At 72.0% G+C, this 230686-nt stretch carries 193 protein-coding genes, 5 tRNA genes, 2 pseudogenes and 2 riboswitches (2 of these 202 cut by a window edge); of the genes and pseudogenes, 75 read left to right on the top strand and 125 right to left on the bottom strand.

Annotated features, from left to right (window positions below; all coding sequences use genetic code 11):
* From ffh to nsdA, 5 genes are all read right to left on the bottom strand, one after another.
* Positions 1-1533, bottom strand: partial view of a signal recognition particle protein gene (gene ffh, locus ACLGIH_RS09280; RefSeq protein ID WP_416524757.1) — the 5' portion only. Its footprint begins 18 nt before the window's first position; the window shows 1533 of its 1551 coding nt (coding positions 1-1533); its start codon is at positions 1531-1533; its stop codon lies beyond the left edge, outside the window.
* Positions 1534-1684: 151 nt separating this feature from the next.
* Positions 1685-4171 carry a [protein-PII] uridylyltransferase gene (locus ACLGIH_RS09285; RefSeq protein ID WP_416524758.1) on the bottom strand — a complete coding sequence of 829 codons (2487 nt, stop codon included), beginning with the start codon at positions 4169-4171 and terminating at the stop codon, positions 1685-1687.
* Between the two features lie 19 nt (positions 4172-4190).
* A complete protein-coding gene (locus ACLGIH_RS09290) occupies positions 4191-4529 on the bottom strand; it encodes a P-II family nitrogen regulator (protein WP_217141751.1) in 339 nt (112 codons plus the stop codon).
* Positions 4526-5803, bottom strand: coding sequence for an ammonium transporter (locus tag ACLGIH_RS09295; protein WP_416524759.1), 1278 nt, complete (start codon positions 5801-5803; stop codon positions 4526-4528). Before ACLGIH_RS09295 ends, ACLGIH_RS09290 begins: the two co-directional genes overlap by 4 nt.
* 312 nt (positions 5804-6115) lie before the next feature.
* Positions 6116-7609 (bottom strand): transcriptional repressor NsdA, encoded by a 1494-nt coding sequence (gene nsdA / locus ACLGIH_RS09300; protein WP_416524760.1) that lies wholly within the window; start codon positions 7607-7609, stop codon positions 6116-6118.
* 457 nt (positions 7610-8066) lie between these two features.
* Here nsdA and ACLGIH_RS09305 point away from each other — a divergent pair, with 457 nt between their 5' ends.
* A complete protein-coding gene (locus ACLGIH_RS09305; protein WP_416524761.1) occupies positions 8067-8732 on the top strand; it encodes a bifunctional DNA primase/polymerase in 666 nt (221 codons plus the stop codon).
* Between the two features lie 300 nt (positions 8733-9032).
* On the opposite strand, the gene ftsY is transcribed toward ACLGIH_RS09305, so the two are convergent.
* Entirely contained in the window at positions 9033-10241 is a 1209-nt protein-coding gene (gene ftsY / locus ACLGIH_RS09310) for a signal recognition particle-docking protein FtsY (protein WP_416524762.1), read from the bottom strand.
* A gap of 174 nt (positions 10242-10415) precedes the next feature.
* On the opposite strand from ftsY, the gene ACLGIH_RS09315 reads away from it, so the two are divergent.
* Positions 10416-11867, top strand: coding sequence for a cytosine permease (locus ACLGIH_RS09315; protein ID WP_416524763.1), 1452 nt, complete (start codon positions 10416-10418; stop codon positions 11865-11867).
* A gap of 477 nt (positions 11868-12344) precedes the next feature.
* Here the strand turns inward: ACLGIH_RS09315 and ACLGIH_RS09320 are convergent, their stop codons facing one another.
* The 4 genes from ACLGIH_RS09320 to ACLGIH_RS09335 all read right to left on the bottom strand — a co-directional run bounded on the left by ACLGIH_RS09320 (position 12345) and on the right by ACLGIH_RS09335 (position 18717).
* Positions 12345-13763 carry a sugar porter family MFS transporter gene (locus ACLGIH_RS09320; protein ID WP_416524764.1) on the bottom strand — a complete coding sequence of 473 codons (1419 nt, stop codon included), beginning with the start codon at positions 13761-13763 and terminating at the stop codon, positions 12345-12347.
* 253 nt (positions 13764-14016) lie between these two features.
* Positions 14017-17571, bottom strand: coding sequence for a chromosome segregation protein SMC (gene smc / locus ACLGIH_RS09325; protein WP_416524765.1), 3555 nt, complete (start codon positions 17569-17571; stop codon positions 14017-14019).
* Between the two features lie 281 nt (positions 17572-17852).
* Entirely contained in the window at positions 17853-18056 is a 204-nt protein-coding gene (locus tag ACLGIH_RS09330) for a hypothetical protein (RefSeq protein ID WP_184764132.1), read from the bottom strand.
* Between the two features lie 379 nt (positions 18057-18435).
* The gene (locus tag ACLGIH_RS09335; protein ID WP_416524766.1) at positions 18436-18717 is read right to left on the bottom strand and encodes an acylphosphatase; all 282 of its coding nucleotides are present in this window, start codon (positions 18715-18717) and stop codon (positions 18436-18438) included.
* 161 nt (positions 18718-18878) lie between these two features.
* Here ACLGIH_RS09335 and ACLGIH_RS09340 point away from each other — a divergent pair, with 161 nt between their 5' ends.
* Together ACLGIH_RS09340 and ACLGIH_RS09345 are read left to right on the top strand one after the other, a co-directional pair.
* Positions 18879-20111, top strand: coding sequence for a CAP domain-containing protein (locus ACLGIH_RS09340; RefSeq protein ID WP_416524767.1), 1233 nt, complete (start codon positions 18879-18881; stop codon positions 20109-20111).
* A gap of 65 nt (positions 20112-20176) precedes the next feature.
* Entirely contained in the window at positions 20177-20602 is a 426-nt protein-coding gene (locus tag ACLGIH_RS09345) for a winged helix-turn-helix transcriptional regulator (protein ID WP_416524768.1), read from the top strand.
* 36 nt (positions 20603-20638) lie between these two features.
* Here the strand turns inward: ACLGIH_RS09345 and mutM are convergent, their stop codons facing one another.
* The 9 genes from mutM to ACLGIH_RS09390 all read right to left on the bottom strand — a co-directional run bounded on the left by mutM (position 20639) and on the right by ACLGIH_RS09390 (position 30135).
* Positions 20639-21499 (bottom strand): bifunctional DNA-formamidopyrimidine glycosylase/DNA-(apurinic or apyrimidinic site) lyase, encoded by an 861-nt coding sequence (gene mutM, locus ACLGIH_RS09350; protein WP_416524769.1) that lies wholly within the window; start codon positions 21497-21499, stop codon positions 20639-20641.
* A gap of 84 nt (positions 21500-21583) precedes the next feature.
* The gene (rnc, locus tag ACLGIH_RS09355; RefSeq protein WP_416524770.1) at positions 21584-22426 is read right to left on the bottom strand and encodes a ribonuclease III; all 843 of its coding nucleotides are present in this window, start codon (positions 22424-22426) and stop codon (positions 21584-21586) included.
* Between the two features lie 7 nt (positions 22427-22433).
* Positions 22434-22607 carry a 50S ribosomal protein L32 gene (rpmF, locus tag ACLGIH_RS09360; RefSeq protein WP_003951102.1) on the bottom strand — a complete coding sequence of 58 codons (174 nt, stop codon included), beginning with the start codon at positions 22605-22607 and terminating at the stop codon, positions 22434-22436.
* A gap of 2 nt (positions 22608-22609) precedes the next feature.
* On the bottom strand, positions 22610-23254 hold the full coding sequence (locus ACLGIH_RS09365; RefSeq protein WP_416524771.1) for a YceD family protein: 645 nt from the start codon (positions 23252-23254) through the stop codon (positions 22610-22612).
* A gap of 125 nt (positions 23255-23379) precedes the next feature.
* A complete protein-coding gene (locus tag ACLGIH_RS09370; RefSeq protein ID WP_416529326.1) occupies positions 23380-24507 on the bottom strand; it encodes a cell division initiation protein in 1128 nt (375 codons plus the stop codon).
* Positions 24508-24640: 133 nt separating this feature from the next.
* Complete coding sequence (coaD, locus tag ACLGIH_RS09375) at positions 24641-25120, bottom strand: pantetheine-phosphate adenylyltransferase (RefSeq protein WP_416529327.1); 480 nt, start codon at positions 25118-25120, stop codon at positions 24641-24643.
* 26 nt (positions 25121-25146) lie between these two features.
* Positions 25147-25734: a 16S rRNA (guanine(966)-N(2))-methyltransferase RsmD gene (gene rsmD, locus ACLGIH_RS09380; RefSeq protein ID WP_416524772.1), complete on the bottom strand. Its 588-nt coding sequence runs from the start codon at positions 25732-25734 to the stop codon at positions 25147-25149.
* Positions 25735-25891: 157 nt separating this feature from the next.
* Positions 25892-28111 carry an ATP-dependent DNA helicase RecG gene (recG, locus tag ACLGIH_RS09385; RefSeq protein ID WP_416524773.1) on the bottom strand — a complete coding sequence of 740 codons (2220 nt, stop codon included), beginning with the start codon at positions 28109-28111 and terminating at the stop codon, positions 25892-25894.
* A gap of 302 nt (positions 28112-28413) precedes the next feature.
* A complete protein-coding gene (locus ACLGIH_RS09390) occupies positions 28414-30135 on the bottom strand; it encodes a DAK2 domain-containing protein (protein WP_416524774.1) in 1722 nt (573 codons plus the stop codon).
* Between the two features lie 269 nt (positions 30136-30404).
* Here ACLGIH_RS09390 and rpmB point away from each other — a divergent pair, with 269 nt between their 5' ends.
* Complete coding sequence (rpmB, locus tag ACLGIH_RS09395) at positions 30405-30590, top strand: 50S ribosomal protein L28 (protein ID WP_003993230.1); 186 nt, start codon at positions 30405-30407, stop codon at positions 30588-30590.
* Between the two features lie 136 nt (positions 30591-30726).
* Here rpmB and thiD read toward each other — a convergent pair whose 3' ends face one another.
* Together thiD and ACLGIH_RS09405 are read right to left on the bottom strand one after the other, a co-directional pair.
* Complete coding sequence (gene thiD / locus ACLGIH_RS09400; protein ID WP_416524775.1) at positions 30727-31533, bottom strand: bifunctional hydroxymethylpyrimidine kinase/phosphomethylpyrimidine kinase; 807 nt, start codon at positions 31531-31533, stop codon at positions 30727-30729.
* Entirely contained in the window at positions 31530-32498 is a 969-nt protein-coding gene (locus tag ACLGIH_RS09405) for a thiamine-phosphate kinase (protein ID WP_416524776.1), read from the bottom strand. Before ACLGIH_RS09405 ends, thiD begins: the two co-directional genes overlap by 4 nt.
* A gap of 238 nt (positions 32499-32736) precedes the next feature.
* On the opposite strand from ACLGIH_RS09405, the gene ACLGIH_RS09410 reads away from it, so the two are divergent.
* Positions 32737-32970, top strand: a complete 234-nt coding sequence (locus tag ACLGIH_RS09410) for an Lrp/AsnC family transcriptional regulator (RefSeq protein ID WP_003997603.1) — start codon at positions 32737-32739, stop codon at positions 32968-32970.
* Positions 32971-33195: 225 nt separating this feature from the next.
* Here the strand turns inward: ACLGIH_RS09410 and ACLGIH_RS09415 are convergent, their stop codons facing one another.
* The 3 genes from ACLGIH_RS09415 to ACLGIH_RS09425 form a co-directional block, all read right to left on the bottom strand.
* Positions 33196-34353, bottom strand: a complete 1158-nt coding sequence (locus tag ACLGIH_RS09415; protein ID WP_416524777.1) for a D-alanine--D-alanine ligase family protein — start codon at positions 34351-34353, stop codon at positions 33196-33198.
* Between the two features lie 93 nt (positions 34354-34446).
* Positions 34447-35457 carry an NAD(P)H-dependent glycerol-3-phosphate dehydrogenase gene (locus ACLGIH_RS09420; protein ID WP_416524778.1) on the bottom strand — a complete coding sequence of 337 codons (1011 nt, stop codon included), beginning with the start codon at positions 35455-35457 and terminating at the stop codon, positions 34447-34449.
* Positions 35454-36218, bottom strand: a complete 765-nt coding sequence (locus ACLGIH_RS09425; protein ID WP_416524779.1) for a lysophospholipid acyltransferase family protein — start codon at positions 36216-36218, stop codon at positions 35454-35456. The genes ACLGIH_RS09420 and ACLGIH_RS09425 overlap by 4 nt, the downstream gene beginning before the upstream one ends.
* Before the next feature lie 155 nt (positions 36219-36373).
* Here ACLGIH_RS09425 and cofC point away from each other — a divergent pair, with 155 nt between their 5' ends.
* Positions 36374-37012, top strand: coding sequence for a 2-phospho-L-lactate guanylyltransferase (gene cofC, locus ACLGIH_RS09430; protein WP_416524780.1), 639 nt, complete (start codon positions 36374-36376; stop codon positions 37010-37012).
* Positions 37013-37021: 9 nt separating this feature from the next.
* The gene (locus ACLGIH_RS09435; protein ID WP_416524781.1) at positions 37022-37225 is read left to right on the top strand and encodes a hypothetical protein; all 204 of its coding nucleotides are present in this window, start codon (positions 37022-37024) and stop codon (positions 37223-37225) included.
* A gap of 128 nt (positions 37226-37353) precedes the next feature.
* Here ACLGIH_RS09435 and ACLGIH_RS09440 read toward each other — a convergent pair whose 3' ends face one another.
* The 4 genes from ACLGIH_RS09440 to leuC all read right to left on the bottom strand — a co-directional run bounded on the left by ACLGIH_RS09440 (position 37354) and on the right by leuC (position 40673).
* Positions 37354-38001 (bottom strand): HU family DNA-binding protein, encoded by a 648-nt coding sequence (locus ACLGIH_RS09440; RefSeq protein ID WP_416524782.1) that lies wholly within the window; start codon positions 37999-38001, stop codon positions 37354-37356.
* A 136-nt stretch (positions 38002-38137) separates the two neighbouring features.
* The gene (locus tag ACLGIH_RS09445; protein ID WP_416524783.1) at positions 38138-38368 is read right to left on the bottom strand and encodes an SCO5555 family protein; all 231 of its coding nucleotides are present in this window, start codon (positions 38366-38368) and stop codon (positions 38138-38140) included.
* A 275-nt stretch (positions 38369-38643) separates the two neighbouring features.
* Entirely contained in the window at positions 38644-39237 is a 594-nt protein-coding gene (gene leuD, locus ACLGIH_RS09450; RefSeq protein ID WP_416524784.1) for a 3-isopropylmalate dehydratase small subunit, read from the bottom strand.
* A 5-nt stretch (positions 39238-39242) separates the two neighbouring features.
* Complete coding sequence (gene leuC, locus ACLGIH_RS09455; protein WP_416524785.1) at positions 39243-40673, bottom strand: 3-isopropylmalate dehydratase large subunit; 1431 nt, start codon at positions 40671-40673, stop codon at positions 39243-39245.
* A 196-nt stretch (positions 40674-40869) separates the two neighbouring features.
* Between leuC and ndgR the strand changes: the two genes are divergently transcribed.
* Complete coding sequence (gene ndgR, locus ACLGIH_RS09460; RefSeq protein WP_067130667.1) at positions 40870-41586, top strand: IclR family transcriptional regulator NdgR; 717 nt, start codon at positions 40870-40872, stop codon at positions 41584-41586.
* A 153-nt stretch (positions 41587-41739) separates the two neighbouring features.
* Here the strand turns inward: ndgR and ACLGIH_RS09465 are convergent.
* From ACLGIH_RS09465 to ACLGIH_RS09505, 9 genes are all read right to left on the bottom strand, one after another.
* Positions 41740-41812, bottom strand: a tRNA-Glu gene (locus ACLGIH_RS09465).
* A gap of 28 nt (positions 41813-41840) precedes the next feature.
* A tRNA-Gln gene (locus tag ACLGIH_RS09470) sits at positions 41841-41912 on the bottom strand.
* A 20-nt stretch (positions 41913-41932) separates the two neighbouring features.
* A tRNA-Glu gene (locus tag ACLGIH_RS09475) sits at positions 41933-42005 on the bottom strand.
* A 29-nt stretch (positions 42006-42034) separates the two neighbouring features.
* A tRNA-Glu gene (locus ACLGIH_RS09480) sits at positions 42035-42107 on the bottom strand.
* Positions 42108-42128: 21 nt separating this feature from the next.
* Positions 42129-42200, bottom strand: a tRNA-Gln gene (locus ACLGIH_RS09485).
* A 91-nt stretch (positions 42201-42291) separates the two neighbouring features.
* Positions 42292-43026, bottom strand: coding sequence for an HAD family hydrolase (locus ACLGIH_RS09490; protein ID WP_416524786.1), 735 nt, complete (start codon positions 43024-43026; stop codon positions 42292-42294).
* A gap of 94 nt (positions 43027-43120) precedes the next feature.
* Entirely contained in the window at positions 43121-44605 is a 1485-nt protein-coding gene (gene gltX, locus ACLGIH_RS09495) for a glutamate--tRNA ligase (protein ID WP_416524787.1), read from the bottom strand.
* Positions 44598-45383 carry a fumarylacetoacetate hydrolase family protein gene (locus ACLGIH_RS09500; RefSeq protein ID WP_416524788.1) on the bottom strand — a complete coding sequence of 262 codons (786 nt, stop codon included), beginning with the start codon at positions 45381-45383 and terminating at the stop codon, positions 44598-44600. Before ACLGIH_RS09500 ends, gltX begins: the two co-directional genes overlap by 8 nt.
* A gap of 181 nt (positions 45384-45564) precedes the next feature.
* On the bottom strand, positions 45565-45753 hold the full coding sequence (locus ACLGIH_RS09505) for a hypothetical protein (protein WP_416524789.1): 189 nt from the start codon (positions 45751-45753) through the stop codon (positions 45565-45567).
* 602 nt (positions 45754-46355) lie between these two features.
* Between ACLGIH_RS09505 and ACLGIH_RS09510 the strand changes: the two genes are divergently transcribed.
* The 8 genes from ACLGIH_RS09510 to ACLGIH_RS09545 all read left to right on the top strand — a co-directional run bounded on the left by ACLGIH_RS09510 (position 46356) and on the right by ACLGIH_RS09545 (position 56936).
* Positions 46356-50177, top strand: coding sequence for a nitrate- and nitrite sensing domain-containing protein (locus ACLGIH_RS09510; RefSeq protein ID WP_416524790.1), 3822 nt, complete (start codon positions 46356-46358; stop codon positions 50175-50177).
* A 9-nt stretch (positions 50178-50186) separates the two neighbouring features.
* Positions 50187-50600 carry a roadblock/LC7 domain-containing protein gene (locus ACLGIH_RS09515; RefSeq protein WP_416529328.1) on the top strand — a complete coding sequence of 138 codons (414 nt, stop codon included), beginning with the start codon at positions 50187-50189 and terminating at the stop codon, positions 50598-50600.
* Between the two features lie 111 nt (positions 50601-50711).
* Complete coding sequence (locus tag ACLGIH_RS09520) at positions 50712-51110, top strand: DUF742 domain-containing protein (RefSeq protein WP_346252139.1); 399 nt, start codon at positions 50712-50714, stop codon at positions 51108-51110.
* Positions 51091-51666, top strand: a complete 576-nt coding sequence (locus ACLGIH_RS09525) for a GTP-binding protein (protein WP_416524791.1) — start codon at positions 51091-51093, stop codon at positions 51664-51666. The genes ACLGIH_RS09520 and ACLGIH_RS09525 overlap by 20 nt, the downstream gene beginning before the upstream one ends.
* A 377-nt stretch (positions 51667-52043) precedes the next feature.
* Complete coding sequence (locus ACLGIH_RS09530) at positions 52044-55286, top strand: sensor histidine kinase (protein ID WP_416524792.1); 3243 nt, start codon at positions 52044-52046, stop codon at positions 55284-55286.
* A 10-nt stretch (positions 55287-55296) separates the two neighbouring features.
* Positions 55297-55710, top strand: coding sequence for a roadblock/LC7 domain-containing protein (locus ACLGIH_RS09535; RefSeq protein WP_004983065.1), 414 nt, complete (start codon positions 55297-55299; stop codon positions 55708-55710).
* 94 nt (positions 55711-55804) lie between these two features.
* Complete coding sequence (locus ACLGIH_RS09540) at positions 55805-56374, top strand: DUF742 domain-containing protein (RefSeq protein ID WP_416524793.1); 570 nt, start codon at positions 55805-55807, stop codon at positions 56372-56374.
* Entirely contained in the window at positions 56355-56936 is a 582-nt protein-coding gene (locus tag ACLGIH_RS09545) for a GTP-binding protein (RefSeq protein WP_114255509.1), read from the top strand. The genes ACLGIH_RS09540 and ACLGIH_RS09545 overlap by 20 nt, the downstream gene beginning before the upstream one ends.
* Positions 56937-57108: 172 nt before the next feature.
* Here the strand turns inward: ACLGIH_RS09545 and ACLGIH_RS09550 are convergent, their stop codons facing one another.
* From ACLGIH_RS09550 to ACLGIH_RS09560, 3 genes are all read right to left on the bottom strand, one after another.
* Positions 57109-57303, bottom strand: coding sequence for an acyl-CoA carboxylase subunit epsilon (locus tag ACLGIH_RS09550; RefSeq protein ID WP_416524794.1), 195 nt, complete (start codon positions 57301-57303; stop codon positions 57109-57111).
* Between the two features lie 18 nt (positions 57304-57321).
* Positions 57322-58905, bottom strand: a complete 1584-nt coding sequence (locus tag ACLGIH_RS09555) for an acyl-CoA carboxylase subunit beta (RefSeq protein ID WP_416524795.1) — start codon at positions 58903-58905, stop codon at positions 57322-57324.
* 154 nt (positions 58906-59059) lie between these two features.
* Entirely contained in the window at positions 59060-61435 is a 2376-nt protein-coding gene (locus ACLGIH_RS09560; protein WP_416529329.1) for a polysaccharide lyase 8 family protein, read from the bottom strand.
* A 236-nt stretch (positions 61436-61671) separates the two neighbouring features.
* Between ACLGIH_RS09560 and hpnR the strand changes: the two genes are divergently transcribed.
* Entirely contained in the window at positions 61672-63168 is a 1497-nt protein-coding gene (gene hpnR / locus ACLGIH_RS09565; RefSeq protein WP_416524796.1) for a hopanoid C-3 methylase HpnR, read from the top strand.
* 45 nt (positions 63169-63213) lie between these two features.
* On the opposite strand, the gene ACLGIH_RS09570 is transcribed toward hpnR, so the two are convergent.
* The 7 genes from ACLGIH_RS09570 to ureA form a co-directional block, all read right to left on the bottom strand.
* Positions 63214-64560 (bottom strand): hypothetical protein, encoded by a 1347-nt coding sequence (locus ACLGIH_RS09570; RefSeq protein WP_416524797.1) that lies wholly within the window; start codon positions 64558-64560, stop codon positions 63214-63216.
* Between the two features lie 122 nt (positions 64561-64682).
* Positions 64683-66287, bottom strand: coding sequence for a citramalate synthase (gene cimA, locus ACLGIH_RS09575; protein ID WP_416524798.1), 1605 nt, complete (start codon positions 66285-66287; stop codon positions 64683-64685).
* Between the two features lie 309 nt (positions 66288-66596).
* Positions 66597-67250: a TetR/AcrR family transcriptional regulator gene (locus ACLGIH_RS09580; protein WP_416524799.1), complete on the bottom strand. Its 654-nt coding sequence runs from the start codon at positions 67248-67250 to the stop codon at positions 66597-66599.
* Positions 67247-67738 (bottom strand): hypothetical protein, encoded by a 492-nt coding sequence (locus ACLGIH_RS09585; protein ID WP_416524800.1) that lies wholly within the window; start codon positions 67736-67738, stop codon positions 67247-67249. Before ACLGIH_RS09585 ends, ACLGIH_RS09580 begins: the two co-directional genes overlap by 4 nt.
* A gap of 9 nt (positions 67739-67747) precedes the next feature.
* Complete coding sequence (locus ACLGIH_RS09590) at positions 67748-68794, bottom strand: agmatine deiminase family protein (RefSeq protein ID WP_416524801.1); 1047 nt, start codon at positions 68792-68794, stop codon at positions 67748-67750.
* Positions 68795-68827: 33 nt separating this feature from the next.
* Entirely contained in the window at positions 68828-70540 is a 1713-nt protein-coding gene (locus ACLGIH_RS09595; RefSeq protein WP_416524802.1) for an urease subunit alpha, read from the bottom strand.
* A complete protein-coding gene (ureA, locus tag ACLGIH_RS09600) occupies positions 70537-71256 on the bottom strand; it encodes an urease subunit gamma (RefSeq protein ID WP_416524803.1) in 720 nt (239 codons plus the stop codon). The genes ACLGIH_RS09595 and ureA overlap by 4 nt, the downstream gene beginning before the upstream one ends.
* A gap of 176 nt (positions 71257-71432) precedes the next feature.
* Between ureA and ACLGIH_RS09605 the strand changes: the two genes are divergently transcribed.
* Positions 71433-72872 carry a cytosine permease gene (locus ACLGIH_RS09605; protein WP_416524804.1) on the top strand — a complete coding sequence of 480 codons (1440 nt, stop codon included), beginning with the start codon at positions 71433-71435 and terminating at the stop codon, positions 72870-72872.
* Between the two features lie 59 nt (positions 72873-72931).
* Here the strand turns inward: ACLGIH_RS09605 and ACLGIH_RS09610 are convergent, their stop codons facing one another.
* The 5 genes from ACLGIH_RS09610 to ACLGIH_RS09630 form a co-directional block, all read right to left on the bottom strand.
* Positions 72932-74020 (bottom strand): branched-chain amino acid aminotransferase, encoded by a 1089-nt coding sequence (locus ACLGIH_RS09610; RefSeq protein WP_416524805.1) that lies wholly within the window; start codon positions 74018-74020, stop codon positions 72932-72934.
* 263 nt (positions 74021-74283) lie between these two features.
* Complete coding sequence (locus tag ACLGIH_RS09615) at positions 74284-75327, bottom strand: 3-isopropylmalate dehydrogenase (protein ID WP_416524806.1); 1044 nt, start codon at positions 75325-75327, stop codon at positions 74284-74286.
* A gap of 79 nt (positions 75328-75406) precedes the next feature.
* Positions 75407-75538, bottom strand: coding sequence for a hypothetical protein (locus tag ACLGIH_RS09620; protein ID WP_416524807.1), 132 nt, complete (start codon positions 75536-75538; stop codon positions 75407-75409).
* A 335-nt stretch (positions 75539-75873) separates the two neighbouring features.
* Entirely contained in the window at positions 75874-77505 is a 1632-nt protein-coding gene (pruA, locus tag ACLGIH_RS09625; protein WP_416524808.1) for an L-glutamate gamma-semialdehyde dehydrogenase, read from the bottom strand.
* Positions 77506-77556: 51 nt separating this feature from the next.
* Entirely contained in the window at positions 77557-78483 is a 927-nt protein-coding gene (locus tag ACLGIH_RS09630) for a proline dehydrogenase family protein (protein WP_416524809.1), read from the bottom strand.
* 164 nt (positions 78484-78647) lie between these two features.
* On the opposite strand from ACLGIH_RS09630, the gene ACLGIH_RS09635 reads away from it, so the two are divergent.
* Positions 78648-79856 (top strand): PucR family transcriptional regulator, encoded by a 1209-nt coding sequence (locus tag ACLGIH_RS09635; RefSeq protein ID WP_416524810.1) that lies wholly within the window; start codon positions 78648-78650, stop codon positions 79854-79856.
* 88 nt (positions 79857-79944) lie between these two features.
* On the opposite strand, the gene serA is transcribed toward ACLGIH_RS09635, so the two are convergent.
* From serA to ACLGIH_RS09665, 6 genes are all read right to left on the bottom strand, one after another.
* On the bottom strand, positions 79945-81546 hold the full coding sequence (gene serA / locus ACLGIH_RS09640; RefSeq protein ID WP_416524811.1) for a phosphoglycerate dehydrogenase: 1602 nt from the start codon (positions 81544-81546) through the stop codon (positions 79945-79947).
* Between the two features lie 266 nt (positions 81547-81812).
* A complete protein-coding gene (ilvC, locus tag ACLGIH_RS09645; protein WP_416524812.1) occupies positions 81813-82811 on the bottom strand; it encodes a ketol-acid reductoisomerase in 999 nt (332 codons plus the stop codon).
* 124 nt (positions 82812-82935) lie between these two features.
* Positions 82936-83460 carry an acetolactate synthase small subunit gene (ilvN, locus tag ACLGIH_RS09650; RefSeq protein ID WP_166002432.1) on the bottom strand — a complete coding sequence of 175 codons (525 nt, stop codon included), beginning with the start codon at positions 83458-83460 and terminating at the stop codon, positions 82936-82938.
* A gap of 21 nt (positions 83461-83481) precedes the next feature.
* Positions 83482-85332: an acetolactate synthase large subunit gene (locus ACLGIH_RS09655; protein ID WP_416524813.1), complete on the bottom strand. Its 1851-nt coding sequence runs from the start codon at positions 85330-85332 to the stop codon at positions 83482-83484.
* 242 nt (positions 85333-85574) lie between these two features.
* Complete coding sequence (locus ACLGIH_RS09660) at positions 85575-88616, bottom strand: putative bifunctional diguanylate cyclase/phosphodiesterase (protein ID WP_416524814.1); 3042 nt, start codon at positions 88614-88616, stop codon at positions 85575-85577.
* Positions 88617-89066: 450 nt separating this feature from the next.
* Positions 89067-90017 (bottom strand): 2-hydroxyacid dehydrogenase, encoded by a 951-nt coding sequence (locus ACLGIH_RS09665; RefSeq protein WP_416524815.1) that lies wholly within the window; start codon positions 90015-90017, stop codon positions 89067-89069.
* A 93-nt stretch (positions 90018-90110) separates the two neighbouring features.
* On the opposite strand from ACLGIH_RS09665, the gene ACLGIH_RS09670 reads away from it, so the two are divergent.
* A complete protein-coding gene (locus ACLGIH_RS09670; RefSeq protein ID WP_416524816.1) occupies positions 90111-91109 on the top strand; it encodes an aldo/keto reductase in 999 nt (332 codons plus the stop codon).
* A 114-nt stretch (positions 91110-91223) separates the two neighbouring features.
* Positions 91224-92375 (top strand): PQQ-dependent sugar dehydrogenase, encoded by a 1152-nt coding sequence (locus ACLGIH_RS09675; protein ID WP_416524817.1) that lies wholly within the window; start codon positions 91224-91226, stop codon positions 92373-92375.
* Here the strand turns inward: ACLGIH_RS09675 and ACLGIH_RS09680 are convergent.
* Complete coding sequence (locus tag ACLGIH_RS09680; protein WP_416524818.1) at positions 92372-92578, bottom strand: DUF6191 domain-containing protein; 207 nt, start codon at positions 92576-92578, stop codon at positions 92372-92374. The two genes, ACLGIH_RS09675 and ACLGIH_RS09680, sit on opposite strands and share 4 nt — an antisense overlap.
* Positions 92579-92748: 170 nt before the next feature.
* Between ACLGIH_RS09680 and rox the strand changes: the two genes are divergently transcribed.
* Complete coding sequence (gene rox, locus ACLGIH_RS09685; protein WP_416524819.1) at positions 92749-94179, top strand: rifampin monooxygenase; 1431 nt, start codon at positions 92749-92751, stop codon at positions 94177-94179.
* Positions 94180-94202: 23 nt separating this feature from the next.
* On the opposite strand, the gene ACLGIH_RS09690 is transcribed toward rox, so the two are convergent.
* The 15 genes from ACLGIH_RS09690 to ACLGIH_RS09760 form a co-directional block, all read right to left on the bottom strand.
* Positions 94203-97259 (bottom strand): helix-turn-helix transcriptional regulator, encoded by a 3057-nt coding sequence (locus tag ACLGIH_RS09690; protein WP_416524820.1) that lies wholly within the window; start codon positions 97257-97259, stop codon positions 94203-94205.
* A gap of 101 nt (positions 97260-97360) precedes the next feature.
* Complete coding sequence (locus ACLGIH_RS09695) at positions 97361-97546, bottom strand: hypothetical protein (protein WP_416524821.1); 186 nt, start codon at positions 97544-97546, stop codon at positions 97361-97363.
* Positions 97547-97742: 196 nt separating this feature from the next.
* On the bottom strand, positions 97743-98324 hold the full coding sequence (locus ACLGIH_RS09700) for a hypothetical protein (protein ID WP_416524822.1): 582 nt from the start codon (positions 98322-98324) through the stop codon (positions 97743-97745).
* Positions 98325-98359: 35 nt separating this feature from the next.
* The gene (locus tag ACLGIH_RS09705) at positions 98360-98935 is read right to left on the bottom strand and encodes a GNAT family N-acetyltransferase (RefSeq protein WP_416524823.1); all 576 of its coding nucleotides are present in this window, start codon (positions 98933-98935) and stop codon (positions 98360-98362) included.
* Positions 98913-101159: an MMPL family transporter gene (locus ACLGIH_RS09710; protein WP_416524824.1), complete on the bottom strand. Its 2247-nt coding sequence runs from the start codon at positions 101157-101159 to the stop codon at positions 98913-98915. Before ACLGIH_RS09710 ends, ACLGIH_RS09705 begins: the two co-directional genes overlap by 23 nt.
* 257 nt (positions 101160-101416) lie before the next feature.
* Entirely contained in the window at positions 101417-102931 is a 1515-nt protein-coding gene (gene gatB / locus ACLGIH_RS09715; RefSeq protein ID WP_416524825.1) for an Asp-tRNA(Asn)/Glu-tRNA(Gln) amidotransferase subunit GatB, read from the bottom strand.
* A 15-nt stretch (positions 102932-102946) separates the two neighbouring features.
* Positions 102947-103186 carry a hypothetical protein gene (locus ACLGIH_RS09720; protein WP_064729962.1) on the bottom strand — a complete coding sequence of 80 codons (240 nt, stop codon included), beginning with the start codon at positions 103184-103186 and terminating at the stop codon, positions 102947-102949.
* Complete coding sequence (gene gatA, locus ACLGIH_RS09725; protein ID WP_416524826.1) at positions 103183-104676, bottom strand: Asp-tRNA(Asn)/Glu-tRNA(Gln) amidotransferase subunit GatA; 1494 nt, start codon at positions 104674-104676, stop codon at positions 103183-103185. The genes ACLGIH_RS09720 and gatA overlap by 4 nt, the downstream gene beginning before the upstream one ends.
* A gap of 5 nt (positions 104677-104681) precedes the next feature.
* Positions 104682-104978 carry an Asp-tRNA(Asn)/Glu-tRNA(Gln) amidotransferase subunit GatC gene (gatC, locus tag ACLGIH_RS09730; protein WP_004925108.1) on the bottom strand — a complete coding sequence of 99 codons (297 nt, stop codon included), beginning with the start codon at positions 104976-104978 and terminating at the stop codon, positions 104682-104684.
* 241 nt (positions 104979-105219) lie between these two features.
* A complete protein-coding gene (locus ACLGIH_RS09735; RefSeq protein ID WP_416524827.1) occupies positions 105220-107646 on the bottom strand; it encodes a putative bifunctional diguanylate cyclase/phosphodiesterase in 2427 nt (808 codons plus the stop codon).
* Positions 107647-107908: 262 nt separating this feature from the next.
* Complete coding sequence (gene ligA, locus ACLGIH_RS09740; protein ID WP_416524828.1) at positions 107909-110101, bottom strand: NAD-dependent DNA ligase LigA; 2193 nt, start codon at positions 110099-110101, stop codon at positions 107909-107911.
* 15 nt (positions 110102-110116) lie between these two features.
* Positions 110117-111118, bottom strand: coding sequence for a methionine synthase (locus ACLGIH_RS09745; protein ID WP_416524829.1), 1002 nt, complete (start codon positions 111116-111118; stop codon positions 110117-110119).
* A 247-nt stretch (positions 111119-111365) separates the two neighbouring features.
* Positions 111366-112055, bottom strand: a complete 690-nt coding sequence (locus ACLGIH_RS09750) for an SDR family oxidoreductase (RefSeq protein WP_416524830.1) — start codon at positions 112053-112055, stop codon at positions 111366-111368.
* Between the two features lie 27 nt (positions 112056-112082).
* Positions 112083-112622 (bottom strand): LOG family protein, encoded by a 540-nt coding sequence (locus tag ACLGIH_RS09755; protein ID WP_416524831.1) that lies wholly within the window; start codon positions 112620-112622, stop codon positions 112083-112085.
* Positions 112619-113425, bottom strand: coding sequence for a class I SAM-dependent methyltransferase (locus ACLGIH_RS09760; protein WP_416524832.1), 807 nt, complete (start codon positions 113423-113425; stop codon positions 112619-112621). Before ACLGIH_RS09760 ends, ACLGIH_RS09755 begins: the two co-directional genes overlap by 4 nt.
* Positions 113426-113535: 110 nt before the next feature.
* Between ACLGIH_RS09760 and ACLGIH_RS09765 the strand changes: the two genes are divergently transcribed.
* Positions 113536-113859 (top strand): DUF427 domain-containing protein, encoded by a 324-nt coding sequence (locus ACLGIH_RS09765; RefSeq protein WP_416524833.1) that lies wholly within the window; start codon positions 113536-113538, stop codon positions 113857-113859.
* A gap of 37 nt (positions 113860-113896) precedes the next feature.
* Entirely contained in the window at positions 113897-114676 is a 780-nt protein-coding gene (locus ACLGIH_RS09770; RefSeq protein WP_416524834.1) for an alpha/beta fold hydrolase, read from the top strand.
* A gap of 518 nt (positions 114677-115194) precedes the next feature.
* On the opposite strand, the gene mnmA is transcribed toward ACLGIH_RS09770, so the two are convergent.
* Positions 115195-116325 (bottom strand): tRNA 2-thiouridine(34) synthase MnmA, encoded by a 1131-nt coding sequence (mnmA, locus tag ACLGIH_RS09775; RefSeq protein ID WP_416529330.1) that lies wholly within the window; start codon positions 116323-116325, stop codon positions 115195-115197.
* A gap of 60 nt (positions 116326-116385) precedes the next feature.
* Between mnmA and ACLGIH_RS09780 the strand changes: the two genes are divergently transcribed.
* Positions 116386-117066, top strand: coding sequence for an N-acetylmuramoyl-L-alanine amidase (locus ACLGIH_RS09780; protein ID WP_416529331.1), 681 nt, complete (start codon positions 116386-116388; stop codon positions 117064-117066).
* Positions 117067-117174: 108 nt separating this feature from the next.
* On the opposite strand, the pseudogene ACLGIH_RS09785 reads toward ACLGIH_RS09780, so the two are convergent.
* The 4 genes and pseudogenes from ACLGIH_RS09785 to ACLGIH_RS09800 form a co-directional block, all read right to left on the bottom strand.
* Positions 117175-117471, bottom strand: a pseudogene (locus ACLGIH_RS09785) (DUF1304 family protein); the annotation flags it as partial.
* A 67-nt stretch (positions 117472-117538) separates the two neighbouring features.
* Complete coding sequence (locus ACLGIH_RS09790) at positions 117539-118708, bottom strand: cysteine desulfurase family protein (RefSeq protein WP_416524835.1); 1170 nt, start codon at positions 118706-118708, stop codon at positions 117539-117541.
* Between the two features lie 68 nt (positions 118709-118776).
* Entirely contained in the window at positions 118777-119043 is a 267-nt protein-coding gene (locus tag ACLGIH_RS09795) for a DUF4190 domain-containing protein (RefSeq protein ID WP_416524836.1), read from the bottom strand.
* A 52-nt stretch (positions 119044-119095) separates the two neighbouring features.
* Positions 119096-119263, bottom strand: coding sequence for a hypothetical protein (locus ACLGIH_RS09800; RefSeq protein WP_416524837.1), 168 nt, complete (start codon positions 119261-119263; stop codon positions 119096-119098).
* 115 nt (positions 119264-119378) lie between these two features.
* Between ACLGIH_RS09800 and ACLGIH_RS09805 the strand changes: the two genes are divergently transcribed.
* Positions 119379-120005, top strand: coding sequence for a TetR family transcriptional regulator (locus tag ACLGIH_RS09805; RefSeq protein ID WP_416524838.1), 627 nt, complete (start codon positions 119379-119381; stop codon positions 120003-120005).
* Positions 120006-120213: 208 nt separating this feature from the next.
* On the opposite strand, the gene ACLGIH_RS09810 is transcribed toward ACLGIH_RS09805, so the two are convergent.
* The 10 genes from ACLGIH_RS09810 to ACLGIH_RS09855 form a co-directional block, all read right to left on the bottom strand.
* Positions 120214-121074, bottom strand: a complete 861-nt coding sequence (locus ACLGIH_RS09810) for a thioesterase family protein (protein WP_416524839.1) — start codon at positions 121072-121074, stop codon at positions 120214-120216.
* 66 nt (positions 121075-121140) lie between these two features.
* Positions 121141-121800 carry a trimeric intracellular cation channel family protein gene (locus ACLGIH_RS09815; RefSeq protein WP_416524840.1) on the bottom strand — a complete coding sequence of 220 codons (660 nt, stop codon included), beginning with the start codon at positions 121798-121800 and terminating at the stop codon, positions 121141-121143.
* A gap of 76 nt (positions 121801-121876) precedes the next feature.
* Positions 121877-123163 (bottom strand): ABC transporter ATP-binding protein, encoded by a 1287-nt coding sequence (locus ACLGIH_RS09820; protein WP_416524841.1) that lies wholly within the window; start codon positions 123161-123163, stop codon positions 121877-121879.
* Positions 123160-124164 (bottom strand): ABC transporter ATP-binding protein, encoded by a 1005-nt coding sequence (locus ACLGIH_RS09825; RefSeq protein ID WP_416524842.1) that lies wholly within the window; start codon positions 124162-124164, stop codon positions 123160-123162. Before ACLGIH_RS09825 ends, ACLGIH_RS09820 begins: the two co-directional genes overlap by 4 nt.
* 6 nt (positions 124165-124170) lie before the next feature.
* Complete coding sequence (locus ACLGIH_RS09830; protein WP_416524843.1) at positions 124171-125127, bottom strand: ABC transporter permease; 957 nt, start codon at positions 125125-125127, stop codon at positions 124171-124173.
* A gap of 1 nt (position 125128) precedes the next feature.
* Positions 125129-126133 (bottom strand): ABC transporter permease, encoded by a 1005-nt coding sequence (locus ACLGIH_RS09835; RefSeq protein WP_416524844.1) that lies wholly within the window; start codon positions 126131-126133, stop codon positions 125129-125131.
* 102 nt (positions 126134-126235) lie between these two features.
* Entirely contained in the window at positions 126236-127903 is a 1668-nt protein-coding gene (locus ACLGIH_RS09840; protein WP_416524845.1) for an ABC transporter substrate-binding protein, read from the bottom strand.
* Between the two features lie 265 nt (positions 127904-128168).
* Complete coding sequence (locus ACLGIH_RS09845; RefSeq protein WP_416524846.1) at positions 128169-128981, bottom strand: enhanced serine sensitivity protein SseB C-terminal domain-containing protein; 813 nt, start codon at positions 128979-128981, stop codon at positions 128169-128171.
* Between the two features lie 182 nt (positions 128982-129163).
* Positions 129164-129976 (bottom strand): enhanced serine sensitivity protein SseB, encoded by an 813-nt coding sequence (locus tag ACLGIH_RS09850; RefSeq protein ID WP_416524847.1) that lies wholly within the window; start codon positions 129974-129976, stop codon positions 129164-129166.
* 78 nt (positions 129977-130054) lie between these two features.
* Positions 130055-130723 carry an AAA family ATPase gene (locus tag ACLGIH_RS09855; RefSeq protein ID WP_416524848.1) on the bottom strand — a complete coding sequence of 223 codons (669 nt, stop codon included), beginning with the start codon at positions 130721-130723 and terminating at the stop codon, positions 130055-130057.
* A 183-nt stretch (positions 130724-130906) separates the two neighbouring features.
* A riboswitch (glycine riboswitch) is annotated at positions 130907-131002 on the top strand.
* Positions 131003-131118: riboswitch (glycine riboswitch) on the top strand.
* A 44-nt stretch (positions 131119-131162) separates the two neighbouring features.
* Between ACLGIH_RS09855 and gcvT the strand changes: the two genes are divergently transcribed.
* From gcvT to ACLGIH_RS09880, 5 genes and pseudogenes are all read left to right on the top strand, one after another.
* Positions 131163-132281, top strand: a complete 1119-nt coding sequence (gcvT, locus tag ACLGIH_RS09860; RefSeq protein ID WP_416524849.1) for a glycine cleavage system aminomethyltransferase GcvT — start codon at positions 131163-131165, stop codon at positions 132279-132281.
* Between the two features lie 122 nt (positions 132282-132403).
* Positions 132404-132781, top strand: a complete 378-nt coding sequence (gene gcvH / locus ACLGIH_RS09865; protein ID WP_416524850.1) for a glycine cleavage system protein GcvH — start codon at positions 132404-132406, stop codon at positions 132779-132781.
* 12 nt (positions 132782-132793) lie between these two features.
* Positions 132794-134056: a serine hydroxymethyltransferase gene (glyA, locus tag ACLGIH_RS09870; protein ID WP_416524851.1), complete on the top strand. Its 1263-nt coding sequence runs from the start codon at positions 132794-132796 to the stop codon at positions 134054-134056.
* A 94-nt stretch (positions 134057-134150) separates the two neighbouring features.
* The gene (locus tag ACLGIH_RS09875) at positions 134151-135518 is read left to right on the top strand and encodes an L-serine ammonia-lyase (RefSeq protein WP_416524852.1); all 1368 of its coding nucleotides are present in this window, start codon (positions 134151-134153) and stop codon (positions 135516-135518) included.
* Between the two features lie 101 nt (positions 135519-135619).
* Positions 135620-135823, top strand: a pseudogene (locus tag ACLGIH_RS09880) (muramidase); the annotation flags it as partial.
* Between the two features lie 119 nt (positions 135824-135942).
* Here the strand turns inward: ACLGIH_RS09880 and ACLGIH_RS09885 are convergent.
* Positions 135943-136155 (bottom strand): EF-hand domain-containing protein, encoded by a 213-nt coding sequence (locus tag ACLGIH_RS09885; RefSeq protein ID WP_416524853.1) that lies wholly within the window; start codon positions 136153-136155, stop codon positions 135943-135945.
* Positions 136156-136245: 90 nt separating this feature from the next.
* On the opposite strand from ACLGIH_RS09885, the gene ACLGIH_RS09890 reads away from it, so the two are divergent.
* Positions 136246-136899, top strand: a complete 654-nt coding sequence (locus ACLGIH_RS09890; RefSeq protein ID WP_416524854.1) for a GNAT family N-acetyltransferase — start codon at positions 136246-136248, stop codon at positions 136897-136899.
* Between the two features lie 23 nt (positions 136900-136922).
* Here ACLGIH_RS09890 and ACLGIH_RS09895 read toward each other — a convergent pair whose 3' ends face one another.
* The 4 genes from ACLGIH_RS09895 to ACLGIH_RS09910 all read right to left on the bottom strand — a co-directional run bounded on the left by ACLGIH_RS09895 (position 136923) and on the right by ACLGIH_RS09910 (position 141219).
* Positions 136923-137426, bottom strand: a complete 504-nt coding sequence (locus ACLGIH_RS09895) for an ATP-binding protein (RefSeq protein ID WP_416524855.1) — start codon at positions 137424-137426, stop codon at positions 136923-136925.
* A gap of 253 nt (positions 137427-137679) precedes the next feature.
* The gene (locus tag ACLGIH_RS09900; RefSeq protein WP_416524856.1) at positions 137680-138447 is read right to left on the bottom strand and encodes an enoyl-CoA hydratase/isomerase family protein; all 768 of its coding nucleotides are present in this window, start codon (positions 138445-138447) and stop codon (positions 137680-137682) included.
* Between the two features lie 89 nt (positions 138448-138536).
* On the bottom strand, positions 138537-139787 hold the full coding sequence (locus ACLGIH_RS09905; RefSeq protein ID WP_416524857.1) for a L,D-transpeptidase: 1251 nt from the start codon (positions 139785-139787) through the stop codon (positions 138537-138539).
* 205 nt (positions 139788-139992) lie between these two features.
* Positions 139993-141219 carry a L,D-transpeptidase gene (locus tag ACLGIH_RS09910; RefSeq protein ID WP_416524858.1) on the bottom strand — a complete coding sequence of 409 codons (1227 nt, stop codon included), beginning with the start codon at positions 141217-141219 and terminating at the stop codon, positions 139993-139995.
* Between the two features lie 154 nt (positions 141220-141373).
* On the opposite strand from ACLGIH_RS09910, the gene glgX reads away from it, so the two are divergent.
* The 7 genes from glgX (at position 141374) to ACLGIH_RS09945 (ending at position 154166) form a co-directional block, all read left to right on the top strand.
* Entirely contained in the window at positions 141374-143635 is a 2262-nt protein-coding gene (glgX, locus tag ACLGIH_RS09915) for a glycogen debranching protein GlgX (RefSeq protein ID WP_416524859.1), read from the top strand.
* A gap of 201 nt (positions 143636-143836) precedes the next feature.
* Positions 143837-145642 (top strand): ABC transporter ATP-binding protein, encoded by a 1806-nt coding sequence (locus ACLGIH_RS09920; protein WP_416524860.1) that lies wholly within the window; start codon positions 143837-143839, stop codon positions 145640-145642.
* Positions 145639-147492 (top strand): ABC transporter ATP-binding protein, encoded by a 1854-nt coding sequence (locus tag ACLGIH_RS09925; RefSeq protein ID WP_416524861.1) that lies wholly within the window; start codon positions 145639-145641, stop codon positions 147490-147492. Before ACLGIH_RS09920 ends, ACLGIH_RS09925 begins: the two co-directional genes overlap by 4 nt.
* Before the next feature lie 19 nt (positions 147493-147511).
* A complete protein-coding gene (locus tag ACLGIH_RS09930) occupies positions 147512-149506 on the top strand; it encodes an ABC transporter transmembrane domain-containing protein (protein WP_416524862.1) in 1995 nt (664 codons plus the stop codon).
* Positions 149503-151281 carry an ABC transporter ATP-binding protein gene (locus ACLGIH_RS09935; RefSeq protein ID WP_416524863.1) on the top strand — a complete coding sequence of 593 codons (1779 nt, stop codon included), beginning with the start codon at positions 149503-149505 and terminating at the stop codon, positions 151279-151281. The genes ACLGIH_RS09930 and ACLGIH_RS09935 overlap by 4 nt, the downstream gene beginning before the upstream one ends.
* Positions 151282-151529: 248 nt before the next feature.
* Positions 151530-153575 carry a M4 family metallopeptidase gene (locus ACLGIH_RS09940; protein WP_416524864.1) on the top strand — a complete coding sequence of 682 codons (2046 nt, stop codon included), beginning with the start codon at positions 151530-151532 and terminating at the stop codon, positions 153573-153575.
* A gap of 72 nt (positions 153576-153647) precedes the next feature.
* Positions 153648-154166 (top strand): DUF1990 family protein, encoded by a 519-nt coding sequence (locus ACLGIH_RS09945; RefSeq protein WP_416524865.1) that lies wholly within the window; start codon positions 153648-153650, stop codon positions 154164-154166.
* 7 nt (positions 154167-154173) lie between these two features.
* Here the strand turns inward: ACLGIH_RS09945 and ACLGIH_RS09950 are convergent, their stop codons facing one another.
* On the bottom strand, positions 154174-156798 hold the full coding sequence (locus ACLGIH_RS09950) for a glycosyltransferase family 1 protein (protein ID WP_416524866.1): 2625 nt from the start codon (positions 156796-156798) through the stop codon (positions 154174-154176).
* A gap of 258 nt (positions 156799-157056) precedes the next feature.
* Between ACLGIH_RS09950 and ACLGIH_RS09955 the strand changes: the two genes are divergently transcribed.
* The 5 genes from ACLGIH_RS09955 to glgB all read left to right on the top strand — a co-directional run bounded on the left by ACLGIH_RS09955 (position 157057) and on the right by glgB (position 166324).
* Complete coding sequence (locus ACLGIH_RS09955) at positions 157057-158262, top strand: S8 family peptidase (RefSeq protein ID WP_416524867.1); 1206 nt, start codon at positions 157057-157059, stop codon at positions 158260-158262.
* 274 nt (positions 158263-158536) lie between these two features.
* On the top strand, positions 158537-160573 hold the full coding sequence (locus ACLGIH_RS09960) for an alpha-1,4-glucan--maltose-1-phosphate maltosyltransferase (protein ID WP_416524868.1): 2037 nt from the start codon (positions 158537-158539) through the stop codon (positions 160571-160573).
* On the top strand, positions 160570-162270 hold the full coding sequence (treS, locus tag ACLGIH_RS09965; RefSeq protein ID WP_416524869.1) for a maltose alpha-D-glucosyltransferase: 1701 nt from the start codon (positions 160570-160572) through the stop codon (positions 162268-162270). Before ACLGIH_RS09960 ends, treS begins: the two co-directional genes overlap by 4 nt.
* A 98-nt stretch (positions 162271-162368) precedes the next feature.
* Entirely contained in the window at positions 162369-163763 is a 1395-nt protein-coding gene (locus tag ACLGIH_RS09970) for a maltokinase N-terminal cap-like domain-containing protein (RefSeq protein ID WP_416524870.1), read from the top strand.
* A 47-nt stretch (positions 163764-163810) separates the two neighbouring features.
* Positions 163811-166324 carry a 1,4-alpha-glucan branching enzyme gene (gene glgB, locus ACLGIH_RS09975; protein ID WP_416524871.1) on the top strand — a complete coding sequence of 838 codons (2514 nt, stop codon included), beginning with the start codon at positions 163811-163813 and terminating at the stop codon, positions 166322-166324.
* Between the two features lie 33 nt (positions 166325-166357).
* Here glgB and ACLGIH_RS09980 read toward each other — a convergent pair whose 3' ends face one another.
* The 4 genes from ACLGIH_RS09980 to ACLGIH_RS09995 all read right to left on the bottom strand — a co-directional run bounded on the left by ACLGIH_RS09980 (position 166358) and on the right by ACLGIH_RS09995 (position 170196).
* Positions 166358-168577 carry a HelD family protein gene (locus ACLGIH_RS09980; RefSeq protein WP_416524872.1) on the bottom strand — a complete coding sequence of 740 codons (2220 nt, stop codon included), beginning with the start codon at positions 168575-168577 and terminating at the stop codon, positions 166358-166360.
* A 175-nt stretch (positions 168578-168752) separates the two neighbouring features.
* On the bottom strand, positions 168753-169085 hold the full coding sequence (locus ACLGIH_RS09985) for a thioredoxin family protein (protein ID WP_416524873.1): 333 nt from the start codon (positions 169083-169085) through the stop codon (positions 168753-168755).
* Positions 169082-169495, bottom strand: a complete 414-nt coding sequence (locus ACLGIH_RS09990; RefSeq protein WP_416524874.1) for a MerR family transcriptional regulator — start codon at positions 169493-169495, stop codon at positions 169082-169084. Before ACLGIH_RS09990 ends, ACLGIH_RS09985 begins: the two co-directional genes overlap by 4 nt.
* Before the next feature lie 80 nt (positions 169496-169575).
* Positions 169576-170196 (bottom strand): maleylpyruvate isomerase family mycothiol-dependent enzyme, encoded by a 621-nt coding sequence (locus ACLGIH_RS09995; protein WP_416524875.1) that lies wholly within the window; start codon positions 170194-170196, stop codon positions 169576-169578.
* Positions 170197-170256: 60 nt separating this feature from the next.
* On the opposite strand from ACLGIH_RS09995, the gene ACLGIH_RS10000 reads away from it, so the two are divergent.
* Positions 170257-170700, top strand: a complete 444-nt coding sequence (locus ACLGIH_RS10000; RefSeq protein WP_416524876.1) for a MarR family winged helix-turn-helix transcriptional regulator — start codon at positions 170257-170259, stop codon at positions 170698-170700.
* A gap of 125 nt (positions 170701-170825) precedes the next feature.
* Here ACLGIH_RS10000 and ACLGIH_RS10005 read toward each other — a convergent pair whose 3' ends face one another.
* A complete protein-coding gene (locus tag ACLGIH_RS10005) occupies positions 170826-172235 on the bottom strand; it encodes a cation:dicarboxylate symporter family transporter (RefSeq protein ID WP_416524877.1) in 1410 nt (469 codons plus the stop codon).
* A 152-nt stretch (positions 172236-172387) separates the two neighbouring features.
* On the opposite strand from ACLGIH_RS10005, the gene ACLGIH_RS10010 reads away from it, so the two are divergent.
* From ACLGIH_RS10010 to ACLGIH_RS10035, 6 genes are all read left to right on the top strand, one after another.
* On the top strand, positions 172388-174046 hold the full coding sequence (locus ACLGIH_RS10010; protein WP_416524878.1) for a sensor histidine kinase: 1659 nt from the start codon (positions 172388-172390) through the stop codon (positions 174044-174046).
* Complete coding sequence (locus tag ACLGIH_RS10015; RefSeq protein WP_416524879.1) at positions 174043-174732, top strand: response regulator; 690 nt, start codon at positions 174043-174045, stop codon at positions 174730-174732. Before ACLGIH_RS10010 ends, ACLGIH_RS10015 begins: the two co-directional genes overlap by 4 nt.
* 207 nt (positions 174733-174939) lie before the next feature.
* Complete coding sequence (locus tag ACLGIH_RS10020) at positions 174940-176310, top strand: extracellular solute-binding protein (protein ID WP_416529332.1); 1371 nt, start codon at positions 174940-174942, stop codon at positions 176308-176310.
* A 28-nt stretch (positions 176311-176338) separates the two neighbouring features.
* Positions 176339-177295, top strand: coding sequence for a carbohydrate ABC transporter permease (locus ACLGIH_RS10025; protein WP_416524880.1), 957 nt, complete (start codon positions 176339-176341; stop codon positions 177293-177295).
* Positions 177296-177301: 6 nt separating this feature from the next.
* Positions 177302-178165: a carbohydrate ABC transporter permease gene (locus tag ACLGIH_RS10030; protein WP_416524881.1), complete on the top strand. Its 864-nt coding sequence runs from the start codon at positions 177302-177304 to the stop codon at positions 178163-178165.
* Positions 178166-178270: 105 nt separating this feature from the next.
* On the top strand, positions 178271-178987 hold the full coding sequence (locus ACLGIH_RS10035; protein ID WP_416524882.1) for a helix-turn-helix domain-containing protein: 717 nt from the start codon (positions 178271-178273) through the stop codon (positions 178985-178987).
* A 46-nt stretch (positions 178988-179033) separates the two neighbouring features.
* Here the strand turns inward: ACLGIH_RS10035 and ACLGIH_RS10040 are convergent, their stop codons facing one another.
* Complete coding sequence (locus tag ACLGIH_RS10040; protein WP_416524883.1) at positions 179034-180059, bottom strand: ATP-dependent 6-phosphofructokinase; 1026 nt, start codon at positions 180057-180059, stop codon at positions 179034-179036.
* 204 nt (positions 180060-180263) lie between these two features.
* Here ACLGIH_RS10040 and pta point away from each other — a divergent pair, with 204 nt between their 5' ends.
* From pta to pyk, 3 genes are all read left to right on the top strand, one after another.
* Positions 180264-182372 (top strand): phosphate acetyltransferase, encoded by a 2109-nt coding sequence (pta, locus tag ACLGIH_RS10045; RefSeq protein ID WP_416524884.1) that lies wholly within the window; start codon positions 180264-180266, stop codon positions 182370-182372.
* Entirely contained in the window at positions 182369-183583 is a 1215-nt protein-coding gene (locus ACLGIH_RS10050; protein ID WP_416524885.1) for an acetate kinase, read from the top strand. Before pta ends, ACLGIH_RS10050 begins: the two co-directional genes overlap by 4 nt.
* 73 nt (positions 183584-183656) lie before the next feature.
* Complete coding sequence (gene pyk / locus ACLGIH_RS10055) at positions 183657-185081, top strand: pyruvate kinase (protein ID WP_416524886.1); 1425 nt, start codon at positions 183657-183659, stop codon at positions 185079-185081.
* Positions 185082-185184: 103 nt separating this feature from the next.
* Here the strand turns inward: pyk and ACLGIH_RS10060 are convergent, their stop codons facing one another.
* The 4 genes from ACLGIH_RS10060 to ACLGIH_RS10075 all read right to left on the bottom strand — a co-directional run bounded on the left by ACLGIH_RS10060 (position 185185) and on the right by ACLGIH_RS10075 (position 189505).
* Positions 185185-186612 (bottom strand): hypothetical protein, encoded by a 1428-nt coding sequence (locus ACLGIH_RS10060; RefSeq protein ID WP_416524887.1) that lies wholly within the window; start codon positions 186610-186612, stop codon positions 185185-185187.
* On the bottom strand, positions 186602-187195 hold the full coding sequence (locus ACLGIH_RS10065; RefSeq protein WP_416524888.1) for a DUF6114 domain-containing protein: 594 nt from the start codon (positions 187193-187195) through the stop codon (positions 186602-186604). The genes ACLGIH_RS10060 and ACLGIH_RS10065 overlap by 11 nt, the downstream gene beginning before the upstream one ends.
* Before the next feature lie 117 nt (positions 187196-187312).
* On the bottom strand, positions 187313-187945 hold the full coding sequence (locus ACLGIH_RS10070) for a DUF6230 family protein (protein WP_416524889.1): 633 nt from the start codon (positions 187943-187945) through the stop codon (positions 187313-187315).
* Positions 187946-188530: 585 nt separating this feature from the next.
* The gene (locus ACLGIH_RS10075; protein WP_416524890.1) at positions 188531-189505 is read right to left on the bottom strand and encodes a tetratricopeptide repeat protein; all 975 of its coding nucleotides are present in this window, start codon (positions 189503-189505) and stop codon (positions 188531-188533) included.
* Positions 189506-189754: 249 nt separating this feature from the next.
* Here ACLGIH_RS10075 and ACLGIH_RS10080 point away from each other — a divergent pair, with 249 nt between their 5' ends.
* A complete protein-coding gene (locus ACLGIH_RS10080) occupies positions 189755-190390 on the top strand; it encodes a TetR/AcrR family transcriptional regulator (protein WP_416524891.1) in 636 nt (211 codons plus the stop codon).
* Positions 190391-190532: 142 nt separating this feature from the next.
* Here the strand turns inward: ACLGIH_RS10080 and ACLGIH_RS10085 are convergent, their stop codons facing one another.
* From ACLGIH_RS10085 to ACLGIH_RS10095, 3 genes are all read right to left on the bottom strand, one after another.
* Positions 190533-192233, bottom strand: a complete 1701-nt coding sequence (locus ACLGIH_RS10085; protein ID WP_416524892.1) for a coenzyme B12-dependent isobutyryl-CoA mutase large subunit — start codon at positions 192231-192233, stop codon at positions 190533-190535.
* Positions 192234-192317: 84 nt separating this feature from the next.
* Positions 192318-192656, bottom strand: coding sequence for a DUF3817 domain-containing protein (locus tag ACLGIH_RS10090; protein ID WP_416524893.1), 339 nt, complete (start codon positions 192654-192656; stop codon positions 192318-192320).
* 57 nt (positions 192657-192713) lie between these two features.
* Complete coding sequence (locus tag ACLGIH_RS10095; protein ID WP_416524894.1) at positions 192714-193223, bottom strand: MarR family winged helix-turn-helix transcriptional regulator; 510 nt, start codon at positions 193221-193223, stop codon at positions 192714-192716.
* Between the two features lie 160 nt (positions 193224-193383).
* On the opposite strand from ACLGIH_RS10095, the gene ACLGIH_RS10100 reads away from it, so the two are divergent.
* Positions 193384-194379: a glycoside hydrolase family 6 protein gene (locus ACLGIH_RS10100; protein WP_416524895.1), complete on the top strand. Its 996-nt coding sequence runs from the start codon at positions 193384-193386 to the stop codon at positions 194377-194379.
* 52 nt (positions 194380-194431) lie between these two features.
* On the opposite strand, the gene glxA is transcribed toward ACLGIH_RS10100, so the two are convergent.
* From glxA to ACLGIH_RS10120, 4 genes are all read right to left on the bottom strand, one after another.
* Positions 194432-196387, bottom strand: a complete 1956-nt coding sequence (glxA, locus tag ACLGIH_RS10105) for a radical copper oxidase GlxA (protein ID WP_416524896.1) — start codon at positions 196385-196387, stop codon at positions 194432-194434.
* A gap of 3 nt (positions 196388-196390) precedes the next feature.
* The gene (locus ACLGIH_RS10110) at positions 196391-198235 is read right to left on the bottom strand and encodes a glycosyltransferase family 2 protein (RefSeq protein WP_416524897.1); all 1845 of its coding nucleotides are present in this window, start codon (positions 198233-198235) and stop codon (positions 196391-196393) included.
* Between the two features lie 177 nt (positions 198236-198412).
* A complete protein-coding gene (locus ACLGIH_RS10115) occupies positions 198413-198706 on the bottom strand; it encodes an MTH1187 family thiamine-binding protein (protein WP_031073724.1) in 294 nt (97 codons plus the stop codon).
* Positions 198703-199047: a DUF3817 domain-containing protein gene (locus ACLGIH_RS10120; protein WP_416524898.1), complete on the bottom strand. Its 345-nt coding sequence runs from the start codon at positions 199045-199047 to the stop codon at positions 198703-198705. Before ACLGIH_RS10120 ends, ACLGIH_RS10115 begins: the two co-directional genes overlap by 4 nt.
* A 153-nt stretch (positions 199048-199200) precedes the next feature.
* Here ACLGIH_RS10120 and ACLGIH_RS10125 point away from each other — a divergent pair, with 153 nt between their 5' ends.
* The 4 genes from ACLGIH_RS10125 (at position 199201) to ACLGIH_RS10140 (ending at position 201827) form a co-directional block, all read left to right on the top strand.
* Entirely contained in the window at positions 199201-199833 is a 633-nt protein-coding gene (locus ACLGIH_RS10125; protein WP_416529333.1) for an AIM24 family protein, read from the top strand.
* Between the two features lies 1 nt (position 199834).
* Positions 199835-200485 carry an AIM24 family protein gene (locus ACLGIH_RS10130; RefSeq protein ID WP_416524899.1) on the top strand — a complete coding sequence of 217 codons (651 nt, stop codon included), beginning with the start codon at positions 199835-199837 and terminating at the stop codon, positions 200483-200485.
* Positions 200482-201255 (top strand): AIM24 family protein, encoded by a 774-nt coding sequence (locus ACLGIH_RS10135; protein ID WP_416524900.1) that lies wholly within the window; start codon positions 200482-200484, stop codon positions 201253-201255. Before ACLGIH_RS10130 ends, ACLGIH_RS10135 begins: the two co-directional genes overlap by 4 nt.
* 95 nt (positions 201256-201350) lie before the next feature.
* Entirely contained in the window at positions 201351-201827 is a 477-nt protein-coding gene (locus ACLGIH_RS10140; RefSeq protein WP_416524901.1) for a MarR family winged helix-turn-helix transcriptional regulator, read from the top strand.
* A gap of 9 nt (positions 201828-201836) precedes the next feature.
* On the opposite strand, the gene ACLGIH_RS10145 is transcribed toward ACLGIH_RS10140, so the two are convergent.
* Complete coding sequence (locus ACLGIH_RS10145) at positions 201837-203246, bottom strand: sensor histidine kinase (protein ID WP_416524902.1); 1410 nt, start codon at positions 203244-203246, stop codon at positions 201837-201839.
* Positions 203243-203911, bottom strand: coding sequence for a response regulator transcription factor (locus ACLGIH_RS10150; protein WP_416524903.1), 669 nt, complete (start codon positions 203909-203911; stop codon positions 203243-203245). The genes ACLGIH_RS10145 and ACLGIH_RS10150 overlap by 4 nt, the downstream gene beginning before the upstream one ends.
* Before the next feature lie 115 nt (positions 203912-204026).
* Here ACLGIH_RS10150 and ACLGIH_RS10155 point away from each other — a divergent pair, with 115 nt between their 5' ends.
* Positions 204027-204656: a PepSY domain-containing protein gene (locus ACLGIH_RS10155; RefSeq protein WP_416524904.1), complete on the top strand. Its 630-nt coding sequence runs from the start codon at positions 204027-204029 to the stop codon at positions 204654-204656.
* An 815-nt stretch (positions 204657-205471) separates the two neighbouring features.
* On the opposite strand, the gene meaB is transcribed toward ACLGIH_RS10155, so the two are convergent.
* Both meaB and ACLGIH_RS10165 read right to left on the bottom strand, forming a co-directional pair.
* Positions 205472-206428, bottom strand: coding sequence for a methylmalonyl Co-A mutase-associated GTPase MeaB (gene meaB / locus ACLGIH_RS10160; protein ID WP_416524905.1), 957 nt, complete (start codon positions 206426-206428; stop codon positions 205472-205474).
* Positions 206429-206567: 139 nt separating this feature from the next.
* The gene (locus ACLGIH_RS10165) at positions 206568-207782 is read right to left on the bottom strand and encodes an acetyl-CoA C-acetyltransferase (protein ID WP_416524906.1); all 1215 of its coding nucleotides are present in this window, start codon (positions 207780-207782) and stop codon (positions 206568-206570) included.
* Positions 207783-207931: 149 nt separating this feature from the next.
* Here ACLGIH_RS10165 and mce point away from each other — a divergent pair, with 149 nt between their 5' ends.
* The 5 genes from mce (at position 207932) to ACLGIH_RS10190 (ending at position 215559) form a co-directional block, all read left to right on the top strand.
* Complete coding sequence (gene mce, locus ACLGIH_RS10170; RefSeq protein ID WP_416524907.1) at positions 207932-208372, top strand: methylmalonyl-CoA epimerase; 441 nt, start codon at positions 207932-207934, stop codon at positions 208370-208372.
* A 258-nt stretch (positions 208373-208630) separates the two neighbouring features.
* The gene (gene scy / locus ACLGIH_RS10175) at positions 208631-212611 is read left to right on the top strand and encodes a polarized growth protein Scy (protein ID WP_416524908.1); all 3981 of its coding nucleotides are present in this window, start codon (positions 208631-208633) and stop codon (positions 212609-212611) included.
* A gap of 182 nt (positions 212612-212793) precedes the next feature.
* Complete coding sequence (locus ACLGIH_RS10180) at positions 212794-213729, top strand: coiled-coil domain-containing protein (protein WP_416524909.1); 936 nt, start codon at positions 212794-212796, stop codon at positions 213727-213729.
* A gap of 85 nt (positions 213730-213814) precedes the next feature.
* On the top strand, positions 213815-214786 hold the full coding sequence (locus ACLGIH_RS10185) for an ABC transporter ATP-binding protein (protein WP_416524910.1): 972 nt from the start codon (positions 213815-213817) through the stop codon (positions 214784-214786).
* Between the two features lie 2 nt (positions 214787-214788).
* Entirely contained in the window at positions 214789-215559 is a 771-nt protein-coding gene (locus ACLGIH_RS10190) for an ABC transporter permease (protein WP_416524911.1), read from the top strand.
* A 330-nt stretch (positions 215560-215889) separates the two neighbouring features.
* On the opposite strand, the gene ACLGIH_RS10195 is transcribed toward ACLGIH_RS10190, so the two are convergent.
* On the bottom strand, positions 215890-216363 hold the full coding sequence (locus ACLGIH_RS10195) for a hypothetical protein (RefSeq protein WP_416524912.1): 474 nt from the start codon (positions 216361-216363) through the stop codon (positions 215890-215892).
* 605 nt (positions 216364-216968) lie between these two features.
* Between ACLGIH_RS10195 and ACLGIH_RS10200 the strand changes: the two genes are divergently transcribed.
* The 3 genes from ACLGIH_RS10200 to ACLGIH_RS10210 all read left to right on the top strand — a co-directional run bounded on the left by ACLGIH_RS10200 (position 216969) and on the right by ACLGIH_RS10210 (position 219658).
* The gene (locus ACLGIH_RS10200; RefSeq protein ID WP_416524913.1) at positions 216969-217466 is read left to right on the top strand and encodes a helix-turn-helix transcriptional regulator; all 498 of its coding nucleotides are present in this window, start codon (positions 216969-216971) and stop codon (positions 217464-217466) included.
* A 129-nt stretch (positions 217467-217595) separates the two neighbouring features.
* Positions 217596-218792, top strand: a complete 1197-nt coding sequence (locus ACLGIH_RS10205) for an ABC transporter ATP-binding protein (RefSeq protein ID WP_416524914.1) — start codon at positions 217596-217598, stop codon at positions 218790-218792.
* Positions 218789-219658 carry an ABC transporter permease gene (locus ACLGIH_RS10210; protein ID WP_416524915.1) on the top strand — a complete coding sequence of 290 codons (870 nt, stop codon included), beginning with the start codon at positions 218789-218791 and terminating at the stop codon, positions 219656-219658. Before ACLGIH_RS10205 ends, ACLGIH_RS10210 begins: the two co-directional genes overlap by 4 nt.
* A 7-nt stretch (positions 219659-219665) precedes the next feature.
* On the opposite strand, the gene ACLGIH_RS10215 is transcribed toward ACLGIH_RS10210, so the two are convergent.
* The gene (locus tag ACLGIH_RS10215; RefSeq protein WP_416524916.1) at positions 219666-219998 is read right to left on the bottom strand and encodes an ATP/GTP-binding protein; all 333 of its coding nucleotides are present in this window, start codon (positions 219996-219998) and stop codon (positions 219666-219668) included.
* Between the two features lie 200 nt (positions 219999-220198).
* Between ACLGIH_RS10215 and ACLGIH_RS10220 the strand changes: the two genes are divergently transcribed.
* Positions 220199-221227: an LLM class flavin-dependent oxidoreductase gene (locus tag ACLGIH_RS10220; protein WP_416524917.1), complete on the top strand. Its 1029-nt coding sequence runs from the start codon at positions 220199-220201 to the stop codon at positions 221225-221227.
* A 75-nt stretch (positions 221228-221302) separates the two neighbouring features.
* Here the strand turns inward: ACLGIH_RS10220 and ACLGIH_RS10225 are convergent, their stop codons facing one another.
* Complete coding sequence (locus tag ACLGIH_RS10225) at positions 221303-221695, bottom strand: SCO5389 family protein (protein WP_416524918.1); 393 nt, start codon at positions 221693-221695, stop codon at positions 221303-221305.
* Positions 221696-221975: 280 nt separating this feature from the next.
* Between ACLGIH_RS10225 and nucS the strand changes: the two genes are divergently transcribed.
* Entirely contained in the window at positions 221976-222647 is a 672-nt protein-coding gene (gene nucS / locus ACLGIH_RS10230; protein ID WP_416524919.1) for an endonuclease NucS, read from the top strand.
* A 114-nt stretch (positions 222648-222761) separates the two neighbouring features.
* Here nucS and ACLGIH_RS10235 read toward each other — a convergent pair whose 3' ends face one another.
* From ACLGIH_RS10235 to ACLGIH_RS10250, 4 genes are all read right to left on the bottom strand, one after another.
* Complete coding sequence (locus ACLGIH_RS10235) at positions 222762-225353, bottom strand: ATP-binding protein (protein ID WP_416524920.1); 2592 nt, start codon at positions 225351-225353, stop codon at positions 222762-222764.
* Between the two features lie 260 nt (positions 225354-225613).
* Complete coding sequence (locus ACLGIH_RS10240) at positions 225614-225937, bottom strand: STAS domain-containing protein (protein ID WP_416524921.1); 324 nt, start codon at positions 225935-225937, stop codon at positions 225614-225616.
* A gap of 174 nt (positions 225938-226111) precedes the next feature.
* Positions 226112-226960 carry a 3-hydroxyacyl-CoA dehydrogenase family protein gene (locus ACLGIH_RS10245; RefSeq protein ID WP_416524922.1) on the bottom strand — a complete coding sequence of 283 codons (849 nt, stop codon included), beginning with the start codon at positions 226958-226960 and terminating at the stop codon, positions 226112-226114.
* A 125-nt stretch (positions 226961-227085) separates the two neighbouring features.
* Complete coding sequence (locus ACLGIH_RS10250) at positions 227086-227727, bottom strand: TetR/AcrR family transcriptional regulator (RefSeq protein ID WP_416524923.1); 642 nt, start codon at positions 227725-227727, stop codon at positions 227086-227088.
* 79 nt (positions 227728-227806) lie between these two features.
* On the opposite strand from ACLGIH_RS10250, the gene ACLGIH_RS10255 reads away from it, so the two are divergent.
* The 3 genes from ACLGIH_RS10255 to ACLGIH_RS10265 are packed head-to-tail and all read left to right on the top strand — an operon-like array spanning position 227807 to position 229966.
* The gene (locus ACLGIH_RS10255) at positions 227807-228589 is read left to right on the top strand and encodes an ABC transporter ATP-binding protein (protein ID WP_416524924.1); all 783 of its coding nucleotides are present in this window, start codon (positions 227807-227809) and stop codon (positions 228587-228589) included.
* 41 nt (positions 228590-228630) lie between these two features.
* Positions 228631-229380, top strand: a complete 750-nt coding sequence (locus ACLGIH_RS10260; RefSeq protein ID WP_416524925.1) for an ABC transporter permease — start codon at positions 228631-228633, stop codon at positions 229378-229380.
* Between the two features lie 13 nt (positions 229381-229393).
* Positions 229394-229966, top strand: a complete 573-nt coding sequence (locus ACLGIH_RS10265; protein WP_416524926.1) for a cob(I)yrinic acid a,c-diamide adenosyltransferase — start codon at positions 229394-229396, stop codon at positions 229964-229966.
* 32 nt (positions 229967-229998) lie between these two features.
* On the opposite strand, the gene ACLGIH_RS10270 is transcribed toward ACLGIH_RS10265, so the two are convergent.
* Together ACLGIH_RS10270 and ACLGIH_RS10275 are read right to left on the bottom strand one after the other, a co-directional pair.
* Positions 229999-230187, bottom strand: coding sequence for a DUF5708 family protein (locus ACLGIH_RS10270; protein ID WP_416524927.1), 189 nt, complete (start codon positions 230185-230187; stop codon positions 229999-230001).
* A protein-coding gene (locus tag ACLGIH_RS10275) for a hypothetical protein (RefSeq protein WP_416524928.1) crosses the window boundary here: on the bottom strand, positions 230184-230686 show its 3' portion. The gene runs 103 nt beyond the window's last position; only the last 503 of its 606 coding nucleotides appear in the window; its start codon lies beyond the right edge, outside the window; the stop codon is at positions 230184-230186. Before ACLGIH_RS10275 ends, ACLGIH_RS10270 begins: the two co-directional genes overlap by 4 nt.

A 230686-nucleotide genomic window follows, 5' to 3' on the forward strand; every position in this document is an offset into this window, starting at 1 on the left:
GAACTCGTCCGGCAGCTCGAAGTCCTGGCCGCCCTGCTGCGGCAGGTTGAACGCGCCGCCGTTCTGCGCGGCGGCGGCCCGCCGGGCGGCCTCCTCCTGCTCCTGCTGCTTGCGCTTCATCGGGTTGCCGGAGCGCTGCTTGCCCTTGGCCTTCTTCTGCTGCTTCTTCGGCCGGCCGGGCCCGCCGCCCATGCCCGGCATCCCCGGCATGCCGGGCATACCGCCGCCCTGAGCCATGCGGGACATCATCTTGCGGGCCTCGAAGAACCGCTCGACCAGGCCCTTCACCGCGCTGACCTCGACTCCGGAGCCCTTGGCGATACGGGCCCGGCGCGAGCCGTTGATGATCGTCGGGTCCTGGCGCTCGGCCGGGGTCATCGACTTGATGATGGCGGCCGTGCGGTCGACGTCCCGCTCGTCGAGGTTGTTGATCTGGTCCTTGATCTGGCCCATGCCGGGCAGCATGCCGAGCAGCTTGGAGATGGAGCCCATCTTCCGGACCTGCTCCATCTGGGCCAGGAAGTCGTCCAGGGTGAAGTCCTGGCCCTTCTTCGACGCCAGCTTGGAGGCCATCTTCTCGGCCTCTTCCTGACTGAACGTCTTCTCCGCCTGCTCGATCAGGGTGAGCAGGTCACCCATGTCGAGGATGCGGGAGGCCATCCGGTCCGGGTGGAAGGCGTCGAAGTCCTCGAGCTTCTCACCGGCCGAGGCGAACATGATCGGCTTTCCGGTGACCTGGCGGATCGACAGGGCCGCACCACCGCGGGCGTCGCCGTCGAGCTTGGACAGCACCACGCCGTCGAAGCCGACGCCGTCGCGGAAGGCCTCGGCGGTGTTGACCGCGTCCTGACCGATCATCGCGTCGACGACGAAGAGGATCTCGTCCGGTGAGACTGCGTCCCGGATGTCCGCGGCCTGCCGCATCATCTCCTGGTCGATGCCCAGGCGGCCGGCGGTGTCGACGATCACGATGTCGTGCACCTTGGACTTCGCGAAGTCCAGGGAGTCCTTGGCGACCTTGACCGGGTCGCCCACGCCGTTGCCCGGCTCGGGCGCGTAGACCGCGACCCCGGCCCGCTCGGCGACGACGCTGAGCTGGTTGACGGCGTTGGGGCGCTGGAGGTCACAGGCGACCAGCAGCGGCGAGTGGCCCTGGTCCTTGAGCCACTTGCCGAGCTTGCCCGCGAGGGTGGTCTTGCCGGCGCCCTGCAGACCGGCCAGCAGGATGACGGTCGGCGGCTGCTTGGCGAAGCGCAGGCGCCGGGTCTCGCCGCCGAGGATGGTGACCAGTTCCTCGTTGACGATCTTGAGGACCTGCTGGGCGGGGTTCAGCGCCTTGGAGACCTCGGCGCCGAGGGACCGCTCCTTGACGTTCTTGATGAACGTCCGGACGACCGGCAGGGCCACGTCCGCCTCGAGGAGCGCGATGCGGATCTCGCGGGCCGTGGCGTCGATGTCCGCTTCGGACAGCCTGCCCTTACCCCGAAGGGACTTAAAGGTGGCTGACAAGCGATCGGAGAGAGTATCGAACACGGCGGCTTAGGTCCTCGCGTCGGCGGTGGTGTGGGTCGCCCTCCAGGGTATCCGGCCGCGCAAGCAAATCGTCCCTGCCCGCCATGGAGAGCGGGCGGGGACGGCACGGCAGCCCCGCGTCGCCCCGGGAAACGCACGCATGACCGCAAGGTCACCCCCGCAGCGCCTCCTCCAGGGCCCGCGACACCGCCGCGGCCTGCTCACCCGGCAGGGGCCCGCCCCCCGGCCCGGTGACGTAGAAGGCGTCGACCGCGTTGGCTCCCAGCGTGGAGACATGGGCGCTGCGGACCCGCACCCCCGCCCGCTCCAGCGCCCGCCCGATGCGGAACAGCAGGCCGGGGGCGTCCTGGGCACGGACCTCGAAGACCGTGGCGTGCCGGGAGGCCACCGGGGCGACCGTCACCCGGGCCGGCGGCGCCACCACGCCCCGGCGGCGCGGGTAGGCGGCGTCCCGTTCGGCGAGGCGCCCGGCGATGTCGAGGGAGCCTTCCAGGGCGCGGACGAGGTCGGAGCGCAGCCGGGCCGCCTGGGGCAGCGAGCCGTACTCGGCGGCGACCCGCCAGTCCAGCAGCAGCACGGAGCCCGCCACGCCGTCCGGCAGCGGCAGGGCGCGCAGTCCCGCCGTGCGGACGGTCAGACGGTGCACGGCCAGCACCCCGGCGACGGCGGGCAGCACGCCCGGCTGGTCGGGTACGGCGATCAGCAGTTCGACGCCCAGCGGTTCCTGGTCGTCGGCAGGCGGCTCGGCCTGGGTGCGCAGCGCCAGCACCGGCCCGCCGGTGCGGAAGGCCTCGATGGCGAGCCGTTCCTGCTCGGCGGTGGGCGCGACGGCCTCGGGGTCCTCCGGCGGGTCCCCGGACAGCACTGCCGAGACCCGTTTCACCAGGTCGGTGACGAGCGATGCGCGCCAGGACGACCAGGCGGCCGGCCCGGTGGCGAGCGCGTCCGCCTCGGTGAGGGCGTGCAGCAGCTCCAGGGTGCTCTGGCTGCCGACGGCCTCGGCGACCGCGCGCACGGTGGCCGGGTCGTCCAGGTCGCGCCGGGTGGCGGTCTCGACGAGCAGCAGGTGATGGCGTACGAGGGCGGCCACCACGTCCACGTCCGCGCGGTCGAAGCCGATGCGGGCGGCGACGTCCCGGGCGATGGTCTCGCCGGCCACGGAGTGGTCACCGGGCCAGCCCTTGCCGATGTCGTGCAGCAGCGCGGCGACCAGCAGAAGGTCGGGCCGGTGCACACGGCGGGTGAACTCCGAGGCGCGGACGGCCGTCTCGATCAGGTGCCGGTCGACGGTCCACACGTGCACGGCGTTGCGCTGCGGGCGGCAGCGGACCCGCTCCCAGTCGGGCAGCAGCGCGGTGACCAGCCCCTCGGCCTCCAGCGCCTCCCACACCTCGACGGTGGGCCGGCCGGAGCCCAGCAGGGTCACCAGTTGGTCGCGGGCCTCGGCGGGCCAGGGCGTGGGCAGCGGGCGCGCGGTGGCCGCGAGGCGCCGCACGGCGTGCAGGGAGAGCGGGAGCCCGGACTGCGCGGCGGCCGCGGCGGCGCGCAGCGGGAGGACGGGGTCGCGCTCGGGGCGTGCGGTGCGCGCGAGCACCACCTCGCCGTCCTGCTCCACCACCCCCTCGGCGAGCGGCGACCGCTCCGCCGCCGGCCGGCCGCCGCCCAGCGCCCTCCCGTCGCCCGCCACCGCCCTTCTGAGGAAGTCGCTTCTCTCCCGCGCCAGTTTCCGCAGCCGCGGACGCACCGACCGGGCCCGCAGGACGCGCCCCACCTCGCGCCAGGTGACGTCACTGGCGTACGAGACGACGCGCGCGGCCTCGTACACCTGCCGCAGCAGTGCGTCGGCGTCCAGCAGGCCCAGCTCGGCGGCCACCTGGTCCTGCTCCTGGAGCGCGAGCCGGTCGGTGGCGCGGCCGGTGGCCAGGTGCAGGGCGTCGCGGACGTCGAGCAGGCGGCGCCGGGCGTCGGCGAGGCCCTCGCGCGGGGCGTCGGCGAGCCAGGAGGCGGCGACGGCGCGCAGGGCGGTGGCGTCGCGCAGGCCGCCGCGGGCCTCCTTGAGGTCGGGTTCCAGCAGGTACTGCAGCTCGCCCTGGCGGGCGGCGCGCTCGGCGCACAGCTCCTTCAGGCCGGGGAGGCGTCTGGGGGCCTGGTTGCGCCAGTCGGCGAGGACGGCGGTGCGCAGGCCGGCGGTCAGGCCGAGGTCGCCGGCGAGATGGCGGGCGTCCAGGAGACCGAGGTGGACCTTCAGGTCCTCGGCCGCGGTCTTCCGGGCCTCGGCCGGGGTGCGCACGGAGTGGTCGAGGGCGATGCCGAGGTCCCAGACCGGGTACCAGAGGCGGTCGGCGAGGGCCGCGACCGCCTTCTCGTCGCCGCCGTCGTGCAGCAGGAGCAGGTCCAGGTCGCTGCGCGGGGACAGCTCACCGCGCCCGTAGCCGCCGACGGCGACCAGCGACACGCCCTTGAGCGGCCCGGCCGCGGCGGCGAAGAGGCCGGCCAGCCACTCGTCCGTCAGGTCGGCGAGGGCACCGCGGCGCGGCGGCCCGGACCGCGCCCCCTCGGTGAGGAGGCGCAGCCGGGCCGCCGCGTAGCCGCCGGGTCCCGGGTCCTCTGCTTCGTTCGTCACGTCCGTGCTCGTCACCCGGCGACTCCTGTCCGTTTCAGAGCGCGTCCGGACCGCGCTCGCCGGTGCGGACCCGTACGGCCGTGTCGACCGGGACGGACCAGACCTTTCCGTCACCGATCTTGCCGGTGCGGGCCGCCTTGACGACGACTTCGATGACCTGTTCGGCGTCGTCGTCCTCGACCAGCACCTCGATGCGGATCTTCGGCACCAGGTCGACGGTGTATTCGGCACCGCGGTAGACCTCGGTGTGGCCGCGCTGGCGGCCGTAGCCGCTGGCCTCGGTCACGGTCAGTCCGTGGACCCCGAAGGCCTGGAGGGCCTCCTTGATCTCGTCGAGCCGGTGCGGCTTGACGACGGCGGTGATGAGCTTCATGCGTCCACCTTCTTGCTCTCGGCCTGGGCGGCGGGGGCGGTGACCGCGGTGCGGGCGGCACCGCCGCCGGCCCCGCTGAAGTCGTATGCGGTCTCGGCGTGGGCGGCCTGGTCGATGCCGCTGACCTCATCCTCCTCGGAGGCGCGGAACCCGATCGTCTTCTGCAGGACGAAGGCGAGGACCAGCGTCACCACGAAGGTGTAGCCCATGACCGCGAAGGCGCCGACGACCTGCGAGACGAACTGGTTCCAGCCGCCGACGCCGCCGATCGCGAGGAAGCCGACCATGAGGGTGCCCAGGACACCGCCGACCAGGTGGACGCCGACGACGTCGAGGGAGTCGTCGTAGCCCAGCTTGTACTTGAGGCTGACGGCCCAGGAGCAGACCGCACCGGCCACCACGCCGATGAGCAGGGCGCCGAAGACGTTGACGCTGCCGCCGGCGGGGGTGATGGCCACCAGGCCGGCCACGGCGCCCGAGCAGGCTCCGAGCGTGGTGAACGCGCCGTGGCGGATGCGCTCGTAGATCAGCCAGCCCAGCACGGCGGCCGCGGTGGCCACCTGGGTGTTGAGCGCCATCTGGGCGGTGGTGCCGTCGACGCCGAGTTCGGAGCCGGCGTTGAAGCCGAACCAGCCGAACCACAGCAGGGCGGTGCCGAGGAGGACCAGTGGCATGTTGTGCGGGCGCATCGGGTCCTTCTTGAAGCCGATGCGCTTGCCCACGACGAGGACGGCGGCGAGACCGGCCACGCCGGCGTTGATGTGGACCGCGGTACCGCCGGCGAAGTCGATCACGGCCGGGTCGAGCTCGGCGAGCCAGCCGCCGCCCCAGACCCAGTGGGCGACCGGGAAGTACACCACGGTGACCCACAGGGCGATGAAGACCATCCAGGCGCCGAACTTGACGCGGTCGGCGAGGGCGCCGCTGATCAGGGCCGCGGTGATCACCGCGAACAGCATCTGGAAGAGGGAGAAGGCGAAGACCGAGATGTTCTCGCCGGCGAAGTTCTCCATCACGCTGTCGGCGTTGACGCCCTTCAGCCCGACCATGTCGAGGTTGCCGATGAACCCGCCCACGTCACCGCTGAAGGCGAGGGAGTGTCCGTACAGCACCCACAGGATGCTGACGATGCCCAGCGAGATGAAGGACATCATCAGCATGTTCAGGACGCTCTTGGAGCGCACCATGCCGCCGTAGAACAGGGCCAGCCCAGGCGTCATCAGCATGACGAGCGCTGCACTGATCAATACGAATCCGGTATCTGTGCCGTTCAATGCCGGTATCTCCTCGTCTTGTACGGCCCCGTGCGGGACACCTGAGCGGGGTGAGGGGTGGGCCGGTTATGCGCCACGAGATTGGCGCAGCGCCGTTTCGGTGGGAGCCCCTCGTTGTTTCGCCGCCGTGACGAAGGCACCGGGTGTGTTACGCCTCGGTGAACTGCCGGATGCCGGGCCGCGCGATCGTTATCGTGGCGCAACCTGCACACGCAGGCCGGCCGCGGCCGGACCTCCGATGACCTGGCATGGGGGAGCCGAGTCGGGCAGTTCGGGAGGACCGGCCGCGGCCGGGGCTTGCGGGGGCGGCGGTCAGACCGCCTCGGCGGTCTCGGGCAGTTCGCCCGCGAGCCGCTCGGTGAGGTCCACGACCTCGGCGAGATCGCCGAAGTCGCGTACGGCCGTGTCGACCGTCTTGCGGATACGGGTGTTGACCCGCTCGGAGCGGACCTTCTTGGCGATGCCCATGGCCTCGGTGACCAGGGAGGTGCTCTGCTCGGGCTCCCGGCGCAGCAGGTGCACGGTGGCCATGCCGATCAGGTTCAGCGCGTACGACCGCTGGTGTTCGTGGTCGTCGGCGAACAGCTCCACGGCCCGGCGCATCAGCGGCTCGGCGAGGGAGGCGTACGTGGGGCTGCGGCCGGCGACGTAGGCGAGGTCGCGGAAGGAGTGGCTGTTCTCCCCGTACAGCTCGGCCTCGGAGAAGAAGCGGATCCAGTCGGGGTCCGGCTCGTCCCACTCGTCGGCGTCGGCGAAGGTGTCCTCGGCCATCCGCACGGCCCGCTTGCACCGGCCCGGCTGGCCCATGTTGGCGTAGGCGCGGGCCTCCATCGCATACAGCATCGACTGGGTGCGCGGGCTCGCGCAGTCCCGGCTGCCGTACTGGGCGAGGTGGATCAGCTCCAGGGCGTCCTCGGGCCGGCCGAGGTGGATCATCTGGCGGCTCATGCTGGAGAGGATGTACGAGCCGAGCGGCCGGTCACCGGCCTCCTTGGCGGCGTGCAGGGCGAGGACGAAGTACTTCTGCGCGGTGGGCTGCAGCCCGATGTCGTACGACATCCAGCCGGCCAGCTCGGCCAGCTCGGCGGCGACCTTGAACAGCTTGGCCCGGGTGGGGCCGGACTGGGGCTCCTGGAGCAGGTCGGTCACCTCGTGCAGCTGGCCGACGACGGCCTTGCGGCGCAGGCCGCCGCCGCACTGGGCGTCCCACCGCCGGAACATCACGGTGGTGGACTCCAGCAGGTCCAGCTCGGGCTTGGAGAGGCGGCCACGCGCGCGCGTGGTGGGCGCGGGCTCGGGTTCGTGCGCCGGGGAGGAGGGCATGGGGACGAGCCAGCGCTGCATGGGCTCGATGAGGGACGGGCCCGCGGAGAGGGCCAGCGAGCTCCCGAGGAAGCCGCGCCGCGCCAGCATCAGGTCGCTGCGCGAGAACTCGCTGAGCAGGGCCACGGTCTGCGGACCCGTCCAGGGCAGGTCGACGCCGGTCGTGGACGGTGACGGGCGGGTGGTGCGCAGGCCCAGGTCCTCGACGGAGACGACGACACCGAAGCGCTCGGAGAACAGCTCGGACAGGATCCGGGGGATCGGCTCGCGCGGGTTCTCGCCGTCCAGCCAGCGGCGCACCCGGGAGGTGTCCGTGGAGATGTGGTTGGCGCCGAGCCGGCGCGCGCGGCGGTTGACCTGGCGGGCCAGCTCGCCCTTGGACCAGCCGCTGCGTACGAACCACGAGGTGAGCAGCTCATTGGGGCGCTTGTCAGCCGGCGTGGCGCTGCCGGCGCCCGTCCCGCTACCGCCGTTGCCGCTCACTGGAACGCCCCCATCCCTGCATCAGTGCCTGTCGCCGAGTGCGCCAAGCCCCTAACAGAATGCCGGTGTCGTGCCCGTCCGTCCGGCGATTCTCACCCTTCGAACGGAAAGCCGAGTTGCCTCCGGCATACCCGCTCGTGCATGTACCCCAAGGCCTTGTGCACACAAAGTAATCCTACGATCACCCGTCCAGCCATGGCGATCCCGGAAACGCCACCATTCGCCACCCCTTCGAATGAACTCACTTCGCCCGCCCCGCGATTCACTTGACACAGGCCGACGGGGAGTGGGTGCAGCGGTGCACACCGGGGCGTGCGCCGCCGACCACGCGACCCGGGGCGCTTCCGGGCGCTGTCTGAACCGCGCGGTGCTGGGGAGGGGAACAGAGTCGGAAACGGAGAGTCACGCCGCGCGTCCGCTGCGTAACTGCCGGTGCGTCGGACCCGTTGGAGGGGGTATGGGCTTCACGATCGGCAGCAGTCGAGGCATCCGCGATCTCCGGACCGGTGCGCGCCGCCGCGGACGTTCGTCGGAATGCGTCGCGGTGGCCGAGTTCACGGGGCTGTGGGGCTGGGACGTGGTGCCGGGCGCCCGGGCCGCGGCGGGCGTCTGCTCCTGCGGCCGCGGGGACTGCCGGGCGCCGGGCGCGCATCCGCTGGACTTCGCGCCGGAGGTACCCGCCGGGTCGACGCTGGACGAGGTGACCCGGGCCTGGGCCGAGGTGCCGGGCGCCGCGGTCATGCTGCCGGTCGGGCGGACCTTCGACGTGATCGAGGTGGCCGAGTCCGCCGGGCGCGGGGCCCTGGCCCGGCTGGAGCGCATGGGCCTCCCCCTCGGCCCGGTCGCGGTGACCCCGCAGGGCCGCGCCCATTTCTTCGTCGCCCCGGGCGCCGCCGCCGAACTGCCCCGGCTGCTCTACCGCATGGGCTGGGACACGCCGGCCGCCCTCGACCTGGTCGGCCTCGGCCCCGGCGCGTACGTCACGGCCCCGCCCTCCGACCGCGGCGGCCGGGGACCGGTGCGGTGGCTGCGCCCTCCGGCCCTCGACTCGGCGACCAACCCGCCGGCGGCCCGCCTGCTGCTGGGGACGCTGGCGTACGTGGCACACCGGTCGCGGGTGTAGACCGCGGGTGTGGCCCGCGGGGGCGCGCACACCCCACTCCCCCGTGCGCGACCTGCGGTATCCGCCCCGGCCCCCGCTCCTCATACGCCGGAGGAGCTGACCTACCAGCCCGCCTGGGGGCACCCCCTATGGGGCAGCTTGAGGACGAGGCCGTCCAGGCCGAAAACGGGGGTCCGGGGGCGGAGCCCCCAGGGGACGGGACGAGTAGGGGCGGCGGGGGCGAGGAACCTCCCGGCAGAGGGCGCCCGCCCCGGGGAAACGGGTCCGGGTCCGGGCGCCTCCTCATGCACCGTCGAAAGCTCAGTCACCGATCAGGGCGTCCACGAACGCCTCCGGCTCGAACGGCGCCAGGTCGTCGGCGCCCTCACCGAGGCCGACCAGCTTGACCGGCACGCCCAGCTCACGCTGGACGGCGACCACGATGCCGCCCTTGGCCGTGCCGTCCAGCTTGGTGAGCACGATGCCGGTGATGTCGACGACCTCGGCGAAGACGCGGGCCTGGATCAGACCGTTCTGGCCGGTGGTGGCGTCGAGCACGAGCAGCACCTCGTCCAGCGGCGCCTGCTTCTCGACGACCCGCTTGACCTTGCCCAGCTCGTCCATGAGCCCGGTCTTGGTGTGCAGCCGGCCGGCGGTGTCGATCAGCACGACGTCCGCGCCGATCTCCTTGCCCTCCTTGACCGCGTCGAAGGCGACGGAGGCCGGATCACCGGCTTCCGGGCCGCGCACGGTGTGGGCGCCGACCCGCTCGCCCCAGGTCTGGAGCTGGTCGGCGGCGGCGGCGCGGAAGGTGTCGGCGGCGCCGAGCACGACGCTGCGGCCGTCGGCGACCAGCACCCGGGCGAGCTTGCCGGTGGTCGTGGTCTTGCCGGTGCCGTTGACGCCGACGACCATCACGATGCCGGGCTTGGTCGTCTCGGGCTCGGTCTTGACCGTGCGGTCCAGGTCGGCGCCGACCAGCGTGATCAGCTCCTCGCGCAGCAGTGCGCGCAGCTCGTCCGGGGTACGGGTGCCGAGCACCCGGACGCGCTCGCGCAGTCGCTCGACCAGCTCCTGGGTGGGCTGCACGCCGACGTCGGCGGTCAGCAGCGTGTCCTCGATCTCCTCCCAGGTCTCCTCGTCGAGGTGCTCGCGGGAGAGCAGCGTGAGCAGCCCCTTGCCGAGCGCGTTCTGCGAGCGCGACAGGCGGGCACGGAGCCGGACCAGACGGCCGGCGGTGGGCTCGGGAACCTCCAGCTGAGGAACCTCGAGCTCTTCGACGACGGGGGGTTCCGCGACGGTGGCGGTACCCCCGTCGGGGAGGTCGACCTCCTCTATCGTGCGGCGCGGTTCGTCGCGCGGCGTCTCGGCCTCGTCGCCGACGTGCGGTTCGGCCGGAGGGGCCGTGATGTCGGGCGCTGCGGGCGGCGGCGGGGGCACCTGCTTCTTGCGGCGACTGCCCACCACCAGCCCGCCGAGCGCGCCGATCACGACCACGGCGATGACTACAGCAAGGATGACGATGTCCATAACCCGTCCAGTATCAGCCATGGGTCCCGCACACACCCCGCTTGTGACTTCCTCCAAGGGACAAAGCCCCCTGCAGGGAAGGAGTCGGATCAAAGTACGATGGAGCAGAGGGCATCAACGCGCGTAGAGTCCCGACGGCCCCTTCTCCACACCCCTGAGGCACGGACCCCCCACATGAGCAAAACCGCCGAGACCGAAGGCGCACTCGAAACCCGCGGCATCGAGCAGGTGCCCGACGACGAGCGCACGGCCCGTGTCCGGGAGCTGTTCCCGACCTGGGTCGGCGCCAACATCAGCGTGCTGCTGCTCACGATGGGCGCGAGCCTGGTCGTGGCGTACCGGCTCAACTTCTGGCAGGCGCTCGTGGTCGCCGCCGCCGCGCCCGTCGTGTCGTACGGCCTGGTCGGGCTGATCGGCATCGCGGGCAAGCGGGGCGGCGCGCCCGGCATGGCGCTGTCCCGGGCGGTGTTCGGGCAGCGCGGCAATCTGCTGCCCGGTTCGCTGATCTGGGTCGCCCGCTGGGGCTGGGAGACGATCAACGCGGTGACCGGCGCCTACGCGATGCTCACGGTGCTGGACATCGTGTTCGGCGTCCGGGCCAACAGCGTGCTGGACATGGTGATGCTGCTCGCCTTCGTGGTCGCGACCTTCGTGATCTCCGGACTGGGCATCAACGCCGTGCAGAAGTGCAACAAGTACGCCACCTACCTGTTCGGCGGCTTCTCCGTGCTGGTGCTCGGCTATCTGATCGTCGACACCGACTGGTCGGCCGTCTTCGACCGGTCCGCCGGGTCGGTGGCCGCGATGATCACCGGCGTCGGGCTGATCGCCGCCGGCGGCGTCAGCTGGATCCCGTCCGCCCCGGACTTCACCCGGTACCTGCCGCGCACCGCCTCCTCCAAGGCGCTCGTGGGCGTGACGGTCGGCGGGGCCGGCGTCGTCGTGCTGCCGATGGTGCTCATGGGCATGGTGATGGCCGTCTCCACGCCGGACCTGGCCTCGGCCTCCGACCCGGTCTCCTTCCTCGGCGAGATCCTGCCGACCTGGCTCGCGGTGCCGTACCTGCTGATCGCGCTGATCGGCATGCTGCTGATCAACTCGATGTCCATGTACTCGGCGGGCTTCACCGCACAGACCCTCGGTTTCACGATGCCGCGCCACTGGGCGGTCTCGGTCAACGCCGTGATCTCGCTGCTCTTCGGCGGCGTGCTGATGCTGGTCGCGACCAGCTTCATGGGCTCCTTCATCGCCTTCCTGTCGCTGCTCGCGGTCGCCTTCTCGGCCTGGGTCGGCGTCTTCGGCGCGGACATGCTGCGCCGCCGGGAGTACGACGGCGAGGCCATGGCCGACACCACGCGCACCAGCGCCTACTGGTACCGGGGCGGCTTCTCCCCCGCCGCGTGCGTCGCCTGGGCGGTGGGTCTGGTCGCGGGCCTGATGTTCACCACCTCGGACTGGTTCACCGGCCCGCTGGCCACGAACAACGTCATCGGCGAGTACGGCCTGGGCTGGGTGGCCACGGTGGTGATCTCCGGCGTGCTGTACGCGGTGCTGCCCAAGCCCGCCGTGGTCGTCCCGGCAGCGTCCGCCGAGCGGGCCGAGCGGCCCGAGACCCTCACGGTCTGACACTCCACCGGCCGGCACGTCCCCCTCCGCACCCCCGGCGGAGGGGGACGTTCGCCATGCCCGCCACGGTCGTACGGGCCCGGCCTCGGTCTTCGCGGGCGCGGTACCGGGCGCGGCGAAGCGGCTGACCGTCCCCGAGTCACCGCTGCTGTACCTCACCGAGGACCCGGACCGGGTCAGGGCCCCGGCACGACGGCCACTTCGCGGGCGAGGCGCGCACCTGCGCCTCCCGGCAGTCCGCGGGGAGGCGGTCGGCGCGGTCGGCTCCGCGGCCACGTCCGTCGACGGGCTGCGCGCCGAGGGCGGCACGGTCCTCGGCTGTACCGCGAAGACGTACTGCCCCGGCTCGGTGGACGAGCCGGGGCAGTACGTCTTCCGTGTACGGGGAGAGGGGCAGCGGGGTCTTTGGCTCCTCTCCCCGGACCTGGGGCCTCCCGAGGGAGGCGAGGGAGGCACTCGGTACCTCCCCGGGGAGGCTCAGCCCATCTCCTCCAGGGCCTTGCCCTTCGTCTCCTTCACGAACTTCAGGACGAACGGGATGGAGAGCGCGGCGAAGACCGTGTAGATCAGGTACGTCACGGAGAGGTTCCAGTCGGCCAGGGACGGGAAGCTCGCGGTGATGGCCCAGTTGGCGATCCACTGCGCGGCGGCGGCCACGCCCAGGGCGGCGGCGCGGATCCGGTTCGGGAACATCTCACCGAGGAAGACCCAGACGACCACACCCCAGCTCAGGGCGAAGAAGAGCACGAACATGTGCGCGGCGATCAGGGCGACCCAGCCCTGGGTGGCGGGCAGCTGGCCGTCGACCAGGTCGAAGGAGAACGCCCAGGCCTCCAGCGCGAGGCCGATCACCATACCGACCGAGCCGATGAGGGCCAGCGGCTTGCGGCCGACGCGGTCGACGAAGATCATCGCGATCACGGTGCCGACGATGTTGATGATCGACGTGGTGAAGGAGTAGAAGAACGAGTCCGTCGGGTCGACGCCGACCGACTGCCACAGGGTGGCGGAGTAGTAGAACGCGACGTTGATGCCGACGAACTGCTGGAAGACCGACAGGCCGATGCCGATCCAGACGATCGGCTTGAAGAAGAAGCTGCCGCCCAGCAGGTCGCGGAAGCTGGACTTGTGCTCGCTCTTCATGGCGTGCTCGATCTCGGCGACGCGGGCGTCCAGGTCGGTGCCCTTGCCCTCGACCTCGGCGAGGATCTCCCGGGCGCGCTCGCGCTTGCCGACGGAGAGCAGGTAGCGCGGGGACTCGGGGATGGCGAAGGAGAGCAGACCGTAGAGGACGGCCGGGACGACCTCGACGCCGAGCATGACCTGCCAGGCCTCCAGGCCCATCAGGGTGCCGCGCTGGTCGCCGTCGGCGGCGTGCAGCAGACCCCAGTTGACCAGCTGCGACATGGCGATGCCGATGACGATCGCGGCCTGCTGGAAGGAGCCGAGCCGGCCGCGGTAGGCGGGCGGGGCGACCTCGGCGATGTAGGCGGGGCCGATGACGGAGGCCATACCGATGGCCAGGCCGCCGACGACGCGCCAGAAGGCGAGGTCGTACAGCGTGAAGGGCAGCGCGGAGCCGATGGCGCTGGCCGTGAACAGGACGGCGGCGATCTGCATGACCCGGATGCGGCCGATGCGGTCGGCTATCCGGCCGGCGGTCGCGGCGCCGATGGCGCAGCCGACCAGGGCGATGGCGATGACCTGGGCCAGCGCCGCGGAGCCGATGTCGTAACGGTCCCGGACGCCCTCGACGGCACCGTTGATCACAGAGCTGTCGTAGCCGAAAAGGAAACCGCCCATCGCGGCCGCGGCCGCGATGAAGATGACGTGCCCGAGATGATCGGGCTGAGCCGTCCTGGCTCCTGACTGGGGTGCCTGCGCTGTGCTGGTCACGTGTACTCCTCGGGCCGCCGGCGTCGCTGCCGGCGTGGGGGTCAGCCCTTCGAGGCGCTCGGTCCTGAAGGTAAAAGCAACGCAGCAGACACTATGCGTTCAACTATCGAAGTCAATAGGTCGTTCGCCATGAATTTGGATCGACGGCGTGTCAGCTTGTGTTCAAGGATTGAAGCCATCAAGAGCGGGTACCCCAAAAACCCAGTTGGGAACAGGTGTAGACCAGACGGTTCCGCGAGGCCGTCGGAGCCGGTCAGCGAAGCCGCTGGCTGATGACCTTCGACACACCGTCGCCCTGCATGGAGACGCCGTAGAGCGCGTCGGCGACCTCCATCGTCCGCTTCTGGTGCGTGATGACGATCAACTGCGAGGCCTCCTGCAGCTCCTGCATGATCCGGATCAGCCGCTGGAGATTGGTGTCGTCGAGCGCGGCCTCGACCTCGTCCATCACGTAGAACGGGCTGGGCCGCGCCTTGAAGATCGACACCAGCAGGGCGACCGCCGTCAGCGACCGCTCCCCGCCGGACAGCAGCGACAGCCGCTTGACCTTCTTGCCGGGCGGCCGGGCCTCGACGTCCACGCCCGTGGTGAGCATGTTGCCGGGGTCGGTCAGCACGAGCCGTCCCTCGCCGCCGGGGAAGAGCCGGCCGAACACGCCCTCGAACTCACGGGCCGTGTCCAGGTACGCCTCGGTGAAGACCTGCTCGACGCGCTCGTCGACCTCCCTGACGACCTGGAGCAGGTCGGCGCGGGTCTTCTTCAGGTCCTCCAGCTGCTCGCTGAGGAACTGGTGCCGCTCCTCCAGTGCCGCGAACTCCTCCAGGGCCAGCGGATTGACCTTGCCGAGCTGCTGGTAGGCGCGCTCGGCGGCCTTCAGCCGCTTCTCCTGCTCGGCCCGGACGAACGGCCGGGGCAGGTGGCGCGGGTGCTCGGGGTCCTCCGGCAGCTCCTCGCCCTCGGCGGGCGGCGAGGGCGGCACCGGCCGGTGCGGACCGTACTCCGCCACCAGCCCCTCCGGTTCCACACCGAGTTCCTCCAGCGCCTTCGTCTCCAGCTGCTCGATCCGCAGCCGCTTCTCGGCGCCGAGCACCTCTCCCCGGTGGACCGAATCGGTCAGTTTGTCGAGTTCCGCCTTGAGGTCGCGCCCCTCGGTGCGCGCGGCGGCCAGCTCCTGCTCGCGCCGGGCCTTCGCGGCCTCGGCGGCGGTGCGCTCCTCGTCGGCGCGGGCGAGGGAGACCTCGACGTGCGCCAGCAGCCGGCGGGCACCGGAGGCGACGGCCTCGGCAACGGCCGCCTCATGACGCAGCCGGGCCCGTCGCTGCTCGGCACGCGCGCGTGCCTCGCGTTCGGCACGGGCGGCCCGGTCGAGGGAGTCGGCCCGGCCGGCCAGTCCCTTGACCCGTTCCTCGTGCGTACGGACCTGGAGACGGGCCTCCATCTCGGTCTGCCGGGCGTTGGCGCCGTCGGCGGCGAGCCGGTCGCGCCGAGCGGTGTCGGGTTCCTCCTCGACCGGCATCTCCTCGGCGACGGCCAGCCGTTCGGCCAGCTCCTCGGCGTCCTGCAACGCCTCATCCAGCGCCTCCTGCGCCCGGCCGGCCGCCGCGGCGGACCGCTCGGCCTCTCCGGCGGCGCCCCGTGCCTGGCCCGCGAGCCGGCCGAGCTGCTGGGCCACGGCCGACTTCTCCCGGTCGGCGGCCCGGCGCCGCTCCCCCAGCTCCTCGACCGCCGCGGCGCACTCCCGGCGCCGCTCCTCGGCCGCCCGCTGCGCCTCGGCCAGTTCCTCGCACCGCACGGCCAGCCCCTCCAGCTCGGCGGCGGCCTCGTCCACGGAGGCCTGCACCTCCAGCAGGCTGGGCGCCCCGGCGGACCCACCCTGCGCGAAGTACGCGCCGAGCAGGTCACCCTCGGCGGTGACGGCGGTCAGCCCGGGCCGCGCGTAGACCAGGTCCTCGGCCTCCTCCAGGGTGCCGACGACGACGATCCCGCGCAGCAGCCGGCGTACGGCCGGCATGAGGTCGGCGGGGCCGTGCACCAGGTCGGCCGCGTACGGCGGCCCGCCGGCCGGTGCCTCCTGCGGTACGTCGTCGGGGGCGCCGGCGAGCAGCAGCGCCGCCCGGCCGGCGTCCTGCTTGCGGAGCAGCCGGATGGCGTCGGCGGCCGAGGCGGGGGTGGTCACCGCGAGCGCGTCGGCGGCGGCGCCGAAGGCTGCGGCGAGCGCCACCTCGTGGCCGGGGGTCACGGTGAGCAGCTCGGCGGCCGGTCCGATCAGCCCGGAGAGACGATCCTTCGCCCCCAGCAGCGCGCCCGTGCCGTCCTTACGGCGCAGGCCCATGGCGAGGGCCTCGTGCCGGGCCTGGGTCGCGGCCCGGCGGCGTTCCGCCGCGGTGGCCGCCTCGCGGGCGGCGGCGAGCGCGGTCTCCGCCTCGGCCAGCTGCCGCTTGGCGGCCTCGTGGCGCTCGGCGAGTTCGGCGTCGCCCGCGTCGAGGCCGTCGACCTCGGCCTTGAGCGCCTCGTACTCCTCCTGGGCGGCGGCGGCCCGTTCCCGGGACTCGTCCCGGGCCGCGGCCAGCCGCTCGATCTCCGCCTGGGCCGCCGCGGCCCGCGACCGGGCGGCCCCCACCTGGCCCCTGAGCCGGGCCAGCCCCTCGCGGCGGTCGGCGATGGCACGGGCGACGTCCTTCAAACGGCGCTCCTCGTCGGCGAGCTCGCGCTCCAGCTCAGCCCGGTGGGCGACCGTGTCCTCCAGGGCGCGCTCGGCCGCCTCCAGGGCGGCTTCCAACTCGGCCTCCTGCTCGCGGACGCGGGCGGCCTCGCGCTCCAGGTCCTCCGGGTCGCGGCCCCGGCGCTCCTCGGGCGGCGCCGAGGTGGCGCTCTTCACGCGCGCGTCGGCCAGCGAGACGGTGCCGCGCACCCGCTCGGCGAGCTGGGACAGCTCGTACCAGGTCTGCTGCGCTCGCTTCAGGCGCGGGGTGAGCCGCCGTACCTCGTCCTCCAGGAGCGCCTCGCGCCGCAGTGCCTTGCCCAGTTCCCGTTCGGCGGCCTCCTTGCGGTCCTTCAGGGCGGCCTCGTCGGCGATCTCGGCCCGCAGCGCCTCCCGCAGGCGTACCAGGTCGTCGGCGAGGAGCCGCAGCCGGGCGTCGCGCAGGTCGGCCTGGATGACGGCGGCGCGGCGGGCGACCGCCGCCTGGCGGCCCAGCGGCTTGAGCTGGCGGCGCAGCTCGTCGGTCAGGTCCTGCACGCGCGCGAGGTTGGCCTGCATCGCGTCCAGCTTCCGCAGCGCCTTCTCCTTGCGCTTGCGGTGCTTGAGGACGCCCGCCGCCTCCTCGATGAAGGCCCGGCGGCCCATGGGATCGGCGTGCAGCACGGAGTCGAGCTGGCCCTGGCCGACGATGACGTGCATCTCGCGGCCGATGCCGGAGTCGGACAGCAGTTCCTGGATGTCGAGCAGCCGGCAGGTGTCGCCGTTGATCTGGTACTCGCTGCCGCCGTTGCGGAACATGATCCGCGTGATGGTGACCTCGGCGTACTCGATGGGCAGCGCCCCGTCGGAGTTGTCGATGGTCAGCGACACCTCGGCCCGGCCGAGCGGCGGGCGGCCGGTGGTGCCGGCGAAGATGACGTCCTCCATCTTGCCGCCGCGCAGCGACTTGGCGCCCTGCTCGCCCATGACCCAGCTGAGCGCGTCCACGACATTGGACTTGCCCGAGCCGTTCGGACCGACGACGCATGTGATCCCCGGCTCGAACCGGAGCGTGGTCGCCGAGGCGAACGACTTGAACCCGCGGAGGGTCAGGGCCTTCAGGTGCACGCCGCCGGACTCTACCTTCCGGGGGTGTCTCACTCCATGAACCCTTGGGCCCCCGCGGTTTCACCGATGAACGTGCAGGGCACACCAGACGTTAAAGAAACTGAAAGGATGCGCGGGGAAGGGATCGCCGGGCCGGAGGCGGACCGAGGGTCCGAGCGGCCGAGGTTGCCGGGGCGGGGCAAGAAAGAAGGGACGCCGAAGCGTCCCTTGCAACTCTGACAACTGAGCGGTTGTACGGGCAGCCCAACCACTGCTTGTGCCGTCGTGGAGCAATGCAGTGATCAGGTCAGCGCAGGCTCCGCCTGGTGTGCGTCAACGCTCTCCATGATCCTGTCGTGAGAAGCGGCAGCCGTCAGTGCGTCGTTCTCGGCCTGGATGCGGCCGAGTTCGGATTCCAGGTCCTGGACGCGCTGCTGGAGCCGTCGCATCTCGGCGAGGAGTCGAGGGTCGGAGCCGCCGACGTAACCGAGAAGCGCCTTTGCCATGATGGATGGTCCTCCACAATGAGTGACCGACCGATGCGGTGTGGGTCGTGAGGGATTCGCACCCGCGGTGCTTGGCACTATGCAGTTCTTGGTGCCGTTCAACCATGCCAAACAGCTAAGGTGCGCGGGGCTTTCAGCGTCTCACCAAAAAGTTTGACGGTCAACACGATCACGCCCCGTATTGACGGGTGACCCGGGGCGCGCGGCCTGGACACGGCGGCGCTGTGGCTCCTGCGGGCCCCTCGGGGCGTGGCGATCATCCTGTCGCGCGGAGCCTGCCATGGCAAGCGCTTCTCGGTAATCACCTGCTAGTTTCCGTTCCCGGCGCCCCTCGGCGGGCGGTCCGGACCGGGGCCACCGGCGCGCCGGGAGGACGGGATCAGCGGATGGCGAAGCCGTCGTAACCGCCGCGGGGTGTGTCCCAGATCTCGGTGACGCCGTCCACGCGCCCGGGCGTGTCGTCGCCGCGGAGCCAGTCCAGCAGTGCCTCGCAGCGCTCCCTCGAGCCCTCCGCGACCACCTGGACGCGGCCGTCGCCCAAATTGAGAGCAAAACCACTCAGCCCGCCCAGCTCCAGCGCCCGCGCCCGCGTGAACCAGCGGAAACCCACGCCCTGCACCCGCCCGCGCACCCAGGCGACCAGCCGTACATCCTCGCTCATGGGTGCAACCTAACCGGCCGATGTCCCTCTGGACACTTCCGCCCCCAGCGCCATGCGGTACCGTCCCGACCCAATGAATCTCATATGAAACTCACCCGATCGTGTGAGTCCGGTGATGATCGTGAGGACGAGTCGACCGCAAGGACGAGGAAGGCCAGAACATGGGACGCCACCGACGCTCCGCCGCCGGCCGCGCCGCCACGGGCCGCGCCACGGGGACCACGCACACCGACGGCTCCGGGGCACCGGGCCGCGACCCGCTGGACTCGACCGCGGGTGACCGCTCCTCGATGGGGATCGCCCCCTATCTGAACCCCGAGGCGTACGCCGAGGAGCGTGCGCGGAGCGACGCCTACCTGTTCGCCACGGACGACTCCGCCGGCGGCGACCTGCCGCGCGCCGGGCACACCGTCCCCTTCCCGAGCGACGGCTTCGCGCCGGACGACGGGCCCCGGCGGGGCCGTTCGCACCGGCGCCGGAAGCCGAAGAACGCCGCCGCCCCGGTCCGCACCGGCCTGCTCGGCGTCTCCGCCGCGGTCGCCCTCGGCACGGTCGCCGTGACGACCGGCGTGGTGCCCGGCCTGGGCGACTACCGGCTCGGCGGGGGCGGCACCGGCGACCGGGTGCAGTCCGCCGACGTGCCGACCAACACCCCGACCGGCCTGAGCGGCACGTCCGGCAGCGTCGACGGCGGTGCGCCCACCAGCCGTGACACCGACCGCTCGGCGTCGCCCTCGTCCCCCTCGTCACCCTCCTCTTCGTCCGCCCCCTCGTCGCCCTCGTCCTCGCCGTCCTCGCCGTCCTCGCCGTCCTCGCCGGAGAAGACCCCCTCCAAGGACCCGTCGACGTCGGCCGCGCCGACCGGGACGCCGTCGAAGTCCAAGGAACCGGCCCGGCCCGAGCAGCCGGCCAAGCCGTCGAAGACCCCCGCCAAGAAGCCGGACTCCGAGCCGGCACCGTCCCGTACGGCCACGAAGGCGCCCGAGCGGCCCAGCGCGCCGGTGACGGTGTCCCGGGAGGCGGCGGTCGAGGCCGAGGTGCTCAAGCTCGTCAACGACGAGCGGGTCAGGGCCGGCTGCAGCCCGCTGGCGGCGAACAGCGCGCTCGCGGGCCTGGCCGGTGACTTCAGCGCGGCCATGGCGCAGCAGGGCTTCTTCGACCACACCGACCCCAGCGGCGCGACGCCCTGGGACCGGGCCGAGAAGGCCGGGATAAGCAACCTCGGCGGGGAGAACATAGCCCGCGGCCAGGCCGACGCCCAGGCCGTGATGGACGCCTGGATGAACAGCCCCGGCCACCGTGCCAACATCCTCAACTGCGACTTCCGGACGCTGGGCGTGGGCGTGCATTTCGGGTCCGGCGGCCCGTGGTGGACGCAGAACTTCGGCTACTGAGCCCCACGCTCACCCCGGGTCAGCGCCCCCGGCGGGCAGCGCTGAGCTCACGTACGCTGGGAAACATGGCGACCACGCAGGAGCGTACGGCGGAGCAGAACCTGCCGTACGACGTGTTCTCCAAGGCCTGCCCCTCGCGCGGCACCCTGGAGCACGTCACGGGCCGCTGGGGCGCGCTCACCCTCGGCGCCCTGTACGCGGGCTCGTTCCGCTTCAACGAGCTGCGGCGGCGCGTGGACGGCGTCAGCGAGAAGATGCTCTCCCAGACCCTGCAGGCACTGGAGCGCGACGGCCTGGTGCACCGCGAGGCCCAGCCCACCAACCCGCCCCGCGTGGACTACGAACTGACCGCGCTGGGCCGCGAGGTGGCCGGGCGGCTGATCGCCCTGATCGAGTGCCTCGAGAGCGGCATGGACCAGGTGCTGGCGGCACGGGAGCGTTACGACGCCCGGCGCGGCGGCCAGCCGCTGACCACCACGTCCGCCTCGTGATCCGTCCGGCCACGGGTGACGTCCACGAGGTGACGGCTACGGAGTGACGCGCGGCGTGCGCTGGCACTTCGGGCAGAAGTAGCTGGAGCGGTTCATCCACGGGCGGCGGCGCATCGGCGTGGCGCAGCGTCGGCAGGGCAGGCCCTCACGTCCGTACGCGTCGAGCGACCGCTCGAAGTAACCGGACTCGCCGTTGACGTTGACGTACAGGCTGTCGAAGCTGGTGCCGCCGACCGCGAGGGCCGCGTTCATCACGTCCCGCACATGGCCGAGGAGTTCCAGGGTCCGGGGGCGGGTGAAGGTGGCCGTCGGGCGTTCGTAGTGCAGCCGGGCGCGCCACAGCGCCTCGTCGGCGTAGATGTTGCCGACGCCGCTGATCAGCGACTGATCGAGCAGGGCCCGCTTGATGGTGGTGCGCTTGCGGCGCAGCGCCCGGTGGAATGCCTCGTCGTCGAAGAGCGGGTCGAGCGGGTCCCGGGCGATGTGCGCGATGACGTCGGGCAGTCCCTCGGGGCTGGTGTCGTGCAGCGACAGGCCGCCGAAGGTGCGCTGGTCGACGAAGCGGAGTTCGGTGCCGAGGGCGTCGGCGAAGCGGACCCGGATGCGCAGGTGCTTCTCGGCCGGTGCCTCGTGCGGCTGGACCAGCAGCTGGCCACTCATGCCGAGGTGGGCCAGGACCGCCTGGCCGGTGTCCTCCAGCGGCAGCCACAGGTATTTGCCGCGGCGGCTGGGCGTGCCGATGCGGTGGCCCTTGAGGCGGTGGGCGAAGTCGTCGGCGCCGGCGATGTGCCGGCGCACCGCGCGCGGGTGCAGTACGTCGGCATCGGCGACGGTCCGGTGGGCCACCCACCGCTCCAGGCCTCGCCGCACGACCTCGACCTCGGGCAACTCGGGCATGGCTCCCCCTCGGGTGGGCCGGGCACGGCCCGAGCGCCCGCCCCTGGGGCGGGACGGGCACTCGGGTTCGTACGCTGCGGTGGGTCAGGCGGAGGCCGACGGCGCCTCGGCGGCCTGCTGGGCGGCCTCGGCCGCCGCCTTGGCCGCGGCCTTGGCGCGCTCGTCCGCCGCGGCCCGGATGGACCGCCAGGCGGACTCGGCGGCCTGCTGCTCCGCCTCCTTCTTGCTGCGGCCGGTGCCGGTGCCGTACGAGACGCCTCCGACGCGGGCGGCAGCAGTGAAGGTCTTCTCGTGGTCGGGGCCGGTCTCCGTGACCAGGTACTCGGGGACGCCGAGCCCTTCGGTCGCGGTGAGCTCCTGGAGGCTGGTCTTCCAGTCCAGGCCGGCACCGAGGTTGGAGGACTTCTCGATCAGCGGGTCGAACAGGCGGTGCACCAGTTCGGAGGCCGCGTCGAGGCCCTGGTCGAGATAGACCGCGCCGATCACCGCTTCCAGGGTGTCGGCGAGGATGGATGCCTTGTCCCGGCCGCCCGTGCCCTCTTCACCGCGGCCCAGCCGGATGAAGGAGCCCAGGTCGAGCCCGCGACCGACCTCCGCCAGCGCACGAGAGTTGACCACCGCGGCCCGCAGCTTGGCCAGCTGGCCTTCGGGCAGGTCGGGGTGGGTGCGGTACAGCGTGTCCGTGACGACGAGGCCGAGCACGGAGTCCCCGAGGAACTCCAGCCGCTCGTTCGTCGGCAGACCGCCGTTCTCGTACGCGTAGGAACGGTGAGTCAGCGCTCGCACCAGAAGGGCGGACTCGACTTGGTAGCCGAGCCGCCCTTCCAGAAGCGTGTGGGACGAGGCCTGGTTGTCCGCCTTCTTTTTGACGGGTGGGTCCGCCTTGGCGTCTTCCGCCTTCTTGGCAGTGGACACAGTGCCTCTCACCAGCCGCTCAGACCTCGAGAACCTGGCGCTTGTTGTAGGTGCCGCACGACGGGCACGCGATGTGCTGCTGCTTGGGCTCGTGGCAGCGCTCGCACGCAACCAGGGTGGGGACCGCAGCCTTCCACTGCGACCGGCGGTGGCGCGTGTTGCTGCGCGACATCTTCCGCTTCGGAACAGCCACGGCTACTTCTCCTGCTTCTCGTCGACGCCCGGTTCGGCGCCGCTCTGGTCGTCCTTCTCGCCGTCCTTCATGGTGCCGGCGAGTCCCTGCAATGCCGCCCAACGGATGTCGACGGCGTCGTGGTGGTGCTCCGGGTCGTCCGCGAGCCGTGCTCCGCACTCGGTGCACAGCCCCGGGCAGTCCTCCCGGCACACCGGCTGCATCGGCAGTGCGAGCACCACCGCATCGCGCAGCACGGTTTCGAGGTCGATCAGACCGTCCTCGACGAAGAGCCTGTCCTCGTCGTCCTCGGCGTCGTCGCCCGGTTCCGCGATCACGCGGCCCCGGTCGTCGGCGTCAGGGTACGAGAACATCTCCTGGAAGTCCGCTTCGAGCTCCAGCTCGACCGGCTCCAGACACCTTACGCACTCCCCCTCGGCCCGCGCACGGGCGGTGCCTGTGACGAGCACACCCTCCATGACCGACTCGAGCCGGAGTTCGAGTTCCACCGGGGCGCCTTCCGGCACTCCGATGACTCCCTTGATACCGAAGTCCTTGGGAGCGTCGACCGCGCGGGTCAGACGCTGCAGCGCACCAGGACGCCGGCCCAGCTCGTGCGTGTCGAACACGAGGGGGTTGCGGTGGTCGAGGCGGGCGTTCAGGGCCATTCCTGCTTTCGGTCTTCGAACTCAGTGGGACGCCGCCCTCGGTGTCCCGGGCAGCGTTGATCGCGGACGTAGACGCGACCGAAGAGCCAGGATACTGGACCTTTGGCTCTCGGCCCAATCCGGCCTCAGCGACCCTGCTCGTAGCGCTGCTGCTCGTACTGGCGCAGCTGCTCGGCGCTGATCATGCTGGTGTCGAAGAGGCTGGTCTCGTCGAGTGCCTGTGACTGCTGGGCCTGCTGGGCCTGTGGGTGCTGCGGGTCCTGAGGATGCTGCTGGGCCTGCGGGTGCTGCTGGGACCCGCCGTAGCCCTGCCGACCGTCGTACGCGGGCTGCTGGGCGTGGTAGCCCGGGTAGGCGGCGTACGGGTCGGCCTGCTGGTAGCCGTAGGCATCCTGCTGGGCGTACTGCTGCTGGTAGCCGTAGGAAGCGGCCTGGGGCTGCTGCTGGTACGCGTAGGCGTCCTGGGTGTCGTACGACTGCTGGGCGGGCACCGCCGGGCGCTGCTGCTCGGCGGGGGCTTCGGCCAGGGCCGCGAGGCCGGCCAGGTAGTCCGCGTCGCTGGAGTGCTGGACGGTGGTGGCGTCGTCGGCGAGGGCGCCGAGGTCGTCGGTGGCGATCCGGCCGTGCAGCTTCTCCCGGCCCCGGCCGACCGCCTCCAGGGTCTTGGCCAGTACCGCCTCGAAGGCGCCCAGCTTGGCGTCGACGTAGGCGTCCGCGTCACGGCGCAGGGTCTCCGGGTCGGGGCTGCGCTCGGGGGCGTCGTCCTCTTCCGGGTCCACGTAGCCGTCCCCGTCGAGGCCGGTGCCGGTGCCGGTGCCGAGCAGCTTCTCGCGGCCCCGGCCGACGGAGCCGAGGGTCTTGGTGAGGACGACCTCGAAGTTGGCGAGCTTGGAGTCGACGTAGTCGTCGGCCTCGGCGCGGACCTCCTCGGCCTCCTGGCGGGCCTCGGCCAGGATGCGGTCGGCCTCGGCCTGGGAGCGGCGGGCGATCTCCGTGTCGGAGAGCAGGGAGCCTCGTTCGGCGTGCGCGCTCTCGATGATCCGCTCCGCCTCCTGGCGGGCCTGCGCCACCATCTGCTCGCGGTCCCCGATCAGCTCCCGGGCCTGGGCGAGGGAGTCGGGCAGCGCCGCACGCACCTCTTCGAGCATCGAGAGCAGTTCGGCGCGGTTGACCACGCACGAGGCCGACATGGGCATGGCGCGGGCGCCGGAGACCAGGGTGACGATCTCGTCCAGCTTCTTCTGCACGTCCACCGTGTGCTCGCCACTCTCTACAGCTGTGTTGGAGACGGACGCCACGACTGTACGACCCCGGGACTGCCGCCGGACACCGGGTGACGGGCTGTCAGTTTCCGGGGGCGGGGCGGGGTGGCGTGCGGGGACCGGGTCAGTCCTTCCGCAGGCGCTCGGCGAGGGCGCTCAGCACCGCCGGCGGCACCAGGTGGGAGACGTCGCCGCCCCAGGTCGCGACCTCCTTGACCAGCGAGGACGACAGGAAGCTGTAGGTGGGGTTGGTGGGGATGAAGAGGGTCTCGACACCGGAGAGGCCGTTGTTCATCTGGGCCATCTGCAGTTCGTAGTCGAAGTCGCTGACCGCGCGCAGGCCCTTGACGATGGCGGGGATGTCGCGCTGCTTGCAGAAGTCGACGAGGAGGCCGTGGAAGGACTCGACGCGGACGTTGCCGTACTCGGCGGTGACCTCGCGGATGAGTTCCATCCGCTCCTCGATCTCGAACAGGCCCCGCTTGGCCTGGTTGATCATCACCGCGACGTAGACCTCGTCGTACAGCCTGGAGGCACGGGCGATGATGTCGAGGTGTCCGTTGGTGATCGGGTCGAACGACCCGGGACAGACGGCGCGGCGCACTTGTGATCCCTCGCTCTCCGGTCCGGTCATCGTGCGTCTTCGCACGTAGAGGCGGCGCGACCGTACCAAAACGTTCCCTCGCCGTAGCGCCGGGCCCGGAGCGCGTCGAAGCCGTCCGGCCACCGGAATTCACCGCCTCTGGTGCTGCGCTCCACGGTGACGAGGGCTTCTTCGGCTAGCCAGCCCTCCGAGCGGAGTGTGAGCAGAATCTCCCGAAGATCGTCGTCGGTGACGGCGTAGGGCGGGTCCAGGAAGACGATGTCGTACGGCTCCTGGGGCGGGGCGGTCCGGATGATCTGTTCGGCCCTGCCCGCACGGACCTCGCCGCCGGGCAGGCCGAGGGCCTTCACGTTCTCCCGGACGGTGCGGACGGCGCGGGCGTCGGCCTCCACGAGCAGGGTGTGTCCGGCGCCGCGGGACAGGGCCTCCAGGCCGACGGCGCCGGAGCCGGCGTACAGGTCGAGGACCCGCTCGCCGTCCAGCGGGCCGCCGAGCAGGGACTGCCAGGTGGAGAACAGTCCCTCGCGTGCGCGGTCGGAGGTGGGGCGGGTGCCGGTCCCCGGCGGGACGGCCAGGCGGCGTCCGCCGGCTGCGCCGGCGATCACGCGGGTCATTTCGGGTCCTTGGTCGTGGGGATCGTGTGGGTTCAGTCTGGCAGGCGGGGCGGGAGGCGGCTCGGGGTCGCGGGGCGGGTGCGGGTTTCCTGCGGCTGGTCGCGCCCCGCGGTGGAGCCGCACGTCGACGCGGCCCCGCGCCCCTGGGAAGCCGCCCTCACCCCTTCTCCAGGTACTGCTCTCTCTCCTCGTCCAGAAGGGCGTCCAGGGCCGTCCGCAGGCCGGGCAGGCGGGTGAGGTCCGGGTCCGCGGCCACCACGGCGGCCGCCTCCTGTCTCGCCTCCGCGATGATCTCCTCGTCCTCGATGACGGCGAGGACCTTCAGGGAGGTGCGGGCGCCGGACTGGGCCTGGCCGAGTACGTCGCCCTCGCGGCGCTGTTCGAGGTCGATGCGGGAGAGTTCGAAGCCGTCGAGGGTGGCGGCGACGGCGTTGAGCCGCTGGCGGGCCGCGCTCGCCTCGGGCATCTCGGTGACCAGCAGGCACAGGCCGGGGGCGGAGCCGCGGCCGACCCGGCCGCGCAGCTGATGGAGCTGGGAGACGCCGAAGCGGTCCGCGTCCATGATCACCATGACGGTGGCGTTGGGCACGTTGACACCGACCTCGATGACGGTCGTGGCGACCAGCACGTCGGTCTCGCCGGCGGCGAAGCGGCGCATGACGGCGTCCTTGTCGTCGGGCTGCATCCTGCCGTGCAGGGCCTCGACCCCGAGACCCTGCAGGGGGCCCTTGGCGAGTTGCCCGGCGATGTCGAGCACGGCGAGCGGCGGACGCTTCTCGGCGTCGTCCCCGGAGGCCTTCCGCTTGCCGGGGTCGTCCTCCTCGTCACCGATCCGGGGGCACACGACGTACGCCTGGTGGCCGTTGGCCACCTCCTCGCGCACCCGCTCCCAGGCCCGGGACAGGAAGTGCGGCTTGTCGGCGGCCGGGACGACATGGCTGGCGATCGGCGAGCGTCCCGCCGGGAGCTGGTCCAGGACGGAGGTCTCCAGGTCGCCGAAGACCGTCATCGCCACCGTGCGCGGAATGGGGGTGGCGGTCATGACCAGCAGGTGCGGGGGCTGCTTGCCCTTGCCGCGCAGGGCGTCGCGCTGCTCGACGCCGAAGCGGTGCTGTTCGTCGACCACGACCAGGCCCAGGTCGTGGAACTGCACCTTGTCCTCGATCAGCGCGTGGGTGCCGATGACGATGCCGGCCTCGCCGGTGGTGAGGTCGAGCAGGGCCTGCCGGCGGGCGGCGGTGGCCATCGAGCCGGTGAGCAGGACGACCTTCGTGGCGTGCTCGGCGCCGCCCAGCATGCCTCCCTCGGCCAGCTCGCCCATCATCTCCACGACCGACCGGTGGTGCTGCTGGGCGAGCACCTCGGTGGGCGCCAGCATCGCCGCCTGTCCGCCGGCGTCGACCACGGCGAGCATCGCGCGCAGGGCGACCAGGGTCTTGCCGGAGCCCACCTCGCCCTGGAGGAGGCGGTGCATCGGGTGGTCGGTGGCGAGGTCGGCGAAGATCTCCCGGGAGACCTTCTGCTGGCCGTCGGTGAGGGTGAAGGGCAGCCGGTCGTCGAAGGCGGCCAGCAGACCGTCGGGCCGCGGCTCGCGCGGGACGGCGGGGAGCTGTGTCTCGGCGTGCCGGCGGCGGGCCAGCGCGACCTGGAGGACGAAGGCCTCGTCCCATTTCAGACGGGCCCGGGCGTCGGCGATGTCCGCCTTGGTGTGCGGGCGGTGGATCTTGAGGAGGGCCTCGGGGAGGGGGACCAGGCCGCGTCCCTCGCGCAGCGAGCCGGGGAGCGGGTCGACGGCCTCCTGGGCGGTGGGCAGGACGGTCTGGACGGCTTTGGCGATCTTCCAGGACTCCAGCTTGGCGGTGGCCGGGTAGATGGGGATGAGGGCGCCCGCCCAGCTCTCCACCGTCTCCGCGGCTCCGCCGTCGTCCCCGTGCAGCAGCTCGTAGGCCGGGTGGGCCAGTTGGAGGCGGCGGTTGAAGACCGAGACCTTGCCCGCGAACAGCGCGCGGGTGCCCGGCAGCAGCTCCTTGTGCGGCTTGTGGACGCCCTTGCCGAAGAAGACCAGCTGGAGCCGGCCGCTGCCGTCCGTGATCGTCACCTCCAGCCGCTGCCCCTTGCCGCGCGGGGCCTTGGCGGAGGAGAAGGTGTGCAGGCGGGCGTCGGCGACCTGGGCGACCACCGTGACGTGCTCGTCCATGGGGAGGTCGGCGAGGTGGGTGAGCTGACCGCGCTCCTCGTACCGGCGCGGGTAGTGGTGGAGGAGGTCGCCGACCGAGTGCAGGCCGAGGTGCTCGGCCATCACCTTCGCGGTGGCGGGGCCGAGCACCGACTTCAGTGGTCGTTCCAGTGGTTCTCGCAGTGCGGGCACGAGATCCATTGCACACCACGCCACTGACAATGCCGCAGAGGTCCCGGGAAGGTCCTGGTCGGACGGCTCGTTCGGGCCGGGGCGCGCGCCGGCGCCGGGCCGCACCGGCGCCGGGCGGGCTGGACGGCGCGCCGCCCCGCGGGCGGCGGGACCGGCAGCGGCCCCGGTGGGCGGGACCGGCAGCGGCCCCGGTGGGCGGGACCGGCAGCGGCCCCGGTGGGCGGGACCGGCAGCGGCGCCCGGTGGGCGGACGGGGCGGAGCCGGCGCGGCTCCCCCCGCCTGCGGCCGGTCGCCGGCCGACCGGCCCCGCCTACTCGACGCCGATGAGCAGCAGCGACCCCTGCCGGCCGCCCCGGTAGACCACCGTGTCGACGGCGAGATAGGCCTCCCGGACCCGGGCCTCCAGGCGGCCGGCGACGGACTCGGGGGCCTCGTCGCCGAGGACCAGGGTGACCAGCTCGCCGCCGGCCGCGAGCATGCGGTCGAGGACGGTCTCGGCGGTGGCGGCGACGTCCGAGCCGATCACGGCCACGTCGCCGTCGATCAGGCCCAGGACGTCACCGGCCTGGCAGATGCCGGCCGTGGTCCAGGATTGCCGTTCGGCGACGGTGACCTCGGCGTACCGGGTGGCACCGGCCGCGGAGGTCATCGACACCACGTCCTCGTCGAAGCGCCGCCCGGGCTCGTGCACGGCGAGCGCCGCGATGCCCTGCACCGCCGAGCGGGTCGGGATGAGGGCCACGCGGACGCCCGCCGCCCGGGCCTGCTCGGCCGCCGCGGCGGCGGTGTGGCGCAGCTCGGCGTCGTTCGGCAGGAGGACGACCTCGCGCGCGTGGGCCCGTCGTACGGCCTCCACCAGTTCTCCGCTGGCGGGCGGCTCCCCCGGGCGCGCGAGCACGGTGGTCGCGCCGGCCTCGGTGTAGAGCCCGGCCAGGCCCTCGCCGGGCACGACGGCCACCACCGCCCGCTGGGCCCGCTCGGCCCGCTCGGCCCGCTGCCGAGGGGGCCGCTCGGCGCGGGTGGTGTGCACGTCGCCGTGCCCGAAGTGCGTGATGCGGATGCGGTACGGCCGCCCGGCCTCGACGCCCGCCTCCACGGCGGCACCCGCGTCGTCGACGTGCACATGGACGTTCCACAGCCCGTCGCCGCCGACCACGACGAGGGAGTCCCCGAGGGCGTCCAGCCGCTCGCGCAGGCGGGCGACGGCCGCGTCCTCGGCCTCCAGGAGGTAGATCACCTCGAACGCGGGCCCGCCCGCGCCGTGCTCCCCGCTCTCGTCCAGGCCGCACTCGGCCGGGGTTTCCGGCCGCGCGCCGCCACCCACACGCGCGTGCACGGCATGGGCCGGTGCCTCCCCCGTGAGCGTCTCCAGGAGGGCCGCAAGCACCGTCACCAGGCCGTGGCCGCCGGCGTCGACCACGCCGGCGCGCTTCAGGACGGGCAGCTGGCCGGGGGTCGCGGCGAGCGCCGCGCGGGCGCCCTCGTAGGCGGCGCGGGCCACGCCTCGGCAGTCGCCCTCGGTGCCCTCGGCCGCGTCGGCGGCTGCCGAGGCGACCGTCAGGACGGTGCCCTCGACCGGGTGCGCCACGGCCTGCCGGGCGGAGTCGGCGGCCCGTCGCAGGGCCAGCCGCAGGCCCGGCCCGTCCGTGTGGGCCGTCTCACCGTCGGCCGCGAGCACCTGGGCCATGCCGCGCAGCAGCTGCGCCAGGATCGTGCCGGAATTGCCCCGCGCGCCGATCAGTGCCCCGTGCGCCATCGCCCGCGCGGCGTCCGCGAGCGTGGGACCACCGGCGGGCCGGGCCTCCTCGCCGGCCTCCGGGGTGCCCACCTCGTGCGCGGAGAACACCGCCTCCACGGCGGCGGCGGCCGACTCGACGGTCAGATAGAGGTTGGTGCCGGTGTCCCCGTCCGCGACCGGGTAGACGTTGATCGCGTCGATCTCCTCGCGCGCCTGCCCCAGCGCCCGCAGTGCCAGGCCGCACCAGGTGCGCACCGCCAGAGCGTCGAAGAATCTCTGCGGCACCTGCGCCACCTGCGCCTCCCTGAGCTGCTGGACGTGGCAGGCAGCGTAGACCCCGCGGCGGTGCCCGCAGGAAGAGGGCCGGGGAGCGGCCCTGAGCTGCCGTGGTAGTTTCGTTGTACGGGCGCAGCCGTTGTATGCTGCTCCGGTTGCCCGATCCTGATCGGGCCATTCCCCTGGCACCGCCACTCAGATCTCGAACCGCTCGCGAGGGCTCGTAGATCTTGATCCCGGCATGCCGGGATCCACCGTAAGTGCATCTGAAGTCTTTGGAGTGACCCGTGGCTGCCAACTGCGACGTCTGCGGCAAGGGGCCGGGCTTCGGCAACAACATCTCGCACTCGCACCGCCGTACGTCCCGCCGCTGGAACCCGAACATCCAGCGTGTGCGTACCGTGGTGGGCGGGACGCCGAAGCGCGTGAACGCTTGCACCTCGTGCATCAAGGCCGGCAAGGTCTCGCGCTGACGCTCAGCAACAGCGCGCGGCCACTGTTGGTTCGCTGCACTTAGCCGGCCCACCGGAGCGTGGGCCGGCTTTTTGCATGCCCGGATCGCGCCGGAACCCTCCGCGGCCCTCGGGCACCGGAAGGTTCCCGCGTCCGTCAGGCCCCGGTCGCACCCCGCCCGAGCGCCCAGCCGTGGTCCACCGGTCCGATGCCGCCGCCGAGCGCGAAGCCGGCCGCGATCGCGCCGGTGACGTACTCCTTGGCCGCCGCCACCGCCTCCGGCACGGACTGCCCCTTGGCCAGCTGGGCGGCGATCGCGGAGGCGAGGGTGCAGCCGGTGCCGTGGGTGTGCCGGTTGTCGTGGCGGGGAGCGCGCAGCCAGTGCTCCTCGGAGCCGTCGGTGAGCAGGTCGACGGCCTCGCCGGGCAGATGACCGCCCTTGATCAGCGCCCAGCGCGGGCCGTACGCCAGTACGGCCGCGGCGGCGGCGCGCATGTCCTCCTCGGTCTCGACCCGTACGCCGGTCAGTTGCGCCACCTCGTCGAGGTTCGGCGTGGCGACGGTCGCGACGGGCAGCAGCTTGGTGCGGACGGAGTCCAGGGCGGAGGCCGCCAGCAGCGCGTCCCCGTGCTTGGAGACGCCGACCGGGTCGACGACCGCGGGCGCGTCCGTGTCCGCGAGCAGTCCGGCGACCGTCTCGACGAGTTCCGCGGAGGCGAGCATGCCGGTCTTCACCGCCTGGACGCCGATGTCGTCGACGACGCTGCGGTACTGGGCGCGGACCGCCTCCACCGGCAGCTCCCAGGCGCCCTGCACGCCGAGGGAGTTCTGCGCGGTCACCGCGGTGACCACACTCATCCCGTGCACGCCGAGCGCCAGCATCGCCTTCAGGTCGGCCTGGATGCCGGCGCCGCCGCCGGAGTCGGACCCCGCGACCGTCAGCACCCTGGGTGGCGCGCTCATGACTCGATCTCCCCTCCGAAGTGGTCCCAGCCGCCCTTGCTCGTCCAGGGTGCCCCGTCGACGGTCACCTGAGGCAGCGCGGACGGGTTGAGCACCTCGCCGATCACCTTCCAGCGGGCGGGCAGCTTCACGTCCGGCGGGAAGGTCGCGACGATCGCGTGGTCCTCTCCCCCGGTCAGCACCCACTGCATCGGGTCGACGCCCACGGCCTGGCCGATGTCGTTCATCTGGGAGGGAATGTCGATCTGGCCCGAGCGGATGTCGATCCTGACCTTGCTCGCCTCCGCGATGTGGCCCAGGTCGGCGATGAGCCCGTCGCTGACGTCGCACATCGCGGTGGCCCCGAGCCCGGCGGCGGCCGGACCGGCGTGGTACGGCGGCTCCGGGCGCCGGTGCGCCTCGACGAAGGCGCGCGGGGAGCGGAAGCCGCGGGACAGCACGGCGAACCCGGCGGCGGACCAGCCGAGCCAGCCGGTCACCGCGACGAGGTCGCCGGGCCGGGCTCCGGCCCGGGTGACCGGTTCCTGGTTGCGCAGGTCGCCGAGCGCGGTGATGGACACCGTGATGGTGTCGCCGCGCACCACGTCGCCGCCGACCACCGAGGCACCCGCGACCTGGCACTCGTCGCGCAGCCCGTCCATCAGCTCGGTCGGCCAGGTCACCGGCAGCTCGGCGGGCACCACCAGACCGAGCAGCAGCGCGGTCGGCACGGCCCCCATGGCCGCGATGTCGGCGAGGTTCTGCGCCGCCGCCTTGCGGCCCACGTCGTACGCGGTGGACCAGTCGCGGCGGAAGTGCCGGCCCTCCAGCAGGATGTCGGTGCTGGCCACCACCCGGCGGTCGGGTGCGGCGACCACGGCGGCGTCGTCGCCGGGACCGACCCGGACCGCCGGGGTGGTGGTGAGACGGGAGGTGAGCTCCCTGATGAGCCCGAACTCGCCGAGCTCACCAACCGTGCCCTTCATTGCCCTACTCCCCTTCCGTCCCGGTCCGTGCCCGGTCGCGCGTCATCTGTGTCCTCGCTACGGTCGAAGCGACCGGCGTCGTGCCCCTCGTCGCGGCCGCCGGAACCGTCAACTCCCGACGCCCTCGCACCCCGGCGCGCGACCCTCGCACCCCGCGGGTCTCCCCGCGGCACGCGGCGACGCGATACCGTGGCGTTCCTTCTCCCCCCATGATCCTCGTGGCCGCCCTGGAGGTTCCGTGGTACAGGCGTACATCCTGATCCAGACGGAGGTCGGCAAGGCGTCGACCGTCGCCGAGACGATCAGCAAGATCCCTGGGGTGATCCAGGCCGAGGACGTCACCGGACCCTACGACGTCATCGTGCGCGCCCAGGCCGACACCGTCGACGACCTGGGCCGCATGGTGGTCGCGAAGGTCCAGCAGGTGGACGGCATCACCCGTACCCTGACCTGCCCGGTCGTCCATCTCTAGCCCCCGTCTGCCGGTGCCGGCGCATCCCCTGCGTCACCGCAGACGACGGCGCGCCGGCGGTGGTTCCCGGCCCGGACACCCCGGACACGAAGGTCACCGGGCTGTGGCCGAAACCTGACCCGGCGGGCTGGGAAACCCGCTGATCATACTGCGCCGGCGACGGTCGGGAGCGCGCGTGAAGAAGGCGATCCCCGAGGGGACCGCCTTCTTCGGTGTGCGCCCGTCTCAGCGCAGGCCCGTCGACCTGCGCAGCGCGGCCCGCACCAGCCGGTCCACCAGCTCGGGGTAGCTCACGCCGGTGGCCTGCCACATCTGCGGGTACATCGAGATGGGCGTGAAACCGGGCATGGTGTTGATCTCATTGATCACGAACTCGCCGTCCTCGGTGAGGAAGAAGTCCGCGCGCACCAGCCCCTCGCACGAGGCCGCGTCGAAGGCCTCGACCGCGAGCCGCTGCACCTCGGCGGTCTCCTCGGGCGTGAGCGGCGCGGGGACGACACCGGGCGTGGAGTCGATGTACTTGGCCTCGAAGTCGTAGTACGCGTGTGCCTCGGGCGGCGGGATCTCGGCCGGTACGGAGGCCCGCGGGCCGTCCTCGAACTCCAGCACCCCGCACTCGATCTCACGGCCGCGCAGCGCCGCCTCCACGAGGATCTTCGGGTCGTGGCGCTGGGCCTCGGCGACCGCCTCGTCGAGCCCCGACAGGTCGTCGACCTTGGTGATGCCGATGGAGGAGCCCGCGCGCGCGGGCTTCACGAACAGCGGCCAGCCGTGGTCGCCGGCGAAGTCGACGATCTTCTTGCGGGCGGCGGAACGGTCCTGCTCCCACTCGCGCGGCCGGATCACCACGTACGGGCCGACCTTGAGCCCGAAGGAGGTGAAGACCCGCTTCATGTACTCCTTGTCCTGACCGACGGCCGAGGCGAGCACGCCCGAGCCCACGTACGGCACACCGGACAGCTCCAGCAGGCCCTGGAGGGTGCCGTCCTCGCCGTACGGGCCGTGCAGCACCGGGAAGACCACGTCGACCTCGCCGAGCGCCTTGGGCACCGAGCCGGGCTCGCTGTAGACGACCTCGCGGTTGGCGGGGTCGACGGGGAGCACCACTTGACCCTCGGTCGAGTCGGCGAGCTGCTCGACGCTGGGGGTGCGCCGGTCGGTGATCGCCATGCGTTCCGGTTCGTCGGCGGTCAGGGCCCAGCGGCCGTCCTGGGTGATGCCGATCGGCAGGACGTCGTACCGCGTCCGGTCGATGGCCGCGAGGACGGCGCCGGCGGTGACCACGGAGATCCCGTGTTCGGAGCTGCGCCCGCCGAACACGACGGCCACACGCGGCTTGCGAGGCGGCTGCTCGGGGCTCTGGGAGAGGTTCTCGGTGCTCATATCGCGTTGAGAGTACCCGTTGGTAGTGCCCCGAGACAGCGTCGGCACGGCCGGAGCGCCGCCCGAAGGCCGAACCCGGAGTGACCGCGTCGCTCAGCGGCGTTCGGGCTTCGCGCTGCGCGACATCAGCTCCTTGAGCGCCACCACGGGGGGCTTGCCCTCGTGCACGATGCCGACGACCGTCTCGGTGATCGGCATGTCGACGCCGTGCCGCCGGGCCAGATCCAGCACCGACTCGCAGGACTTGACGCCCTCGGCGGTCTGCCGGGTGACCGCGATGGTCTCCTCCAGGGTCATGCCCTTGCCGAGGTTGGTGCCGAAGGTGTGGTTGCGGGACAGCGGCGAGGAACAGGTCGCCACCAGGTCGCCCAGGCCCGCGAGTCCGGAGAAGGTCAGCGGGTCGGCGCCGAGCGCGACGCCGAGGCGGGTCGTCTCGGCGAGCCCGCGGGTGATGAGGGAGCCCTTGGCGTTGTCGCCGAGGCCCATGCCGTCCGCGATGCCGACGGCGAGTCCGATGACGTTCTTGACCGCGCCACCGAGTTCGCAGCCCACGACGTCGGTGTTGGTGTACGGGCGGAAGTACGGCGTGTGGCACGCGGCCTGGAGACGCCGGGCGACGGCCTCGTCGGGGCAGGCGACCACGGCCGCCGCGGGCATCCGGGCGGCGATCTCGCGGGCCAGGTTGGGGCCGGTGACCACGGCGATGCGGTCGGCGCCGGCCTTGGCGACGTCCTCGATGACCTCGCTCATCCGCATCGCGGAGCCGAGTTCGACGCCCTTCATCAGGGAGACCAGGACGGTGCCGGGGGCGAGCAGCGGCGCCCAGTCGGCGAGGTTGCCGCGCAGCGTCTGGGAGGGCACGGCGAGGACGGTGAAGTCGGCGCCGGCCGCGGCCGCGGCGGGGTCGGTGGTGGCCGTCAGGTTCTCGGGGAGTTCGACACCGGGGAGGTAGTCCGGGTTGGTGCGGGTGGAGTTGACGGCCTCCGCGAGTTCGGCGCGGCGCCCCCACAGGGTGACCTCGCACCCGGCGTCGGCGAGGACCATGCCGAAGGCGGTGCCCCACGATCCGGTTCCGAAGACGGCCGCCTTGACGGGCTTGCTCACGTGCCCTGCCCTTCTGCCTGTTTGCGCTGCCGGTGCGTCCGGCGCCGCTGCTCGATGCGCTCCCGGCGCGGGTCGTAGGGGGTGTCGGGCGCCTTCTCACCGCGGATTTCCTCCAGCTGGCGTGTGATGGCGGCCATGATCACCTCGGTGGCCTCCTTCAGCAGCTCCGCGGTCATCTCCCGGTCGTAGAACCGGGAGAGGTCGACCGGCGGGCCCGCCAGCACGCGATGGGTCTTGCGCGGCAGGAGGTCGGGCTTCTTGGCGTAGGGCGGCAGCAGTTCGTTGCAGCCCCACTGGGCGACCGGGATGACCGGGCACTTGGTCTGCAGGGCGACGCGCGCGGCACCGGTCTTGGCGGTCATGGGCCAGCCGTCCGGGTCGCGGGTCAGGGTGCCCTCGGGGTAGAAGGCGACGCACTCGCCGCGCTCGACGGCGTCGATGGCGGCCCGGAAGGCGCTGAGCGCGTCCGTGCTCTCCCGGTAGACGGGAATCTGGCCGGTGCCGCGCATCGCGGCGCCGACGAACCCCTTCTTGAAAAGCCCGCTCTTCGCCAGGAAACGCGGTACCCGCCCGGTGTTGTACTGGAAGTGCGCGTAGGCGAAGGGGTCGATGTGCGAATTGTGGTTCACGGCGGTGATGAATCCGCCCTCGGCCGGAATGTTTTCCATTCCCCGCCAGTCCCGCTTGATCAGCACCACCAGCGGCGGTTTGCAGATCACCGCGGCGAAGCGGTACCAGAAGCCGATTCTGCGGCGGGGCACGCGGACACCTTCCTCTAGGGCCTGGGCGGGGCCAGGGGGGCCGCACAAGTGTCGCCCCAGGCCGCCGGTCTGTCGAGAACACCGTACGCCCCGGCCTCGGGCGCCCCGCCGCCCCCGGGTGACAATGAGCGCGACAGGAGAAGGACGGAGCGCTTGTGCAGTGGAGCTTGGTCGTGCCCGTGAAGCCCCTGGCCCGGGCCAAGAGCAGGCTGGCGGACACCGCGGACGACGGGGTGCGGCCGGGGCTGGCGCTCGCGTTCGCCCTGGACACCGTGGCGGCGGCGCTGGCCTGCCCGGCGGTGGCCGATGTGGCAGTAGTCACGGACGATTCCCGGGCGGGCCGGGAGCTGGCCGCACTGGGCGCCGGGATCGTCCCCGACGAACCGGGCGGGGGCCTGAACGCCGCACTGGCCCATGCGGTGGGCACCGTACGGACCTCGCGTCCGGAAAGTCCCGTGGCGGCGCTCAATGCCGATCTTCCGGCCCTGCGCCCGGCGGAATTGTCCCGCGTACTGAACGCGGCCGCGCAATTCCCGTGCGCTTTTCTCCCGGATGCCGCAGCAATCGGCACCACTCTCCTGGCCGCTGGTCCGGGCAGTGAATTCCGCCCGGCCTTCGGGCCGGATTCCCGGGCCCGCCACCGTGCGACCGGCGCACGGGAACTGGCCCTCGACGCGGTGGATTCCGTACGGCAGGACGTCGACACCGGCGAGGATCTGCGGGCCGCGCTGGCGCTGGGCGTGGGACCGCACACGGCCGCTGCCGCCGCGCGGTTGCTGATCCCGGAGCAGTAGGCTGCCGTCATGCAGGCGACCGCATACACGTACGACCCGGACAGCCGCAGCGGGCAGGTGCTGCTCGACGACGGCACGCCCGTGCCCTTCGACGCCGCGGCGTTCGACGCGGGCGGCCTCAGACTGCTGCGCCCCGGTCAGCGGGTGCGGATCGAGACCGAGGGCGAGGGTGAGGAGCGCCGGATCACGCTGGTGACCCTGCAGACGCTGTGATCTTTTCCGCGGGTTCGTGATCTTTTCCGTGGGTCCCGGGGCGGCGGCACCCCGGAACAGGCCGCGGGCCGGGCTCCGAGAGGGAGTCCGGCCCGGCGCGTGAGTGCCCTGGTGTGCCCTGTCGCCCGCTACTTCTTGCGGGCGGTGGTCTTCTTGGCGGTGGTCTTGCGCGCGGTCGACTTCTTGGCCGGCGCCTTCTTGGCCGTGGCCTTCTTCGCCGGGGCCTTCTTGGCGGCGGTCTTCTTCGCCGCCGTGGTCTTGGTGGTGGCCTTCTTGGCCGGGGCCTTCTTGGCCGTCGTCTGCTTCGCCGCGCCCGTGGTCTTCTTCGCGGTGGTCTTCTTCGCGGCGCCGGTGGTCTTCTTCGCGGTGGTCTTCTTCGCCGCGCCGGTGGTCTTCTTGGCGGCAGCCTTCTTGCCCGCGGCCTTGGCGATCGTGGGCGTCGGGCCGGAGAGGCTGCCCTTGGGCGCCTTCTTGACCGCGATGTCGTTCTTCGGGAGCTTCTTCGAGCCGCTCACCAGGTCCTTGAAGCCCTGGCCCGCGCGGAAGCGCGGCACGGAGGTCTTCTTGACCCGAACCCGCTCGCCCGTCTGGGGGTTGCGGGCGTAGCGGGCCGGACGGTCGACCTTCTCGAAGGAACCGAAGCCGGTGACCGAGACCCGGTCTCCGCCGACCACCGCGCGGACGATGGCGTCCAGGACCGCGTCGACGGCGTCAGCGGCCTGCTGCCGACCACCCATCTTGTCGGCAATCGCTTCTACGAGCTGCGCCTTGTTCACGTCTTCCCCTTCGGAGACATTGCCAGAACGAGAATGTTCAAGCTTTTTCGCACGTTAGGCAGATATATACCGCAAATCAAACACGAAACGGGCTAATCACCCTTGTGCCGCAACGGACTCGGCTGTCTCCGCCTGTTCAGCGTTCCTCTTCGGGGAAACGGCCCTCGTCGAGGTCAGCGGTGAACCGCTCCAGACGCCTTGCCGCGTCGGTCAGGTCGTGCTTGGCCGCGGCCGTAATGACCAGCAGCTTCCGGGTCAGCGCCATCCGTACGCCCTCCGGGACTTGCAGTGCGCGCACCCGTGAGTGCGCTTCCTTGAGCCGGACCGCGACCGCCGCATAGAGCTCGAGTTGGCCGTCGTGTTCCATGCACAGATTGTGCCATCTGGGGCGAGTTGTCGCCTGCGCAGGGGGCAACTGCCGCCTCAAACGGCCTTACGGGCCTCCGCCGCAGCCGCGCTCACGCCCCTCGCGTACCCCGGCAACCACCGCCGTAACGTGGGAAGTTGCCCGCGGAGCAGGCCGGGCACGAACCCGGTCGCAGCCGAAAACGGCTGTACCCCCGATCGGAGGGATCGGGGGTACAGCCGGAGTGTTGGGTGGCCGAAACTCGACCTTGTCCGGGGCGGGGCCGGACCTGGATGTCAGACCGGGAGCGTCCGCGGCTTGAACGACGGACGCTTCGCCTCGTACGTCGCGATGTCCGCCTCGTTGCGCAGCGTGATCGAGATGTCGTCGAGGCCGTTCAGCAGCCGCCAGCGGGAGTTCTCGTCCAGCTCGAAGGAGGCGGTGATGCCCTCGGCGCGCACCTCGCGGGCCTCGAGGTCGACCGTGACCTCGGCCTGCGGGTCGGCCTCCGTCAGCTCCCAGAGCGCGTCCACGATCTTCTGGTCGAGGACCACCGTGAGCAGGCCGTTCTTCAGCGAGTTGCCGCGGAAGATGTCGGCGAAGCGGGAGGAGATCACGGCCTTGAAGCCGTAGTTCTGCAGCGCCCAGACGGCGTGCTCGCGGGAGGAGCCGGTGCCGAAGTCGGGGCCGGCGACCAGGACGGTCGCGCCCTGCCGCTCGGGCCGGTTGAGCACGAACTCCGGGTCCTTGCGCCAGGCCTCGAACAGTCCGTCCTCGAACCCGTCCCGGGTGACCTTCTTGAGCCAGTGGGCGGGGATGATCTGGTCGGTGTCGACGTTGCTGCGGCGCAGCGGGACGGCCCGGCCGGTGTGCGTGGTGAATGCTTCCATGACTCTCAGACTCCAGCGGGCGTGGGGACGTCGGCGGCGGCGAGGTCGGCCGGGGAGGCCAGGTGGCCCAGGACCGCCGTCGCGGCGGCGACCTGCGGAGACACCAGATGGGTGCGGCCGCCCTTGCCCTGCCGGCCCTCGAAGTTGCGGTTGGAGGTGGAGGCGGAGCGCTCGCCCGGGGCGAGCTGGTCGGGGTTCATGCCCAGGCACATCGAGCAGCCCGCGTGCCGCCACTCGGCGCCGGCCTCCTTGAAGACCACGTCCAGGCCCTCGGAGACGGCCTGCAGACCGACCCGCGCGGAGCCCGGGACGACCAGCATCCGTACGCCGTCGGCGATTTTGCGGCTCCGCAGGATCTCGGCGGCGGCGCGCAGGTCCTCGATGCGGCCGTTGGTGCAGGAACCTACGAAGACGGTGTCCACCTTGATGGAGCGCAGCGGCTGACCGGCCTCCAACCCCATGTACTCCAGGGCCTTTTCGGCGGCGAAGCGCTCCGAAGCGTCTTCGTACGAGGCCGGGTCGGGGACGGACGCCGAAAGCGGGGCGCCCTGGCCGGGGTTGGTGCCCCAGGTGACGAACGGCGCCAGCTCGGCGGCGTCGATGACGACCTCGGCGTCGAACTCGGCGTCGTCGTCCGTGCGCAGCGTCTTCCAGTACTCGACGGCCGCGTCCCACTCGGCGCCCTCGGGGGCGTGCGGGCGGCCCTTGAGGTAGGCGAACGTGGTCTCGTCGGGGGCGATCATGCCCGCGCGGGCGCCCGCCTCGATCGACATGTTGCAGATGGTCATCCGGGCCTCCATCGAGAGCTTCTCGATGGCGGAGCCGCGGTACTCCAGGATGTAGCCCTGGCCGCCGCCCGTGCCGATCTTCGCGATGATCGCCAGGATGAGGTCCTTGGCGGTGACGTCCTCGGGCAGCTCGCCGTCGACCGTGATGGCCATGGTCTTCGGGCGGGCCATGGGCAGCGTCTGGGTGGCCAGCACGTGCTCGACCTGCGAGGTGCCGATGCCGAACGCCAGCGCGCCGAAGGCGCCGTGCGTGGAGGTGTGCGAGTCGCCGCAGACCACGGTGGTGCCGGGCTGGGTCAGGCCGAGCTGCGGGCCGACGACGTGCACGACGCCCTGCTCGACGTCGCCCAGCGGGTGCAGCCGGACGCCGAACTCGGCGCAGTTCTTGCGCAGCGTCTCCAGCTGGGCCCGGGAGACCGGGTCCGCGATGGGCTTGTCGATGTCGAGGGTCGGGGTGTTGTGGTCCTCGGTGGCGATGGTCAGGTCGAGCCGGCGCACGGTCCGGCCGCTCTTGCGGAGGCCGTCGAAGGCCTGGGGGCTGGTCACCTCGTGCAGCAGGTGCAGATCGATGAAGAGGAGGTCGGGCTCGCCCTCGGCGCGCCGGACGACGTGGTCGTCCCAGACCTTCTCCGCGAGTGTCCTACCCATCGCTTTCCCTCCGGCCGGCGAACGTGCGCCGGACCAACTAGAGATTTTGAGGAGGCGGCGCCCGCACCCCGGTCTCCGGGCGTCCGCCACCAGGCCCTCACGTCCACGGGCCGCTGTGACTTCGTGACACCAAGGGTGGCGCGTTCCACGGAAAATTGAACTTGCGTTTCACAGAGTGAGACGCGAGTATCGTTGCATGGACAACAGTAGCGGCGTCGGCGTTCTGGACAAGGCGGCACTCGTCCTGAGCGCTCTGGAGTCCGGTCCGGCCACCCTCGCGGGTCTGGTCGGTGCCACCGGACTGGCACGACCCACGGCCCACCGCCTGGCCGTGGCCCTGGAACACCACCGCATGGTGGCGCGCGACATGCAGGGCCGGTTCATCCTCGGCCCGCGCCTTTCCGAGCTGGCCGCGGCGGCCGGAGAGGACCGGCTGCTGGCGACGGCGGGCCCGGTGCTCACCCACCTCCGCGACGTCACCGGCGAGAGCGCGCAGCTCTACCGCCGCCAGGGCGACATGCGCATCTGCGTCGCCGCGGCGGAGCGGCTGTCCGGCCTTCGGGACACCGTCCCGGTCGGCTCGACGCTGACGATGAAGGCGGGCTCCTCGGCGCAGATCCTGCTGGCCTGGGAGGAGCCCGAGCGCCTGCACCGCGGCCTGCAGGGCGCCCGCTTCACGGCGACGGCCCTGTCGGGCGTACGGCGCCGGGGCTGGGCCCAGTCCATCGGCGAGCGGGAGCCGGGCGTGGCGTCCGTCTCCGCGCCCGTGCGCGGCCCCTCGAACCGCGTGGTGGCCGCCGTCTCGGTCTCCGGCCCCATCGAGCGTCTGACGCGCCACCCGGGCCGGATGCACGCCCAGGCGGTCATCGACGCCGCCGCCCGCCTCTCCGAGGCGCTGCGCCGCTCCGGCTGATCCCGCACGGGGACGGGCCGGCCTCAACGCCGCGGCGGGCCCTCCCCCCGACTTCGGGAGCATGCGCCGAACTGATGGCACCGCCGGTGGTGTTGACCCGCCCCATCGACATGCCGAAGGCCCCCCGCCGAAGCGAGGGGCCTTTCGATCGCGTACCCCCGACCGGATTCGAACCGGCGCTACCGCCTTGAGAGGGCGGCGTGCTAGGCCGCTACACAACGGGGGCCTGGACACTGCGTTTCCGCAGGTCCGAGCTGGTCTACCTGGACTCGAACCAAGACTAACTGAACCAGAATCAGTCGTGCTGCCAATTACACCATAGACCAATGTGGTTTAGACCAGTCAGTACCCCCGACCGGATTCGAACCGGCGCTACCGCCTTGAGAGGGCGGCGTGCTAGGCCGCTACACAACGGGGGCCCTAGCGATCATCTTGCGAGAGATCACCGTACCCCCGACCGGATTCGAACCGGCGCTACTGCCTTGAGAGGGCAGCGTGCTAGGCCGCTACACAACGGGGGCTTTGCAGATAAGCTCTGCGAGCTGGCCTACCTGGACTCGAACCAAGACTAACTGAACCAGAATCAGTCGTGCTGCCAATTACACCATAGGCCACTGGAACGCAAGCCCCAGAGGGGATCTTGTTCTAGTAGTGCGCTTCCGGTTCCGGCCTCTCGGCCCGCTCCCCGGCGGCGCAGAAAGAACATTACCCGAAGGTGGACGGGGCTCCAAAACGAGTATCGCCGCCGAGGAGCGCGGGGAGTTCGGCGAGGGACGCGATGCGGCGCGGCCCGGCGGGCGGGTCGACGGCCGCGTAGGCGCCGCCGCGGTCGATCCACACCGACAGCAGCCCGGCATCGGCGGCGCCGCGGCCGTCGATCTCCGGGTGGTCCCCGACGTACGCCGCCTCGTACGGAGCGACGCCGAGGGCGTCGCAGGCGGCGCGGAAGGCGGCGGGCTCGGGCTTGGAGACGCCCAGCTCGGCGGCGCACAGGATGGCCTCGAAGCGGTCGTGCACGCCGAGGACGCGCAGCTTGCGGTCCTGGACGGTCAGGGAGGAGTTGGACAGCACCGCGTGCCGGTGGCTGGCGGCGAGGGCGTCGAGGACCGGCAGGACGTCCGGGAACAGCGACCAGGCGGCCTCGTAGTGGCGCAGATAACGCTCGAACCAGTCGTCGGCCTCGGCGTCCGTCAGCTCCGGCCGGTCCAGGAACACCCGGGTGCGGTCCCGCCGCTGCGTGACGAAGTCCACTTCGCCGGCCGCGAACCGGGCCCACTGCGCGTCGGTGATCTCCCGCCAGTGCAGCAGGGCCTGCTCGGCCGAGCCGTACCGGCCGAGCAGATCCTCGGCCACCAGATGGGCCCGCATGCCCTCGCGGTCGGCGGTGGTGTAGTCGAAGAGGGTGTCGTCGATGTCCCAGACGACGGCTTTGATCGCCATGACACCGACGGTAACGCCCTCGCGCCGGCCCGGCCCCGGAAACGGCGAAGGGCGGCGCCCCGGCAGGGGCGCCGCCCTCACGAGCGGGTGCGCGTCACGCCGCCAGCTTCGCCAGCGCCGCGTCGATCCTGGCCAGGGACTTCTCCTTGCCCAGGACCTCCAGGGACTCGAAGAGGGGCAGGCCGACCGTGCGGCCGGTGACGGCGACGCGGACCGGGGCCTGGGCCTTGCCGAGCTTGAGGCCGTGGGCCTCGCCGGCCGCCAGGACGGCCTCCTTCAGGGACTCGGGGGAGGTCCAGTCGGCCGCGTCCAGCTTCTCCCGGGCGGTGCGCAGCAGGGCGTCGCTGCCCTCCTTCATCGCCTTGTTCCAGGACGCCTCGTCCTCAGCCGGCTCCGGCAGGAACAGGAAGTCGACGTTGTCCGTGATCTCCGACAGGACCTTCACGCGGGTCTGCGCGTGCGGGGCGATCGCCTGCCACCTGGCCTCGTCGAAGTCCTCCGGCGCCCAGGGGGCGAAGGGGGCCTTCAGCCACGGGCGGCAGCGCTCGGTGAAGTCCTTCACGTCCAGCAGACGGATGTGGTCGCCGTTGATCGCCTCGCACTTCTTGAGGTCGAAGCGGGCCGGGTTGGGGTTCACGTCGGAGATCTCGAAGGCGGCGATCATCTCCTCGGTGGTGAAGATGTCCTGGTCGGCCGAGAGCGACCAGCCGAGCAGGGACAGGTAGTTGAGCAGGCCCTCGGGGAGGAAGCCGCGCTCCCGGTAGAGGTTCAGGCTGGACTGCGGGTCGCGCTTGGAGAGCTTCTTGTTGCCCTCGCCCATCACGTACGGCAGGTGGCCGAAGGCCGGGATCTCCTTGGCGATGCCCAGCTCGATCAGCGCCTTGTACAGGGCGACCTGGCGCGGGGTGGAGGAGAGCAGGTCCTCGCCGCGCAGGACGTGGGTGATCTCCATCAGGGCGTCGTCGACCGGGTTGACCAGCGTGTACAGCGGGGCGCCGTTGGCGCGGACGATGCCGTAGTCCGGGACGTTGTCCGGGGTGAAGGTCAGCTCGCCGCGGACCAGGTCGGTGAAGGTGATCGTCTCGTCGGGCATCCGGAAGCGGACGATCGGCGCACGGCCCTGGGCCCGGTACTCCTCGACCTGGGCGGCGGTCAGCTCGCGGCAGTGGCCGTCGTAGCCGGACGGCCGGACGGCGGCGCGGGCGGCCTCGCGGCGGCTGTCCAGCTCCTCCTGGGAGCAGTAGCAGTGGTAGGCGTGGCCGGCGTCCAGCAGCTTGGCCGCGACGTCCTTGTAGAGGTCCATGCGCTGCGACTGGCGGTACGGCGCGTGCGGGCCGCCGATCTCGGGTCCCTCGTCCCAGTCGAAGCCCAGCCAGCGCATCGAGTCGAGCAGCTGCTCGTAGGACTCCTCGGAGTCGCGGGCCGCGTCGGTGTCCTCGATGCGGAAGACCAGGGTGCCCTGGTGGTGCCGGGCGAACGCCCAGTTGAACAGGGCGGTGCGGACCAGGCCCACGTGGGGGTTGCCGGTGGGCGACGGGCAGAAACGGACGCGGACGGGAGATGCGGGTGCGCTAGCCACGCTTGACAACCTTGTTGGTGAGAGTGCCGATGCCTTCGATGGTGACGGCGACCTCGTCGCCGACGTTGAGGGGGCCGACCCCTGCCGGGGTGCCGGTGAGGATCACGTCGCCGGGGAGCAGCGTCATGGCCTCGGAGATGTTGACGACCAGGTCCTCGATCGAGTGGATCATCTCGCTGGTGCGGCCGAGCTGGCGCTGCTGTCCGTTGACCGTGAGCTGGATGGTCAGGTCGGCCGCGGCGGCCAGGTCGATGCCGGTCTCCACCCAGGGGCCGAGCGGGCAGGAGCTGTCGAAGCCCTTGGCCCGGGCCCACTGCTTCTCGCGCCTCTGGACGTCACGGGCGGTGATGTCGTTGGCGCAGGTGAAGCCGAGGATCACGTCCCCTACGCGCTCGCGCGGCACCTCGCGGCACATGCGGCCGATGACGACGGCCAGCTCGGCCTCGTGGTGGAGTTCCTCGGAGAAGGAGGGGTACCAGATCTCGTCGCCGGGGCCGATGACCGAGGTGGACGGCTTGAAGAAGGCGAACGGGGCGTCGGGCACCTCGTTGCCGAGTTCGCGCGCGTGCTCGGCGTAGTTGCGGCCGAAGGCCACGACCTTGTTGGGGAGCACCGGCGGCAGCAGCCGTACCTTGCTCAGCGGCACCTTGGTGCCGGAGAGCTCGAAGTCCGCGAACGGGATGCCCTTGATGATGTCGAGGACGAGCTGGTCCGGCTGGTCGCCCTCGACCGCGCCGAAGGCGACGTTCCCGTCGATGGAGAACCTGGCGATGCGCACGGGATGCTTGGCCCCTTGACTGAAGCGGCTGGAGTCTGACGCTCCAGGCTAACGCGGCAGGCGACGGGCGCCTCGCGCATCGCCCGTCGTGGCCCCGGTGGGCCGGTCGCCGGGGTCGCGGGGCGCCCGTGGCCGTCCGTGCGCGGCCTGCCGCGTGAACGTGCGGCGGCCGGTGGGCGTACTACTCTGCGGCGGAGGCCCCGGCGGGGATCTCCATGAGGACGGTGCGCCGCGGGTTGGCCGTCTGGGAGGGGAGCTCGACGGGGTGCTCCGGCTGCTCCTGCGGGCGCAGGTCGTCGGCGTCGGTCAGGTGCGCCAGCGTCGTGCGTCGCGGGTTGGCGATCTGGCGGAACATCATCGTCGTCTTCACGGTTGTACGAGGCCCTTGTCGTTCCGGGCGCCGGCGGCGGGCAAGGGCCGCCGCGCGGGCGCGGGTTGTCGGATTTGCGTTCTCTGTAAAGCGTCAGGCTAAACATGCGTTTCCCCACGGAAGACGGCAGGCGACATGATCTGCGTGTGAGTTTGCTCACTCAGCAAGGCCCAAACCGGTCAATTCAGACCGCGGGTTCACCCCAACGAAACGGACATTGCACCCCTGAACCCCGCATTCCGCTCCTGATCATCGCGACTGGGACACCCCCCACCCGTCGACGACTCGCGGACATAGGTCCGTTTTGTAGGTGATCACCTTCTACGACCCGTGACCCGCCCTTCACATGGCGTCACCTAGGTCACGGCCTGACTCACGGGCCTTGTTGGAGATCCTGCACTGTGCTGGAATTCCACGGACCGCCGCAGGATCTGAGCCGGCGCACAGGGGGCGCAGAGAAGCGCCGAGTGGCGGCAAGAAGGGGGAGCCAGCGCCGGTCACTCACGACCACCACGGGGGCGTATTCAGGGCGCCCCTATGACGCCGACACCGTGCCTGGCCGTTCACGCGGCAGGGCGCCTGGTCCAGAGGTTGCGACGCTAGTGCAGGGACGTTTCAAGAGGGATGGCAGCGCTTCGGCGGAGCCGGAGCCGCACGGCGGGACTGGCCCCAGGGCCGTCAGCTCCTCGCCCCAGCACGCCCAGAACCAGGGCCCGGTCCCGTCCGGCGACAACGGCGAGCGTTCCGGCCGCCCCGGCGCCTCGGGTGCCTCCGGCCCGTCCGACCCGGCCGCCCCGGCGGTGAAGCCGTCGAAGGGCCCGACCGGCCCCGGCTCCCGAATAGCCCTGCGCAACTGGCGCATCTCCACCCGACTGGTGTCGCTGCTGGCGCTGCCCGTGGTCGCGGCCACCTCGCTGGGCGCCCTGCGCATCAACGAGTCGATGGAGAACATCCAGCAGCTCGACAACATGAAGCTGCTGACGGAGATGACCAAGCAGGCCACCGAGCTGGCCGCCGCCCTCCAGGAGGAGCGCGACCAGTCCGCCGGTCCGCTGGCCCACGACTCCAGCGCCAGCGCGATCGCCATCAAGGGCGACCGGGAGAAGACGGACCGGGCGCGGAAGAACTTCCTGGACAGCTCCGAGCAGCTCGACGCGGCCAGCAAGGACGGCAACCTCGAGGGCGTCCGCGAGACCGTCGTCGGCCTGGCGCGCGACCTGAACGGCCTCAACAAGATCCGCAGCACCGCCTACGAGGCCGACGGCAACTCCACCCAGACCGTCGAGGCCTACCACCGCCTGATCACCCACCTGCTCGACCTCTCCCAGGACATGGCGGAGGCCACCAGCAACCCGGAGATGATCCAGCGCACGCGCGCCCTGTCGGCCTTCTCCTCCGCCAAGGAGTACGCCTCCGTCCAGCGCGCGGTGATCGCCGCGGCGCTGCCCGCCAGCAACACCACGTTCGGCAAGATCTCCGAGAACGACCGTCTGTACGGCGAGGCCGCGCTGCAGGGCGAGCGTTCCGACCTCCGCGCCTTCACCAGCATCTACGGCAACGGCGCCGAGGAGCTGCTCAAGCCCATCGACCAGGGCAACCCGACCATCGAGGCCACCGACGAGTACGCCGGCCGGGCGCTCGCCAGCAAGGACGCCCTGAAGTCGCTGGACAAGCGGTCGTACCAGGACTGGCTGGACGACAGCTCCACCAAGATCCAGCAGATGACGAACATCGAGCGCACGCTGCTGGAGGACATGGAGCAGAAGGCGCGCGAGCTGCGCAGCGCCTCCGAGCGCGAGGCGATCATCTCCGGTGCGCTGATCCTCATCGTGCTCGGCGTCTCGCTGGTCGGCGCCTTCGTGGTGGCCCGGTCCATGATCCGCTCGCTGCGCCGGCTGGAGGACACCGCGACGAAGGTCGCCTCCGACCGTCTGCCCGAGCTGGTCAAGCAGCTCTCGGAGTCCGACCCCCAGGACGTCGACACCTCCGTGGAGTCGGTCGGCGTGCACTCCCGGGACGAGATCGGCCGGGTGGCCGCGGCCTTCGACGACGTGCACCGCGAGGCGGTCCGCCTCGCCGCCGAGCAGGCCCTGCTGCGGGGCAACGTCAACGCGATGTTCACCAACCTCTCGCGCCGCTCCCAGGGCCTGATCCAGCGCCAGCTGTCGCTCATCTCCGAACTGGAGTCCCGCGAGGCCGACCCGGACCAGCTGTCCTCGCTGTTCAAGCTGGACCACCTCGCGACCCGCATGCGCCGTAACGGTGAGAACCTCCTCGTCCTCGCGGGTGAGGAGCCCGGCCGCCGGTGGACCCGCCCGGTTCCGCTGGTCGACGTGCTGCGTGCCGCCGCCTCCGAGGTGGAGCAGTACGAGCGCATCGAACTGGCCTCCGTGCCGGGCACCGAGGTGGCCGGCCGGGTCGTCAACGACCTCGTCCACCTGCTCGCCGAGCTGCTGGAGAACGCGACCTCGTTCTCCTCGCCGCAGACCAAGGTCAAGGTCACCGGTCACGCGCTGCCCGACGGCCGCGTGCTGATCGAGATCCACGACACCGGTATCGGTCTGTCGCCGGAGGACCTGGCGGCGATCAACGAGCGGCTCGCCTCGCCGCCCACCGTGGACGTCTCCGTCTCCCGCCGCATGGGTCTGTTCGTGGTCGGCCGTCTGTCCCAGCGGCACGGCATCCGCATCCAGCTGCGCCCGTCGGACTCCGGTGGTACGACCGCACTGGTCATGCTGCCCGTGGATGTCGCCCAGGGCGGCAAGAAGCCGCAGGGCAAGCCCGGTCAGCCGGGCGGCTCGGGCGGCGGTCCGGCCGCAGCGCAGGCCGCGGCCGGTGCCGCGGCGGCCCGTCGCCAGGGTGGCGGCGGCCTCGGCGCCGGCGCGCCCGGCGGTGGCCGGCTCGGCGCCGGTCAGGGGCCGCGCGCCGCGCTGCCCGGCCGGGACGGCGGTGGCCGTCCGGGTGCGCCGGGCGGTGCACGAGGACCCCAGTCCCCGGCCACGCCGCCGCAGCAGGGCCGTCCTGCTCCCGCCGGTGCCGGTGCCGGACAGGCGCCGGGTGCTCCGCAGGGTCTGCAGGCCGCGGGCACGAACGGGCCGCAGGGCCAGGACGCCTTCGGCGGCGGCCACGGTCCGGTGCCCCCGGCGCGCGGTAAGCGCAGGGCGCCCGGCGACAACGACGCCGAGCGGGGCCGCCGCCCGCAGTTGCCGCCGCGTGGCGGGGCGCGGGCCGAGCTGCCCGGCGGCAACCCGCAGCCCCGCACGCCGAGCTGGAGCGACCAGGACGCGCAGCCGCCCGTGCCGCGCGCCTCGCTGGACGCTCCGCGCGGCCACGAGGAGCCGGACGTCTCCCGCACCTCCCGCATGCCGCGCGCCGACGACCGGCAGGGCCCGGGCGCCACCGCGGAGCTGCCGGCGATCCCCCGGTTCGACGAGCAGCAGGGCCAGGGCCACGGCTCCACGGCCGAGTTCTCCCGACCCGACTTCGGCGCCCAGGCGCCGCGGCCGAACCCGCCCGCGAACGGCGCGGCGTACGGCGACCAGTTCGGCGCCACCGGCGCGAACGGCCCCGCGGCCGACGACCGGTTGGGGCACCCGGACGCCGACTCCGGCCAGGGCACCGGCCAGTTCGTCCGCTCGGACGTCTTCGGATCGCAGGGCGGTCAGGGCGGTCAGGGCGGTCAGGGCGCACCCAACGGCCTGAGCGGTGCGAACGGCCACAGCGGTGCGCACGGTTCGCAGGGTCCGGCCGGTCCGGGCCAGTTCTCCGCTCCGCAGGCGTACGACAACGGCGCCACGGGCCAGTTCGAGCGTCCGCAGGCGGGCAACGACGACTTCGGCGCACCGCGTCAGCAGGCCCCCCAGCAGCGTCCCGCCCGCCGGGAACCCCACCATGAGGGCGCCGCGCAGCGGCCCGACGGGGGACAGGGTGACGGGTGGGCGCTGCCCCCGGCGTCCGGTCCCGGCGACGGACGTACGCCGCTGTACGACACGCTGGAGACCAACTGGTTCCACGGCGACCGCCAGGAGCGGACGCAGGGCGACGACGGCTCGGCTCCGGCCCCGGAGCAGCAGCCGCAGGCGCCCGCCGCCGCCCCGCAGTCGCCCGCCGCCCCCCAGCGGACCGCCACCTCCTCCTGGCGCACCTCGCCGAACGACGACCTCGTCCGGCAGGCCGAGCGGGTCAGGCAGCCGGCGGCCGGTGGTGTCACCACCTCCGGTCTGCCGCGCCGGGTGCCTCGCGCGAACCTCGTGCCGGGCACGGCCCAGCAGCAGGCGCACCAGAGCGGTCCGCAGGTCTCGCGCGCACCCGACGACGTGCGCGGCCGGCTGACCAACCTCCGTCGGGGTATCGCACAGGGTCGTCAGGCCGGTGCCAACCAGACCGGCAGCTTTCCCCGGCCCACTCACCAGCAGGAGCGTTAGTTGAGCCCGATGAGCCAGGCGGCACAGAACCTCAACTGGTTGATCACGAATTTCGTGGACAACACCCCAGGGGTTTCCCACACCGTCGTCGTGTCCGCCGACGGACTCCTTCTGGCGATGTCCGAAGGCTTCCCGCGCGACCGCGCCGACCAGCTCGCGGCCGTCGCCTCGGGGCTGACCTCGCTGACCGCCGGGGCGTCCCGGATCTTCGACGGCGGCAACGTGGCGCAGACGGTCGTCGAAATGGAAAGAGGCTTCCTCTTTCTCATGTCCATCTCGGACGGCTCGTCCCTGGCCGTCCTCGCCCACCCGGAGTGCGACATCGGCCTCGTCGGCTACGAGATGACGCTCCTCGTCGACCGCGCGGGGGCGGTACTCACTCCCGACCTGCGCGCGGAACTGCAGGGAAGTCTGCTCCACTGATCGGCCCCGGCACCACCCGTCTCACCAAATCACCGTCCGGCCGCCACAATCCCCCCACCGGCCCCGCTAGACGGCACGACTGACCGACTTGCTGTCCCGTCCGGAGGATTCATGACCCCGCCCACCGCCTCTCATGATCCGTACGCGGAGCCGTACGAGGACGAGGGCGACCAGCCGCTGGTACGTCCGTACGCGATGACCGGTGGCCGGACGAGGCCGCGCTACCAGCTCGCCATCGAGGCGCTGATCAGTACGACGGCCGACCCGGCAGCGCTCATGGGGCTGCTCCCCGAGCACCAGCGCATCTGCCATCTGTGCCGTGAGGTGAAGTCGGTCGCCGAGGTCTCGGCGCTGCTGGCGATGCCGCTGGGCGTCGCCCGGATTCTGGTCGCGGACCTCGCCGAGGCCGGCCTCGTCGCCATCCATCAGCCGGGCGGCGACGACAGCAACGGCGGTGCGCCTGACGTGACACTGCTCGAAAGGGTGCTCAGTGGACTTCGCAAGCTCTGACGGAGGCCGGGCGACGACCTCCGCCAAAATCGTGGTGGCCGGCGGCTTCGGCGTCGGCAAGACCACGTTCGTCGGCGCCGTCTCGGAGATCGATCCGCTGCGCACCGAGGCGGTCATGACGTCCGCCAGCGCCGGCATCGACGACCTGACCCACACCGGGGGCAAGACGACCACGACGGTCGCCATGGACTTCGGCCGCATCACGCTGGACCAGGACCTGATCCTGTACCTGTTCGGTACGCCCGGTCAGGACCGCTTCTGGTTCATGTGGGACGACCTGGTGCGCGGCGCGATCGGCGCGGTCGTGCTGTGCGACACCCGCCGGCTCGCCGACTGCTTCCCCGCGGTGGACTACTTCGAGAACAGCGGGCTGCCGTTCGTCGTGGCGCTCAACGGCTTCGACGGGCACCAGCCGTACACACCGGACGAGGTGCGCGAGGCGCTGCAGATCGGTCCGGACACCCCGATCATCACCACCGACGCCCGGCACCGCGCCGACGCCAAGGGCGCGCTGATCACGCTGGTGGAGCACGCGCTGATGGCCAGGCTGCGCTGAACGATCAAATCGGCAGCGGCTCACGGCAGTTGCGGTGGACGGCCCGGAGCCGACTGTGTCCTTTGACACGGTCGGCTCCGGCGTTCATAACGTTTCGGCAGAGGAATCCGGTGGTACGGCCACGCGTCGCGCACATCCGGTCTCGCTGCGCTCACACTCGCCTCGCCTTTTGACGGTCCTCGCTCTTTATGACCGTTTTATCTGGGCTTTACAAGGCCCGTACTGCCGTTTGGAAGAGCGCTGGTCGACGTGCTGGAATGCCAGAACTGCTCAATGGCCGAAGACGTACTCAGCGGTAGCACGTACTCGATGGCGTATTGGGCTCTGAGACACTGCGGCACGACGTAGGTGCCGACCGCCGAGAGGTTGTTGGTCGAGTGAGGCGAAGCAAGAACAGTCCCGAGCCGTCGGCCCGGGGCAACTTCACCCCGCCGCCGCGCACAGCGGCGCCCGCCACCGTGCCAGGTTCGGAACCGACGGCCGCGCCCGCCCCGAGCGGCGGACGCTTCTCCCCGCGCAACTGGCGGGTGCCCACCAGGCTGAACGCGATTCTGCTCATACCCGTGCTGGTCGGCCTGGTCATGGGCGGCTTCCAGGTGAAGAGCTCGATCGACACCTGGCAGGACGCCGAGGACGCCGAGCGGACCGCACGCCTGGTGCAGGCCTCCCTCACCTACGCCAACGCCCTCTACGTCGAGCGTGACGCCTCCGCGGCTCCGCTGCTCCAGGGCAAGAAGAACGACCAGACCGTCACCCAGGTCCGCGCCGCCACGGACCAGGCCGCCGACGCCTTCGACGAGGCCGCGCAGAGCATGCCGGGCAAGGCGGGTCTGGAGCGGCGGCTGAAGCTGTTCCGCGAGCAGGAGCCCAAGCTCCAGTCGCTGCGCGAGGCCGCCTACACGAGCAAGCTCAAGGGCGTGGAGACCCAGGAGGGCTACGTCCAGATCGCCCACCCGCTGATGGAGTTCGCCAACGAACTGGGGCTGGGCACCGGCAACATCACCTCCTACGGCCGTACGGTCTACGCGATCTCCCTGACCAAGGCCGCACTCTCCCTTCAGCGCTCCATCGGCATGCAGCTGCTGGTCAAGCCGGGTCCGGAGCCCGGCCACCTGGCCAGCCAGCGCGTCGCCCTCTCCTCGTACGCCTACCTCGAGCGCATCGCCATCGAGGAGTACATCGGCGGCGGTACCGAGGCGGACGCGCAGAAGCTGGAGGACGTCCAGGAGAAGCTGAAGGAGGACGGCGCGGCCATGGCCAAGGAGGCCAAGGCCAAGGACCCGGACTACGTGCCGCCGCCGGCCAACCCGACGACGATGATCTCGGAGGTGGCCCGCCTCGACTCCACCGACCCGAGCGCGCGGGCGGCCCTGGCCGAGAAGGGCATCACGCCGGAAAACTGGTGGGCGGTCAACACCCTCAAGTTCGACGCCTACCGCACCATCGAGGCGGACCTGGCCGACCGGGCGGTGACCGAGGCCGCCCAGATCGCCGACGACGCCGAGCAGGACGCCTACATCACCGGTGCCATCGTGGTGATCGCGCTGCTCGCCGCGTTCATCCTGGCCGGCATGGTGGCCCGCCAGATGAGCCGCTCCATGCGGCAGCTGCGCAACGCCGCGTTCGGCGTCGCCGAGCAGCGCCTGCCGATGCTGGTCGACCAGCTCTCCCGCACCGACCCCGGCCGGGTCGACACCCGGGTGGAGCCGATCCCGATCACCTCGACCGACGAGATCGGCGAAGTCGCCCGCGCCTTCGACCAGGTCCACCGCGAGGCGGTGCGGCTCGCCTCCGAGCAGGCCCTGCTGCGGGGCAACATCAACGCGATCTTCACCAACCTCTCGCGCCGCAACCAGTCGCTCATCGAGGGTCAGCTGACCCTGATCACCGACCTGGAGAACAACGAGGCCGACCCCGACCAGCTGGAGAACCTCTTCCGGCTGGACCACCTCGCGACCCGTATGCGCCGCAACGGCGAGAACCTCCTGGTCCTCGCCGGCGAGGAGCCCGGCCGCCGCTGGGACCAGCCGGTCCCGCTGGTCGACGTGCTGCGCGCCGCCTCCTCCGAGGTGGAGCAGTACGAGCGCATCGAGCTGTCCGGCGTGCCGGAGGCCGAGATCCACGGCCGCGCCGTCACCGACCTCGTGCACCTGCTCGCCGAGCTGCTGGAGAACGCCACCACGTTCTCCTCGCCGCAGACCAAGGTCCGGGTCACCGCGACCCGGCTGCCCGACGGCCGCGTGATGATCGAGATCCACGACAAGGGCATCGGCCTGACCGCCGAGGACTTCGCGGACATCAACCACAAGCTGGCCAACCCGCCGACCGTGGACGCCGCGATCTCCCAGCGCATGGGCCTGTTCGTGGTCGGCCGGCTGTCCGACCGGCACGGCATCCGCGTGCAGCTGCGCCCCTCCGGCGAGCAGGCGGGCACGACCTCGCTGGTCATGCTCCCGGACGCCATCACGCACGGCGGTGGCGGTGAGACGCACCTGGACCGCGACGAGTTCACCGTCTCGCAGATCATCCCGGAGCAGAACTTCCAGGGCGGCGAGAACTTCGGCCAGCCCATGCGCACCGCCGAGGAGCTGGGCTTCGACGACAGCCGCTACACGGACGTCCCCGACGACATCCGCGAGCTGGACCCCGTCGGCCGCTCCCTGATGCGCGAGGAGCGCCGTGCGGCCCTGGAGGCCCAGGCGGGGCAGCAGGGCCCGGCGCTCGACCAGGGCGGCCCCGAGACCGACGGGACGGCCGGCTTCCCGGACCAGTTCACCGGTCAGCAGCAGGCCTACGGCGACCGCGGCCAGGGCGGCTACCAGGAGCAGCAGACGGGCGGGTACGACCGTCCGGACGCGTACGAGGAGCAGCCGCGGTCGGCGTACGACACCTCGCAGCAGGCGTACCAGGAGCAGTACTACGCGCCGAACGGCAACGTTCCGCAGGGCGACGCCTACGCGTCGAACGGCGGTTACCAGGAGCCCTCGTACGGCACCGAGCCGGTCCAGGAGCAGCACGCCTCGCCGGAGAGCTTCCCGGCCTTCGGGCAGCGGCGTCAGCAGGACGACTGGCCGCAGCAGGACGGCTACCAGAACGGCTACCCCGCCCAGTACCCTGCGGGTGCTCCGGAAACGGAGTCCGCGCAGGCCGCTGACGTGAACGAGGCGGACCGCGTAGGCTTCGACAGTCCGGAACCGGCCCCCTCCGCCGGCCACGCGCTGACCGACGCCGGGCTTCCGCGACGCGGTTCCACCGCGGGCGGCACGGGCGACGCGCGGCACGTGGACCGGGAGACGCCGGCCTCCGCTCCGGAGAGCAACGGCGACAGCAGCTGGCGGTCGGCGAACGACGACCGCTGGCAGCAGGCCTCGCAGCTGCGGAAGCCGAAGGCGGGCGGGGTGACCTCCTCCGGCCTGCCGCGGCGGGTGCCCAGGGCCAACCTGGTCGAGGGCGCCGCCGAAACCACCCCCCAGGGAGGCCCACAGGTCTCCCGCGCCCCGGAGGACGTCCGGGGCAGGCTGAGCAACCTGCGACGCGGCGTCCAACGAGGCCGCAACGCAGGCAGTGAAACGAACGGCCAGGGCTTCGGTCCTGACAGCACCTACAACCAGGAGCGTTAGTGTGAGCCCGATGAGCCAGGCGGCACAGAACCTGAACTGGTTGATCACCAACTTCGTGGACAACACCCCGGGGGTGTCCCACACGGTGGTGGTCTCCGCCGACGGACTCCTTCTGGCGATGTCCGAAGGCTTCCCGCGCGACCGCGCCGACCAGCTCGCGGCCGTCGCCTCCGGTCTGACCTCGCTGACCGCCGGTGCCTCCCGCATCTTCGAGGGCGGCAGCGTGAACCAGACGGTTGTGGAGATGGAGCGGGGATTCCTCTTCATCATGTCCATCTCCGACGGTTCGTCGCTCGCGGTTCTCGCGCACCCGGAGGCGGACATCGGCCTCATCGGGTACGAGATGGCCCTTCTGGTGGACCGTGCGGGTACGGTCCTTACGCCGGACCTGCGCGCGGAGCTCCAAGGGAGCCTTCTCAACTAACGGGCAGACGGTGCGTTTTGGCGTTCCGGGGCCGTAAGGTTTCGGGACGCGGCTCCACAGCGATGGAGGCAAGGCACAGTCGGAGGAGGAGAAAGTGGCAACACCCCCAGGCGGTTCGTCTTCGGGCAATTGGTCGTACGGCCCTGGTCAGGGCCCGAACGACGGCTCGGCGAACCCGTACGGTTTCCCCTCCACGCCCAGCCACCGGCAGCCGTACCCGCAGGGACCCGGGCCCTCGCCGTACGACCAGCCGCAGGCGCCGCGCATCCAGCCCGTGCAGCCGCAGCGCCGCACCCCCGAGCCCTCGCCCGCCGGGGCGTCGAACAACCCCCTGGTGCGTCCGTACGCCATGACGGGCGGCCGTACCAGGCCGCGCTACCAGCTCGCCATCGAGGCGCTGGTGCACACCACCGCGCAGCCGCACCAGATGCAGGGCCAGCTGCCCGAGCATCAGCGGATCTGCAACCTCTGCCGTGAGATCAAGTCGGTAGCCGAGATCTCGGCCCTTCTGACCATCCCTCTCGGCGTGGCCAGGATCCTCGTCGCCGACTTGGCGGAGGCGGGCCTGGTCGCCATTCATCAGCCCGGCGGCGACGAGAACGCCGGCGGCCAGCCAGACGTGACACTGCTCGAAAGGGTGCTCAGTGGACTTCGCAAGCTCTAGCGGCGGTCCTTCCCGCTCCACCACCTCCGCGAAGATCGTGGTGGCGGGCGGCTTCGGCGTGGGCAAGACCACGTTCGTCGGCGCCGTCTCGGAGATCAACCCGCTGCGCACAGAGGCCGTCATGACGTCTGCTTCGGCGGGCATCGACGACCTCACCCACACCGGGGACAAGACGACCACGACGGTCGCCATGGACTTCGGCCGCATCACGCTGGACCAGGACCTGATCCTGTACCTGTTCGGTACGCCCGGTCAGGACCGCTTCTGGTTCATGTGGGACGACCTGGTGCGCGGCGCGATCGGCGCGGTCGTGCTGGTCGACACGAGGAGGCTCGCCGACTGCTTCCCCGCCGTCGACTACTTCGAGAACTCCGGGCTGCCGTTCGTGATCGCCCTGAACGGCTTCGACGGACAGCAGCCGTACACGCCGGACGAGGTGCGCGAGGCGCTGCAGATCGGCCCGGACACGCCGATCATCACGACGGACGCGCGGCACCGGGCCGACGCCAAGTCCACGCTGATCACGCTCGTGGAGCACGCGCTGATGGCGCGTCTGCGCTAGCGCTCCGCCGGGTTGCGCAGCAGCCCCCTGCGGCCACTGGGCTGCCGGGGGCTGTGCTGTGCCGGGTGCGGGTCGAGTGTGGTTGCTCGCGCAGTTCCCCGCGCCCCTGACGGCGTTCCCGCGACGGACGTAAGAAGGCCCCCTCCGGTGGAGGGGGCCTTCTGTGTCGGTGTCAGCGCCAGCTGTGCGGGGCTCGGAAGCCCGGCTCGCGTTCCAGGCGGCGCCAGCCCGCACGGACGCGGCCGCCGTGGGCGGGGGCGATCTCGGCAGGGCGGGCCGCCGCGCGGGCCATCAGGATGGCCGTGATGGCGGCGACTTCCTCGGGCTCGGCGTGGCCCTTCTCGACGCGGATGTCAGGCGTGGGCATGCGACAGGCTCCTCAGGGTCACTGCGGGGGGTTGCCGTGCTTGCGGGAGGGCAGGTCGGCGTGCTTGGTCTGGAGCATCTCCAGGGACTGGACCAGCACCTCGCGGGTCTCGGCCGGGTCGATCACGTCGTCCACGAGGCCGCGTTCGGCCGCGTAGTACGGGTGCATCAGCTCCGTCTTGTACTCCTTGACCATCTTCTGCCGCATCGCCTCGGGGTCTTCGGCCTCGGCGATCCGGCGGCGGAAGATGACGTTGGCCGCGCCCTCCGCGCCCATCACCGCGATCTCGTTCGTCGGCCAGGCGTAGGTCAGGTCGGCGCCGATGGACTGGGAGTCCATGACGATGTAGGCACCGCCGTACGCCTTGCGCAGGATCAGCGAGATCCGCGGCACGGTCGCGTTGCAGTAGGCGTACAGCAGCTTCGCCCCGTGCCGGATGATCCCGCCGTGCTCCTGGTCCACGCCGGGAAGGAACCCGGGCACGTCCAGGAAGGTGACGATCGGGATGTTGAAGGCGTCGCACATCTGCACGAAGCGTGCGGCCTTCTCGCTCGCCTCGATGTCGAGGACACCGGCCAGCGACTGCGGCTGGTTGGCGACGATGCCGACCACCCGGCCGTCGAGGCGGGCCAGCGCGCAGATGATGTTGCGCGCCCAGCGCTCGTGGACCTCCAGGTACTCGCCGTCGTCGACGATCTCCTCGATCACCTTGGCCATGTCGTACGGCCGGTTGCCGTCCGCCGGCACCAGGTCCAGCAGCACCTCGGACCGGCGGTCGACGGGGTCGGCGGACTCCACCCGCGGCGGGTTCTCCCGGTTGTTCTGCGGCAGCAGCGACAGGAGGTAGCGCACCTCGGCGAGACAGGTCTCCTCGTCGTCGTACGCGAAGTGACAGACGCCGGAGGTCTCGGCGTGGACATCGGCGCCGCCGAGGCCGTTCTGCGTGATCTCCTCCCCCGTCACCGCCTTGACCACGTCCGGGCCGGTGATGAACATCTGCGAGGTCTCACGGACCATGAACACGAAGTCCGTCAGCGCCGGGCTGTAGGCGGCACCGCCCGCGCACGGGCCCAGCATCACCGAGATCTGCGGGATCACCCCCGACGCCCTGGTATTGCGCTGGAAGATCCCGCCGTACCCCGCGAGCGCCGACACACCCTCCTGGATACGCGCGCCGGCACCGTCGTTCAGGGACACCAGCGGCGCACCCGCCGCGATGGCCATGTCCATGATCTTGTGGATCTTCGTGGCGTGGGCCTCACCCAGCGCACCACCGAAGATCCGGAAGTCGTGGGCGTAGACGAACACCGTGCGGCCCTCGACCGTGCCCCACCCGGTGATCACACCGTCCGTGTACGGCTTCTTCTCCTCCAGGCCGAACCCCGTCGCCCGGTGCCGCCGCAACTGCTCGACCTCCCGGAAGGACCCCGGATCCAACAACAGCTCGATACGCTCACGCGCCGTCAGCTTGCCCTTGGCATGCTGCGCCTGCGTCGCTCTCTCGCTCGGTCCCGCCAGCGCCTGCGCACGGATCTCGTGCAGTTCGGCCACTCGTCCCCGCGCGTCCGTCGGCTCGCCCGGCGCCTCATCCAAAACGGTCATGTAGTGACCTTACGAAGCCGACCAAGGAATGCGAGCCGTCGACTCCGTACAGTCTCCGGCGTGTTTTCCTGGTACCCCTGAACAGAACCACAGCGGCATGCAGCCGTTTCGACTGCTCAGCGGGCCCTCGCCTTGTAGAGGTCGCACAAAGTCGTCAGGCGAGAGACACCTCACATTCATGGGTGGCGCATACCGTCCCCGGAGTGACGCGCACGCGCAGCCGTCGGCCCGTGGCGAGGATCTCCACCGTTTCGTCGGCCCGTACGACACCGCGTACCGGACGGTCCCAGACGATCTCCAGCGGCTCCCCCGTGCGCGGCGGCTCGCTCACGCAGAGCCTAGCGGTACGTCCTCGGCGGCGGACCAGCACGCTCGCCCCGGCCGACGCGGTGAGCGGACCGGCCGTGCCGGCCCGCCAGAAGGTGGCCGCCGTCAAACCGAGGGCCGGGGCGTCGACCGCCTGGCGGCCGGAGTCGTTGGCGAGGATCCGCAGCCGGCGGCGGTCGGCGGCGTACCGGGCGACGGTGCGGCGGTCGGCGCCGGGCAGCAGGACGTAGGCGTAGCCGGCGTCCGCCGGGTCGGTGCCGTGGTCGATCCAGAGGGTCTGCCAGCGGCGGGTGCGGCGCTCGGACGTGCTGGTGGTGTTGATGTCGGACCAGGCGCCGGTGCGGTCCTCGCGGAGGGTGCGCAGGTCGCCGTCGAGGACGATCCAGCCGCCGTGGCCGTCGAGGTGCGCCCAGCCGGCGCCGCGGACGAAGGCGTTGGTGCCGGCCTCCCCCAGGTTGCGGTTGTCGACGACCGTCTCGACGCCGACGCCGTCCGCGCAGCTGATGCCGGCGCCGAGGCAGACGACGCAGTCCGCGAGGAAGAACCAGGACTTGCGGGCCCGAAGGGTGGAGCCCAGGCCCTTCAGGTGCTGTCCGACCGCCGCGAACTCGCCGTCGGTGGTGCCGCCGACCCAGCGCACGTCGGGCTTGGGCGCCCCCCATTCGCCGCCCGCCCGGTCGGGGAGGCGCCGGGTGGAGACGGTGGTGCCGGGCAGGCGATACCAGTCGACGGTGGGCCAGTACCAGTCGGTGTACTGGTCCGAGGGTCCCGTCGGCCACCAGGAGAGCATTCCGGCGCCGGTGTGCCAGCCGCGCGGGTTCTCGCCGTTGCCGCACTCGTAGTGGGCGATGCGGTCGCTGGCCATGGCGAGGGCGGCGGTGAAGCCGGGGCGGCGGTGGACGGCACGGTCCATGGCCGGGAACAGGCGGTGCCCGACGGGTTCGGGCGCGGCCTCGACGGGTGCGGCGGCGACGGCGCGCAGCCGGGCCAGGTCGGCGACGCCGAACTGGGGCGCCGTCAGGATCGGCGGGACCGCCTCACCGGCGGCTCGTTCGATCCAGCCCTTGATCCGCGCGTGCCAGCGCTCCCGTTCCGCCGCGCTCGCGCCGCCCGCGAGGACCGCCATGGCCGCGATGAGCTGCTGTCCGTGGTAGTGGTCGCTGCGCATGACGTGCCGGTCGTCGCTCTTGAGGAGACCCCGGCTGATGGCGCGTCCGTTGACGCAGTCCATCACCAGTCCGTCGTGGATGAGCGGCGCGTAGGCGTGTTCGACGCTGTCCAGGGCGATCTGCCGGTTCGGGTCCGTGACCTCCCACGGGGAGCCGGCCAGGAGGGTGAGGATGCGGCCGAGGCCGTCCAGCATGACCTGCCCGTACGTCCCCGAATAGGCGACCCATGTGTGCTGGACGAACGAGCCGTCGGCGTAGAGGCCGTCGCCCTCGGTGACGTACGGGAAGACCGGGGAGAGCGCGTCCCGGGCCAGGGCGATCTTGGCGGGGGCCCGGCCGAGGATGCCGCGCAGGGCGACGGAGCGGCACAGGTCGACGCGGTTGGCGCCGGTGGAGGTGCCGGTGTAGTCACCGAGCATGCGGTCGGGGACGAAGTGGTCGACGGCCGCGCAGGCCGCGGCGACGCGGTCGGCGCCGAGGTGGTCGTACAGGGCGGCCGTGATGTCCATCAGCAGACGGGGGCTGCCGATCTGCCATTCCCACCAGTTGCCGTACCGGGTGGTGGCGGGGCTGTAGACGGTGGCGGAGACGTGGTCGAGGCCGCGCAGGAGGTCGGCGAGCAGGGCCTGGTCGCCGGTGGAACCGGTGCCCGGCTGGACGTAGGCCCGGGTCATCGTCCACAGGCGGTGGTAGCTGAAGGTGATGCCGGCCGGGGGGTCGAACGGGTGGCCGGGCCAGAGGGAGTCCGGTGCCGGGGCCATGGCGGCGCGGAATCCGCGGGCCAGCTCGCCGGTCTCGGCGAGCCGGGCGGCGTAAGGCTCCTCGGCCGGGTCGTAGCCGGTGCCGAGGGCGAGGTCCAGCCAGCGCCGGCGGAGGACGTCGTAGGGGTCGGCGGCGGCCGGGGCGGGGGTGCCCGGCACCGGGGCGAGGCCGGCGGCCAGGGCGGTGGCGAGGAGCACGGTACGGCGGGCCGGCAGGGCCCTGCGGTCGGGGGCCGGGACGGTGGGGCGTCGGGCGGGCCACAGTGGGGTCATGTCCATGCCGTCTACCACGCCGTCCGGGCGCTCGGGAACCGATGCGACCGTACGTGGCGGACGGGTGGCGGCCGCCGGGGCGGTGCGGTGCGTCCACCGTTGGGGGCCACGGGGTGCGCCAGGCGGCGGTATGGAGGGTGCGCCGCTCCGCTTTCCCGGATAGGCAGGGCATACGTCCTGTTCGTTCCGGTTCCCCTTCGTTCCGGTGCGTCGCCGATCCCGTGACGAGGTGACCCATGCGTGTGCTGCTCGTCCATCCCAGCGCCCTGATGTACTCCGAGATCTTCCTGCGGCTGGAACCGCTGGGCCTCGAACGAGTGGCCGGGGCCGCCAGGGAGGCGGGGCACGACGTCCGGGTCGTGGACCTCCAGGTGCTGGGGCCCGCACAGCTGCGGGCCGAGGTGCGCTCGTTCCGGCCGCAGGCCCTCGGCGTCTCGCTGAACTACCTGGCCAACATCCCCGAGGCGATCGAGCTGGCCGCCGAGGTGAAGCGGGAGGTCCCGGGCTGCTTCGTCTTCTTCGGCGGGCACAGCGTCTCCTTCGTCGCCGAGGAGGTGCTGGAGCAGGCGGCCGGTGCGGTGGACGCGGTGGTCCGCGGCGAGGGGGAGCCGGTGATGGCTCCGCTGCTGACGGCGGTGCGGGACGGCGGGGTGGAGGGTGTGCCCGGCGTCGTCACGCCCGTCGGCCGGGGGCCGGCGCCGCTGATGCTGCACAGCATCGACACCCCGCTCCCGGCACGGGACCTGATGCGCAACCGCCGCCGCTACTTCATCGGCGAGCTGGACCCGTGCGCCTCGATCGAGTTCACGCGCGGCTGCCCGTGGGACTGCTCGTTCTGCTCGGCGTGGACGTTCTACGGCCGCAGCTACCGCAAGGTGTCCCCCGAGGCGGCGGCCGAGGACCTGGCGAGAATCCGTGAGCCCAACGTGTTCATCGTCGACGACGTGGCCTTCATCCGGCCCGAGCACGGCAACGCCATCGCCGCCGAGGTGGAGCGGCGGCGCATCCGCAAGCGGTACTACCTGGAGACGCGCAGTGACGTCCTGCTGCGCCACCCGGAGGTGTTCGAGCGGTGGGCGCGGCTGGGTCTGAGCTACATGTTCCTCGGGATGGAGGCCATCGACGCCGAGGGACTGGACCTGTTCCGCAAGCGGATCAGCCCGGACGAGAACTTCAAGGCGCTGGAGACCGCCCGCCGCCTCGGCATCCACGTCGCCATCAACCTGATCGTCGACCCGGCCTGGGACGAGGAGCGCTTCCGCGTCGTGCGGGAGTTCGCGCTGTCCGTCCCGGAGATCGTCCACTTCACGGTGATGACGCCGTACCCCGGTACGGAGATCTGGCACACCGAGTCGCGCCGGCTCACCACCCGCGACTACCGGCTCTTCGACATCCAGCACGCGGTGGTCCCCACCACGCTGCCGCTGGAGCGCTTCTACGAGGAGCTGGTCCGCACCCAGGCCGTGATCAACCGCAAGCACCTGGGGCTGCGCACGGCGTTCGGCGCGGGCCGGGTGCTGGCCCGGAACCTGCTGCACGGGCAGACCAACTTCGCCCGCATGCTGTGGAAGTTCAACCAGGTCTACAACCCGCGCCGGCAGCTCGCCGACCACACCAGGCCGGTCCGCTACGAGCTGCCGCTGCCCCAGCCGGTCGACGTCGGCGACCGGCGCCAGCTGTACGTCCACACGCGCGGGGGCACGCAGGCCAGGGCCCGCAAGACCAGCGAGTGACCCGGCCCGCGGGGCCGTCGCCGCAGAAGCGGGCGGCCCCGGCGGTCAGAAGCCGCCGCCGAAGTCACCGCCGCCGAAACCGCCGCCGCCGAAGTCGCCGAAGCCTCCGCCGAAGTCGCCCGAGTCGAAGTCGGCACCGGAGACGTCACCGCCGGTGTAGCCGCCGAAGTCGCCGTAGCCGGCGCCGTAGTCGGCCGCGTAGGACGGGGTGGCCATCATGCTGCCGAGCATCGTGCCGACCAGCAGGGCGGGCAGCAGGCCGCCGCCGAAGTAGCCGCCCGCCCAGGGGCCGTAGGCCGGGCCCGCGTCCCAGTAGGGGCGGCGGCCGGAGGCGGTCTCCACCTCGCGGACCATCGGTTCGAGTCCGTCGGACAGCCGGGCCCGGTCGGCGGCGCAGACCGGCACCTCACGGGTGGCGCCGCTCGGCGGCGTCCAGGTGACGTCGGCGACCGAAGGGCCGTGCCGGGGGTCGAAGAAGCAGGGCGGCCGGCGGTCGGGCAGCGGGCGTCCCTCGCGGCGGGCGGCGAGCTGGGCGAGCGAGAAGCGGCCATCCTCCAGCGTCTGGGTGACCGGCCGCACGTCCTCCGGTTTGCGGGCGTCCGCCATCCCCGTCTTGGCCTGCTCGTAGGCGTCGAGGGCACGTTCGTAGTCGGAGCGCATGGCGTCGTCGGCGCCCGGCTCGGCCGGGTGGAAGTCGAGGCGGTCCAGTTCCTCGCCGAAGGCGGTGATGTCCTCGTCCACGACCACCCGCAGCTTCTCCAGCGCCTCCCGCTGCGCCTCCTCGTGACGGCGGCGGTTGCGGCGCACGACGGCGTAGGCGCCGGCGCCGCCCGCGGCGAGCAGCGCACCCGTGGTGAGCAGGCCGGTGACCGAGACGCCGTCGGCGCCCGAGCCCTCGCTCCAGCCGCTGGGGGCCGTGCCGCCGAGGTTGCTGCGCAGCGCGCTGTCGACGAAGTCGTTCAGCTGCGCCTTGACGTCGCCCGCGCCCTGGACGGACGCGACCAGGTTGTTCACGCCCTGGCGGCCGAGCACGGCGCTGTCGGCGCGCGCGTCGAACTGGTCGCCGAGGCGGATGCCGTACAGGCCGGTGATGCCGGTTTCGGTACGGAGGTTCTGGAACAGGTTCTGCTTCGGGTAGTCGGCCGGGAGGACCGCGACGAAGATCGGCTCGTCGGCGCCCTCGATCTTGTCGGCGAGCGCCTCGGCGTCCGACTGCGACAGCAGGTCGGAGGCGGCCGGGTCCACGTACACGGGACTCTCGCGCAGGGACTCGGCGATCCTGGACAGGTCTGTGGCCGCATGGGCACCGGACGCGCCGACCGTGAGAACCGCCAGAGCGGCGGCGACCGGCACGATCAGGAGGCGGAGCAGCCGTGCCATCGTGCCCTTCATAATTCGAAAGTACCCGAATAGCCCGGAAAGGGACAGGAAAAGAGGCAGCGCCCCGGGGCGACTCGTGTGGCCCTCGGGACGCTGTCCGGACGCGGCGGCGGCCCGGGCCGCCGCCGCCGGGGTCATTCGGCCGGTACGACACCCGCCCGCAGCAGCCCATAGGCGTAGGCGTCCTCCAGTGCCTGCCAGGAGGCGGCGATCACGTTCTCCGCCACCCCCACCGTCGACCACTCGCCGACGCCGTCGGACGTGGAGATCAGCACCCGGGTGGTGGAGCTGGTGCCGTGCTTGCCCTCCAGGATGCGGACCTTGTAGTCGACCAGCTCCAGCTTGGCGAGCTGCGGGTAGATCTTCTCCAGCGCGACGCGCAGCGCCCGGTCCAGGGCGTTGACCGGACCGTTGCCCTCCGCGGTGGCGACGATGCGCTCGCCCTTGGCCCACAGCTTCACCGTGGCCTCGTTGGCGTGGGTGCCGTCGGGGCGGTCCTCGACGATCGCGCGCCAGGACTCGGTCCGGAAGTACTGCAGCGGGCCGCCCTCGGCCTCCGCGCGCAGCAGCAGCTCGAAGCTGGCGTCGGCGGCCTCGTAGGTGTAGCCCTGCAGCTCCCGCTCCTTGACCCGCTCGACGACCCGGCCGACCAGCTCGCGGTCGCCGCCGAGGTCGACGCCCAGTTCCTTGCCCTTCAGCTCGATGGAGGCGCGGCCGGCCATGTCGGAGACCAGCATCCGCATGGTGTTGCCGACCCGCTCGGGGTCGATGTGCTGGTACAGGTCCGGGTCGACCTTGATCGCGGAGGCGTGCAGGCCCGCCTTGTGGGCGAAGGCGGACAGGCCGACGTAGGGCTGGTGGGTGGACGGGGTGAGGTTGACGACCTCGGCGATCGCGTGCGAGATGCGGGTCATCTCGCGCAGCCGCCCCTCGGGCAGCACCTGCTTGCCGTACTTCAGCTCCAGCGCGGCCACGACCGGGAACAGGTTGGCGTTGCCGACCCGCTCGCCGTAGCCGTTGGCGGTGCACTGCACGTGGGTGGCGCCCGCGTCGACGGCGGCGAGGGTGTTGGCGACGGCGCAGCCGGTGTCGTCCTGGGCGTGGATGCCGAGCCGGGCGCCGGTGTCGGCGAGCACCGTGGAGACCACGGCCTGGATCTGCGCCGGGAGCATGCCGCCGTTGGTGTCGCACAGGATGACGACGTCGGCGCCGGCCTCGGAGGCCGTGCGGACGACCGCCTTGGCGTACTCCGGGTTGGCGCGGTAGCCGTCGAAGAAGTGCTCGCAGTCGACGAAGACCCGGCGGCCCTGCTCGGTGAGGTGGGCGACCGTGTCGCGGACCATCTCCAGGTTCTCGTCGAGGGTGGTGCGCAGGGCGAGTTCGACGTGCCGGTCGTGGGACTTGGCGACCAGGGTGATCACCGGCGCCCCCGACTCCAGGAGCGCCCTGACCTGCGGGTCGTCGGCGGCCTTCGCGCCGGCGCGGCGGGTGGCGCCGAAGGCGACCAGCTGGGCGTGCTGGAAGTCGATCTCCTGCCGGGCACGGGCGAAGAACTCGGTGTCCCGCGGGTTCGCGCCGGGCCAGCCGCCCTCGATGAACCCCACGCCGAACTCGTCCAGGTGCCGGGCGATGGCCAGCTTGTCCGCGACGGTGAGGTTGATGCCCTCCCGCTGCGCGCCGTCGCGCAGCGTGGTGTCGAAGACGTGGAAGGAATCGTCGAGCTCGCTGGGTGCGGTCATGATCTGAAGGCTCCTGTGTTGGATCTCGGTCTACCGGAATGACCGGCTCCACCGTCCTTCTATGATCCCTCGCGCTCTCCTCCCGGCTTGGGGTGGGCCGGGAAACAGAAAAACCTCTCGCGGGTGCGAGAGGTCTGCGCGCGGGTCGAGGACGACGGTGTCCGCCCGTACCTGGTCGTACGTGGCGGTCACTGCGGACCGGCGCGCCTGCTGCCAATAATCATGGCGAACGAGAGCACGGAGGCAGTCTGGCACAGTCCGCCCCGGTGCTCACCGTCCGTCTCAGGATGCGAGCAGAACGCGTCTGTTTCAGGCCTCCGGGCCGTCGGCCGTCTCGGCCCCGCGGTCCCTCGGGCCCCCGGCCAGCAGGCTGTCGGCGAGGAACTCCCGTACGTGCGCGAGGGTCAGCTCCCGGTCCGTGCCGCGCAGGCCGATCGCCACGTGGATGGCGAAGCCGTCGAGGAGGGCGCGCAGCCGGGCGGCGAATCGGTCGGCGTCCACGGGGCGGAACTCGCCGCGCGAGATGCCCTCGGCGAGCAGGGCGACCAGGTCGCGGTGCCAGGCGCCCTCGATGGCGGCCTGCCGGTCGCGGGCGTCGTCGTCGGCGTTCTGCGAGCGGTTCCACACCTCCAGCCACAGTGTCCAGTGCGGGTCGCGGTGGCCGTCGGGCACGTACAGGTCGACGTAGGCGTCGAGGCGGTCCCGGGCGGGGCCGGACCGGGTGAGCAGCCGGGCGCGCTCGGCACCGAGCCGGCCCTCGCTCCACTCCAGCGTCTGGAGCAGCAGTTCGTCCTTGGAGTGGAAGTAGTAGAGGAGGTGTCCGCTGCTCATGCCGACGGTGCGCCCGAGCGCCGCCATGGTGAGCTGCTCCAGACCGCGCTCGGCGATCATCTCCATGGCGGCGGCGAGGACCGTCTCGCGGGGCGGGGCCGGGGTGCGGCGGCGGGCGCCGGGAGTGCTCATGCCGGCGTCGCCCGGACCGCGTCGGGCAGGAGGCGCAGCTCGTACGGGCCGTAGCACTCGCTGTGCCACGTCCCCAGCACGGCCGCGCAGCCACCGCACACCCGGTTGGGTCCCGCCATGCCCGGCGCTCCGCAGCAGCCCACCTCCTGGACGTCCGGGTTGCCGGACGTCCGCCCGTGCGCGTCCTCGGGGTTCAGCACCAGGGTGCCGCGCGGGCCCCGGGAGACCAGGGTGCGGCCGTCCTCGTCCGAGACGACGAGGCCGGGGGAGGTGGAGCCGTCCCAGTCCGGGTCCGGGTGCGGCTCGTACGGCGCCCCGCTCGGCTCGGGGTCCACCGCGTAGCCGCCGAGCGGCACGGTGGAGGGGGCGTGCCGCGAGCCGTCCGGGTTCGGCAGCCCGTCGTACTCCGGGCGTTCGGGTACTTCGGGCAGCGGCCGGAGCGGCCCGGTGAGGCGGTGGCCGCAGGACGCGCAGAGCAGGACGTTCACCCGTCTGTTCTACCTGACGGCCGCCTTCGGCTGCTGCTGGGTTATGCAGTGGATGCCGCCGCCGCCCGAGAAGATCGTCCGCGCGTCCACCAGGGTCACCGTCCGCTGCGGGTACAGGCGGCGGAAGATGCCGGCCGCGATCTCGTCGCGCGGGTCGTCGAAGCCGCAGAGCACGACGCCGCCGTTGCAGACGTAGTGGTTGATGTAGGAGTAGTCGGCCCAGTGGCCGTCGGCCTCCAGGACGGTCGGGGCCGGGACCTCGACGACCTCCAGGCGGCGGCCCCGGGCGTCGGTGGCGGCCTTGAGAATGCCGATGGACTCCTTGGTGACCTCGTGGTCGGGGTGGGCCGGGTCCGGCTGGTGGTGGGCGACGACCACGCCGGGGCCCGCGAAGGCGGCGACGATGTCGACGTGGCCGAGGGTGCCGAAGCCGTACGGGGGGTAGTCGGCGGTCAGGCCGCGCGGCAGCCAGATCGCCTTGCGGGTGCCGAGGTGGGCGTGGACCTCCGCCTCGACCTGCTCCTTCGTCCAGCCGGGATTGCGCTCGGGGCCGAGCTGGACCGTCTCCGTGAGCAGCACCGTGCCCTCACCGTCGACATGGATCCCGCCGCCCTCGTTGACCAGCGGCGAGGTGTACGTCCGGGCGCCCGCGAGGTCGGCGACATACGCGCCGATCTTCGCGTCGTGGTCCCAGCGGGCCCATTCCTGCGCGCCCCAGCCGTTGAACGTCCAGTCGACGGCGGCGAGTTCCCCGCGGCCGTCGGTCAGGAAGGTCGGGCCGATGTCGCGCATCCAGGCGTCGTCCAGCTCCCGCTCGACCGTCTCGACGTCGTCGCCGAGGAGGGCCCGGGCCTCGGCCGACTGGCCCGGTCCGCACACCACCGTCACCGGCTCGAAGCGGCGCACCGCACGGGCCACCGACGCCCAGGCGATCCGGGAGGCGGCCAGGTCCTCGGGGTCCTCGAACGTCGGGTTGGGGCCCGGCCAGGCCATCCAGGTGCGCTCGTGCGGGGCCCACTCGGGGGGCATGCGGAAGCCGTCGGCGGCAGCAGACATGTGCGGTCCTTGTCAGTGACGATCAAGTGAGGATCAGAGGAAGTACAGACGGTTGAGGGAGACCGAGTCGGCCGGGTCGGAGCGCAGCGGGTCGCCGTCCAGGGTGACCAGACCGGTGCGCTGGTCGACGTCGACCTGTCCGGTACGGGAGTTCAGGCGCAGGTCGGCCGGTCCGATGCCGCGGGTGCCGCGCACGGCGACCCGGCGGCGCCGGGTGGGCATCGTGTCGTGCCCCTGGTCGACGGCGGCCTGCGCGACGAAGGCGACGGAGATCTCGGCGGGCGTGGCGCCGTGCGAGCCGAACTGCGGTCCCAGCACCAGGGGTTCGCAGGTGTCGGTGGCCGCGTTGGGGTCGCCGACCACGCCGTACGCCGGGAAGCCGGCCTTCAGCACGAGCTGCGGCTTGGCGCCGAAGTACTCCGGCCGCCACAGCACGATGTCGGCGAGCTTGCCCACCTCGATGGAGCCGACCTCGTGCGAGAGGCCGTGGGCGATGGCGGGGTTGACGGTCAGCTTGGCCATGTACCGCAGGACCCGCTCGTTGTCGTCGTCCCCGTCGGCGCCGAACTGGGCCTTCATCTTCCCGGCCATGGCGAAGGTACGGCGCACGGTCTCGCCGGCCCGGCCCATGCCCTGCGCGTCGGAGGAGGTGATGCCGATCGCGCCCAGGTCGTGCAGCACGTCCTCGGCGCCCATCGTCCCGGCGCGGATGCGGTCGCGGGCCATGGCGGCGTCGCCCGGCAGCTCCGGCTTCAGGTCGTGGACGGAGACGATCATGCCGTAGTGCTCGGCGACGGCGTCCCGGCCGAAGGGCAGGGTGGGGTTGGTGGAGGAACCGATGACGTTGGGGACGCCGGCCATCTTCAGCACGTTCGGGACGTGCCCGCCGCCGCAGCCCTCGATGTGGAAGGCGTGGATGGTGCGGCCCTCCAGGACACGCAGGGTGTCCTCCACCGACAGGCACTCGTTGAGGCCGTCGCTGTGCAGGGCGACCTGGACGTCGTGCTCCTCGGCGACGCGCAGGGCGGTGTCCAGGGCGCGCGTGTGGGCGCCCATGTCCTCGTGCACCTTGAAACCGGACGCGCCGCCCTCGGCCAGCGCCTCGATCAGCGGCGCCTCGTGGGACGAGGACCCCCGGCCCAGGAAGCCGATGTTGACGGGCCAGGCGTCGAACGCGCCGAACGCGTGCTTCAGCGCCCAGGGCGAGTTGACGCCGACGCCCCAGACCGGGCCGAACTCCTGCCCGATCACCGTGGTCACGCCGGAGGCGAGCGAGGCCTCCATGATGCGCGGCGACAGCAGGTGGACGTGGGTGTCCACGGCCCCGGCGGTGGCGATGAGCCCCTCGCCGGACACGATGGAGGTACCGGTGCCGACCACGACGTCGACGCCGTCGAGGGTGTCGGGGTTCCCCGCCCGGCCGATGCCGCAGATCCGGCCCTCGCGAATGCCGATCGACACCTTCCGGATGCCCTGCGCCGCGTCGATCACCACGACGTTGCTGATCACGACGTCGCAGGTCTCGCGGACGGCGGCGGCCTTGAGGTGCAGTCCGTCGCGGGCGGTCTTGCCGAACCCGGCGAGGAACTCGTCGCCGTAGTGCTGGGAGTCGGACTCGACGCGGATCACCAGGCCCGAGTCGCCGAGGCGGACCCGGTCGCCGGCGCGGGGGCCGTGGGTGGCGGCGTAGGCGTGCGGGTCGATGTGGATCGACTCGCTGATCTCCCGTCCCTTCGAGCGGCTCATCGCTCGTCTCCTTCCGCCGTGACCGCACCGGGCTCCGCCGTGACCCCCAGGTATCCGCAGGCCGCGGCCCGGCGCAGCGCCTCCTCCTTGGCGCCCGGCGTGTCCAGCGGCCCGTCGACCAGACCGGCGAAGCCGATCGCGACCCGCCGCCCGCCGATCGGCACGAGACCGACCTCGCGGCTCTCCCCCGGGCCGAAGCGGACCGAGGACCCGGCGGGCACGGCCAGGCGCATGCCGTAGGCCCGCTCGCGGTCGAAGTCGAGGCGCGGGTTGGCCTCGAAGAAGTGGAAGTGGGAGGTGACCGAGACGGGCACGGAGGCGGTGTTGGTGACCGGGATCCGCACCGCCGCCTCGGGCTCGTCGTGGTCCGGGCCCGGCAGCAGCGCGCCCGGCGCCTGCTCGGCCAGTGAGCCGCCGCCGATCGGGTCGGAGACCACCGCGAGCCGGGAGCCGTCGTCGAAGACCGCCTCGACGTGCACCTCGGTGACCACGTCGGCGACGCCCGGCAGCACGTCGTCCGGGCCGAGCACGGACCGGGCCGCCTCGATCGCCTCGGCGAGCCGGGCGCCGTCGCGGGCCGCCTCGCAGACGGTGTCGGCGATCAGCGCCGTGGCCTCGGGGACGTTGAGCCGCCGGCCGCGCGCCCTGCGGGCCCGGGCCAGCTCGGCGGCCGTGAACAGCAGCAGCCGGTCGCGTTCGGTGGGGGTCAGTCGCACGGCCGGTCACCTCCTTGCGGTCTCTCGACCAGACATCAGTCGACGGAGTTAGAGCATCACTCTAAACCTGGGATCTGAGCAAGCCAACCATTGACGTGGGTGAAAGAGAAGGGTCACATTGAGCGTCGCTCAATAACTCTGCAAGCCACTCTGCAAGCCGTCGAAGGAGACCAGCCATGCCGATCGAACAGCGCGGAGTCGACACCATTCCCGAAGCGGAACGCACCAGCGGGCCCCGGGACCTCGTCTCGATCCTGCTGGGCTCCAACCTCTGCCTCGGCGTGATCGTCTTCGGCTGGCTGCCGCCGTCCTTCGGCCTCGGCTGGTGGTCGTCGGTGAGTGCCGTGGTGGCGGGCACGGTGGCCGGTGTGGTGTTCACGGCACCGCTGGCACTGATCTCGCTGCGCACCGGCACCAACCTGTCGACCTCGTCGGGCGCCCAGTTCGGCGTGCGCGGCCGGCTGGTCGGCTCGGTGGTCGGTCTGCTGCTGGCCCTCGGCTACACGGCGCTGACCGTGTGGATCGGCGGCGACGTGATGCTGAGCGTGCTCGGCCGGCTGACCGGAATGCCGCAGAACGATCTGTCGTACGGGCTCGTCTACGGTCTGCTGGCCGCGGCGACGGTCGTCGCGGCGGTGTACGGCTACCGGGTGCTGCTCGCCATGTCCCGGGTCCTGGCCTTCGGCATGACCGCCCTGCTGGTGCTCGGCGTGATCGCCTACGCCCCGGACTTCACCACCGCCGCGCTGCCGGAGGCCGGCGGCTATCTGCTGGGCGGGTTCTGGCCGACCTGGCTGCTTGCGGCGGTGGCCGCCGGGCTCTCCGGCCCGATCGCCTTCATCACCCTCCTGGGCGACTACACTCGCTACATCTCCCCCGCCCGCCACTCCTCCCGCCGGGTGCTGCACGCGACCTGGCTGGGGCTGATGCTGGGCCTGCTGGTGCCGCAGCTGTTCGGCACCTTCACCTCCTACGCCGCCCGCGCCGCGCTCGACTACGCCGGTCCGCTGGTCGACGCCTCCCCCGCCTGGTACCTGGTGCCGCTGCTGCTCGCCGCCTCGGCGGGCTCGGTCGGCAACGCGGGGCTGATGCTGTACTCGATGGGCCTGGACCTGGACGCCATCGTGCCGCGCGTCTCCCGCGCCCGGGCGACGTACACGGTCGCCGTGGTCGCCACCGGCTGCGTCTTCTTCGGGCACTACGCCTGGGACGCGCAGTCCGCCATGACGTCCTTCGTGCTGCTGCTGACCGCGATCGGCACGCCGTGGGCGGTGATCACGCTGATCGGCTTCGCCCGCTGCGGCGGGGAGTACGACGCCGACGCGCTCCAGGTCTTCAACCGCCGCGCGCGGGGCGGCGTCTACTGGTACTCCGCGGGCTGGAACATCCCGGCGACGGTCTCCTGGGCGGCCGGCGCGGTCGTCGGCGTCCTGGCGGTGTCCCTGCCGTCGTACGAGGGCCCGCTGCTGGCGCTGACCGGCGGGGTGGACTGCAGCTTCCTGCTGTCAGGGCTGGTCGGCGGCGTGGTGTACCTGCTGTGGACGCCGGGCTCCGTGCGGCGAAGCCCGGGTGCGCCCGACCCGACCCGCCCGGCGCTCGAGGACGAGGTCGTCTAGACCGGGCCGGCGATCCGGGGGCGGGAGCCCCCGGCGACGCCCGCACCGGCACCGGGGACCTACCCCAGCTGGTGCATCCACCCGTGCTTGTCCTCCGCCGTACCGCGCTGGATGTCCAGCAGGGCCTGCCGCAGCCGCATCGTGACCTCGCCGGGCTCGCCCCCGCTCTGCTGCCACTCGGCGCCGGCCCGCTTGACGGTGCCGACCGGGGTGATGACGGCGGCCGTACCGCAGGCGAAGACCTCGGTGAGGCTGCCGTTCTCCGCGTCCCGCTGCCACTGCTCGACCGAGACCCGGCCCTCCTCGGCCCGGTAGCCGAGGTCGCGGGCGACGGTGAGCAGGGAGTCGCGGGTGACGCCCTCCAGGATGGAGCCGGTGAGGGACGGGGTGACGATCCGGTCGCCGTACACGAAGTACAGGTTCATGCCGCCCAGCTCCTCGACCCACCGGTGCTCGACGGCGTCGAGGTAGCAGACCTGGTCGCAGCCCTTGGCGGCGGCCTCGGCCTGGGCGAGCAGGGACGCGGCGTAGTTGCCGCCGGTCTTGGCGTCGCCCATGCCGCCCGGGACGGCGCGGACGCGGTCCTCGGAGACCCAGATGGAGACCGGCCTGACACCGCCGGGGAAGTAGGCGCCGGCCGGGGAGGCGATGACGATGAAGAGGTACTCGTTGGCGGGCTTCACGCCGAGGCCGACCTCGGTGGCGACCATGAACGGGCGCAGGTAGAGGGACTCCTCGCCGCCGTGCGCCGGAACCCAGGCCTGGTCCTGCTTCACCAGCGCGTCGCACGCCTCGATGAAGGTCTCCACCGGCAGCTCCGGCATGCCGAGCCGGCGCGAGGAGGCCTGGAAGCGCTGGGCGTTCTTCTCCGGGCGGAAGGTGGCGACGGTCCCGTCGGGCCGGCGGTAGGCCTTCAGCCCCTCGAAGATCTCCTGCGCGTAGTGCAGGACCATGGTGGCCGGGTCGAGGGAGAGCGGGCCGTACGGGACGAGCTGTCCGTCGTGCCAGCCGCGGCCCTCGGTCCACTTGATCGTCACCATGTGGTCGGTGAAGTGGCGGCCGAACCCGGGATTCGCCAGGATCCTCCCGCGCTCGGCGTCCGAGAGCGGGTGGGCGGAGGGCTTCAGCTCGATCGTGGGCGTCGTCATGGATAGATGTCCTTCACCGGTAGTCGTGACGGGCCGCGCTCACGCCCGTACGGCCGGTGGCCAGTGCTAGGACGTCCGAGCATTCCCTCATACGGCGGCTCCGCGTCCGATTATCGCGCGCGGACCCCGACGGCTGAAACGGGGTGAATGCGTCCCGGGAAATCGATGGTCGCACCCGGCGGAGACAGGTGAAAGCCGCCGGGCGCCTTGTTTCTGGAACCCGACGGCTTCGATTGGTTGTCGATCGAGTGGCGCGGCGGGTGTCAGCCGGCTACTCGTACGGCGAGCGCGTCGCCGATCTCCGCGGTGCTGCGGGCCGGCTTGCCCACCCGCTCACCGAGGTCGGCGGCGACCGCGTCCTCGATGCGGGCGGCCTCGGCGTCGAGGCCGAGGTGGCGCAGCAGCAGGGCGACGGACAGGACCGTGGCGGTCGGGTCGGCCTTGCCCTGGCCGGCGATGTCCGGGGCCGAGCCGTGCACGGGCTCGAACATGGACGGGAACTCGCCGGAGGGGTTGATGTTCCCGCTCGCGGCGACGCCGATGCCGCCGGAGACGGCCGCGGCGAGGTCGGTGATGATGTCGCCGAAGAGGTTGTCGGTGACGATCACGTCGAAGCGGCCCGGGTCGGTGACGAGGTAGATCGTCGCCGCGTCGACGTGGATGTAGTCGGTGGTGACCTCGGGATACTCCTCGGCCACCTGGTTGAAGACGTTCGTCCACAGGTGGCCCGCGAAGGTCAGCACGTTGTTCTTGTGGACCAGCGTGAGCTTCTTGCGCGGGCGGGCCTGCGCGCGGGCGAAGGCGTCGCGGACGACGCGTTCGACACCGTAGGCGGTGTTGACGGACACCTCGGTGGCGACCTCGTGGGGGGTGCCCTTGCGGATGGTGCCGCCGTTGCCGGTGTACGGGCCCTCGGTGCCCTCCCGGACCACGACGAAGTCGATCGCGGGCTGGCCGGCCAGCGGGGTCGCGACGCCCGGGAGCAGCTTGCTCGGGCGGAGGTTGACGTGGTGGTCGAAGGCGAAGCGGAGCTTGAGCAGGAAGCCGCGCTCCAGGACGCCGGACGGCACCGACGGGTCTCCGATCGCGCCGAGCAGGATGGCGTCGTGCCGCTTCAGGACGTCGAGGTCGGCGTCGGTGAGGGTCTCACCGGTGGCGTGGTACCGCTGGGCGCCGAAGTCGTACTCCTTGGTCTCCAGCTTCACATCCTGCGGAAGCACGGCGGAGAGGACCTTCAGGCCTTCGGTAACGACCTCCTGGCCGATGCCGTCGCCGGGGATGACTGCGAGATCGATGCTGCGAGACATGGCCGCACCCTACTCCTCGTCCCAGGGGATGACATGCGGTGTCCGCCATGCGGACACCGCAGGCTCGGTGGCCGAGGGGTCACTGGCCGCCGGCTCCGCCGTTGTCACGGCGGTCGAGGGCGCGCTGGAGGGCGGCGGCGGCGTTCTTGCGGTCGGCGTCGCTGGTGCGGGTCAGGTGACGGACGCGGCGGCGGACGGTCGTCTCGGCCATGGGGGATCGACTCCTTCGAGGAATGTCGAGTGCGGAAGAGACTCCCCCACCGCCTAATGGGCGTGGGCGGAACCCCGGAAGGGGCGGGGAGCGGCGGGCGGCAGGGGTTGCCTGCGCGAGGCCCGGCTCACGACCGCCATTCGCTGGATGGAGCGAGACGTTCGACTTCTACAAAGCTAAGGGAGGGCAGGGCGTCTGTCTCCACAATTACTCGGACTTCCTACTATCTGAGACAGTGCGGTCGGCCACACCGCCCTGACCTGCACATACGGACGGGCCAGGTCGAGGAGACCTGGCCCGTCCGGGACCGGGGTGGGCGTCGGCCCACGCCGGGATCAGCCCATGTGCGGGTAGGTGTAGTCGGTCGGCGGGACCAGCGTCTCCTTGATGGCGCGGGTCAGGGTCCAGCGCATCAGGTTCTGCGGGGCACCGGCCTTGTCGTCGGTGCCGGAGGCCCGGCCGCCGCCGAAGGGCTGCTGGCCGACGACGGCGCCGGTCGACTTGTCGTTGATGTAGAAGTTGCCGGCCGCGTAGCGCAGCTTCTCCATCGTGTACGCCACCGCCGCGCGGTCGTTGGCGATGACCGAGCCGGTCAGGGCGTAGTCGGAGACGGACTCCATCTGGGTCAGCATCTCGTCGTACCGGTCGTCCTCGTAGACGTGCACGGCGAGGATCGGGCCGAAGTACTCGGTGCGGAACACCTCGTTCTCCGGGTCGGTGCACTCGATGACGGTCGGGCGGACGAAGTAGCCGACCGAGTCGTCGTAGCTGCCGCCGGCGACGATCGTGCAGGCCTCGTCCTCCTTGGCGCGGTCGATGGCGGCCTTGTTCTTGGCGAACGACCGCTCGTCGATGACGGCGCCCATGAAGTTGGACAGGTCGGTGACGTCACCCATGGTGAGGTAGTCGACCTCGGCGCAGAACTCCTCCTTGAAGCCGGAGTTCCAGATGGAGGCCGGGATGTACGCGCGCGAGGTGGCGCTGCACTTCTGGCCCTGGTACTCGAAGGCACCGCGGGTCAGGGCGGTCTTGAGCACCGCGCGGTCGGCCGACGGGTGGGCGACCAGGAAGTCCTTGCCGCCGGTCTCGCCGACCAGACGCGGGTAGGTGCGGTACTTCTCGATGTTGTTGCCGACCGTCTTCCACAGGTACTGGAAGGTCTTGGTCGAGCCGGTGAAGTGGATGCCCGCCAGGTCGCGGTGTTCCAGGGCGACCTCGGAGACCTCGATGCCGTCGCCGGTGACGAGGTTGATGACGCCCTTGGGCAGCCCGGCCTCCTCCAGCAGCTGCATCAGCAGCACGGCGGCGTGGGTCTGGGTCGGGGACGGCTTCCAGACCACGACGTTGCCCATCAGCGCGGGGGCGGTGGGCAGGTTGCCCGCGATGGCGCTGAAGTTGAACGGCGTGATGGCGTAGACGAAGCCCTCCAGCGGGCGGTGGTCCAGCCGGTTCCACACGCCCGGAGAGTTGGCCGGGGGCTGCTCGGCCAGGATCTTGCGGGCGTAGGAGACGTTGAACCGCCAGAAGTCGATCAGCTCGCAGGGCGTGTCGATCTCGGCCTGCTGGGCGGTCTTGGACTGGCCGAGCATGGTGGAGGCGGCCAGCGTCTCGCGCCACGGGCCGGAGAGCAGGTCGGCGGCGCGCAGGATGATCGCCGCGCGGTCGTCGAAGGACATCGCGCGCCAGGCGGGGGCCGCGGCCAGGGCGGCGTCGATGGCGTCCTGCGCGTCCTGCTGGGTGGCGTTGCCGTACGTGCCCAGGCGGGCCTTGTGGTTGTGCGGCTGCACGACGTCGAAGCGCTCGCCGCCGCCCATCCGCTTCTCGCCGCCGATGGTGCAGGGCAGGTCGATCGGGTTGTCGGCGAGTTCCCGGAGCTTCATCTCCAGGCGAGCGCGTTCCGGGGTACCGGGGGCGTAGCCGTGCACCGGCTCGTTGACGGGGGTGGGGACCTGGGTCACAGCGTCCATGGGTTCCGTACTCCTTGAGTTGAGCGGTCTTGCGAGCGTGGTGCGGGCGGCTCAGCCCTTGGTGACCATCGAGCGGACGAAGAACTGCAGGTTCGCCGGCTTCTCCGCCAGACGGCGCATGAAGTAGCCGTACCAGTCGGTGCCGTAGGCCGTGTAGACGCGCATCCGGTGGCCCTCGGCGGCGAGCCGCAGGTGCTCGTCGCTGCGGATGCCGTACAGCATCTGGAACTCGTACTCGTCGAGCTTTCGCCCGGCGCGGTGGGCGAGCTCCTGCGCGATGGAGATCAGACGCGGGTCGTGGGACCCGATCATCGGGTAGCCCTCGCCCTCCATCAGCGTCTTCAGGATGCGGACGTACGCCTTGTCGATCTCGTGCTTCTGCTGGTAGGCGACCTCGGCGGGCTCCTTGTAGGCGCCCTTCACCAACCGTACGCGACTGCCGCTCTCGGCGAGGCGGCGCGCGTCGGCCTCGGTGCGGAAGAGGTACGACTGGATGACGCAGCCGGTCTGCGGGACGTCCTTGCGCAGCTCCTCGTGGATGGCGAACATCGAGTCGAGGGTGGTGTGGTCCTCGGCGTCGAGGGTGACCGTGGTGCCGATCCCGGCGGCGGCCTCGACGACCGGGCGGACGTTCTTCAACGCCAGCTGGTGCCCGCCGTCCAGCGCCTGGCCGAACATCGACAGCTTGACGGACATCTCCGCGCGCGTGCCGAGCCCGAGCGGCCCCAGCCGGTCGATCAGCTCCAGGTAGGCGTCGCGGGCGGCCTCGGCCTGCTCGGGGGTGGTGATGTCCTCGCCGACGACGTCCATCGTCAGCTCCAGGCCCTGGTCGGTGAGGTCCCGGATGATCGGCAGGATCTCGTCCACGGTCTCGCCGGGGATGAAGCGGTCGACGACCTGTTTGGTCACGGGAGCCGCCGAGACCAGGCGTCGCATCCGGTCGCTGCGCGACGCGGCGAGAATCACGGGACCCAGCACGGGGCACCTCCACTTACCAAGCAACACAAGGCCGCGTCCCGACGTTTCGGGAACGGCACGGAGAACCACCGTGAAACCTAAGGATGGCTCCGATCGTCGGCCATCGACAGCTGTCACGCATCCGTGCCACAGATCTCAGACAGATGTATGAAGGCCGCGCGCTTATGCGGCAGAATGCCCGGGTGACGTCGGATTTCGCAGGTGACTACCAGGAGCTGGTCGACGAGCTGTCCCAGCTGCTGGGCGCCCCCGCGACGCTGGAGAGCCGCGACTTCGAGCTGATCGCCTTCGGCGCCTACGACAGCGAGGGCGACCTCGATCCGTCGGCCCTGGACCCGGTGCGCACCCGCTCGATCCTGACCCGGCGGTCCACGGCGGCGGTCCGCTCCTGGTTCGAGGGCTTCGGCATCACCCGCGCCACCGGTCCGGTCCGCATCCCGCCGACGCCGGAGGCCGGGGTGTACCGGGGCCGGATCTGTCTGCCGGTACGCCATCGGGGTGTCGTCCTCGGCTACGTGTGGCTCCTGGACACCGACCCTGGTCCGAACGAGCGGCAGCTGACCGCGGCGATGGAGGTCACCGCCCGGATCGGCGCACTGCTCGCGGACGAGGCCCAGCACGGCGCCGACCTCAGCCGGGAGCTGCGCGCGGTGCTCACCGCCGAGCGGGGCTGGCAGCGGGACATGGCCGTCGCCGAGCTGCGCACCGCCCTGGGCCCCCGCGGGGACGTGCTCCACACGGTTGTCTGCGTGGCCCCGTGGCCGTCCGCCGACCCGGACGACGCGCCGTCGGTGCGTACGGTGCCGGGGGCGACGGCGCTGTGCACGCTGCCCTGGGGGTCCGCCTCGCAGTGTCTGGCCCTGCTGGTCCGGCTGCGCTCGGCGGACGTGCCGACCCCGGCGACCACGGCGGCTGGGCGGCTGCTGGAGCGGGCCCGCGGTCTCGGCGGTGCTCCGGGCGGGGAGCCGGCGGCCGGGATCGCCGCGGCCCGCACCGGGCTCGCGGAGCTGGGGGCGGCCTGGCGGGAGGCGTCGGCGGCGGCGCGGGCCGCGCTGGCGGAGCGCAGGTTCGGCCCGGTCGCCGAGTGGGCGTCGATCGGCCCGTTCCGCCTGCTCACGGCGCTGCCTGCGGAGGCGGCCCACGACCCCGCCGTACGGTCCCTGCTCTCCCCCGCCCACCGGGAGCTGGCCCGCACCGCCGAGGTGTACCTCGACTGCGCCGGGCAGGCCGGCCGCACGGCCGCCGCACTGGGCGTGCACCGCCAGACCCTGTACTACCGCCTGGGCCGGGTCGAGCAGCTCACCGGCCTGGACCTGGACGACGGGGAGGACCGGCTGCTGCTGCACATGGCGCTCAAGGCGCACCGTCTTTAGCGGCGGCCTCTTCGACGCGCACGGAAAACGCCCCGCCCCCCGTTCAGGCTGAACGGGGGGCGGGGCGATGCCCCGGGGAGACGGTCGCTCAGACCAGGTTGACCGACCGGGCCGACGTGGCCCCGATCTCCGCGGAGAGCTCGCCCAGCACCCCGGAGGACACCGTGTCGTCGACGGTCAGCACGGCCAGCGCCTCGCCGCCCACCGTCGCACGGGCGACCTGCATGCCGGCGATGTTGATGCCCGCCTCGCCGAGGATGCGGCCGACGGTGCCGACGACACCGGGACGGTCCTCGTAGCGCAGGACGACCATGTGCTCCGCGAGCGCCAGGTCGACGTCGTACTCACCGACCGCGACGATCTTCTGGACGTGCTTGGGGCCGGCCAGCGTGCCGGAGACCGACACCTCCTCGCCGCTCGCCAGGGTGCCGCGCACGGTGACCACGTTGCGGTGGTCGGCGGACTCGGAGCTGGTGGTCAGGCGCACCTCGACACCGCGCTCCTGGGCGAACAGCGGGGCGTTGACGTAGGACACCGTCTCGTCGACGACGTCCTCGAAGACGCCCTTGAGCGCCGAGAGCTCCAGCACCTTCACGTCGTGCTGGGTGATCTCGCCGTAGACCTCGACGTCGAGGCGGACGGCGACCTCGCCGGCCAGCGCGGTGAAGATCCGGCCCAGACGCTCGGCGAGCGGCAGGCCCGGCTTGACGTCCTCGGCGATGACGCCGCCCTGGACGTTGACCGCGTCGGGGACCAGCTCACCGGCGAGCGCCAGGCGCACCGACCGCGCCACCGCGATACCGGCCTTCTCCTGCGCCTCGTCGGTGGAGGCGCCGAGGTGCGGGGTGCAGACGACCTGGTCGAACTCGAACAGCGGCGAGTCGGTGCACGGCTCCTTGGCGTACACGTCCAGGCCGGCGCCGGCGACGCGGCCCTCCTTCAGCGCCGAGTACAGCGCCTCCTCGTCGACGATGCCGCCGCGCGCGGCGTTGACGATGCGGACGCTCGGCTTGACCTTGCGCAGCGCCTCGTCGCCGATCAGACCGAGGGTCTCGGGGGTCTTGGGCAGGTGGACGGTGATGAAGTCGGAGACCTCGAGCAGCTCGTCCAGCGACAGCACCTTGACGCCCATCTGCGCGGCCCGCGCGGGCTGCACGTAGGGGTCGTAGGCGACGACCTTCATGCCGAAGGCGGACATGCGCTGCGCGACGAGGGCGCCGATCCGGCCCAGACCCACGACGCCGAGGGTCTTCTCGGCCAGCTCGACGCCGGTGTACTTGCTGCGCTTCCACTCGCCGTTCTTCAGCGCGGCGTTGGCCTGCGGGATGTTGCGGGCGGTGGCGAGGACCAGACCGCAGGCCAGTTCGGCGGCGGTCACGATGTTCGAGGTGGGGGCGTTGACGACCATCACACCGGCCTTGGTGGCGGCGGAGACGTCCACGTTGTCCAGGCCGACGCCGGCTCGCGCGACGACCTTGAGCTTGTTCGCGGCGGCGATCGCCTCGGCGTCGACCTTGGTGGCCGAGCGGATCAGGATCGCGTCCACGTCGGCGATGGCGGGGAGCAGTTCGGCGCGGTCCGCGCCGTTGCACCGGCGGATCTCGAAGTCCGGGCCAAGCGCGTCCACGGTGGCGGGCGACAGCTCTTCAGCAATGAGTACCGTAGCTTTTTGACTGGGGTACGAGCTCACGTGAGTCCTCACATGTCCAATGCGGACGGCCGTCCCGACGGCCGCTGGCGGTGGAGGGGCTAGCCGCGTGGAAGACGCACGACGCTGTGGGCCTGACGCGTTTGTTGTTCAGCAGTCTAGTGGCGCGGGGCGGGTCGTCTTGCGCCTCTGCGGAAGGATCACCCGTCCGTGGCTGGACGGGGTGGACAACGCCGTTGTCCACGGCGTTGCCCCGGGTTCGCCGAAGGGGCCGGAGCAACATCGCTCCGGCCCCCGGCCCTCGAGACCTACGCCTCTTCGTCGACCCAGCTCATGAGCTTGCGCAGCTCCTTGCCGGTGGTCTCCAGCAGGTGCTCGGAGTCCTGCTTCTTGTACTCGTTGTACTTCTTCAGACCACCGTGGTACTCGTCCATCCAGTTCTTGGCGAACGTGCCGTCCTGGATCTCGGCGAGAACCTTCTTCATCTCGGCCTTGGTGGCGTCGGTGATGATGCGCGGGCCGGTGACGTAGTCGCCCCACTCGGCGGTCTCGGAGATCGACCAGCGCATCTTCTCCAGGCCGCCCTCGTACATGAGGTCGACGATCAGCTTCAGCTCGTGCAGGCACTCGAAGTAGGCGATCTCCGGCTGGTAGCCGGCCTCGGTCAGCGTCTCGAAGCCCGCCTTGACCAGCGCCGCGGTACCGCCGCAGAGCACGGCCTGCTCGCCGAACAGGTCGGTCTCGGTCTCCTCGGTGAAGGTCGTCTTGATGACGCCGGCGCGGGTGCCGCCGATGCCCTTGGCGTAGGAGAGGGCCAGCGCGAAGGCGTTGCCGGAGGCGTCCTGCTCGACGGCGGCGATGCAGGGCACGCCGCGGCCCTCCTCGTACTGGCGGCGGACCAGGTGGCCCGGGCCCTTCGGGGCGACCATGCAGACGTCCACGCAGGCCGGGGGCTTGATGAACCCGTAGCGGATGTTCAGGCCGTGGCCGAAGAACAGGGCGTCGCCGTCCTTGAGGTTGGGGGCGATGTGCTCCTCGTAGACCTGGGCCTGGATCGGGTCCGGGACCAGGATCATGATGACGTCGGCCTCGGCGGCGGCCTCCGACGGGCTCACCACGCGCAGGCCCTGCTCCTCGGCCTTGGCCTTGGACGTGGAGCCCTCGTGCAGACCGACGCGCACGTCGACGCCGGAGTCGCGCAGCGACAGGGCGTGGGCGTGGCCCTGGCTGCCGTAACCGATGACCGCGACCTTGCGGCCCTGGATGATGGACAGGTCGGCGTCGGCGTCGTAGAACAGCTCGGCCACTTTGGGTTCTCTCCTCGGGAGTACAGGTGTTGCTTCCCACCGTATGACGGTGCGGGGAAGGGAGGGTTCGGGGTCTCGGAATACGGGCGGCCGGGCCGGGGGCGCCGGCCGCCCGGACACCGGATCAGGCGCTGCGGTCCAGGGCGCGCAGCGAGCGGTCCGTGATGGAGCGGGCGCCGCGGCCGATGGCGATCGTGCCGGACTGGACGAGTTCCTTGATGCCGTACGGCTCCAGCATCTTGAGCATGGCGGACAGCTTGTCGCTGCTGCCGGTGGCCTCGATGGTGACGGCCTCCGGGGAGACGTCGACGGTCTTGGCGCGGAACAGCTGGACGATCTCGACGATCTGGGAGCGCGTCTCGTTGTCGGCGCGCACCTTCACCAGAACGAGTTCGCGCTGAACCGCCTGCGACGGCTCCAGCTCGACGATCTTGAGCACGTTGACCAGCTTGTTGAGCTGCTTGGTCACCTGCTCCAGCGGCAGGTCCTCGACGTTCACCACGATGGTGATGCGGGAGATGTCGGGGTGCTCGGTGACGCCGACGGCGAGGGAGTCGATGTTGAAGCCGCGGCGGGAGAACAGGGCCGCGATCCGGGCGAGGATGCCCGGTGTGTTCTCCACCAGGACGGAGAGCGTGTGCTTGGACATGATCTCTTCGGTCTCTCTCGCTCAGTCGTCTTCGTTGTCGCCGAAGTCGGGGCGGACGTCCCGGGCGGCCATGATCTCGTCGTTGGAGGTACCGGCGGCGACCATCGGCCAGACCATCGCGTCCTCGTGGACGATGAAGTCGATGACGACCGGACGGTCGTTGATCGAGTTCGCCTCCTCGATCACCTTGTCGAGGTCGGCGGGGTCCTCGCAGCGGATCGCGTGGCAGCCCATGGCCTCCGACAGCTTGACGAAGTCGGGGACGCGGGTGCCCCGGGCCTCCGGGTTGACGTCGTCCGGGCCGGAGTGCAGCACGGTGTTGGAGTAGCGCTGGTTGTAGAACAGGGTCTGCCACTGGCGGACCATCCCGAGGGCGCCGTTGTTGATCACGGCGACCTTGATCGGGATGTTGTTCAGCGCGCAGGTGACCAGCTCCTGGTTGGTCATCTGGAAGCAGCCGTCGCCGTCGATCGCCCAGACGGCCTGGCCGGGCGCGCCGGCCTTGGCGCCCATGGCGGCCGGGACGGCGTAGCCCATGGTTCCGGCGCCGCCGGAGTTCAGCCAGGTGGCGGGCTTGTCGTACTGGATGAAGTGCGCGGCCCACATCTGGTGCTGGCCGACGCCCGCCGCGAAGATCGTGCCCTCCGGCGCGAGCTGCCCGATGCGCTCGATGACCTGCTGCGGGGACAGGGAGCCGTCCTCGGGCTGGTCGTAGCCGAGCGGGTAGGTCTCGCGCCAGCGGGACAGGTCCTTCCACCAGGCGCTGTAGTCGCCCTTGTTGCCCTCGCCGTGCTCCTTCTGCACCGCCTGGATCAGGTCGGCGATGACCTCGCGGGCGTCCCCGACGATCGGCACGTCGGTGGCGCGGTTCTTGCCGATCTCGGCGGGGTCGATGTCGGCGTGGACGATCTTGGCGTACGGGGCGAAGCTGTCCAGCTTGCCGGTGACGCGGTCGTCGAAGCGGGCGCCGAGGGCGACGATCAGGTCGGCCTTCTGCAGCGCGGTGACGGCGGTGACCGCACCGTGCATGCCCGGCATTCCCACGTGCAGCGGGTGGCTGTCGGGGAACGCGCCGAGCGCCATCAGGGTGGTGGTGACGGGCGCTCCGGTCAGTTCGGCGAGGACCTTCAACTCGGCGGTGGCCCGGGCCTTCAGGACGCCGCCGCCGACGTAGAGGACGGGCCGCTTGGCGGCGGTGATCAGCTTGGCGGCCTCGCGGATCTGCTTGGCGTGCGGCTTGGTCACCGGGCGGTAGCCGGGCAGGTCCATGGCGGGCGGCCAGGAGAAGGTGGTCTTCGCCTGGAGGGCGTCCTTGGCGATGTCGACCAGGACCGGGCCGGGGCGGCCGGTGGAGGCGACGTGGAACGCCTGCGCGATCACCCGGGGGATGTCCTCGGCCTTGGTGACCAGCCAGTTGTGCTTGGTGATCGGCATGGTGATGCCGACGATGTCCGCCTCCTGGAAGGCGTCGGTGCCGATCGCCTTGGAGGCGACCTGGCCGGTGATCGCGACCAGCGGGACGGAGTCCATGTGGGCGTCGGCGATCGGGGTGACCAGGTTGGTGGCGCCGGGACCGGAGGTGGCCATGCAGACGCCGACCTTGCCGGTGGCCTGCGCGTAGCCGGTGGCCGCGTGGCCGGCACCCTGCTCGTGGCGGACCAGGACGTGACGCACCTTGCCGGAGTCCATCAGCGGGTCGTACGCCGGAAGAATGGCCCCGCCGGGAATGCCGAATACCGTGTCGGCGCCGACCTCCTCGAGAGAGCGGATGAGGGACTGCGCACCCGTGACGTGCTCGACGGGGGCGGACTGCTGTCCTCCGGATCGGGGCCGCGGCTGCGGATGATGGGCCCCGGTGGCCTGCTCGGTCATCGGCATTCTCTTCTCGATGCTGAGGGTTTTTGCGAGGTTTGTACGGTGTTCGCGGGCTGTGCGAGCGGGACTCGACAGGTGCTGGTGCAACAAAAAACCCCTCGTGCCGAAAGGCAAGCGAGGGGAGCGCGCCGGGTGGTGGGTCGCCGAGCATTCGAGGCTCGGCTTCAGCCGACGCGCTGTCCAAGTACGAGAATTCGGGTGCGCATGGAACTGACCCTCCCCCCGGCACGCACTCACTGTCAAGTGGGTGGGACGGGAGTCTCATTATGTGAGCGCAGTGCCGTGCCACCACCGAGAACGGCCGGGACTGAGCTGGTCACGCTGCCGGTCACCCCTTTGGTGTACACGCCGCCCGGGGCGCCCGTGCCGCCCGCGAAGGCCGGCTCGGCCGGGCCGTGCGGCACCGGATAGCGGCCGGTGGCGAGGGCCCTGCGCAGCCGGTACTCGTCCAGCGGCCCGGAGAAGGCCATGCCCTGCCCGTGTGTGCAGCCCATCGCGCGCAGGGCGACGACCTGCTCCGGCAGGTCGACCCCGCCGGCCACGGACTTCAGCCCGAGGTCGGTGGCGATGCGGAGCAGACCGCTGGTGATCTTGTGGAGCCGCGCGGACTCGACGACGCCCTCGACCAGACTGCGGTCGAGCTTCAGCACGTCGACCGGGAGTCTGCGCAGCGCCGTGATGGCCGCGTAGCCGCTGCCGAAGCCGTCGAGCGCGATCCGTACGCCGACCCGCTTGAGCGCGTTCAGCCGGCGCTCCAGCTCCTCCAGACCGAGCCGGGGGTCGATGTCGGCCAGCTCGATCACCAGGGCGCCGGGCGGCAGCCCGTGCCGGGTCAGCAGGGCCTCCACCGAGCCCAGCGGCATGGAGCGGTCCAGCAGCCGGCGGGCGCCGATACGGACGGCCACCGGTGCGGTCAGGCCCGCGGCGGCCCGCTCGGCGGCCTGCTCGACCGCCTCCTGGAGCACCCAGCGGTCGAGTTCGGCGGTCTTGTCGCCGTCCTCGGCCACCCGCTCGAACTCGGCGGGGGTGAACAGCACTCCCTGCGAGGAACGCCAGCGCGCCTGGGCGCAGACCGACGTGATCCGGCCGTCCGCCAGGGCCACCACCGGCTGGTGCAGCAGCGCGAACTCGCCGTCGTGCAGCGCGGCCCGCAGGCGGGTGGCCAGCTCGGCCTTGCGGACGACGTCCTGCTGCATCTGCGGGCGGTACAGCTCCACGCGGCCCTTGCCGCCCGCCTTGGCGCGGTACATCGCCAGGTCGGCGTTGCGCAGCAGTTCGCCCGCGCCGAGGCCGGGTTCGGCGAAGGCGACGCCGATGGAGGCGTTGACCCGGACATCGTTGCCGTCGATGAGATACGGCTGCGACAGCGTCGTCCTGAGGCGGTCGGCGAGTTCCAGGATGTGCCGTTCCCGGGCGGTCCGGTCCCGGGTGCCGTCCCCGACGATCAAGGCCGCGAACTCGTCGCCGCCCAGCCGGGAGGCGGTGTCGCCCTGGCGGACCGCCTCCTGGAGCCGGCGGGCGGCCTGGACGAGCAGTTCGTCCCCGGCCTGGTGCCCGATCGTGTCGTTGACGGCCTTGAAGCCGTCGAGGTCGATGAAGAGCACCGCGGTGCCGCGCAGGGCGGCGCCCCGGTCGGAGGCCCGGCGGCCGGACAGGGCCTGCTGGACCCGCTTGGTGAACAGGGCCCGGTTGGGCAGGTCGGTGAGCGGGTCGTGCTCGGCGCTGTGCTGGAGCTGCGCCTGGAGGCGCACGCGCTCGGTGACGTCCCGGCTGTTGAAGATCAGGCCGCCGTGGTGGCGGTTGACGGTGGACTCGACGTTGAGCCAGCCGCCGTCGCCGGAGCGGAACCGGCACTCGATGCGCGTGGTCGGCTCCTCGACCGGGTCGGCGGCGAGGAAGCGGCGCACCTCGTGCACCACACAGCCCAGGTCGTCCGGGTGGATGAGGCCGGCCAGTTCGCTGCCGACGAGTTCCTCGGCGGGGCGGCCGTAGACCCCGGCGGCGGCCGGGGAGACGTACCGCAGGATGCCGCTGGGCGCGGCGATCATGATGACGTCGCTGGAGCCCTGCACCAGAGAGCGGAAGTGGTTCTCCTTCTGGGCCAGTTCCTGGGTGAGGGTGATGTTGTCGAGCAGCATGATGCCCTGCCGGACGACGAGCGCCAGCACGACCGTGCCGCCGGTCAGGAGCACCACGCGGTCGACGCTGCGGCCGTTGAGGACGTTGTAGAGAATGCCCAGCGTGCAGACGGCGGCGGCGAGATAGGGCGTGAGCGCGGCCAGCGACCCGGCGATCGGCCGGGCGGCCGGAAAGCGGCTGTGCTCGCCGCCGCCCTGCAGGGGTGTCGGGGGCCGTGGGCCGGTGCGCTGGCCGGGGACGTGCTCGTGCACCACGCGCGTGTGCCCGCCGGGTTCGTCCGCGTCCGCCGGCCGTCCGTGCCGGGGCGCGGCCCAGGGGGCGTACGCGAGCAGCAGCGAGCCGGCGAACCAGCCCGCGTCGAGCAGCTGGCCGGAGCGGTAACCGCTGTGCACCAGCGGCGAGGTGAACAGGGCGTCGCACATCACGGTGAGCGCGAGTCCGCCGATCGCGGTGTTGACCGCCGAGCGGTAGACGGGCGACCGCCGGAAGTGCAGCGCGAGCACCATGCTGACCAGGGCGATGTCGAGCAGCGGGTACGCCAGCGACAGCGCGGTGTGGGCCACGCTCGCCCCGTCCACCTTGGCCGCCTGCGCGAGCGCCAGGCTCCACGCCAGCGTCAGCAGCGAGCCGCCGATCAGCCAGGCGTCCAGCGCCAGGCAGATCCAACCCGCTTTCGTCACCGGCCGTTTGGCGAACACCAGCAGGCCCACGATGGCGGGCGGCGCGAAGCACAGGAAGAACAGGTCCGCGTAGCTGGGGCTGGGCACCGGCCGCACCAGGACGACCTCGTACCACCCCCAGACCACGTTCCCCAGGGCCGCCATCGCGGAGGAGAGGGCGAACAGCAGCCAGGCGGGCCGGAAGCGGACGCGTCGGCTGCGGGCGTAGAGGAAGCAGGACACGGCGGCCGCCCCGGCCGCGGCGGCCAGCCCGAAGTCGCCCATGATCACGGCGAGGCGCGCAGAGCCCCAGCCGAACGCGGAACCGATGGCGTATCCCGCGCAGACCAGGGCCAGCAGCAGCGGACGGGCCAGGCTCGGCCCGCCGGGACCGGCCGACGGGCGCGGCAGCAGCGGGCCCGGCGCCGGCTGCGCCCGCAGCGCTCCGTCGAGGGTGGGCGCGGGAGGCGAGGGTGACGTCACCGCGTCCTCCCGGTCCGCCTGGGTACCGGGTCGCGCGGACTCCGGTACGCCGGGTGGGCATGCCGCCTGCGGCTGCCGTGCCTGCGCTGGTGACTGTGGTGGCCGTGCTCGCCGCGTCTGCGCGCGGCCGTGCGCCAGGGCCGTCGTCGGCGGCTCCGCCGCGTCGGATCGTTCGTCCATAGGCCGTGCATCGCCCGTCGCCCCCCTCGCAGTCTCAGATGTCCGTCCCCGGCGCCGAACGGTGCACGGCGCAGCCCCTGTCGGGGACGATACACCAGTCTCGTCACTCAGGGACATAGGTTCTCTACGCTCCGTGACGACCAGGGACTATGTGGGTACCCACCGCTTCCGGAGGGCTGCGGAGGGTGCTCGAAGCGGATGCCGTCGGGACGGGTGCGCCGGGCGCGCGGAGCACACCTCCCGCGCGCCTTCAGGCTCCGCTCGCGCGCCTCACGTGCCGGGTGCGCCCGTCGTCAGAACCACGTTGCGCAGCGGCTCGCGGTTCACGAAACGGCGCAACTGGTCCGTCAGCAGCCGCTTGGCGCGCGGCAGGAAGGCGGACGTGGGCCCGCCGACGTGCGGGCTGATCAGCAGGCCCGGCGCCTGCCACAGGGGGTGGCCCGCGGGCAGCGGCTCGGGGTCGGTGACGTCGAGGGCGGCGGTGATCCGCCCGCTCTCCAGTTCGGCGAGCAGCGCCTTGGTGTCGACGACCGGGCCGCGGGCGACGTTGACCAGCAGGGCACCGGTCTTCATACGGCCCAGGAACTCCGCGTCCACCAGGCCGCGGGTGGTCTCGGTGAGCGGTGTGGACAGGACGACGACGTCCGCCTCCGGGAGCAGGGCGGGCAGTTCGGTGAGCGAATGCACCGGCCCGCGCGCCGTGGTGCGCGCGGAGCGCGCGACGCGCGCCACCCGCGCAACCTCAAAGGGGGCGAGCCGGTCCTCGATCGCGGAGCCGATCGATCCGTAGCCGACGATGAGGACGTCCTTGTCGGCCAGCGCGGGCCGGAACCCGCCGAGCCACTCGCCCCGGTCCTGCGCGCGCACGAAGTCCGGGATGCCGCGCAGCGAGGCCAGGACCAGGGCGAGGGTGAGTTCCGCGGTGCTGGCCTCGTGCACGCCGCGGGCGTTGCACAGCCGCACGCCCGCGGGCAGGTGCTTCAGTCCGGGCTCGACGTGGTCGATGCCGGCCGACAGTGTCTGGACGACCCGGACCGAGCGCATCGACGGCATGGGACGGGTGCCGACGCCGCTGGGCTTCATGTAGGGCACGACGTAGTACACGCAGTCGGCGGGGTCCGCGGGGAACTCCTCGCCGCCGTTCCAGAAGCGGTACACGGGCCCGTCGGGGAGCCCCTCGATCTCGTCCGGCGGGATGGGCAGCCACACGTCAGCAGTCATGCCCAGGAGGCTATGTCAGGGGCACGCAACGGCAGAGGTTAGGTTGGGGCAGGCCTGACGAGTCAGGACACGGCGAGGGGAGGTCACGACCAGGTGGAGCGCAGGACTGTCGGTGCGGCGGCACTCGCGGTGGGGGCCGTCGGACTGGGGTGCATGCCGATGAGCTGGGCGTACAGCGCGTCGCGGCAGCGGGGCGACGAATCGCTCAGGGCGGTGCACCGGGCGCTGGACCTGGGTTGTTCCCTGCTGGACACGGCCGACATGTACGGCCCCTTCACCAACGAGCTGCTGGTGGGGCGCGCGTTGAAGGAACGGCGGGCCGACGCCTTCGTGTCCACGAAGGTCGGTCTGCTGGTCGGCGACCAGCACATCGTGGCCAACGGCCGCCCCGGGTATGTGAAGCGGGCCTGTGACGCGTCGCTGCGCCGGCTCCAGACGGACGTGATCGACCTCTACCAGCTGCACCGCGCCGACCCCGAGGTGCCCGTGGAGGAGACCTGGGGCGCCATGGCGGACCTGGTGCGGGCCGGGAAGGTGCGGGCGCTGGGGCTGTGCGCGGTCGGTGCCCGCTCGGCGCGGCGGGCGGGGGCGCGGCTGCACGACGCGACGATCCGGCAGCTGGAGCGGGTGCAGCAGGTCTTCCCGGTGAGCGCGGTGGAGGCCGAGCTGTCGGTGTGGTCGCCGGAGGCGCTGGACGCGCTGCTGCCCTGGTGCGAGGCGCGGGGCGTCGGGTTCCTCGCCGCGATGCCGCTCGGCAACGGCTTCCTGACCGGCACACTGACGCCCGGCGAGGGCTTCGAGCCGGACGACCTGCGCGCCCGGCACCCGCGTTTCACGGCCGAGATGATGGCGGCGAACCAGCCGATCGTCGCGGGCCTGCGCCGCATCGCGGCCCGGCACGGCGACACCGTCACGCCGGCGCAGGTGGCCCTGGCCTGGGTGCTGGCGCAGGGCCGGCACGTGGTCCCGGTGCCGGGCGCCAAGCGGGAGCGCTGGGTGACGCAGAACGCCGCGGCGACCGCGCTGCGGCTGACGGACCGGGACCTGGCCGAGGTGGGCGGGCTGCCGGCGGCGCTCGGCTCGTGGGAGTGAGGACGCGGCCGTACGGTTGGGGGTTCGCCGAGTCGGGAACTTGTGGGGCGCGGGCGGTGTAAGACAGGGAGAACCCGCCGCGTCGAAGGGACCGAGATCGTGCAACGTCGAGTCGTGACGGCCGTGTGTGCCGCCGCCGCACTCCTGCTGACGGCCGGCTGCTCCTCCGGCGACGGAGGCGGAGCCCCGGGCGGAGACGAGGGCGCCTCCCCCGCCCGTACGGCCTCGCAGTCGTCGCCCTCAGGGCCGGCCGCCGAGGAGACCCCGCCCGCCAAGGGCTCCGTGGAGGTGGTCCGCACGGTCGCCACCGGCCTGGACAGCCCCTGGGGCCTGGCCCAGCTGCCGGAGGGCGACCTGCTGGTCTCCTCCCGCGACGAGGCCACGATCACCCGGATCGACGGCGAGACCGGCAAGAAGACCACCGTGGGCGAGGTGCCCGGGGTGGAGCCGGCCGGCGAGGGCGGGCTGATGGGGCTGGCGCTCTCGCCCGACTACGCCTCGGACCGGATGGTCTACGCCTACTTCACCTCGGCGTCGGACAACCGCATCGTCCGCATGCTGTACGACGCCGACAAGCCGTCCGGCGAGCAACTCGGCTCCCCCGACACGGTCTTCAGGGGCATCCCCAAGGGCGTCATCCACAACGGCGGCCGGATCGCCTTCGGCCCGGACAGGATGCTGTACGCCGGCACGGGCGAGAGCGGCGAGACGGAGCTCTCCCAGGACCGGGACTCCACGGGCGGCAAGATCCTGCGCATCACCCCCGACGGCGACCCGGCGCCCGGCAACCCGTTCCCGGACTCGCCGGTCTACTCGTACGGCCACCGCAATGTGCAGGGTCTGGCCTGGGACGGCAAGCAGCGGCTGTTCGCCTCGGAGTTCGGTCAGCACACCTGGGACGAGCTGAACGCGATCAAGCCGGGCGACAACTACGGCTGGCCCGAGGCGGAGGGCCGGACCGACGGCGAGAAGTTCCACGACCCGGTCGCGCAGTGGTCCCCGGAGGAGGCCTCCCCCAGTGGCATCGCCTACGCCGAGGGCTCCGTGTGGATGGCGGGCCTGCGCGGCGAGCGGCTGTGGCGGATCCCGCTGAAGGGCACGGAGCCGGCGGCGGACTCCCAGGCGTTCCTGGAGGGCGAGCACGGCAGGCTGCGCACGGTGGTCGCGGCGGGCGACGACAGGCTGTACCTGGTCACCAGCAACACGGACGGGCGGGGCAACCCGAAGGAGGGCGACGACCGCATCCTGGAACTGAAGGTGCGCTAGCCGCGGGCCTCGTTCCCGTCCTCGCCCGGTTCCGCCTCCTGCGGTTTCGGCGGGCGTACGACGGCTTTCCCGGAGGTGAGGTCTATCGGCCCGCGTCCGGGATCGCCGTCGCCGACGTCCTCCCGGGTCAGCTCCAGCCGGTTCTGCTCGTCGCGGGTGTGCTTGCGACCGGGGGCGAAGATTTCCTCGAAGACGTTGAACATGACGATGCAGGGTGTCCGTCCGCAGCGGCCGCAAAAGAAAAGGCAAGGACGTCACCGACTCCTTGCCACTCTCAACGTATAGCGCACCGGGGGGCTTGCGGCAAGGCCCCCGTCGTGCCGCAGAATCACCGGCCGAAGCCCGTACCTGCGGAGAAATATGGGGGGATGTCATGATCGATGTGATCATTGCCGGTGGCGGACCGACGGGCATGATGCTGGCGAGCGAGCTGCGGCTGCACGGGGTGCGGGTGCTCGTGCTGGAGAAGGAGGCGGAGCCGGCCGCGTTCGTCCGCGCGCTGGGCCTGCACGTCCGCAGCATCGAGCTGATGGACCAGCGCGGTCTGCTGGAGCGGTTCCTCGCGCAGGGCACGACGTACCCGGTCGGCGGCTTCTTCGCCGCCATCCCCAAGCCGTCGCCCGAGGGGCTCGACACCGCCCACGGGTACGTCCTCGGCATCCCCCAGACCGTCACCGACCGTCTGCTGGCCGAGCGTGCCGCCGAGCTGGGCACCGAGATCCGGCGCGGCTGCGCACTGGCCGGGCTGAGCCAGGACGCGGACGGGGTGACCGCCGAGCTGGCCGACGGCACGCGGCTGCGCTCGCGCTACGTGGTCGGCTGCGACGGGGGCCGCAGCACCGTGCGCAGGCTGCTCGGCGTCGGCTTCCCCGGCGAGCCCAGCAGGGTCGAGACGCTGCTGGGCGAGATGGAGGTGGGCGTGCCGCCGGAGACGGTGGCCGCCGTGGTGGCCGAGGTCCGCACGACCCAGTTGCGGTTCGGCGTCGGTCCCGTCGTCGACGGCGGAGCGTACCGCGTCGTCGTGCCCGCCGAGGGCGTGGCCGGGGACCGCACGGTCCCGCCGACGCTGGAGGAGTTCAAGCGGCGGCTGCGGGCCGTCGCGGGCACCGACTTCGGCGTGCACTCACCGCGCTGGCTCTCCCGCTTCGGCGACGCCACCCGGCAGGCGGAGCGCTACCGGGTCGGCCGGGTGCTGCTGGCCGGCGACGCGGCCCACATCCACCCGCCGACCGGCGGGCAGGGGCTCAACCTCGGTATTCAGGACGCGGTCAACCTCGGCTGGAAGCTGGCCGCCGAGGTGGCCGGCTGGGCGCCTGAGGGGCTGCTCGACAGCTACCACGCCGAACGGCACCCGGTGGCCGCCGACGTGCTGGCCAGCACCCGCGCGCAGATGGAGCTGATGTCCACCGAGCCGGGCCCCCGGGCGGTGCGCCGGCTGGTGTCGGAGCTGATGGACTTCGAGGAGGTGAACCGGTACCTGACCGAGAAGATCACCGCGCTCGGGGTCCGCTACGACTTCGGCGAGGGTCATGAGCTGCTCGGCCGACGGATGCGGGACGTGCGGCTGAAGCGGGGCCGGCTCTACGAGCTGATGCGCGGCGGGCGCGGGCTGCTGCTCGACCAGACCGGCCGGCTGTCGGTGGCGGGCTGGGCGGACCGGGTCGACCACGTGGTCGACGTCAGCGAGGAGCTGGAGGTGCCCGCGGTGCTGCTGCGGCCGGACGGCCATGTGGCGTGGGCCGGTGAGGACCAGCGGGAACTGCTCGGCCGGCTGCCGGCGTGGTTCGGAGCCGCCGCCGGCTGAGCGAACGGTCCGGCCGCGCGGCGTCAGCCGGCCGCCCGGTCCACCGCGTGCACCCGGAACAGCCCCAGCCGGTGCGCCACCGCCGCCGCCTCGCCGCGGCCCGCGACGCCGAGCTTGGCCAGGATGTTGGAGACGTGCACGCTGGCCGTCTTCGGGGAGATGAACAGCTCCTCGGCTATGCGGCGGTTGGTGTGCCCGTCGGCGACCAGGCGGAGCACGTCGCGTTCGCGGCTGGTGAGCCCGAGCGCCTCGGCCGGGTCGGCGGCGGGAGCGGCGGCGGAGGGGGTGTGCAGGGGCAGCCGGGCGCGCTGGGCGAGCCCGGCGGCCGCGTCGGCCAGCGGGCGGGCGCCGAGGTGGCCGGCGACGGCGTGGCAGAGCCGAAGCAGTTCCACGGCGCGGTCGCGGTCGCGTTCGCCGCCGGCCGTGAGCAGGGCCTCGGCCAGCCGGTACCGGACCCGGGCGAGGTCGTACGGCCGCTCCAGGGTCTCGAACGCGGTGACCGCCTCCGACCAGAGCTCCGGCGTGTCCCGCCCCTCGGCGCGGTGCAGTTCGGCGCGGACCCACTGGTCGTGGGCCTGCCACAGCGGGACGCCGGTGGTGAGTGACTTGGCGGCCCCGCGCAGCCGGTCGAGCGTCTCGCCGCGGCCCTCCTCGGCGCCCGGCACCCCGCGCGCGTCGGCCTCGGCCTCGGCGGCGGCCAGCAGCAGCGGCCAGCCGTAGCGCTGGGTGCCGGGCGGGAACCCGGCGTCCAGGGCGCGGCCGAGCTCGGCGCGGGCGTCGGCCAGACGGCCCTCGGCGGCGGCGACGGCGACGGCCATCACGGCCAGCGGCAGCCGGTACTGCGGCATGGGGTCGTGCGTGCCGTAGGCGGCGCGGGCGTCGGCGAGCTGCCGGGCGGCCTCGGCGAGCTCGCCGCGGGCGAACGCGATCCAGGAGCTCTTGAGGCAGGCGCCGCCGCGGGGCTGGGCGGCCCGCCCCGAGGCGCGGGCCGCCGCCTCCAGCGCCTCGTCCCAGCGGCCGAGGGACAGGAGCGACTCGGCGAGGTTGCCCCACACCCAGGCCTCGGACTCCAGCAGGCCCATCCGCCGGGTGAGGTCGATGCCGTCGCGCAGGATGCCGACCGCCTCCTCGGAGCGGCCGATGCCCTCCAGCACCGAGGGCAGGTTGACGTGGCTGCGGGCCACCACGCCGGATCGGCCCTGGGCCACCGCCAGCTCCTTGACCTCGTACATCTCGGCGAGGCCGGCGTCGATGTGGCCGGCGTCGGCCATCAGGCCGCCGAGGGTGAGGCGGGCGTCCAGCTCGATGTCGGCGGTGCCGACCATGCGCGCGTACTCCACGGCCCGCTCGGCGGCGGTGACGGCCTCGGGGCCGGGGTTGTGCAGCATCGCCCAGCCGGCGGCCACCGCCAGGATGCGGGCGTGGACCTCGGAGGGCGGCAGTCCCCGGACGAGGTCCTGGGCCATGGTCAGTTCGTGCCGGCCGTCGCCGCGGGCCTGGGCCTGGACCAGCAGGCCGCGCTGGGTCCAGAACCAGGCGGCGCGCAGTGGGTCGGGTTCCTCCTCCAGCAGGTCCAGCGCCCGCCGGGTGATCCTCAGGGCCCGCTTCCGCTCGCCGCTCAGCCGCCCCGCGACGGCGGCCTCGGCCATCAGGTCGAGGTAGCGCAGCGGGGTGTCGGCCGGTGTGCCGGCGCAGGGAGCGCCGGGCGCCGGATAGAACTCGGCGCAGTCGGGCGGCCGCAGGGCGGCCCGCACGTCCTCGGGGGCGGAGTCCCACAGCTCCATGGCGCGCTCCAGCAGCCCGAGTTGCTCGGAGTAGGCGTGGCGGCGGCGGGCCTCGACGGCGGCGTCCAGCACGGCCGGCAGGGCCCGGGCGGTGTCGTTGGCGCGGTACCAGTAGCTGGCCAGGCGCATCACGCGCTCGTCCGCCGGTACGAGCGTCGGGTCGGCGTCGAGGGCCTCGGCGTAGCGGCGGTTGAGGCGGGAGCGCTCGCCGGGCAGCAGGTCGTCGGCGACGGCCTCGCGGACCAGGGAGTGCCGGAAGCGGTAGCCGTCGCCGTCGGGCGCGGGCAGCAGGATGTTGGCGTTCACCGCGGCGCGCAGGGCCTCGATGAGGTCGTCCTCGCCGAGCCGGGTGACGGCGGCGAGCAGCCGGTGCTCGACGGTGGTGCCGCCCTCGGCGACGATCCGGGCTGTGCGCTGGGCGTTCTCGGGCAGCGCCTCGACCCGGACCAGGAGCAGGTCGCGCAGCGTGTCGGTGAGGCCGCTGCGGCAGCCCTCGGGTGCGGCGACGGCCAGTTCCTCGACGAAGAAGGCGTTGCCGTCGGAGCGCCGGAAGATCTCGTCGACCTGGCTCTGCTCGGGTTCCCGGGCGAGGATGCCCGCGATCTGGCGGCCCACTTCCTCGCGGGTGAAGCGGCCCAGCTCGATGCGGCGGACCGTGCGCAGCCGGTCGAGTTCGGCGAGCAGGGGGCGCAGCGGGTGGCGGCGGTGGAGGTCGTCGGAGCGGTAGGTGGCCAGGACGACGAGGCGGCCGGTGCGCAGGGTGCGCAGGAGGTAGGCGAGCAGGTGGCGGGTGGAGGCGTCGGCCCAGTGCAGGTCCTCCAGGACGAGGAGGACCGGTTGCCGGGCGGCGACCCGCTCCAGCAGCCGGGCGGTCAGCTCGAAGAGGCGGGCCAGGCCTTCTTCGTCGGGGCGGCCGGGGGGTGTGGCGGCGGGGTTGTCGGCCAGTTCGGGCAGCAGCCGGGCGAGTTCCTCCTCCTGGCCGGACGCCGCGGCGGCCAGGTCGTCCGGCAGGGCGCGGCGCAGGGCGCGCAGCGCGGTGGAGAAGGGCGCGAAGGGCAGGCCGTCGGCGCCGATCTCGACGCAGCCGCCGAGGGCGACGACGGCGCCGTGCTCGCGGGCGGCGGTGGCGAACTCCTCGACGAGGCGGGTCTTGCCGACGCCCGCCTCGCCGCCGAGGAGGAGGGCCTGCGGCTCTCCCTCGGCGGCGCGGACGAGCGCCTCGCGCAAGGTGTCCAGTTCATCGGTGCGGCCGACGAACACGGGGCTGACTGACCTGGTCTCCACGGGCTCGAGCATCGCACGCGGGTCCGACAGTGCGGCACCGGTTTTCGGAAGGGCGACCGCCGAACGCTTGGTCGCACGCGGGGCCGTGCGGTGGTCCTCCCGGGGTCCGGCGCTCACGCGGCCCGTGGGAAGCGGTGCCTGCGGGTGCGGGCCCTATGGTTCTCGGACTCGGCGGTGTCCTGGGCGGCTGCGCGGCGGGCGGCGCGGGCGGCACGGACGACCTCGCGGGCCAGCCGCTCCTGCTCGGCGCGGCGGATCAGGTCGGCGGAACGGGCCTTGTGCAGCTCGTACTCGTACATGGCTCATCCTCTGGGTGATCGGATCGGGTGCCGCGGTGTGCGACGCCTCTACCTTCGTCTCCCAGGTGGGCCGGCCACATCGGGTAAGTTCCGCATCTTCGGCGGGCGCGGGGGCCTTAGAAGCGAGGGAGGGGTCTTAGGGCGGGCGCCTGGTGTGCGCGCGTGCCCTAAGACCCCTCAGGAGTCCGGTTCCGGCTCAGCCGGCCGACGGCAGTCCCAGCAGGACGTCGGTGTACTTCAGCACGGCCAGCAGCAGGCCGATCACGCCGAGCGCGACGCCGCCCCAGGCGACCGACTTGATCCACGGGGCCTGCGGCGCGCCGGGCGTCCCGAACGCGGGGCGGGCGAGCACCACGACGCCGACGATCAGCGCGATCAGGGCGAAGACGCCGCCCCACAGCGCGGTGGCCTGCCAGGCCTGGCCGTAGCCCTTGTCGATCAGCTGGGCGACGTTCGAGGACGAGGACGTCTCCAGCTGCCCGATCAGCGACTGGCGGGCGGCGGCCACGGTGCCGACCCAGCTGCCGGTCAGCGAGACGATGCCGAGCCCGGCGGAGACGACGGCGCCCGCGCCCTGGCCGACCCCGGAGGTGCCCTGCTGCCCGGCGGTGCCGGCCTCGGCGGCCTCGTCCGCGGCCTCGGTGGCCTCAGCGGCCTCGGTCTCCTCGGTGGCCGTGACCGCCTCGTCGGTCCGGTCCGCCGGGCCGGCCTTGCCGGCCTCGGCGGCCTCGTCGGTGTTCGTCTTCAAGCCGGTCTCGTCCACTGTCTTCGTTCCCATGTCTCGCACCGTACGGACGCTGTCTGAGAGGTCCCTTAATGATCCTTCTGGGCGGTACGCACGCGTGCCGCACGCCACTCGGGCGCGAGCACGGCCCACACCTCCGTGTCCTGGCGCGCGCCCCGGTAGGGGAAGCTCTCGCGCAGAACGCCCTCCCGCATCATGCCGAGTCGCCGCGCGGCGTTGACACTGGGGGTGTTGGCGGACGACGCGTGCCACTCCACGCGGTGCATGCCGCGCTCGTCGAAGGCCCAGTCGATCAGCACCCGGGCGCCGCGCGTGACCAGCCCCTTGCCCGTCCCGGCCGACTCCAGCCAGCAGCCGATCTCACACACGCCGGTGGCGGCGTCGAAGACCCGGAACAGCAGCCCGCCGACGAGCTTGCCGTCGAGCCACAGCCCGTGCAGGAACCCGCTGTCGGCGGCGCGCTTGTCGGCGTAGGCCTGGAGCAGCGCCCGCGCGGACTCGACGTCGGTGGCCTTCGCCCCGAAGGGGATGTGCTGTGTGATGAACTCCCGGCCCCGGTCCAGGTGCGCGAGGAACTCCTCGGCGTGCCAGGGCTCCAGGGGACGCAGTTCCGCTCCGTCGTCACCCAGTGATATCGCGTACATCCCGCTGCCGCTCCTCCTGCGCCAGTACGTCCGCCACTTCGGCGTCCGTCGCGGCGGCCAGCCTCTCATGCGCGGCACGGCACTCGGGCGGTTCGATGCTGATGCGGGGCAGGCGGGCGTCCAGCCAGCGGGGCAGCCACCAGTTGGCCCGGCCGAGCAGGTGCATCAGCGCGGGCACCAGGAGGGTGCGCAGCACGAAGGCGTCCAGGGCGACGGCGGCGGCCAGGGCGATGCCGAACATGGCGATCACGCGGTCGCCGCTGAGCACGAAGGCGAGGAAGACCGAGATCATGATGACCGCGGCGGAGTTGATCACCCGGCTGGTCTCGGCGAGGCCCACCCGGACGGACCGCCGGTTGTCGCCGGTCTCCAGCCACTCCTCGTACATCCGGCTGACCAGGAAGACCTGGTAGTCCATGGAGAGCCCGAACAGCACCGACACCATGATCACGGGCAGGAAGGGTTCGATCGGCCCGGCACTGCCGAGGCCCAGGAGTTCGCTGCCCCAGCCCCACTGGAAGATCGCGACGACGACGCCGAAGGCGCCGGCCACGGCGGCGACGTTCATGACGGCGGCCTTGACCGGGATGCCGACGGACCGGAAGGCCAGCAGGAGCAGCAGGCAGCCCAGGCCGACGACGACGCCGACGAACAGCGGCAGCTTGCCGATGATGACGGCGGCGAAGTCGTCGTAACCGGCCGTGACGCCGCCCACGTGCACGTCGAGTCCGGTGCCGCTCTCGGCGCGCGGCAGCACCTCCTCGCGCAGCCGGTCGACGAGGTCGCTGGTGGCCTGCGACTGCGGGGACGACTCGGGGACGACGGTGAGGTACGCGGTGTCACCGCCGGAGCTGTACGTCGCCGGTGTCACCGAGGTCACGCCCTCGGTGCCGCGCAGGGCGGCGTCGAGGTTGTCCAGGGCGAGCCGGTCCTCGGCGCCGCCGACCTCGGTGACCAGGGTGAGGGGGCCGTTCACGCCGGGTCCGAAGCCCTCGGCGAGCAGGTCGTAGGCCTGGCGGGTGGTGCTGTGCTGCGGGTCGTTGCCCGCGTCGGAGGTGCCCAGGCGCAGCCCGAGGGTGGGCAGGGCGAGGATCGTGACGACGACCAGCGCGAGGGCGCCGAGCAGCTTGGGGTGGCGCTCGACGAAGGCCGACCAGCGGGCGGCGAACCCGGTCGGCACCTCGGGCTCGGGCCCGTGCTCGGCCAGCCGGCGGCGCTCGCGCCGGCTCAGCGCCCGCGGGCCGATGTACGACAGCAGGGCCGGCAGCAGCGTCACGGAGGCCGCGACCGTGAGGACCACGGTCAGCGAGGCGGCGACGGCCACGCCGTTGAGGAAGCCGAGCCGGAGGATCAGCATGCCGAGCAGGGCGATGCAAACGGTCGCTCCCGCGAAGACGACCGCCCGCCCCGTGGTCGCGACGGCCTGCGTGGCGGCCTCGGGGACGGACAGCCCGCGTTTCAGTCCGCGCCGGTGCCGGGTGACGATGAACAGCGCGTAGTCGATGCCCACGCCGAGCCCGATCAGCATGCCGAGCATGGGCGCGAAGTCGGCCACCGTCATGGCGTGTCCGAGCAGCACGATACCGGCGTAGGCGGTGCCGACCCCGACCAGCGCGGTGGCGATGGGCAGCGCGGCGGCGGCGGGCGAGCCGAAGGCGAGGAGCAGCACCACGGCGGCGATGACCACCCCGACCACCTCGGCCAGGTGCCCGCCGGGCGCCTCGGTGCCGCCCACGGCGCTGCCGCCCAGGGCCACCTGGAGCCCGTCGCCCTCGGCGGACTTCGCGGTCTGCACGACGGCCCGGGCCTCGGCCTCGTCGATGTCCTTGGCCTGCTCGTCGAAGGTGACGACGGCGTACGCGGTGCGGGCGTCCTCGCTGATGAGCGACCGGCCGGGGGCGTCGTACGGGTTGGTCACGGAGGCGACGCCGGGCAGGTGCTCGATGCGGTCCAGGGTGCGGGTCATCGTCTGTTCGACGGCGGCGGCGCGGACGGTGCCGGACGTGGTGTGCCAGACGATCGTGTTGCTGTCGCCGCCGCGGTCCGGGAAGCCGTCGTCGAGCAGCCGGGAGGCGCGGTCGGACTCGGTGCCGGGGACCTTGTAGTCGTTCGAGTACGCCGTGCCGGTGGCGGCGGCCGCTGCCGCCACCCCGCCGAAGGCGAGCAGCCAGAGCAGAACGGTGACGAGGCGGCGTTGGACACACCAGCGTGCGAGGGCTGCCACGAACGTGCTCCCAGGGTGACTGTTTGTGGATCTTTGGCCGGGAACAGTCGTACATGAACTGAACAGCCCGCAAAGAACGCATGAGCAATGCAGTGCCACTCTTGCAGGAGGAAGTGATCCATTGCGGAATTCGTGGGCTTATTCACATCGGTGGAGGACGGCCCATCCGACGATCAGGTGAACGATGCCGGGGAACGCCGGCCGGGGCCGCACCGGGTGTCCGGTGCGGCCCCCGCGGAGGTGAGCGTCGACGGGCCTCAGCCTTCGGCCACGCCCAGCTTCTGAAGGATCAGCTCCTTGACGCGGGCCGCGTCCGCCTGGCCGCGGGTCGCCTTCATGACCGCGCCGACCAGGGCACCGGCCGCGGCCACCTTGCCGCCGCGGATCTTGTCCGCGACGGCCGGGTTGCCGGCGATGGCCTCGTCCACGGCCGCGGTGAGCGCGCCCTCGTCGGAGACGACCTTCAGACCGCGCTTGTCGACGACCTCGTCCGGCGTGCCCTCGCCGGCGAGCACGCCCTCGATGACCTGGCGGGCCAGCTTGTCGTTCAGGTCGCCGGCCGCCACCAGCTCGGTGACCCGGGCGACCTGGGCCGGCGTGATCGCCAGCTCGTCCAGCGCCCTGCCGGACTCGTTGGCGGCGCGGGCCAGCTCGCCCATCCACCACTTGCGGGCGGAGGCGGCGTCGGCCCCGGCGTCGATGGTGGCGACGATCGGGTCCAGCGCCCCGGCGTTGAGGATCGCCTGCATGTCGGTGGCCGAGATGCCCCACTCCTCGCGGAGCCGGTTGCGGCGCACCAGCGGCAGCTCGGGGAGCGCGGCGCGCAGCTCCTCGACCCACGCCCGGGACGGGGCGACCGGGACGAGGTCGGGCTCCGGGAAGTACCGGTAGTCCTCGGCCTCCTCCTTCACGCGGCCGGAGGTCGTGGACCCCGTGTCCTCGTGGAAGTGGCGGGTCTCCTGGACGATGGTGCCGCCGCCGCTCAGCACGGCGGCGTGCCGCTGGATCTCGTAGCGGGCCGCGCGTTCCACGGACCGCAGCGAGTTCACGTTCTTCGTCTCGGAGCGGGTGCCGAACTTGTCGGCGCCCTTCGGCATCAGCGACAGGTTCACGTCGCAGCGCATCTGGCCCATCTCCATGCGGGCCTCGGACACGCCGAGTGCGCGGATCAGCTCGCGCAGCTCACGGACGTACGCCCGCGCGACCTCGGGGGCGCGCTCGCCCGCGCCGGTGATCGGCTTGGTGACGATCTCGATGAGCGGGATGCCGGCGCGGTTGTAGTCCAGCAGGGAGTGGGACGCGCCGTGGATGCGGCCGGTGGCGCCGCCGACGTGGGTCGACTTGCCGGTGTCCTCCTCCATGTGGGCGCGCTCGATCTCCACGCGGAAGGTCTCGCCGTCCTCCAGCTGCACGTCGAGGTAGCCGTTGAAGGCGATCGGCTCGTCGTACTGGGAGGTCTGGAAGTTCTTCGGCATGTCCGGATAGAAGTAGTTCTTCCGGGCGAAGCGGCACCACTCGGCGATCTCGCAGTTCAGCGCGAGACCGATCTTGACGGCGGACTCGACGCCGGTCGCGTTGACGACCGGCAGCGCGCCGGGCAGGCCGAGGCAGACCGGGCAGGTCTGGGTGTTCGGGTCGGCGCCGAGCGAGGTCGAGCAGCCGCAGAACATCTTGGTCTTGGTGCCGAGTTCGACATGGACCTCGAGGCCCATGACGGGGTCGTACGACGCGAGTGCTTCCTCGTACGACGCCAGGTCGGTCGTGGTGGTCACGGTGAAACTTCCCTCTCAGCCCAGCAGGACGTCGTCGTCGCCCAGCCGCTTCAGCTCGCGGTAGAGCAGGGCCAGGCCGGTGACGACGCCGGCGGCGGTGACGACGGCGTCGACCAGGCGCAGCGTGTCGTTCTCCACGCGCGCTTTCTTGATCTGCTTCGCGACGCCGATCGCCCCGAACGCGGTGGCGGCCATGGACATGTACGTACCGGACTTGGACTTCTTGAAGCCCTTGGCCTTGGTCAGTGCGCTCACAGCGACGGTGCCTCCTCGATCAGCGGGTGGCCCCACTGTTCCACGAAGGCGGCCTCGACGGCGGCCCCGACCTTGTAGAGCCGGTCGTCCTTCATGGCGGGGGCGATGATCTGCAGGCCCACCGGCAGGTTGTCCTCGGGGGCGAGGCCGCAGGGCAGCGACATGGCCGCGTTGCCCGCCAGGTTGGTGGGGATGGTGCACAGGTCGGCGAGGTACATCGCCATCGGATCGTCGGCGCGCTCGCCGATCGCGAAGGCGGTCGTCGGGGTCGTCGGGGAGACGATCACGTCGACCTGCTCGAAGGCCTTCTCGAAGTCCCGGGTGATGAGCGTGCGGACCTTCTGGGCGCTGCCGTAGTAGGCGTCGTAGTAGCCGCTGGACAGGGCGTACGTGCCGAGCATGACGCGGCGCTTGACCTCGGGCCCGAAGCCGGCCTCGCGGGTCAGGGAGGTGACCTCCTCGGCGGAGTGCGTCCCGTCGTCGCCGGTCCTCAGGCCGTAGCGCAGGCCGTCGAAGCGGGCGAGGTTGGAGGAGCACTCGGACGGCGCGATCAGGTAGTACGCCGACAGCGCCAGGTCGAAGGACGGGCAGTCCAGCTCGACGATCTCGGCGCCCAGCGACTTCAGCAGCTCGACGGACTCGTCGAACCGCTGGATCACGCCGGGCTGGTAGCCCTCGCCGCGGAACTGCTTGACCACGCCGACCCGCATACCGGAGACGCTGCCGTTGCGGGCTGCCTCGACCACCGGCGGGACGGGCGCGTCGATGGAGGTGGAGTCCATCGGGTCGTGGCCGGCGATCACCTCGTGCAGCAGGGCCGCGTCCAGGACCGTACGGGCGCAGGGGCCGCCCTGGTCGAGGGAGGAGGAGAAGGCCACCATGCCGTAGCGGGAGACGCCGCCGTACGTCGGCTTGACGCCGACCGTGCCGGTGACGGCCGCGGGCTGGCGGATGGAGCCGCCGGTGTCGGTGCCGATGGCGAGCGGCGCCTCGAAGGCGGCGAGCGCGGCGGAGGAGCCGCCGCCGGAACCGCCGGGGATCTTGGTGAGGTCCCAGGGGTTGCCGGTCGGGCCGTAGGCGCTGTTCTCCGTGGACGACCCCATGGCGAACTCGTCCATGTTGGTCTTGCCGAGGATGACGACGTCGGCGGCCTTCAGCTTCTTGGTGACCGTCGCGTCGTACGGCGGGATCCAGCCCTCGAGGATCTTGGAGCCGACGGTCGTGGGCACGCCCTCGGTGGTGAAGATGTCCTTGAGCGCGAGGGGGACGCCGGCCAGCGGGCCGAGCTTCTCGCCGCGCTCCCGCTTGGCGTCCACGGCGCGCGCCTGCGCGAGGGCGCCCTCGCGGTCGACGTGCAGGAAGGCGTGCACCTTCTCGTCGACGGCCTCGATGCGGGCCAGGTGCGCCTCGGTGACCTCGACGGCGGTCAGCTCGCCGGAGGCGATCTTCGCGGCGATCTCGGCCGCGGTGAGCCTGATGATGTCGCTCATGGCGGTTACTCCTCCCCCAGGATCTGCGGCACCTTGAAACGCTGCTGCTCCTGGGCCGGGGCGCCGGAGAGCGCCTGCTCGGGGGTGAGCGACGGACGGACCTCGTCCGGGCGCATGACGTTCGTCAGCGGGAGCGGGTGCGAGGTCGGCGGTACGTCTTGGTCGGCGACCTCGCTGACGCGGGCGACCGCGCCGATGATGTCGTCCAGCTGTCCCGCGAAGTGATCGAGCTCTTCGGGCTTCAGCTCCAGACGCGCCAGCCGGGCGAGGTGGGCGACCTCCTCGCGCGTGATGCCAGGCATGCAGCGTTCCTCTGGGGTGAGTGTGTGTGGTTTGGCCCAATCCTATGGGGCGGGGACCTGTGCTCGTGAAACGGTTTCCCCAGCCGCCCGGAGGGGCGGGGAGAACGGCTCACGGATCCTGTGCCGGCGACGTCCTCAGGGGCGCCGGGCTCGGTGACGGGCGGAGCGCCGCGCGGGCGCGGCCGGCCTCCGCGAACGCGCGGGCGCCCGACGGCAGGAGCCCGGCGCCCCCCTGGTGGGCCTAGCCCACCCGCCCCGGATCGTCCGCCGCCGCTGCCGGCAGGGCGGCGGCGGGCCGCTGCCAGCCCCGGGACCCGCGGGCCCGCAGCCAGGCCGTGGTCTCCTCCGGCGGCATCGCCGCGGCGACCAGCCAGCCCTGCACCGCGTCGCAGCCGAGGTCGCGCAGGCGCTCCCAGGTCTCGTCGTCCTCGACGCCCTCGGCGACGACGAGCAGCCCGAGGGAGTGGGCGAGGTCGACCGTGCAGCGCACGATCGCGGCGTCCTCCGTGTCGATGGCGAGCCGGGCCACGAACGAGCGGTCGATCTTCAGCTCGCTGACCGGGAGCCGGCGCAGATGGACGAGGGAGGAGTAGCCGGTGCCGAAGTCGTCCAGGGACATCTTCACCCCGTGCCCGGTCAGCCCGGCGAGGGTGTCGGCGGCGCGCTGCGGGTCCTCCAGCAGGACGTGCTCCGTGATCTCCAGTTGCAGGGCTCCGGCCGGGACGCCGTGCCGGGCCAGCCGGGCGGCGACCGAGCCGGCGAAGCCCGGGGTGTGCACATCGCGCGGGGAGACATTGACCGCGACCGGCACGAAGAGGCCCTGGGAGCGCCACTCGGCGACCTGTCCGAGCGCCGTCTCCAGCACGTACTCCGTCAGGTGGGGCATCAGCCCGGAGGACTCGGCGATCGCTATGAACTCGTCCGGCGGCACCTTGCCGCGCTCCGGGTGCACCCAGCGCACCAGCGCCTCCAGGCCGGCTACCTGGCCGTCGAAGCGGACCTTGGGCTGGTAGTGCAGCTCGACCTCGTGCGCGTCCAGGGCCCGGCGCAGGTCGCCGAGCAGGCCGAGGCGGTCGGGGGTGTTGGAGTCCCGCTTGGACTCGTAGACCTCGACGCCCGTGCGGTCCCGCTTCGCCTGGTACATCGCCACGTCCGCGCGCCTGAGCAGCCCCTCGGCGTCCAGGGCGTGGTCGGGGAAGACGGCCACGCCGGCACTGGCCTCCAGCACGAGGGTGAGCCCGTCCAGGTCGAGCGGCGAGCCGAGGGCCCCGACCAGCTGGCGGGCGATGCGCGTGGCGGAGGTGGTGGAGTCGGCGACCGGCAGTAACACGGCGAACTCGTCGCCGCCGAGCCGCGCGGCCTCCGCTCCGCGGGGCAGGGCCTGGCGCAGCCGGTCAGCGGTCTGCAGCAGCAGCCGGTCGCCGGCCAGGTGACCGAGGGTGTCGTTGACCGACCGGAAACGGTCGAGGTCGATCAGCACCAGGGCGGCACGTGCCCCGATGCGCTCGGCGTCGTCCAGCGCGGTCCAGATGCGTTCCAGCAGCCACTGGCGGTTGGGCAGCCCGGTCAGGGGGTCGCGCAGCTGCTCCTCGGCGCGGGCCCGGGCGATCCACAGGGTGGAGTCGAGGGCCATCAGGGGGATGGCGAACAGCGGCAGCAGCACCGGGTGCGCGGAGGCGACCACGCAGATCAGTGGTGCGATGCCGAGCAGCGCGATGGCGACCAGGCCCTGTCTGACCAGGGCGGTGCGGGCGGCGGTGGGCAGACCGCCGCGCGGGGAGTGCACATACCACAGCAGGACACGGGTGACGGCGAGATAGGCGACGGCGACGAGCACCACCTTGGGCACCGCGTAGACCGTCCAGGTCTCCGGGTCCCAGGGCGACTCGACGGACGGGACCGAGCCGCACACGCCCAGCAGCGCGGCGCCGGCGGCGATGCCGAGGATGTCCACGGCGCCGTGCAGCACGCCCTGGCGCCAGCGGCCCCGGCGGGCGAAGCCGACCAGGACGACGACGGTGAGGCTGACCATGCCGGCCGGAACCCAGCCGTAGAGCAGCAGGACGGCGAGGGTGAGGGCGGCGCCGGAGCCGGTGCCGCCCCACCAGCGGGAGCGGCCGAGCATGACGAGGTGTCCGACGACGACGCCGGTCAGCAGGGCCAGCGACCAGCCGACCGTGCCGGACGGGAAGAGGGCGTGGCCGCCGGTGAACGCCCGTATGAATCCGGCGCCCAGCACGAACCCGGCGGCGGCGACGATCGCCGCGGGCAACGCGGGCCAGGCCGGGTGCCGTTCGGTCTCGGCGCCGGTCAGGTCCGGGGCGCTCCGGGCGCCCTGTCGCGCGGCCCCCTGCCGGGCCGCCGCCTGCCGGGCCGCCGCCTGCCGTGCGGTGCCGCGGGACGGCGGCGTGGGACCCGACGGGGGCGGCGCGGTGTGCGGCCCGGTGTGCGGCGGGACCGCTCCGGGGGGCGGTACGGCGTGCGGCCGGGGCGCCCCGGGGGGCGGTGCCGCGCCGCCGTCGGCCGTGGACGTGTGCCGTGCGGTGCCGCGCCCCTGAGCACCGCCGCTCTCCGCAGGCCGTCCGGGCCGGCGGCCGGCGCGCCAGGCGTCCACCACACGACGCAGGCGCAGCCGTGAGCCCCGGGCGGCGCTCTCGGTCGGTTCCATTCCCGTCCCTCTCACAGCCGGCGGTGCCCACGCCACGCGGCCCGGTGCCCGACAACCATCAACGGCTCCGCGTTGGAAAACCCTTCCCCCTGCTCCCCCTGAGCACGGGGATGCCCCGACCGCAGCTGGGCACGGCAGGCGCACACCTCAACAGTAGGCCGCAGAAGGCTTCCACGGGCACCGGTCGTCGACGGTTGCCCGAATGCGCCCCGGCCACCCGTATGCATCTGATATGCGCCGATCGGGTGGCCTTCAACCGCTATTACTCGGCCGAAAGCGCGGCGTCGGCCGCGGCCTCCGGGCCTTGCTCCAGCAGGACCTTGAAGCCGTCCTCGTTCAGAACCGGCACCTTCAATTGCAGAGCCTTGTCATATTTCGAGCCGGGATTGTCACCCACTACGACGAACGAGGTCTTCTTCGACACCGAACCGGTCACCTTGGCGCCCTGGGCCTGAAGTGCCTCCTTGGCCCCGTCCCGCGTGAAGTCCTCCAGCGTGCCGGTGACGACGACGGTGAGTCCTTCCAGCGGACGCGGGCCCTCGTCCTGGCCCGTCGACTCCTCCTCCAGCGGCACTCCCGCGGCCTTCCACTTGCGCACGATCTCGCGGTGCCACTCCTCGGCAAACCATTCCTTGAGAGAGGCGGCGATGATGGGCCCGACCCCGTCGGTGTTCGCCAGCTCCTCCTCCGTGGCCTGCTCGATGCGGTCGACGGAACGGAACTGCCGGGCCAGCTCCTGCGCGGCGACCGGGCCGACGTGCCGGATGGAAAGCCCGTTCAGAAAGCGGGCCAGCGGGCGGGTCTTGGCCTCCTCGATGTTCCTCAGCAGCGCCAGGGTGTTCTTCTTCGGCTCGCCCTTCTGGTTGGCGAAGACCGTGACGACCTTCTCCTCGCCCGTCTTCGGGTCGCGCTTGGGCAGCCCGCTGTCCGGATCGAGGACGTACGCCTTGATGGGCAGCAGCTTCTCCACCGTGAGGTCGAACAGGTCGCCCTCGTCGGCCAGCGGCGGGTCGGCCGGCTCCAGCGGCCGGGTGAGCGCCGCCGCCGCGACGTCCCCGAAGTGCTCGATGTCCAGGCACTCCCGGCCGGCGAGATAGGAGACGCGCTCTCTCAGCTGGGCAGGGCAGGTGCGGGCGTTGGGGCACCGCAGGTCGATGTCGCCCTCCTTCATGGCGCGCAGCGGCGTCCCGCACTCCGGGCACTCGGCCGGCATCACGAACTCCCGCTCGCTGCCGTCCCGCAGGTCGACGACCGGGCCGAGGATCTCCGGGATGACGTCACCGGCCTTGCGCAGCACCACCGTGTCGCCGATGAGCACGCCCTTGGCCTTGACGACCTCCTGGTTGTGCAGCGTGGCGAACTCCACCTCGCTGCCCGCCACCGTGACCGGCTCGACCTGGGCGTACGGCGTGACGCGGCCGGTGCGGCCGACGCCCACCTTGATGTCGACGAGCTTGGTGTTGACCTCCTCCGGCGCGTACTTGTAGGCGATGGCCCAACGCGGGGCGCGGGCCGTGGAGCCCAGCCGCCCCTGGAGGCGGATCTCGTCGAGCTTGACGACGACGCCGTCGATCTCGTGCGCCACCGAGTGGCGGTTCTCGCCGTAGTGGGCGATGAACTCGCGTACGCCGCCGAGGTCGTCGACCACCTTGTTGTGCCGCGAGGTGGGCAGGCCCCACTCCCCCAGCAGGTCGTAGGCCTGGGAGAGGCGGGTCAGGCCCTGGAAACCCTCCAGGGCGCCGATACCGTGCACCACCATGTGCAGCGGCAGCGACGCCGTGACCTTCGGGTCCTTCTGCCGCAGCGAACCGGCGGCCGAGTTGCGGGGGTTGGCGTAGGGCTTCTCGCCGGCCGCCACCCGCCGGGCGTTGAGATCCGCGAAGGCCTCCATCGGGAAGTAGACCTCGCCGCGGATCTCCACGAGGTCGGGCACCTTGTCGCCCGCCAGGCGCTCCGGGATCTCCGCGATGGTCCGCACGTTCGGCGTGATGTCCTCGCCCGTGCGGCCGTCGCCGCGGGTCGCCGCGCGGACCAGGCGGCCGTGCTCGTAGGTGAGGTTGACGGCGAGGCCGTCGACCTTCAGCTCGCACAGGAAGTGGTATTCCTGCTCGCCCAGCTCCCGGTGGATGCGGTCGGCCCAGGCGGCCAGCTCGTCGTCGTTGAAGGTGTTGTCGAGGGAGAGCATGCGGGAGCGGTGCTCGACGGCAGTGAACTCCGTGGCGTAGGAGCCGGCGACCTTCTGGGTCGGGGACTGCGGCGTGCGCAGCTCGGGGAACTCCTCCTCCAGCTGCTCCAGAGAGCGCAGCAGCCGGTCGAACTCCGCGTCGCTGACGACGGGGGCGTCCTTCACGTAGTACCGGAAGCGGTGCTCCTCGATCTGCTCAGCGAGCTGCACGTGCTTCTCCCGTGCCTCGGCGGGCACGTTCGTCGTCTGCGCTTGCTTGTCGCCGGCCACCGTGTTGTCCTCCCGTTACTCTGGGTTGTCCGCGAGGGATCTCGCCGCCCGGACGCAGTGGGCGAGGGCCCGGCGGGCGTACTCGGGGGACGCGCCCGCGAGTCCGCACGACGGCGTGAGCGTGACCGCCTCCGCGAGAAGCCCCGGAGACAGCCCCAGCCTGCGCCACAGCGTCCTGACACCCATGACGCTACCGGCAGGGTCTGACAATGGGCCGTCCGTGGACGGCACGACACCGGCGAACAGCCGGGTGCCGCCCTCCACGGCCTCGCCGATCGTCTCGTCGTCACGCTCGGTGAGGAGCGAGAAGTCGAAGGAGACGCTCGTGGCGCCGGCCCGGCGCAGCAGGGCGAAGGGGACGTCCGGGGCGCAGGAGTGGACCACGACCGGGCCGCCGTCGTGCGCGCCGAGCACGTCGCGCAGCGTGGATTCGACGATCTGCCGGTCGACGGCGCGGTGGGTGCGGTAGCCGCTGGCCGTCTTCACCTGGCCGCGCAGGACGGCGGTGAGGGACGGCTCGTCGAGCTGGAGGACGAGCTGTGCGCCGGGGACGCGGCGTCTCACCTCCGTCAGGTGCAGGCGCAGGCCCTCGGTGAGGGAGGCCGCGAGGTCGCGGCAGGCGCCGGGGTCGGAGAGGACGGCCTCGCCGTTCCTCAGTTCCAGGGCGGCGGCCAGGGTCCAGGGGCCGACGGCCTGGACTTTCAGCGGGCCCTCGTACCCCTGGGTGAACTCCTCCAGGGCGTCCAGGTCCTCGCCGAGCCAGGCGCGGGCCCGCCTGGTGTCGCGGCCCGGGCGGTCGCCGAGGCGCCAGCCGCTGGGCTCGACGTGGGCGTACAGCTCGACGAGCATGCCGGCGGTGCGCCCGATCATGTCCGCGCCGGGGCCGCGGGCGGGCAGCTCGGGGAGGAACGGGAAGTCCTCGAAGGTACCGGTGGCGGTCTTGACGGCCTCGCGGGCGTCCTGGCCGGGCAGGGAACCGATGCCGGTCGCGGGGCCGAAGCGGGTGTTGTCGTTCACGGGGTGAAGCGTACGCAGGAGTGGACGAAGGGGGGTTCGCCCCCGCCGCCCCTGCCCGCCCCGTCCCCTGGGGGCTGCCGCCCCCGGACCCCCGCTTCGGCCTGGACGGCCTCGTCCTCAAACGCCGGACGGGCTGATGGGTCAGCCCCTCCGGCGCGCTTGACGAGCGGGGGTCCGGGGGCGGAACCCCCGGGGGGACGGGAATGGGCAGGGGCGGCGGGGGCGAGGAAACCTGGGGCGGGGGCCGTCACCTGCCCGGGCGGACCGTCAGGTCGTTGACCTCCGCGTTGCGGGGGAGGTCAAGGGCCATGAGGATCGTCGTGGCCACCGACTCGGGGTCGATCCACTTCGCCGAGTCGTACTCCTTGCCCTCCTGCTGGTGCACCTTGGCCTGCATGGGACTGGCGGTGCGGCCCGGGTAGACGGAGGTGACGCGGACGCCGTTGCCGTGCTCCTCCTCGCGCAGGGAGTCGGCGAGTGCCTTCAGGCCGTGCTTGGAGGCGGCGTACGCGGACCACTGCGCGTGCGCGTTGAGCCCGGAGCCGGAGTTCACGAAGACCACGTGCCCCTGGGCGACGCGGAGCTGGGGCAGCATCAGGCGGGTCAGCTCGGCGGGGGCGACGAGGTTGACGGCGAGTTGCCGGTGCCAGGTCTTCGTGGTCAGCTCGCCGACCGCCCCGAGGTCGATGACGCCCGCGATGTGCAGCAGGGAGTCCACGCGGTCGGGCAGCGTCTGGTGGGAGAAGGCCCAGGAGAGCCGGTCCGGGTCCGACAGGTCGCCGACCAGTGTCCGGGCGCCGGGGAACTCGGCGGCCAGTTCCTTGGCGCGGCCCGCGTCGCGTGCGTGCAGGACGAGGTCGTCGCCGCGCTGGTGCAGGCGGCGGGCCACGGCCGCGCCGATGCCGGAGCCCGCTCCGGTGATCACATGTGTAGCCATGTCCGCCATGCTCGCATCACGGCGGCCTCACCCGACGCCCTGGCTCTCCTCCAGGTAGGCCAGCGCCCCCACCGGCTCCTCGGCGAAGAACACCAGGTCGGAGAGCGGGCGGGGCAGGAAGCCCTCGTCCTCCATGCGGCGGAACTGCTCCTTGAGGCCGTCGTAGAAGCCCGCGGTGTTGAGCAGGACGACCGGCTTGTCCGTGTGGCCGTGCTTCTTCAGTTCCAGGATCTCGGTCGCCTCGTCCAGCGTGCCCGTGCCGCCGACCATGATCACCACGGCGTCGGCCTTCTCCATCAGCAGGCGCTTGCGCTCGGCCAGGTCCCGGGCGACGATCATCTCCTCGACGCCCTCGCGCGCCCGGTCGGAGAGGAACTCCACCGAGACGCCCAGGAGCCGGCCGCCCGCCTCCTGCACTCCGTCGGCGACCACCTTCATCAGCCCGACGTCCGAACCGCCCCAGACGAGTGTGTGGCCGCCCTTGCCGAGCAGTGCGGCGAATTCCTTCGCGGGGCGGGTGTAGCGCTCGTCGAGGTCGGCCGCGGAGAGGAAGACGCAGATGTTCATGGCCCCACCGTACGGGCCGGCTCCGGCACCGCGGTGATCCGGATCTTGGACTGGCGGTGCGGCAGCTTCTCCCAGTCGTCCATGAACCGGGCGGCGAGTCCGTACCGGGCGGCCAGGTCGACCAGCGTGCCCGTGCGGTAGTAGAAGTCCTCGCGCAGCACCTGGTGCTCCGCGCCCTCCGTGCGGTCGAACGTGAAGTCGAAGAAGCCGCCGGGCGCGAGCACGCGGCCGACGTGGGCGAAGCACTCCTCGATGACGTGCCGCGGCGAGTGCGAGAAGACGCTGTGCGCGTGGACGACGTCGAAGTGGGCGTCGGGCAGGAAGGCGAGGGTCAGGTCGTCGGCGAGGGTCAGGTGCGGCAGTTTGGCCTGGAGCCCCTCGCGCACGAGGGTGTCCTGGGCGGCGAGCAGGATGTGCGGCGAGATGTCGATGCCGTAGTAGTGGCCGGCGTCGAGGTGGTCGATGAACAGCCGTCCGGCGCGCAGGTTGCCGCAGCCGATGTCGAGCATCCGGTGGTGCGGCTTCAGGCCGTGCGCGACCAGGTAGTCGAACTGCATCCGGCCGATGCGTTCCCAGCTCTCGCGCGAGGGGTTGTGGCCGACGGCCGCCTCGGCGCTGCGGGCCGCGTCGGAGGCCATCACGGCCCGGTAGTACGCGATGTGGTCGCCGCGGTAGCGCAGCCGCAGCCAGGCGTCCCGCGCGGCCCGGCGGGCGTGTGCGGGCACCCGCTCGGGGTGGCGGAGGGCGTACCGGACCTGGTGGGCGAGGCTGCTGCGGTTCCTGGCGGTCGGCGTGGCTGACACGGGGTCCTCCTGCGGGTCGGCGCCGGGGGGGAAGGCGGTGCCGGGCGGGGAAGAACTCGGCTTCGGCATGCGCTGTATTCGAGGACTCGGTTACCCAAGGAGGAGCGATCGTGACCGCAGGGCACCAGATCACCATCGATCGGAGCAGCCGGCACGTGCGCGTGGTGCACGGCGACCAGGTCCTGGCGGACAGCGACCGGGCGCTGGTCCTGCACGAGACGGGCTGTCCCGACCGCTACTACATCCCGGCCGAGGACGTACGGCTGGACCTGCTGACGCCGTCGGAGACGCACACCTACTGCCCGTTCAAGGGCACCGCGTCCTACTGGTCGCTGCCGGACGCCGCGGACCTGGTCTGGGCCTACCCGGACCCCGAGCCGGACGTCAAGGAGATCAAGGACCACCTGTGCTTCTACGACGTGGAAGTGTCGTGAGGGATTAAATTCCCGCCGTAGGGCAGTCTGCACAGGCATGGAGACGAAGACCCTTTCGCGCGACGGCACGCGCCTCGCGTACGAGCGCACGGGACGGGGGCCCGCGGTCATTCTCGTCAGCGGTGCGATGTCGACGGGCGCCACGATGGCGCCGCTGGCCGCGGAGCTGGCGGGGCGGTTCGAGGTGGTCGTGTACGACCGCCGGGGGCGCGGTGAGAGCGGTGACACGCCGCCGTACGCGGTGGACCGCGAGGTCGAGGACCTGGTGGCGCTGATCGAGGCGGTGGGCGGCGAGGCGTCGCTGTACGGCGTGTCGTCGGGCGGCGCGCTGGTGCTGCGGGCGGCGGCGAGCGGGCTGCCGGTGCGCCGCGCGGCCGTGTACGAGGCGCCGTACGCCATGGACGACGCGGGCGTGGCGGCCCGCGCGGAGTACAGGGAACGGCTGACCGAGGCACTGCGGCAGGACCGGCGCGGGGACGCCGTGGAACTGTTCCTGCGCCTGACCGGCCTCGGCGAGGCGGTGATCCAGGGTGCCCGGCAGTCGCCCATGTGGGCCGGCATGGAGTCGATCGCGCCGTCCCTCGCGTACGACGACGCGGTGATGGGCGACGGCCGGATTCCGCGCGAGCTGCTCGCCTCGGTCACCGCGCCGGTGCTGGCGCTGGCGGGCGGGGCGAGCCCCGGGTGGATGCACGAAACGGCCCGTGCGGTCGCCGAGGCCGTCCCGGACGGCAGGTACGGCACGGTGGAGGGCCAGAGTCACCTGGCGGAGCCGGGGGTGCTGGCACCGGTGCTGACGGAGTTCTTCGCGGCCTGAGCGCATCACGGGCCGACGGCCCGGCGGCTGCGGGAACTCACCCGACGGCTCGGGCGCCCGGCCCGGCAGCCGAGGGCGCTCCCCCGGCAACTCGGGCACCCGGCCCGGTGTCCGGGGGCACTCACTCGACGGCTGCGGGCGGCTCACCCGGGGGCTCGGGCGCTCGGCCCGACCGCTGCGGGCGGCTCACCCGACGGCTCCGAGGGGGCCCGGCCGACGCCTCGCACGGGCTCGGCCGACGGCCATGGGGGACTCGGCCGACGGCCGTGCGGGACTCGCCGGAACGCCCCAGGGAGACTCGGCCCGCGACCGCGAGGGAGCCGGCCGACTCCCCGTCGAGGCCTGGCCCGCGACCGCGGGGGATTCCGCGGAACACCCATGGTGGCCCGCCCTCGACCGCGAGGGGCCCGGCGGAACAGCCATGGAGGAGGCCGGTCCCCGGCCCGCGCGGGGCTCGGCCGACGTCGCGTCGAGGGCCGGTCGTCGGCCGTGGTGCTCGACGCGCGGCTTCCGGGGCCTCAGGCCGCTCCGGCCGTCGCCCGTTCCGTGGACGCGATCGTCGCCGAGCCCACCACGCGCGTGCCGTCGTACAGCACGATCGCCTGGCCGGGGGCGACGCCGCGCACCGGCTCCGCGAACGTCACCTCCAGGGTCCCGTCGACCAGTTCCGCGCGTACCTCGGTCTCGTCGCCGTGGGCGCGCAGCTGGGCGGTGTAGGTGCCGGGGCCGGCCGGGGCGGCGCCGCACCAGCGCGGCTTGACCGCGCGCAGGGCGCCGACGTCCAGGGCGCCGGCCGGGCCGACCGTCACCGTGTTGGTGACCGGGGAGATGTCCAGGACGTAGCGGGGCTTGCCGTCGGGGGCGGGCGTGCCGATCCTGAGTCCCTTGCGCTGGCCGATGGTGAAGCCGTACGCGCCCTCGTGGGTGCCGAGCTTGTTGCCGTCCTCGTCGACGATGTCGCCCTCGGCCCGGCCGAGTCGGGAGGCGAGGAAGCCCTGGGTGTCGCCGTCGGCGATGAAGCAGATGTCGTGCGAGTCCGGCTTCTTGGCCACCGCCAGCCCCCTGCGCTCGGCCTCCGCGCGGATCTCGTCCTTGGTGGTGACGGTGTCCCCGAGGGGGAACATCGCGTGCGCGAGCTGGCGGTCGTCCAGGACGCCGAGGACGTACGACTGGTCCTTCGCCAGGTCGGAGGCGCGGTGCAGCTCGCGGGTGCCGTCCTCCTTCAGCACGACCTTCGCGTAGTGGCCGGTGCAGACCACGTCGAAGCCGAGGGCGAGGGCCTTGTCCAGCAGCGCGGCGAACTTGATCTTCTCGTTGCAGCGCAGGCAGGGGTTGGGGGTGCGCCCCGCCTCGTACTCGGCGACGAAGTCCTCCACGACGTCCTCGCGGAAGCGGTCGGCGAGGTCCCAGACGTAGAAGGGGATGCCGATGACGTCCGCGGCGCGGCGGGCGTCGCGCGAGTCCTCGATGGTGCAGCAGCCCCGCGCGCCCGTGCGGAACGACTGGGGGTTGGCGGAGAGCGCCAGGTGGACGCCGGTCACGTCGTGCCCCGCCTCGGCCGCGCGGGCGGCGGCGACGGCGGAGTCGACCCCGCCGGACATGGCGGCGAGGACGCGGAGGGGGCGGGTGCGCTGCGGGGAGTCAGTCATAACTCCTCCAGGGTACGGGGGACCGGGAACCGGAGCCCGCGAGTATGCGTTGACGATCATATGGGGGCGAGAAGCCGATCCGCGGGCGGATCGAAGGACGGTGACCGGCGCATCGGCCGGCGTGCGCTGATCGTCGGCGGCGCGGCGGCGGTGGCCGGTTCGGCGGTGCTGGCGCGCGACGAGCTGGGCCGGCTGTGGTGGCGCGTGCCGGGCGTGGAAAAGCCGCGCAAGCCGGGCGAGGTCGACTACCGGGGCGCGGCGTGGGTGGCGGCGTCGGAGGCCAACTGGCGGCGCGCGGACCGGCCCGACGACTTCGGCATCGACATGGTGATCGTCCATGTCACCCAGGGCAGTTTCGCGAGTGCGGTGAGGGCCTTCCAGGACCCGGGGCACCAGGCGGCCACGCACTACATCGTCGGCCAGGACGGCCGTGTCACGCAGATGATCCGGGAGCTCGACGTGGCGTACCACGCGGGCAACCGCGACTACAACGAACGCAGTGTCGGCATCGAGCACGAGGGCTTCGTGGACCGGCCGCAGGACTTCACCGACGCGATGTACGAGGCGTCGGCGCGGCTGACGGCCCGGATCTGCGCGCGGTACGACATACCCGTCGACCGGGAGCACATCATCGGCCATGTGGAGGTGCCGGGCACGGACCACACGGACCCGGGGCCGCACTGGGACTGGGACCGGTACATGGAGCTGGTGCGCCTGGCACGCACGACGGCACCCGCCTGACCCCGGCTCGGAAGGGCGCGGCCGGCACGGCTCAGAAGGGCAGGGCCAGCGGGGCGGCGGCCGGTGCCAGTCCCTGTCCGAGCGCCCCCTGCCACAGCGCGGGAAGGAGACGGCGAAGACGAGCGCGGACACGACCAGGAAGGCGCACAGGTACGGGACCAGCGTGCGGCCGGCCGTGGTGTCGCCGGTGTGCTGCAGGACGACGCCGACGAGGAGCCCCAGGCCGAGAAGGATGTTGTGGACCGCGACGCCGGAGCGCCACAGCGTCACCTCGGGCGCGTCCGCCGTGGAGGTGGTGAGGAAGCGCGGGACCGCCGGGCGGCAGTAGCAGAAGCGCTCCAGCACGCCCACGACCAGGTGGTTCGCGACCGCGAGTACGGCGAGGACCTGGGTGACGACGTTCACATCCGGAGTGTCCGGCGCCGCCCCGCGCCCGGCAACCCGCGCGGAGCACTCCCGAAGCGCCCCGGGCCTACGTCAGCCCCGCCGCCCTGGCCCGCTCCACCGCCGGGCCGATGGCCTTGGCGAGTGCCTCGACGTCGGCCTCCGTGGAGGTGTGGCCGAGGGAGAAGCGCAGCGTGCCGCGGGCCAGCTCCGGGTCGGTGCCGGTGGCCAGCAGCACGTGGCTGGGCTGGGCGACGCCGGCGGTGCAGGCGGAGCCGGTGGAGCACTCGATGCCCTGGGCGTCGAGGAGGAGCAGCAGGGAGTCGCCCTCGCAGCCCGGGAAGGTGAAGTGGGCGTTGGCCGGGAGCCGGCCCTCCGGTGCCGGGTCGCCGCCGAGGATCGCGTCCGGGACCGCCGTACGGACCGCCTCGACCAGGGCGTCGCGCAGGGAGCCGATCTCGCGGGCGAACCACTCGCGCCGCTCGGCGGCGATCCGGCCGGCGACGGCGAAGGACGCGATCGCGGGGACGTCGAGGGTGCCGGAGCGGACATGGCGTTCCTGGCCGCCGCCGTGCAGGACGGGCACCGGGGCGTACTCGCGGCCGAGGAGGAGCGCGCCGATGCCGTAGGGGCCGCCGACCTTGTGGCCGGACACGGTCATCGCGGCGAGGCCGCTGGCGCCGAAGTCGACCGGCAGCTGACCGACGGCCTGGACCGCGTCGGCGTGCAGCGGGACGCCGAACTCGGCCGCGGTATCGGCGAGTTCGCGCACCGGCAGCACCGTGCCGATCTCGTTGTTGGCCCACATGACGGTGGCGAGGGCGACGTCGTCGGGGTTGCGGGCGATGGCCTCGCGCAGCGCCTCGGGGTGGACCCGGCCGTGGGCGTCGACCGGGAGGTACTCGACGGTGGCGCCCTCGTGCTCGCCGAGCCAGTGCACGGCGTCGAGGACGGCGTGGTGCTCGACGGGGCTGGCCAGGACCCGGGTGCGGGCCGGGTCGGCGTCGCGGCGGGCCCAGTACAGGCCCTTGACGGCGAGGTTGTCGGCCTCGGTGCCGCCGGAGGTGAACACCACCTCGCTGGGGCGGGCGCCGAGTGCCTCGCCGAGCGTTTCGCGGGCCTCCTCGACGGTGCGCCGCGCGCGGCGGCCGGCCGCGTGCAGAGAGGAGGCGTTGCCGGTGACGCTCAGCTGCGCGGCGAGTGCCGCGACCGCCTCGGGGAGCATCGGGGTGGTCGCGGCGTGGTCGAGGTAAGCCATGGTGAGGCCGATTCTACGGGGCTGCCCCGCCGGACCTCAGCGCCCGGTCGGCCTGTCCGACGGGCGGCTCAGAAGCTCCACGAGACCGTGCTGTCCGCCTGCATGAACGCCGCCAGGACCAGCAGGTCGGCGACGCCCAGGCCGAGACCCAGCCAGGCCCGTCCGCGTCGCGCGGTGCCCCGCCACAGCGCCACGCTCGCCAGGACGATGGCGATCGGGCCCAGGAACACGTTGAGCACCAGCAGGCCCAGCAGGCCGAGGACGAAGGAGGCGACGGCCATGCCGTCGGTGTCGCGGATGCCGGTCCGGCGGGTGGCCGGTGCGGTGAGCTGCATGGTGATCTCCCTGGTCTCTGGTCTGGGGATCTCTCTGGTCCCGCGGCTGCGGTCAGTGGGTCGGGGTGCCGCGGCGGCGGCCGTGCCGCTCGCGGAGGGCGAAGACGCCGAGCCAGACGGCGATGACGGCGCCCATGGCGACGGAGAAGCTCAGCGGCGCGTGGGCGACGGTGCCCAGCACGACACCGAGGAGCAGAAGCGCGGCGACGAGAAACAGCATGGAGCCAATCCCCCAGAGTTCGGTGAACGCTTGTTGTTACAGTTGTTCACTGACTATCCAGTCTAGCGCGCCGTACGACTTTTCAATTCCAGAGAACAGTTGTTAACTGCATGGCATGAGTCACACCCTCGGCGCCCGGCAGGCCCAGAAGCAGCGGACCCGGCAGGCGCTCCTGGACGCGGCGCTGGCCCTGCTGGAGGAACAGAGCCTGAGCAGCCTGGGTCTGCGCGAGGTCACCCGCGCCGTGGGCATCGCGCCGACCGCCTTCTACCGCCACTTCACTTCCACGGCGGACCTCGGCGTGGCGCTGGTCGAGCAGGCCCTGGGCAGCCTGCACCCGACGATCCGGACGATCGTGGCCACGGCCGGCGACCGCGACGAGCGCATCACCCGCGCGGTGGAGCTGATCGCCTCGCACGTGGAGGCGTACCCCGCACACGTCCGCTTCATCGCCCGCGAGCGGCACGGCGGGGTGCAGCCGGTGCGCGAGGCGATACGGTCCCAGCTGGCCCGGTTCGCCGAGGAGGTGAAGGCCGAGCTGGCCAGGGACCCGGTGTCGGCGGGGTGGAGCGACGACGACCTGCTGATGCTCGCGGGCCTCTACGTCGACCAGATGCTGAGCGCGGCCTCGCTGTTCCTGGAGGGTCATGCGGCCCCGGCGGACGAGCGGCGGCGCGTCACCGAGCTGGCGGTCCGCCGGCTGCGCCTCATCAGCATCGGGCGCCGCCACTGGCTGGACTGACCGGCCGTCGGTCCTCGTCCGGGCGGGCATCGGCGCCCGGCCCGGCTCCCCCGCGGAGCGCACCCGGCGGTCCCACCGAGACGGGTGGGCGGGCATCCGATGCCCGCCCACCCGTGGCCGTACCGGCGCAGTCCGGCATCTTCTCGGCGGCGGTCGTGCGGCCGTGCCCGGCCACCGGGCGCACCCGGCGGCCGTTCGCCGGTCCGGCTCAGCCCAGCCGCACCCGGGCCAGCTGGCGGGACTGGGCGACCAGTCGGTCGGCGCTGTCCCAGACCTCGGCGTCCTCCTCCAGGAAGCCGCCGGCCAGGTTCCGGGTGGTGATCGACACCCGCAGCGGGCCCGGGGCCGGGCGGCAGCGCACGTGCACGGTCAGCTCGACGGTGGGGACCCAGCCGGTCAGCCCCAGCTCGAAGGCGGTCGGCGGCAGCGCGTCCACCGCCAGCAACAGCGAGAGCGGGTCGGCGTCCCGGCCGTCGGCCAGCCCGAACCAGCCCCGCATCTCGCCCTTGCCGGACGGCTGCCCGAGGGCCCAGCCCAGCGTGGCCGGGTCCAGCTTGAGCATCAGCCGGTCGGCGATGGCGGAGCTGCCGGAGACCGGGGCCGGACCGTCACCGGCGCCGAAGCACTGCTCGACCGGCGGCAGGGCGGGCGGCTTGGCCGTGGTGCGCACGTCGTCCGGCAGTGCCTCCAGGTCGCCGTAGGAGGCGAGGACGCGGATGCGCTCCACCTCGGCGCCCTGCTCGTCGTACTGGAAGAGCGAGGCCTGGCCGGTGGAGAGGGTGCGTCCGGTGCGCACGGTCTCGGTGCGGACGACCGCGGGGCCCGGCTGGGAGGCGGTCAGGTAGTGGGCCGAGACGGTGAACGGGTCGGAGTGCGGGAGGGCGTCCGCGAGGGCGCGGCCCAGCACGGCCAGCAGATAGCCGCCGTTGACGGCGTTGATGATCGTCCAGCCGGCGGAGAGGTCGATGCCGTACACGCCGGGCGCGCGCCGGGTCACGGCCGTGTCCCGGTCGAACTCGCTGTCGCCGATGGTGGCCCGCGTGGCCGGGGCGGAGGCTGCTTCTGACATGGCTGAACGGTACAACAGCTAACTACTAAGCGGTAGCTTTATCGGATCGGAGCCGCGCGGGAACGCTCACTCCCCCTCCGTCACCGTCGACCGCCGGTTCCAGGCACGCGGCGCCCGCCAGTGGAAGCGCAGGGCGAGCAGCCGCAGGACGAAGGCGGTCGCCGCCGCCAGGGCGCTGGTGAACGGGTTGAGGGCCTCGTAGCGGATGCACAGCGCGATCATGGCGGCGCCCACCATGGCCGGAACGGCGTACAGGTCACGGTCCCAGCGCAGCAGCGACGGCACCTCGTTGGCGAGCACGTCCCGCAGCACCCCGCCGCCCACCGCGGTGGCCAGGCCCAGGCAGGCCGACGCGGTCAGGCCGAGCCCGTACTCGTACGCCTTGGTGGTCCCGGCGACGCAGAACAGGCCGAGGCCGGCCGCGTCGAAGACGTTCACGCCGGTCTGGATGCGCTCGACGTGCGGGTGCAGGAAGATCACCAGGAGCGCGGCGAGCAGCGGCGTGACGAAGTACCCCAGGTCCGTGAAGGCCGCGGGCGGTACGGCACCGATGACCAGGTCCCGGAACAGCCCGCCGCCGAGCGCGGTGGCCTCGGCGAGGACGGCGATGCCGAACACGTCGAAGTTCTTGCGGACGGCCAGCAGCGCGCCGGAGATCGCGAAGACGAAGATGCCGACCAGGTCGAGCGTGTGCTGGACGGACGGGGTGAACAGTTGCTGGAGCACCCGTACATCCTCGCCCAACGGCGGGACCCCGCCTCACGAAGCGAGGAGGGGTCCCGCTGTCGGCACACCGCGGCCCCTACAGCGTCTTCTCGGTCTTCTCGGTCTTCTCGGTCTTCTCGGTCTTCTCGGCGTTCCCGGTCTTCTCGGCCTTCTCCGCCTTGCCGGCCTTCTCCGCCTGCGCGGCGTTCTCGGCGTTCTCGGCGTTCTCGGCGTTCTTCCCCACCGTGTCGGCCTCGTCCGCCTGCTCGGGCGGCCCGGACTGCTCCGGGACCTTCGCCGGCTCGGGCCGCTCGGGCTCCTGCCCGGCCGGCGTGTGGTCCGCCACCTTCTCGCGCGCCGCCGACACCACGTCCCCGGTCGTCCGCCGCAGCGTCCCGGCCGCGATCTCGGCGGCGTAGTGGCAGGCCACCCGGTGCCCGCCGCCGACGTCGGTCAGCTCGGGCCGGTCGGTCGCGCAGAGGGTCTCCTGCACCCACGGGCAACGAGTGTGGAACCGGCACCCGGTGGGCGGATTCGCCGGCGAGGGCAGGTCGCCGGTGAGCAGGATGCGCTCGCGGCCGTCCTCCACCTCCGGGTCCGGCACCGGCACCGCCGACATCAGGGCCTTGGTGTAGGGGTGCCGCGGCTCGGCGTACAGGGCGTCGCTCGGCGCCTCCTCCACCAGGGCGCCCAGGTACATCACACCGATCACGTCGGAGATGTGCCGGACGACGGCGAGGTCGTGGGCGATCACCACGTAGGTCAGGCCCAGCTCCTCCTGGAGCTCCTCCAGCAGGTTGATCACCTGGGCCTGGATGGACACGTCCAGCGCGGAGACCGGCTCGTCGCAGATGATCACGTCCGGTTCCAGCACCAGGGCGCGGGCGATGCCGATGCGCTGGCGCTGGCCGCCGGAGAACTCGTGCGGGTAGCGCGACAGGGCGTTGGACGGCAGCCCCACCTTGGTCAGGATGGCCTTGATCTTCTCCCGGCGCTCCTCCTGGGTGGCGCCGATGCCGTGGGCGAGCATGCCCTCGGTGAGGATCGACTCGATGTTCTGCCGCGGGTTGAGGGAGCCCAGCGGGTCCTGGAAGACCATCTGCAGGCGGCGCCGGAAGCGGCGCATCTCCTCGTCCGGCAGCTTCGCCAGGTCGGTCCCGTCGAGGACCACCTCGCCCTCGGTGATGTCCACGAGGCGCAGCACCGCCCGGCCGAGGGTGGTCTTGCCGCAGCCCGACTCGCCGACCAGGCCGTACGTCTGGCCCGCCTCGACCTTGAGCGAGACGCCGTCGACCGCGTGGACGTGGCCGACGGTGCGGTCGAAGAGGATTCCCTTCTTGACCGGGAAGTGGACCTTGACTCCGTCCAGTTCGAGCAGGCTCATGCGGGGACCTCCTCGGCCCGGGCGTCGTCGAGTACGGGGTGGACGCACCGCACCTGGTGCCCGGCCGCGCGCGGCTCGGTGAGGGCGGGCGTGCCGGTCAGGCAGTCCACCTCGTAGCGGTCGCAGCGCGGGGCGAAGGCACAGCCGTCGGCCCAGGCGATCCGGTCGTTGATGGAGCCCCTGACCGGCGTGAGCGGTTCGCCGCGCGGCGCGTCCAGGCGGGGGATGGAGCCCAGCAGCCCGTGCGCGTACGGGTGGGTGGGGTGGGCGAACAGTTCGCGGCGCCCGGCGGACTCCACGACCTTGCCCGCGTACAGGACGTTGACCTCGTCGCAGAGCCCGGCGACCACGCCCAGGTCGTGGGTGATCATCAGCAGGGCGGTGCCCTCCTGGTCCACCAGTTCCTTGAGCAGTTCCAGGATCTGCGCCTGGATCGTCACGTCGAGGGCCGTGGTGGGCTCGTCGGCGATGAGCAGCTTGGGAGCGCAGGCCACCGCCATGGCGATCAGCGCGCGCTGGCGCATGCCGCCGGACATCTGGTGCGGGTACTCCTTGAGCCGCCGGGCGGGGTCCGGGATGCCGACCCGGTCCAGGAGGTGGGTCGCCTCCTTGCGGGCGGCCTCGCCCTTCATCCCCCGGTGGCGCTGGAGGATCTCGGTGACCTGGACGCCGATGGGGATGACCGGGTTCAGGGAGGACAGCGGGTCCTGGAAGATCATGGCCATGCGGCTGCCGCGCAAGTCGCGCAGTGCCCTGGGGCTCATCGTGAGCAGGTCGGCACCGTCGAGGTCGGCCCGGCCGCCGACCTCGACGCCCTTGCGGGGCAGCAGGCCCATCAGTGCCAGGGAGGTGACGGACTTGCCGCAGCCGGACTCGCCGACCAGCCCCACGACCTGGCCCTGGTCGACGGAGAAGGAGACCCCGTCGACCGCGCGGGCCTCCTTGCGGCCGTGCTGTCCGCCGAAGGTGACGGTCAGTTCGTCGACTGAGAGAAGTGGCATGGTGGTTCAGCCTCGCAGCTTCGGGTCGAGGGCTTCCCGCATGGCCTCGCCGAGCAGGGTGAAGCCGAGGGCGGTGATGATGATGCCGAGGGCCGGATAGACCGCCATCATCGGTGCGTTGTCGAAGAAGCGCTGCGCCTGTGCCAGCATGACGCCCCACTCGGGGACCGACGGGTCGGGGTTGCCGAGACCCAGGTAGGACAAGGCGGCGGCCTCGATGATCGCGGTGGCCAGGGACAGCGTCGCCTGGACGATCACGGGGCTGAGCGAGTTGGGCATGATCTGCGTCGCGACGATGCGCCGCCGGCGGACGCCGAGGGCCCGGGCGGCCAGCACGTAGTCGGTGCCGCCCTGGGCGAGCATGGAGCCGCGCAGCAGCCGCGCGAAGATCGGCACCTGGACCACACCGACCGCGATCATCACGGTGGTCAGGGACTGGCCCATGACGGCGGCGACGGACACGGCGAGCAGCAGCGAGGGCAGCGCCAGCATCATGTCGATGACGCGCATGATGAAGGAGTCCAGGCGCTTGCCCGCGTCGCCGCCCAGGGTGGCGGCGGCACCGGAGAGCCCGCCGACGAGGAACCCGACGACGAGGCCGATCAGGGTGGCCACGACACCGACGAGCAGGGTCTGCCGGGCGCCGACCAGCATCCGGGAGAACAGGTCCCGGCCCAGGTGGTCCAGGCCCAGCCAGTTCTCTGCGCGCGGTCCCACGAACTGCCCTTGGTTGACCAGCACTTCGCCGCGCCAGGCCTGGACGGTCGGGGAGTGGGGGGCGACCCAGGGGCCGATGACGGCGAGGATCACGAAGACGCCGATGATGCCGGCCCCGATGATCGCCATCTTGCTGGACTTCAGGCGGCGGAACGCTTCCCGCCACAGGCTGGCGCCGGTCGTGGTCTCCTGCTGTGCGGTGAGCTCCGCGAGGCGCTGGATCTTCTCGGTCTTGGTGGTGCTCACGTCAGTGCACCCGCACTCTCGGATCGATGAGGCTGTACGCCACGTCCACCAGCAGGTTGATCAGGACGTACGTGATCGCGATGAACATGATGAAGCCGACCAGCACCGGATAGTCGCGGCCGTCGATCGCGGTCCGGATGAAGGAGCCGATGCCGCCGAAGGAGAAGACGGACTCGGTGAGGACGGCGCCGGACAGCAGCGATCCGGTCAGCAGGCCGACCGCGGTGACCACCGGCAGCATGGCGTTGCGCATCACGTGCCGCTCACGCACCACACGCCGCCGCAGGCCCTTGGACTCGGCGGTGCGGACGTAGTCCTCGCCCAGCACCTCCAGGACGCTGGCGCGGGTCATGCGCACGATGACGGCGAGCGGGATGGAGGCCAGAGTGATGGCCGGCAGCACCAGGTGCATGATCGCGTCCCAGGAGGCGTCGAACTCCCCGGTGAGGATGCCGTCCAGGACGGCGAAGCCGGTCACGTCGGTGGCGTTGAGGCCGGTGGACTGACGGCCGTAGGTGGGGAAGAGCCCCAGGTTCACGGCGAAGATGCCCTTGAGGATGAGCGCCAGGAAGAACACCGGGACGCAGATCCCGACGAGTGAGCCGGAGACCGCCGTCACGTCCAGCCACCCGCCGCGCTTGCGGGCCGCGAAGTAGCCGAGCGGGACACCGACCGCGATGGCGATGATCATCGCGGTGACGGACAGTTCGACGGTGGCGGGGAAGCGCAGCGTGAACTCGTCCCAGACGGGCCGTCCGGTCTGCACGGAGGTGCCCAGGTCGAGTTCGCCGATCCGCTTCAGGAAGCGCCAGTACTGAACATAGAGGGGCTCGTCCAGCCCCAGCGCACGGTTGATGCGCGCTACTTCGGCAGCGGTGGCCTTCTCCCCCAGGATCGCTGAGGCGGGTCCGCCGGGCAGTCGGTTGAGCCAGAGGAAGAGCAGAACCGACAGGCCGAGCAGGGTGGGAATGAGTTGGAGCAGTCGTCGTACGACGAGACGCAACACCCCGCATGCCCCTTTCTTACGAGTGTGCCTTCATGAACGGGTCCGCCCGGCCGCCGAGGTGCAGCAGCCGAACGGACCCGTGGGTGATGCCTGTCTTTCCGCTTACTTGAAGGAGACTTCCGCGAAGTTCTCCTGCGTCAGCGGGGAGACCTTCGGCGGGTTGACGTCCTTGCCGAACGCGATGGCGGGCGGGGAGGAGGAGATCGGGAGGCCCGGCAGGTAGTCCATGATGACCTCGTTGGCCTTCTTGTAGGACTCGGTCCGCTTGGCCGGGTCGGCGAACTTCGAACCGGCGTTCACCGCCTCGAACAGCTCCTTGTTCTTGAAGCCCCACGCCTTGTCGTAGTGGGCGAACCAGGTGCCGATGAAGTTGTAGCCGTCGTTGAAGTCACCGGTCCAGCCCAGCATGTACAGGGGGCAGGCACCCGCCTCGGTGGCGTCCACGTAGTCCGGGTTCCACTTCATCGGCTTCGGGGTGACCTTGATGCCGGCCTTCTCCAGGTCGGCCTTCATCAGCTCGAACAGGTCCTGCGGAGCAGGCATGTACGGGCGGGTGACCTCGGTCGGGTAGCAGAAGTCGATCTTCAGGCCGCTCTCACCGGCGTCCTTGAGCAGCTGCTTGCCCTTGGCGGTGTCGAAGGGGTACTTCTTCACGTCCTCCGAGTAGCCCGCGACCGTCTCCGGCATGAACTGCGTGGCCACCTTGCCGCCCTCGGGCAGCTGGGTCTTGACCAGGTTCTCGCGGTCGATGGAGTGCGCGATCGCCTGGCGGACCTCCTTCTTCTTCAGCGCCGGGTTGGCCTCCTGGGTCATGCCGAGGTAGAGGAGGTTGAAGACACCGCGGGTCGGGACCTGGAAGCCGTCGTTCTCCAGGGTCTTGACGTCGGCGGGCGCGACCAGGTCGTAGCCGTCGATGTCACCGGCCTGGAGCGCCTGGCGGCGGCCCTCCTCGGTGTCGATGGTGCGGAAGACCAGGTTCTTCACCTTGGCCTTGTCGCCCCAGTAGTCGTCGAAGCGCTGGAGGGTGACCTCCTTGTTGCCCTTGTTCCACTTCGCGACCTTGTACGGGCCGGTGCCCGCGACCGTGCCGGCCTTCTGGCTGTAGTCGGGGTACGAGATGGCGTCGCCGCTGGCGGACGCCGCCTGCTTCTTGTACGCCTCGATGGCCTTCGGCGAGTGGATGGCCAGGGCCTGCAGGGAGAAGCCGCCCGGCAGATTCGCGGAGGGCTTCTTGACCTCGATGACGGCGGTGTTCTCGTCCTTGGCGGTGCAGGACTTGTAGTTCGCCTCGGGCGTCTCGGGGTCCTCGTTCTTGGCGAAGCCACCCATGATCTTCTGCCAGTAGTACGAGACCGCGCTGGACTGGTAGGTGCCCGTCCAGTTGAACCAGTGGTCGTAGTTGGCGCACACGGCCGCGGCGTTGAACGCCTCGCCGTCGTGGAACTTCACGCCCTTGCGGAGGTTGAAGGTCCAGACCGTGCCCTTGTCGTTGCTCTCCCAGCTCTCGGCGAGGCCGCCGACGAGCTCGGTGCCTCCGGGCTCGTGCTCGAGCAGGGCCTCGAAGGCCTGGCGGGTGACCCGGAAGGTCTCGCCATCGCTCGCGAGGGCCGGGTCCAGTGAGGCGGGGTCACCCGGGGCACCGAACACGAACGTGTCCTTGTCGCCCTTCGAGTCTTCCTTGTCTCGTTCACTGGCACAGCCGGTGGCGATCAGGCCGACCGCCAACGCGGCCGTGATCGCCCTGGCGGCGCGGGATCTGGATATGCGCATAGGGAGGCCACTCCGGGTTCCGCTGAAGGGAATGCATTGTTGACCGCCTGAACACTACAGACGGGACCCGCGCCCGAGAACAGTCCGGATAGCGGTGATACCTAGCTGAGATCTGAACACTCGATAAATCGGATGCTTCCGGTACATCCGGGGTGTGCGCGGTCAACTCGACCGACACAGAGGAGAGTTCGCAGGCCGGATCGGGTCCTGCCGCGAGCGGGAGCAGGAGTGGGAGCCGGACCGGGGCCGTCCGAGGGGCGGACGGTCAGTAGGCGTGCGGAGCCGCGGCGCCGGGCCGGTGGCCGGGCGCCGGCGGGTATCCGTAGCCGCCGGCCGGGGCGGTGCCGTGGGCCTCGCGGTCGTAGAAGGGGCGGGCATTGGCCCGCAGCCACATGGCGACCGGGTCGAACGCGTCGGTCATCGCCACCGTGGACACCGGCAGTCCGTCGGGCACCGCGCCGACGGACTGCTGCATCATCGCGCGTACCGCGTCCACGGCCGGCGGGGAGGTCTCGTACACGTCCAGGCCGATGGCGAGGTACGGCGCCCCCAGGGCCGGCTGCACCCAGGCGCGGCGCAGTGAGCGGACGGCCGGGGTGCGGTGGGCGTTCTGCGTGAGCAGGGCGTAGAACTGGGGGATCTCGATGGCCGGCTCCGACAGCCGCAGGGGCCCTGCGGGCTGGCGGTCCAGGCCGGTGGTGATACGGCGCAGATCGAGCCAGGGGATGCCGACGCCGCCGCCGGGGGCGTGCGGGTTGAGCCACAGGCCGTAGCGGTCGGGGTAGAGGGCGCGGGCCACTTCCAGGCCGTCGACCACCTCGTAGGAGCGGTTCCAGCCGCTGGCCGACAGCTCCTGGGCGGAGGTGACGCACGGGGCGTAGCCGAAGCCGTCGACCTCCATGTTTCCGTACTGGGCGTCCGGCGAGCCGGCCTGACCGTGCCACAGCAGCATCCAGACCTGACCGGAGGCGGGGGTCGAGAGCGCGCGCAGGAGCGCCTCGTAGGCGTCGTAGCGCCCGGGCGTCACCTGGCGCAGCATGTGCTCGACCTGCCCGGTCGCGGTGCCGCTGGCGCTCACCTGTACCGCCCCTTCGAGAAGTTGCCCCGGATATGAAACCAGCTTAAGTGGCCCCGCGGACAGGCGGCGCCCTCCGGCCCGGGGCTACTCGACCGTCGGCGGTGCGGGACCGTCATGGCTGGTCGCGCCCGCGGGGCGGAGCCGCGGACCGGCACGGCCCCGCGCCCCTCGACCGTCGTCGTTCACATGTCCCTGGAGTAGAACGGCCGGACCCGTTCCCGCATCCAGTCGCAGACCGGGTCCTCGGCCGCTTCCAGGAGGACCAGGTTGACCGGCCAGTCGGTGGGGGCCTTGGCCAGGGCGCGACCCAGGGCCTCCAGGGGCAGGGCGCGGGCGTCGCCCTCCCAATGGGTCAGTTCGACGCCGACGAACATGACGGGGTCGGCGGTCTCGACCGCGGCCAGGCAGCGGCGGGCGGTGCGGACCACGCCGACGGCGGCGAACTCGGCGGAGGCGGCGGAGAGGAAGTCGACCGGGTCGTCCTGCCAGTCGGGCTCGAACAGCTTGACCCGGCCGCCGCTCGCGGGACCGTCCAGCGGGGTGCGGCCCGCCCGGCACAGCTCGGCCACGGCGGGCGGCGGGAGGGGTATGCCGACCACGCCCTCCGGGTTCACGATGATGCCGGCCTGCGGCGGCAGCCCGCGGGCGAACTCCACGGCGGGGGCGACGGTGTACGCCATGTGCGCCCCGGCGACCTGGCGGAGCTGTTCCTCGGAGCTGAACACCGGCACGTACGCCTGGCCGTCGATCTCCAGTGTCGGCAGGTCGAGGGTGCCGCCGTCCGGGCCGCCGCCGCTCGGCAGCGGCACCCAGACGAAGCTGCGGCCGAGGACTTCGACGATCCGGCCGCCCGCGGACGGCACGCCGAGGGCGGCCGACAGCACCTCCTCCAGCTCGTTGCCCGGCCATCCGCCGTGCGGATGGGGGTGCGCCTGCGCCGGGAGGTCCGCGGAGAAGTCCGCGGAGAAGTCCGGGGAGCCCGCTGGGAAGTCCATCTGTTCCTACCGCCTGCTCGAACCGCTGGTGTGGCTGGAAAGGCTAACCCGTTCGGCCCCGCGGGCCCGCGGCGGCCGTCAGCCGGTGAAGCCGATCCGGCGCAGCGTGTCCGCCGCCGCCCGGTCGAGCAGCACGGCCGAGGCGCAGCCGCCCGGCAGGGTGCCCTCGGCGGCGGCGCGCAGCAGCCGGGCGGTGGCCGTGCGGTGCCGGCGGAAGGCGTAGCGGGAGACGCCCCGGCCGCGCTCGCGCTGGCCGGCCAGGGCCGCCTCGGCGCTGACGTCGAGCAGCAGCAGGTGCAGGCCGGTGCCCCGGCGGCGGGCCTCGCGGGCCAGCCAGGTCCGCACCCAGGCCTGGGTGCCGCAGTCGTGCACGACGACGCCCTCGCCGGAGCGCAGCGCGCGACGCAGGCCGGCGTAGTGGGCGAACCGGACCAGGGGGCGGTAGAGGGCGTACGGCAGGAGGCGCGGCATCCGGCGGTCCCAGCGGTCGCGGGTGTCCTGGGAGTCGATGCGCATCCCGCGCACGGTGCGCTCCATCAGCGTGGACTTGCCGCTGCCGGGCAGGCCGGTGACGACGACGATGTCGCCGGGCCCGAAGAGCAGGGCGTGCGGGCTGCGGCCGGCCCGCTCCCGCAGGTCGCGGACGACGGGTGCGGTCTGGTCGGCACACGCCTCCCGGGCCGGGCCTGCAGGCTGCTTGGGCAGCGCGAGACCCGAGGTCGTGGCGTATGCCGTGGTCCTGTTCACCGTGATCGTCCTCCCCTGGGGCGGTTCACGAGTTTCCCCGTCCCCGTCGAGTGTAAAAAGAAGGTAATGCGGGAGTCTCGTGCTTTCGTGTACGTGCTGCCACAAGCCGGTCACAAAGAGCTTGCTCTGCCACGACCGGACGATGCGTGCAATGATGTGCGCGCCAACTGCATACCGGCCGTTTGAATCCGCGCGGGAGAGTTCCCAGCCACCGGCTGGGGCGCCGAAGGAGCAAGTACCTCCCTTGAATCTCTCAGGCCCCGTTACCGCGCGGGCGAGGCACATCTGAAAAGCGGGCCGCCCCGAGGGCGGCCCCACCCAAGGTGCAAGTCCTGATCACCGGACTGAAGGTGGTCATGGCGAACCTCTCAGGTTCCGATGACAGATGGGGAGGACTCACCTCGCCCGCCTGCGTCATGCCCTGGGAGACGACCGACCGATGAGCAGTACCGAACTCCGCCGCACCGCGCTCGATGCCGTGCATCGTTCGCTCGGCGCGACCATGACCGACTTCGCCGGCTGGGACATGCCCCTGCGCTACGGCTCCGAGCGCGACGAGCACACCGCCGTGCGCACCCGGGCCGGTCTCTTCGACCTCTCGCACATGGGCGAGATCACCGTCACCGGTCCGCAGGCCGCCGCGCTGCTGGACTACGCGCTGGTCGGCAACATCGGCGGCGTCAAGCCCGGCCGCGCCCGGTACACCATGATCTGCCGCGAGGACGGCGGCATCCTGGACGACCTGATCGTCTACCGCCTCGCCGACTCCGAGTTCATGGTGGTCGCCAACGCCTCCAACGCCCAGGTGGTGCTGGACGCGCTGGCCGGGCGCGCGGCCGGCTTCGACGCCGAGGTGCGCGACGACCGGGACGCCTATGCGCTGCTGGCCGTGCAGGGCCCCGAGTCGCCGGAAATCGTCAAGAGCCTGACCGACTCCGACCTGGACGGCCTGAAGTACTACGCGGGGCTGCCCGGCACCGTGGCCGGTGTCCCGGCGCTGATCGCCCGTACCGGCTACACCGGCGAGGACGGCTTCGAGCTGTTCGTGAAGCCGGAGCACGCGGTGGAGCTGTGGCAGGCGCTGACCAAGGCGGGCGAGGCGGCCGGCCTGACCCCCTGCGGCCTGTCCTGCCGGGACACGCTGCGCCTGGAGGCGGGCATGCCGCTGTACGGGCACGAGCTGACGACCTCGCTGACGCCGTTCGACGCCGGGCTCGGCCGGGTGGTCAAGTTCGAGAAGGAGGGCGACTTCGTGGGCCGCGCGGCGCTGACGGAGGCCGCGGAGCGCGCCGCCTCGCAGCCGCCCCGGGTCCTGGTCGGCCTGGTCGCCGAGGGCCGCCGGGTGCCGCGCGCCGGGTACGCGGTCGTGGCCGGCGGCGAGGTGATCGGCGAGGTCACCTCCGGGGCGCCGTCGCCGACGCTGGGCAAGCCGATCGCGATGGCGTACGTCGACGCGGCGCACGCGGCTCCGGGCACGCCCGGGGTGGGCGTGGACATCCGGGGCAGCCACGAGCCGTACGAGGTCGTGGCGCTGCCGTTCTACAAGCGCCAGAAGTAGAGACTGGGTCCGTACCCGCAGGTGTCCTCGCGTAGGTTCGCGCTGCTCACCAGCGGTGTCGGCAGCCTTCCAGTCGGTCCCCCATTCATCAGCACTCCCCCGCGTACAGGAGAATTCAGGCCATGAGCAACCCCCAGCAGCTGCGCTACAGCAAGGAGCACGAGTGGCTGTCGGCCGCCGAGGACGGCGTCTCGACGGTCGGCATCACGGAGCACGCCGCCAACGCGCTCGGTGACGTCGTCTTCGTCCAGCTCCCGGAGGTCGGCGACACCGTGTCCGCGGGCGAGACCTGCGGCGAGCTGGAGTCGACCAAGTCCGTGTCCGACCTGTACTCGCCTGTCTCGGGTGAGATCACCGAGGTCAACGAGGACGTCGTCAACGACCCGTCGCTGGTGAACTCCGCGCCCTTCGAGGGCGGCTGGCTGTTCAAGGTGCGCGTCACGGACGAGCCGGCCGACCTGCTCTCCGCCGACGAGTACACCGCCTACGCCGCCGGCTGAGGAGCCCTGCCGATGTCTGTCCTGAACACCCCCCTGCACGAGCTCGACCCCGACGTCGCCGCCGCCGTCGACGCGGAGCTGGACCGCCAGCAGTCCACCCTGGAGATGATCGCCTCCGAGAACTTCGCGCCGGTCGCGGTCATGGAGGCGCAGGGCTCGGTCCTCACCAACAAGTACGCCGAGGGCTACCCGGGCCGCCGCTACTACGGCGGCTGCGAGCACGTCGACGTGGTCGAGCAGATCGCCATCGACCGCATCAAGGCGCTCTTCGGCGCCGAGCACGCCAATGTGCAGCCGCACTCCGGTGCCCAGGCGAACGCCGCCGCGATGTTCGCGCTGCTCAAGCCCGGCGACACGATCATGGGTCTGAACCTCGCCCACGGCGGGCACCTGACCCACGGCATGAAGATCAACTTCTCCGGCAAGCTCTACGACGTCGTCGCCTACCACGTCGGCGACGACGGCCTGGTCGACATGGCCGAGGTGGAGCGGCTGGCCAAGGAGTCCCGGCCGAAGCTGATCGTGGCCGGCTGGTCGGCCTACCCGCGGCAGCTGGACTTCGCCGAGTTCCGCCGGATCGCCGACGAGGTCGGCGCGTACCTGATGGTCGACATGGCGCACTTCGCCGGTCTGGTCGCGGCGGGCCTGCACCCCAACCCGGTCCCGCACGCGCACGTGGTCACCACCACGACCCACAAGACCCTCGGCGGCCCGCGCGGCGGTGTGATCCTCAGCACGGCCGACCTCGCCAAGAAGATCAACTCTGCCGTCTTCCCCGGTCAGCAGGGCGGACCGCTGGAGCACGTGGTCGCCGCGAAGGCGGTCGCCTTCAAGGTGGCGGCGAGCGAGGACTTCGCCGAGCGCCAGCGTCGTACGCTGGAGGGGGCCCGCATCCTGGCCGAGCGCCTGGTGCGGGACGACGCCAAGGCCGTGGGCGTCTCCGTGCTGACCGGCGGCACGGACGTCCACCTGGTCCTGGTCGACCTGCGCGACTCGGAGCTGGACGGCCGGCAGGCCGAGGACCGCCTCCACGAGGTCGGTATCACGGTCAACCGCAACGCCGTGCCGAACGACCCGCGTCCGCCGATGGTGACCTCCGGTCTGCGCATCGGTACGCCGGCCCTGGCGACCCGCGGCTTCCGGGCCGAGGACTTCGCCGAGGTCGCGGACGTGATCGCCGAGGCGCTCAAGCCGTCCTACGACGCGGAGTCCCTCAAGGCCCGGGTGAAGGCCCTGGCCGACAAGCACCCGCTGTACCCGGGTCTGAACAAGTAACGAACAGGCTGTCGGGGCGCCGAGCCGCCACAAGCGAGCGCCGGCGCCCCGCACCGCCCCCCCCTCTGCACCACCCCCGTATTGAGGAGTCACCGTGGCCATCTCGGTCTTCGACCTGTTCTCGATCGGCATCGGCCCGTCCAGCTCCCACACGGTCGGCCCGATGCGCGCGGCCCGCATGTTCGCCCGGCGGCTGCGCAACGAGGAGCTGCTGGCGCCGGTCGCGTCGGTACGGGCCGAGCTGTACGGCTCCCTCGGCGCCACGGGCCACGGCCACGGCACGCCCAAGGCGGTGCTGCTCGGCCTGGAGGGCGACTCGCCGCGCACGGTGGACGTGGAGACGGCGGACGAGCGGATCGAGGCGATCAGGACCTCGGGCCGCCTCCGCCTCCTCGGCGAGCACGAGATCCCGTTCTCCTTCGACGACGACCTGGTCCTGCACCGCCGCAAGACGCTCCCCTACCACGCCAACGGCATGACGCTGTGGGCGTACGACGCCGAGGGCGCGGAGCTGCTGGCGAAGACCTACTACTCGGTGGGCGGCGGCTTCGTCGTCGACGAGGAGGCGGTCGGCGCGGACCGCATCAAGCTCGACGACACGGTGCTGAAGTACCCCTTCCGCACGGGCGACGAGCTGCTGCGCCTGACCCAGGAGACGGGCCTGTCCATCTCGGCCCTGATGCTGGAGAACGAGCGCGCCTGGCGCACCGAGGACGAGATCCGCGAGGGCCTGCTGGAGATCTGGCGGGTCATGCAGGCGTGCGTCTCCCGCGGCATGTCCCGCGAGGGCATCCTGCCGGGCGGCCTGAAGGTCCGCCGCCGCGCCGCGAACACCGCGCGCAAGCTGCGCTCGGAGGGCGACCCGCAAGCCCTCGCCATGGAGTGGATCACCCTCTACGCGATGGCGGTGAACGAGGAGAACGCCGCCGGCGGCCGGGTCGTCACGGCCCCCACGAACGGCGCGGCGGGCATCATCCCGGCGGTCCTGCACTACTACATGAACTTCGTGCCCGGCGCCGACGAGGAGGGCGTGATCCGCTTCCTGCTCGCCGCCGGTGCGATCGGCATGCTGTTCAAGGAGAACGCCTCCATCTCCGGCGCCGAGGTCGGCTGCCAGGGCGAGGTCGGCTCGGCCTGCTCGATGGCGGCCGGCGCGCTCGCCGAGGTGCTGGGCGGCAGCCCCGAGCAGGTGGAGAACGCCGCCGAGATCGGCATGGAGCACAACCTCGGCCTGACCTGCGACCCGGTCGGCGGCCTCGTCCAGATCCCGTGCATCGAGCGCAACGGCATGGCCGCGGTCAAGGCGGTCACGGCGGCCCGGATGGCGATGCGCGGCGACGGCAGCCACAAGGTGTCCCTGGACAAGGTCATCAAGACGATGAAGGACACCGGCGCCGACATGTCGGTCAAGTACAAGGAGACGGCGCGGGGCGGGCTGGCGGTCAACATCATCGAGTGCTAGCCGGTGGAAAGGACTTCGGCACACCGAGTCCTGCCGCATTCCGCACGTCACCCGGGGGAACAACCAACTCCCGTCCCCGGTCGGGTTGCCGGGCCGCAGGACGGCAACCCGGCCGGCCCGGCGACATCCTCGCCGTCGACCGGGAGACGACGGGCGAGGGGACCCGTGCGAACAATGCCGAGAAGGACCGCTTCGTTCGCAAGGTGAAGGAGCTGCGGCCGGACAACCGGCCCGTCACGCATGACCGACGACCGGTGGACAAGAACGTGGCCGCCTTCGAGAACAAGGCGGCGTTGCGGAAGTGGCGCAGGGCGCTTGACCGGCCGGGTCCTGCGGCCCGGGTACGGCGCGGCCCTCGCCATTTCCGCGGCGGGGCCGCCTGCCCGGAGTTTCGGGCAGGCGGCCGGCCCCTCTCAGGCCCGCATCACTTGTTCAGGTACGCCCAGAACTCGTCGAACGACATGAGCTTGTCGCCGTCGAGGTCACGGGTGGCGATGATGGCCTCCGCCACGGACTCGGTGACGTTCCAGTCGCCGCCCTGGGCGAGGGCGGTCTTGAACTCGGCCGGGGTGATGTAGCCGTCGCCGTCGACGTCGATCCGGTCGAACTGCTTGCGTGCTTCTTCGATGTCCGCCACCGATCCGCCCCTCATTTCGTACAGTGATCGTCCTAGTGACGCAGGTCAGACTAACGGCAGGGCCGAGCGGACGGGTGAGCGGTGGAGGGCTTGACGCAGGACGGGGCGGCTCGGACGCTCCGGGAGATCCTGGACGCGGCGGCGCGCGGGAACTTCCCGCCGGAGGACGGCGGCATCACCGTCGTACCGCAGTGCTGCGCGCGGGACGCCGGGGTGCTGGCGTTCACCGCGCACTCGGTGGTGTTCACCGACGAGGAGCCCGAATGGGTGCACGCGACGCTGCGCGCCCTGGACTGCGATGCTCTCTCCGCGACGATGAACGCGCGGTTCCTCACGGCGCTCATGGAGCGGACCGGGCGCGGGAGCGACACGATCGACGTGATGACGGTGGCCGGCCCGCTGGAGGGCGAGCCGCCCGTCGCGCTCAAGGAGGCCGGGGGCCCCGGTCATCCCCGGGTGGTCGGCTCCCGGCGGCGGCGCGACGACGTGCGGGTGTGGACGGCGGACGGAGGCGTCCTGGTGCTGGGCCGCGGGGTCGCCGGGCGACTGGAGGTCGCGGTCGAGGTGGACGAGGAGGTACGGCACCTCGGGCTGGGGAGGGCGCTCGCGGCGGCGGCGCGGCACCTCGGCGGGGGCGAGCCGGTGTGGGCCCAGGTGTCGCCGGGGAACGCCCGCAGCCTGCGGGCGTTCCAGGCGGCCGGTTATCTTCCGGTGGGGTCGGAGGTGCTGCTGCGCCCGCGGTGAGGGGCGATGCCCGCGGAGCTTGCCTAGCGGTCCGCGACCCTCATCTCGAACCAGGTCGTCTTGCCGCACGGCAGCAGGTCGACGCCCCACCGGTCGGACAGCTTGTCGACGAGGAAGAGGCCTCGTCCGCTGATGTCCAGTTCCTGCACCGGCATCAGGCACGGCAGCCCTCGTGAGGGGTCGCGGACCGCCACGCGGACCCGGCCGGGCCGACGCTGCATGCGGAGGCCGAAGACGCGGGCGCCGGTGTGCCGGACGGCGTTGCCCACCAGCTCCGAGACGAGTAAGACGGCGTCCTCCGCCAGCGCGGGCGGAAACCCCCACTGACGCAGGATCACCACCTGGGCCAGTCGGCGGGCCGTGGCCGCGGACTCGGGAAGGGACGGAAGCGAAACCTCACCCTCCGTCGGGTTGCCGTACAACTCCAGCGACTTCAGCGCTCGTTCGTCCTCGACCGCCGGCGACCAGCGCGCCGCGGTCGCACGTCCGGCTCCCCGCGGCTGTTCCGTACCCTCCAGCCCCGCCATGCCCCCATCATGGCCGCCCGAGGGGCGCTCGGGGGCCGTTCCCGGGGAATACCGCCCCCGGAGCGCTCCATTCCGGGCAAGGCGGCCGGCATGTGCCAACGGCACGTCAGCGCCCTGAACAGCCCTGCTGACCTGCGGCTTCGGTTCGACTGGAGGCAATCGAGCGACTCCCTCGACACGGTGGATTCACGGCCGCCCCAAGGCTGCCACAAACCGCCCCATCGAGGGACCCGTAATCAGACACCGCGTCAATTCACAGGAACTTCGCCTTGCCCGGGCCCTCCTCCACGAAGCTCCGCATGCCGCGCTCGCGGTCCTCGGTGGCGAACAGGCCCGCGAACCAGTTCCGTTCGACCGCGAGACCGGTCTCGATGTCCGTCTCCAGACCGGCGTCGATCGCCTCCTTCGCGGCGCGCAGCGCGATCGCCGGTCCCTGCGCGAGCCGCGCGGCCCAGGCGTGGGCCTGCTCGTACACCTCGGCGGCCGGTACCACCCGGTCCACCAGGCCGATCGTCAGCGCCTCGTCGGCCCGCACCTGGCGGCCGGTGAAGATCAGGTCCTTGGCCCTGGAGGGGCCCACCAGGCGGGACAGGCGCTGGGTGCCGCCCGCGCCCGGGATCAGGCCGAGCAGGATCTCCGGCTGGCCCAGCTTGGCGTTCTCGCCGGCGATGCGGAAGTCGGCGCAGAGCGCCAGCTCGCAGCCGCCGCCGAGCGCGTAGCCGGTGACCGCGGCCACCACCGGCTTGGGGATGCGGGCCACCGCGGTGAACGAGTCCTGCAGGGCGCGGGCGCGCAGGACCATCGCCGCATGGTCCATCACCTGCATCTCCTTGATGTCCGCACCGGCGGCGAACACCTTCTCGCCGCCGTAGAGCACGACGGCGCGCACGTCCTCGCGGCGGCCGGCCTCCTCGGCGAGTTCCTTGATCCGGTCCTGCGTCGCGATGTCCAGCGCGTTCATGGGCGGACGGTCCAGGCGCAGCGTGCCGACGCCGTCGGCCACTTCGAGATGTACGGTCATGCCCAGCAGGTTAACGGGCACTAACGACATCGGCCCCGGTGCCGTACCTCACACAGAGGAGCGCACCGGGGCCGGACGTCCGTGCGGGCTCAGGCCTTCCACTTCTCCCACGGCATGTTCCAGCCGTTGAACCCGTTGTCCGGGGCCACGACGGCGTCGTCGGAGTTCTTGACCACGACCACGTCGCCGATCATCGAGTTGGCGAAGAACCAGGCGCCCGGTGCCTTCTCATCCCAGCCGCCGCGCACGTCGCGCAGGCCGATGCAGCCGTGGCTGGCGTTGTAGTTGCCGAAGGCGTCCCCGCCCCAGTAGTTGCCGTGGATGAAGGTGCCGGAGGTGGTCAGGCGCATGGCGTGCGGGACGTCCTTGATGTCGTACTCGCCGCCGTAGCCGACGGTCTCGCCGTTCATCCGGGTCACCGCCAGCCGTTCGCTGATGACCATCTGGCCGTTCCAGGTCTCCATGCCGGCCTTGCCGGTGGTCACCGGGATCTTCTTGACGACCTTGCCGTCCCGCTCGACCTCCATCGTCAGCTTCTTGACGTCGACGACGGAGACCTGGCTGCGGCCGATGGTGAAGGAGACGGTCTTGTCCTGCTCGCCGTAGACGCCGTCGCGGCCCTCGACGCCGTCGAGGTTGAGGTCGACGGTGACCTTGGTGCCGGCCTTCCAGTACTTCTCGGGCCGGAAGTCGAGGCGGTCGTTGCCGAACCAGTGGCCCTCGACCTCGACGGCGGGCTCGGTCCTGATGCGGACGGCCTTCTCGACGTCCTCGGGGTTGGTGATGCCCCGGGTGAAGCGGAGGGAGAACGGCATCCCGACGCCGACCTTCGAGCCGTCCTCGGGGGTGAAGTGGCCGATGAAGGTGTTCTTCGGCGTCAGAGTGGTGAAGCGGGAGTCCTCGGCGGCCGTGCGGCCGGCGGAGTCCTTGGCGACCGCGTGCACGGTGTACGTGGTGGAGGCGGCCAGATGGGTGGACGGCGTCCAGGTGGCGCCGTCGCCGGACATCTTCCCCTCGATCCGGTCGCCGTCGGGGTTCTTGACCACCACCTCGGTCAGCTTGCCCTTGGCCGCGCTGACCTTCAGTGCGCCGCTGGTGTCGACGGACTCGGCGCCGTCCTTCGGCGCGATGCTGACGACGGCCTCGGACTGCTTGCTCTGCGCCGCGGTGGAATCGGCGCCCGCCTTGCCCTTGCCGTCACCCGATCCGGCCCCCGGGCCCGGTCCGCCCCCGCACGCGGTCACCGCCAGCAGCAGCGCCCCGGCCGCCAGTGCCGTCAGTCTCCGTCCGCCCCGTCTCCGTATGCCGGCCGACGCCCCCGATATCGGACGCACGTTCAATTCGTCTCCCCTCGCCGGGCCCGGTGAGGCCCCCTCCCCTGTGCGCCACAGTGCGCAGAAGCGCATGGTATCCGCAGGCCAGGGGCGTGGAGCCCGGCGAGATTGTCACTGTTCCGTACCGAGTTCGGCGCCGGCCGATCATCCTGGAGCGCCGCCCGCCGTCACCTGTGCGACGACCCGCCGTCACCCGATCGTGTCACCGCCGTCACTTGACCGCGCTGCCCGCCTTCCACTTCTTCCAGCTCATGTTCCAGCCGCCGAGCCCGTTGTCCGGCGCCACCGTCCGGTCCTTGCTGCGGACCACCTCGACCACGTCGCCGACGAGGCTGCGGTCGAAGAACCAGCCCGCCGGGGTGTCCGCGCCGCCGCCCTTGACGTCGCGCAGGCCGATGCAGCCGTGGCTGACGTTGGACCGGCCGAAGACGTCGTCCTCCGCCCAGTAGTTGCCGTGCAGGAAGGTGCCGGAGTAGGTCAGGCGCATGGCGTGCGGCACGTCCGGGATGTCGTACTCGCCGCCGAAGCCGACCGTGCGGCTGTTCATGCGGGTGACGTCGAGCATCTCGGTCACCACCATCCTGCCGTTGTACGTGGTGGTCTTCGGGGCCCCGGCGGTGATCGGCACGGTGGCCACCAGCTCGCCGTCCCGGCGGACCTTCATAATCTTGCGCGCCGCGTCCACCACGGAGACCTGGCTGCGGCCGACGGTGAAGGAGAGCGTCTTGTGCTGGAGCCCGTACACCCCGGGGGCCCCTTCCACGTCCCTGAGGCGGAGGGAGACGGTGACCTCGGTGCCGGGCTTCCAGTAGTGCTCGGGGCGGAAGTCGAGGCGGTCCTTGCCGAACCAGTGGGGGCGGACCTCCACGGCCGGTTTCGCGGTCACGGTGACGGCGCGCTCGACGGCGGCCCGGCGGGTGATCTCCCGGTTGAACTCCAGGGAGACGATCATGCCGGTGCCGACGACGGAGCGGTGCTCGGGGGCGACGTACCCGATGAAGCGCTCCTCGGGGACGTACGTCGTGAAGGTGGCGTGCCGGGCGGAGCGGCGGCCGTCGCCGTCCAGGGCGACCGCGTCGACCGTGTACTTCGCGGCGAGCGCGAGCCGCGCGTCGTCCGGCGTCCAGCGCCGGCCGTCGGCGGAGATGCGGCCCGGCACCGGGGTCTCCTGCGCGTCCTGCGACTTGACGACCTGCACCGACTCCAGCCGTCCGCCGGTCACCCGGACCGACAGCTTCCGCCCGGGCTCGACGCCCTTGTCGCCGTCGTCCGGGGAGATCCGGATGGCGTCCCCGGGAGCGGGGGGTTTGCCGAACACCCCGCCGATCCCGGTGCCGTCCGAGGAGCAGCCGGCCGCTCCGGCCAGCAGTCCTGCCCATGTCAGTACGGCGGCCAGTGCGGCCCCCGCGCGCCGCGCGCGCCCTTGTACGTGCCTCACATCCACCCGTAACGACGGGTCCGGTCTGGGGAAACGTGAGTGCGAGCCAAGCGGTGGGCAGAACTGAGGGGAGGACGACGCGACGGGGAGCAGCGGCGGGGACGCCGCGCGCTCTCCTTCCGGGGTCGTTCCACGAGCCGCGGGAGGCTGACAGGTGTCCAGCGCAGCCGAGCAGGAGGCGGTGGCCGGGAAACGGGCCGCCGAGGACGGGCAGCCGTCCGCTGCCGTCGTCAACGGCGTGCGGCGGGCCGCGCCGCCCCCGGCCGTGCCCGCGTGGCCGGGCACGCCGGTGCCGCTCGGCGCCCGGTTCCGGACCGGCCCGGACGGGGTGGCGGGCACCAACTTCGCCCTGTGGGCGGGCGGGGCCGAGGCGGTCGAGCTGTGCCTGTTCGACGAGCAGGGCGCGGGCGGCGGGGAGCGCCGGGTCCGGCTGACCGAGCTGACCCACGAGATCTGGCACGGCTTCGTGCCGGGCGTGCTGCCCGGCCGGCGCTACGGCTACCGGGTGCACGGCCGCTGGGACCCGTGGACCGGCGCCCGCTGGAACCCGGCGAAACTGCTCCTCGACCCGTACGCGCGCGCGGTGGACGGCGACTGGCGGCTGCCGCCGGAGGTGTACGGGCATGTGCGGGACTGGCCGGAGCAGCACCTCGCCGACACCGTGCGCGACGACCGCGACTCCGCTCCGCACGTGCCCAAGGGCGTGGTCGTCCACGATGACGACGACTGGGCGGACGACCACCGGCCCAAGACCCCGTGGGCCGACTCGGTCATCTACGAGCTGCACGTCCGCGGCTTCACCAGACTGCACCCCGGCATCCCCGAGGAGCTGCGCGGCACCTACGCCGGCCTCGCCCACCCGGCGGCGGTCGAGTACCTGGTGCACCTGGGCGTGACGGCGGTGGAGCTGCTGCCGGTGCACCAGTTCGCGCACGAGGACCACCTGCTGCGCCGCGGGCTGAAGAACTACTGGGGCTACAACTCCATCGGCTACTTCGCCCCGCACGCCGCCTACGCCGCCTCCGGCACCCGGGGCGAGCAGGTCGGCGAGTTCAAGCGGATGGTGCGCGCCCTGCACGCGGCCGGGATCGAGGTCATACTCGACGTGGTCTACAACCACACCGCCGAGGCGGGCGAGCTGGGCCCGATGCTGTCGCTGAAGGGCATCGACAACCGCGGCTACTACCGCCTCCAGCCGGACGCCCGCCGGTACGCCGACTACACCGGCTGCGGCAACACCCTGCACGTCGTCCAGCCGCACGTGCTGCGCCTGATCACGGACTCGCTGCGCTACTGGGTGACCGAGATGGGCGTGGACGGCTTCCGCTTCGACCTGGCGGCGGCGCTGGCCCGCTCCATGCACGACGTGGACATGCTGTCGCCGTTCCTCGCCGTCATCGCCCAGGACCCGGTACTGCGCCGGGTGAAGCTGATCGCCGAGCCGTGGGACGTGGGCTCCGGCGGCTACCAGGTGGGCGCCTTCCCGCCGCTGTGGACGGAGTGGAACGACCGCTACCGCAACGCCGTACGGGACTTCTGGCGGCACGCGCTGCCGGACGTGCGGGAGATGGGCTACCGGCTGTCGGGCTCCAGCGACCTGTACGCCTGGGGCGGGCGGCGGCCGTACGCGTCGGTCAACTTCATCACCGCGCACGACGGCTTCACACTGCGCGACCTGGTGAGTTACGAGCGCAAGCACAACGAGGCCAACGGCGAGGGCAACCGGGACGGCACGGACGACAACCGGGCGTGGAACTGCGGCGCGGAGGGCGAGACCGACGACGAGGGCGTACGGGCGCTGCGGCGCCGGCAGCTGCGGAACCTGCTGACCACGCTGCTGCTGTCCACGGGCGTGCCGATGCTGGTCGCGGGCGACGAACTGGGCCGCACCCAGGGCGGCAACAACAACGCCTACTGCCAGGACAACGAGATCAGCTGGGTGGACTGGAGCCTGCTGGACGACCCCGGCTGGCGGGCCCTGTTCGAGCTGACCGCCCGGCTGATCCGGCTGCGCCACGAGCACCCGGTGCTGCGCCGCCGCGCCTTCTTCTCCGGCCGGGCACACTCCGCGGACGGCCTGCGGGACCTGGCCTGGTTCACCGCGCGGGGCACGGAGATGGAGGAGAGCGACTGGTACGCGCCCGCGGCCACGCTCGGCATGTATCTGTCCGGCCGGGACATCCCGGGCCGGGACGAGCGGGGGGCGCCGATCGTCGACGACAGCTTCCTCGCCGTCCTGCACGCGGGCGAGCGCCCGGTGAACTTCGTGCTGCCGGGCCCGCCGTGGGCGGAGCGCTACGAGGTGGTGGTGGACACCGGCCGGGAGGAGCAGGGCGAGGCGCCGGGTGAGACGCACCGGGCGGGCGCGGAGGTCACGGTGCCCGCAAGGACGGTGCTGCTGCTCAGGGCGCTGTGAGGTCAGCCGGGGACGCCGCGTTCGCAGGCGGTACGGTCCCGCGCGCGGCGGTCGCCTTCTCGTGACCCCGGCGCCAGGTCGGACTCCTGTGCGGCGGCGCGTGCGGCGGCGTGAAGGCGCAGGTCGTAGGACCATCGGCCGAGTGCGGTCCGGCCAAAACTCGGTGGGCAGTGTCAGTGGCGATCCGTACTCTCACTGCTGATGCCCACGACACCCGCACCCGCCGGCCCCCTGCCCGCCGAAGACCGGTCCGCCGTCCGGACGTTGCTGCGGCTGTGGCCGTACGTACGGCCCGTGCGGGCCCGGCTGTTCACCGCCGCGTTCATCGCGATCCTCGCCTCCTGCGTGGGGCTGGTGATCCCGCTCGTGCTGAAGTGGCTGGTGGACGGGCCGGTCGCCGACCGGGACCCGGCGGGCGTGTGGCTGGGCGCGCTGTACGTGCTGCTCCTCGGCCTCGGGGAGGCGCTGCTGTTCGGGCTGCGGCGGTGGCTGGTGGCCCGGCCGCTGGCGGGGGTCGAGGCGTCGATGCGGGCGGATCTGTACCGGCATCTGCAGCGGCTGCCGGTGGCCTTCCACGACCGGTGGGCGTCGGGGCAGCTGCTGTCGCGCGGCACCACCGATCTGATGCTGCTGCGCATGTTCCTCGCCTTTCCGCTGACGTTCCTCCTGGTCAACGGCGTGACGATCGTCGTCGGCGTGGTCATCATGCTGGTGCAGGACTGGACGCTGGGGCTGGTGATCCTGGGGCCCGCCGTGCCGGTGATGGTGCTGTGCGTGGTCTTCGAGAAGCGGTACGCCGAGGTGGCGCGGCTGGCGCAGGACCAGGTGGGGGACCTGACGACGGTCGTCGAGGAGAGCGTGCTCGGCATCCGGATCATCAAGGGGTTCGGGCGGCACCGCAGCCAGGCGCGGGCGTTCCGGGAGCTGTCGAACACGCTGCGGGGGACGGAGCTGCGCAAGGCGCGGCTGCTGGCGGCGATCTGGGCGGTCATCGTGACGCTGCCGGAGGTGGCGATCGGGGCGGCGCTGGTGGTGGGGGCGGTGCAGGTCGCCGACGGGGCGTTGTCCGCGGGGACGTTGGTGGCGTTCCTGTCCACGGCGCTCGCGCTGCGGTGGCCGGTGGAGTCGATCGGGTTCCTGCTGGCGATGAGCCAGGAGGCGGCGACGGCGACGGAGCGGTACTTCGAGGTGATGGACGCGGAGCCGGAGTCCTCCGGTGAGGCCGCGTCCGTGCCGCGGGGCGGGTCGCGCGGCCCGGCGGCCGGCGATGGCCTCCGCTTCCAGAACGTCACCTTCCGGTACCCCGACGCGCCCCCCGGCTCCCCGCCCGTCCTCGACCGCGTCGACCTGCACATCCCCTCCGGCGAGTCCCTCGCCCTCGTCGGGGCGACCGGGAGCGGCAAGACGACGCTCACCGCGCTGATCCCCCGGCTGCACGAGGTGACCTCCGGCAGGATCACGCTGGACGGCGAGGACATCACCGCCATGCCCCGCGAGGAGCTGCGCTCGAAGGTGGCCGTCGCCTTCGAGGAGCCCACCCTGTTCTCGGCGAGCGTCGGTGAGAACGTGCTGATGGGGGCCGGTGACCGCGCCGGGGACGCCGACCTGGAGCGGGCCCTGTCCGTCGCCCAGGCCGACTTCGTGCACGCCCTGCCCCAGGGCGCCGCCACCCAGGTCGGCGAGCAGGGCCTCAGCCTGTCCGGCGGGCAGCGGCAGCGGCTGGCGCTGGCGCGGGCCGTGGTCGGGCGGCCGGGCTTCCTCGTGCTGGACGACCCGCTGTCCGCGCTGGACGTGCACACCGAGGCCGCCGTGGAGGCCGCGCTGCGCCGGGTGCTCGCCGGCACCACCGCGCTGATCGTGGCCCACCGCCCCTCCACGGTGCTGCTCGCCGACCGCGTCGCCCTGCTCTCCGGCGGCCGGGTCACCGCCGTCGGCACCCACCAGGAACTGCTGCGCGGCAACGCCGAGTACGCCCATCTGATGACCGGCCCGGAGGAGGACCGATGACGGCGCCCGCGACCACCGCCCCGCAGAAGGAGCGGCCCGCCGAGGAACTCCCCGCGGCCGGCGATCCCTTCGACCGCGACGTCCTGCCCACCCCGCCGGGCGCCACCGGCGCGCTGCTGCGCTCCCTGCTCGCGCCGATGAAGGCCCGGGTCGCGCTCACCACCCTGATCCTGCTGCTCCAGCAGGCGGCCGTGCAGGCGGGCCCGCTGCTGGTGGCGTACGCCATCGACCACGCGGTCCCGGCGTTCCGCGACCGGGACCACGGACCGCTGATCGCGGTGGGCGCGGGCTACCTGCTGTGCGCGCTGGCGGGCGGCGGGCTCCAGTACGCGTTCATCACCGCGTCCGCCCGCGTCAACCAGGACGTGCTGCTGGACCTGAGGGGCAGGATCTTCCGGCACGCGCAGGCGCTCAGCGTCGACTTCCACGAGCGCTACACCTCCGGCCGGCTCATCTCCCGCTCCACGACGGACGTCGAGTCGCTGCGGGAGCTGCTCGACGAGGGCCTCCAGGAGCTGGTCACGGTCGTCCTGTCGTTCGTCTACATCGCGGCGCTGCTGCTCTGGCTGGACCTCGGGCTCGGCGGGGTGGCGGTGGCGTCGTTCGTGCCGCTGTACGGACTGGTCCGGCTCTACCGGCGCCGGGCGGGGCGGGTGTACCGGCAGCGGTCCACGGCGATCGCCGCCGTGATCGTGAGGTTCGTGGAGACGATGAACGGCATCCGGCCGGTGCGCGCCTTCCGCCGGGAGGCGGTGAACGACGCCGACTTCGCGGTCCTCAACGGGCGGCACGAGCGCACCAACGGCGACGCGCTGCTGGAGATGGCCCGCTATGTGGTCGGCTCCCGGCTGGTGGCCAACACCACCGTCGCCGGCATCGTCCTGTGGGGCGCCTACCGGGTCGCGGACGGCACGCTGGCGCTCGGTGTGCTGGCGGCCGCGGTGCTGTACCTGCGCCGCCTGTACGACCCGATCGACCGCCTCGGCATGTTCCTCAACTCGGCCCAGTCGGCGGGCGCCTCCCTGGAGAAGATCGCGGGCCTGCTGGCGCAGACGCCGTCCGTGCCCGAGCCGTCGGCGCCCAAGGAGATGCCCCCGCCGGAGTCGGAGCACCCCGGCCGCGAGGCCGTCTTCGACGGGGTGAGCTTCGGCTACCGCACCGGCGGCGAGGTGCTGCCCCGCTTCGACCTGACGATCCCCGCCGGGCAGACCGTCGCGGTCGTCGGCTCGACCGGCGCGGGCAAGTCGACGCTGGCCAAGCTGCTCGCCCGGTTCTACGACCCGTCCACCGGGCGTGTGCTGCTGGACGGCACCGACCTGCGCGACCTCGCCGTGCCCGAACTGCGGCGCGGGGTGGTGATGGTGACCCAGGAGGCCTTCCTGTTCTCCGGCACGGTCGCCGACAACATCGCCATCGGCCGCCCGGAGGCCACCCGTGAGGAGATCGAGCAGGCCGCCGAGGCGATCGGCGCGCATGACTTCATCACCGCGCTGCCGGACGGCTACGACACCGACGTCCGCAAGCGGGGCGGGCGGATCTCCGCAGGTCAGCGGCAACTGGTGGCGTTCGCGCGGGCATTGCTCGCCGACCCGGCGGTGCTGATCCTGGACGAGGCGACCAGCTCGCTGGACATCCCGGGCGAGCGGGCGGTGCAGCGGGCGATGACGACGGTGCTGAAGGGCCGTACGGCGGTGGTCATCGCGCACCGGCTGTCGACGGTGGAGATCGCCGACCGGGTGCTGGTGATGGAGCGGGGCCGGATCGTGGAGGACGGATCCCCGGCCGAACTGATCGCGGGCACGGGGCGGTTCGCCGATCTGCACCGGGCGTGGCGGGACAGTCTGGCCTGACGGCGACGGGGGGCAACAGGTGATCGACGCGTACGAGGATCCCGGCACGCCCGACAGCCGCAGCGGCTGGCGGTACCTGTGGTGGCTGGTGCGGCGGCAGCCGGGGCGGTCGGCGGCGGGGGCGGTGTTCGCCAGCGTGTGGATGGTGATGCTGGCGGCGATGCCGTACACCATGGCCCGGGCCGTCGACCGCGGCGTCGAGCCGCGTGACATGGGGGCGCTGGCCGGCTGGACGGGCCTGCTGGTCCTGGTGGGCGTCTGCACCGCCTGGCTGAGCATCATGCGGCACCGCACGATGACCCGGGTGCGGATGGACGCCAACTTCCGCACGGTGAAGGTCGTCGTCGGGCAGGCGGTGCGGCTGGGGGGCGCGCTGCGGCACCGGGTCGGCGCCGGTGAGGTGGTCACCATCGGCGTGGGTGACGTGCAGACGATCAGCCAGACGCTGACGGTCGTCGGGCCCGGCGTCGGCGCGGTGGTGGCCTGCGCGGTCGTCGCCGGTCTGCTGGTGTCGGTGTCGGTACAGCTGGCGGTGGTGGTGCTGGCCGGCGTGCCGCTGCTGGGTGTGCTGGTGGGGCCGCTGCTGGGCCGGTTGCAGGGGCGGGAGGCGGAGTACCGGGAGCGGCAGTCCGTGCTCACCGCCCGGATCGGCGACCTCGCGGGCGGGCTGCGGGTGCTGAACGGCCTGGGCGGCAAGGGCCTGGTCGCGGACGCCTTCCGCCGGGACTCGCGCCGGCTGTCCGAACAGGGGTACCGGGTCGGCGCGGTGACCAGCTGGATCCAGGCGCTGGGCGCCGGGCTGCCGACGCTGTTCCTGGCCGGGGTGACCTGGCTCGGGGCCCGGCTGGCGGTGCGGGGCGAGATCAGCGTGGGCGAGCTGGTGTCGGTGTACGGCTACGTCGTGGCCCTGCTGTGGCCGGTGGCGTTCCTGATCGAGGGGAGCCAGCAGGTGAGCCGGGGTCTGGTCGCCGCGGGCCGGGTCGTCCGGTTCCTGCGGCTGGAGCCCGAGCCGGACCCGGGCACCCGCGCAGCCCCCGCCGGGCCCGCCGTGCTGCACGACCCGGCGTCCGGGGTGCGGGTGCCGCCGGGCCGGCTGACCGCGCTGACCGGTCCCCGGCCGGCCGACGCCGCCGCGGTGGTCGACCGGCTGGGCCGCTACACCCCGTCCGACGCCACCTGGGGAGACGTACGCCTGGACGAGGTGCCCCTGGCGGAGGTTCGGCGCCGCATCCTGGTGGCGGACGCGGAGGCGGACCTGTTCGCGGGCGCCCTGCGCCATGTCATCGGCGCCGCGGAAGCCGACCCCACAGGCACGGGCCCTGTCGATCCACACCCCCGCCACACGAGCGCGACCGGCCACGACCAACGCCGCCCCGCAGGCGACGAAACCGGCCCCGGGGGCGCTGGCCGTGTCGATCTGCGGCTCCGCCGCGCGAGCGCGAACGGCCACGGCCATCCCCACCCCACAACCGACACGACCGAAACCGGCCCCAGGGACACCGGCCGTACCGATCCACGCCCCCGCCACACGAGCGCGACCGGCCGCAGAGGACCCGTACCCGCCCCACGGCATGCCGAGGCGGACGCGGAGGCGGACCTCGCCCGGGCGGTCCGTGCCGCCGCCGCCGACGACATCGTCCGTGGCCTCCCCGACGGCCTCGACTCCCCCATCGACGCCCAGGGCCGCAACCTCTCCGGCGGCCAGCGCCAGCGCATCCGGCTGGCGCGAGCCCTGCTCGCCGACCCCGAGGTGCTGCTCGCCGTCGAGCCGACCTCGGCCCTGGACGCGCACACCGAGGCCACGGTGGCGGACCGGCTCCGGGACGCCCGCCAGGGCCGTACGACCGTGGTGACCTGCACTTCTCCGCTGGTCCTGGACCGCGCCGACCTCGTGCACCACCTCGTCGACGGCAAGGTCGTCGCCACCGGCACCCACCGCGAACTCCTCGACACCGAGCCCGGATACCGGGCCCTCGTCGCCCGGGACGCCGACGCCGAGGAGGCCGTGGGATGACGTCACGCCATCTGCCCGTCGCCGAGCGCGCCGACGTCCGGCGGGCGGCGGCCGGGCTGGTCCGGGCCGACGGGCGGGCCTTCGCGGGACTGCTCGCGCTGAACGCGCTGGCCGCCGCGGCGGGCCTGGCCGGCCCCTGGCTGCTCGGCCGGATCGTGGACGAGGTGCGGGCCGGCGGCGGGGCCGGCGCCGTCGACCGGATGGCGCTCGGCATCCTCGTCTGCTCGGTGGCACAGCTGCTGCTGGCCCGCTGGGCGCGCTACGTCGGGCACCGCTTCGGTGAGCGGACGCTGGCGCGGGTACGGGAGCGGTTCGTGGACCGCGCGCTGGCACTGCCCGCGTCCGTGGTGGAGCGGGCCGGCACCGGGGACCTGACGGCGCGCGGCACGGCGGATGTGACGGCCGTCGGGAACACGCTGCGGGACGTGGGTCCGGCGTTGCTGGTCAACGGCGTGCAGGCGCTGTTCCTGGTCGCCGCGGTGTTCGTGCTGAACCCGCTGCTCGGCGCCGTCGGCGTGCTGGCGCTGATGCCGATCTGGGGTGTGCTGCGCTGGTACCTGCGCCGGGCGCGCGCCGGCTATCTGGCGGAGGGCGCGGCCACCTCGGACGTCGCGGAGATCCTCGCGGCCACGGCCGCCGGGGCCCGCACGGTGGAGGCGTTCGGGCTGGCCGGGCGGCGGATCGCGGCGAGCCGCCGGGCGCTGGAGGTCTCGCGCCGCACCCGCTTCCGCACGCTGCGTCTGCGCACGGTGTTCTTCCCGGTGGTGGAGGTGTCCTACGCCCTCCCGGTGGCCGGTGTGCTGCTGACCGGCGGGCTTCTGCACACGCGGGGCGCGATGAGCGTCGGCGCGGTGGTCACCGCGGCCCTGTACTTCCAGCAGCTGACCGGGCCGCTGGACGAGATCCTGATGCGGGTGGAGCAGCTCCAGTCCAGCGGCGCGTCCTTCGCCCGCGTGGAGGGCCTGGCCCGCGCGCCGCGGGCCGTCCCGGCGGCCGGCTCCCCCGCCCCGGCCGACGACCGCATCGACGTGACCGGGGCGCGCTACGCCTACGAGGGCGGGGCCGATGTGCTGCGCGGGGTGGACCTGACCGTGCGGCCCGGCGAGCGGCTGGCGGTGGTCGGGCCGTCCGGGGCCGGCAAGACGACGCTGAGCCGGCTGCTGGCGGGCGTGGACGCGCCGACCGCGGGCTCGGTGACGGTCGGCGGGGTGCCCGTCGCCGGTCTCTCCCCGGAGCGGCTGCGCCGCCAGGTCGTCCTGGTCACGCAGGAGCACCACGTCTTCCTCGGCACGGTCCGCGACAACCTGCTCATCGCCGACCCGTCCGCCACCGACGAGCGGTTGTGGGCGGCCCTCGCCGCGGTCGGCGCCGACGACTGGGTGCGGGAGCTGCCCGACGGCCTGGGCACCGAGCCGGGGCCGGGCGGCGACGGCCCCGACGGCTCGCGGGCCCAGCAACTCGCGCTGGCGCGGGTGGTGCTGGCCGACCCGCACACCGTGATCCTCGACGAGGCCACCGCCCTGCTGGACCCGACCACGGCCCGGCACACCGAGCGGGCCATGGCCGCCGTACTGGAGGGCCGTACGGTCATCGCCGTCGCGCACCGCCTGCACACCGCGCATGACGCCGACCGGGTGGCGGTCATGGCGGACGGCCGGCTGACCGAACTCGGCACCCATGAGGAGCTGGTGGCAGCCGACGGGGCCTACGCGGCGCTGTGGCGGTCGTGGCACGGAGAGCCGTCCGGCGGCGACGATCACCACGAATCCGTATAGCGGACATGAACTCCCGGACAACGAACGATTTCCGGCCAACTTCGTGACGCGCCCCTGACAAGGGTGCTCATCTCCTGCCACGCTTCCCACGGCCGCTCCACAGCAACCCCACCGCGTCACCCCACCGCTGTGCCGCGGCCGTCGCTCCCGCACGTAGTTCTGCGTACCGCCCTGTCATGCCCGGTGGCCCACCCGCCGCCCGGTCTCCCCAGGCCGCGTACCCCGTGGCCGCGCAGAAGGAGTCAGTGTTGAGCAGCAGTTCCTCCCACAGACGCACCCCCCACGCCCCCTCCCGCCGCATCCCGCCGCGCCGCGCCGCCGCCGTCGCGCTGGCCGGCGTCGCCGCGCTGATCGCGACGGCGGTCCAGTCCGGCGCCGCCACCGCGGCCCCGGCCGCCGCCCCGGTCCCGGGCGCCGAGTCCGTCGAGCTCTCCCCGGCCCAGCGCGCCGAGCTGCTGCGCGAGGCCGCCGCCGGCACCGCGGACACCGCCGCCGACCTGGGCCTCGGCGCCAAGGAGAAGCTGGTCGTCCGGGACGTGGTCAAGGACCGCGACGGCACCGTGCACACCCGCTACGAGCGCACCTACGCCGGGCTGCCCGTCCTCGGCGGCGACCTGGTCGTCACCGCGACCGCCGCCGGGAAGACCGAGAAGGTCGTCAAGGCCACCCGGGCCGCCATCAAGCCGGCCACCCTGACGCCGAAGGTCTCCGCCGACAGGGCCGAGCGCCAGGCCGTGGCCGCCGCCAAGGCCGACGGCGCCGAGGCGCCCGACGCCGAGGGCGCCCCGCGCAAGGTGATCTGGGCGGCCGAGGGCAAGCCGGTCCTGGCGTACGAGACGGTCGTCGGCGGGTTCCAGGAGGACGGCACCCCGAACGAGCTGCACGTCATCACCGACGCCGGCACCGGCGAGAAGCTGTACGAGTACCAGGCCGTGCACAACGGCACCGGCCACACCGTCTACAGCGGCACCGTGGAGCTGACCACCACGCGGTCCGGGTCCTCGTACAACCTCACCGACGGGGCGCGCGGCAACCACAGGACGTACAACCTCAACCGCGGCACCTCCGGCACCGGCACCCTGTTCTCCGGCCCCGACGACGTCTGGGGCAACGGCAGCCCGTCCAACCTGGAGTCCGCCGGCGCCGACGCGCACTACGGTGCAGCGCTGACCTGGGACTACTACAAGAACGTGCACGGACGCAGCGGCATCCGCGGCGACGGGGCGAGCGCCTACTCCCGCGTCCACTACGGCAACAACTACGTCAACGCGTTCTGGTCCGACAGCTGCTTCTGCATGACGTACGGCGACGGCTCCGGCAACGCCAACCCGCTCACCTCCATCGACGTGGCCGCGCACGAGATGACGCACGGCCTGACGTCCAACACGGCGGGGCTGCGCTACAGCGGAGAGTCCGGCGGTCTGAACGAGGCGACCAGCGACATCTTCGGCGCCACCGTCGAGTTCTTCGCGAACAACTCCTCCGACGCCGGTGACTACCTCATCGGCGAGAAGATCAACATCCGCGGCGACGGCACCCCGCTGCGCTACATGGACAAGCCCAGCAGGGACGGCTCGTCCAAGGACTACTGGTACTCCGGCATCGGCTCGATCGACGTGCACTACTCGTCCGGGCCCGCGAACCACTTCTTCTACCTGCTGAGCGAGGGCAGCGGCAAGAAGACCATCAACGGGGTCGCCTACGACTCGCCCACCTCCGACGGCCTGCCGGTCACCGGCATCGGCCGCGCCAAGGCGGAGAAGATCTGGTTCCGCGCGCTGGCCACCAAGTTCACCTCGACCACCAACTACGCGGGCGCCCGCACCGGCACCCTGGCGGCGGCCGGTGAGCTGTACGGCACCGACAGCGCCGAGTACAAGGCCGTCCAGGACGCCTGGGCGGGCGTCAACGTCGGCTCCCGGTCGGGCGGCGGCGGTGGCGGCGGCACCTCCTTCGAGAACACCGCCGACGTGGCGATCCCGGACAACGGCGCCGCCGTCACCTCCTCGGTCACCGTGTCGGGCCGTGCGGGCAACGCGCCCGCCGACCTGCGGGCCACGGTCGACATCGTGCACACCTGGCGCGGCGACCTGGTGATCGACCTGGTGGCGCCGGACGGGACGGCGTACCGGCTGAAGAACTTCAGCGGCTCCGACTCGGCGGACGACGTCAAGGAGACCTACACGGTCGACGCCTCCTCCGAGACCGCCAACGGCACCTGGAAGCTGCGCGTGCAGGACCAGGCGTCCCGGGACACCGGGTACATCAACAGCTTCAAGCTGACCTTCCCGTAGGACGACGGGCGGCCGGAGACGGACGGCACCCGGGACCCAAGGTTCCCGGGTGCCGTCCTAGGCTTGGGCCCCATGTCTGCGAGGGACTTCACCTACGACGCCGTCGGCGCCACCCGCGCGCAGGGCACCTGCCCGCCGGGTTTCCACCCCCTGCACGTCCGCGCCCGCATCGGCGAGGGCGAGCAGGTCTTCCGCCGGGCGGCCGAGGCGGTCCTGACCTGGGAGATGCACCGGACGCTGGGGGTTGGCGTCGACACCGGCGCGGACCGCGCCGCGCCCGGCGTCGACGTCACCGTCACCCTCGCCGGGGTGATCAAGGCACCCTGCCGGGTGGTGTGGACGATGGAGGAACACCGCCGCGCCGGATGGGCCTACGGCACCCTGCCCGGCCATCCGGAGAGCGGCGAGGAGGCCTTCGTCGTGGACCGCACGGGCGACGGCACGGTCTGGCTGACCGTGACCGCCTTCAGCCGCCCCGCCACGTGGTACGCCAAGGCGGGCGGGGCGGCGGCCCGCGGGTTGCAGCACGCCTACGCGCGGCGCTGCGGAACCGTGCTGCGGCGGCTCGCCGGAGGCGACGCCGAGGACTGACGGCCGGTCACCGCATCAGCAGCCCCGCCGCCTCCACCAGTTCCTCCGACGGCACCGCGACCAGGCCCAGTTCGGCACCGGACGCCAGCAGCCGATGAGCGGGCAGGATGCGGACCGTGTAGCCGAACGGCCCGGTGCGGTCCAGGGCGAGCGGGCCCTCGTAGACCCAGCGGCCCTCCGTGTCCGGGCCGCCCGCCGGCTTCAGCGGGACGGCGGCGGCCTCGCTGATCCGGTCCTCGGAGTCGACCCGGCCGGAGACCGCCTGCACCTCCACGTCCTCCGGGGCCAGACCGCCCAGGTTCACCCGTACCCGCAGCCCGAGCGTGCTGCCCAGCTCCGCGCTGTCGGTCGCGGCGGACGTCTCCAGGTGGTCGACGCTCACCCCGGGCCAGGCACCGCGCACCCGGGCCTTCCACTCGGCGAGATCGCGCGCCGCGTCCGGGTCCAGCGCGCGGTGCGCCTCGGCCGCCGGGGCGTACAGCCGCTCCACGTACTCGCGGACCATGCGGCCGGCCAGCACCTTCGGGCCGAGCAGGCTGAGGGTCCGGCGGACCATCTCGATCCAGCGGTCGGGCAGCCCGCTCTGCCCCCGCTCGTAGAAGCGGGGGGTGACCCGCTGCTCCAGCAGGTCGTAGAGCGCGTCGGCCTCTATGGCGTCGCGCCGGTCCGGATCGGTGCCCCAGCCGTCGGCGGTGGGGATCGCCCAGCCGAAGGCGGGGTCGAACCACTCGTCCCACCAGCCGTCCAGCACCGACAGGTTGAGGCAGCCGTTGAGCGCCGCCTTCATGCCGCTGGTCCCGCACGCCTCCAGCGGGCGCAGCGGGTTGTTCAGCCAGATGTCGCAGCCCGGGTAGAGCTTCTGCGCCATCGCCATGCCGTAGTCCGGCAGGAACACGATCCGGTGCCGCACCCGCGGATCGTCCGCGAACCGCACCAGCTCCTGCACCAGCCGCTTGCCGCTGTCGTCGGCCGGGTGCGCCTTGCCCGCGACCACGATCTGCACCGGGCGCTCGGGGTGCAGGAGCAGGTCCATCAGGCGGTCCCGGTCGCGCAGCATCAGCGTCAGCCGCTTGTACGACGGCACCCGCCGCGCGAAGCCGATGGTGAGCACGTCCGGGTCGAGGACGTCGTCGATCCAGCCCAGCTCGGCGGTCCCGGCGCCGCGCTGCCGCCAGGAGGCCCGCAGCCGCCGCCGCACCTCCGTCACCAGCTGCTCGCGCAGGGTCCGGCGCAGCTCCCAGATGTCCTCGTCGGGGATGTCGGCGACGGAGTCCCAGCGCTCCGAGTCGCCGACGGTCAGGGCGTCCTCGGCGCGCTGCACGCCGATCTGCCCGGCACCGAGCCGGAACACCTCGGGCGCCACCCAGGTGGGCGCGTGCACCCCGTTGGTCACGGAGGTGATCGGCACCTCGTCGGCGTCGAACCCGGGCCACAGCCCGGAGAACATCTCCCGGCTGACGCCCCCGTGCAGCAGGGAGACGCCGTTGGCGCGCTGGGCCAGGCGCAGGCCCATCACCGCCATGTTGAACAGGTTGGGCTCGCCGCCGGGGTAGGTCTCCATGCCGAGCCGCAGGATCCGGTCGACGTCGATGCGCGGCAGCTCGGCGCCGGGGCCGAAGTGGCGGGCGACCAGTTCGCGGTCGAAGCGGTCGATGCCGGCCGGGACGGGCGTGTGGGTGGTGAAGACGGTCCCGGCCCGGACCGCCTCCAGGGCGGAGTCGAACTCCAGCCCCCCGGCGCACAGTTCGGCGATGCGTTCCAGTCCGAGGAAGCCGGCGTGGCCCTCGTTGGTGTGGAAGACCTCCGGCTCGGGGTGCCCGGTGAGCCGGCAGTACGTCCGCACCGCCCTGACACCTCCTATGCCCAGCAGCATCTCCTGGAGCAGCCGGTGCTCGCTGCCGCCGCCGTAGAGCCGGTCGGTGACGCCGCGTTCGCCGAGGTCGTTCTCCTCCACGTCGGAGTCGAGCAGCAGCAGCGGGACCCGGCCGACCTGGGCCAGCCGGATCCGGGCGCGCAGCTCCCGGCCGGCGGGCAGGGCGAGGGCGACCTGGGCGGGGGTGCCGTCGGCCTCCTCCAGGAGGGCGAGGGGCAGCTCGTTGGGGTCGAGGACGGGGTAGTGCTCCTGCTGCCAGCCGTCGCGGGAGAGGGTCTGGCGGAAGTAGCCGTGCCGGTAGAGCAGGCCGACGCCGACGAGCGGTACGCCGAGGTCGCTGGCCGCCTTCAGGTGGTCGCCGGCCAGGATGCCGAGCCCGCCGGAGTACTGGGGCAGCGCGGCGGTGATGCCGAACTCGGGCGAGAAGTAGGCGACGGCGGCCGGGAGCCGGGCACCGGCGCCCTGGGCCTGGTACCAGCGGTCGCCGGTCATGTAGGAGGCGAGGTCGTCGGCGACCGCGGTGAGGCGGCGCAGGAAACGCCGGTCCTCGGCCAGCTCCGCCAGCCGCGCGGGCGGGACGGTGCCGAGCAGCCGGACCGGGTCGCCGCCGGACGCGGCCCAGCACTCGGGGTCGACGGACTGGAACAGGTCGCGGGTCTGAGCGTGCCAGGACCAGCGCAGATTGCGCGCCAGTTCGCTCAGTGGCCGCAAGGGGTCGGGGAGGACGGGACGGACGGTCAGTCGGCGGATCGCCTTCACAATCACCTCGGCGCGTTCGCTGGAGTGGACGCTGGGGTGCGTCTCGTCGTCCCTTATGACGGTACCGGTGCGATCTCTCCCTCGCTGGGGGCTTCGCCCGCAAACCCCCGCATCGATCTGGACGGCCTCACCCCGAAGACCGAACAAGCCTCGGTGACGCAGGCCGTCTTGTGGGGTTTCGTCCGGCGCGAGAGGCTGCCACCGGGCGTACGGGTCCGTCGACCGACCGTACGCCGTGTCGAGGAGGGGAACTCACACATGACCCGACCGCGAGCACGGCGCCTGCGTCCGGCGGGGGGACTCGTCGCGGTGAGCTGTGCCGTGACGTTGTCGGTCTCCGCTCCGCCCGTGCAGGCCGCCGCTCCCGAGGGGCGCGTACTCGGCGCCGGCGCACCCGGCTCGGTGGGCGGGAGTTACCTGGTGACACTCGAGGGGGGCGTACGGGCCTCGTCGGCGGCCGGGAAGGCCGTCGCCGAGCGGTACGGCGCGGACATCGGCCACATCTACGGCACGGTCCTGAACGGATACGCCGTCAGGGCCGGGGAGAGACAGGCGAGACGGCTCGCGGCCGATCCGCGGGTCGCCTCGGTCGTCCAGGACACCCGCGTCCTGCTGGACCGCACCCCGCGGAAGGCGCCGTCCCGGGAGTTGGACCGGATCGACCGGCGCGGCCTGCCGCCGGACCGGCGCCACGCCCGGCCGGAGCCCGGAGGGCGCGGAGTGACGGTGTACGTCGTCGACACCGGCGTCCGCACCACGCACCGCGACTTCGGCGGCCGGGCGAGCCACGGCTGGGACTTCGTCGACCGGGACGGGACCGCACAGGACGGCAACGGGCACGGCACGCATGTCGCGGCGACGGCCGTCGGCACGTCGTACGGCGTGGCGAAACGGGCCCGGGTGGTCGGCGTGCGGGTCCTGGACGACAACGGCGCCGGCAGCACGGCCCGGGTCGTCGCGGGCATCGACTGGGTGACGAAACACGCCAAGAAACCGGCGGTCGCCAACCTCAGCCTGGGCGGTCCGCGCAACGACCGGCTGGACGCCGCCGTCCGCGCCTCGATCGCCTCCGGCGTGACGTACACGGTCGCGGCCGGCAACGGCGGGCTGCCGGCCGCGCTGTACTCCCCAGCAGGGGTGACGCGGGCGATCACGGTCGGCGCGACCGACCGCCGGGACGCGCGGGCGGGCTTCTCCAACCACGGTCCGGCCCTCGATCTGTTCGCCCCGGGCACGTCGGTCACCTCGGCGTCCCACACCGGCGACACCGGGCGGGCGACCTCCTCCGGTACGTCGATGGCGGCGCCCCACGCGGCGGGCGCGGCGGCGCTGCATCTCGCCCGGCACCCGCGGGCCACACCGGATCAGGTTGAGAAAGCGCTGGTCACAAGGGCGGTCACCGGGAAGGTGTCCGGCCGCGGTCCCGGTTCACCGGACAGACTCCTCCGGGTTCCGGGCACCTGACGACGAGCCCCTCGGCCACCGGCTGCGCCCCCGGCGGACGGGGCCGGTCTTGTGCGTAGACATACGGGTGAGTAGTTAACAAAGTGCCGGAATGCCCACCCGAAAAGTGTGGGAAGGCTCCTCCGGTACACCCTCACAGGTACAGCACCGGCTACACCCTCGCAGGCACAGCACAGCGGTAGACCCCACAGGCACCCACGGACAGACCCGCAGGACCCACCTCCCCACAGTCATCCGCCCACCCTCGTCGAAGCAGAAGCGGACAGGAGCGGTCATGCCCGCCAAGCACCATCCGTCGGCACCCCCGACGCCGTCGGCACCCCCGACGCCGAGCCCCGGTGACACCGTCGTCGGGCGCATCCCCGTCCTGGACGTCCGCCCGCTCGTCCGGGGCGGGCGCCGGCCCGCCAAGGCCGTCACCGGCGAAACGTTCGAGATATCGGCCACCGTGTTCCGGGAGGGACACGAAGCGGTGGCCGCCAACGTCGTCCTGAGAGATCCGCGCGGCCGTCCGGGTCCGTGGACGCCCATGCGGGAGCTGGCCCCGGGCACCGACCGCTGGGGGGCCGCCGTCACCGCCGGGGAGCCCGGCCTGTGGACGTACGCGGTGGAGGCGTGGGGCGATCCGGTCAGCACCTGGCGGCACCACGCCCGGATCAAGATCCCGGCGGGGATCGACACGGACCTGGTCCTGGAGGAGGGCGCGCGGCTGTACGAGCGGGCCGCGGCGGAGGTGCCGCACAGCGCGGAGCGGCAGGAACTCCTCGCCGCCGTGGACGCGCTGCGGGACGAGACCCGGCCGGCCGCCTCCCGGCTGGCGGCGGCGCTGACGCCGGAGGTGGACGCGGTGCTGGCCCGGTATCCGCTGCGGGAGCTGGTCACCGCCTCCGACCCGCTGCCGCTGCTGGTGGAACGCGAGCGGGCCCTGTACGGCTCCTGGTACGAGTTCTTCCCCCGCTCCGAGGGCACCCCCGAGCAGCCCCACGGCACCTTCCGCACCGCCGCCCGCCGCCTCCCGGCGATCGCCGCGATGGGCTTCGACGTCGTCTACCTCCCGCCGATCCACCCCATCGGCACCACCTTCCGCAAGGGCCGCAACAACACCCTCACCGCCACCGCCGACGACGTCGGCGTCCCCTGGGCCATCGGCTCCCCCGAGGGCGGCCACGACACCGTCCACCCCGACCTGGGCACCCTGGACGACTTCGACCACTTCGTCGCCCGCGCCACCGGCCTCGGCCTGGAGATCGCCCTCGACTTCGCCCTCCAGTGCTCCCCCGACCACCCCTGGGTCGCCAAACACCCCGACTGGTTCCACCACCGCCCCGACGGCACCATCGCCCACGCCGAGAACCCGCCCAAGAAGTACCAGGACATCTACCCCCTGGCCTTCGACGCCGACATGGACGGCCTGATCGCCGAAACGCTGCGCGTCCTGCGCCACTGGATGGCCCACGGCGTGCGGATCTTCCGCGTCGACAACCCGCACACCAAACCCGTCGTGTTCTGGGAACGCGTCATCGCGGACATCAACCGCACCGACCCCGACGTGATCTTCCTCGCCGAGGCCTTCACCCGCCCGGCGATGATGCACACCCTCGCCCAGATCGGCTTCCAGCAGTCCTACACCTACTTCACCTGGCGCAACACCAAAGAGGAACTCACCGAGTACCTCACCGAGCTGTCCGGCGAGGCGGCCTCCTACATGCGGCCGAACTTCTTCGCCAACACCCCCGACATCCTGCACGCCTACCTCCAGCACGGCGGCCGTCCCGCCTTCGAGGTCCGCGCCGTCCTGGCCGCCACCCTCTCCCCCACCTGGGGCATCTACAGCGGCTACGAACTGTGCGAGAACACCCCGCTGCGCGAGGGCAGCGAGGAATACCTCGACTCCGAGAAGTACCAGCTCAAACCCCGCGACTGGGAAACGGCCGAACGCGAGGGCCGCACCATCACCCCGCTGATCACCAGACTCAACACCATCCGGCGCGAGAACCCGGCCCTGCGGCAGCTGCGCGATCTGCACTTCCACGACGCCGACAAGGACCAGGTGATCGCCTACTCGAAGCGGAAGGGGTCGAACACGGTTGTGGTGGTCGCCAACCTCGACCCGCACCACACCCAGGAGGCCACGGTCTCGTTGGACATGCCGCAACTCGGCCTGGACTGGCACGAGTCGGTTCCGGTGCGCGACGAGCTCGCCGGCGAGACCTATCACTGGGGCAGGGCCAACTACGTGCGCCTTGAGCCAGGCGGAGCGCATGTTCTCGTCGTCGGCTCCCCGCAGATCGGAGGGTCACCCACAACATGATCGTCAACGAGCCCGTACCGGACACCTTCGAGGACACGCCCGCCAAGGACCGGGACCCGGACTGGTTCAAACGCGCCGTCTTCTACGAGGTCCTCGTCCGCTCCTTCCAGGACAGCAACGGCGACGGCATCGGCGACCTCAAGGGCCTGACCGCCAAACTCGACTACCTCCAGTGGCTCGGCGTCGACTGCCTCTGGCTGCCGCCCTTCTTCAAGTCCCCCCTGCGGGACGGCGGCTACGACGTCTCCGACTACACCGCCGTCCTGCCCGACTTCGGCGACCTCGCCGACTTCGTGGAGTTCGTGGACGCGGCCCACCACCGCGGCATGCGGGTGATCATCGACTTCGTCATGAACCACACCAGCGACCAGCACCCGTGGTTCCAGGAGTCGAGAAGAAACCCCGACGGCCCCTACGGCGACTACTACGTGTGGGCGGACGACGACAAGCAGTTCCAGGACGCGCGGATCATCTTCGTCGACACCGAGGCGTCGAACTGGACGTACGACCCGGTGCGGAGGCAGTACTACTGGCACCGGTTCTTCTCCCACCAGCCGGACCTGAACTACGAGAACCCGGCCGTGCAGGAGGAGATGATCTCCGCCCTGAAGTTCTGGCTGGACCTGGGGATCGACGGTTTCCGGCTGGACGCGGTGCCGTACCTGTACCAGGAGGAAGGCACCAACTGCGAAAACCTTCCGGCGACGCACGCCTTCCTGAAGCGGGTGCGCAAGGAGATCGACGCCCAGTACCCCGACACGGTGCTGCTGGCGGAGGCCAACCAGTGGCCGGAGGACGTCGTCGACTACTTCGGCGACTACTCCGTCGGCGGCGACGAGTGCCACATGGCCTTCCACTTCCCGGTCATGCCGCGGATCTTCATGGCCGTGCGCCGCGAGTCCCGCTACCCGGTCTCCGAGATCCTCGCCAAGACCCCGGCGATCCCCTCGCGCTGCCAGTGGGGCATCTTCCTGCGCAACCACGACGAGCTGACCCTGGAGATGGTCACCGACGAAGAGCGCGACTACATGTGGGCCGAGTACGCCAAGGACCCCCGCATGCGTGCCAACATCGGCATCCGGCGCCGTCTCGCCCCCCTGCTGGACAACGACCGCAACCAGATCGAGCTGTTCACCGCCCTGCTGCTGTCCCTGCCGGGCTCGCCGATCCTCTACTACGGCGACGAGATCGGCATGGGCGACAACATCTGGCTCGGCGACCGCGACGCCGTCCGCACCCCGATGCAGTGGACGCCGGACCGCAACGCCGGGTTCTCGTCCTCCGACCCCGGGCGGCTGTTCCTGCCCACGATCATGGACCCGGTCTACGGCTATCAGGTCACCAACGTCGAGGCGTCGATGGCCTCGCCGTCCTCGCTGCTGCACTGGACCCGGCGGATGATCGAGATCCGCAAGCAGAACCCGGCCTTCGGCCTGGGCACCTACACCGAACTGCCCTCCTCCAACCCCGCGGTCCTGGCGTTCCTGCGGGAGTACGAGGACGACCTGGTGCTCTGCGTGAACAACTTCTCACGCTTCGCGCAGCCCACCGAACTCGACCTCAGCTCCTTCGAGGGACGCCACCCGGTCGAGCTGTTCGGCGGGGTCCGCTTCCCGGCCATCGGCGAGCTGCCGTATCTGCTGACCCTCGGCGGCCACGGCTTCTACTGGTTCCGGCTGCGCAGGGACGCCGTCTAGGCCGAACCCGTCCGCACCCGGGCGGGGCCGGTTTCCCCCGCCCCGCCCGGGGCACGCATCAGTAACACCCCGACGACTCAGGGGAAGGGCGCGACGCCATGTCGGAAGCCGTCACACGTACCGTCACGACACCGCCCGGACTCCTCGCCTCACTGGAGCCCCTGCTGCGCGAGTGGCTGCCACGGCAGCGCTGGTTCGCGGGCAAGGGACGTCCGGTCACCGGGTTCTCGCCGGTCGCGGTCACCGAGCTGCTGCCGGCCGACTCCCGGCTGGGCCTCTACCACGTCCTGGTCCGTGCCCATCAGCCGCTCGTCCCGGCCGCGGGATCGGCCGAGCAGCCCGGCGACTGCTACCAGCTCCTGATAGGCGTGCGCGAGGCGCTGCCGCCCCGGCTGGCGCCCGCGCTCATCGGACACGTGGCGGCAGGGCCGCTGGCCGGACGGACGGTCTACGACGCCCTGTACGACACCCGGCCCGCCGACCTGCTCCTGGAGGCCCTGCGCTCCCAGGCCCGGATCGGCGGGCTGCGCTTCGAGCGGGACCGGGACCAGGAGATCCGCACCGGGCTTGTGCCGCGCCTGGTGACCGCCGAGCAGTCGAACTCGTCGGTCGTGTATGGCGATACGTTCATTCTCAAGCTCTTGCGCCGGATCGTGCCCGGCGTCAACCCCGACCTGGAGCTGCCGCTCGCGCTGGCCCGCGCGGGCTGCCCGCGGGTGCCGGCCCCGGCGGCGTGGATGGTGGCCGACCTGGCCGGCGAGCCCTGGGTGCTGGGCGTGCTCCAGCCCTACCTCCAGGGCGCGACCGACGGCTGGGAGCTGGCCCTGCGGGAGCTGGCCAAGGGGGAGGACTTCGCCGCCGAGGCGCGGGCGCTGGGGCGGGCCACCGCCGAGGTGCACACCGCGCTGGCCCGCGCCCTGCCGACCGTCACCCTCGGCCACAGTCATCTGGAACAGCTGGTGGCCGGTATGGTCGGGCGGCTGGATGAGGCCGTCCACGCGGTTCCCGCGCTGCGGCCGCACGCGCCGGGGCTGCACTCGGCGTTCACCGCGCTGAGCGACCTGGCCGCCGAGGGCCGCACCTGGACCGCCCAGCGGGTCCACGGCGACCTGCACCTAGGGCAGTGCCTGCGCTCGCCGTCCGGAGGGTGGTCGCTGATCGACTTCGAGGGCGAGCCGGCCAGGCCGCTGCCCGAACGGCGGCTGCCGCAACCGCCGGCCCGCGACATCGCGGGCATGCTCCGCTCCTTCGACTACGCCGCGCACTCGACCGACTCCCCGGTGCCCGGCTGGGCCGAGACCTGCCGGGCCGCGTACTGCACCGGGTACGCGGAGGCGGCCGGCGACGACCCGCGCACCGACCCCGTTCTGCTGCGCGCCTACGAGACCGACAAGGCGGTGTACGAGGTCGTGTACGAGGCCCGGCACCGCCCCGACTGGCTGCCGGTGCCGCTGGCGGCGGTGCGGCGCCTGGCCGCGTCCGGCTCCGCCTGACGTACCCGACCCTCACCACCTCACCCTTCGCCGAGGAGGCGCCGCCCGTGACTCCCCGCCCCCCGTCCAGTGGCCCGGACCCGAAGAAGCCGGCCGAGGAACAGAGCACCGCCAAGAAGCCGGCCGAGAAGACGGCTGCCAAGAAGACGGCTGCCAAGAAGGCGGCGGCCGAGAAGACGGTCGCCAAGAAGGCGGTTGCCAAGAAGGCGGCTGTGCAGAAGACCGCCACGCCGAAGAAGAGCACGGCGAAGAAGAGCACCGCACAGAAGAGCACCGTGAAGAAGACCACCATGCAAAAGACCACCGCGGGGAAAAGCTCCTCGAAACAGCCGTCCGCGCAGGGGGCGGTGGCGCCCCGGCCGCTGGAGGTGGCCGTCTCGCCCGCCCTGGACGCCGGCGACCGGGAGCGGCTGCTCGCCGGGACGCACCACGACCCGCACGGCGTGCTCGGCGCCCACCCGGCGCCCGGCGGCGTCGCCTTCCGGGCCTTCCGGCCGTACGCCCTCGGGGTGACCGTCGCCTCCGGGGACCTGCGGGCCGAGCTGCACGACGACGGGGACGGCTTCTTCTCCGGACTGCTGCCGCTCGACGAGGTCCCGGCCTACCGGCTCCTCGTCGCGTACGAGGGGACGGTGCAGGAGACGGAGGACGCCTACCGCTTCCTGCCCACGCTGGGCGATCTCGACCTGCACCTGATCGGCGAGGGCCGGCACGAGCAGCTGTGGCGGGCGCTGGGCGCCGAGCCGATGACCCACCAGGGCGTGGCCGGCACCCGCTTCACGGTGTGGGCGCCGAACGCGCGCGGCGTGCGGGTGGCCGGCGGCTTCAACTTCTGGGACGGCACGGGCCACCCGATGCGCTCCCTCGGCGCCACGGGCGTCTGGGAGCTGTTCGTGCCCGGCGTCGGCGAGGGCGAGCCGTACAAGTTCGAGATCACCCGGCCCGACGGCTCCCGGACGTTCCGCGCCGACCCGCTGGCCCGCCGTACCGAGGAACCGCCCGCCACCTCGTCGATCGTGCACGCCTCGCACTACGAGTGGGGCGACGCGGACTGGCTCGACCGCCGGGCCGGCGCCCCCGCGCACGAGGCCCCGCTGTCCGTCTACGAGGTGCACCTCGCTTCCTGGCGCCCCGGTCTCACCTACCGGCAACTGGCCGAGCAGCTCCCCGCGTACGTCAAGGACCTGGGCTTCACCCACGTCGAGCTGATGCCGGTCGCGGAGCACCCCTTCGGCGGCTCGTGGGGCTACCAGGTCACCGGCTTCTACGCGCCCACGGCCCGCCTCGGCACCCCCGACGACTTCAAGTCCCTGGTCGACCGGTTGCACCAGGCCGGCATCGGCGTCCTGATGGACTGGGTGCCGGCCCACTTCCCGCGCGACGACTGGGCGCTGGCCGAGTTCGACGGGCGCCCGCTGTACGAGCACGAGGACCCGCTGCGCTCCGCCCACCCCGACTGGGGGACGCTGGAGTTCGACTTCGGCCGCCGGGAGGTGCGCAACTTCCTGGTCGCCAACGCCGTGTACTGGTGCGAGGAGTTCCACATCGACGGCCTGCGGGTCGACGCGGTCGCCTCGATGCTCTACCTGGACTACTCGCGCGAGCCGGGCCAGTGGACGCCGAACGAGCACGGCGGGCGGGAGAACCTGGACGCGGTCGCCTTCCTCCAGGAGATGAACGCCACCGTCTACCGGCGGGTGCCCGGCGTCGTCACCGTCGCCGAGGAGTCGACGGCCTGGGACGGCGTGACCCGGGCCACGCACCACAAGGGCCCGAGCGGCTTCGGCGGGCTCGGGTTCGGGCTGAAGTGGAACATGGGCTGGATGCACGACTCGCTGGAGTACATGAGCCACGACCCGGTGCACCGCAAGTACCACCACGGCGAGATGACGTTCTCGATGGTGTACGCGTACAGCGAGAACTACGTGCTGCCGATATCCCACGACGAGGTGGTGCACGGCAAGCGGTCGCTGGTGTCGAAGATGCCGGGCGACTGGTGGCAGCAGCGCGCCAACCACCGCGGCTACCTGGGCTACATGTGGGCCCATCCCGGCAAGCAGCTGCTGTTCATGGGCCAGGAGTTCGCCCAGGGCGCCGAGTGGTCGGAGGCGCACGGCCCCGACTGGTGGCTGCTCGACCTGGAGTACGGGGCGGCGCCGGACCACCGGGGCGTGCGCGACCTGGTGCGCGACCTGAACCGCGTCTACCGGGAGACGCCCGCCCTCTGGCAGCGCGACACCCATCCGGCCGGTTTCGAGTGGGTGGTCGGGGACGCCTCCGAGGACAACGTCTTCGCGTTCCTGCGGCTGGACGCCGACGGCACCCCGCTGCTCGCGGTGTCGAACTTCGCCCCGGTCGTCCGCCCCGACTACCGGCTCGGCGTCCCCGGCGACGTCCCCGCCTGGCACGAGGTGCTGAACACCGACGCGGCGCGCTACGGCGGCAGCGGCGTCACCAACCCCGACCCGGTCAAGCCGGAGCCGCAGGGGTGGCACGGCCGCCCGGCGAGCATCCGCCTGACCCTGCCGCCCCTGGCGACGGTGTGGCTGCGACCGGCCTAGGACCTGTCGCCCGGGGCCTGTCCGAGACCCTGGTCATGCCATGTCGACGAGGCCCTTCGGCAGCGGCTCGGTGTGCAGGACGCCGAGCCGCTGGGTGGCCCGGGTCAGGGCGACGTACAGGTCGCTGGTGCCGTAGCGGCCGGGCTCGACGACCAGGACGGAGTCGAACTCCAGGCCCTTGGACTGGCGCGGGTCGAGCAGGACGACCGTGTGCGTCAGGTCCGGCTCGGTGCCCGCGGTCACGCCGTCCAGCCGGGCGGCCAGCGCCCGGTGCAGCTCCCGGGGAGCGATGACGGCGAGGCGGCCCTCGTCGGGGGTGAGTTCGCCGACCGCCCCGGCCACCGCCGCCGGGAGGTCGTCGACGGCGCGGACCCAGGGCCGGACCCCCGTGGAGCGCACCGAGGCGGGCGGGTCGAAGTCCGGTGCCTCGGCACGGACCACGGCCGCGGCCACGTCCATGATCTCGGCGGGGGTGCGGTAGTTGACGGCGAGCCGGGTGTGCTCCCAGCGGTCCTCGACGTACGGCGCGAGGATCTTCGACCAGGAGCCGACGCCGGCCGCCTCCGCGGTCTGCGCCGGGTCGCCGACCAGGGTCATCGAGCGGGTCGGGCAGCGGCGCATCAGCAGCCGCCAGGCCATCCGGGACAGCTCCTGCGCCTCGTCCACGATGATGTGCCCGAACGCCCAGGTGCGGTCGGCCGCGGCGCGTTCGGCGGCGCTGCGGTGGTCCTGCTCCTCCTGCCGCTCGGCGAACCGCTCGGCGTCGATGATGTCGTGGGCCAGCAGGACCTCGGCGTCCTCCTCGTCCTTGTCCTCGAACTCGTAGGTCCGCGAGGCGTACGACACGTCCAGCACGCCCTGCGCGTAGGCGACCTGCTCCTCCCGCTCGCGCTCGGCGCGGGCACGGGTCACCCGGTCGTCCTCGCCGAGGAGTTCGGCGGCCTCGTCCAGCAGGGGCACGTCGGCCACCGTCCAGTGACGGGTCACCGGGCGGCGTACGGCGTCGGCGTCCCCGGCGGGGAGGAAGTCCTCCGGCGCGGCGAGGAAGTCGGCGACCAGGCGCTGTGGGGTGAGGCGCGGCCACAGCCGGTCGACGGCGGACCAGACCTCGGGGTTCTCGGCGAGTTCGTCGCGGATCTGGGTGATGTCACTGGCGTCCAGCAGGCTGGAGCCGTCGAACGGGTCGGTGCCGATGCGCTCGGCGTACAGCTCGGTGAGCGTGTTGAGGATGTGGCCCTCGAAGTGCTCGCGGGCCGCGTTGTGCGGCAGCTTGGCGGCGCGGGTGCGCTCGCGGGCGACGTTCACCAGGCCGTCGTCGAGCATCAGGACCTCGCGGTCGTGCTCGATCGCGATGACCGGGTCGGGCAGCGCCTGCCGGCTGCGGACCACCTCGGCGAGCACGTCGGCCATCTCCGCGCGGCCCTTGACGGCCGCCGCCTCGGGCGGGTCCGTGGCCGTCGCCTTCACGCCGGGGAACAGCTCGCCGACGGTGGCCAGGAGCACGCCGGTCTCACCGAGGGAGGGCAGCACCTCGCCGATGTAGCCGAGGAAGGCCGGGTTGGGGCCGACGATGAGGACGGCCCGCTTGGCGAGCAGCTCGCGGTGCTCGTAGAGGAGGTAGGCGGCGCGGTGCAGGGCGACGGCGGTCTTGCCGGTGCCGGGGCCGCCCTCGACGACCAGGACGCCGCGGTGCGGGGCGCGGATGATGCGGTCCTGGTCGGCCTGGATGGTCTGCACGATGTCGCCCATGCGGCCGGTGCGCGCCGAGTTCAGCGCGGCGAGCAGCACGGCGTCGCCGGACGGGTCCTCGTGACCGGTCCGCGTCTCGTCGCCGAGGTCGAGGATCTCGTCGTGCAGGGCGGTCACCGTGCGGCCCTCGGTGCTGATGTGACGGCGGCGGCGCAGGCCCATCGGGGTGTGGCCGGTGGCCAGGTAGAAGGGGCGGGCGACGTCGGCGCGCCAGTCGATCAGGACGGGGGTGCGCTCGGCGTCGTCGGCGCGCAGCCCGATGCGGCCGATGTGGTGGGCGTCGCCCGAGGTGAGGTCGATGCGGCCGAAGCAGAGGGAGCCGTCCACCGCGTTCAGCGCGGCGAGCAGCCCGGAGCGCTCGGCGACGAGGATGTCCCGCTCCAGACGGGCCTGCATGGGGGTGTTGCCCTGCGCGAGCGCGTCCGTGACGCCGCCCTCGGTCTCCCCGCGCAGCGCGTCCACCCGCGCGTACAGCCCGTCGATGAATTCCTGCTCCTGCCGCAATTCATCGTCCGGAAATCCGGTGTTTGACAATTCCGCTCCAGCCCCGATATACTGTGCTCACTGAACTTCTTTTGCGACCCGCCTTTCGGAAGTCGCGAATCACCGAATATACGCAAGGAAATCCCCCGAGCGCAATTGCTCGGGGGATTTCCTGCGTTCGGGCGGGTCGGGCCCGCTACAGCGCCTCCGAGACCTCCTGGAGCAGCCGGCGCCTGGGCCGGGCGCCCACCATCGACTTCACGGGTTCGCCGTCGCGGAAGACCATGAACGTGGGCATGGACAGCACTCGGTAGGCGTTCGTCGTCTCCGGATTGGCATCGACGTCCAGCCGCACGACCCGCAGCCGGCCCGCCTCCTCCGCGGCGACGGCGGAGAGCACCGGAGCCATCTGCCGGCACGGCGGGCACCAGTCGGCCGTGAACTCCACCAGTACCGGCAGGTCCGCCCCGATCACCTCCGCGGCGAAACTCGCATCGGTCACCTCGGTCACACCGTTCGCCTTGCTCACAGCCCTCGCCCTCCCAGTTCGCAGACCGGTTCCGGACCGCCCGGAACCGACGCCTCGGCGGCCAGTTCCGCCCGCGCCAGCTGCGCCGCCACGGTGTCCCGCACGCTCCGCAGCTCGCCGATCAGCGCGTCCAGCTCCGTCAGCTTGCGCCGGTAGACCGCGAGCGACGCCGGACAGGAGTCGCCCTCGGGGTGCCCGGCCCGCAGACACTCCACGAAGGGCCGGGTCTCCTCCAGGTCGAACCCGAAGTCGCGCAGCGTCCTGATCTGCTCCAGCAGCCGCACGTCCCGCTCGTCGTAGGTCCGATGCCCGTGGGCGTCGCGCCGCGCGGGCAGCAGGCCCCGCGACTCGTAGTACCGCAGCGTCCGCGTCGTGGTCCCCGCCCGTGCGGCCAGCTCACCGATGCGCATGCGGACGAACGTAGCCCTTGACGCCGACGTCAAGGCAAGAGCGGCCCCCCTGCGGGCAGGCAGGCCGGCCGGAAGCCGCGCTACGGCAAGGTGCCGGTGAGCCGGGGTGCCGCCGTCTCCGGACGGCCGGTCAGGAACAGCAGCAGCGCCGCGATCGGCCCGCGGATCTCCTCCCCCGTCCCGCGCGCCCAGTCGATGTCGGTGGCCACCAGCCGGGCGCGCGGCAGCGGCCAGGGGCGGGGCGGGAAGCGCATGGTCCACACCCGGTCGGCGGCGTCCCGGGCCGCCTCCGGGGGCATCTCCCGCTCCCGGCCCACGGCCAGGGCGATGTCCTGGCCGTGGACGAGGATGTCCATGAGCGGCTCCCGGCGCGTGGTGGCCGGTGCGAGCCGGCGGGAGCCGATGACCGAGCGGAGGTTGGCGACGATCTCGGCGGTGGGCAGCCGGCCCTCGCGGACCGCCGTGTCGTGGATCAGGCGATCGAGGCTGCCGCGGGCGCGGACCAGCTCCCGCAGGGCGGTGCCGTGGGAGACGCGCGGCGCGAGGGTCAGATGGGCGGCCACCTCCCGCACCCGCCAGTCCCCGCACTGCGTGGGCCTCTCCCACTCCTTCGGGGTCAGCTCCTCCAGCAGGTCCGCGAGGCTCGCCCGCTCCCGGTCGACGACCCGCCAGCACTCGTCCGCACCGAGTACCGCACCCATGGGATCACCCACTCCCGAGTGGTAAGCTTCACTGACCAAATTAGTCAGAGAGGCTGACCAGTGTCAAGCGATATCAACACGGGCGTCCTGCTGTTCATCCCGTACCGGGCGCTGGAGAACCGGGTCTTCGCGGCGCTCGCGGAGGCCGGCTTCGACGACTTCACGCCCGCCCAGGCCCGGGTTCTCCAGCGCATCGGGCCCTACGGCACCCGGCTGACCGAACTCGCCGAACAGGCGCAGATCACCAAGCAGACCGCGGGCTTCCTCGTCGACCAGCTCCAGAAGGCGGGGTACGTCACGCGGGTGCCGGACCCGGCGGACCGGCGGGCCCGGCTGGTGTGCCTGTCGGCCCGGGCCCTGGCCGCCAAGGACGTCGCCGACGCGGTGATCGCCGAGGTGGAGCGGGAGTGGGCGGCGCACCTGGGGCAGCGGCGGATGACGCAGCTGAGAGAGGCGCTGACCCTGCTGCGGGAGATCACCGACCCGTGGGCGGAGACGGACTGACGCCCGAGCCCCGGGACGGGACTCGGGCGTCGCGGGGAACGGAGCGCGATTCGGGCATCGCGGGGCCGGGCGGCTGAGCGGCGAGGGGACGTCCCAGCCGCCCGGCGTCATGGCTGGTCCGGTGTTCAGGCCCGGGCCAGTTCCTTCTCCCCGCCCGGTTCCGGCGCCTCGGCCCCGGCACCGGTGTCGCCGTCGGTGCCGCTGCCGCCGCCGTGGCCGTCGTCCAGCAGCGTCTTCTCGTCGAACGGCGCCCGCCCGGCGAGCACCTCGTCCACCCGGGCCTTGTCGATCTCCTTGGTCCAGGTGCCGATCAGCACGGTGGCCACGGCGTTGCCGGCGAAGTTGGTCAGGGCGCGGGCCTCGCTCATGAAGCGGTCGATGCCGACGATGAGGCCGATGCCGTCCACCAGGGCGGGCTTGTGGGACTGCAGCCCGCCCGCCAGCGTGGCCAGGCCCGCACCGGTGACGCCGGCGGCGCCCTTGGAGGCGACCAGCAGGAAGAGCAGCAGCGGGATCTGCTCGCCGACCGACATCGGCGTGCCCATGGCATCCGCGATGAACAGCGAGGCCATGGTCATGTAGATCATGGTGCCGTCCAGGTTGAAGGAGTAGCCGGTCGGGACGGTGATGCCGACCACCGGCTTGCTGATGCCCAGGTGCTCCATCTTCGCGATGAGCCGCGGCAGCGCGGACTCGGACGAGGAGGTGGACAGGATCAGCAGGAACTCGCGGCCCAGGTACCTGAAGAGCGAGAAGGCGTTGACGCCGGAGACGATCCGCAGCAGCGCGCCGAGCACCACGAAGATGAACAGGACGCAGGTGACGTAGAAGCCCAGCATCAGGACGGCCAGGCTCTTCAGGGCGTCCAGGCCAGCCGAGCCGGTGACCGCGGCGATGGCGCCGAAGGCCCCGATCGGGGCCGCCCACATGATCATGGCCAGCACCCGGAAGACCAGCCGCTGGATGTGCTCGATGCCGCGCAGGATCGGCTGCCCGGCGGGGCCCATGGCCTGCAGGGCGAAACCGCACAGCAGGGCGATGAGCAGGGCCTGGAGCACCTCGCCCTCGGTGAAGGCGGACACGATGGTGGTGGGGATGATGCCGAGCAGGAACTCGGTGGTGCCCTGGGCCTCCGCGTCGACCTGCGCGTGGCCGCTCTCCTTCACCGCGTCGGTGACCGCCAGGCTGGTCCCCGGGTCGAGGATGTTGCCGACGACCAGGCCGATGCCCAGTGCCACCAGCGACATGACCAGGAAGTAGACCAGGGCGATGCCGCCGACGGCGCCGACCTTGGCCGCCTTCCGCACCGAGCCGATGCCCAGCACGATCGTGCAGAAGATGATCGGCGAGATCATCATCTTGATGAGACTCACGAAGCCGCTCCCGATCGGCTTCAGCCGGACCGCGAAGCCGGGGGCGGCGAGCCCCACGACGATGCCGAGGGCGACCGCGATGATCACCGCTATGTACAGGTAGTGCGTGCGGTCCCGCTTGGCTTCGGGTGCGACAGGTGCCGTATCGGCTGTGCTGGTCACGGCGGCCCTCCTTGACGACGTCGTCGGTGTCACCGGCGTGCGGCTCACGTCCGGGGCGGGGTGGGGGATGCCGTGACTATCTCCCGGCCTGTGAGCGCGGTCACCCTTCCGTTCATTTAGTTCACAATCGGCCACGGGGGAGACTGGGCGGCATGCACCTCCGCGTACCGCGCCCCCGTAGCCTGGCCGGTCAGCTCTTCGCCATGCAGGCCGTGCTGATCGCCGTGGTGGTGGCCGGATACGCACTGTTCACCTACGTCAGCGACCAGCAGCAGGCCGAGCAGGCGGCCGGCCGACAGGCCAGGGCGGTCGCCCTGTCGATAGCCGACTCTCCTTCCGTGCGGGAGGCGATCCGCTCCCCCGATCCCTCGGCGCGGCTCCAGCCGTACGCCCTGACGATCACCCGGGACACGGGAGTCGACTTCGTGACGATCATGGACCCGCGGGGCATCCGCTGGACCCACCCCAACCCCGAGCAGATCGGCCGGCCCTTCCGCGGCCACATCGAGCAGGCCCAGCGGGGCCACACCTTCACCGAGACCTACACCGGCACCCTCGGACCGTCGGTCCGGGCGGTGGCCCCCGTCGAGGACGGCGGGCGGATCGTCGGCCTGGTCAGCGCCGGCATCAGGGTGGAGGAGATCAGCAAGCGGGTGCGGGACCAGCTGGCCGCCCTGCTCGGCGTCGCGGCCGGGGCCCTGGCGATCGGCGCGGTCGGCACCTATGTCATCAACGCCCGGCTGCGCCGGCACACCCACGGCATGAACGCGGCCGAGCTGAGCCGGATGCACGACTACCATCAGGCGGCGCTGCACGCGGTGCGCGAGGGGCTGCTGATGCTGGACGGGCAGTACCGGGTGGCGCTGATCAACGACGGAGGACGGGAGCTGCTGGGCGTGTCCGCCGACGACGACGTGATCGGCCGGTCGGTCGCCGGGCTGGGGCTGCCGGCCCAGCTGACGGGGGCGCTGCTGGCCTCCGGGCCACGGGTGGACGAGGTGCATGTCACGGCGGAGCGGGTGCTGGTGGTGAACACCTCGCCGGTGTCCGGCGGCGAGCGCCGCGGCACCGTCGTCACCCTGCGCGATGTCACCGAACTCCAGTCGTTGACGGGAGAGTTGAACTCCGAGCGCGGCTTCAGCCAGGCCCTGCGCTCGCAGGCCCACGAGGCCGCCAACCGGCTGCACACGGTCGTCTCGCTGATCGAGCTGGGCCGCGCGGAGGAGGCCGTGGAGTTCGCCACGGCCGAGCTGGAGCTGGCACAGGCGCTGACCGACCAGGTGGTGGCGGCGGTGACCGAGCCGGTGCTGGCGGCGCTGCTGCTGGGCAAGACAGCCCAGGCCAACGAGCGCGGCGTGGAGCTGGTGGTGTCGCCGGACAGCCGCCTGGACGACGGACTGCTGCCGCCGTCGCTGCCCGCCCGCGACCTGGTGACCATCCTCGGCAACCTCGTCGACAACGCGGTCGACGCGGCGCAGGGCAGCACGCGCGCGCGGGTGACGGTGACGGCGTACACGGCGGGGACGGAGCTGGTGCTGCGGGTGACCGACACGGGCGCGGGCGTCGACCCGGCCCACGCCGACCTGGTCTTCCAGCGGGGCTTCTCGACCAAGCCGGCCGGGCCGGACGGCCGCGGCCTCGGCCTGGCGCTGGTCCGGCAGGCGGTGCACCGGCACGCGGGGTCCCTGACGGTGGCCGGGGCCGAGGGGGGCGGGGCGCGGTTCGAGGCGCGGTTGCCGCTGACCGGGGACCGGGAGCCGCCGGCGGCGCGGGACGGGGCCGCCGGAACGCCGTCCGGAGGCGGCGCATGACCACCGAGCAGCCTATCCGCGTCCTGGTCGTCGAGGACGATCCCGTCGCCGCCGACGCGCACATGATGTACGTCGGCCGGGTACCGGGCTTCATCGCCGTCGGCAAGGCGCACACGGGCGCGGCGGCGCGGCGGGCGCTCGACCGTACGCCGGTGGACCTGCTCCTGCTCGACCTGCACCTGCCGGACGTGCACGGCCTGCAACTGGCCCGCACGCTGCGGGCGGCCGGGCACCACGCCGACGTGATAGCGGTGACGTCGGCGCGCGACCTGACGGTGGTGCGCGAGGGCGTGTCGCTGGGCGTGGTCCAGTACGTGCTGAAGCCGTTCACGTTCGCCACCCTGCGGGACCGCCTGGTGCGCTACGCCGAGTTCCGCGGCACGGCCGGGGAGGCGAGCGGCCAGGACGAGGTCGACCGGGCGCTGGCCACCCTGCGGGCCCCCGGCCCGGCGGCGCTGCCCAAGGGGCTGAGCGCACCCACGCTGGAACGCGTGACGGTCGCGCTGCGGGACGCGCAGGAGGGCCTCACCGCGGCGGGCGTGGCCGACACGGTGGGCATATCCCGCATCACGGCCCGCCGCTACCTGGAGCACCTGGTGGACGCGGGCCGAGCCCACCGCACCCCGCAGTACGGCCAGGTGGGCAGACCGGAACTGGTGTATCGCTGGGTCAGGCAGCGCCCTTGAGGGACGCGAGCGGTATCGATGTGCGGCTCCGCCGCGTGGGCGCGCCCGGCCCGGACGAGCCGCAGCGGCCGGCCACCGAACCCGGCACCCCCCGAAGGCGCCGCAGCCGACCCCCGCACGCGCATTGACCCGACTGGACCAGTCCTCTTACGTTCACCTCGCAGCCAACGGCCACAACGACGTGCGCCCGCAGGAGGTGTCGTGCCCGTGCGCCCCACCGTCCGGTTCACCGCCCTGGTCACCCTCACCGCTCTCGCCTCCACCGCGCTCGCCGCCTGCGGCAGCGGCTCCGGCAGTGATCCGGACACGGTCAAGGTCGCCTTCAAGCAGTCCACGGACAACTCCATCAAGGTGATGGACACCCATCTCGCGGACATGAAGAAGCAGTTCGTGAAGGCCCACCCCGGCAAGAAGGTCCAGCTGCTGCCCATCAAGGCGCCGGACTCGGAGTACTACACCAAGCTCCAGCAGATGCTCCGCTCCCCCAAGACCGCGCCCGACCTGGTCTACGAGGACACCTTCCTCATCAACTCGGACATCGCCAGCGGCTACTTGATGCCCCTCGACCCCTACCTCGACGAGTGGCCGGACTGGGACCGGTTCATCGACACGGCGAAGGCGGCGGCCCGCGGCGAGGACGGCAGGACCTACGGCGTCCCGGACGGCACGGACACCCGCGGCCTGTGGTTCAGCAAGGACGTCTTCGCCGAGGCCGGGCTCCCGGCCGACTGGCAGCCGGAGGACTGGGACGACGTCCTCACCGCCGCGCGCACCATCAAGCGGAAGGTCCCCGGCGTCACCCCCCTCAACGTCTACACCGGCAAACCCGCGGGCGAGGCCGCGACCATGCAGGGCTTCCAGATGCTGCTGTACGGCACGGGCGACGGCACCTCCGACCCGCTGTACGACAAGGACGGCAGGAAGTGGATCGCCGGCGGCAAGGGGTTCCAGGACGCCCTGGCCTTCGTCGAGACCGTGTACCGGGAGAAGCTGGGCCCGGACGTCTCCGACGCGCTCGACCCCAACTTCAGCACCCGGGTGCGCGGTGAGCTGCTGCCGCAGGGCAAGCTGGGCATCGCGCTGGACGGCTCCTGGCTGCCGCAGGACTGGCTGGAGGGCAGCGGGCACGAATGGCCCGGGTGGTCCGAGGAACTGGGCCTGGCCCACATGCCCACGCAGCACGGCCAGGCGCCGGGCAGGGTGAGCATGTCGGGCGGCTGGACCTGGTCGATCCCGGCCAAGGCGGACAACCCCGAACTCGCCTTCGAGTTCATCAAGACGATGCAGACCGAGGCGAACGCCCGGAAGTGGTACATCGCCAACGCCGGCATCGCGGTCCGCGAGGACGTGGCCGACGACCCCGCCTACGTCGAGGCCCAGCCCAGCATCGGGTTCTTCACCGACCTGGTGGAGTACACCCACTACCGGCCCGCCTACCCGGCGTACCCGAAGGTGTCGGTCGCCATCCAGGAGGCCATGGAGGGCGTGACGACCGGCGACCTGACGGTCGAGGAGGCGGCGCGCGGCTACGACGAGGCGCTGCGGGAGGCCACCGACAACCAGGTGGTCGAGAAGTGACGGGTGCCGTGGACGGCGGCGGGCGCCCGTGACCGCCGCCACCCCGCCCCACGTCGGCGGCCCGGAGGTCACCGAGGCTCCCCCGGGCCCGCCCGCCGCGCCCCCGGACCGGACGCGGAGGGGTTCCCGGCGCCGCACACTGGCCCGGGCCCTGCCCGTCTCCCCCGCCGTCGTCCTGCTGCTGCTGTTCCTGGGCGGGCCGATCGTCTACTGCGTCGTCATCGCCTTCACCGACCTCCAGCTCACCGGGCAGGCCGAGGAGTCGTTCGTCGGGCTGGAGAACTTCCGCCGGGCGTTCCGGGACGAGGCGTTCCGCAACGCCGTATGGCTGACGCTGGTGTTCACCGTGCTGTCGTCGCTGATCGGGCAGAACACCCTCGGCCTGGCGCTGGCGGCGCTGATGCAGCGCGCCTCCAGGCCGGTCCGCACGCTGACCGGCGGCATCGTGATCACGGCGTGGGTGCTGCCGGAAGTCGTGGCCGGCTTCCTGCTGTACGCGTTCTTCCGCCGCGAGGGCACCTTGAACGCCATCCTGGACCGGCTGCACCTGCCGTCCCAGAACTGGCTGTTCACACTGCCGATCCTGGCGGTGTCCTTCGCCAACGTCTGGCGGGGCACGGCGTTCTCGATGCTGGTCTACTCCGCCGCGCTGAACGAGATCCCCAAGGAGGTCACGGAGGCCGCCGAGGTCGACGGCGCCGGCGGCTGGCGCCGCATGTGGCACGTCACCCTGCCGATGATCCGCCGCTCCATCGGCACCACCCTCATGCTCAACACCCTCCAGACCCTGTCGGTCTTCGGGCTGATCTGGGTGATGACGAGGGGCGGCCCGAGCGGCAGGAGCCAGACGCTGCCGCTGTTCATGTACGAACAGGCCTTCCAGAACAGCCTGATCGGCTACGGCACCGCGGTCGCCCTGCTGCTGTTGCTGATCGGCTCGCTGTTCTCGGTCGTGTACCTGCGCCTGCTGCGGACGGAGGTCTGAACGGCCATGACCCGTCCGGCCCGCGTCCTCGCCGCCCGCACCCTCGCCGCCCGCCGCACCCGGCACCGGCTGGCCGCCGACACCGGGCTGCTGCTGGCGGCCTGTGCCTTCGTGCTGCCGCTGGCCTGGGTGGTGCTGTCCGCCCTGGACCCGCACGCGGACCTCCGGGTCAAGGCACCCGGCGGCCTGACACTGGACCACTTCGACGCGATCCTCACCCCGGAGATCACCTTCACACCGCTGCTCAACAGCCTGATCCTGTGCGGCGGCGCGACGGCGCTGACGGTGGTGTGCGCGGCGCTCGCCGCGTATCCGCTGTCGAGGTTCCGGTCCCGGCTGAACCGGCCGTTCCTGCTGACCGTCCTGTTCGCGACCAGCCTGCCGATCACGGCGGTCATGGTGCCGGTGTACGCCCTGTTCGTCCGGGTGAACCTGATCGACACCATGCACGGGACGATCCTCTTCTTCGCCGCCTCGCAGCTGCCCTTCGCGATCTGGCTGATGAAGAACTTCATGGACGGCGTGCCCAAGGAGCTGGAGGAGGCCGCGTGGACGGACGGGGCCTCTGCGCCGCAGTCCCTGGTGCGGATCGTGCTGCCGCTGATGGGGCCGGGTGTCGCGGTGGTGACGGTGTTCTCGTTCGTCATGATGTGGGGCAATTTCTTCGTCCCCTTCATGCTGCTGCTCACTCCGGACCAGATGCCGGCCTCGGTGAGCATCAACGAGTTCTTCGGCAACCGGGGCATGGTGGCGTACGGTCAGCTGGCGGCGTTCTCGGTCGTCTACTCGACGCCGGTGATCATGCTGTACGTGCTGGTCGCCCGGCGGCTGGGCGGCGGGTTCGCACTGGGCGGCGCGATCAAGGGATGACCCGGTCAACGCCCTTTTCGGTCACGCGTGACCGAAACCGTAGGTTCCTACAATCCGTGATCCTGGCCGAACAGACCGTAGTCACCGACGTCCGGGCCCCCTACCTTGTGGCCCGTGCACCGACCCTCAGCTCCACCGAACCAGCCCGGCCCTCCGTTCAACGCCCTCGCGGCCCGCCGTCTGCGGGCCGGCCTCGGCATGGGCCCCGAGCACGTCGCCCACGGCATGCGCGTCTCGTACGGACTCCCCTACGTCACCCCGGACCTCGTCGTCGCCTGGGAGCGGGGCATCGCCTCCCCCGCCAACCACGAGCTGACCGCGCTCGCCGGCGTGCTGTGGTGCTCGCCCGGGGAGCTCATCGGCCGCGCGCGCACCCTGCGCGAGCACCGCATCGCCCGCGGCCTCGCGCCCGAGGACGTGGCCCGCACGGTCGGGATGGAACTCAGCGCGTACCTGCGGGCCGAGGAGACGGACAGCTGGCGCGGCACCGAGCGCCAGTCGGCCGCGCTCGCCCACACGCTCGGCCTCGACCTGCCCGACTTCGTGGCCGTCACGGGACGCGAGGAGAAGCTCGCCGAGCTGCTGCGCAGCGCCGCGACCACCCGCTGGCAGGCCTACGTCCGCCCGGTCTCCAAGCTCGTGCCCCTGGACCGGGGCATCCTGGGCGACGTGCTCCAGGAGCTGCACGAGGACTACCAGGGGCACATGACCGCCACCCTCAGCTGGGGCGGCGGCAGCCGCGACTCCCGGGACTCCGGCGACGACTTCCTGGACCGGATCGTGGAGATCTTCTGGACGGCGGTCCGCGGAACCACCGGTTAGCACACCGCCTCGGCCTCCGGCCGGAACACCCGCCCCCGGCGTCCGGTCAGAACACCGACTCGGCCTCGTCCATCCGGTCCTTGGGCACCGTCTTCAGCTCGGTGACCGCCTCGGCCAGCGGCACCATCCGGATGTCCGTGCCGCGCAGCGCGGTCATCATGCCGAACTCGCCCCGGTGCGCGGCCTCCACCGCCTGCCATCCGAACCGGGTGGCGAGCACCCGGTCGTACGCGGTCGGCGTGCCACCGCGCTGGACGTGGCCGAGGATGACCGGCTTGGCCTCCTTGCCGAGGCGCCGCTCCAGCTCGTAGGCCAGGGCCGTGCCGATGCCCTGGAAGCGCTCGTGGCCGTACTTGTCGATCTCGCCCTTGCCGTAGTCCATGGTGCCGTCGGCGGGGTGGGCGCCCTCGGCGACGCAGACCACGGCGAACTTCTTGCCGCGGGCGAACCGCGCCTCGACCATCTTGACCAGGTCGGCCGGATCGAAGGGGCGTTCCGGCAGGCAGATGCCGTGCGCACCCGCGGCCATGCCGGACTCCAGGGCGATCCAGCCCGCGTGCCGGCCCATGACCTCGACGACCATCACGCGCTGGTGGGACTCCGCGGTGGTCTTCAGGCGGTCCATCGCCTCCGTGGCGACGCCCACGGCGGTGTCGAAGCCGAAGGTTCGGTCGGTGGAGGAGATGTCGTTGTCGATCGTCTTCGGCACGCCGACCACCGGCAGCCCGGCGTCGCTCAGCATCCGGGCGGCCGTCAGTGTGCCCTCGCCGCCGATCGGGATCAGCGCGTCGATGCCGAAGCTCTGGATCATGTCACCGGCGTTCTCGCAGGCCTCGCGGAGCCGGTCGCGCTCCAGCCGGGAGGAGCCGAGGATGGTGCCGCCGCGGGCGAGGATGCCGCTGACCGCGTTCAGGTCGAGGGTGCGGTAGCGGCCGTCGAGCAGGCCCGCGTAACCGTCCTCGAAGCCGATGACCTCGTCGCCGTAGTTGTCGACCGCGCGGTGCACGACCGACCGGATCACGGCGTTCAGGCCGGGGCAGTCGCCGCCTGCGGTGAGAACTCCGATGCGCATCGTGCTGTATCTCCTGCTCGATGTTGTTGCCGGTGAGCCATTGCCGATTCTTCCACGTCCCACCGGGCGATGCCGACAGGGCACTGACGGGCGCCTTATCTATCGCCGGAGGTATTGTCAAGGGGGTTCTGCTCACCTCGGTGGGCGATTTTTATGACGGCGAACCAGACGAACCAGATGAACCAGACGAAACGGAGAGCACGCGTGACGCGCAGCGTGTACGTGACCGGCATCGACCGCGGCGACGGCCGCCAGGTCGTCGAGCTGGGGGTCATGGAACTTTTGACCCGGCAGGTCGACCGGGTCGGCGTCTTCCGTCCCCTGGTCCACGACGGCCCCGACCGCCTGTTCGAGCTGCTGCGGGCCCGCTACCGGCTCGCCCAGGACCCGGCCACCGTGTACGGCATGGACTACCAGGAGGCCTCCGCCCTCCAGGCCGAGCAGGGCACGGACGAGCTGGTGTCCGCGCTGGTCGACCGCTTCCACCTGGTCGCCCGCGACTACGACGTGGTGCTCGTCCTCGGCACCGACTACGCCGGCACCCAGCTGCCGGACGAGCTGTCGTTCAACGCCCGGCTGGCCAACGAGTTCGGGGCGTCCGTGATCCCGGTCGTGGGCGGCCGCAAGCAGCCCGCGGAGGCGGTGCTGGCGGAGACCGTCAACGCCTTCCGCGCCTACGACGGACTGGGCTGCGACGTGCTCGCCATGGTCGCCAACCGGGTGGCCCGCCAGGACCGGGCCCAGATCGCCGAGCGGCTCGACGGCCGGCTGCCGGTGCCGTGCTGGGTACTGCCCGACGAGCCGGCGCTGTCCGCGCCGACCGTCTCCCAGATCGCGCACACCCTCGGCGCCAAGGTGGTCCTCGGCGACGAGTCGGGGCTCGCCCGGGACGCGCTGGACTTCGTCTTCGGCGGCGCCATGCTGCCGAACTTCCTGGCCGCGCTGACCCCCGGCTGCCTGGTCGTGACCCCGGGCGACCGCGCCGACCTGGTCGTCGGCTCGCTGGCCGCGCACAGCGCCGGCACCCCGCCCATAGCCGGTGTGCTGCTCACCCTCGACGAGGTCCCCGGCGACGACATCCTCACCCTCGCCGCCCGCCTCGCCCCCGGCACCCCGGTGCTCTCGGTGTCCGGCAACAGCTTCCCCACCGCCGAGCAGTTGTTCTCCCTGGAGGGCAAGCTCAACGCGGCCACCCCGCGCAAGGCGGAGACCGCGCTCGGCGTGTTCGAGCGGTACGTCGACACCGCCGACCTCAGCCACCGGGTCTCCGCCCCGTCCAGCGACCGCGTCACGCCGATGATGTTCGAGCACACGCTGCTGGAGCAGGCGCGCGCCGACAGGCGCCGGGTGGTGCTGCCGGAGGGCACCGAGGAGCGGGTGCTGCACGCCGCCGAGGTGCTGCTGCGCCGGGGGGTGTGCGACCTGACCCTGCTCGGGCCGGTCGACCAGATCCGCAAGAAGGCCGCCGACCTCGGCATCGACCTCGGCGGCTCGCAGCTGATCGACCCGGCCGTCTCCGAGCTGCGCGACTCCTTCGCCGAGAAGTACGCCGCCCTGCGCGCCCACAAGGGCGTCAGCGTGGAGCTGGCCCACGACGTGGTCTCCGACGTGAACTACTTCGGCACGCTGATGGTCGAGGAGGGCCTGGCCGACGGCATGGTGTCGGGGTCGGTGCACTCCACCGCGGCGACCATCCGCCCGGCCTTCGAGATCATCAAGACCAAGCCGGACGCGGCCATCGTCTCGTCCGTCTTCTTCATGTGCCTGGCCGACAAGGTGCTGGTCTACGGCGACTGCGCGGTCAACCCGGACCCGGACGCCGAACAGCTCGCCGACATCGCGATCCAGTCGGCGGCCACGGCCGCCCGGTTCGGGGTCGACCCGCGGATCGCGATGCTGTCGTACTCCACCGGTACGTCCGGATCGGGCGCGGACGTCGACAAGGTGCGCCGGGCGACGGAGCTGGTCCGCTCACGCCGGCCGGACCTGCGGACGGAGGGCCCAATCCAGTACGACGCCGCCGTCGAGCCGTCGGTCGCCGCCACCAAGCTGCCCGGCTCCGAGGTGGCGGGCCAGGCCACCGTGCTGGTCTTCCCCGACCTCAACACCGGCAACAACACCTACAAGGCCGTGCAGCGCTCGGCCGGCGCGATCGCCGTCGGCCCGGTTCTGCAGGGTCTGCGCAAGCCGGTCAACGACCTGTCCCGGGGCGCCCTGGTCCAGGACATCGTCAACACCGTCGCCATCACGGCGATCCAGGCCCAGCAGGCCCCCGCCCGCCAGTCCCCCACCGAGAAGGCGACCCAGCAGTGAGCCCCACCCGTGTCCTCGTCCTCAACTCCGGCTCCTCGTCGGTGAAGTACCAGCTGCTCGACATGGGCGACGGCAGCCGGCTGGCGATGGGCCTCGTCGAGCGGATCGGCGAGGAGTCCGGCCGGCTGGCGCACACCCCCGTGGGCGGCGAGGCCCGGGAGTGGTCGGGCTCCGTCCCCGACCACGAGGCGGCCCTGAAGGCCGTCGCGGCGGAACTGGCCAAGGACGGCCTCGGCCTGGACTCGCCCGAGCTGGCCGCCATCGGCCACCGCGTCGTGCACGGCGGCAAGCACTTCACCGAGCCGACCGTGATCGACGACGCCGTGCTCGCCGAGATCGAGCGGCTGATCCCGGTCGCCCCGCTGCACAACCCGGCCAACCTCACCGGCATCCGCACCGCCCGGGCGCTGCGCCCGGACCTGCCGCAGGTCGCCGTCTTCGACACCGCCTTCCACACGACGATGCCGGAGTCCGCCGCCCGCTACGCCATCGACGTCGAGACCGCCGACGCCCACCGCATCCGGCGCTACGGCTTCCACGGCACCTCGCACGCCTACGTCTCGCGGGCGACGGCGAAGCTGCTGGGCAAGGCGCCGGAGGAGGTGAACGTCATCGTGCTGCACCTGGGCAACGGGGCGTCCGCCTCGGCCGTGCGCGGCGGCAGGTGCGTGGACACCTCCATGGGGCTGACGCCCTTGGAGGGGCTCGTGATGGGTACGCGCTCCGGGGACATGGACCCGGCCGTCATCTTCCATTTGATGCGCGTCGGTGGAATGTCCGCCGACGAGGTCGACACACTTCTCAACAAGAGGAGCGGTCTGATCGGACTGTGCGGCGACAACGACATGCGGGAGATCCGCCGCCGGATCGACGAGGGTGACGAACGGGCCCGGCTGGCCTTCGACATCTACATTCACCGGCTGAAGAAGTACATCGGCGCCTATTACGCCGTTCTCGGCCGGGTGGACGCGGTGGCCTTCACCGCCGGGGTCGGCGAGAACGCGGCACCGGTGCGGGAAGCCGCCGTGGCGGGCCTGGAGGAGCTGGGCCTGGCGGTGGACGGCGACCTGAACGCCGTACGCGCCGACCGGCCGCGGCTGATCTCGCCGGCGTACGCGCGGGTGGCGGTGGCCGTGGTCCCGACGGACGAGGAAATGGAGATCGCGACACAGACCTACGCGCTGGTAAATGGTTCGGGGAATCTCACCTGAGCGGCATCCCGCCCTTTTGTATTTTCCGCCAGACGGAATATTCCGCAGCGAAACAAACCGATAGGATCGCCCCATGCGCCGTTCGAAAATCGTCTGTACTCTCGGCCCCGCGGTCGACTCCCACGAGCAGCTCGTCGCGCTGATCGAAGCCGGCATGAACGTGGCCCGCTTCAACTTCAGCCACGGCACCCACGACGAGCACCAGGGGCGGTACGACCGCCTGCGGGCCGCCGCCAAGGAGACCGGCAGGGCCATCGGTGTCCTCGCCGACCTCCAGGGCCCGAAGATCCGGCTGGAGACCTTCGCCGAGGGCCCCGTCGAGCTGGTGCGGGGTGACGAGTTCACCATCACCACCGAGGACGTGCCGGGCGACAAGACGATCTGCGGCACGACGTACAAGGGCCTGCCCGGTGACGTCACCAAGGGCGACCAGGTACTCATCAACGACGGCAACGTCGAGTTGAAGGTCACCGAGGTCGACGGCCCGCGGGTGAAGACGATCGTCATCGAGGGCGGCGTCATCTCCGACCACAAGGGCATCAACCTGCCCGGCGCGGCCGTCAACGTCCCGGCCCTGTCCGAGAAGGACGTCGACGACCTCCGCTTCGCCCTCCGCATGGGCTGCGACCTCGTCGCGCTGTCCTTCGTCCGCGACGCCAAGGACGTCCAGGACGTGCACCGCGTCATGGACGAGGAGGGCCGCCGCGTCCCGGTCGTCGCCAAGGTGGAGAAGCCGCAGGCGGTGCTGAACATGGAGGACGTCGTGATGGCGTTCGACGGCGTGATGGTCGCCCGCGGCGACCTGGCCGTCGAGTACCCGCTCGAGCAGGTCCCCATGGTGCAGAAGCGCCTGATCGAGCTGTGCCGGCGCAACGCCAAGCCGGTGATCGTGGCGACCCAGATGATGGAGTCGATGATCACCAACTCCCGCCCGACCCGCGCCGAGGCCTCCGACGTGGCCAACGCGATCCTGGACGGCGCCGACGCGGTGATGCTGTCCGCCGAGTCGAGCGTGGGCGCCTACCCGATCGAGACCGTCAAGACGATGTCGAAGATCGTCCAGGCGGCCGAGCAGGAGCTGCTCTCCAAGGGCCTCCAGCCCCTCGTCCCGGGCAAGAAGCCGCGCACGCAGGGCGGTTCGGTGGCCCGTGCCGCGGCCGAGATCGCCGACTTCCTCGGCGGCAAGGGCCTGGTCGCCTTCACCCAGTCCGGCGACACCGCCCGCCGGCTGTCCCGCTACCGCGCCACGCAGCCGATCCTCGCCTTCACCACCGACGAGTCCACCCGCAACCAGCTGTCGCTCAGCTGGGGCGTGGAGCCGCACGTCGTGCCGTTCGTCAACAGCACCGACGAGATGGTCGACCTGGTGGACCAGGAGATGATCAAGCTCAGCCGCTTCAACGACGGCGACATCGTGGTCATCACCGCCGGCTCGCCCCCCGGCGTCCCCGGCACCACCAACATGGTCCGGGTGCACCACCTCGGCGGTCGCAACTGACGCCTCGGCGGCGGCTCGTGTACGGCGCCGAGGGCGCCCCCTGGCGACAGGGGGCGCCCTCGGCGGTCGTGCGGCTCCCGAACGGGTCCGTGACCGGGGCTGCTCAGTCGGTGATGTACTGCTGCAGCCCGGGCACGTGCAGGTTGCCGCCGAACTGGCCGGCCTGCACGACCTTCACTTTCGTGAAGTAGATCAGCGGGATGTCGAGCGGCGGCGGGTGTTCCGGGTCGAACGTGACCGGTATCAGCCCGAGCAGGTTGCCGGAGATGCTCTCGGTGTACATCACCGTGTCGCCGCCGCGGATCGTGGACGTCGAGCCCTTGGCCGCCTGCACGTGGTAGGTCTTGCCGGACTGGTCGTCCTTCACCGTCTGGTGCAGGTCGCCGATGTCGGTGCCGTCGGATATGACGTACTTCAGCACCTTCTTGGTCGAGCCGTTGGCGGTCCGCACCTCGACGATGCCCTCGTAGGAGGCGCCCTTCAGCAGCAGCGAGCTGGCGTTGAGGTACCAGGGGTCGTCGGGCAGCGGGACGGTGTTGTCGACCCCGCCCTCGGCGTCGGTGGCGACCGGGCAGTCCTCCAGGTCGGTGCCGGCGCTCGCGGAAGGGGTGGGGCCGGGGCTCGCCGACGCGGTGGCGTCACCGGCCTGCTCCGCGGCCTCGCCGGCCGCCTCCCCTACCTCGTCCGCCGCGTCCGCCACGTCCTCCGCGGCTTCCCCGGCGTCCCCGGTGGCCCGGTCCGCGGTGTCGCCGGCCTTCCCGGCCGCCTCGGACGCGGCACCGGCCGCGCCCTCCACCGGGTCGGACGCCTTGTCGCCGGCGCTCTCCGGGGCGCCTTCCGCGTCGCTCTCCGAGGCGGACGGGGTCGGCGTGGGGTTCGGGCTCTCCTCGGCCTTCCCGCCGCCGGTGAAGATGTCCTCGATGGCGCCGCCGATCTCCTCCAGCACATTGCCGCGGCTCTCGGACGGCGACGGGGCGGGGGACGGGGACGCAGTGTCCCCGCCGGACGCGGAGGGGGACGGGGCGGGTCCGGCCTTGTCGTCGGAACCTGAATCCGGCGAAGAGGACGTACCCGTGTCCGTGCCCTGCTCCTGCTCCTGCTCCTGCTCCTGCTCCGGTTTCCCGGCGGACGGTCCGGGGCCCGGCCCGGCCTCGTCGGCGTCCTTCCCGGCCCCGCTCTCGCTCACCGAGGGCGAGGGGGTGGGAGCCGGGGACGCGGACGAGTCGTCCTCGCCCTCGCCCTTGTCCTCCTTGCCCTCGTCCTCCAGCGCCGCCACGCAGTCCTTGTACTCGTCGGCCGTCAGGCTGTTCGACGTCGGCTTCGCCGCGTCGTTGCCGTCGGCGACGGCGAGCGTCGGCGTGAATCCCATTCCCATGAGAACCGCCGTCGGCATCGCCGCCAGGGCTATCGCCTTCCCGGCCGGCATGTGAAACCTGGTGAACAACGGCTTCTTGGGTGCCGCGTGGCGCGGCCCGGTTCTCACACGGGACGACTCCACGTCAGCCCCGTGGGTCACCTCGTCAGCCGGCACTGTGCCTCCCGTTCGCCCCGTTGGCCGGGCTCGTTCCTGACAGATCGTTGGACTCGCCCACCCCGTCGCGCGGCTCGGGGACCGGGGCGTCGTGCTCCTTGGCGTCCGCAGCCGTGGTGTCCGGGAGCGCGCCCTGCGGGGCGCCGCCCGCTCCCGTGGTGCCGTCCGCCACCGGCTGTCCGCCCGGCGACTCGCCCGGAGCCCAGGACACGGCCATCGCGCCGCCGATGAGCGCGAGCAGGAAGCCGATGAGGAAGCCGCCGAGGTTGGACACGGGGATGGACACCAGCGCCAGCAGGATCGCGGCGACACCCGCGAACACGCGGACGTGCTTCTGGAACCAGAGACTGACACCCAGGACGACCAGCAGTACGCCGATGATCAGGGACCCGGCGCCCGCAGTGGTGGCCATCGCCAACGTCAGGTGACCGAGCCGCAGGTTCGCGTACGGGAAGTAGGCAATGGGGAGTCCGCCGAGCATGACGAACAGGCCGGCCCAGAACGGCCGGTCGCCCCGCCAGGCGCGGAACTGCTGCCTCCGGAGGGTGAACTGGCCTGAGGCGGCAGGAGTCTCGGCGCTCATGGAAAACAGCTCCCTGGTACGGCGTTGCTGTGGTGGTGATGTGGGCCGCGTGTGAAGGCGCGGCCGGAGAGTGGACGGGCGGGGGCGCCACCGGCTCCCCCGCCCATCAGAGAGTGCTTAGTAGCACTCCTTGACGCCCTTGTTCAGCGTCATCTTCAGACCGCTGAGCTTGAACGTTCCGGCGGTGGTCGCCCACGCCGTCTGCTTCACGTCGGTCAGCACGACCGAGTCGGCCTGCTGCGCGAACCCGAAGGGATTCGTCGTGTCGCCCTTCTGGATGCCCGGACCCTTGACGGCGTCCTTCGCGGCAACACCGATGTCGATGTTGTTGAACGTGGCATCGGCCTCGAGCTGGGCGACGTCGATGTACAGGTTCTTGGCCTCGACCGGGGTGCTGCCCCCGCCCGCCTTCAGCATCAGGCTGACCGTGCCGACGACCGGGATGTCCGGGGTGACCACGGACTGGCACAGGTTCTTGATCGTCGCGGACTTGAACGCCGAGACGGCGACGGGGTGAGCCGTCTTCTTGCCGTCCATGGTGTAGCCCTCGTCGACCGCGCCGTACTGGACGAAGCCCTGGCCATTGAGCTGCGAGGTCGTGACCTTGAACGACTGTCCCGACACACTGAACGACGCGGCGAGCGCACCCTGGGCCAGGGCCACGCCTATCGCCGCCGTGGCGGCCACGCTGGGCACCATGACCACGGCGAACCGCTTCCATCTGGTCCCGCCACGCACCTGGGACTCCATATTTCCTCCTTCTCGGACGTACATCTCCTGGCGCCGGCGCTGCCTCAAGTCGACGGCTCGGCCGGGCAGGGATGGGAGAAGTGCTACGTCCTCGGGAAGGAGAGCGCCCGCACTCGGCGGCGCGCACAGCGCGCCCGAATCACCGGCGATCACCCCCGAGCGACAACCACTGGTCGCGCCTGACACGCATCACGCACAACCTTGCTGGACAGGCTTCGCCGGTCGGGCGAAGACCCCCCTGCCCAAGAGCCGGCGTCACAGCCGCCGACCCTGCTCGGTGGGGACCCAGGAACTCCCACGACCCGATTGGCTTTCGGGGTGCGGGAATGGACCGAGCGTCGCCGATCGTGGTGCATTCTCGCCGCCCGCACAAGGGGGTTCGTTACTCACTAGTAACGGCCGGATGACCAGGCCACGACCGAGAGGTCCCGGCCGGGCACGCTGGGTGTCACGCGGGTACGGGACAAAACTATTGATCGCTGGACAGAAACCGACACATCATCGGCATGGACTTACTGGCAGTAACAGCGGCCGCGATTGCCAAGATTTGGCAAAGCGCGGCCGCATGCGTCCCTCTGGCCCCGGTCAGAACAGGGCGCGCGCCAGTGCCCGGCGGGCCGCGACCACCCGCGGATCGTCGGCACCGACGACCTCGAACAGCTCCAGCAGTCGCACCCGTACGGCGTCCCGGTCGTCGCCCGCCGTGCGCCGGACGGTGTCGATGAGCCGCCCGAAGGCGTCGTCGACATGGCCGCCCACCAGGTCCAGGTCGGCGGCGGCGATCTGCGCCTGCGCGTCGGCCGGCTTGTCGGCGGCCTCCTTGCGCACCCGCTGGGGGTCCGCGCCCTGCACCCGCTGGAGCAACTCGGCCTGGGCGAGGCCGAGTTTGGCCTCGGTGTTGCCCGGGTCGTCGCTCAGCACGTTCTTGTACGCCTGCACGGCACCGGCCAGGTCGCCGGCGTCCAGGGCCTGCACGGCGGCCTCCAGCGCCGCGTCGTGCGGGCCGGCCGGACGGGCGGGGGCCTCCTGGGCGGCGCCCGGATCGGCCTCGGGGTCGACCGTCAGGCCGGTCAGGCCGAAGCGCTGCTCGGCGACCTGCACCAGCTGGTCCAGGGTCTGCCGGATCTGCTCCTCGCCGGCGGCCCCCTGGAAGAGCGGCAGGGCCTGTCCGGCCACCACCGCGAAGACGGCCGGGATGCCCTGGATCCCGAACTGCTGCATCAGCATCTGGTTGGCGTCGACGTCGATCTTGGCGAGGAGGAAGCGCCCGCTGTACTCGACGGCGAGCCGCTCCAGAACAGGGCTCAACTGCTTGCAGGGCTGGCACCACTCGGCCCAGAAGTCGATGACGACCGGGACCTCGGTGGACCGCTGCAGGACCTCGTGCTCGAACCCGGCCTCGTCGACGTCGATGACGAGATCGGCCGGGGAGACGGCACCCGTCCCGCCCGTCCGGGCCGCTTCGGCGCGCGCCTGCTCCGCCTTCGCCTTGGCCTCCTGGGCCGCCTTCACCGCGGCGAGGTCGACGACTCCGCTCATGGACATGTTCCGTGGCTGCATGCGTCTATCCTCCCCCGTCAGGCGCGTGTCTGTGAAAAGCGGTGCGAAAGGCCGCCCTGATGTGTGCCGTTCGGCGCCGGGTCCCCACCCCACGCCCTGTGGTCGTCGCCCTGGCACGCCCATGCCCGCGCTTTCGCTACGAGTCGTAGCGTAATGGCACGGCGGGCTCCCGGCGCCCCGCCGCCGAGTGATCTCCCTCACGGCCTCGGACCGACCGGCGGTTTCGGAACCGCCGGTTATGGTCGGGGAATGCAGAGCCGCACCACCGTCAGCCGCGCAGGTCGCACCGGGCGTCCGCGCAGCGCCGCGGCCGACGCCGCGATCCTGGCCGCGACCCGGGCGGCCCTGGTCGAGCTGGGCTGGTCGAAGCTCACCCTGTCAGACGTCGCGATGCGGGCCGGGGTTGCCAAGACGACCCTCTACCGCCGCTGGGCGGGCAAGAACCAGCTGGTGGTCGACGCGGTGGCGGAACTCTTCGACGAACTGGAACTCCCCGACACCGGCTCCCTCGCCGCCGACATCGAGGGCGTGGTCCTGCAGTTCGCGGCGATCCTGGCCCGACCGGAGGCCAAGAGCGGCCTGATGGCGGTCGTGGCGGAGTCGACCCGTGACGACGCCCTGCGCGAGCGCATCCGCGAGTCGATCGTGGAACGCCAGAAGCGGCTGGTCGTCCAGGGTCGCGCACGTGCCCAGGCCCGCGGCGAGCTGCCCGCCGAGAGCGACGCCGCCGAGGCCGCCCGCACGGCGGACCTCGTCTTCGACGTGGTGGCGGGTGCGGTGGTGCACCGCACGCTGGTCAGCGCGGAGCCCGCGGACGAGGAGTGGGTCCGCGGCTTCACCCGGGTCCTCCTGACGGGGCTGGGGGGAGCCGGGCAGGACCGCTAGCCGGGGGTTCGCGCAGCGGTCGGGGCGGGCGGCGGGGTGCGGGTGCGTTGCCGGGTGCGTTGCCGGGTACGGGGGCTGCCCGGCCGGGCGCGGGCGCCGGCAGGTGGCGGCCGCCTGCCCGCGCCCGGCCCCGGGATGGTGGTCAGAAGCCGGCCGGCTCCGTGTACACCCCCCACTCGTCGCGCAGCGCGTCGCAGATCTCGCCGAGGGTCGCCTCCGCCCGTACGGCGTTCAGCATCGGCTCGATCATGTTGGACCCGTCCCGCGCGGCGGCGACCATGGCGGTGACGGCGGTGCGGACCGCCGCGTCGTCGCGGGCGGCCTTGCGCTCCCGCAGGACCCGTACCTGCTCGCGCTCCACCTCGTGGCTGACCCGCAGGATCTCCAGGTCACCGGTGACCGAGCCGGTGTGGGCGTTGACGCCGACGACCTTCTTGTCGCCCTTCTCCAGCGCCTGCTGGTAGCGGAACGCCGACTCGGCGATCTCGCCGGTGAACCAGCCGTCCTCGATACCGCGCAGGATGCCCGAGGTCATCGGCCCGATCGGATGCCGCGCGTCGGGGTGGGCCCGCAGGCCCCGCTCCTTGATCTGCGCGAAGATCTTCTCCGCGTCGGCCTCGATCCGGTCCGTGAGCTGCTCGACGAACCAGGAACCGCCCAGCGGGTCCGCGACGTTGGCGACGCCGGTCTCCTCCATCAGCACCTGCTGGGTGCGCAGGGCGATCTCGGCCGCCTGCTCGCTCGGCAGGGCGAGCGTCTCGTCCAGGGCGTTGGTGTGCAGGGAGTTGGTCCCGCCGAGGACCGCCGCCAGCGCCTCCACGGCCGTGCGCACCACGTTGTTGTACGGCTGCTGCGCGGTCAGCGAGACACCGGCGGTCTGGGTGTGGAACCGCAGCCACTGGGCCTTCTCGCTCTTCGCCCCGTACACGTCCCGCATCCAGCGGGCCCAGATGCGGCGGGCCGCGCGGAACTTGGCGATCTCCTCGAAGAAGTCGAGGTGCGCGTCGAAGAAGAAGGACAGGCCGGGGGCGAACACGTCCACGTCGAGCCCGCGGCTGAGCCCCAGCTCCACGTACCCGAAGCCGTCCGCCAGCGTGTACGCCAGCTCCTGCGCGGCCGTAGCGCCCGCCTCGCGGATGTGGTAGCCGGAGACCGACAGCGGCTTGTACGCGGGGATGCCCGCCGCGCAGTACTCCATCAGGTCGCCGATCAGGCGCAGGTGCGGCTCGGGCTGGAAGAGCCACTCCTTCTGCGCGATGTACTCCTTGAAGATGTCGGTCTGGAGCGTGCCGTTGAGCACGGAGTGCTCGACTCCCTGCCGCTCGGCCGCCACCAGGTACATGCAGAACACGGGCACGGCGGGCCCGCTGATCGTCATCGACGTCGTGACCTCACCGAGCGGGATGTCCCGGAACAGGACCTCCATGTCGGCCGCCGAGTCGATCGCCACCCCGCAGTGCCCGACCTCGCCCAGTGAGCGCGGGTCGTCGGAGTCGCGGCCCATCAGCGTCGGCATGTCGAAGGCGACCGAGAGCCCGCCTCCGCCGTTGCGGAGGATCATCTTGTAGCGCTCGTTGGTCTGCTCGGCGTTCCCGAACCCGGCGAACTGCCGGATGGTCCACGTGCGCCCTCGGTAGCCGGTCGGATGCAGCCCGCGGGTGAAGGGGTACTCACCCGGCCAGCCGATCCGCTCGAAGCCCTCGTAGGTGTCCCCGGGCCGGGGCCCGTACACCGGCTCCACGGGATCACCGGAGAGCGTGGTGAAGTCAGCGTCGCGCTTGCGGGCGGCGTCGTACCGGGCCTGCCAGCGGCGGCGGCCCTCGTCTATGGCGTCAGCGTCCATACCCTCGAATTTACTAGGACGTCCAAGTAAATGTCGATGGCAGACCGCCGTACGGGTGTCCGCACGGCGGTGACGACCGGGGCGTCAGGCCTTGGCGACCGCGGGCGCGCCGCCCTCGACCTGGCCCTCCAGCTCACGGCTGATCCTGCGCTCCACGAAGAACGCGGCCGTCGGGACGGTGCCGGCCAGCAGGACCCAGAGCTGCTTCTTGACCGGCCACTTCGCCTTGGAGCCGAGGTCGAAGGCGAAGATCAGGTACACGACGTACAGCCAGCCGTGCGCGATGCTGACCACCTGGGTGAAGTCGGCCGCGCCGCCCATCTCCAAGCCGTACTTGCCGATCATGCCGAAGGTCAGCGCGACGAGCAGCACACCGGTGACGTAGGCCATGACCCGATAGCGGGTCAGCACGCTCTTCTTCATGCCGTCGAGCGTAACCGGCCGTCCCGGGAGATCTTGGGCCGGGTCAGGTGCCCGGCGTCACCCCTCCTCGAAGTCCCCGGCGGCCAGGCGGAGCGGCCGGAGGATCGCGAAGATCTCACCGCACTCCTCGGCGTCGTAGGCGCTGAGGCCGAAGTCCATCGCCATCAGGTCGCGGGTGGCCGCCTCGACCACCTCCCGGCCCTTGTCGGTGATGCTGGCGAGGGTGCCCCGCCCGTCGTTGGGGTTGGGCCGCTTGTCCACCAGGCCCGACCTCACCAGCCGGTCGACGGTGTTCGTCACCGAGGTCGGATGCACCATGAGCCGCTCGCCGATCTTGGACATCGGCAGTTCGCCCGACTTGGAGAAGGTGAGCAGCACCAGCGCCTCGTACCGCGCGAACGTCAGCCCGTACGGCTTGACCACCGCGTCGACCTCGGCCAGCAGGATCTGGTGCGCCCGCATGATCGAGGTGATCGCGGCCATGGAGGGCACGCTGCCCCAGCGCTGCTTCCACAGTTCGTCGGCACGGGCGATGGGATCGAAGGTGAGACTGAGGGGCTTCGGCACGCCACCAGACCTTACCGGCCGGTCACATGCCGGTCAGCCCTGTCTCGCCTTTCGGGCCGCCGGACCACCCGGGGCGTCGAAATGCCGGGCGTCGGACCCACCCTGTGTCACGATCTGTGATGGATCATCACTGACAGTCATCTCTGCCCCAGGGAGCAGCATGTCCCGGCCGATCCACACCCTCGCCGCCCTCGCGGCCCTCGGCCTCACCGCGGGCTGTTCGTCCGCCCCCGGCGTCGACGAGGCATCCGTCGCCGGCCGCGCGGCGAAGACGGGCTCCGCGGCCTCCTCCCCCTTCTGGGTCGATCCGGAGAGCCCCGCCGTCCGGCAGATCGAGCAGTGGCGGCGCGAGGGCCGCACGCAGGACGCCGAGCTGCTGAAGCGCATCGCCGACCGGCCCGCCGCGCTCTGGCCTGCCGGCGAGATCGATCCCGCGCCACTGGTGCGGCGGGCGACCCGCGGCGCGACCGCCGAGGGCAGGACGGCGTTGCTGGTCGCCTACAACATCCCGCACCGGGACTGCGGCCAGCACTCGGCCGGCGGGGCGGCCGGACCGGACGCCTACCGGCAGTGGATCGACCGGTTCGCCGACGCGATCGGCGACGCCAGGGCCCTGGTGGTGCTGGAACCCGACGCGGTCGCGCACATCGTGGACGGCTGCACACCCGGCGGGCTGCACGCCGAGCGCGAGCGGCTGCTCGGCGACGCGATCGCGCGGCTGAAACGGCAGCCGAACACCAAGGTCTACCTGGACGCGGGCAACCCGAGCTGGATCAAGGAGCCCGGGAAGCTGGTCGAGCCGCTGCGGCGAGCGGGAGTGGCGGACGCCGACGGCTTCGCCCTCAACGTCTCCAACTTCCAGACCGACGAGGACACCACCGCGTACGGCAAGCGGCTGTCCGAGGAGCTGGGCGGCAAGCACTTCGTCATCGACACCAGCCGCAACGGCAACGGCCCGCTGCCCGGCGTCTGGTGCAACCCGCCCGGCCGGGCGCTGGGCGTCCCGCCGACCACCGACACCGGCGAGGAGGTCGTCGACGCCTACGTGTGGGCCAAGCGGCCCGGGGAGTCGGACGGCACCTGCGAGGGCGGCCCGGACGCCGGCCGGTGGTGGCCGGAGTACGCCCTGGAACTGGCGCGCAACTCCAAGGCCTAGGGGCCGGCCCCTTGGCCGGCCCTGTGCCCGCGCCTGCCGCTGTCTCCGTCGCTCAGGTGACGTGAATCCACTTCGCCTTCGACGGAGTGCCCTGGGCGTCCGTGACGAACAGCATGTACCAGCCCGGCGGGACCAGGGTGGGGTCGTCCGGTACCTCGAAGGTCACCGTGTCGCCCTGCTTGGTGACGCCCAGCTCGATGGAGCGCTGCTCGACGTCGGTGGTGTGCGTGACCGCGCTGGGCCGCATCAGGCGGGCCTCGACGACCCGGTCGGGGTGCGCGGTGCGGAAGGTCACCCGGTGGTCCTCGCCCAGGGTCCGCTTGCCGCCCTCGAGGACGGGCCGGTTCGCCGCGCCGCGGTGCAGGGACGGCGGGGTGAAGACCTCCATGCGCTGCTCGAAGTGGCCGAGCTTGGTGTTCTGCTGGTCGTCGAAGAGCGGGTCGGAGCCGAACGTGGCGACCCGTCCGTCGGGCAGCAGCAGCGCCTCGGAGTGGTAGTTGCGGCCCACGGTGGGCGCGGCGGCCTCGCGGAAGGCGTTCGTCCTCGGGTCGTAGAACTGCGCCTTGAGGATGTTGCTGGCGCTGCGGCCGCGGTAGTCCTTCGAGCCGTTGGAGGTGAAGACCGTGTCGTCGGGCATGATCACGCTGTTCAGGTAGCGCGTGCCCTGCGGCAGGTCCGGGCCGTCCTCGAAGGCGGGGGCGGCCTTCTTCAGGTCCACGACGGCGGTGCGCGCGGTCGACTTGCGCGACTCGCCGACGCCCCCGCCGCCGAGCACCATGACCCGCTGGTCCTGGGCGGGGGGCAGCAGGAGCGAGGCGGAGGTCTCGAGCTGGTCCAGGTCCTTCAGCCCGGGCACCTCCTGGAAGGTGTTCGTCTTCGGGTCCCACAGCCCGGGGACGCGCCCCTTGTCGGCCGGGCCGTAGCCGGCGTTGGAGCCGGAGTAGAAGAGCTTGCCGCCCTTGGTCAGGAACAGGGCGGGGTACGTCGGGAAGTACCGCTTCGGTCCCGGTGACCACTTCCTGGTCCTCGGGTCGTAGATCTCGTTGTCGCCGGGGTCGATCATGCCGACGTCGTCCAGCCCGGAGGCGGCGAGGATCCGCCCGTCCTCGAGACCGACGAGGGTCGGGTACCAGCGGGCCTTGTCCATCGGGTCGACCGGGACGTACTTCTCGGCGACCGGATCGAACTCGTAGGCGGCGCGGATGCCCTGGAAGTCCTGCTTCTCCAGGGTGATCTTCTCCGACAGGCCGTAGGTGTTGTCCGCGTCCTCGCCCTCGAGGCCGACGACCTCGTACTGCGCCTGGGTGTCGGTGACCGCCAGCGGGCCCTTCTCGGCCGCCTCGACGAAGACCCGCACCTCGCTGGCGGTGACCTTGGTCTTCCAGGGCTGCACCACGCCGCGGGCGTCGCGCGTGATCTCGAAGGAGCGCTCGGCCCTGGGCAGGGTGACGTCGAACTTCGACACGTACTCGACGCCGGCCGGCGAGCGGAAACGGGTGCCCTTCGGCAGGAAGACCTCTTTGTCCGGGCTCTCGTTCTTCACGCGCATACCGCCGCCGGCCCGTTCCACCTCGCCGTCGAGGAGTTCGTAGCGGGCGGTGCCGCCGGCCACCAGCAGGCGGCCGTCGGGCAGCTGGGCGTGGCCGGAGCAGAAGAAGTCCTCCGGGGTGGGGACCTTCTTGAAGGTGTTCTTCTCCGGGTCCCACAGGACGGTGTCGAACGAGCCCTCGTCGAACTTCTTCTGCTCGTTGCCGGAGCCCGCGACGATCAGCACCTTGCCGGTGTGCAGCAGGGCCGCGTGGATGGCGTTGGTGCGGTACTCCTCGGGGATGCCGACCTGGCTCCAGGAGCCGTACTCCGCCTTGTAGGCGGGGCGGGAGATCTTGTACGCGTGGTACTTCTCGCCGGCGAAGTCCAGCGCGGCGGGGGCGTTGAGGCCGGCCAGGACGGCGATGCCGCCGATGCCCAGGATGGTCTTCCTGGTCTTCTGCGAGGGCTGGAGCGCCATGGCCTAGTTGCCTCCTGTCGTGGAGCCGGTGACGGACGACGTGGCTCCGGTGGTCGCGAAGGCCGGCTCGGGGGGCGGGGCGGGGGCGGGGGCGGGAGCCTGGCCGGGGGTGGGAGCGGGTGCGGGGCCGGCGTCCTCGGCGGGCCGCGGGGCGGGGGCCGGCCGTCGGGCCCGGGCTTTCTGCCAGCGGGTGACGGCCCAGACGCCGACCGGGGCGAGGGAGACCGCGGTGGCGAGGAACGCCCAGGTGCGCATGGCGACATGGGTGTGGTCGAGGAGGACCGAGGCGGTCAGGGAGGTGATGAGGAGAGCCGCCCAGGACAGGTGGATGCGGAAGGTCAGGAGCCGGTCGGGGCTGGCGTCACCGCCCTTGGGTGTCACGACGAAGCGGCTGGGGCGGCGGAGCAGTGCCTCGGTGAGGGACTTGAGGTAGATCGGGGCGGACAGGGCCGACATCGCCATGCCGGCCAGGCCGCCGGAGCCCTGGGGTTCGTGCGGGGAGACGTTGTGGCGGCGGTTCCAGAGGTAGAGGCCGATCTGGAGGGCGGCGGCATCGCTGTACAGCATCAGCCAGACGGAGGCCGCGACCTCGGTGCCGGAGGCGCCGAACCACAGGAAGAGGGAGCAGCTGAGGAACCCGAGGAACCAGTTGACGGCGGTCATCGGGTAGTAGACGAGCATCAGGGTGTACGACAGCAGGCGGCCCGGGGGCATGCGCCAGGGCGCCCTCCAGTACTGCTTGATGAGGGTCTCGTAGGTGCCGCGGGACCAGCGCATCTGCTGGGTGAAGAAGTCGGTCCAGGAGGCGGGGCCCTCGCCGACGGCGAGCACGTCCGGGGTGTAGACGGACTGCCAGTGGTGCCCGGTCTCGGGATTGCGGTGGCGGTGGATCTCGAAGCCGGTGGCCATGTCCTCGGTGATGGAGTCGTACAGGCCGCCGACCTGGAGGACGGCGTCGATGCGGACGACGTTGTTGGTGCCGACGAACATGGGGGCGCGGTAGCGGTTGCCGGCGCGCTGGATGAGGGCGTGGAAGAGGAACTGCTGGGACTCGGCGGCCTTGGTGACGGGGTTGTGGTAGTTGCCGTAGACCTGGGGGCCGACGACGAAGGCGACGTCCGGGTCGCGGAAGTAACCGAGCATCCGCTCCAGGAAGTTGGGGAGCGGCACGTGGTCGGTGTCGACGGAGGCGAAGAAGTCGTAGTCGCCGCCGTGCATGGCGATCCAGGCGTTGTAGTTGCCGTGCTTGGTGCGGGCCTTGTGGACGCCGGTCTTCTCGTTCCACTCCGGCACGCCGCGGCGGGTGAAGTGACGCACGCCCAGCTCGGCGCAGAGCGCCTTGGCCTCGGCGTCGTCGCCCTCGTCGAGGAGCCAGACGTCGAGGGTGCCGTTGTGGGTGATGCGCACGGCGCCCTCGAGGGTGGCGCGGACCATGGAGAGGGGTTCCTTGCCCGGGACGTACGTCGTGAGGAACGCGACGCGGGTGCCGGGTTCGGGGACGACGGGGACGGGGTCGCGGGCGACCATCGTGGCGTGGGCGACGGAGGCGACGTTGACGACCATGAACAGCTCGATCAGGCCGATCGATACGAGCATGGTGGTGTCGAGGGCGGTCAGCCAGCGGTCGGCGCCCTCGCGTTCGACCCAGTGGCCGGGCCAGACGAGGTAGACCAGCAGGGCACCGGTGAGCAGCGGCGCGAGGGCCATGAGGAGGAGGGCTTTTATTCGGTTCGGCTGGCGGGAGAGCAGCGAGCTGTAGTGCACCCGGTAGGCGTCGCCGACCGGCTCCGTGAGCGGCCCGGCAAGTCGGCTGTGGGTCTCGTAGTCGTAGCCCTCCGGCTGCCGCACAGCGTCCTCCAGTGAGTGGGGGTGATCTGGAGTGATCTACTACCCATACACAAAGGGACATTTGGGGAGGTGTCGAGCGGGGAGGGTCCAGGCGGGTGGGGCGGCCGGGGCCGCCACGCGAAGAGGTGGCGGCCGGCCACACGGAGAGGCCGCGGCTCGCGAAGGGGCGGCGGCCCGCTACGCGGAGAGGTGGCGCTCCACCGTCTCCACCTTCGACGTCAGTCCGTCCGTCACGCCGGGACGGATGTCCGCCTTGAGGACCAGGGAGACCCGCGGCGCCCGCGCCTCCACCGCGGCCACCGCACGCCTGACGACGTCCATGACCTCGTCCCACTCACCCTCGACGGACGTGAACATCGCGTCCGTACGGTTCGGCAGGCCCGACTCGCGGACCACGCGCACGGCGTCGGCGACGTACTCCCCCACGTCCTCGCCGACGCCCAGGGGTGTCACGGAGAACGCGACGATCATGCGCTGACGATCCCTTCCTGGCGGGCGCGGGAGGCGATGACCGCGTCCTCGGCCTCACGCCGCAGCCTGCGGTCGGCGAAGAAGCCGCCGGCCGGCAGCACCGACAGGACGAAGTACAGGGCGGCCGTCTTCAGCGGCCACTTCGCCCGGTTCCAGGCGTCCGCCCAGAAGATCACGTACACGACGAACAGGAAGCCGTGGATCGCGCCCATCACCGGCACGGCGTTGAACTCCGTGGTCCGCTTCAGCACCGAGCAGACGAGCAGGAGCAGGAAGGAGACCGCCTCGGGCGTGGAGACCAGACGGAGGCGGCGGAGGGAGCTGGCGGTCTTGAGGTCCACGGGTCACCTTCGGGTGGGAGAGACGTCGACGATCTTCTTGTGAACGTGTGCACAAGGTGCCCGGCCATTGTGGCAAACGGCCCTGCGCGCCCGGCGCCGGGGGTGGCGGCCCTGTCGGCCCGCGCGCGCGGCGGCTACCGTCACAGCGTGGCGATGTTCCGACTTCAGAGCAGCAAAGTGCTCGCCGTCGAGATGACCGGGGACGCCGTGAAGGCGAAGAACGGCTCGATGGTCGCGTACGACGGCGAGATGGCCTTCAAGAAGCTGAGCGGCGGCGGTGACGGCCTGCGGGGCATGGTCACCCGGCGGCTCACCGGCGAGCAGATGACGGTGATGGAGGTGAAGGGACGCGGAACCTGCTGGTTCGCGGACCGGGCGTCCGAGATCAACCTCGTGACGCTCCAGGGGGAGAAGCTGTACGTCGAGTCGAGCAACCTGCTGGCGGCCGACGGCGGGCTGCGCACGGGGACCGAGTTCACCGGGATGCGCGGCGCCTCCCAGGGCAACGGGCTGTTCACCACGACGGTCGAGGGGCACGGTCAGGTGGCGATCATGTCGGACGGGCCGGCGGTGGCGCTGCGGGTCGGCGCGCAGTACCCGCTGACCGTCGACCCGGGGGCGTACGTCGCGCACCAGGGGAACCTGCGGCAGTCCTTCCAGTCCGGCGTGACCTTCCGCACGCTGCTCGGGGAGGGCGGCGGGGAAGCCTTCCAGATCCGGTTCGAAGGGGACGGGCTGGTGTACGTGCAGCCGAGCGAGCGGAACACGATCGCGGGAGACGTGTGACATGGGCTTCCGGGAGATCAACTCCAAGATGGTCGAGGCGACCGTGGCGCCGGGGCAGCGGCTGTTCAGTCAGCGCGGGGCGATGCTGGCGTACAAGGGCGAGGTGTCCTTCACGCCCAGCACGGCCGGTGGTCAGGGCGGGCTCATGTCGATGATCGGGCGCCGGGTCGCCGACGAGGACACGCCGCTGATGACGGTCGAGGGCAGCGGCACCGTGCTGTTCGGGCACGGCGGTCACCATGTCGAGGTGATCAACCTGTCCGGCGAGACGCTCTACGTCGAGGCCGACCGCCTGCTCGCCTTCGAGGGGACGCTGGAGCAGGGCACCGTTTTCCTCGGCGCGCAGGGCGGGGTCATGGGGATGGTGCGCGGCCAGGTCAGCGGCCAGGGGCTGTTCACCACGAGCCTGAAGGGGCACGGCGCGGTGGCCGTGATGGCCCATGGCGGCGTGTTCGAGATCCCGATCACCCCGCAGCGGCCGGTGCACGTCGACCCGCAGGCGTACGTCGCCCACCACGGCGACGTACGGAACAGACTGTCGACGGCGCTGGGCTGGCGGGACATGGTGGGCCGCGGCTCCGGCGAGGCGTTCCAGCTGGAGCTGAGCGGCAGCGGCGCGGTCTACGTCCAGGCCTCGGAGGAGAAGCTGTGAGCACGATCTGGGATCCGTCGACGCTGCCGTGCGACGACAACGTCGACGACTACACCTTCTGCGTGGAGCTCAAGGGGAGCCAGTGGTTCCTGCAGAAGGGGAAGATGATCGCCTACTACGGCTCGATCGAGTTCAACGGCATCGGGCACGGCCGGCTGGACCGTTTGGTGCGCACGTCCTTCCATTCGCCTCTGCACGCGAGCGACTGGGTGGTGGCCGAGGGCTCGGGCAAGATGCTCCTCGCCGACCGGGCCTTCGACGTGAATTCGTACGACCTGGAAGACGGCAATCTGACCATTCGCTCTGGCAATCTGCTCGCTTTTCAGCCAACTCTGAATCTGAAGCAATCGATCGTGCCGGGTTTTCTGACCCTGATCGGAACCGGACGGTTCGTGGCAGCGTCAAACGGTCCGGTGGTGTTCATGGACCCGCCGGTCCGGGTGGACCCGCAGGCCCTGGTCGGCTGGGCCGACTGCCCCTCGCCGTGCCATCACTACGACCACGGGTACATCGCCGGCGTACTGGGCGGTCTACGTGCGATGACGGGCCTCGGCGGGGCCTCCGGGGAGGAGCATCAGTTCGAGTTCGTGGGCGCGGGCACGGTGCTGCTGCAGTCGAGCGAGACGCTGATGCCCGAGCAGGCCACGGGCGTCACTCCACAGCAGCCGGGCGTGCCCGGCGGCGGGGCTCCCGGTTCGCACGGGGCGCCGGGCGGGGCACCGCGCCTTCCCGGACAGCTGGGAGACCTCCAACGCCGCTTCGGGCTGTGAGCGGTAATCTGCGGAGTGTGACATCGAACGCGTGCGCACCGTCACTGGACCACTCTCACTAGTTCGCCTTTCAACTTCTTAGGTAGACTTCATACATGGAGACCGAGACGGCCACCCGTTGGCTGACCGATACGGAGCAGTGCGCCTGGCGCACCCATCTGGAGGTCAACAAACTGTTGGCGTACCAGCTCGAGAAGGATCTGCAGCCGTTCGGCCTGACCATGAACGACTACGAGATCCTGGTGAACCTCTCCGAGTCCGAGGACGTCAGGATGCGGATGAGTGACCTCGCGTCCGCCACCCTCCAGTCCAAGAGCCGCCTCTCCCACCAGATCACGCGCATGGAGAACGCGAACCTCGTCCGGCGGGAGAACTGCGAGTCCGACCGCCGCGGGCTGTATGCCGTCCTCACCGAGCACGGCATGGAGACGATGCGGAAGGTCGCCCCGCACCATGTGGCATCCGTACGGCGGCACTTCATCGACCTGCTCTCTCCCGAGGCACTGAGAGACCTCGACAAGGCGCTCAAGCCCATCGCCGAGCACCTGCGGGGCCAGCGCGGGCGCCTCTGACCGCCGGCCTCACCCCTCCGGCAGGCGGAGCTCGAACAGGGCACCGCCTGCCGGTGCGTCCCGGACCGTGAGCGTCCCGCCGTGGCGTACGGCGACGTCCCGGGCGATGGCCAGGCCCAGCCCTGCCCCGCCGTCGTCCCGGCTGCGGGCCGCGTCGAGCCGCACGAAACGCTCGAAGATGCGCTCCCGGTGCCCGGCGGGCACCCCGTCCCCGTCGTCGGCGACCCCGACCACGGCCAGCCCCCCTTCCCGGCGCACGGTCACCTCGACCGCCGACCGGGCGTGCCGTTGCCCGTTGTCCAGCAGATTGGCCAGCACGCGACCCAGTTGCCCGGGCGATCCGGCCACCGTCACACCGTCCTCGGCGCGCACGGTCACCCCGGCCCGCCCCGCGGCCTCCTCCCGCGCGAGCGCGGCGAGGTCGACGCGGGCGTCCGCCGGCCGCTCCCCCGCGTCCAGCCGGGCGAGCAGCAGCAGGTCGGCGGCGAGCCGCTGCAGCCGTACGGTGTCCTCCACGGCACCGTCCAGGTCCAGCAGTTCCGGGTGCGCGGCGCCCACCTCCAGCTGCGTCCGCAGGCTGGCGATCGGGCTGCGCAGCTCGTGCGAGGCGTCGGCGACGAACCGTCGCTGCCGCTCCACGGAGGTTTCCAGCGCGGCCAGCGTCTCGTTGGTGGTCAGCGCGAGCCGGGCGATCTCGTCGTGGGTGTCCGGCACGGGGACGCGGCGCGCGAGGTCCTCGGAGGCGGTGATCGCGGCCATCTCCCGGCGGATGCCCTCCACCGGGTGCAGCGCCCGCCGGGTGACCCGCCAGGTCACGCCCCCGACGACGCCGAGCAGTAGCGGGAAGCCGATCAGCATGGCGGTCAGCGCGGTGCTGACGGCGCCGTGCTCGGCGGACAGCGGGGCTCCCGCGTACACCGTGAGCGTGCCCCGGTCGGGGGTCTCGACGGGCACGGCGGCGAACCGGTAGTCCTCCGTGTCGCCGTCGATGGTCGCCGACCCGTCGCTGACGGCCGCCAGCCCCCCGATCTCACCGCGTTCGAGGGCCTCACCGGAGTCGTCGTCATCGTCGGCTCCGTCGTCCCGCGTCCCCGGATCCGGCTCCGGCCTGACGGCGTCGGTCCCCGTCCCGCTGATCCGCTCCAGATCCTCACTGGCGGCCACCAGCCCGCCGTCCTCGTCGACGACCTGCACCGGCCGGTCGTCGACGTCCAGCGAGAGCTGGTCGTACGGCGTCCCGGCGGCGAGTTCGGCGGCGACCTCCCGCGCGGAGCGCTCCGCGGTGGTGCCGGCCTCGCCGAGCAGGTTGGACCGCAGGGACAGCAGGACGGCGGCGCCGGCCGCGACGAGCGCCACGGCGACCACGAGCGTCGCCGCGAGCGTCGCCCGGGCCCGGACCGACCCGAAGAGCCGTCTCATCGCTCCGCCTCCAGCCGGTACCCGGCGCCGCGCACCGTCCGGATCAGCCCGGGCCGCAGCTTGCGCCGCAGCGCGCTGACGTACACCTCGACGATGTTGGGATCACCGTCATAGGCGAAGTCCCAGGCGTGTTCGAGGATCTCGCCCTTGGACACCACCTCACCGGCCCGCGTCAGGAGGTGCTCGAGGACGGCGAACTCCTTGGCGGTGAGCGTCACCTCGTCCTCGCCGAGGAACACCCGGCGGGCGGCGGTGTCGACCTTCAGATCCCCGTGCACCCGCACCGGCGAGGCACCACCGCCCGACCCGCGCCTGCGCAGCAGCGCCTTGACCCGGGCGACGAGAACCACGTACGAGAAGGGCTTGGTCAGATAGTCGTCGGCCCCCGTGTCCAGCCCCTCCGCCTCGTCGTACTCCCCGTCCTTGGCGGTGAGCATCAGGATCGGCACGTCGTGCCCGGCGGCGCGCAGCGCGGCGCACACGCGGTAGCCGTTCATCCCCGGCAGCATGATGTCGAGGATGACCAGGTCGTACGTCCCCTCCCCGGCCCGGTGCAGTCCCTCCCGCCCGTCATGGACGACGTCCACGGCGTATCCCTCGGCGGTCAGTCCCCGGGCGAGGGACAGGGCCAGCCGCTTCTCGTCCTCCACGATCAACAGGCGCATGGGTCAAGGGTGGCAAAGCCAACCTGAAGAACTCTTCAGGCGGCTTCAGCTCGGCCTCAGCGTCGGTCGGCGACAGTGAACGCGTCGAAACCGAACCGACCCGGGAGGAACCTCCATGAAGCGCAACATCGTCATCGCCGCCGTCACGGCCGCCGCACTGATCGGGGGCGGTACGGCGACGGCTCTGGCGGTGAACGGGGACGACGGGGACGAGGGGGCCACGACCAGGACGTCGTCGTCCGCGCAGGCCCCGGACGACGACGCGGACGACCGGGACGACGACGGACGCGACGCCCCGAAGGACCGGTCCCGGACGGCGTCCTCCGAGGTCACGGCGGCCGACGCCATCGCCGCCGCCCTGCGGCACACGCCGGGCACGGCGGTGTCGGCCGACCTGGAGGACGAGGACGACGAGGAGGAGGAGTTCGCCTGGGAGGTGGACGTCCTCTCCTCGGACGACACCTGGCACAGCGTCCGCATCGACCCGGCCACCGGCAAGGTGCTGGGCTCGGAGAAGGAGGACGACGACGAGGACGACACCGCCGAGGTGCGCGCGGCCCTGAAGGGCACGTCGGTCACCGCCGAGGAGGCGGCGAAGGCGGCGGCCGCCAAGGGCACGGTGACGTCGGTCGACCTGGACGACGACAAGCCGGCGTCCTGGGACGTCGAAACGCGGCCCTCCGACAAGGACTGGCAGGTCGGCCTGAACTCGACCAGGATCACCCCGGACCCCGACGACGACTGACGGGACTGCGGCTGACGGCGGGACGTCGCGCGACCCGGAACGACGGACCGCCGCCCACGCGGAGTGTCACCGACGGCATGCAGGTACCCGGCGACGCGGCTGAGGCCAGGGCAGAGGCAACCCGGCAAAACGGGGTGCCTCCCCCACAGGGGGCACCCCCAGCGCCCACCCGTGCCACCCTGGGGAGGCACGACTGCCCGCGGCCGAGCGGCCGAGTGACGCCCGGTGGGTGAGCGCGGCCGCGAAGGGCTGCCAGGAGTGGCCCGCGGGGCGCAGCTCGCGGCACCTGATCGCGGCTGGACGCGGTCGGCCGCCCCGGCCCGGCGGGGTGTACACCCGCAGCCGCCTGCGGCGCGAAAGGGAGAACTCGCCGGGGCCCTACCGGCAGAGGCCCACGGCGCCAAGGGGAAGACTGGCCCGGGCGCTACCCGCAGCCGCCCACCGCGCGGAAAGCGACGCCTGAGCGGGGCGCTACCCACAGCCGCCCACCGCGCGGAAAGCGACGCCTGAGCGGGGCGCTACCCGCAGCCGCCCGCGGCGCGAAGCGGGCGACTGGCCGGGGCGCTACCCGCAGCCGCCCGCGGCGGGAAGGGGACGTGTCGGGGGGTGTCCGCCCGCAGCGGTTGTCGCGTCAACACGGGCACCCTCTACAACAGACCGATTCCGCGACGTTCCGAGGACGGACACCCCCCGGCGCGGCCCCGAACCACCCACCGCACCCAAGGCGCTACGCGCACCCCCAACCACCCGCACAGGCGCCGCAGGCATCCACCCACGGCGCCGCAGAGAACGCACAAGCCCGCCCGGCGCGGACCTCAGCTCTCCGTGAGTCCCGCCACCAGCTCGTCCGCCGCCCGGTACGGATCCAGCTCCCCTGCCACGATCCGCTCCGCCAGCGCGCCCAGGCGCCGGTCCCCGTGCAGGTCGCCGATCCGTTCCCGCAGCGTCGTCACCGCGATCGTCTCCACCTCGCGCGCCGCGCGCGCAAGCCGCCGCTCCGCGAGAACCCCCCGCTCCTCCATCCAGGCCCGGTGCTTCTCCAGCGCCTCGACGACCTCGTCGACGCCCTCCCCCCGCGCCGCCACCGTCTTGACGATCGGCGGCCGCCAGTCACCCGGCCGCCGCGCCTCGCCCAGCCCCAGCATGTGGTTCAGCTCGCGCGCCGTCGCGTCCGCACCGTCCCGGTCGGCCTTGTTCACGACGTACACGTCACCGATCTCCAGGATCCCGGCCTTGGCCGCCTGGATCCCGTCGCCCATGCCCGGCGCCAGCAGCACCACCGACGTGTCCGCCTGCGAGGCGATCTCCACCTCCGACTGCCCGACACCCACCGTCTCGACCAGGATGACGTCGCAGCCCGCCGCGTCCAGCACCCGGATCGCCTGGGGGGCCGCCCAGGCCAGACCCCCCAGGTGACCGCGCGTGGCCATCGAGCGGATGTAGACGCCCGGGTCCGACGCGTGCTCCGACATCCGCACCCGGTCGCCCAGCAGGGCGCCGCCCGAGAACGGCGACGAGGGGTCCACCGCCAGCACACCGACCCGCCGCCCCTGCTTGCGGTACGCCGTCACCAGCGCCGACGTGGACGTCGACTTGCCGACCCCGGGCGACCCCGTCAGCCCCACCACGTACGCACCGCCCGTCAGCGGTGCCAGCGTCGCCATGACCTCCCGGAGCTGCGCGGACGCCCCCTCCACCAGCGAGATCAGCCTGGCCACGGCCCGCGGCCGGCCTTCCCTGGCCTGGGCCACCAGCGTGGAGACGTCCTGCATCACAGCTCCGTTCAGCTCAGCTCAGCTCGGTTCGTTCACCAAGGCGTCCGGTAGGGCGGCCCGGACAGGACCCGTACCGGACCCGTACCGGACCCGTGCCGGACTCGCGCGGGCCCCGTACGGAAACCCGTACCCGCCGTCAGCCCTTCGGCACGCGCACGATCAGCGCGTCACCCTGTCCACCGCCACCGCACAGCGCCGCCGCGCCGACGCCACCCCCGCGCCGCTTCAGCTCCAGCGCCAGGTGCAGCACCAGCCGCGCACCGGACATGCCGATCGGGTGTCCCAGGGCGATGGCGCCACCGTTCACGTTCACCTTTTCGGTGGACACCCCGAGGTCCTTCATCGACTGCACGGCGACCGCCGCGAACGCCTCGTTGATCTCGATCAGATCAAGATCCGAGACCTCCAGGCCCTCCTTCTTCAGCGCGTGCCGAATCGCGTTCGACGGCTGCGACTGCAAAGAGTTGTCCGGCCCGGCCACGTTCCCGTGGGCGCCGATCTCGGCGATCCACTCCAGGCCCAGCTCCTGCGCCTTGGCCTTGCTCATGACCACCACGGCCGCCGCACCGTCCGAGATCTGCGAGGACGACCCGGCCGTGATCGTCCCGTCCTTCGAGAAGGCCGGACGCAGCTTGCCGAGCGACTCCGCCGTGGTGTCCGCGCGGATGCCCTCGTCCTTGCTGTACAGCACCGGGTCGCCCTTGCGCTGGGGAATCTCCACCGGCGTGATCTCGGCCTCGAAGATGCCGTTCTTCTGCGCGGCCGCCGCCCGCTGGTGCGACAGCGCGGCCACCTGGTCCTGCTCCTCGCGGCCCAGCCCCAGCCGGACGTTGTGCTTCTCGGTGGACTCGCCCATGGCGATGTTCTCGAAGGAGTCGGTCAGCCCGTCGTGCGCCATGGCGTCGAGCATCTGGACCGCGCCGTACTTGAAGCCCTCGCGGGACTTCGGCAGCAGGTGCGGGGCGTTGGTCATGGACTCCTGACCGCCGGCGACGATCACGTCGAACTCGCCCGCGCGGATCAGCTGGTCCGCCAGCGCGATCGCGTCGAGGCCCGACAGGCAGACCTTGTTGATCGTCAGCGCCGGCACGTTCATCGGGATGCCGGCCTTGACCGCGGCCTGACGGGCCGGGATCTGCCCCGCCCCGGCCTGGAGCACCTGCCCCATGATCACGTACTGCACCTGGTCGCCGCCGATCCCCGCACGGTCGAGGGCGGCCTTGATCGCGAAGCCGCCGAGGTCGGCTCCGGAGAAGGACTTCAGCGACCCGAGCAGCCGCCCCATCGGGGTGCGGGCACCCGCGACGATGACGGAGGTCGTGCCGTTCGTCCCAGAAGTTCCAGAAGACATGAGCTGCGATCCCCTTACCGGCCTGCACAGCCGAGGAGTGAACGAGGGTTTACTTCGAATGTACTGAGCGGTTGTCCACCCCGTCATCGGGCTGTCGGTGTGATCGCGCGCACGTTGCGTAACCACCTCCGGGGCGCTGCACTGAAAACATGCTGACGCGAATCGACCACATCGGAATTGCCTGTCATGACCTCGACGCAACGGTCGAGTTCTACAAGGCCACCTACGGCTTCGAGGTGTTCCACACCGAGGTCAACGAGGAACAGGGCGTGCGCGAGGCCATGCTCAAGATCAACGATACGTCGGACGGCGGCTCCTCGTACCTCCAGCTCCTGGAGCCGACCCGCGAGGACTCCACCGTCGCGAAGTGGCTCGCCAAGAACGGCGAGGGCGTCCACCACATCGCCTTCGGCACGGCGGACGTGGACGGCGACGCGGCCGCGATCAAGGACAAGGGCGTACGCGTGCTGTACGACGAGCCCCGGCGCGGTTCCATGGGGTCGCGGATCACCTTCCTGCACCCGAAGGACTGTCACGGCGTGCTGACAGAACTCGTCACTTCGGCGCCCGTTGAGTCACCTGAGCACTGACCCTCGTACATAGGGGCCGGTAGGGTTGGGTGCGGTCGCCGCTCAATCCAGGGTGACCGGGTCCTGTCGTCCGGCATGCGCCGTCCACGCGCCGTCCGGCGGGCAGGACCGCCGGGGTCCGGGTTTCGGGGGACGAGCGCCGGGGCAGCAGCCCATGCTCCGTCGTTGATCTGACACCATTCCCCGGGGGCCCCGTTCGGCGGACGGACGGAGCTCGTTCGGGCAGAGTTGCGACCAGGGGACGGATGGGACCGCGCAGTGCGGGGCTACGAGAGCCAGGAGCGAGAGCCGGCGGCTGACGTCGACCACCTCTCTCGGTTCGAGGCCGAGATGAAGCGGCTGAAGACCGAGCGGGAAAAGGCGATCCAGCACGCCGAGGACCTCGGCTACCAGGTCGAGGTGCTGCGGGCCAAGTTGCACGAGGCGCGGCGCACCATCATGTCCCGGCCCGCCTACGACGGCGGCGACATCGGCTACCAGGCCGAGCAGCTGCTGCGCAACGCGCAGCTGCAGGCCGACCAGCTGCGCGCGGACGCCGAGCGGGAGCTGAGCCAGGCCCGCGCGCAGACCCAGCGCATCCTCCAGGAGCACGCCGAGCAGGCGGCCCGGCTCCAGGCCGAGCTGCACCAGGAGGCGGTGACCCGGCGCCAGCAGCTCGACCAGGAGCTGGCCGAGCGCCGGCAGACCGTCGAGTCGCACGTCAACGAGAACGTGGCGTGGGCCGAGCAGCTGCGCGCCCGCACCGAACAGCAGGCCCGCCGCCTGCTGGAGGAGTCCCGCGCCGAGGCGGAGCAGGCCCTGGCCGCGGCCCGCGCGGAGGCCGAACGGCTGACCGCCGAGGCCCGGCAGCGGCTGCAGAACGACGCCGAGAGCGCGCGCGCCGAGGCCGAGCAGATCCTGCGCCGCGCCCGCGCCGACGCCGAGCGCCTGCTGAACGCCGCCTCCACGCAGGCCCAGGAGGCCACCGACCACGCCGAGCAGCTGCGCAGCTCCACGGCCACCGAGTCGGAGGAGGCCCGCCGCCGCGCCCAGGAGCTGAGCCGCACCGCCGAGCAGCGCATGGCCGAGGCCGAGGAGGCGCTGCGCAAGGCGCAGTCGGAGGCCGAGAAGCTGGTCGCCGAGGCCAAGGAGAGCGCCGCCAAGGCCCTCGCCGGCGCCGAGTCGGCCAACGAGCAGCGCACGCGGACGGCGAAGGAGCAGGTCGCCCGGCTGGTCGGCGAGGCCACCAAGGAGGCCGAGTCCACCAAGGCCGAGGCCGAGCAACTGGTCGCCGACGCCCGGGCCGAGGCCGAGAAGATCCTCGCCGAGGCGGCCGAGAAGGCCCGTACGGTCACCGCCGAGGAGGCGGCCACCCAGTTGTCGAAGGCGGCGAAGACCGCCGAGGACGTGCTCACCAAGGCGTCCGAGGACGCCAAGCAGACCACCAGGGCCGCCGCCGAGGAGGCCGAGCGGATCCGCCGCGAGGCCGAGGCCGAGGCGGACCGGCTGCGCAGCGAGGCGCACGACATCGCCGAGCAGCTCAAGGGCGCGGCGAAGGACGACACCAAGGAGTACCGGGCCAAGACGGTCGAGCTGCAGGAGGAGGCCCGCCGGCTGCGCGGCGAGGCCGAGCAGCTGCGCGCGGAGGCGGTCGCCGAGGGCGAGAAGATCCGCTCCGAGGCGCGCAAGGAGGCCGTCCAGAAGATCGAGGAGGCGGCCAGGTCCGCCGAGGAGCTGCTCGGGAAGGCCAAGGCGGACGCCGACGAACTGCGGCAGACGGCGACCGCGGACAGCGAGAGGGTCCGCACCGAGGCCATCGAGCGGGCGACGACGCTGCGCCGGCAGGCCGAGGAGACCCTGGAGCGCACCCGCGCCGAGGCCGAGCGGCACCGCGCGGAGATCGTCGAGCAGGCGGAGGCGCTCCAGGCGGACGCCGAGCGGGCCGCCCGGGAGCTGCGCGAGGAGACCGAGCGCGCGGTCGCCGCCCGGCAGGCGGAGGCCGCCGAGGAGCTGACGCGGCTCCAGACGGAGGCACAGGAGCGCCTCGCCGTCGCCGAGCAGGCGCTGACCGAGGCCCGTGAGGAGGCGGCCCGGATCCGGCGCGAGGCGGTCGAGGAGACCGAGCGGCTGCGCAGCGAGGCGGCCGAGCGGATCCGCACGCTCCAGCAGCAGGCCGAGGCGGAGGCCGAACGGCTGCGCGACGAGGCCGCCTCGGACGCCTCCGCCGCCCGTGCCGAGGGCGAGGCCGTCGCCGTGCGGCTCAGGTCGGACGCGGCGACCGAGGCCGAGCGCCTGAAGTCGGAGGCGCAGGAGAGCGCCGACCGGGTGCGGGCGGAGGCCCAGTCCGCCGCCGAGCGGATCGCCGCCGAGGCGTCGGAGGCACTGGCCGCCGCGCAGGAGGAGGCCGCCCGGCGCCGCCGCGAGGCCGAGGAACTGCTCGGTGCCGCCCGGCAGGAGGCCGACCAGGAGCGCGAGCGGGCCCGCGAGCAGAGCGAGGAACTGCTGGCCTCGGCGCGCACGCGCGTGGAGGAGGCGCAGGCCGAGGCGACCCGGCTGGTCGAGGAGGCCGACCGGCGGGCAACCGAGATGGTGTCGGCCGCCGAGCAGCACGCCCAGCAGGTCCGGGACTCGGTGGCCGGGCTGCAGGAGCAGGCGCAGGAGGAGATCGCCGGGCTGCGCAGCGCCGCCGAGCACGCCGCCGAGCGCACCCGGCGCGAGGCCGGCGAGGAGGCGGACCGGGTCCGCACCGACGCCTACGCGGAGCGGGAGCGGGCGAGCGAGGACGCGACCCGGCTGCGGCGCGAGGCGCAGGAGGAGTCGGAGGCCGCCAAGACGCTCGCCGAGCGGACGGTGGCCGAGGCGATCGCGGAGGCGGACCGCATCCGCACCGAGGTCGCCGAGCACGCCCAGCGGGTGCGCACGGAGGCGTCGGACGCCATCGCCGAGGCGGAGCAGAGCGCCTCGCGCACCCGGGCGGACGCCCGTGAAGACGCCAACCGCATCCGCTCCGACGCGGCGACGCAGGCGGACACCCTCATCACCGAGGCCCGCTCCGAGGCGGAGCGCCTCACCACGGAGACGGCGGCCGAGACGGACCGGATCCGCACGGAGACGCTCGCGGAGGCCGAGCGGGTCCGTACGGAGGCGGCGGCCGAGGCCGAGCGGCTGCGCGGCGAGGCGGCCGAGGAGGCCCGGCGGCTCGGCACCGAGGCGGCCACCGAGGCCGAGCGGGTACGCGCGGAGGCGACGGCCCGGGCCGAGACGCTGGTCGCCGACGCCACCGAGGAGGCGGAGCGGCTGCGCGCCGAGGCCGCCGAGACGGTCGGCTCGGCGCAGCAGCACGCCGAGCGGCTCCGCACCGAGGCCGAGCGCGTCAAGGCCGAGGCCGCGGCGGAGGCCGAGCGGCTCACCACGGCCGCGCGCGAGGAGGCCGAGCGCACCCTCGACGAGGCCCGCAAGGACGCCAACAAGCGGCGTTCGGAGGCGGCCGAGCAGGTCGACAAGCTCATCACGGAGACCACGGCCGAGGCCGACAAGCTGCTCTCCGAGGCCCGGCAGCAGGCCCAGAAGACGACCGCGGATGCGGAGTCGCAGGCCGACACGATGGTCGGCGCGGCCCGCAAGGAGGCCGAGCGGATCGTCTCCGAGGCGACGGTCGAGGGCAACTCCCGGGTGGAGAAGGCCCGTACGGACGCGGACGAGCTGCTGGTCGGCGCGCGCCGGGACGCGACCGCCATAAGGGAGCGCGCGGAGGAGCTGCGCGACCGCCTGACCACCGAGATCGAGGAACTGCACGAGCGGGCCCGCCGGGAGGCCGCGGAGACGATGAAGTCGGCCGGCGACCGGTGCGACGCGCTGGTCAAGGCGGCCGAGGAGCAGCTCGCCAAGGCCGAGGCGAAGGCGAAGGAGATCGTGTCCGAGGCCAACTCCGAGGCCGGCAAGGTGCGCATCGCCGCCGTGAAGAAGGCCGAGGGCCTGCTGAAGGAGGCCGAGCAGAAGAAGGCCACGCTGGTCAAGGAGGCCGAGGAGCTGAAGGCCGAGGCGGTCCGCGAGGCACGGCGCACGGTCGAGGAGGGCAAGCGCGAGCTGGAGATCCTGGTGCGGCGCCGCGAGGACATCAACGCCGAGATCTCCCGGGTGCAGGACGTGCTGGAGGCGCTGGAGTCGTTCGAGGCACCGGCCGGTGGCAAGGACAACGGGGTCAAGGCGGGAGCGACGGTGGGATCCCCTCGTTCGGGTGGCAAGTCGTCAGAGGGGTAGCGCGCGGGGCGAATTCCGTGTCTCCTTGAGTCCTTTGACCAAGTCTTTGGCAAGCCGTCTGCTGGTCAGCCACTCAAAAGGGGTGTCATTCTCCAGATCAAACACGCATCCGCTCGATGACACGCCGTCTTGGCCCCTAGGATTCCCCTATCACCTCACCGGTCTCATTCGACAGGAACCCCATGAGCGACACTTCCCCCTACGGCTTCGAGCTTGTGCGGCGTGGATACGACCGCGCTCAGGTGGACGAACGTATCTCCAAGCTCGTCTCCGACCGTGACAGCGCTCTCGCCCGCATCACCGCTCTGGAGAAGCGCATCGAGGAGCTCCACCTCGAGACCCAGAACGCCCAGGCCCAGATCAACGACGCCGAGCCGTCGTACGCGGGTCTCGGCGCCCGGGTCGAGAAGATCCTGCGCCTTGCCGAGGAAGAGGCGAAGGACCTGCGCGAGGAGGCCCGGCGCGCGGCCGAGCAGCACCGCGAGCTCGCCGAGTCGGCGGCCCAGCAGGTGCGCAACGACGCCGAGTCCTACGCCTCCGAGCGCAAGGCCAAGGCCGAGGACGAGGGCGTCCGGATCGTCGAGAAGGCCAAGAGTGACGCCTCCGCGCTGCGGGCCGAGGCGCAGAAGGACGCGCAGTCCAAGCGGGAGGAGGCGGACGCCCTCTTCGAGGAGACCCGCGCCAAGGCCGCGCAGGCCGCCGCGGACTTCGAGACGAACCTCGCCAAGCGCCGCGAGCAGTCCGAGCGCGACCTCGCCTCCCGTCAGGCCAAGGCCGAGAAGCGGCTCGCGGAGATCGAGCACCGCGCGGAGCAGCTGCGCCTGGAGGCGGAGAAGCTGCGCACGGACGCCGAGCGCCGCGCCCGCCAGACAGTGGAGACGGCACAGCGCCAGGCCGAGGACATCGTGGCCGACGCCAACGCCAAGGCCGACCGCATCCGTTCGGAGTCCGAGCGGGAGCTGGCGGCGCTGACCAACCGCCGCGACTCCATCAACGCGCAGCTGACCAACGTGCGCGAGATGCTGGCGACCCTCACCGGTGCCGCGGTGGCCGCCGCGGGCACGCCGGCCGATGACGAGCCGATCTCCCGCGGGGTGCCGGCCCAGCAGAGCCGGTAACACCCGGCGGTACGGCCGCCGAACTTCGCGGAGCCCTCTGTCACTGGGGTGGCAGAGGGCTCCGTCACGCTCTAGCGTGGGCGGCATGATCGAGCTGGAGGGGCTGACCAAGCGGTACGGCGAGAAGGTGGCGGTCAACAACCTCACCTTCACCGTCAGACCGGGCATCATCACGGGCTTTCTCGGGCCCAACGGCGCGGGCAAGTCGACCACCATGCGGATGGTGCTGGGCCTGGACCGGCCCACCGCCGGGGACGTCCGCATCGACGGCAAGCACTACGACCAGCTCAAGGACCCGCTCAAGTACATCGGCGCGCTGCTGGAGGCCAAGGCCTGGCACGGCGGGCGCAGCGCCTACAACCACCTGCTGTGCCTGGCGCAGAGCAACGGCATTCCGACGAGCCGGGTGCGGGAGGTGCTGGACACGGTCGGGCTGACGGCGGTCGCGAAGAAGAAGACCAAGGGCTTCTCGATGGGCATGGGCCAGCGGCTCGGCATCGCCGCCGCGCTGCTCGGCGATCCGCGGATCCTGATGTTCGACGAGCCGGTCAACGGGCTCGACCCCGAGGGCATCCACTGGATCCGGAACCTGATGAAGTCGCTGGCCGCACAGGGCCGTACGGTCTTCGTCTCCTCGCACCTGATGAGCGAGATGGCGCTGACCGCCGATCACTTGGTGGTCATCGGCCAGGGCCGGCTGCTGGCCGACACTTCGATGGCCGACTTCATCGCGGAGAACTCCCGTTCCTACGTCCGGATCCGCACCCCGCAGCGGGAGCGGCTGCTCGACGTGCTGCACGAGGCCGGGATCACGGTGGTGGAGACCGGTGCCGAAGTGCTGGAGGTGGACGGCGACAAGTCCGAGGCGGTGGGCGAGCTGGCCGCGCGGCACCAGATCGTGCTGCACGAACTGAGCCCCCAGCAGGCCTCGCTGGAGGAGGCTTTCATGCAGCTGACCGCCGAGTCGGTGGAGTACCACGCGCACGACGGGCGGCCGCCGGGGCAGCAGCCGGCGCCGCAGCAGCAGGCGTGGGGCAGCGACTGGAAGAGGGGTTGATCATGGCGACGACACAGGTCGTCCGGTCCGAGTGGACCAAGATCCGGTCGGTCGCGTCCACGGTGTGGACGCTGTCGCTCGCCGTGGTCGTCACCATCGCGCTCGGCATGCTGATCGCGGCCCTGTCGAAGAACGAGTTCGGCAACATGAGCCAGGAGCAGCGGCTCACCTTCGATCCGACGTTCATCAGCTTCGCCGGGATGAGCCTCGGCCAGCTGGCGATGATCGTGTTCGGGGTGCTGGTGGTGGCGAACGAGTACAGCACCGGCATGATCCGCACCTCGCTGGCCGCGGTGCCGCAGCGCGGCATGTTCCTGTTCGGCAAGATCATGGTGGCCACCGCGCTCGCGTTCGTGGTCGGGATGGCCACCAGCTTCGCCGCGTTCTTCCTGGGACAGGCGATGCTGGGCGACCTCCGGGCCTCGATCGGCGACGAAGGGGTGCTGCGCGCGGTCATCGGCGGGGGCCTGTACATGACGCTGATCGCGATGTTCTCGATGGGCATCGCCGCGATGCTGCGCTCGCCGATGCTGTCGCTGGGCATCCTGATGCCGTTCTTCTTCCTGGTGTCCAACATCCTTGGCGCCGTCGACGCGACGAAGAAGGTCGGCCAGTTCCTGCCCGACCAGGCCGGCAGCAAGATCATGCAGGTGGTCCCGCCGCTGGACGACGACACCCCGTACGGCCCGTGGGGCGGCCTCGGCATCATGGCCCTGTGGGTGATCGCGGCTTTGATCGGCGGGTACGTGGTGCTGAAGCGACGGGACGCCTGAGCCGCCGGCCCGGCGGCCTCACAGGGCGCCCGGCGGCCTCACAGGGCGGGCGGGCCGGCGAGGTCCCACGTCTGCCCGCCCTTGCCGTCGTCGCGGACGTCGTGGAACACGGTGGCGTCGGCCGTCATCCGGCCGGCGACACCGGGCGCCCTTCACGGTCACGTCGTACTGGCCGAGCCGGGCGTGGAGTTCGGCACCGGGGAACTCGCCTGACCCGCTGAGCGCGGGGCGGCGAGCGGGAGCGCCGCCACCGCGCAGACTCCGGCTGTCTCGCCACTCGGGCGTGACACCTGCCCCGGCCGTACACCGGAATCGATCGCATGGTTCTCCTCAGCAGCTGATGATCTTGTCGTAGGTGCGGCGGACGGTGTCGTTCTTGCCGTTCACGCCGAGGGTGACGGTCGCCGTGCCGGGCCGTTCGCACCGGTCCATCAGGACCGTCCTGCCGTAGCAGCCCCGGGTGAACCCGTGCTCCAGCGGGCTGTCGGCGCACCAGACGTCGCCGCTGCGCTGGGACTCGAAGACGATCCGCCCGTCGATGTCGACCCGGCCGCCCGAGACGTTCTGCACGACCAGGACCGCCTGGGCGTCGCCGTTGGAGTTGCGGACGATGCAGGCCTTGAACTTCACCCCGGGTTTGTCGACGTGGGTGGTGTACGTCTCGTTGCAGTACCAGTTGGAGTTGGTGCTGACGGCCTTCCAGCCGACGGTGGGACTGGCCGACGCCGTGGGCGCGTGGAGGACGAGGCTCGCCCCGATCGCTGCCACGAGAGCGGTGCCGCGGACCATGTGACGCTCGTTCATGAACACTCCTGCCGGAATCGGGGGGTGGGGTGACCGCCCACACGCTGCCACCGCCGGGGGTCGCGCACGGCCGCCCGCCGGGTGCGTGATCATGCATTGCAGGAATCACCAAGGGGGATGTATGTGCACGAAGAGTGGCGAGACGGGAGGGACCGGCCCGGTCGAGCTGTGTGAGGACGGGCTGGCGGCCTACCGGCGGGCCGTGGTGAGCGGCACCATGACGGCCCCGGTGCCGCCGTGCCTGCTGGAGGCGGAGCTGGCGCGGCCCCTGCCGGTCGAGCCCGGGGTGTTCGTGCCGGTGCCGCCCGACGTGGCCCTGCACGCACTGCAGCAGCCGGCACAGGCGCTGATCCTGCGGGAGCGTGAGCGGATGCGGGCCCTCGAGGAGGCGCTCGCTCCGGCGCAGCGGCTCTACCACCAGGCCGGCCGGCAGGCGTTGCCGGCGGTGCGGCTGCTGCGCGGCCTCGACGTCATCAACGACACGCTTCGGCAGCTCAACTCCGCCTGCCGGCAGGAGCTGCAGGCCGCTCAGCCGGGGGGGACCGCGTCCGCAGTTCGTCCTGGAGGAGACCCGCCCCCAGCTGCGGTCGCTGCTCGACCGGGGCGTGCGGCACCGCTCCCTCTACCAGCACACCGTGCGCACCCACGGGCCGACGGTCGAGTTCATGGCGGAGGTGCACGCCGCCGGAGGCCGTTTCCGCACCGCCGACGCGCTGCCCGGCCGCATGATCATCTACGACCGTCAGGTGGCCGTCGTGCCCGACAGCCGCTTCCCCCTGAGCCACCACGCCCTGCTGGTGGAGCATCCCGGGCTGGCCCTGTTCCTGGCGGACGTCTTCGACCACGCGTGGGACGGGGCGCAGCCCGTCGACTTCGCGTCGTCCGGTACACCGGCGGCGCTGACGGAGGAGAAGCGCCGCACCGTGCTGCGGCTGATGGTCGAGGGGCACACCGACACCGCGATAGCCGCCCGGCTCGGGATGAGCCCCCGTACCGTGGCCCACCACATCAAGAAGGCGTCGGAGGCGTACGGAAGCCGCAGCAGGGCCCAGCTCGCCTACCTGCTCGCGCGGCACGCCCCCTTCGCGGACGACGGCGCGTGACGCCCGGGCCGCTCCGGGCACGGTCGGATTTTGCTCGGCTTTGAACGGAACCGTCAGCGCCTCGATATCCTCCTAACCCTTACGGGGGCGTGTGCCCCGCTGTCCTGAACCTTTCGATGGGTGCGGAGCATGATCGAGGCAGTCGGCCTGACCAAGCGCTACGGCGACAAGACCGCTGTGCACAACCTTTCCTTCCAGGTGCGGCCCGGAGCCGTCACCGGCTTCCTGGGGCCGAACGGCTCCGGCAAGTCGACGACGATGCGGATGATCCTCGGCCTGGACAACCCCACCGCGGGTCATGTGACGATCGGCGGCTTCCCCTACCGGAAGCTGCCGAACGCCCCCCGCCAGGTCGGCGCGCTGCTGGACGCCAAGGCGGTGCACGGCGGCCGGGCCGCCCGCAACCACCTGCTGAGCCTCGCCCAGCTGTCCGGGATCCCGGCCCGGCGCGTGGACGAGGTGCTCGGCGTGGTCGGCCTCCAGGACGTGGCGAAGAAGCGCTCCAAGGGCTTCTCCCTCGGCATGGGCCAGCGGCTCGGCATCGCCGCCGCGCTGCTCGGCGACCCCAAGGTGCTGCTGTTCGACGAGCCGGTCAACGGCCTCGACCCCGAGGGCATCCTCTGGGTGCGCAACCTGATGAAGGCGCTCGCCGCGGAGGGCCGGACCGTCTTCGTCTCCAGCCACCTGATGAGCGAGATGGCCCTGACCGCCGACCACCTCATCGTCATCGGGCGCGGCCAGCTGCTCGCCGACATGAGCGTGCGGGACTTCATCGCGGCGAACTCGGCCGGTTTCGCCCGCGTCCGCACCCCCGACACCGAGCCCCAGCTGCGCGAGAAGCTCACCTCGGCGCTCACCGAGGCGGGCGGCCAGGTGCTGCCCGAGCAGGACGGCGCACTGCGCGTGACGGGGCTGCCGCTGCCGAGGATCAGCGACATCGCCCACGAGACCGACGTACGGCTGTGGGAGCTGTCGCCGCACCAGGCCTCGCTGGAGGAGGCGTACATGCGGATGACGCAGGGCGCCGTGGACTACCGCTCGACCATCGACCAGAAGTCCGGCCTCCAGCAGCCGCTGCCGCCCGGCGCCCAGCCGCCGATGCCGGTCCCCGGACAGGGCCAGCCGGGCTGGTACGCCCCGCCGCCGCCCCAGCAGGGCCAGGCGCCGCAGCCGGGCGACCCGGCGGCCGACCCGTACGCGCAGCCGCCCGCCGCGCCGCGACAGGCCCCGCAGGCGGACTCCGCCCAGCCCCCCGCGCCGAGCGCCACGGCCGCTCCCGCTCCCGCTCCCGCTCCCGACCTGACCAAGCACGAGGACGCCCGATGAGCACGCCCCAGCCCCCGATGCCGCAGGCCGCGCCCGACCGGCAGGCGGCACCCGGTTCGCCGTACCCCTCCTACGCCTCGCCGATCCCGGTGGTGCGCACGCACCTCATGCACGCGGTCGCCTCGGAGTGGACCAAGATCAGATCGGTCCGCTCGACGATGTGGACGCTGGGCGTGTTCGTGCTGCTGGTCGTCGGCATCGGCCTGCTGACCGGCGCGGTGGTGGCGAGTTCCGACACCAGCCTGGGCGGTGAGAGCGCGCTGGGTCTGGGCTTCTTCGGGCTGCTGCTCGGCAGTATGTGCATCATCACGCTCGGCGTGCTGACCACCGCCTCCGAGTACGGCACCGGAATGATCCGCACCACGATGGTGGCGTGCCCCTCGCGGGGCCGGGTGCTGGCGGCGAAGGGGCTCGTGTTCTTCCTCGTCGCCTTCGTGGTGACGCTGGTGTCCGCCTCGCTGGTGGGCGTCCTCCATGTGGCCATGCTGGAGGGCAGCGGTGCCAGGGAGCCGTCCGGCGGGGAATGGCTGAAGGGCACGGTCGGCATCTCGCTCTACATCGCCCTGCTCGGCCTGCTCTCGCTCGCCGTCGGCTCGATCATCCGGCACTCGGCGGGCGCCATCACCATCATGATCGGCGCCGTGCTGGCGCCGCTGGTGATCGCGCTGTTCATGTTCTCGGAGTCGCTGAGGGACGTGCAGCAGGCGCTGTTCGAGTACTCCATCCCGAACCAGCTGAGCATCTTCTACGCCAACTCGCTGAGCGAATCCGGCCCCTCCGGCTGGGACCCGCTGTGGATCATGCTCGTTGTGACGGGCGCCGCGTTCGCCGGTGCCTTCGCCCTGCTGGAGAAGCGGGACGTCTGACCGGCCGCTAGAACCTCGGCGCGTTACGGGACCGCTGCACCCGCGTGGTGCGGCGGTCCCGCGCGTTCCAGCAGGACCGGTGCCAGTGCCGGCGGTCGTCGACGCCCGCGTGGTCGGGCCAGGCCACCACGTGCGGAACGCCGTCCGGAATCATCTGGTCGCAGCCGGGGCAGCGGTAGGACTTGCCCTGCGCGCTCGCGCCCGCCACGTGCCGTACGTTCCAGTCCTCGCCCCGCCAGCTCTGCGCGGTCTGCCAGCCGCCGTAACGGACGGGACGGTCGTCCTCGACGCTCCGGCCGGACGAACCGGCTCCCTTGGGTCGGTTGCGACGCGGGGACACAGCACACCTCACGGGCTATACAGGAAGTACGGGCCGCCACCAGCCTACGCGGCGCGGTCATGGGTACCCGTACGCCTCCCATGACCGCGATTCTGCAGACAATCCGCAAATTCCTTCGCCCGGCCGTGTCCTCCGCATGTGTCAGACGGTTATGCCCGGTGGGGGAGCTCCGTGTCGGAGCCGAGGAAGCAGGAAGAGCAATGCGCGTTGGAAGTTTCGTGTTGGCGGCCCAGTTCCCGGGCCAGGGCCAGGGGGAGGCGCTGCACCGGGCGGTCCGCTCGGCCGAGGTCGCCGAGGAGGCGGGGCTGGACTCGGTGTGGCTGGCCGAGCACCACTTCGTGCCGTACGGCACCTGCCCGTCCGCCGTCACTCTGGCCGCCCTACTGCTCGGCCGCACCCGCCGCATCCGGGTCGGCACGGCGGTCAGCGTCCTGCCCACCGCCCACCCCGTGGCCCTGGGCGAGCAGGCCGCGCTGCTGCACCTGACGAGCGGCGGACGGTTCTCACTGGGCGTCGGCCGCGGCGGTCCGTGGGTCGACCTGGAGGTCTTCGGCGCCGGCCTGGAGGCGTACGAGACGGGGTTCCCGGAGGCGCTCGACCTGCTGCTGCGCTGGCTGCGCGAGCCGGCGGTCGGGGCCTCGGGCGACCGCTTCCGGTTCCGCGAAGTCCCGGTGGTCCCGCGGCCGTCGGAGGCGCTGACGGAGGCGGAGGGCCCGGAGGTCGTCGTCGCCTGCACCTCGCCGGCGAGCGTGCGGATGGCGGCCGAGCGCGGTCTGCCGATGCTGCTCGGCATGCACGTCGGGGACGAGGAGAAGGCCGAGATGGTCGCCCTGTGGCGGCAGCACGCGCGCGCCGCCGGGCGGGACCCGGAGGAGGTCCGGGGCGCGGCCCACGTCTCGGCCGGCGTCTGCCAGATCGCCGACCGGCGCACGGACGCGGCGGAGACGCTGCTCAAGGCGATGCCGGGCTGGCTGCGGCAGGGACTGAGCGCCCATGTCACGGTGGACGGCCGCGCCCGGCAGATGCGCGATCCGCTAGCCTACACCGAACTGCTCTGCGGGCTGCACCCGGTGGGCACCCCCCGGCTGTGCGCCGACCGGCTGGCGGCGACCAGCGAGCGGACCGGCGTCACCCGGTTCGCGCTGCTCGTCGAGGGCTCGGGAGACCTCGCGGCGACCGAGGAGAACGTACGGCGGCTCGGTACGGAGGTCCTGCCCCAACTGCGCTGAGCACGCAGAGAGCTTGCCGCCCCGGTACGAACTGCACCTCCCGGGTACGGAGCGGCAAGCGGGCGACCGTCCGCGTCAGCAGTCGCGAAGCTCCGGCGACTGGTTCAGCAACTGGTTGCGCACCGAGGTGAAGCGAGCCAGCGTCTCGTCGACCGAGGAGTCAAGCGGGAACACCGCCACCCGGTGGCAGTTCTGGAAGGCCAGCCGCACACCGAAGTGCCGTTGCAGCGCGCCGCGTATCGCGTCACTCGCGAGCGCACGCAGCAGCTGACCGCGTGCCTGCTCGTCCGGCGGGGGCGTCTGGTTGTCGGCGAACGGTCCACCGTCGACCTTCAGCTGTGCCACCAGGGAGCTGATCATCTCCCACGCATAGGGCAGGGAGGTCCGGACGCAGTCGACGAATTCTGCTTCGTCGACCTCGCCTCGCTCGGCCTGTTCGAGTAGGGCCGGTGAGACGTCGAGCGACATGGGTTCTCCTCTCGCACCCCCGACCAGCAGGGGTTGCCGGACAGTAAGGGGAGTTCGCGACACCGAACACGCTGCGTACACATCTCGCGACCTCCCGTTCAATACCGTAAGCAACCGATCGGGGCGGCACCAGGAAAATGCCCAGATGGGCCATAACCGTTAGGCACACAATCGGCCAGTGCTCAACACGGTGCTTATGGGAGAAGTGGGACGCCCCGCAGGGCGCCGCCGGACGGTGCGAATCGCGTCCGGGCGGGCGTGTCGAGTAGCGTTGCCGACCATGCGTCTCGTCATTGCCCGCTGCTCCGTGGACTACGCCGGCCGGCTCACCGCCCACCTCCCCTCGGCCCCCCGCCTGATCCTGGTGAAGGCGGACGGCAGCGTCTCGATCCATGCCGACGACCGGGCCTACAAGCCGTTGAACTGGATGTCGCCGCCCTGCACGCTCAAGGAGGGCACCGGCGACGAGGCCGGCGTGTGGACGGTCGTCAACAAGGCGGGCGAGAAACTCATCATCACGATGGAGGAGATCCTCCACGACTCCTCGCACGAACTGGGCGTGGACCCCGGCCTGATCAAGGACGGCGTGGAAGCACACCTCCAGGAACTGCTCGCCGACCGGATCGAGACGCTCGGCGAGGGCTACACCCTCATCCGTCGCGAGTACCCGACCGCCATCGGGCCGGTCGACATCCTCTGCCGGGACGCCGACGGGCAGACCGTCGCCGTCGAGATCAAGCGGCGCGGCGAGATCGACGGCGTGGAACAGCTCACCCGCTACCTGGAACTGCTGAACCGCGACCCCCATCTCGCCCCCGTACGCGGCGTCTTCGCGGCCCAGGAGATCAAGCCGCAGGCCCGCGTCCTCGCCACGGACCGCGGCATCGGCTGCCAGGTGCTGGACTACGACGCCCTGCGGGGCATCGAGGACGACAAGCTGCGGCTGTTCTGACGGCGGTCCGCGGACGGTACGACTGCACGGACGGTACGGCCCCGCGGACGGTACGACGTGAACAGGGCCGGGGCCCGTACGGGTCCCGGCCCTTGTGCCGTGCCGCCGGCCGCCTCAGATGATCAGGTTCGTGGCCGAACCCGAGGCACTGGGCGCGGACGAGCTGCTGGTGGCGGTGCCGCTCGCCGGTGCGCTGGCGGAACTGCTGCTCTCCGCCGGGGCGCTGGAGGTGGCGCTGGCCGAGTCGGAGGTGGAGGGGCTGGTCGTCTCCGTCTCGGTCGGCGTGGGGTCCGGGCTCGTCGTGGGCGGATCCTCGGTCTCCGTCGGCGGCTTCTCCGTCTCGGTGGGCCGCTCGCTGGTGCCGGTGGGCTTCGGCGAGGCCGGCTTCGTCGACGGGTCCGGGGACGTCGGCGGCTTCTGCGACGTCGACGGATCGTCCGGATCGCTCGGTCCGCGCGTCCCGCTCGGTTCGTCCGACGGCTTCCCCGACTCCGTCGGCGTCGGGTCGTCCGCGGTGCCGGGCCTGCCGTCGGGGCCGGGGTCGGTGGGCCGGGAGCCTGCCTGGCCGCCGCCGGAGCCCTCGCCGTCGTCCGGTGCCGGGTCGGCTTCCAGGCCGCCGTCGTCGACTTCCTGGCTGGCGGTCGGGTTGACGCCGACCCGGTCGGCGGGGTCGCCGGCGTCGTTGTCCGACGTGGCGCCGAGGGTCACCACCGTGCCCAGCACGGCGACGAGCATCGCGCCCGCGCCCGCCGCGACCAGGTTGCGCCGGGCGAGGCCCTTGATGCCGACCCGCGTCTTGCGGACGGGCCCGCCGGCCGCGCTCCGGTGGGTGATGAGCGTCGGGGACGGCTGGAGCGGCGGGAACGGTATGGGCGCGCCCGCGGGCGGCGACGCCGACTCCTCGTGCCGGGCGTCGGGCACCTCCTCCCCCGCGGTCGGCCCGAGGCCGGACGCGGCGGCGGTACCGAGACCGATGGCCGCGGGGCCGGGCATGCCGGAGCGGTCGGCGACCAGGGCGAGGGCGCGGCGGCCGGCGACGGTGCCGCGCTTGTCGGCGGCGGCGCCGCGCAGGCCGATGGACGTCTCCAGTTCGGCACGGGCCCGGTCCAGCTCCCCCTCGCACAGCGCGAGGACGCCCAGCTCGTGGTGGAAGTAGGCCTGTTCGGCGACGTCTCCGGCGAGCCGGGACGCCTCCGCGCCGGCGCGCAGCGACCGTTCCCAGGCGCTCCAGTGCAGCCCGGCGGCGAAGGCGGGCGCCGCCGTGCGGGCCAGCTCGACGGCCGGGCTCTCCTCGTCCTGGGCGGGCCGCGTGGTGGCCGGCGCCAGCACGGCGAGGGCGCTCAGCACCGCGTCGGCCTCGGCGCAGACGCGTTCCGGGGTGACCGACGGGTGACCGGTCCACCAGGCGTAGTGCCGGGCGGCGGCCAGCGCCCGGCCGGGGACGTCGTCGCCGTATCCGGCGGCCTTCAGCTGCGCGAGCACCCCGGCGGCCAGCCGGTAGCGGGAGCCGACCGGGGAGACCAGGCCGCAGCTCGCCAACTCGCCGAGGGCGGCGTCCGCGTGGGTGTCGCCGACCAGTGCGGGCAGGTGTGCCTGGTGCGGCACCTCGCCGCCGAGCGCGACGGCGAACTCCAGCGTGGCCCGGGCGGAGGCGCTGAGCCGGGAGGCGAGCAGCGGGGCCGGCGCGGCGGCCTCGCCGAGGGCGGGCAGCGGTACGTCGTCGGCGTCGCCGGTGTCCTGCGGCGTGGCGTCCTCGGGGGCGGTGGCGGCGAAGACGCCGTACTCGTCGACGGCGTCGGCACCGGCCCGCAGCCGGTCGCGCTGTCTCAGCAGGGCACCGGCCTGGACGAACCGCAGCGGCAGGCCCTCCGACTCGAACCACAGGTCGCCCGCCCAGTTGGCCTCCTCCTCGGTGAGGGTGCGGCCGGCGGCGTGCTCCAGCAGGGCCACTCCGTCGGAGCGGTCCAGGCCGGTCAGGAAGACCTCCTCGACGGCGGAGTCGGCGGACGGGGCGGGCACGTCGGGGGTGGTGCCGAACAGGAACGCGCACTCGGGGGTGGCGTCCAGCAGTTCGTCGAGCGCGGCGCCGCCGAGTTCGGCGTCGTCCACCACCACGACCGCGCCGGTCTCCCGGACCTGGGCGAGCAGTTCGTCGCGGGCCGGGCGGTGCAGGGGCGCGCGGTGGACGGCGTGGAAGAGGTCGTGGAGCAGGTCGTCGGCCGTGCGGCGGAAGCCGTTGAGACGCACCACGCCGTCGGGCGCGAGGTCGGCGCAGTCCTCGGCGACGGTGTCCAGCAGACGGGTGCGGCCGGAACCGGCGGGGCCGGTCAGGCGTACGGAGCGGCCGCGGGCGAGCAGGCGGACCAGGCGTTCGCGTTCGTCCTGACGGGCCAGCAGCGGCAGCTCCGGCCGGTCGACCGGCCCGGCCGGGACGGGCGGCCGGGCGGCGCGGGCCGTCTCGGCGCGTTCGGCGGCGGTGAGCTTCCCGGGCGGGGCGGGCCGCTCTCCCGGCGGGCAGACCTCTATCTCACTGCCGTCGACGGGGTTGACGGTCAGCAGGAAGTCGCCGGAGATGAGCTGCACCGTGCGGGCGCGTGCGGGCGCGTGCTGTCCGAGATCGGGTGTGAGGGGGTCCCTGGGCGGGCGCGGGCGCGGCGCCTGGCCGTCTTGGCCGTACTCCTCGGGTCCCCGGTTGTTCGGGTCCATAGGTTCAAGCCCCCCAAAAGCGGCGTGTGCTGTCCAACCCCCCGGTTTTCCGCACACCGCGCTGTCGCTTCTGGTCCGGTCCCGCTCGAGGGTTGCAAGGCAGCGGGCAGCCAGACCCTAAACCTTCGCTCAGTATCTCCGACAGCCCGGGGTACCGGGTCGCCCGAGACGTCACAGTCTCGTGAGGATTGCGCGCGACGAGTGGTTCGCCGAGGGGTGTCCGAGTCCCCCCGTCCGCCCCGGGCACACCGGCCCGGGGGTCACACCCGTGGCAGGGTTTCCACCCCGATGCCGCCCTCGATGGCCAGGATCCGGTGCAACCGGGTGGCCACCAGCAGGCGCTGCATCTGTGGCGGCACGCCACGCAGCACCAGGCGCCTGCCGCAGCGGCCGGCCCGCCGGTGGGCCCCCATGATCACGCCGAGTCCGGTTGCGTCCCAGGAGTCCAGTTCTGACAGGTCGAGCACGAGGTCGCCGACTCCGTCGTCGACGGCCGCGTGCAGGACCGTACGGGCGTCCGCCGCGGTCCGGACGTCGAGGCGGCCCCCGACGACCAGCTCGGCGTGGTCGCCCCTGATGTGCATATGCGCTCCCGTGCGTGCGTCTCTTGCTCCGCGGTGTGGTGTCGTGCCGGTGCTCGGCGTGCGGTGAGGTGATGCAACCTCTGACTGTGTGCAACGGGTCGAGGTTGCCGCCCGTAAGCGAACCGATACCGAATTCACCCCGGCGTGTGATGTGGCCGCCGGGGCGGCGCGGACTCAGTGCTTGTAGAAGCCCTGCCCGCTCTTGCGCCCGATGTCACCGGCGTCCACCATCCGGCGCATCAGCTCCGGCGGGGCGAACTTCTCGTCCTGGGACTCGGTGTAGATGTTCTCGGTGGCGTGCAGCAGGATGTCCACGCCCGTCAGGTCGGCGGTGGCCAGGGGGCCCATGGCGTGGCCGAAGCCCAGCTTGCAGGCCACGTCGATGTCCTCGGCGGTGGCGACGCCCGACTCGTAGAGCTTGGCCGCCTCGACGACGAGGGCGGAGATGAGCCGGGTGGTGACGAAGCCGGCGACGTCGCGGTTGACGACGATGCAGGTCTTGCCGACCGACTCGGCGAACTCCCGCGCGGTGGCGAGCGTTTCGTCGCTGGTCTTGTAGCCGCGCACCAGTTCGCACAGCTGCATCATCGGCACCGGCGAGAAGAAGTGGGTGCCGACGACGCGCTCCGGGCGCTCCGTGACGGCCGCGATCTTGGTGATCGGGATGGCGGAGGTGTTGGAGGCGAGGACGGCCTCGTCCTTCACCAGCTTGTCGAGGGCCCGGAAGATCTCGTGCTTGACCTCGAGCTTCTCGAAGACGGCCTCCACGACGACGTCCGCGTCGGCGGCGGCCTCCAGGTCGGTGGTCGCGGTGATGCGGCCGAGGGCGGCCTCGGCCTCCTCCGCCGCCAGCTTGCCCTTGGCGACGAACTTGTCGTACGAGGCCCTGATGCCGTCCGTGCCACGCTTGAGCGCCTCGTCGGTGACGTCGCGCAGAACGACGTCCCAGCCCGCCCGGGCGGATACCTGGGCGATGCCGGACCCCATGAGACCGGCTCCGATGACGGCGAGCTTCCGTGCCACTGTGCGACTCCCCTGATACGTGCTGTCCTTCTTCTCTCGGGCGGACACTAGCGGTCGTGAGGGGCTGTGTGACCGGTTAGTAACGCGCGTCACGTCTCACATGACGGACATCACACCGTGGGGGGTCATTCCGCGCCACGTACGGCGTAGTTGAGCACCTTCTCGCTCAGCAGCTCCTCCATGTCGTCCAGCATCGCGAGCATCTGGCGGGACACCTCGGAGGGTTCACCGCCCGCGATCATGCGCTGCCCGATGGTCGCCATCAGGGTGCCGTGCAGCCAGTTGATCTGACCGGCCATCAGGGCGGGCAGCGGGTCGTCGTCCGCGGCACCGGTCTCCTCGCGCAGGGTCCGCTCCAGGTTGAGCAGGACCTCCTGGCCGATGGCCCACATCCGGGAGCGCAGCGCGGGGGATTCCTGGATGACCTTCATGAACTGCGCGTACCCGTCGATCAGTCCCATCCGGGGCGAGACGGACTGGACCTCCTCGCGCAGCTCGCGCAGGACGGCCGCGGCGGCGGACTCGCCGTCGCGCCGGCCCCGCACCCAGCGTGAGAGCCGGTCGACCACGCCCTTGGAGCGGTCGAGGAAGAGGTCCTCCTTGGCCGGGAAGTAGTTGTAGACGGTGTTGACGGAGACGTTCGCCGCGTCCGCGACCTCCGCGACCGTCACGGCGTCGAAGCCGCGCTCGACGAACAGGCCCGTGGCGACATCCGAGATGTACTGCCTGGTCTGCCGTTTCTTGCGTTCCCTGAGTCCCTCGGCCATGACCACATCCTAACTTCGTTGGTGCCGATGAAAACTTGGTCTCATTGCAAATTTTCAGGGACTCTGTTTTTCTGGGGTCATGGCAATCATCAGCACGGCCGGTCTGGCCCGTACGTTCCGGACCAAGCACGGCACGGTGGACGCCGTGCGCGGCATCGACCTGACCGTCCGCGAGGGGGAGATCCTCGGCTTCCTGGGCCCCAACGGCGCCGGCAAGACCACCACCCTGCGGATGCTCACGACCCTGCTCGCCCCCACCGGCGGCGCGGCCACCGTCGCCGGCCACGACCTGGCCGGCGACCCCGCCGGGGTGCGCGCGGTCTGCGGCTACGTGGCCCAGTCCGGCGGCGCCGACCCGCAGGTCACCGTGCGGGAGGAGCTGATCACCCAGGGCCGCCTGTACCGCCTGCCGAAGGCGCGGGCGGCCGGGCGCGCCGAGGAGCTGGCCCGCGACCTGGACCTCACCGGCCTGCTGGAGCGCAGGTGCGGCGCGCTCTCCGGCGGCCAGCGGCGCCGGCTGGACATCGCGATGGCCCTGACGCACCGCCCCGAGGTGCTGTTCCTCGACGAGCCGACCACCGGTCTGGACCCCGGCAGCCGCGCCGACCTGTGGGACCTGGTCCGCCGGCTGCGCGACGAGCACGGCACGACCGTCTTCCTGACCACCCACTACCTCGACGAGGCCGACGCCCTCTCCGACCGCCTGGTGATCGTCGACCGGGGCACGGTGGCGGCCGAGGGCACGCCGAGCGCGCTGAAGCTCCGGTACGGCGGCTCCGTCGACGCCTCGCTCCAGGACACGTTCCTAGCCGTCACCGGCCGCGGCCCCTCCCCGGCCGACGCCGCCCCCGTCGCCGTATGAGCCGCCCGGCGCCGCCGCACAAGATCCTTGGGGGATCCCACATGCTGTTGCACGACACCGCTCTCATCTACGGCCGCTATCTGCGGCAGTCCCTGCGCTCCCGGTTCGCGCTGCTGTTCGGCGTCCTGATGCCGCTGCTGTACCTGCTTTTCTTCGGCCCGCTCCTCACCGGTCTGCCGCTCGGCGAACGGGGCAGCTCCTGGCAGGTGCTGGTGCCCGGACTGCTGCTGCAACTGGGCCTGTTCGGGGCCTCCTTCGCCGGATTCGTGATCATTCTGGAGAAGAGCACGGGCGTGGTCGAGCGCATGCGCGTCACCCCCGTCAGCCGCCTGGCGCTGCTGCTGGGCCGGGTGCTGCGGGACGCCACCGTGTTCGTCTTCCAGGCGGTCCTGCTGGTGCTGGCCGCGCTGGTGATGGGCCTGCGCGCACCGCTGCCCGGCGTCCTGATCGGCTTCGCGTTCGTCGCGCTGCTGACCGTCGCGCTCGCCTCGCTGTCGTACGCGCTGGCGATGAAGGTCCGCACCCCGCAGGAGTTCGGCCCCGTGATCAACGCCCTGACGATGCCGTCGATGCTGCTGTCCGGACTGATGCTGCCGATGACCCTGGGACCGGCGTGGCTGGACGTGCTGTCCCACTTCGTACCGTTCCGCTACCTGGTGGACGCCGTTCGGGACGCCTACGTCGGCGACTACGCGACCGCCCACATGCTGTACGGGGTCCTGGTCGCCGTCGGCTTCGCCGCGCTGGCCGTGACGGTGGGCACACGCGTGTTCCGCACGGACGGGGCGTAACTACGCTGGGTGCATGGTCAACCTGACGCGCATCTACACCCGGACCGGCGACCAGGGCACCACCGCCCTCGGCGACATGAGCCGGGTCCCCAAGACCGATCTCAGGATCTCCGCGTACGCCGACGCCAACGAGGCGAACGCGGTGATCGGCACCGCCATCGCGCTGGGCGGGCTGGACGAGGAGGTCGCCAAGGTCCTCGTCCGCGTCCAGAACGACCTGTTCGACGTGGGCGCGGACCTGTCGACGCCGGTCACGGAGAATCCGGAGTACCCGCCGCTGCGGGTGGAGCAGTTCTACATCGACCGGCTGGAGGCGGACTGCGACCGCTTCAACGCGGAACTGGAGAAGCTGCGCTCCTTCATCCTGCCCGGCGGCACGCCCGGCGCGGCCCTGCTGCACCAGGCGTGCACGGTGGTCCGCCGGGCGGAGCGCTCGACGTGGGCGGCGCTGGAGGTCCACGGCGAGACGATGAACCCCCTGACGGCGACCTACCTCAACCGCCTGTCGGACCTGCTGTTCATCCTGGCCCGCACGGCGAACAAGGAGGCCGGCGACGTGCTGTGGGTGCCGGGGGGCGAGCGCTAGGCGCTCCGCCGGAAGGCCTGGGGGCGCGGCCCTCAGGACGCCGACCGCACCGTCCGGTACAGCCCCCACACGAGCTGCGCCCCTCCGAGACACATCAGCACCAGACCGACCTTGGTCAGGGTGACCACCGGAACGTCCACGTCACCGGTGGTCAGCCACAGCACCAGGCCGACGGCCGGCGTCGCGGCCCCTTCCACGAGGTTCCTCGGCCCACGGGTCATCGGCGTACTCCGTCCTTCCTCGCGGACTGCCCGGACTCCACCGGCCCGCCGGAGGCGGCGGGATCCGTGCCCACCGGCGCCTTGCGGGGCCAGACCGCGTAGGACAGCGCGATCAGGCCGTGGATGCCGGCCGCCCGCCAGGCCGCGCCCCGCCAGCTCTCCAGCGAGGTGACGCGGCCCGGGTCGTCGACGTACCAGATCGCGAGCTGGAGCAGCGCGGTCGCCACGGCGGCGCCGACCAGCGTGCCCAGCCACACCTTGCCCTCGTACCGGGCCCGGGCCATGCCGTAGCGCGGCGGCCGCACCAGCGGGCGGCCGTCGAAGCGGTGCGCCGCGTGACCGTCGAGCCACTTCACCGTGCGGTGGCCGTGACCGACCGTGTAGCCGATGTACAGCGCGGCCAGGCCGTGTTTCCAGCTCGGGTCGGCGCCGTTCTTCAGGTCGATCGCGGTGACCACGAGCAGCACGACCTCCAGCAGCGGCTCGCAGAGCAGCAGCG

The organism is Streptomyces hamibioticus, from assembly GCF_047946815.1.
Lineage (GTDB): Bacteria > Actinomycetota > Actinomycetes > Streptomycetales > Streptomycetaceae > Streptomyces.

Coding starts and splice junctions, on each gene's coding strand:
- glyA (WP_416524851.1), top strand. CDS start 132,794: ATGTCTGTCCTGAACACCCCCCTGCACGAGCTCGACCCCGACGTCGCC.
- ACLGIH_RS09770 (WP_416524834.1), top strand. CDS start 113,897: ATGGAGACGAAGACCCTTTCGCGCGACGGCACGCGCCTCGCGTACGAG.
- ftsY (WP_416524762.1), bottom strand. CDS start 10,241: ATGGACATCGTCATCCTTGCTGTAGTCATCGCCGTGGTCGTGATCGGC.
- ACLGIH_RS09825 (WP_416524842.1), bottom strand. CDS start 124,164: ATGCCACTTCTCTCAGTCGACGAACTGACCGTCACCTTCGGCGGACAG.
- ACLGIH_RS10205 (WP_416524914.1), top strand. CDS start 217,596: ATGATCGAGGCAGTCGGCCTGACCAAGCGCTACGGCGACAAGACCGCT.
- ACLGIH_RS10165 (WP_416524906.1), bottom strand. CDS start 207,782: ATGTCTTCTGGAACTTCTGGGACGAACGGCACGACCTCCGTCATCGTC.
- ACLGIH_RS09335 (WP_416524766.1), bottom strand. CDS start 18,717: ATGAGCGAGGATGTACGGCTGGTCGCCTGGGTGCGCGGGCGGGTGCAG.
- ACLGIH_RS10250 (WP_416524923.1), bottom strand. CDS start 227,727: ATGGCCGAGGGACTCAGGGAACGCAAGAAACGGCAGACCAGGCAGTAC.
- ACLGIH_RS09735 (WP_416524827.1), bottom strand. CDS start 107,646: ATGGAACCGACCGAGAGCGCCGCCCGGGGCTCACGGCTGCGCCTGCGT.
- ACLGIH_RS10255 (WP_416524924.1), top strand. CDS start 227,807: ATGGCAATCATCAGCACGGCCGGTCTGGCCCGTACGTTCCGGACCAAG.
- ACLGIH_RS09290 (WP_217141751.1), bottom strand. CDS start 4,529: ATGAAGCTCATCACCGCCGTCGTCAAGCCGCACCGGCTCGACGAGATC.
- ACLGIH_RS10065 (WP_416524888.1), bottom strand. CDS start 187,195: ATGAGCGCCGAGACTCCTGCCGCCTCAGGCCAGTTCACCCTCCGGAGG.
- ACLGIH_RS09515 (WP_416529328.1), top strand. CDS start 50,187: ATGAGCCAGGCGGCACAGAACCTCAACTGGTTGATCACGAATTTCGTG.
- ACLGIH_RS10145 (WP_416524902.1), bottom strand. CDS start 203,246: ATGAGACGGCTCTTCGGGTCGGTCCGGGCCCGGGCGACGCTCGCGGCG.
- ACLGIH_RS10190 (WP_416524911.1), top strand. CDS start 214,789: ATGGCGACGACACAGGTCGTCCGGTCCGAGTGGACCAAGATCCGGTCG.
- ACLGIH_RS09805 (WP_416524838.1), top strand. CDS start 119,379: ATGAGTCACACCCTCGGCGCCCGGCAGGCCCAGAAGCAGCGGACCCGG.
- ACLGIH_RS10010 (WP_416524878.1), top strand. CDS start 172,388: ATGCACCTCCGCGTACCGCGCCCCCGTAGCCTGGCCGGTCAGCTCTTC.
- ACLGIH_RS09925 (WP_416524861.1), top strand. CDS start 145,639: ATGACGGCGCCCGCGACCACCGCCCCGCAGAAGGAGCGGCCCGCCGAG.
- ACLGIH_RS10100 (WP_416524895.1), top strand. CDS start 193,384: ATGTCCCGGCCGATCCACACCCTCGCCGCCCTCGCGGCCCTCGGCCTC.
- pyk (WP_416524886.1), top strand. CDS start 183,657: ATGCGCCGTTCGAAAATCGTCTGTACTCTCGGCCCCGCGGTCGACTCC.
- ACLGIH_RS09810 (WP_416524839.1), bottom strand. CDS start 121,074: ATGTCAGAAGCAGCCTCCGCCCCGGCCACGCGGGCCACCATCGGCGAC.
- ACLGIH_RS09435 (WP_416524781.1), top strand. CDS start 37,022: ATGCAGGCGACCGCATACACGTACGACCCGGACAGCCGCAGCGGGCAG.
- ACLGIH_RS09700 (WP_416524822.1), bottom strand. CDS start 98,324: ATGGGAACGAAGACAGTGGACGAGACCGGCTTGAAGACGAACACCGAC.
- ACLGIH_RS10015 (WP_416524879.1), top strand. CDS start 174,043: ATGACCACCGAGCAGCCTATCCGCGTCCTGGTCGTCGAGGACGATCCC.
- ACLGIH_RS09330 (WP_184764132.1), bottom strand. CDS start 18,056: ATGGCAAAGGCGCTTCTCGGTTACGTCGGCGGCTCCGACCCTCGACTC.
- ACLGIH_RS10150 (WP_416524903.1), bottom strand. CDS start 203,911: ATGCGCCTGTTGATCGTGGAGGACGAGAAGCGGCTGGCCCTGTCCCTC.
- ACLGIH_RS10180 (WP_416524909.1), top strand. CDS start 212,794: ATGAGCGACACTTCCCCCTACGGCTTCGAGCTTGTGCGGCGTGGATAC.
- ACLGIH_RS09315 (WP_416524763.1), top strand. CDS start 10,416: ATGAGCAAAACCGCCGAGACCGAAGGCGCACTCGAAACCCGCGGCATC.
- ACLGIH_RS10270 (WP_416524927.1), bottom strand. CDS start 230,187: ATGACCCGTGGGCCGAGGAACCTCGTGGAAGGGGCCGCGACGCCGGCC.
- mce (WP_416524907.1), top strand. CDS start 207,932: ATGCTGACGCGAATCGACCACATCGGAATTGCCTGTCATGACCTCGAC.
- ACLGIH_RS09635 (WP_416524810.1), top strand. CDS start 78,648: ATGCGGCAGAATGCCCGGGTGACGTCGGATTTCGCAGGTGACTACCAG.
- ACLGIH_RS09920 (WP_416524860.1), top strand. CDS start 143,837: ATGCCCACGACACCCGCACCCGCCGGCCCCCTGCCCGCCGAAGACCGG.
- ACLGIH_RS09895 (WP_416524855.1), bottom strand. CDS start 137,426: ATGGCGGGGCTGGAGGGTACGGAACAGCCGCGGGGAGCCGGACGTGCG.
- leuC (WP_416524785.1), bottom strand. CDS start 40,673: ATGGGTAGGACACTCGCGGAGAAGGTCTGGGACGACCACGTCGTCCGG.
- ACLGIH_RS09580 (WP_416524799.1), bottom strand. CDS start 67,250: ATGAGCACTCCCGGCGCCCGCCGCCGCACCCCGGCCCCGCCCCGCGAG.
- ACLGIH_RS09345 (WP_416524768.1), top strand. CDS start 20,177: ATGGCGACCACGCAGGAGCGTACGGCGGAGCAGAACCTGCCGTACGAC.
- meaB (WP_416524905.1), bottom strand. CDS start 206,428: ATGCAGGACGTCTCCACGCTGGTGGCCCAGGCCAGGGAAGGCCGGCCG.
- ACLGIH_RS10240 (WP_416524921.1), bottom strand. CDS start 225,937: ATGCACATCAGGGGCGACCACGCCGAGCTGGTCGTCGGGGGCCGCCTC.
- ACLGIH_RS09690 (WP_416524820.1), bottom strand. CDS start 97,259: ATGCTCGAGCCCGTGGAGACCAGGTCAGTCAGCCCCGTGTTCGTCGGC.
- ACLGIH_RS09780 (WP_416529331.1), top strand. CDS start 116,386: ATGGGGGCGAGAAGCCGATCCGCGGGCGGATCGAAGGACGGTGACCGG.
- ACLGIH_RS09665 (WP_416524815.1), bottom strand. CDS start 90,017: ATGACTGCTGACGTGTGGCTGCCCATCCCGCCGGACGAGATCGAGGGG.
- ACLGIH_RS10210 (WP_416524915.1), top strand. CDS start 218,789: ATGAGCACGCCCCAGCCCCCGATGCCGCAGGCCGCGCCCGACCGGCAG.
- gatC (WP_004925108.1), bottom strand. CDS start 104,978: ATGCCTGGCATCACGCGCGAGGAGGTCGCCCACCTCGCCCGGCTGGCG.
- ACLGIH_RS09305 (WP_416524761.1), top strand. CDS start 8,067: ATGGGCTTCACGATCGGCAGCAGTCGAGGCATCCGCGATCTCCGGACC.
- ACLGIH_RS10155 (WP_416524904.1), top strand. CDS start 204,027: ATGAAGCGCAACATCGTCATCGCCGCCGTCACGGCCGCCGCACTGATC.
- rox (WP_416524819.1), top strand. CDS start 92,749: ATGATCGATGTGATCATTGCCGGTGGCGGACCGACGGGCATGATGCTG.
- gatA (WP_416524826.1), bottom strand. CDS start 104,676: ATGAGCGACATCATCAGGCTCACCGCGGCCGAGATCGCCGCGAAGATC.
- ACLGIH_RS09970 (WP_416524870.1), top strand. CDS start 162,369: ATGTCGGAAGCCGTCACACGTACCGTCACGACACCGCCCGGACTCCTC.
- pruA (WP_416524808.1), bottom strand. CDS start 77,505: ATGGACGCTGTGACCCAGGTCCCCACCCCCGTCAACGAGCCGGTGCAC.
- ACLGIH_RS09550 (WP_416524794.1), bottom strand. CDS start 57,303: ATGCCCACGCCTGACATCCGCGTCGAGAAGGGCCACGCCGAGCCCGAG.
- ACLGIH_RS10115 (WP_031073724.1), bottom strand. CDS start 198,706: ATGATCGTCGCGTTCTCCGTGACACCCCTGGGCGTCGGCGAGGACGTG.
- ACLGIH_RS09705 (WP_416524823.1), bottom strand. CDS start 98,935: ATGTACGCGATATCACTGGGTGACGACGGAGCGGAACTGCGTCCCCTG.
- ACLGIH_RS09365 (WP_416524771.1), bottom strand. CDS start 23,254: ATGGCCCTGAACGCCCGCCTCGACCACCGCAACCCCCTCGTGTTCGAC.
- ACLGIH_RS10235 (WP_416524920.1), bottom strand. CDS start 225,353: ATGGACCCGAACAACCGGGGACCCGAGGAGTACGGCCAAGACGGCCAG.
- ACLGIH_RS09850 (WP_416524847.1), bottom strand. CDS start 129,976: ATGGACTTCCCAGCGGGCTCCCCGGACTTCTCCGCGGACTTCTCCGCG.
- ACLGIH_RS09960 (WP_416524868.1), top strand. CDS start 158,537: ATGCCCGCCAAGCACCATCCGTCGGCACCCCCGACGCCGTCGGCACCC.
- ACLGIH_RS09555 (WP_416524795.1), bottom strand. CDS start 58,905: ATGACCGTTTTGGATGAGGCGCCGGGCGAGCCGACGGACGCGCGGGGA.
- ACLGIH_RS09620 (WP_416524807.1), bottom strand. CDS start 75,538: ATGGCCGAGACGACCGTCCGCCGCCGCGTCCGTCACCTGACCCGCACC.
- ACLGIH_RS09790 (WP_416524835.1), bottom strand. CDS start 118,708: ATGGCTTACCTCGACCACGCCGCGACCACCCCGATGCTCCCCGAGGCG.
- ACLGIH_RS09655 (WP_416524813.1), bottom strand. CDS start 85,332: ATGACCGAGCAGGCCACCGGGGCCCATCATCCGCAGCCGCGGCCCCGA.
- ACLGIH_RS09695 (WP_416524821.1), bottom strand. CDS start 97,546: ATGTACGAGTACGAGCTGCACAAGGCCCGTTCCGCCGACCTGATCCGC.
- cimA (WP_416524798.1), bottom strand. CDS start 66,287: ATGACCGCACCCAGCGAGCTCGACGATTCCTTCCACGTCTTCGACACC.
- ACLGIH_RS10075 (WP_416524890.1), bottom strand. CDS start 189,505: ATGCAGCCACGGAACATGTCCATGAGCGGAGTCGTCGACCTCGCCGCG.
- ACLGIH_RS09945 (WP_416524865.1), top strand. CDS start 153,648: ATGTCTGCGAGGGACTTCACCTACGACGCCGTCGGCGCCACCCGCGCG.
- ilvN (WP_166002432.1), bottom strand. CDS start 83,460: ATGTCCAAGCACACGCTCTCCGTCCTGGTGGAGAACACACCGGGCATC.
- ACLGIH_RS09595 (WP_416524802.1), bottom strand. CDS start 70,540: ATGAGCCGCTCGAAGGGACGGGAGATCAGCGAGTCGATCCACATCGAC.
- ACLGIH_RS10225 (WP_416524918.1), bottom strand. CDS start 221,695: ATGTCGCTCGACGTCTCACCGGCCCTACTCGAACAGGCCGAGCGAGGC.
- ACLGIH_RS09750 (WP_416524830.1), bottom strand. CDS start 112,055: ATGGCTACACATGTGATCACCGGAGCGGGCTCCGGCATCGGCGCGGCC.
- ACLGIH_RS09800 (WP_416524837.1), bottom strand. CDS start 119,263: ATGCTGTTTCTCGTCGCCGCGCTTCTGCTCCTCGGTGTCGTGCTGGGC.
- ACLGIH_RS09935 (WP_416524863.1), top strand. CDS start 149,503: ATGACGTCACGCCATCTGCCCGTCGCCGAGCGCGCCGACGTCCGGCGG.
- nucS (WP_416524919.1), top strand. CDS start 221,976: ATGCGTCTCGTCATTGCCCGCTGCTCCGTGGACTACGCCGGCCGGCTC.
- ACLGIH_RS10040 (WP_416524883.1), bottom strand. CDS start 180,059: ATGCGCATCGGAGTTCTCACCGCAGGCGGCGACTGCCCCGGCCTGAAC.
- rsmD (WP_416524772.1), bottom strand. CDS start 25,734: ATGACCCGCGTGATCGCCGGCGCAGCCGGCGGACGCCGCCTGGCCGTC.
- ACLGIH_RS10260 (WP_416524925.1), top strand. CDS start 228,631: ATGCTGTTGCACGACACCGCTCTCATCTACGGCCGCTATCTGCGGCAG.
- ACLGIH_RS09535 (WP_004983065.1), top strand. CDS start 55,297: ATGAGCCAGGCGGCACAGAACCTGAACTGGTTGATCACCAACTTCGTG.
- hpnR (WP_416524796.1), top strand. CDS start 61,672: ATGCGTGTGCTGCTCGTCCATCCCAGCGCCCTGATGTACTCCGAGATC.
- mutM (WP_416524769.1), bottom strand. CDS start 21,499: ATGCCCGAGTTGCCCGAGGTCGAGGTCGTGCGGCGAGGCCTGGAGCGG.
- ACLGIH_RS10125 (WP_416529333.1), top strand. CDS start 199,201: ATGTTCCGACTTCAGAGCAGCAAAGTGCTCGCCGTCGAGATGACCGGG.
- ACLGIH_RS10090 (WP_416524893.1), bottom strand. CDS start 192,656: ATGAAGAAGAGCGTGCTGACCCGCTATCGGGTCATGGCCTACGTCACC.
- ACLGIH_RS09995 (WP_416524875.1), bottom strand. CDS start 170,196: ATGGGTGCGGTACTCGGTGCGGACGAGTGCTGGCGGGTCGTCGACCGG.
- ACLGIH_RS09605 (WP_416524804.1), top strand. CDS start 71,433: ATGCCGATCGAACAGCGCGGAGTCGACACCATTCCCGAAGCGGAACGC.
- ACLGIH_RS10185 (WP_416524910.1), top strand. CDS start 213,815: ATGATCGAGCTGGAGGGGCTGACCAAGCGGTACGGCGAGAAGGTGGCG.
- ACLGIH_RS10070 (WP_416524889.1), bottom strand. CDS start 187,945: ATGGAGTCCCAGGTGCGTGGCGGGACCAGATGGAAGCGGTTCGCCGTG.
- gcvT (WP_416524849.1), top strand. CDS start 131,163: ATGAGCAGTACCGAACTCCGCCGCACCGCGCTCGATGCCGTGCATCGT.
- ACLGIH_RS10130 (WP_416524899.1), top strand. CDS start 199,835: ATGGGCTTCCGGGAGATCAACTCCAAGATGGTCGAGGCGACCGTGGCG.
- ACLGIH_RS09560 (WP_416529329.1), bottom strand. CDS start 61,435: ATGACCCCACTGTGGCCCGCCCGACGCCCCACCGTCCCGGCCCCCGAC.
- ACLGIH_RS09405 (WP_416524776.1), bottom strand. CDS start 32,498: ATGAAGGGCACGGTTGGTGAGCTCGGCGAGTTCGGGCTCATCAGGGAG.
- ACLGIH_RS10140 (WP_416524901.1), top strand. CDS start 201,351: ATGGAGACCGAGACGGCCACCCGTTGGCTGACCGATACGGAGCAGTGC.
- ACLGIH_RS09520 (WP_346252139.1), top strand. CDS start 50,712: ATGACCCCGCCCACCGCCTCTCATGATCCGTACGCGGAGCCGTACGAG.
- ACLGIH_RS10220 (WP_416524917.1), top strand. CDS start 220,199: ATGCGCGTTGGAAGTTTCGTGTTGGCGGCCCAGTTCCCGGGCCAGGGC.
- ACLGIH_RS09680 (WP_416524818.1), bottom strand. CDS start 92,578: ATGTTCAACGTCTTCGAGGAAATCTTCGCCCCCGGTCGCAAGCACACC.
- ACLGIH_RS09340 (WP_416524767.1), top strand. CDS start 18,879: ATGGGACGCCACCGACGCTCCGCCGCCGGCCGCGCCGCCACGGGCCGC.
- ndgR (WP_067130667.1), top strand. CDS start 40,870: ATGGACAACAGTAGCGGCGTCGGCGTTCTGGACAAGGCGGCACTCGTC.
- ACLGIH_RS09590 (WP_416524801.1), bottom strand. CDS start 68,794: ATGTCTGCTGCCGCCGACGGCTTCCGCATGCCCCCCGAGTGGGCCCCG.
- ACLGIH_RS09990 (WP_416524874.1), bottom strand. CDS start 169,495: ATGCGCATCGGTGAGCTGGCCGCACGGGCGGGGACCACGACGCGGACG.
- ACLGIH_RS09795 (WP_416524836.1), bottom strand. CDS start 119,043: ATGCAGCTCACCGCACCGGCCACCCGCCGGACCGGCATCCGCGACACC.
- ACLGIH_RS09955 (WP_416524867.1), top strand. CDS start 157,057: ATGACCCGACCGCGAGCACGGCGCCTGCGTCCGGCGGGGGGACTCGTC.
- ACLGIH_RS10030 (WP_416524881.1), top strand. CDS start 177,302: ATGACCCGTCCGGCCCGCGTCCTCGCCGCCCGCACCCTCGCCGCCCGC.
- ACLGIH_RS09610 (WP_416524805.1), bottom strand. CDS start 74,020: ATGACGACGCCCACGATCGAGCTGAAGCCCTCCGCCCACCCGCTCTCG.
- mnmA (WP_416529330.1), bottom strand. CDS start 116,325: ATGACTGACTCCCCGCAGCGCACCCGCCCCCTCCGCGTCCTCGCCGCC.
- ACLGIH_RS09820 (WP_416524841.1), bottom strand. CDS start 123,163: ATGAGCCTGCTCGAACTGGACGGAGTCAAGGTCCACTTCCCGGTCAAG.
- ACLGIH_RS09840 (WP_416524845.1), bottom strand. CDS start 127,903: ATGCGCATATCCAGATCCCGCGCCGCCAGGGCGATCACGGCCGCGTTG.
- glxA (WP_416524896.1), bottom strand. CDS start 196,387: ATGGCGCTCCAGCCCTCGCAGAAGACCAGGAAGACCATCCTGGGCATC.
- ACLGIH_RS10085 (WP_416524892.1), bottom strand. CDS start 192,233: ATGGACGCTGACGCCATAGACGAGGGCCGCCGCCGCTGGCAGGCCCGG.
- recG (WP_416524773.1), bottom strand. CDS start 28,111: ATGGATCTCGTGCCCGCACTGCGAGAACCACTGGAACGACCACTGAAG.
- ACLGIH_RS09415 (WP_416524777.1), bottom strand. CDS start 34,353: ATGAGCACCGAGAACCTCTCCCAGAGCCCCGAGCAGCCGCCTCGCAAG.
- ACLGIH_RS09755 (WP_416524831.1), bottom strand. CDS start 112,622: ATGAACATCTGCGTCTTCCTCTCCGCGGCCGACCTCGACGAGCGCTAC.
- ACLGIH_RS09615 (WP_416524806.1), bottom strand. CDS start 75,327: ATGTCTCGCAGCATCGATCTCGCAGTCATCCCCGGCGACGGCATCGGC.
- treS (WP_416524869.1), top strand. CDS start 160,570: ATGATCGTCAACGAGCCCGTACCGGACACCTTCGAGGACACGCCCGCC.
- ACLGIH_RS09445 (WP_416524783.1), bottom strand. CDS start 38,368: ATGGAACACGACGGCCAACTCGAGCTCTATGCGGCGGTCGCGGTCCGG.
- gcvH (WP_416524850.1), top strand. CDS start 132,404: ATGAGCAACCCCCAGCAGCTGCGCTACAGCAAGGAGCACGAGTGGCTG.
- ACLGIH_RS10080 (WP_416524891.1), top strand. CDS start 189,755: ATGCAGAGCCGCACCACCGTCAGCCGCGCAGGTCGCACCGGGCGTCCG.
- ACLGIH_RS10265 (WP_416524926.1), top strand. CDS start 229,394: ATGGTCAACCTGACGCGCATCTACACCCGGACCGGCGACCAGGGCACC.
- ACLGIH_RS09570 (WP_416524797.1), bottom strand. CDS start 64,560: ATGAAGGGCACGATGGCACGGCTGCTCCGCCTCCTGATCGTGCCGGTC.
- ACLGIH_RS09490 (WP_416524786.1), bottom strand. CDS start 43,026: ATGGCGATCAAAGCCGTCGTCTGGGACATCGACGACACCCTCTTCGAC.
- leuD (WP_416524784.1), bottom strand. CDS start 39,237: ATGGAAGCATTCACCACGCACACCGGCCGGGCCGTCCCGCTGCGCCGC.
- ACLGIH_RS10195 (WP_416524912.1), bottom strand. CDS start 216,363: ATGAACGAGCGTCACATGGTCCGCGGCACCGCTCTCGTGGCAGCGATC.
- thiD (WP_416524775.1), bottom strand. CDS start 31,533: ATGAGCGCGCCACCCAGGGTGCTGACGGTCGCGGGGTCCGACTCCGGC.
- ACLGIH_RS09900 (WP_416524856.1), bottom strand. CDS start 138,447: ATGACCGTACATCTCGAAGTGGCCGACGGCGTCGGCACGCTGCGCCTG.